Below are 227,216 nucleotides of genomic sequence, written 5' to 3'. Positions count from 1 at the left end.
TTCTGATCCTGAACCGCCATTTTCTTCTTCACCGCCGCCGCATGCTGCTAAAAACAATGCACAACTCGCGGCCATTGCAACCGCTGCTTTTTTAAATAAATATGTCATGGTAATAACCCCTTATCTTTTTTGTATAGTAAAATAATAACTCGCTCCTGTATAAATATCAATCATTTTAAAGAAAAAGTTAATTTTTATGCATGGTTATTCACTAACATTGCCATTATTTGCTTAAATAATGCATGAAAGTGAATGCATTTTGCATAAAGAAGGAATTTTCAGATTAATCATGAATAAGTGTGTCATAGGGGGATGGAAAAATGAATAGATTTGAAAAAGGGGTAAATGTTTTTGCGGAATATATGGATGAAGGATGGGAAAAACCAGTCGATGGCCAGATGAGCGACCTACTTGACTGAGTGGCACCAGATTTTCGGCGATGGATTATTGAAGCCTACGGTGAAATTTACGGAAGGCCGCACCTTGATAAAAAAGAACAGGCTTTAATTGTCATTTTATCACTCGTTACGCAAGGTGCCCATACACAGCTTGCCACACATATTAAACACGGGATGAATGCAGGACTGACGAAAGAGCAAGTAGCAGAATACATCATTCAATCAATGTCTCCCCTACAACAGTTTTCCCCGTGTTCAGCAAGCTTTAACCATTTTAAAAGAGATTATTGAAGAATAACATAATCTTCTGTCCGTTTTAATATCTTATTGACAATGATTATCATTCCCTTTAGAATGAAATTAAGAACGACAATGGAAAGAGGGACAATTCATGAATGGAATGCTTCATGGGCTCAAAGATATTCACATGGTTATTGCCAACAGCCGTAAGCTGGGCGGTGCTGCGGAAGCTGAGTCTATTACACTTTCATCCGGTGAAACATATGCGAATCCGGTCTTTACGAATGTCGATTTGTCACAGGGAAAATATATTTCATTTAGCTTTGTTGCGGAAAACGATGAAAACGTTACAGCACACGTTGATCAAATTGGCATAATGAGAGGCCTTCGCCATAAATTGATCTGCCAATTGAACAATGGATCTGTCCGGGAAATGATGACAGAGGAAACCCTTCGCTACTTAAGGAAGCTATGTGAAGTAAATGAGGGATTTGTCACAAACTCATTTAAAAAAGAAGCACTGAAACTCGTGCGCGACGTCAGTGTGGACGAACTTGAAAAACGGCACGTTGATTTGCCATTTACGATAGAATCAAATGTTGTTTCAATGAATGCGAAAAAATTTGCTTAATGCACAAAAGGCCTTGTTAAAAGGCCTTTTTTTTATAAAAAAAGGAACTGTCCGAAAAAGTGACAGTTCCTTTTTGATTAAACGTTAATTATAGCCTGACAGGCAAGCCGGCGCGGTGATGAGCCAAGCTTTTTTTGCTCAGCTTCATTTCTAGCCGATAAATAAGATGCTCCTGAAACAATGTCGACTGCACACTGGCCGCATGTTCCTTTACGGCATTTGTACTGGATGCTGCACCCTTGTTTAAGTGCAGCATCCAGCAAGATGGTGCCAGATAATGCAGGAACGGAACAGGACGTGTTTCCCTGTCTCAGTTCAACGATGGCCTGTTTTGGCATCACTGTTTTTTTTGATTTTTCTTCCACTGAACGAACCGGCGGCTTTTCCGGGATAAACCGTGTTTCTTTGCCTGGAATAAGCGAGCCGACCGTCCATTTTTTATTCATCGTCTCTTGGATCGGCAAATGTGCAGATGGCAGATGGCCGCTTAATGCGGAGTACAGCCGTTTCAAACACACGGAATGGATGATTCATCCCTTCTTCGCCGAGATACGCTGTTTCAAAGTCTTCAGAAATCGCCAAGTCGAGATTGTTTCGTCCTGTATTCACGAGAATACCTGTTTTTCCTTTTAACACCGGTGACTGGAATACTCCGTCTGTTACGAGCTCGCGAACGTGCTCAATTTCTAGTACATTCGTATCGCGGTGAACCCGATGCAGCAGCGCGTATAATTCAGGTGACAGCACGAGCGCATATGGACCGTTATGATTCATTTCCATCAGCTTTCCACGTGCTTCGACAACATCTTGAAACGCCGTGCCGGATTCATACCAATTGCTGATTAAATGCGTCTGGCGCCCTTTTACATTCATCAGTCCCGGAATATCAAACTGCTTAGCACCGTGGAAAATCATTTCGTCTTCCAGAAGTGCTACGTCGCGAGCTGCATTTGCGGCTGCTGAGAAATCCATTGGAATATCAAGTGCTTTTGCCTGCTCAATGTCGCGCCAGTACAGAACAAAATCTTTGTACAGCATTGGAATGGTGTAATTTACACGCTTCGCCGATTCAATTTCCGTATCAAATGACCCTTGCAGATCCATGTGGGCGGCGCTTTTTTCAGCAAAAATATCGGTATGAATGCTTTGAACACCCCGTCCAAGCGGACCATATAATTCAATAAACCGACGTCCGGTTAATTGCTTTTTTGCTGCTTCAATAATAATTTGATCCAATTCATCAAAATCACCCGCTGACAGCGGCGCGTCCGGATATAAATGTACTTTGCTCATTGATGATTCCTCCTACTTTGAAATAAGTGATCCTACAGTAAACGACCGCTTTTGTCCGGCTGGCTTTGCCGGCTGTGCTGGTGTTGCTGCATGATGATCTAAATGGTCGCCATGCGCATCATGATGCGCATGCGGGTCCGAATAGCCCGTCTCGAACCGTTCGTTTATACCAGCAAGTTTCTCTTTTACAAACTGATAGCTTGTATGGCTCGCCCCGCGCATCTCAGACAATTTCGCCTGACGTTCGGCGTCTTTAAATTGAAACAGCGCAAGATCCAAATGTTCAACAAAATTATGCAGACCGAACTTTTCTAAATTCAACTCCTGCAGCAAGCGGTTGAATGTATTATTGGATGGCGAAAAATCGCCGCCTTTTCCAGCCTGAAATGTTTCGATTAACGGAATTAATTCCGCGAGCCGGGACAGCCGTTGTTCTTCTTCCTCATAAATATGGTGATAATACAGCCGCTCATGATCATCTTCCGCATTGTTGATGACAGGATCAAGTATGGACATAAAGCTTTCAATATCTTTTTTCGTGCCGGTAAAGATATTGTAAAATTCACTTAATTCTTCTTTCACGAGACGCACCTCCTAGTTTAACTTCTTTTATTATAATCGTTGCATCCCATCGGGGCAAAGAATACACGAAAACACGACACCAATTTTGGCGCCGTGTTTTCTCCCTATGCCTGCCCTTGCGGCTGTGCTTTAGCGGATTCTATATTTTTCATTTTATTGTCCCAGCAGGCTTGGCTTAAATCAACTGGATACTCTTCTGGATTGAGCGCCCGCTTATATTCATTCCACAGCAGTGACAAGTTGTCGCTTGTCCGCTCTCGGATTGATTCAATGTCCGGTAATTTATATAAGCGCACTCCATTAAGGAAAATCAATTCGTGCAGCTCACGTGCTTCAAAATCGGTCACGAACTTGCTGACAAACGTATGAACTGGATGAAACATCTTCAGCCGCTTCGCATGCTGCAGGTCTTCATGTTCCATCGCGATATAATCACCTTCTGCTTTTCCGTTCAGTCTATTAACAATACGGTAGACACGCTTCAGTCCTGGAGTTGTTACTTTTTCCGGATTGCCAGACAGCTTAATCGTATCTGTCATCTCACCATCGTCGTCTTCAATCGACACAAGTTTATACACCGCTCCGAGCGCCGCCTGATCATAAGCTGTAATGACTTTCGTCCCGATGCCCCATACGTCAATCTTTGCGTTTTGTGCTTTTAAGTTCATAATTGTATATTCATCTAAATCATTAGACGCAACAATATGTGCCTCTGGAAAGCCCGCTTCATCGAGCATTTTTCGCGCTTCCTTTGACAAATACGCCATATCCCCGCTGTCGAGCCGGATGCCGATAAAGTTAATTTGCTCCCCAAGCTCTTTCGCTACCCGAATAGCAGCCGGCATACCGGATTTGAGCGTATCATACGTATCTACTAAAAAAACACAGTCCCGGTGGCGCTCTGCATATTTATGAAAAGCTGTATACTCATCTTTATATGTTTGTACGAGTGCGTGCGCATGTGTTCCGGAAACTGGAATGCCAAACAGCTTGCCTGCCCGGACGTTGCTCGTCGCATTAAATCCGCCGATGTAGGCGGCACGTGTTCCCCAGACGGCTGCATCCATTTCGTGAGCGCGGCGTGAACCAAATTCCATTGCTGTTTCCCCGCCAAGCACCTGTTTAATGCGTGACGCTTTTGTCGCAATTAATGTTTGATAGTTCACAATGTTAAGCAGTGCCGTTTCAACAATTTGCGCTTCCGCAAGGGATGCTTCGATTCGCAAAATCGGCTCATTCGCAAACACAAGCTCGCCTTCCTGCATGCTTTTTAATGTGCCGGTAAATGTCAGATCTTTTAAATAAGCTAAAAAATCTTCTTTGTATCCAATGTCTCGCAAATAGTCGATATCGCTTTGCGAGAAACGAAAATTTTCCAGGTAATCAATAATTTTTTCAAGGCCGGCAAAAATACCGTACCCATTCCCAAATGGAAGTTTGCGAAAATATAATTCAAACACGGCTTTTTTTGTATGGATGCCATCATGCCAATACGTTTCGGCCATATTAATCTGATAAAGGTCGGTGTGCAAGGCAAGGCTGTCGTCTTCGTATCGTGACATTGTTTTTTACTCCCTTTGCTTTTCCATCGTGCTTCATTCCTATCATCCTACACCTTTTTGATCGTTCCGGCAACACACTCGTGACAAATTCCACCTTAACCAAATTAAAAAAGCGGCCATTACGGCCGCTTTTTTGCTTCAATATATAAAATGTGATGGTCTTCCATTTCAGTAATCGTAAACACCCAATCGTCTCTCTCAAGTATGTCATGAAGAGCGGTATCAATTTTCTCCGTTAAAAACCAGCCGCCTAAAGTGTCAACATCTTCATCATTCAAATCCGTTCCGAGGAGAACATTCACTTCGCCAATCAGTACCTTCGCGCTGAAAATGTAGTGGCCATCTTTTACTTTCCGAACTTCCGCAATTTCATCCGTATCGTATTCATCCCGGATTTCCCCTACAATTTCTTCCAAAATATCTTCGACGGTGACGAGACCGGACGTGCCCCCATACTCATCAATTAATACGGCCATATGCGTCCGCTCTTTTTGCATTTTAACAAGCAGGTTATGAATAAGCATGTTTTCAAATACCCGGATAACCGGTTTTACAAATTGACGCAGCGGTTCTACTTTCGACAACGGCTTTCCTTTTACCGCGACACTTAAGATTTCTTTAAAGTTGACCATGCCGATGACGTTATCTTTATCGCCGTCAATGACCGGATAGCGTGTATATTTTTCTTCTTTAATGACAGCTAATACGTCTTCGAGCGTATCGTCAATGGATAAGCTGACCATTTCTGTCCGCGGCACCATTATTTCTTTGGCCAGCCGCTCATCAAATTCAAAAATGTTATTTACATACTTTAGTTCGTTTTGATTAATTTCACCGCTTTTGTAGCTTTCTGAAAGCAGCAGCCGCCACTCTTCCTCCGTATGGACATCATCATTTTCAGAAGCCATCTTCAGTCCGAATAAGCCGGTAATAAACCGAGCGGATCCATTTAATATCCAGATAAACGGATACATAATCCGGTAAAACCAAATAAGAGGAACAGCCAAAGCAAGCGTAACCTCCTCCGCTTTTTGAATCGCCACCGTTTTGGGTGCCAGTTCTCCTACAACGACGTGAAGAAACGTCACGATGGAAAACGCGATCACAAACGACAGGATTGACGCAACAGAAGAGGCAAGTTCAAAATGCTCAAATAGTGGATGCAGCAGCTTTTCAACGGTCGGCTCCCCGATCCAGCCAAGCCCAAGTGCCGTAATCGTAATACCAAGCTGGCAGGCGGATAAATATGCATCTAAGTGTGTGGTAACGCGTTCGACCGCTAAAGCACCTGGTTTTCCTTCCGCCACAAGCTGATCGACACGCGATGATCTCATTTTAACAATGGCAAATTCCGCCGCTACAAAAAAAGCGGTTAAGGCGATTAATAGCGCAATGCCGAGTAAATTCACAATCTCCAATGACAAGCTCCGATGAGTCGGAGCATCCACCTCCTGTTTTCAAAAATCACAGTTATTTTTCTTATCATATCACGTTCGGCCTTTCTTTAACACAAAATCCGGCTTGGCTTTTGCCAAACCGGATGCGCGTTACATCTCACTGATGGTTACAAATTCATAGCCTTGTTTTTTCAGGGATGAAATCATTTCATCGAGGGCTTCAGCCGTCGTTTGATGAATGTCATGCATTAAAACAATCGAACCGTCTTTCGTTTCGTTTTTCACGATCGAACAGATAACTTTCGGGTCATGCGATTTCCAATCCATGGTGTCAATTGTCCAAAGCACTGGTTTCGCGCCAATAATCTCATTTACATTTTCATTGGTTGCCCCGTACGGTGGGCGGACAGCGAGCGGTGACACTCCAGCAGCAGCTTCTACTGCGGCAGAGGTACGGTCGATTTCGCTTTTCACATCAGCAGCTTCAAGCTTCGTAAAATCATGATGGCTCCAGGAATGATTGCCGACCTCATGCCCTTCCTGTACGATTTTGTTCACAAGCTCTGGATAATGTTCAACCCGGCTTCCAAGCATAAAAAAAGTCGCTTTCGCATGATGTTTTTTTAGTGTAGCCAAAATAGCTTCCGTGCTCGTCGGATTTGGGCCATCATCAAATGTAAGGGCGACTTTTTTCACTTCTTCATCACCTGCTGTTTTTTCTTCGGCTTCTTCAAAAGAAAAACGCTCCCGCCATTCCTTTTTTAAAAAAGGGGCAATCTTTTGAACGGGCAGGCTTCCTTCCCGCTTGTCGTGTTCATTTAAAAAAACAACATTATTTTTTTGAATAAATAAATTTGAACTTTTTAAATCGAGCGGCGTGTGCAGTGCACTTGAGGCTTTGTCCGGGTCAATAAACAAGTCAGATGGCCTGGCAAGTGTACCGTCTGCTGTATCGATAATAAATGTCTCAGCGGAAGAGCGGCTTTTTTCTTCAGTGACATACGTTTTTTCATCAAATAAAACGGAGTAAATTCCGCTGCCGGCTGGAATAAGCTCAAAAGTAAGTGACAAAGAAGCCGGTTGCTTTTTTAATTTTTTCTCATCTGCTTTTTTTATTTCTTTTAAAAAATCGGCTTCTTTTCTCTTTACATATTTTTCAAATGCATCATTTAATGAGGCGTTTTTAAAAACAGGATATTGAAAGGCAAGTTGATATTGTTTTTCTTTAGCTTCTTTTGTTTTAATGTAAATATTTTCATAGGGCAATTTTGTCACATTTGTTGCCCAGGCTGTTTTATTATGATGTGTTGCTGTTACAATCATGTTGACCAGCACCATGGCAAGCAGTAAAAACAGGCTCGCAAGCAAGGCGGCTATGGCAGTTTTCTTCTTCATACGTATCCCCTACAATAATACATTTTTTTGGATTTACCTTCCATTTATTATTGTAAACAAACAGATACTATAATACAATGCTTTTATGAAAAATTTGTTACTTTTTTGTCATGCTTTTCCTTAATTGTTGAAGAGCGTCTTTTTTTGTCAACGGAGCGGTCTCGGTCAGCTGTCCAATTTCATAAGCCCACGGGTACTCGATTATTGACCGAAGAGTATCTTTTTCAAAAAAATGTGTTGAACCCCCATAAAATAAAAGCTGTCCTTCATTCAAAATCAGCCATTCATCCGCCCATTCATACGCAAAGTCTATGTTATGTGTAGCACAGATCACGGTTTTGTTTTCCCTATGAAACTGGTCAATAAGAGCAGTCAGTCTGCTTGTATTAACCGGATCAAGCCCCGCCTCTGGTTCATCCATCACAATGATGTCTGGATTCATTGCGGCCACCCCTGCAATCGCCGCTCTTTTCTTTTCTCCGGCACTTAATGAATGAGGCGGCTTATGCCGAAGATGAGCAACGCCGCACGCGTTCATTGCCATATGTGCTTTTCTCTTTGCTTCTTCCGTTGTTTGCCCTTGCTGAAGCAGCCCATACATCACGTCTTCTTCAACGGTAGGAGCAAACAATTGCATATCTGGATTCTGCAGAACAAATCCAAACCTTGTACGCCAGTATTGAAGACACTTTTTCTTATATTGCAGTTCTTCATTATTTAGGGATATCGAGCCTTCTGCGGGTACCATCAATCCGGATAAAATTTGAAAAAGCGTGGACTTTCCTGATCCGCTTTCTCCAAGAACCGCAACATTTACGCCTGGCTTAATAGAAAAAGATATATTTTTTAATGCCACTGTTCCATCTGAATACAACGCAGATATATTTTGAAATTGGATCATTTTTTCTTTCTCCAAAACGAACTCCAGTCTGCCACCGCAAAGTAGTCAAGTCCGCCGCGCAGTTCAGCAGCCTGCTGCCTTGTTTCCATTTCCAGCATAGTTGATGTAAATGTGTGGACTGCTGTCTGCGCCGCCATTTGAATACCCGGACATCCCCCGCGGAGTAACTGCGCCTGCCAAATAACTGTTTTTCGCTCTGACAGCTGAAAAATAAAGCGATAAACAAGAACGGCAATGTCAATAAACAAGGGGGAAATGCGGCTTTTTTTCATCAGCCAGGCGGTCTGGCTGAACGGAGTCGTTAAAATAAATGCATACAAGGCACAAGCGCCACCGAAAGCAGCCGAAGCCGTTAAAACAGCCTCGTTTATTGATTTCTCACTGAAAGCAATCTTCAGCCATCCGTCAAATGAAAAAGCAATTGGCACAATCCCCATCGTAATAAACAGGAGCGGCGCAGTGAGCAATGTCAAATAAAATCGGATGGACGCTTGGGCCACTATCAAATAAAAAAGAGCGGCGCATGCAACAAATAATCCTGCAATAGGCGTCCGCCAGCATCCGACAATTAATAAGCAAATAAGGAGCAGCGCTGCTTTTTCCATCGGATGAACGAGTGAAAACCGTGTCTGGCGCGATACAGTGTCAATCTGATTCATGGCTTTTCCCGCTTTGAACGTGCCCGGATCGTTCCCATTACGTACCCGATAACCCCTGCTCCGATGGCAGCCTGAAGAGAAAAAAGCAGGCTCTCGGTTTCACCGCCGGGCGGTTCAAAGATTGGATTTGCCCACGGCGTGTAGTCCGCCTTAATCGCTGTGATTTTTTCTTCCGCCAATCTATCCGCACCGCCAAATTCACTGTCTTCCCACATAAACAGCGGAATCACGGCGATGGCGGCTGCAAACAAAATTAAGGCTATATTCTTCATGAAAAATTCACCCCTTTTAAGGAAGTACGATGTTTTTCAAGCCAGTTTACAGCCGCTGCTGTTAATAACCCTTCGCAAACAGCCAAGGAAATTTGAGTCACTGCAAAAATACCCGCAAATTCAAGGAATGATCCATATACACCGCCGGCTTCAGAAGGAAACGCGAGTGCCAATTGCAAGGATGTGACGGTGTATGTGATGATATTGGCGGAAAAAGCAGTGAAAAAGGCATTTGTGCCCGGCTTAACACCTGCCTTTTTTAGTCCTTTGTAAACAGTATATGCCGCAAATGGACCGGCCACAGCCATTGAGAATGCATTAGCTCCAAGCGTTGTGATCCCACCGTGCGCTAAGAGGAGCGCCTGAAACAACAAAACGACTGTTCCAAGCACCGTCATCGCAGCTGGGCCAAATAGCATCGTACCGAGCGCTGTTCCGACTGGATGGGAGCTGCTCCCTGTTACCGATGGGATTTTTAGTGCGGACAGTACAAAAGCAAATGCGCCTGCAAACCCGATCATTAATTTTGCTTCCGGTTTTTCATCAATCACCTTTTTCAGTGTTTTTAATCCCCAAACAATAAACGGAATGACCGCGATCCACCAAAAAACAGACCACCAAACCGGCAAAAATCCTTCCATTATATGCATCGCTGCCGGCTCTGTGTACGCGTTCAGCCAAAAAAAAGCAGCTAGAGCCAATACAACAGATACCTTTTTCATGTTATCACCTTCTTTTGTTGATAAATTCGTGCTGCCTTAACGAATGCAGCCGGCACATCTGGATTTGACGGGAAGTACAAGTGCGCATACCCTGCAATCGTGTTAAAAACCGTACAGCCGTCCGACTTGTTTCCAAAACGGCTGTTTGACTGAAAAGCAGGAGTCATTTCTTCCTTATGTTCGAAAACAGAGTAGTGAAATTCATGCCCTTTTACTATTGTTCCTTCCGGCAGCCATGAACGTCTCATAGACATTAATTCACGATAGCCGAGCGCTGCCCGTGTGGATTTCATCCTTGTTCTCCCCTCCACAACACCGCACATTGGATATACATGGCTGTCCACTGTCACAAGTTCATTTGTTAAATACATGAACCCACCGCATTCCGCAAGTGTTGGCATGCCGGATTCAATGGCATTTCGAACTGATTTTCTTGTTTCACACTGTGCTGCTAAAACGGGAGCGAATTCTTCAGGAAACCCACCGCCTATATAGAGTGCATCTGCAGCACTCGGTACCGGATCACCGGCAAGAGGTGAAAAAAAGTGAAGATCAGCACCTTGCGCCTGCAGCATTTCAAGATTTTCTTCATAATAAAAATGAAAAGCCGCATCTTTTGCGACTGCGATGGTAACGGGCGTTTCTTCTTTTTTATCGAAAATAGTTTGTTGAAGAGCCGGCAGTTCCTGTGCTGTAGAAAGTTTTATTACTTGCTCTAAATCAATGGTTTTCTCTGCCGCTTCTGCCAATGCGTCAAAAAAGCTGTTTAAATCACCGCGTTCAACCGCCGGTACGAGACCGAGATGACGCTCCGGCACGTTGACCCCCGGTATTTTTAATAAATGTCCAACAACCGGAATGCCGCATTCCTGCATGACAGCCTGTTCAATGAGCCGAAAATGTCCTTCGCTGCCCGTTTTATTCGCAATAACCGCCACTATTTGTCCCGGTGCCATTGCCTGAAATCCTTTCACAACAGCCGCCGCGCTTCGAGCTGTTCCAGATGTATCAATGACGAGCAGTACCGGCGTATCTAAAAGACAGCTAATATGCGCAGTACTGCCATCATTTTTAAGCGGATCTTTTCCATCAAACATGCCCATAACCCCTTCAATAATGGAAATATCCGCTTCTTTTGATGCACGTGAAAAAATACTCTTCACCGTTTCCTTATCACCCATCCAACTGTCTAGATTGCGTGACTGCCGTTTGCAAATTGCTGTATGGTACGTCGGATCAATATAGTCGGGACCACATTTAAACGGCTGAACAGAAAGACCGCGCCGGATTAAGGCGCCGAGCAAGGCGAGCGTTACAGTCGTTTTACCTGCGCCACTTCCGGTGCCTGCTATGACCAATCGTTGAGACATTTTGATTCTTCCTCCTTTATGTATGTTCTCTAATAGATAAAGAGGTCTCCTGCATTACCGCTATGGAAATAGTAACATTGCCGCTTTTTTTCTTTGGCAGAACAATTCTCCCTCCGCCTGAAGCCAGATAAGCAGCCGGTTCACTGACACCATATGCACCGGTAAATTTAAATACAGTTTCTGATTTTTCACTCATTGGCGCTTTATTTAATTCATCCGGTGAAAACGTTGTAAATGGCCAATTATTTTTTTCGGCGAGTGATAAAATCCCCTCTTCGTCTTTTTTTAAATTAATCGACGCTACCGTTCTTATGCACCTTTTGGAAAACGAAAGCTCACGAAGTGTTTCATCCACCACTGCTTCAATCTCCCGCTCGTCTGTGCCGCGGTTGCAGCCGATGCCGATTACAATCGACTTCGGACGGTACACAACCGGATACTGAAGAGAAGCAAGGTCCTTTTCGCTCAGCAGCCGATGCGTCACAACAAGAGCGGCATGATGGGCTGTTTGAGCCGCTTCTTCTACGGATGTTACAGTTCGAATATGCTGCGGCATCGGACGAGCATGCTTCCACCAGCTCGTCTCTCCTGACTCCTGCACAACAAGCACCGGCTCTTCATTCACAACCGCTGCTGCCGCCTGTGTTAAATACTGATCGTATTCAAACGTCCAGCCGAATTCACGGCCAAACATGTCAACGGGAATCGTTTTTTGTACATCTGATGCGGTTGTAATGACCGGCCGTGCACCTGTTAATCGGGCGACTTTGTGCGTCAGCTCATTGGCACCACCAATATGACCCGATAGGACACTGATCGCATGTTCCGCCCGGTCATCAAGCACCACAACAGCCGGATCGGTTTTTTTGTCTTTTAAAATCGGCGCAATCATCCGAACAACCGCACCGAGTGAAATAATGAGCACGATGCCGTCATATCTTTCAAACATCATCGGCAGCTGCAGCCGGACAGAGCCGTCAAATAATGTAATGCCTTTTTCTTCTTCATCGCCATGACGAAATTTTGACATGTAATATAAATTTGCCTGCATGTCTTCCGCGAGCTTGCGGGCGGTTTCTGTTCCATGTTTTGTAATCGACACAATCGCAATTTTCATTTTTTCATTCCCTTTCGGAATCCATGCGTAAAGGTTTTATCATACAATTTTGACCGGTGACCGGACTTGCCAATCTCCGGGTCCAGTGCTTTTCCGGCTAAAATCATCGCCTGCTTGCGAATGCCATTTTCACGCATCACTGCATCAAGATTCCCAATGGTTGACCGAACGATTTTTTCATCCGGCCATGTTGCCCGGTATACGACAGCCACCGGCGTTTCTTCCGGCCAGCCCGCTTCAACAAGTTCACGGGTTACCTTTTTGGTCAGCGTAGCGCTTAAGAAAAAGGCGATCGTGCATTCATGCTTCGCCAAGTCTTTCAGCTGTTCTTTTTCAGGCACCGGCGTCCGTCCCTCCGCCCGTGTTAAAATCACGGTTTGCGTTACATCCGGTATCGTTAGCTCCGCACCCGCTGCCGCGGCGGCCGCAAAAACCGAACTGACTCCAGGTACAATTTCTGTTTCAACGCCTGCTTCTTTTAATAAGGCGATCTGCTCGATAATAGCACCATATATAGCGGGATCACCCGTATGAAGCCGGACAACTTTTTTCCCTTCTTTTAAGTGATTCACCATCGTCTCAACCATTTCTTCCAAATGCATGCCGGCTGTTTTCAGGACCACTGCACCTTCCTTGCAGCCGTTCATCAACTCTTCATTGACGAGTGAATCCGCATATAAAATAACATCTGCTTCCTGCACAAGCTTCAAGCCGCGGACCGTAATTAAATCAGGGGCTCCTGGTCCCGCCCCAACGATATACAGCTTCATTTTTTCTTCACCACCATTAAAGTTAAATAGTTCGGTTCCGCCCGTTCAAATTCGTCGAGTGTCCAAATGACTTCATCTTCAGACGTCACTTTTGTGACGGCATGGGCGTATTGTTCAAGCCCCAGCTCCCGAATAACACTTGAGATAAGCGCAGCCACTTTTGCCACCTTTAGAAAGATCACGCAGTCGTGCTGCTCAATCGCCTGTTTTAACGCATCCCGATCATCCGTTGCCGGAATAATCGCCACCTGTTCATCCCCGTCCGCCAGCGGAATATTTAACCGGGCAGCTGTTCCATTTACTGATGAAATGCCCGGCACCACTTCTGTTTTCACATCGGGCATTTTTTTTTGCAGCACGTTTTTCATATGAATAAATGTGCTATACAGCATCGGATCCCCTTCTGTAACGAACGCCACATTTTGGCCTGATTCCAGTTTTTCAGCCACTGCGTCAGCTGCCTTATTCCATTCGCGTTCAAGAATGAAAGGATCTTTTGTCATGGGAAACACGAGGCCGAGCATGTCCTTCTCTTTTGGATCAATGTACGCGTCAATAATTTGGCGTGCGTAGCTTTTTTCGCCGGAACGTTTTTTCGGAAATGCGATGACCTTGCTTTCCGATAAAATACGAAATGCTTTTACCGTCAATAGTTCCGGGTCGCCCGGCCCTGCGCCAATTCCATATAAAATACCTGTCATGACTGTTCCTCTTTTCTCGTCGCACAAATAATGTAGACGGGGTTTTGCGCTTCAAAGCGCGTCATGTTTAAAATCGGTTTTGACAGCGATACTTGCGCAAGCGCCATGTCGACGTCAAAGCCGGCTTCTTTAAATAGTTGATGGGCTTTTGACATGCTTTCGATCGTGACTGCATTTAACACAATCGTACCGCCCGGCTTTAACCGTTCGGCGCATGTGTCGATCAGCTTGTCCATATTTCCGGCCGTGCCGCCCATAAAAACGCAATCGGGGTCAGGAAAAGCATCAAGCCCATCCGGCGCTTTGCCGTGCACAAGAGTTACGTCCGTGCGGAATTTTTGAAAATTGGCCTTAGCATTTGTGAGATCCGGCTCATTTTTTTCAATCGCAAAAACGGCGCCATCCTTGGCGATTTTCGCTGCTTCAATCGCAATCGAACCGGTACACGTGCCAATGTCCCACACGATGCTGCTCCGGTGAATGTTCATCCGGCCAATTGTTAGAATGCGGATATCCCGTTTTGTAATCAGTCCTTTGTCCGGCTTTCGCTGGCTGAATTCAGCGTCTGGAATACCAGTTGTCCACGATTTAGCCGCACGATTTTTCTTTAATAGAACGACATTTAGCGGTGCAAACGATGCTGCCGCCATTTGTTCAAGAGTGAAATGGCGGCACCGTTCATCCGCAGCGCCAATGTTTTCCGCAACAAACGCATCGTATTCCGTCATGTGAAAATAAAGTAAATAACGGGCAATGGCATCCGGTGAATTTGTTTTATCTGTTAACAGCGCGACTTTTTCTTCCCCATCGATCTTCTGGGCGAGCCCGGTTATGCCGCGTCCGTGCACACTAATGATTTTCGCGTTTTGCCATGATTCGTTCATTCGTGCAAAAGCCAGCTGCACACTGGACGGCTGCGGGTCAATCGTTGCCTCAACACTTCCCGATAAATAAGCGCCGATGCCGTAAAAAAGCGGGTCACCGGATGCAAGCACAACCGCCGTGCGCGATTCATCCTGAAGCCTTTTTTTAAGCTCTTTCAAGTTGCCTCGTATGACAAATGTCTCTCCCTTGAAGTCAGGAAAATAAGACAACTGCCGTTCACCGCCTGCCAAAAAGCTGCTTTGGTATATACGGTCGAGCTGGCGGGGATGAAGACTGTTCGCCCCCTCCGCGCCGATGCCGATAATATGTACGTTATTCACTGTATTCCGCCTTTCCTAAAAGCTGTCCTTTCATCGCAAAGAGCAGCGTATCAACATGCATCCCGCCTCGCACTTCCCGGACGGCATTTACCGAGCAGCTGCGGCAAAAAAGCGCAAAAAAGGCCGGATAATCCGCCATCAATTCCGCTGCATGCGTCGCTGTATTGGCCCCGCGCACTTCTTCGGTTTTTTCTGGTGCAGCCCCAGCTTCTTCTGCCATGCCAGCCAAAAAATTCATATCAACCGGCGCACTTTTCGAATGCACCATCATGACGCCTTGTGCGACTTTTGAAAACTTCCCCGGCATTCCTGCCAGCGTTACTTTTTGAATGCCCAGCCGCTTGCAATGCTTTAATGTAAACCCGACAAAGTCACCCATTTCAATAAATGCTTCTTCCGGCAAATCCGGCAGATGCGCCATTGCATACTTTTCACTCCGGCCGCCTGTTGTTGCTGCAATGTGTGTACAGCCGGCGGCTACAGCAACTTCAATTGCTTTGACGATGCTTGCCCGGTACGCAGAAGTGGAAAAAGGCCGGACGATGCCGCTTGTGCCCAAAATGGACAGCCCTCCTAAAATGCCAAGCCTTGCGTTTAATGTTTTCTTTGCCAGTTCTTCGCCGCCTGGAATCGAAATAATGACCCGGACGCCTTTTCCAGCCCCGCTTTCATCCAGCAATTCGGTGACAGCTTCTGTTATCATGCGGCGCGGCACCGGATTAATGGCGGCTTCACCCGGTGCGACATCAAGACCGGGTTTGGTGGCCCTTCCGACTCCCTCCCCGCCGTCAAGGTGAACACCCGCCGCTTCCGACCAGCTTACTTCCGCGCATATCACTGCGCCATGCGTAATATCCGGATCATCACCCGCATCTTTTTTAATGCCAACTTTTACAGAGGCAGCGCTTATCTCTACAAATTCAGGTGTGAAGTGTGCCCATTGTTTGGCCGGCAAATAAATCGAAACAGATGCAGGCTGCTGTCCGGTCAGGAGCGTTTGAAGGGCTAGTTTCGCTGCCGCTGTTGCACATGATCCGGTTGTATATCCCGTCCGAAGCGGCTTATCCGGAACCGGCTTCATTTTACAGCTAAAAGCGACAGTGCATTCAGCGCTGCGACCGTAACCGTGCTGCCGCCTTTACGTCCAATATTCGTAATAAACGGAATATCAAGCTTTGCCAGCTCTTCTTTTGATTCCGCTGCTGAAACGAACCCAACTGGCATTCCGATAATTAAATCGGGTTTTGCAATTCCTTCTTTCGCCAGACGGATAATTTCTAAAAGAGCGGTTGGCGCATTACCGATTGCGTAAATGCCGCCGTCACCGAGTGCCGCCGCTTTTCGCATTGAGATAATGGCCCGTGTTAATCCAAGTTCTTTTGCTTCTTTCATCACGTCTTCATCAGAAATATAAACATGTACGGAGCCGCCAAACTGTTCAAGACGAGGCTTTGAAACACCGGACTGGATCATTTGCACATCACAAATAACACGGGTGCCCTTTTGGATCGCCCGAATGCCTGATTTGATTGCATTCGGATGAAACAGCACACTTTTGCCCAGTTCAAAATCGGCAGATGCATGGATAACACGCTGAACGACCGCAAATTCTTCTGGCGTCAAATCATGCGGGCCATATTCCTCTTCAATCATTGAAAAGCTGAGTGATTCGATTTCCATCGGTTTGACCGTTTCGGGTACAAAAGCTGTTTTAAAGTCCATTTTTGGATTCCTCCAGACGATTTAATGTGTGGATTACTTGATCAAATGTTTCGCATTGATTCGGGTAGTTGACCGGCGGACGAGAAATAACAATCGTTTCAATCCCGAGTGATACTGCCGCTTCTATTTTCTCCGCCACCGCGCCAATCGCACCGCTTTCTTTCATGACCGTTGTGGTTACGCCATAATGACGGTACAATGCCAGGTCGAATTCTTTCGTAAACGGTCCCTGCATGGCGACAATATTTTTTTGCGGCAGCCCAAGTGCAGTGCATTTTTCCATGTTGTCCATTCGAGGAAGCATCCTTGCAATCAAGCGGATATCTTCATGCGGCAGCAGCTTTTCCGTGAATATTTGCAACGTTTTACTGCCGGTCGTCAGCAGTACAACACCACCTTTATCCAAAGCCGAATCAGCTGCTTCTTCATACGTATCCACTCGCGTGACGAGCGGATGCTCTTCAATCTGTGTGCCGGCCCGTTCATAGCGGATGTAGGGAAGCCCCGCTTTTTGGGCAGCTTGAATGGCATTCCGTGATGCGTCCTCTGCAAAAGGATGACTTGCATCAACGATAGCGGTATAGCCCGTTTGTAGCAGGAGAGCCATATCATCCGCAGCCAGTCTGCCGATGCGTGCAGGAATTCGGGCTGACTCGAGCTCCGACGCCGCATTTTCGGTCACGACCGACGCCGTCACGAATCGCCCGGTTTTTTGAAGCTTCACAGCGAGTTCCCTCGCATCACTCGTACCAGCCAAAAAGAAAATCATCGAACTGCCTCTTCTTGGTCATGATGATGATCGTGATCATGGTGATGGTGGTGATGAACGCCCGCTTCAAACCGGTACTGGCACGTATCACAGTTCATTAACGGCTTGCCGCCGAGCGCTTCATCGATCCGGTCCGCAATAATTGTTTTCAGCTTTGGATGAAAACCAAAATAATCGGCCAGTGTAAATGACAACTCTGGGAATTGTGCGCGGAACAGGTCTAAGTCTTTTTCAATTCGTTTGATTAATACGCCGGTAAATAAAAAGTAAGGTAAGATGATGACGTTTTGCGCCCCAAGCTTTTTCACTTTTTCGACCGCTTCAGGAAGTGATGGCTTTGTTACACCATAAAAAGCCGGTTCCACTGTTTCAAATGACGTTTTTTCCCATAAAATACGGGCAATTTTGCACAAATCACTGTTGGCATCAGCATCGCTGCCACCGCGCCCGAGCAAGATAACAGCGTCACGCTCCCCGGCACTGTCCGGATCCACACCTGCACCCTGCAGGCGTTCCTTTAAAATAACCGAAGTTTCGTAGTGAATACCAATTGGCTTGCCATATGTAAATATCACATTTGGATACTCTTTTTTCGCTTCATCAATCGCGGCTGGAATATGAATCTTTGAATGTCCCGCCGGCAGAAGCATAAGAGGTATAAGCGCTACCTCAGTTGCCCCGCGCGCGACACACTGCTTGATCCCTTCCGCTATATCCGGACGCGCAAATTCCAAGAAGCATGTTTCGTACAAAACAAGCGGATTCAAGTCCGGCAAAAAACCTTCCACAAATTGAAGAATTTGCTGATTCCCTTCCGGATCACGGCTGCCATGTCCAACAAAAAGTACTGCTTTCATCTATTCTCCCCCTTATTCGCCGCACGGCATCGGTTCAACGTCCGGCACCGGCATATCTCGATGTATAAACCCTTCCACTTCTCCAACGCGCTTAAAATATTTGAAGAACCGCTCGTTCGGATGACCGGACTCGCGGTATTCCTCCACGATCTGCGTAAGCATCGGAACGATTTTTTCAGGCGGGATGCCTTCTGCCACATACACACCTGGGTGCGCTGTACGGCTGACCACTTTTGCGCCTAAAAATAAGTCAAATGCTCCTTTTCGGTACACAATTCCAATGTCTTCATTAACCGCACCATAGCAGGCCATCCCACACCCGTTCACGCCGATGCGAAGCTCTTTCGGTACGCTCAACCCGCCAAGATCTCTTTGCAGCTTTTCGGCTTGTGGAATTGCATCGCTTTTGTCGCCGTTACAAAAATCGCACGCCTTCACTGTGACAACATCGCCAACAGGCGCAAGTTCAAGACCAACTTCATGCAGTTTGTCAATAATCGGCGCCGGGTCGGCTGTTTCTGTTTTCAGCATAACGTAATGATGCGGCGTATATTCAATCGTCCCCTTTTCACCGGCTGCTTCTGACAATGCGATCAGCTGCTGCGGTGTAAAGTGCTTATTAACTACCCCCGGGCTGACAGCCGCTTCAAAAATCGCTTTTACTTCCGGCGGCGCATTTTTCTGCTTTTGCATCGCTGCGAGCGCCTGAAGGCCAAGCTCTTTCAGAGGCTGCTTTTTTTCTTCTTCTCCACCGTGAAGCGCCCACGGTTCATTTTCCGGACGGAGCCGTTCATGCGGGCGAAGCGGCTGCTTTTCTTCGGTCAATGTATATTTGCGTGTATAACCGCGCGGTGTGATCATGAGCCCGTCGTAAAAAAAGGTCGTCGAGTTGCCGATAATGACTGTTGTCAGCATACCGATATCGTGCTCAAGCATCTCTTCAAGCGTTGTCATAACGACTTCTTCCCGATCACGGTAGGCGCTTTTCACAAGGCCGACAGGTGTTTCCGGCTTACGATATTTCAGCAAAATGCGCTGCGCTTCTTCGATCTGTTTTGTACGCCGGCCGCTTTTTGGGTTATAAAGCGCAATGACAAAATCAGCAGCTCCGGCAGCATCAATTCGCTTTTCAATCAATTCCCACGGCGTTAAATGATCACTTAAGCTAATCGTGCATGCGTCATGCATGATCGGAGCGCCAAGCAGCGACGCGCATGAATTGATCGCAGAAATGCCTGGAATGATCTCGACTGTAATGCCGGTTTTCCGATCCCATCCTTGTTCAGCAAGCACTTCGTAAACGAGCCCTGCCATGCCGTATACACCAGCGTCCCCACTTGAAATGACCGAGACTGTTTTGCCTCGCTCCGCTTGTTTGACAGCCGCTTGCGCCCGGCTCACCTCCTCGCTCATCCCGGTCGAAATGACTTCTTTTCCGTCAATGAGTGGAGCGACGAGTTCCATATATGTTTTATAGCCAATAACATAATCACTTTCCTTCAGCGCCTGCTTTGCCCGATCAGTAATATGATCCTCGTGGCCGGGGCCGAAGCCAACAACGTATAATGTTCCCGTCATTTTTTCTCACCTTTTTCCGTTCCTTTAAATCGTCCATTCAACAGCTGCATCCTGTCTCCTGATCGCTCATATGCTATCCATTCTTTTACTGGCTGATCGTTTTGCAAATGCGAGACGACCATTTCTTTGGCGCGCTGTTCATCCATTTCAAAGTACCAGTCGGCTTCCGGATACACGACAACGACACAGCCATCTTTGCACCGCCCATTGCATCTTGTTCTTGTTGTATGAACCTGTGCATCTAACTCATGCTTTGTAATTTCATTACGAATCACCTGGGTGACTTCTTCGCCGCCTTTTCGCATACATGTCGAGCCATTGCAAATTAGCACATGTTTATTCATATTGGTTAAATTCCATGTCGCCATCTTGATCCACTCCCTTTTTTAGAAACGCAAAAAGCCCCCGCTTCTACGGCAGAAGCAGGGGCAGAAAATCGCATTGAAAGAGAGCTGGTCAAAAAAAGCCATGCGCATTCATCCCGTTCTTCCCACCGAAGAATGATGTATCAGCATTAAAAGCAGGTCTCCTGGCTTGCGGTCATTTTACTTTCGTCTCCCTTCCCGGACAAATCCAGTGGGTAATCAGACAATTTCATCACGCTTACAGTAGCGGGGGCTGCACCGGACTTTCACCGGTTTCCCTATTATCCCGGACGTACAAACTCCGGGCACTCTTAATGTTCGTATTTAGTTTTGTTGTGATTAACATTAGCAGGAAATGACTTCTTTTGACAAGCAAAAAATAAAAAAGTTTGTTTTACAAAGATAAAAAAGACCCCGTAAACGAGGTCAATTTGGAACAAAACTCATTATTCGCTGGACAACTCTTTGCCTATGAGACTATCAAACAATTTTGCCGACTTTTCTTTGTTTAATTGAACGTATTTACTTTCGCCCTCTGTAACAAGTTCCACTTTGTCTTTATTTGGACTAATTCAAAGAGCATAAACCAGGCCATTTGATTTATTTTCATCGTTCCCATCTTTAAAGTGGAATTTACAATAAGGAAGATATGCCTTAAGCACTTCTGCATTTTGCCATTCAGTGTTAGCGAGTATGCCTTTTACCTTCTAGACTTCCCCGTTATTGTTAATTCCATGTGCATGTTCATATTGATCCTCTTCACCGGCTCATTTTTCCACTATTATTTTTGTCTCTTCGTTTTTCATTTTATTTTTGGCTTCGGCTGAACAGCCTGCTATTAAAATGAAAGATACAGCAAGAAGCACCACAAAAACCTTATGTTTTTTCAGGTCCTTTTTCCCCTTTATGTGTTGAAATTTTTTCAGTTCACCATGTAAACAAAATAGCCTGAAAGAACTCGGGTTAATCGTCTAAATCTGTTTCGCCAACATGTACTTCACCCGTTGAGCCGTTCACATAAACATCCGTTTCTTTATTGCCGTCACGGATTTCAATTTCGTAATGGCCATCATCAAGCTCAACATCTTTTACTGTGCCCTTCACTTGTTTTTGAGCGGCCGCAATTGCTTCTTCCTGTGTGACCGTTACATCAGCATTTTCATTTTGGTCTTCAAAATCATCATCGTCATCCCGGTCTTTTTTCACAATGTCGCCAGAGTTTCCGTCAATTTTCACATCATAATCCTGTGTATCCACTTCATATACCGGACCAGTCAAATTCTTTTCCAATTCAATGCTTTCAACAACTGATTGTGTTTCTTTTTCAGCGATCGATTTTGCTTCTTCCATCGTCAATTTCGCGTCAAGACCGGGTACTTCCGCTTGAATTTTGTCGTTTTGCACGCCCCATAAAACACCGCCGCCTAAAAGCCCTGCTGTTAAGAATCCGCCTGCAATCGTTGTTTTTTTCATCATTGTTTCCTCCTTCTTTTTCTTTCTTGCTTATATAATAGCCAGGCAAAATGAGAAAAAAGGGAGGAGAAAATGAGAGTTTCATGAGAATGTTAATCGTCCCACGAAATTGATATAACGTCACCGGAAACCGCATTGACCTGTACGGTCGCTTCTTCACCATTTTCTGCGTCAATATCAACAATATAGGAGCCGGCTTCTTCTTCATCCCCCAGCTCCACCTCATCAATCACACCCGGTACTTGCTTTAAAGCGATTTGTCCAGCTTCCTCCGGTGTCAGCTGTCTTGTTGTGTTTTCTGATCCTTGTTTCGGTTCTTTAGAAGGTGCTGCTTCCTGATTCGTGCGGGTCATTCCACTCAGTTCACCTGTTTCGCTGTCAACGGCCACTTTATATTCACCTTCTGCGACTTGAATCATATAAACAAATTGACCGTTTTCTTCTGTTGATTTGATCACTGTCCCGTTATATTGCTGCGCGAGTTTTTCACCAGCTTCCGCCATTGTAACGTCCGGCTGCCGGAATAACTGATATAGAAAAAAAACAGCAGCAGCCGCGACAGCAAGGATCAATACGATCAACATTTTCTTCATTTTCTTTCCTCCTGTTTTTCTTTTAGTGTACGGGAGGAAAATGAGAATTCGCTAAGAGTCAGGATCACAGTCGTGCCCATTCCTTCCTCACTTTCAATTCGGATACCCGCGTCAATGACAGCAGCCAATTCTTTTGCAAACGACAGCCCGAGCCCAAACCCGCCTGTTTTGCGTGACCGTGCTTTGTCGACCCGGTAAAACCGGTCAAAGACTTTTTCAAGATCAGAGGAAGGAATGCCAATCCCATAATCGATGATACGAATTTTCATCCTTTTCACTTCGATGTGAATATCATCCTCAGAATATTTACGTGCGTTATCGAGAAAAATATATAGTAACTGGCGCAATTTAGCCCTGTCCGTTTTCATGCTGAATGGATCAATAATAGTGATCTCTACGTGCCGGCCATACGCTTTTTCAAAAGAGCCCGCTGCTTCTTCAACAAATCCAGGAATGTCGACTGTTTCCACGTTCATGTCCCATGTTTCTCCGCGTCTGGCGAGTGTAAGCAGCTGCTGTGTCAGCTCTTTCATGCGAATGGCTTCTTCATGAATCGCTTCGACTGATTCATCAAACAAATCCGGCCGGTCTTTGCCGCGCCGCCTCAATAAATTCGCGTATGATTCGATTACTGTCAGCGGTGTTTTCAATTCATGAGAGGCGTTTTGAACAAACGATTCCTGCTTCTGGTAATTTTCCCCCAGCAAGTCCATCATGTCATTAAACGTGCGCGCCATGTCTTGAAGTTCATCGTGGCGTTTTTCATTTGTTTCAATCCGTTCGTACGTGCCGCTTTTTTGAATGCGGCGCATCGTTTGTGTCATATCTTCAACCGGATTTGAAATAATGGCGCTGAGCATACGTGCAGAGATAGCAGCGGGAATAACCGCTAAAAAGGATACCACGATGAGAACAATCCGCAAAATATCTAAAATACGGTCAGTCGCCTGCAAATTTTCCATCAGCTCAAGTGATGCCACTTCCCCACCGCGCCAAATGACAGGGAGGGAAACACGCGCATAACGTGATGAATGTTCTTCAACGACCGTTTGCTGCTCTGACGTTTCAAAAACTGCTTCCCGTTCACGGAGTGCCGCGGCATTTGGCGATACGGAGACTCCGTCCACTGTGCCGTCCGACAAAACAACTCTCACCATGCCATCTGCTGGTGCGTATGCCCTGAGCAAATCACTGCTTACAATCGATTCAGCCGGGTTCGATACGCCACTGGTGATCCGCGCCGCATCCGCCGCTGTCCTCTCGACATCCGCTTCTTTGAGCATAATGGATGCTGCCGCATAAATGGCTGTATTCATCAGCACAACAATTGCGATGAGCAGTACGCTCGTCCCAAGATGGATTTTATTTTTCAGCTTCATGATTCTTTCAGCACGTAGCCGACGCCGCGCACCGTATGAATAAGCGGTCCATCAAACGGCTTGTCAATTTTGTTCCGCACGTAACGGATGTAAACGTCGACAACATTTGTGTCTCCATAGTAATCATATCCCCACACTCCGTCCAAAAGCTGCTCTCTCGATAAGACGTGCCGCTTGTTTTTCAGTAAATAAACGAGCAAATCATATTCACGTGGCGTCAAATCAATTAGTTGGCCGGCACGCTTTACTTCCCGCGATTCTTCGTTAACGGCTAAGTCCGCTGCTGATAAAGAAGCACTTTGGACTGTTGTGCGGAGTGCTGCCCGAATTCTGGCTAACAGTTCATCCATATCGAACGGTTTTGTTACATAGTCACTGGCGCCAAGATCAAGTCCGTCCACTTTATCGGCCACATCGTCTTTCGCCGTCAGCAAAATAACCGGCACACTGCTTCCTTGCCGGATTCGCCGCAGCACCCCCATGCCATCCAGCCCTGGCAGCATGACATCGAGCAGTACAAGATCAAATGTTTCTTCTCGAAATGCGGAAAGCGCATCCAGCCCATCCAGCACTTTTTTCGTCTCATAACCTTCATGCTCAAGCTCAAGTTCTAACACGCGGGCAATTCGTTCTTCATCCTCTACAATCAAAATACGCTGTCTGCCCACTTATTTCGCCTCCGGACCAAATTTGCCGGATTGATAGTCAAGAAACGCTTCCCGGATTTCTTGCTGTGTATTCATGACAAACGGACCATGTGTGATGATTGGATCTCCATGCGGTTTGCCGGAATAGATCAGCACTTTAGAACGTGCTTCTGATTTGATTTGAATGTCATGCCCTTTCGTTAATAGTGCGGCTTGTCCTTTTTCCAACACTGTTTCATTTTCGCCAAAAGCACAGCGGCCGCCAAGCACATAAAAGAATGCAGTATGATCCGCTTCGAGTTTGTGTGTATACTGTTCACCGGCAGGCAGACTGATTTCAGCCATCGTGAACGGAACCAGCGGCTTCATCGGCCCTCCATTCCCTGCAAAAACACGAACTTGCGCCGGACCGATTTTTGTTACCGGTACATTTTCTGAGTAAATATCCTGGTAAAACGGTTCAGACTGTTTCAATGACGCCGGCAAATTCAGCCAAAGCTGGAGTGAATGAACGATATCCTCTGCGACGGGCTCTTCAGCATGGCGCGCGCCTGAACCGGCATTCATGTATTGAACGTCACCCGCGCTAAGAATGCCTCGGCCCCCTTTATTGTCAATATGCTCAAGACGGCCGTCAATAACGTATGTGATCGTTTGAAAACCTTTATGTGGATGATCACCGAATGTGCCCCGTTTAAACCAATCTTCCGCCAGTAAAATAAATGGATCAGCTTCCTCTATCATGTCCGGAGGCAGAACAAAGGCCTGCTGAACGTGCGGAAACCCTCTTTCATTAAATTGAATCGTCCATGACTTTTTGATCTCAGCCATTTTGACATCGCCCCTTTCGTTCTTTTTATTATCGTTGTGCTGCCACTTTTTGTCCAAAAAAAGACGATCTGTATGGGATCGTCATTACTCTCTAAAAAAATCATGTATAAGCATCATGAGGTCTTCGTTATGCGGAATGGTCTTGGCAACTGTTTCAATGATGAGCCGGCGAGGCGCCTGTTCCCTTATTTCATCCTGTAAAAATGCAAGGAGCTCTTCTGTACGCTCATCGGTTTTTTTTTGCATCGTGCCGATTTTTTGCATAAGCCGGCTTTTTTTTCGTTCTCGGATAAGAGTCTCTTCCGGCTGCCATTTTTCAAGCAGCTGCGGATCAAGAAGAGAGTCGTTTGTTATCACAATTTCCTCAACAGCTGCATCCACCCGTCGCATCGCATACGCGATAATGTCGTCCACCTTCACATTTCCTTCTACTGCCATGACGAAATGAATCGTATTTTGAATAATTCCGAACACCATTACGGCAATATCGACCGAATAAGGACGAACCCGTTCCCCGTACACTTCAACGAATCGTCTTTGCATCCAGCGCAGCTCATTGAAATGGTTCTGTTTGACAAACTTTTTCAAATCCTCGTCTTCTGATACAAATACACCTTGAAACAAAGCAAACAAATTATTTTCTTTATTCACTTCCATCTTCACTTTTACTTGTTGAATAAAAACACTTTTATCATGAATGGGACGCCCGGCAATCACTTCGGCGCGGCGCTCGTCCGCTTCAAAATTTATTTTCTCAAAAATACTGATCAGCAGCTCATTTTTTGACGGAAAGTAATTATAAAACGTTCCTTTTGAAATACCGCTTTGATCTAAAATATCCTGAACAGATGTTGCGGCATACCCTTTTTCGACAAAAAGGGCATGCGCAGCGTTCATTACGTTCTTTTTTCGTTCGTTCAATGGATTGCACTTCCTCTTTTTGAACTATCGGTCTATTTTGAGAATAAAGTAAAAACCCTTTCATTTCAAGCCTCTAAAATAAATCTTCATTTAATTGTTGATTTTTTTATACTATCGGTATATTATAAACACCTGTTAGAATAACAGTATAAAAATTATACTCATAGTATGTAAGAGGAGGATTTATTTTGAATACGCAAGGAACGATGGAAAAACCGCCGTATGCAATGATTGCCATTTTATTTGTCGGCGCGTTTGTTTCTCTTTTAAATGAAACGCTTTTGAATGTAGCACTTCCGTCTATTATGAAGGATTTCGATGTTTCCGCGTCAGCCGTGCAGTGGCTGTCCACCGGCTATATGCTCGTCAATGGCATTTTGATTCCAGCCAGTGCGTTTTTCATTCAAAAATTCACGAACCGGAATTTGTTTATTACCGCGATGATTTTATTTACGGCAGGCTCTGTTCTCGCGACACTTTCACCGACATTTGGTGTGTTGTTGGCCGCTCGGATGATTCAAGCGTCTGGCTCCGCGATTATGATGCCGCTCTTGATGAACGTCATGCTGGCAAGCTTTCCAGTTGAACGCCGCGGAGCAGCGATGGGGATTTTTGGGCTTGTCATGATTACAGCACCCGCGATTGGACCAACACTTTCCGGCTGGCTTATTGAGCATTATACATGGCGTACTTTGTTTGATGTCGTGATTCCAATTGCGGCGATTACGCTGATTTTCGCTTTCTTTAAACTGAAAAACATTACCCCACAGCGAAATATTTCCCTTGATGTTTTTTCGCTTATTTTATCCAGTATCGGATTCGGCGGGATTTTGTATGGGTTCAGCTCTGCAGGTGAAAAAGGCTGGGATTCGGTTCACGTTTATGGAGCGATTGCCGCTGGTGTCATCGGCCTTGTTTTGTTCGTTTTGCGCCAAATGAAGTTAGACGAACCGCTGCTTGAATTCCGGATTTATAAATATCCAATGTTCGCTCTTTCATCCGCAATTTCTGTTGTTCTCGCTATGGCTATGTTTTCCGCGATGCTATTAATGCCGATTTATGTGCAGACGATTCGCGGCATTTCCCCGCTTGATTCCGGTCTTCTCATGTTGCCGGGCGCGATCGTGATGGGAATTATGTCACCGATCACAGGCATTTTATTTGATAAAATCGGTGCACGTATTTTAGCCATCATCGGATTATCTCTTACTATTTTAACGACGTTTATGTTCAGCAACTTAACGATGGATACATCGTACGGCTACATCATGTTTATTTACACACTGCGTATGTTTGGCATGTCGATGGTGATGATGCCGGTTATGACAAACGGCTTGAATCAGCTCCCACCAGCAATGAATCCGCACGGCACTGCGATGAACAATACACTTCAGCAAGTGTCCGGTGCAGTCGGATCTGCTTTCCTTGTGACACTTATGCAGAATCGGACCGAATCTGCAGCTGAGCGGCTTGCCGAATCAGCAGCGGGAGATCCTTCTGCTATGGCCAATATTGCCAATGAAGCCATGCTGAACGGAATCAATTTTTCGTTTACTGTCTCTGTATTTATCGCGATCGTTGCGCTTGTGCTCGCATTCTTTATGAAACGAGTGACTCCTTCAGAGAAGCCAGTCAAACAGCAGCAAGCCACGGGTTAAAAGTTAAAAGGTTGGTCACGACGAAAAATCGCCCTTTGCCGCTAACGGCAAGGGCGATTTTTCTTATCGTATAACTTTTGACAAGCTGTTAATGATGCCGGTATGCATGCCTTCATGGAACGTGACAAACTGAAGAACAGCTTCGACGGTTGTCATTTCAAGCGGCCCAATTTTGACCGATTGAGATGCATTGTCGCCGAGTTTTGCGGAAAAATGCCGTTCAATACGCCCCATTTGTTCATGCAGAGCGCTTGTAATTTCTTCTTCTGATGGCACTTGCGCCGGCCAGTCGGATGGACGTGTCCCAGTTGCAAATAAAGCGCCCCATTCTGGATTTGCCACTTTATACGCATCATCTGCCAGATGTAAGAATCCTTCTGCAGATACAAAAATATGGCCTGCATTCCAGTGAATGTTGTTCGAAAACGAACCAGGCGTCTCATTCCATTTTCCTTCTGGCGCCTTAGCCAACGTGCCAAGCGCAGCATTTCTCGCAAAAATATATTGTTTAATCGACTCCATCAAAACTCCTCCTAATACTTCAAATCTTTTTTATCTTATCACAAACCATACTCCCGGCACTTTTCATAAAGCTTCGTTTTGCCGATTCCGAGCAGCCGGACCGCTTCGGTTTTGTTTGCCGATTGCTCAAGTGCAGCTTCAATCGCTCTTTTTTCCGCTGCCTGAATCGTTTGTTTTAATGGCAAAACGGCCATCGTTTGTCTGGCTGCAAGACTGTTTGTTTTATATAAAGGTTCTTCCTGCAAATAAAGCGGCAAATGGTCAATCCGAATCGCCGTACCTTCCATTACGTTTACAGCCCTCTCTAAAACGTTTTCCAGTTCACGAATATTGCCTGGCCAGCTATGAAGCATAAGCCTATTTTCCGCTTCTTTTGAAAGGGTGATCGACGGGCGGTCAAATTTTTTTGACAGCTTTTCTAATAGAATGGCTGCACCGGTAATACAAATTTTCACGAAATCCTCCCCGTCTTACCATTTCTTCCAAATCTCTTCTTCAATTTGTCTGATATTTAAGCCTTTACACTTCAACCGAAAAAAAAAAGCCGTTAGAGGATCCGGACAGGCTCCTATAACGGCTTTCAATATCGTATTATTTTCCAATAAACATTTGTGTCCAGTGACCATCGACATAGCCGACACCAATGTGTGTAAAGTCAGCACTTAAAATATTTTTCCGGTGTCCATCGCTGTTCATCCATGCTTTCATAACCTCTTCAGGTGTCTGTTGGCCTTTAGCGATGTTTTCGCCGGCTGCGTTGTACGTGATGCCAAATTGCTTCATCATGTCAAATGGAGATCCGTATGTTGGAGATTGGTGAGAAAAGTAGCCTTTATCTTTCATATCCTGAGATTTCGCACGAGCCACTTCACTAAGCTTTGTATCCAACTCCAATGCTTTTAATCCCGCTTTTGCACGTTCTTCATTGACAAGTTTAGCAACTTCTTGTTCAAAAGCATTAACTGATTTAGCATTAGTTGCTGTTTGGGCTGGTTGTGCCTGTTGCGGTGCTGCCTCAGCTGGTGCAGGCGTTTCCTGTTGCTGTGGCGCTGCCTTAGCTGGTGCAGGGGCTTCCTGTTGCTGTTGTGCTGCTACCGGTTGCTGAGCAACTGGGTTTTTCACCTGATAAGTGTATTTATATGTTTTATACTGAACTGTGTTTGCGACGTTGCAAGTCGGCGCTGCTGCTTCCGCTTGTCCTGCTGTAAATAGTCCAACGGAAATTAAACCGGCCATTGCGGCGATGCGGATATTTGCTTTCATAGTAGTAAAACCTCCTGCGTTTTTAAGTTCTGCCCGGGCTGCGTGATTACTATATCCCGAAACAAACCGCACCCGCAATAGATTTCACGATGGAAAATGATAGACTCATTTCATAATGGTAGTTTCCTTATTTGCCCATGCTACTCAGTCCATACACAGCAGGCGCTTCAAGATATCAGAAAAAGAGACTGCCAAACGAACGAAATAAAAGCGTAATTATAGCAACATAACTGTTACAAGGAAGTATTTTCATCAATATGAAAAAAATAATAACGAATGCCGGATGTGTGGGCTGGCGACGTTGTGTAGCTCCAATGACGATTTCGGCTGTTGGCTGTATGGGCGTTGACGAGCGGGACACCTTTATGATTGCTCACAACAACGGCTGCATGATCCATTCGTCCGTCTCCATCAAAATCATAAATAATAACATCTCCCGGCAGAAGTGTTTCAGGTGACGATTTTCTTGTTGCCTTTAATCCACTCTTTGATCCTTCTAAATACCACCTGAGTGAATGGGCAACACTCCAGCTGAAGCTCCACGTGCCGCCCCCAAGCCACCAGCCTTTCGTTCTATCTGGATATTCTCTCATCGGAGCACCGCCAGCTAACAAACATTGCGATACAAAATTGGTGCAGTCCACCGCGAACGATGGAAAAGCCGGATTATGGCTGTTCCACCACTTGTGCGCATAATGGACAGCTGCTTCGCGATTATACATGGCCATCCCCCCTTAAAGCATCATATGCTAAAAAAAGCATAGAAAAACCGGCCTGATTAAATCAGCCCGGTTTTGTTCACTTATAGGGTAACTCACAACGTTCAGTAGATGAAAACTCAATTCATCTCACTTTAAACCGCCGCGGTATAATTAATTCCACATTATTGTTTTTGATGTACCTAAACGACCTAAGCCCTGCCTTCTCTTAAGTCCTTGCAGCTCCGAAGCTGCTCCAGTGTGAATAAGTCTAGTCAACACTAGCAGAATGCCAGAATTTTATTAAAACGTTCTAAGTTACGATCTCTCAATGAATTTATATTATATCACCTGTTTCAAAACAAGTCAACACTAAAGTTATTCTCTAAAACCTAGACGATTTGAGATGTCCTTTCCTGCTTGAATCATGCGTTTTTGCAGTGGAAGGAGACGCTCATCGGTCATACGCAGTGTCGGTCCGGAAATGGACACAGCTGCGGCCACCGCCCCATTATGATCAAAAACGGGCGCGGCGATGCAGCGGATGCCTGGCTCGTTTTCTTCAAGATCCAGGGCATAACCATCTTTCTTCACATGTGCAAGCTCCTTTAAAAAAGATTCTTTCGTTGTAATCGTATGCTCCGTGTGAATCGGCAGCCCTTTTCTGTCTAAAATGTCAATCACTTCTGTTACAGGCAAATGAGCCAAAATGGCTTTGCCGACAGATGTGCAATGAACCGGCGCCCGCTTGCCAACTTTTGAATGCATCCGCAGCGCTTCGTATCCATCAAGCTTCTCAATGTAAACAACTTCCCCGCGGTCATACACAACGAGGTGGACAACTTCATTCGTTTCGGTTTCAAGCTGTCGCAGAACGTCCTGTGCCTCCGCCCTTACATCAAGTGAATCGAGCAGCTTTGAGCTGACGTCCAAAAACGCATAGCCGATCCGGTAACGGCCGGTTTCTTTTTGCTGCTCAATATAGCCATATTGCTCGAGCGTGGCGAGTGTCCTGAATACCGAACTTTTATTAATGTCCATCTGATTCGCAATTTCCGTTACGCCAAGCCCTGTTCTAGACGCACTGACAAGCGCGACAATGTCGAGCGCGCGCGCAACGGACTTTACCATATTTTCTCTTTCCACCCAGTTCACCTTCTTTCGAACAAGAAAAGCCGGCCGCAGCCAGCTCTTTCTTAAGATTTGATGCTGTATTTTTCTTTTGCTTCGAGCCGTTTTTTATGCAAAATCGGTTCCGTATAGCCATTTGGCTGTTCGTATCCTTTAAAGACAAGATCACACGCGGCGCTAAACGCGACTGAATCCTCATAGTTCGGCGCCATCGCCCGGTAGCCGGGATCTCCCTCATTTTGCTCATCAACAACTTTCGCCATTCGCTTCATCGTTTGCATTACTTGTTCTTCTGTGCAAATGCCATGATGCAGCCAGTTGGCTACGTGCTGGCTTGAAATACGGAGTGTCGCCCGGTCTTCCATCAGCCCGACATCATTAATATCCGGCACTTTCGAGCAGCCGACACCTTGCTCCACCCAGCGGACAACATAGCCTAAAATGCCCTGTGCGTTATTATTAAGCTCCTGCTGAATCTCTTCCCGGCTCCAGTTCGGCTCTGCAACAATCGGAATGTTCAAAATATCATCGCGGAAGCTGGACGGATTTTGGTTTAACTCCTTTTGCACGTTAAACACATGGACATCATGATAATGAAGCGCGTGTAAAACCGCCGCTGTCGGTGACGGCACCCACGCTGTATTGGCGCCAGCTTTCAGGTGGCCGATTTTTTGTTCAATCATATCCGCCATCAAATCAGGCATCGCCCACATTCCTTTGCCGATTTGCGCGCGGTGCTGGAATCCTGCGGCAAGACCGTTTGCAACGTTCGATTTTTCATAGGCTGTCAGCCATGTTGATGTTTTCATGTCGCCTTTTTTCATCATTGGGCCAGCTTCCATTGAGGTGTGCATTTCATCCCCTGTCCGGTCCAGGAAGCCCGTATTGATAAAAACAATTCGATTTTTAACCGCAGCGATGCAATTTTTCAAATTAAGCGAGGTGCGCCGCTCTTCATCCATAACACCGATTTTCAGCGTATAGCGCGGCATTTCGAGCAAATCCTCCACGCGGTCAAACAATTCATTGGCATACGCCACTTCCTCAGAACCATGCATCTTTGGTTTTACGATATAAATGGAACCTTTTCTTGAGTTAGATAGCGCAGGAGTGCCAAGTGCAGCTTGTTTCGCAATCGCACTGGTGATGACACCGTCCAAAATGCCTTCAAAAATTTCATCGCCATTTTCGTCTAAAATAGCATTGTTCGTCATCAAATGACCGACATTTCGCACAAACATCATGGAACGTCCATGCAATGTAAACGTTTCTCCATCTGCTGATGTATAGATGCGATCCGGATTAAGCGTCCGGCTTAAACTTTTGCCGCCTTTTGTGAATGTTGCAGATAAATTTCCCTGCATGAGGCCGAACCAATTTTTATAGACAAGCACTTTATCTTCCGCATCTACCGCTGTAACGGAATCTTCACAGTCCATAATGGTTGTCACGGCCGCTTCCATTAAAATATCTTTCACGCCAGCCGGGTCTGATGCACCAATCGGATGGTTCGGATCCACCTGTATTTCAAAATGAAGACCATTATTTTGGAGCAAAATACCTGTTTCCGCCATTCCTTTTAACTGACTTGGATCTTTAAGTGTCGTCTGGCCATTTTCAAACGAAATGGTCAACTGCCCATCTTCCACACGATAGCCTGTTGCATCCTGATGCGATCCATTCGAAAGCGGAGCGGCCTGATCTAAGAAGCGGCGCGCAAAAGCGATAACTTTTTCACCACGAACCGGATTATAGCTTGCAGATTTCTCCGCACCATCCGCCTCAGAAATCGCATCCGTTCCGTATAACGCGTCATAAAGACTGCCCCATCTTGCATTCGCCGCATTTATCGCATAACGGGCATTATTAACTGGTACAACGAGCTGAGGTCCGGCTTGGATGGCAATCTCTTCATCTACATTTTCAGTCGCAATTTTAAAATCATCCACTTCTGGTTCTAAATAACCAATTTCCTCTAAATATGTTTTGTATGCTTTAAAGTCAAATGACTGCTCTTTATGCCAGTCGTTTATTTTCGACTGAAACTCGTCCCGCCGCTTAAGCAACGCACGGTTTTTCGGTGATAAGTCTGATACAAGGCTGCTAAACCCTTTCCAAAATGCTTCCTGCTCCACCCCTGCCGCAGGAATCACACTGCTATTCACAAAATCAAACAACCGTGAATCCACTTGTAATGAACCTGCCTTCACATAATTCCCCATGTAAAACATCCCCTTTGTTTCGTATTACGCAACAGCGTTTCAAAAATGTTATAAAAAAAGAGTAGCATGACTTTCAGAAAATTTCAACTAATTTCCGAAAGCCCTTTTTTCATTTTTTCCACATTTTCATAACAATCGGATACAGCTTCACCATCGCAAAAAACACAATCAACCATACAATGATTTGAAAAACAAGATCGTTCATGTCCACATTCTCCTTTGTTATTTAGTATAACAAAAAATCCGACATATTTTAACATATGAAGGTCCAGCCTAGTCACTTGCCTATTTGGCGGACGAATTTCAGCGGTCTATCCTTCAATTTAAGTTAAAATGAACAAGTAATTGTATCAGAAATACCCAAAGTGTGAGATAATAGATAGGATTGACCAACAAACCCGGGGGTGACGTTAATGTCTTATTACAGCAAAAACCGTACGGAGCCATTGCCAAACGTTGATATCGCGACGTGGGAATGCACGTCGGATGGCTGCAAAGGCTGGATGAGAAAAAACTTTTCAGAAGATGATTCACCGTCGTGCCCATTTTGCGGAAGTGAAATGGAGAACGGAACCCGGCTCACGAACTCGCTGCAAAACAATACGTTTCGTAAACCGGCAGATGCCGAACAAAAAAAAGCGTGATTCCACATGGGAATCCGCTTTTTCTTTTTAGACGAGCGCTTCAATAAAAAACCAGCCAATCATGATCAACTGAATGACAATTTTGGCGAATGTTCCGCTTAAAAAAGCAACCAGTGTCGCATACGCTACGAGAAATGCCTGCTTTACGTTTTTCAAAATGATCAGTTCTACGACGAGGACCGCAATGAACGGGACGACGATAATGCCAAACGGCGGAATAATAAACGAACCGGCAATAAGTGCGATCACCGCCGTCCACTCGCCCCATTTTGATCCGCCGTATTTTTTCACAAAATAACTATTAGAAAAAAAATCGGCCAAAAACATAAGAATGGTTAAAAAAAGCATTCCAATCCAAAAAACGATGGATAATTCTTCGCGGCTAATGCCAACATAATAAAGACCGAACCCTGCCCATAAAACAAGCACAGACGGTACAATCGGAAAAATGAAGCCAACAAAGCTTGCAATAAACAATAAAATAATGACGATCCAAATGAAAATAGACATACACAATCCCCTCTTCTCTGTTATGATAGCATTGTACCATTATGCAAAAGAATAGGAAGTGATTCACATTGATCAATATTGAGCTGCCACAGGCTGACTACATTTTGACAAGAAAACGAAACCCGGAAGATACGAGCGAAGCGGCGATTGCCCGGGAATACGGATTTACTGATTATCATAAAATCCCACGCGATAAAGCGGGCGTGTTTATGTTTTACGATGCACAGGACCGTCTTTTATTCGTCGGGAAAGCACGCAAGCTGCGCATGCGGATCCGCAAGCATTTCGAAGACAACGTATCCGACATTAAAAACCATCGCGATGATGTGCATAAAATTGTGGTACTCGTAGTCGACGATCCAATGGAACGGGATATTTACGAAACGTACATCATTAATACGCTGGAAGCGAAATACAATACAGATAAAACATTTTTTCGTTCATAATGATGTAGCCGGCTGCTTAAAGCCGGTCTTTTTTTATGTAATAGGCAATTGGATTTCAACCGTTGTCCCTTTCTCTGCTTCACTTGAAATGTTCAATTCGCCGCCATGGCTTTCAATAATTTTCATGCACGTCATGAGACCGAGACCGGTTCCATTTTCTTTCGTTGTATAAAAAGGCTCACCAAGCTTCGGTATATGCTCGGCCGGAATACCAACTCCTTCGTCAATAACGCGAATCGTAATAAAGCGGCTTCTCCGCCTCATTTCCACACTGATCACCCCGCCGGCCGGCATTGCTTCAATTGCATTTTTCAGCACATTGAGAAAAACCTGCTTCAACTGGTTTTCTTCACAATAAAGAGGCGGCAAGTCCGGTTCAACCTCCAAATTGATTCGAACATTTTCCATTGATGCCTGTGATTGAATTAAAGCGACGACATCTTCCAGGATCGCTGTGACAGCCTGCTTTTTATATACAACATCTACTGGTTTTGAAACGCCTAAAAGCTCACTCACGATAAGATTGATTCGGTCCAGCTCAGTCATCATAATTTCATAATAATCATCCCTATGTTCACCTTGCATGCGCGACAATTGAAGAAACCCTTTAATCGATGTGAGCGGATTTCGAATTTCATGGGCAATCCCTGCCGCAAGCTGGCCTACTAACGCCAGCTTCTCAGATTTTTGCACGAGCTGGGCTGTTTGCGCTTTTTGAGATGTTAAATCTTTTACGATCGACAAGACAGCTTTTTTTCCTTGAAAAGTCATAAATAACGAAGAAACGCCACATGGCATGACGCGTCCATCAAGACATGTTAATTCTTTTTCTGTATTCATTACCGGCGTTTTTTCCTTATATATTTGTTCAATATGCTGTATCGACAGCTTTTGATCATCCGATTTGATAAATGCGTAAATCGATTTCCCGATTAATTCTTTTTTTCCGGAAGCAGCCAGCAGTCCCTCTCCCGCTTTGTTGACGTACAAAACCGTTTCGCCTTCATGAATAAACACCGCTTCCGGAAGCAGTTCCACCAATTGCCGGTAGCTTTCCGCACTTTCTTCCCGACGCTTTCCCTCCAGCTTGACCAGATCGTATTTCCAGCCTAATAAATAAGCGAGACTAGTCACTACGATAAAATCAACCAGTTCTTTTTCAACGCGTTCTTTGAAAATGAGAAGATGAATGAGTGTTAATACGACGGAGGCAGCTACCATCACAATTCGTCCTATGTAAATCATATTTAGCCCCTTTTAATAGGATTTGATCAAAGAATGATTTTACGCGATAACCAGTCAAAAACCTACCGTTTTCGTTCGTTAAATCTCGACATGTTTGTAAGGTTTTCAGAAGTTTTGTCGAACGAGTATAATTGATGGCGGCTTTTTCGTATACTAAATGCTGTTCCTTTTTAATATAGGAAAAGAGCTTTTTTATGGAGGAATAGCCATGAATAATATAACAACCAGCGATGAATTAATGAAAAAAATTAAAACCGTTCGCCGTGAAATGATTGCCACGGGCACAGCAAAAGGGCTGAATCATATAGAAACAATTCAATACAGCCAAATGCTGGACCAGCTCATGAACCAGTTTCAATCTTCCAGCAAGTTTTAACACTCAATCGTAAAAGAGAGGCCTCGCGTAAATATGCGGTGGCCTCTCTTTGTACATTTTGACTTTGTTGGCCAGTTCCTGCAGATAAGCAAAAATTTCCGAGTATCATAAAAAGTAAATGAAACAAAAAAAATCAGCTCCGAATAGGAACTGATTTTTTTGCCGCCTTTGCCGTATTATAAAGTATAAGAAAGTTTTAAACCACCACTCCTCAAAGTGGGTGTTCGCAAAAACGTTCATGTCTGTCCTCCTTGCCGAATCGGCAGAGGCCCGTCAATCCCGTCTCGATGTTAAACTCCCTATTACAGCTTAAAGGTTAAAACTTAATTATTGAAACACGTACAACGCAGCTGTATTTGTATCTTACCCTTTTCTCTTCCGGAAGGCAAGTCATTTTATTTTGCCCCACGAAATATTCCTGCTACACTAAGCACACCAAAACCATCACATAGAAAGAAGTGTACTTATACAATGTCTATTCTTTATTCAGTCCTTGACCTTGCGCCCATTACAGCCGGCGGTACCCCGGCGGATTCTTTTCGAAATTCCGCTGATCTCGCCCGTCACGCGGAGGAATGGGGCTATAACCGCTATTGGCTGGCAGAACATCATAATATGCCGGGCATTGCAAGCTCGGCAACATCTGTTGTTATTGGGCACATCGCTTCAGCAACGAAAACAATCCGCGTTGGTTCCGGAGGTATTATGCTTCCTAACCATGCACCGCTCGTCATCGCCGAACAATTTGGTACACTAGAGTCTCTTTTCCCTGGACGCATTGATCTCGGACTTGGCCGTGCACCAGGAACGGATCAAATGACGATGCGTGCGCTGCGCCGTCAAAACATGAGCGACGGCCATGATTTCCCTGAACAGCTGGAAGAACTTCGCGGCTATTTTGAAGGAAGAAATCATATTCATGCTGTGCCGGGTGAAGGACTGAACATTCCGATCTGGCTTCTTGGTTCAAGCGGCTTTAGCGCCCGGCTTGCCGGTGATCTCGGTTTGCCGTTTTCATTTGCGAGCCATTTCTCACCGGATAATACAATGCCGGCATTGGCGCTTTATCGCCGGCATTTCACACCATCTGACGTTCTTAAAAAACCACACGCAATGCTTGGGGTTAATGTTATTGCCGCTGATACGGACGCAGAAGCGGAACGCCTTGCCACATCGATGCAGCAGCAGTTTTTAAACTTAATTCGAAACAACGCAGTACCGCTTCAGCCGCCTGTTGACAGTATGGACGGCATTTGGAGTGAATTTGAAAAAGCGGCTCTTCAGCAGCAGCTCGGCTCGTCTATTATTGGCGGACCAGAAACAGTAAAAGAAAAACTCTCTGCTTTTATCGAAGACACTGCTGCTGACGAGTTAATGATCAATGCACAAATTTTTGACCACGTTGCAAGACTGCGGTCATTTGAAATTGTTGCCGACATTCTAAAATAAAAAGTCATTTTACTATTAAGGTACCATCACGTAAAAAATCCCCTTCATCGCAATGAAGGGGATTTTGCTTTTAATATGGATCAGCCTCGTGTCCTTTTTCTTTCGCATTCTCAGCAGCTTCATCGGCCGCTGCAGATCCTGTATTGTGTTTTGATTCACTGTCCATTTCCTTGTTTGCTTTTTCAAGCCCTTCTGCTACACGGCGGCCATATTCTTCATCTGCTTTCGTGAAATGCTCAATCATCTGTTTTTGAATTTCCGGATGAGATACTTTAAGCGCGTCCACTAGATTGCTGATTAATTCATCTCTTTCCCAATCTTCAAAGCTGCGGTATGTATCTCCCGCCTGTCCATATTCATTTTTGCGCTCAATTGCTTCTCTGACCAATTTCCCGTTGTAGGCAGGCTCATGCACTTTTCCAACCTGTTCGGATTCTTTCAAGCCGCCAAGAATGGACGGCTCGTAATTCACATGTGGATTTTGACCCGAATCCACATAATGAGCATTCTGGCCATCGCGCTGATTCGTTGCCACACGTTTTTTCGGCTTGTTAATCGGCACCTGTAAATAGTTTGCCCCTACACGATAACGCTGCGTATCAGAGTAAGAAAACGTGCGGCCCTGCAGCATCTTATCATCTGAGAAATCCAGTCCGTCCACAAGGACACCTGTCCCAAACGCTGCCTGCTCCACTTCTGCGAAAAAGTTTTCCGGATTTTTATTCAGCACCATTTTCCCTACTGGAAGGAACGGGAATTGATCTGCTGGCCACAATTTCGTATCATCCAGCGGATCAAAATCAAGTTCCGGATGCTCCTCGTCACTCATCATTTGAATGCAAAGCTCCCATTCCGGGTAATCCCCTTTGTCGATCGCTTCATAAAGGTCTTGTGTGGCATGACTCGTGTTCATTCCTTGAATTTCATTCGCTTCTTTTTGCGTTAAGTTTTTAATGCCCTGCTTTATCGGTTCCCAATGGTATTTTACCAGGATCGCTTTTCCTTCCTGGTTCACCCATTTGTACGTGTTAACCCCTGAGCCCTGCATCTGCCGGTAGTTCGCTGGAATGCCCCATGGTGAAAACAAGAAGGTAATCATGTGAATCGCTTCCGGTGACTGTGAAACAAAATCAAACATCCGCTCCGGATTTTGAATATTTGTGACAGGATCCGGCTTAAATGCGTGAATCATATCAGGGAATTTTAATGGGTCACGGATAAAGAATATTTTTAAGTTGTTGCCGACAAGATCCCAGTTTCCATCTTCGGTGTAAAATTTCACGGCAAATCCGCGTGGATCACGTGCTGTTTCAGGAGATTCCTTCGCTCCTGCTACAGTTGAAAATCGAACAAAAACTGGTGTCTGCTTGCCAGCTCCATGAAATACTTTCGCCCGCGTATATTTTGAAACGTCTTCATCTCCTACTTTTCCATACGTCTCAAAATAACCGTGTGCTCCGGCGCCGCGTGCATGCACAACCCGCTCCGGTATACGCTCACGATCAAAATGAGAGATTTTTTCAATAAAATCGTAATTTTCTAATGTGGAAGGCCCGCGATTTCCGACTGTTCTGATATTTTGGTTGTCAGTAACTGGATGTCCCTGGCGGTTGGTTAGTGTTCCTTCCGCTTCACCGGTACCCATTTTTTTCTTCTCCTCGTTTTCCACTTCCATTCCTCCCTGACCTTTTTATTCAAACCTCTACTATTTATATCCTTTTTTGAGAAAAAATAAACACAAAAAAAGCACCTAAAGAAATAAGTGCTTTGTACAGACATTTTTCTTATTATTCACCTAGATACGAACAGCAGTAATCCACAACTGTATGTACTTTCAGCTGGAACGCTTCATTTGCCGGCACATAAAACACACCGCTTTCCTCAATCATTTCCCATTCGCCACCCGCAAGTTTATATTCAAGCTTGCCTGCTGCAATATCCATTTCTTCTTTTAATTCCGTTGAAAATTCATACTCCCCTGGCATCATGATGCCGAGTGTTTTTTTCGTTCCATCTTGAAGTAAAACCGTTCGGCTCGTCACTTTTCCATCAAAATAAATATTTGCTTTTTTAATAATGTTTACATTTTTCAGTTGTGTCATGTTATTCACCCTTTCGACTTATCCCCTTAATTTATCATAGAAATATGTCAAATTAAACAGAATTTTTTCACTATTAATGACTTATTTTTATTTTTATGTCATAAAACCTGCATTTTTCGAATATTTCCGGTTAATAATCACGTTCAAAAATAAATACTAAACTAATTTGTTATATTTTATATCATATTAATGTCATATTTTATTTTTTCATTAAAGGGATTTGCCAGCCTTTGTCGTATTCTTTTAAGTAATACTTTTACACCAAGGAGGTACTGGCATGTTTAAACCTTATGAAATCGGCCCCTATTTTGATGAAATGCTGGATCAAAACGGAAATCCCAAAAAACATTATCAATCTTTTTATAACGTTCTTCAGGATTTAACTGACGAAGAGCTAAAAGAAAAGCAGGAGACAGCAAACTTAAATTTTTTAAGGCAAGGCATCACGTTTACGGTCTATGGAAATGATGGCGGCACTGAACGAACGATGCCATTTGATTTTATTCCAATTATCATTCCTGCTGAAAAATGGAGAGAGATCGAAAAAGGAATGATTCAGCGTGTGGAGGCATTAAATTTATTTTTGGATGATATTTATCATGAACAAAACATTTTAAAAGATGGCATTATTCCGAGAGAGCTGATCGAGCAAAATCCTTACTTTTATTTTCAACAGGCTGGCGATATTGATATTCCACTCCGAAACCATATTTTTTTAGCCGGGATTGATTTAATAAAAGATGACCATGGCGTTTACAGAGTACTGGAAGATAACTTGCGAAACCCTTCAGGAATGTCCTATGTTTATCAAAACAGATATGTGATGCGGCAAGTCTGTCCTGAATTCTTTTCTGAACACTCCCTTAATATGCTGGAGCAGCAAATGGGCTACCTTCATTCAGCTCTCATGTCTCATCTGCCTAAAAATGCAAGCAGAACGTCAGACCCACGCGCCGTTTTATTAACGCCCGGCATGTATAATTCAGCTTATTACGACCATGTTTTTTTAGCGCAGCGCATGAATATCCCATTGGTTGAAGGGCGCGATTTATTAGTGAAAAATAATATTGTCTATATGAAAACGATCAGAGGGCTAAAAAGAGTCGATATTATTTACCGCCGCATTGATGATGACTTTCTTGACCCAAAAGCGTTCCGGAAAGATTCCCATTTAGGGGTTCCGGGATTAGTTGACGCTTACCGGGCAGGCAATGTTTCTATTGTAAATGGAATCGGCAACGGTGTAGCAGATGATAAGGCGATGTATGCTTATGTACCCGACATGATTAAATACTATTTAAATGAAGAAGCCATCATCCCAAACGTGGAAACATTTATTTTGCGTGATCCTCATCAACGCGAATGGGTACTTGAACACCTTGACGAGCTGGTGATCAAAAATGTCGGTGCTTCCGGAGGATACGACATGCTGATCGGACCCCATGCAACTGATGAGGAATTAATGATCTTTAGAGAAAAAATTCTGGAAAACCCGAATCAATATATTGCCCAGCCGACGATTAAATTGTCGCGGGCACCGGTTTATCAAAATGGACGTTTTTATCCCTGTCATGTTGACCTGCGTGTATTTGTCATGAAGGGAGAAAATATAAATATTTTCCCGGGCGGCCTTTCCCGCGTCGCCCTTAAGGAAGGTTCGCTTGTTGTTAACTCCTCGCAAGGCGGAGGAGCAAAAGATACCTGGGTATTAAAGGAGGAAATGCAGCATGCTGAGCAGGGTAGCTGATTCATTGTATTGGATGTCTAGAAATTGTGAAAGAACGGAGCATAACGCCCATATTCTCAGCATGCAGCTCATCACCATACTAGAAGCTTCTGAACAGGAAATTTCAGCGGGCAATGATTGGGAAACGGTACTCGACATTTGCACGTCAAAAAACAGCTTTTACAGCGTTCATGAGGCCCTTACATTAGAAAAGGTTGTAGACTATTTAACTTTTTCAAAAGAAAATCCTAATTCAATGGCAAACACCGTTTCACTCGCCCGGGAAAATGCCAGAATCACCAGAAACAGTATTCCAAATGAATTGTGGGAAGTTTGGAACGAATTTTATTTATACTTGCAGAAAGCTCAAAAAGCAAAAAATTGTTCTCTTAGGGAAATTCATGATTTTTTAAATAACATTAAAAAATCTTCTTTTACTGCAACAGGCGTTATCGATTCTTCGATGACGAGGGATCTTCCCTACCACTTTATGAAAATAGGCAAATGGCTTGAGAGAGCAGAAAAAACAGCGCTTATCCTGAATGTTTTTTTTCAAAAGTCCAAACATGCTAATCAAAGCGCAATGGATGATTTTTTCTGGCGATCTGCTCTGCAATTTGTCAATGGGTCCGAAACCTATTTCAAACACTTCCCTCCTATTATCAATCCGAGAAGTGTCCTTCAGTTTCTTGTTTCTGATTTGTCCTTTCCACGCTCGATTCGCTATTGCATGGAACACGTTTGGGAAGCTGTTAAAGAGTTGGAAAGCGGAAAAGTGTCCCATTATTCCTGGCAGATGTATGCTTTGTTAGATACGATAATGACAGAATTTAATGAAGAATATATCAGTAATCTCGCTGATGAAGAAATCGAGGACTTTCTTATTCAATCACTAAACCGCTGCATAGAATTTGGCAAAATATTCTCCAAGACGTATTATTTGGTTGAGCGTGAGCATAGTGTATGAAGGAAAAAAACAACATACTTGGAGAGGGAAGGTTTTATGAAATACGAAATTGTCCATACAAATACATTTCATTATGAAAATGATGTAGACCAAAGCATGAACCATATCCGGCTAAAGCCAAGCATGGATGAATGCCAGCGTCTGCTGTCTTACCAGATTGATGTGACCCCTGCTTCTATGACAAAAGAATCCTTTGATCTTTGGGGAAATACTGTTGAAAGCTTTCTCGTTCCGGAAAAACACAATTCACTGGAGGTAAAAACCACTTCTATTGTCAGTATTCAGCGGGCGCCATTTATTCAGAGAATTGAGTACTCTTCAGAGATGAAATCGATTTTCCATTCTAAGCTTTTCACTGAACATTACCTGCCCTTTTTGAGGGATAATGTGTATACGTATCTCAGCCAGGAACAGATTGATGAAGTCATACAGGCTATCGGGGATATTGAAAATCCTGTCCAGTTTTCAATAGAATTGATGAGTTATTTGCATAGCGTATTTACGTATAATACTGAATCCACGACTGTGAACACAAACGCCCAGGAAGCATTCTCCTTAAAAAAAGGAGTCTGCCAGGATTATACCCATGTCATGCTTGGCGTACTCAGAAAAAAAGGCATTCCGGCGAGATACGTTAGCGGTTATTTGTATGTAGGGGATAATTCCGGTTTTATCGGTGATTCTGCTTCGCATGCATGGGTGGAAGTAATGGTTCCCGGTATTGGCTGGATCGGCCTTGACCCGACAAATAATGTAGAGGCATTGGAAAACCATATTCGAATTGGCACAGGGCGGGACTATATGGATGTCAGCCCGCTTCAGGGAACTTATAGAGGCGGACATGGACAACATACGCTTGACGTTAAAGTCAGTGTGAAAAAACTTGACTATCTATAATAATTGATTCAGAAGCGGCGGCTTTTCAAAATGAAAAGCTGCCGCTTTCTGCTATGCATTTTTATAAACTATATAAATTGAACAAAGATTCTTACTTTAGAAAACAGTGACTGTTTAGGCTGGTGTGTTTCGTATAGGTGCAAGGATGATCACTGATTTGTTTTGGAATCCATCCTGCTCAACAATCCCTTATGTGCGCAAGCATGAGTCGGCCTTGTGGAGGTTTTTGAACAGGGGCCGATAGGTGAAGCTGGCCGGACTTCGCGTTCCACGGGCAGTGCGGCAGCTTCCTCGGCTGCGCCTGCGGGATCTGCCGATTCACTGTACGTCCCGCAGGAGTCTTCGTCCGGCAGGCTTCACCAAGTGTTTTGAGAAAAGCGGTGAGTGTTCAAGCTGGCGCGCTTTGCTCTTTAAATGGGTGATCGCTTCGTTTTAAATCGAAGCCTGCTAGCCCCCCTTTTTCTTCTTTATCCTTACATCCTTACTTGTCAAAAAGCAGAGGCGGCGGGTGTACGGCGCAGACTCCAGTGGGACTAGCGGGCAAGGGTGAGATCGGTGGAGCCGCAGAGCGGCGGAAACGAGCTCAGCGCCTGCCCTGTGGTGCGCGAAGCCGTGCGCCCGCCGCCATTTCGGCTCCTATCAAAAGCAGCAAGCCAAAACGGCTCTAACATAAAAGTAAAGGTAAAAAATGGTGATGAAATTTTTTTGTTAGGCGGGCCACTCTTTATAGGAGTTGATCGGTCACCGTGTGGCATAAAGAAAAATAATAAGGTCAACTTATATAATGTAAAAACAAAAAAGACTTCTTCCGAAGAAGCAGTCTCTTTTAAACAAATCCATTTATTCACTGTGTATGTCAAATGTAATGTCTTGATTTCGGTGGTCAATAAATGCAACACTGAACATGCGGTTGTCTGGTGTCGCTGCATCCGGTGTTTCAAATTTATAGTATGTTTTTTTTCGGTCTTTTCTGTCATTTAGATAACGGTCGGATATCATATCATACAATGCTGATGACTCTTCGCACTTAATATGAAAGTGAGTGCCTTCGCCGATTTTCAGCTCTTCTTCGAACAATTTAGGCTGTTTCCACTCACCATGTCCATTTCGGTATACACATTTCACTTTGTTTGTTTTCATTGTTCAGCACTCCTTCCCTATTTGATTACTATATTCCCTGATTTTCTTTAAAAAAACCTCTTATTTGTTATAAAATCTCACACCATATTCATCAAACCAGAGGTGCAATTGTATAAAGTAGGCGACAAGCTGCGGACCCGTCATCAGCTGGCCAAACCAGGGAACACGAAACGACGCTCCGCCCGTATTCGCCATTTCCTCGAGCTTTTCCCGGGAGAAAAATTCAAGCAGCAGTGAATCACCGGATAGAATCTCCCGCAACATGCCCGACACAGCCGCTGTATAATCGGGATGATGTGTCTTCGGATAGGGACTTTTTTTCCGGTACAGCACATCCGCCGGCAGTACGCCGTCAAGCGCCTTTCGCAAAATCCCTTTTTCCCGGCCATCCGCCATCTTCATTTCCCATGGAATATTCCATGCATATTCCACGAGCCGGTGATCCGCAAACGGCACACGCACTTCAAGCCCGGCTCCCATACTCATCCGGTCCTTGCGCTCAAGCAGCACCGCCATAAATGACACCATGTTTATATAAAACAGCTCTCTGCGCTTTTGTTCCAGTGACGTTTCTCCGTCCAGCTGCGGTGTTTCGCTTCGGAGCCAGCCGCTTTTTTCCCGGACATATTCCTCTAAAGAAAGTTCTTTTCGCCATTTATCGTTCAGCAGTAATGTCTTTTCCTTGATCGATGTTAGCCATGGAAAACCATTTTCTTTTAGTTCCCGGTGAAACCACGGATAGCCGCCAAACACTTCATCCGCACATTCTCCCGATAAGCCCACGGTGAAATCCTGTTTAATTTCATCACAAAACCATAGCAATGATGAATCTACATCCGCCATTCCCGGCAAGTCCCGCGCGATCATCGCTTCTTTTAATTTCGCCGCGAGCGTATCGTGATCGATCACTTTTGTATGATGAACCGATCCGATATGATGCTGCATTTTTTCAATCCACGGTCTGTCTTCTCCAGGCTGAAACAGATTTTTCTTAAAAAAACGGCTGTTATCTTCGTATTCAATGGAATACGTATGAAGCGGTTTGTCAAAGAAGTTCGCCGCAAATGCACTGATCGCGCTTGAGTCAACACCGCCCGACAAAAAAGTGCAAACCGGCACATCCGCCGTCAGCTGCCGCTCAACTGCATCCCGAAGTAAATAACGCACGCGCTCCGCTGTTTCATTCAATGAGTGGCGGTGCGGCTCACTTTTCACATTCCAATAACGCCACACGTTCAGCCCGCTCCGCTTTACTGTTAGTGCATGCGCCGGTCGTAATTCGAATATATCCTTGAATACACCGTTTCCCGGCGTGCGCCCCGGTCCAAGTGCAAACAATTCCATTAGTCCCGATCGTTCGATTTCCGCCTCAACATCCGGATGTGCAAGAAGAGCTTTTAATTCTGAACCAAATAAAAAAGCACCGTTTTTTTCCGTATAAAAGAGAGGCTTCACACCAAGCCTGTCACGTGCCATAAACAATTCTTGGCGCTGCTCATCCCACACGCCAAATGCGAAAATCCCGTTCAGCTGCTCCAAACAGTTTTCACGCCATTCGATAAACGCGGTTAACAGCACTTCAGTATCGGAGTGCCCTTGAAATGCATGGCCACGTTTTATCAGTTCTTTCCGTACCTCTTCTGTATTATAAAGCTCGCCGTTGTACACCATCGTCAATGAGCCGCGTGTCATTGGCTGAATACCGCCCGCCGGATCGACAACGACAAGCCGGGTATGACCGAATGCCGCATGACGTGACGTCCACACATTGAAGTCGTCCGGACCCCGCTTTTTCAGCGTCGCCGCCATTTTGCTGACCGTTTCTTTTTCATTCACCAGCTCCCGCTGAAAATGAACCAGGCCCGTTATGCCGCACATGTTCATCACCCTTTCCTGTATTACTTTATTCACCGCTTGGACAAAACATTCCACAAAAAAAACGCCGGGCAGTTACTCACCGGCGTTTTTTGTTCGGTTCTTCAGTTTTCGGTGCAGCTCATTTAAAGTTCCCATCATCTGCTCATATTCGGTTACGCTAATGTTGCAAAGCTGTATTTCTTCGGCGACACACTTCGTGATGGCAGACTGTTCTCTGCGTGCTTTTTCTTGGAGATAAATAAACACTTTCCGCTCATCGTCTTTCGAGCGCTCTTTTCGCACCCAGCCATTTTCCTGCATACGCGAAATCATTGGCGTCAGTGTTCCCGTGCCAAGATGAAGCCTCGCACCAAGTTCTTTCATCGTTACTTCATCTTTTTCCCACAACGACAACAGCACCAAATACTGCGGGTATGTCAATCCAAAAGGCTGAAGCACACTTGTATACAGCTTATTAAATTCACCAGCCGTTTTGTACACGGCAAAGCAAAGCTGTTTATTCAGCGATAAAAAATCATTCATGACAATACGTTTTTTAAGTCCTCTTCTATTTTTTCAGGATCTGTCTGGGGTGCATACCGTTCTACAACCTGACCATTTTTATCAATTAAAAACTTCGTGAAATTCCACTTGATTTTTTTTGACAGCAGCCCTTTTTTCTCTGTCGTTAAATGTTTAAAAAGCGGGTCCGCATGATCTCCATTTACATCAATTTTCGCAAATATGGGAAACGTGACACCATAATTCACCTGGCAAAATTCTGTCGTTTTGTCGATATCATCGAATTCCTGGTTATTGAACTGATCGCATGGAAATCCAAGAACCATTAATCCATCATCCTTATATTTTTCATACAGAGACTGAAGACCACCAAACTGTGGCGTAAATCCACATTTGCTCGCCGTGTTCACAATAACGAGGGGCTTTCCTTCATACTGTTTCAGCGAAAGCATTTCGCCATTTGGTTTTTTTACAGTAAAATCATAAACAGTGGTCATGACTATTCCCCTTTACTTAACGGATAATTCAACATCAACATTGCCTTTTATGGCTTTTGAATATGGGCAGAAATCATGCGCTTTATGCACGTATTCTTCCGCAGTTTCACGGTCAACCCCTTCAATTGCCACTTCAAGCTTCACCCCAAGTTGAAATCCATTATCTGTCTTATCCGGGAAAAGTGACACAGTCGCTGTTACCTCACTGCTGTCAAACTTCACATTGCCTTTTTCTAATAATAATTCAAGTGCACTATTAAAGCATGCACTGTAGCCGGCCGCAAAAAGTTGTTCGGGATTTGTAGCCGTTGTAGCGCTGCCGCCGAGTGCCGCCGGTTTGGCGACATCAATATTGAAAATATTATCCGGTGAATGCACTTCTCCCTCACGTCCGCCTGTGTTAATGATCGTTGTTTCATAAAGTGGTTTCATTTAATAAGCTCCTTTTCTGTTAATTAAATCTTCTACGATTAAATCGTACACGTTTCAAATAAATAATGCAAACAAAAAGAAGCCATCTTTAAAAAAACGGCTTCTTCATATGTAATAGCGACAATTTATTCATTGATTTTTTCTTATCAAAAAAACCGTCCGGAAAGTCTATAAGCCCGTATGTATTGCAAATAGCCTGAAAGTCACCTGTCGCGCCGCTTCCAGTCAAGACAATCCGCCAGCCATTATCTGCCCGGCGCACATCTCCAATGACGAGACCTGCTGCATCAGAAAAGTCCTCCCCAAGCTCATAACGGACCAATTCTTCTTTTGTTTCACCATTGATCATGCGGACAAATGCTTCGTTGACATCACGAAATGTGCGATCGTCCGATTGATGAAGTGCTACAGCGATGACAATTTTATTAACAGACGCAGGCAGCATGGACAACTGAACGTATAATTCTTCATTATCACCAGTGCCCGCACCTGTTTGATTATCATTTGATAAAAGCAGCACACCGTCAAGAGCCGTCAATTGGTTATAAAAGACGATGTGTTCATATGAACGGACTGTATCGGTTTCATCAACTAAAATTGCCATCATATCAAGATCAAATAGTGAAGCGCTGCCATCCCATCCTAGCGCAATTTTAATCGATTGCTTCAGCCGATTCGGTCTCAAAAAAATTCCTCCCTTCTCTTTGATCATAACAGCTGCGGGCTTTCTTTCAAAGCAAAAGCCCGCCATTAATCACCTTGTTTCCCGTTGAAGCTGGTTTAGCATTTGATCCGCAATCGCGTGGTAGCCCAGCTCACTTGGATGAATACCATCATCCGACAAATTTTGCGGCATCTCGCTATTAATGACCTCTGCTGTGTCAACAACAACCGCATAATCATGTTCCGCCGCCAGCTCATAAAACTGAACGTTCCATCGTGGCAAAAACCGGTCCGCAAGTGTATACAATTCAAATTCTTTTTCCAGCGGATTATACAACTCAAGCAATAAAACCGTTGCGTCTGGATTTAATGTGTGTACCCGGTTCATAATATCGGTCAAATTAGTATTAAATTCTGTCTGAAGCGAATCTATTGATTGAACTGCCTCGTAAAACCCTTCTTCAAATCCAAGCTTCAAAATATCATTTCCGCCAATATTAATGGTGACAATATCTGCCTGTTTAATTTGTTCATCAAACTGTCCGTTTTGCACAAGCTCATTCAATTCACTGCTCGTTATTTCATTAATTCCCTCATTTTGAAATTGAACCTCTTTTTGAATGGATGATTCGAGGTTTTCTGAAAATGTTTTGACGAGATTTTCTTTTGGATTCGCACCAAATCCGGTAATAACTGAATCCCCAATGGCAATATGACGAAGCACTTGCTTGTCGCTTTTACGAAAATACTCAACATACGTGTCTTTCCGTTCGCTCGCAAGTGTATGAGGTCCTTCTTTTAACTGTTCTATTTGATATTGCGGATAATACATCCAAATCGCAAACCCTGCCACACAAGCTGCTAAAAGACTAAAAATGGTAGCGATCACTTTCATGTTCTTCCCATTGTTCCTCCTTTTATATCGAAATACCTTTCAGTATGACCGTATTAATTGTTCATTATACGTGTGGGCGCATTGTTTCCTCAACTGATCTGTTTCTTATATCGATTTCACCAGGGATCTTTTTCATAGCCACACTGTTCCCAATAGCCAATATGCTCTTCGTCAATCAGCTCGATACGGAGCACCGGCAGGCAATAAAGAAAACCGATCCAAATATGACTTTCTTTTATCCATACCCGCATTTCCGGAAAAGAAGCCCGAAGTGCCGTCGAAAAAAACAGAAAATCTTACACATCCTTTTCTTTTATTTTTCTTTAGTTTACGCTGTTCCTTTCTTCCTCTTAAATTTAGTTGTATTTATGAAAAAACCCCTGTCTATTTCGACAGGGTTCATGCTCATTCAAACGAATTGTAGATATCATATTCCTCCTGTTTTTCTTCAAGCCAAGTTGTGTGTTCAGTTGACAGCTTTTCCTGCATCAGTGCTTCTTTTATTTCTGCTGTACTGTCTTTTAAATTCGCTTCTTTCGCTTCCTGCTTATCAGTTACTTTAATAATATGATAGCCATAATCGGTTTTTACCGGATCACTTGTTTCTCCGACTTCCATCGCAAATGCGGCGGTTTCAAATTCCGCTGCCATTTCCCCAGTGCCAAAAAAGCCAAGCTCCCCTCCGTTTTTCCCACTCGCTGTGTCAGTAGAATATTCTTTCGCCAGCTCGGCAAATTCGCCGCCGGCCGCTAGTTTCGCCGCTACTTCATTTACTTTTTCTTCATCACCCACCAAAATATGACTCGCTTCTACTTGCTCAGATGTCGCAAACGTCTCTTTATTTTCATCAAAATATGTGCTGATTTCTTCATCTGTAATTTCGATGCGCGGCTCGAGCAGTTTTACCGTCTGTAAATAAATTTTAATGTCTTTTTTCATGTCTTCTTCTGTCATACCGCCAGATTCCAGCGCTGCCGTATACGCTTCTTCACCGCCATATGATTCAATCGTTGCATCGAGTTCTTCCTGAATTTCTTCGTCTGTGACTTTAACCTTTTCCTTTGCTGCTTCTTTTTCGACAATTTTATCTGCAATGAGGGATGCCGCCGTATCAGCCCCGTACGTCTCAACGAGCGAATCGTACAATTCATCTTTTGTAATTTTCGTGCCGCCTACTTCAGCTATCGTTTCCGCGCTGCTGTCCGCCGTCGCAAAAAAGAAACCGGCTGCCGCAATCACGGCAATCACACTTGCCCATAAATACGTCTTACCACTTTTCAAAAACTTCATCTTCTCGCTCCCAACATTTATGATCTATGGTTAGTATAAAAAAGAAAAGTGAAAGAACGGTGAAAACTACATAAAAGTGTGTCCACTCTTCACAAAATCTATTTCGCACTTGATTGATTCCATTTTTTCATCAAGTACTTTCATCGTATCCGCTGCGCTTTTAAGTTCTTTGCGGAGCGCATCAGGGATTTCCTGGTCGAATTTGTAAAACGGCTTGTGTTCAAGGCTTGCCCAAAAGTCCATCGCAACGGTGCGCATTTGGATTTCCACTAATGTTTTTTTCGTCGAAGCGGCAAGAAACACCGGGATTTTCACGATAAGGTGCAGTTTGGCTTCGGTTTTTGTATGTAGTCTTTTACATTAACGACGGTAATATCCCGCTGATGCTTAATCATACGCAGTACGTGATAGATATCCGATGTAAAGGAACACGTAATGCGGATGCCTGCCATGTCGTGAACATAACGGTGCGCATTTTCCTGTGTGAGCGCGTCTCCTTTCCGCTCAACCTTTTGAATAATGCCCTGCTGGTGTTTCAGGCGGGATTTAATATGTTCAATTGGATTTTATTGATGAATATGCTGAAATTCTTCATTTAAAATTTGCAGCTTTGTGTTCACTTCATCCATCGCAAACTTATGAATGAGCATGAGCTTTTTCCACTTTTCCATCTCTTGATTCATTATTTACACGTCCTTTATCGTTCGTTACCTATTGAGCGTAACGGTAATAGTGAAAATTAAGTGAAAAAAGCAGTCCCGTTTACACAGGACCGCGATCCAGCCTTTTTCCTTTGACGGAGCAATTAATGTCTTTTTTCATGTCTTCTTTTGTCATCCCGCCTACTTCAGCTGCCCGCTGCCGCAAAAAGAAATCGGTTATTTAATTTTCATCTAAAAAAAAAGCATCCTTTTAAGATGCTCAGCCGTTTCCATTGCCGCTTGTTAATTCAAAGTTTCCGAGTTGATTTACATCTACATTCAGCCTGTCGGACGCATTTAAATAGCGTAATATTGTAATAAACTGGTCTTGATCCATGCCGTGCTTTTCCATCTGCGCGCGCATATTATCGAACGGAGGGAGTTCGTCTGTTTCCGTTTCCGCCTCTATATAAGGAGAAAAATATCGAAAAACCACGTCCACTTCTTCTTTGCTTATAAAATTCAAGTTTCCAAATTCTTTCATTAAAGCTTCTTCAAACCCGTTTAACAAGCCGTAGATATGACCGTTATCTACCTTGCTGATTCCTTGTTGTTTTTGAATTTCATATAATTCACCCAGGACTTTCCCTAAGGTCAATGTCAAGTCTTTATCCACCTTATTCCCTCCTTTTTCTTTATCTTAAGCAGATAAACCCAATTTATACGGCTTGCTTTTTTCAAATTTCCCCGCTCTTTTTGACTTTAAGCAGCGCTCAATTTGAATGAAGTTTGTGTGCCTCCAGCCATGCACGTAAACTGGTTCGGGAAAAATACATTTTTCCGTTTATCTTTATAGAAGGGATATCCCGGTTTTCCTCAAGCAGTGCTTTTGTATCTCCTTTTGGGGTACCGATAAAACGGTGCACCTCGCCTGCTTCAATTAATTCAGGCTGATCATTTTTTTTAAAATGATCGATAAAATTTTTTTCGGACGGATTTTTCCAGTTTTTCAGCCCATCCCCAATAAAATAGCCCGCTATGGCAATTCCCACTCCTAAAAACAAACTCATGGCTTGTCCCTCCTTCTCATTCTTTATCCACTTTCCTATCCTATGAACAAACGCCAAAAATCATTTCCTCTTTTAAAATAAAAAAACGTGCCTAAGCACGTTTGGTCATTTCAAAAATTAGTAAAGCTTTTAATCAGCTGATTATTTAAACCAGCCCTTTTCTTTCGACTGGGAAATCGCTTCGATTCGATTTTTCACTTCTAATTTATCAAAAATGGTGGAGATGTAGTTGCGGACTGTACCGTTTTTTAAATTAAGCTTTTTCGCAATCTCGCCCGTATTTTTCCCTTCTGCTACAAGTGAGAGTACATCTTTTTCCCGTTCAGTGAGTGGATTCTCTTCGCTGTAAAAGTCGTCCATCAGCTCCGGTGCATATACTTTACGCCCGTTCATAATGCTGCGGATCGAGCTTGCGAGTTCTTCGCTCGGGCTGTCTTTTAATAAATAGCCGCTCACTTTCGCTTTTAATGCGCGTTGAAAATAGCCGGTTCGGGCAAATGTCGTTAAAATAATCACTTTGCACGGGTCGCCTTTCAACTCTTCAGCGGCTTCAAGCCCGGTCTTGAGCGGCATTTCAATGTCCATAATGCAAATGTCCGGCTGTAATTCACGAACAAGCGCTACGGCTTCTTCTCCGTTTGCCGCCTGGCCGATGACCTCCATATCGTCTTCTAAGCTGAGCAGCGATCCAAGTGCACCAAGCAGCATACGCTGATCTTCCGCAATAACAATTCGAATCATGTTCTTGCCTCCTCATCATGTTGTGTTACGTTATTCGGCACCGTCATCACAAGTATCGTGCCATTTTCACATCGGACGTCCAAACTGCCGTTGACAAATTCAAGCCGTTCACGCATGCCAGGCAGCCCGCTTCCTTTCCCAATGTCATGCCGGCCGAGGCCAACCCCGTCATCTTTTATCGTCATCCGAACCGCGTCTTCAAGCTGTTCAATTTGAATATGGCACGAAAACGCCTGGCTGTGTTTTACAATATTCGTGACAGCTTCTTTCATACACATGCTTAACACGTTTTCTACGAACAGCGACCCACTTTCGAGCTGAAATGACGAAGTACCGGTGTATTCAATTTGCGCCGCTTTTAACATTTGCTGAACAAGGATAATTTCATCATTCACCCGGATACCACGCATTGAGGAAACAAGATTTCTCACTTCGTTCAGCGCTGTCCGTGCTGTCTGCTGTATGTCTAACAGTTCACTTTTTGCTTTTTTCGGATCTTTTTCAATCAGCTTGCGTGCCAAATCACTTTTCAGCCCAATTAATGACAGCTTCTGGCCAAGCGTATCATGCAAATCGCGGGCAATCCGCTGCCGTTCCTCCTGCTTAACCAAATCCGAAATCCGGTTATTAGCCATTTGCAGCTCTGCTTCGAGCTTGTCCTGATTTTTTCGGTTGTACAATGTAAACGGCAATAAAATAACGCTAATAAAAACAACAATAATAATGGGCAGCTGCCGAATGAACAGCGGGTCCTGGACGACAAGATTGTAGTTGATGGATGCGATTGTGCTGACTAAATGAATCACATAAGCAGTGACAAACGCCGCACGGTTGCGGATATTGCCATTGTAATACGCTATATAAAACGAAAAATAAATAAATTGAAACAAAATCGTCATTGTTACAGAAATAGCAACAAGAATGCAAATCCATAAATAAACCGGCCACTTGGATGATAAAAAAGCAAACCGAAAACTAATAAAAAATAAAATAGTTAATGTGATGCCGAGCACAATTTCAATGGTCGAGGAGGATTGGAAAATAAAGTAAAATGGCAAAAAACTTAAAATACTCCATATGTATGGAGACAGTCCAGAGCTTCTTTGAAGCGATGCGAGTCGTTTTTTCATATAACACCTTTTTTGACCTTATTTTAACATAAAAAAGCTGTCCTCATCGAGTGAGGACAGCTTTTCAGTTAATTGACTGCACTTCGTTTGTTAAGCGCACCGTACGTTTTCTTTGCGTCTTTAAACGTAATAAATTTATTCTGTGCTTCATCCCACAAACGGAATTTCACGGACTGGATACTCGTCCAGAGTGTAATCGTCGGGACATTTTGAAGCGGCTCTGAATTGGAATGCGCTTCTTCAAGCTGGTAGTTCGGTACGCGCGGGCTTAAATGATGCACATGGTGAAAACCGATGTTGCCGGTAATCCATTGGAGCGGTTTTGGCAGCTTATAGAACGAACTTCCTTCAACGGCCGCTTTCACGTAACTCCAGTTTTCATCTTCTTCAAAGTACGAATCTTCGAATGTATGCTGTACATAAAACAACCAAATCCCCATTGCGCCGGCGATCCAGAACATTGGACCATGTACAAGCAAAAATGCCTGCCAGCCGACAAGCCAGCTCATGAGAAGTGCGGTGCCGAGAATAATCGCGTTCGTTAAATACGTATTCATGCGCTCTTTTTTGCGGGCACCTTTTATATTAAATCGATTTTTAATTAAAAACACCCAAATCGGGCCAATCACAAACATGACAAACGGGTTGCGGTACAAACGGTACGCAATACGCGTTTTCAATGATGCTTCGTAATACTCATTCACAGTCATCATCCACATGTCACCTGTACCGCGCTTATCTAAGTTTGAACTCGTCGCATGATGGACATTATGGCTATGCTGCCATTGGTCATACGGGAAAAGCGTCAAAACACCTGTCAATGTACCGACAATGCGATTTAATTTCCGATTTTTGAAAAACGAATGGTGGCAGCAGTCATGAAAAATAATGAAAATGCGCGTAATAAATCCAGCACCGACGACCGCAAGTCCAAGTGTTAAGAAATAAGAAATAGATAAGCTTTCATAAGCCAGATACCAGACCAATAAAAACGGTCCAACCGTGTTGATTAATTGAAAAATGCTTTTTTGTGTATTGGATTTTTCATAGGGAGCTACTTGTTTTCGTAAAATTTTTGTGTTTTCTTTGCTCATGTTTACGTTTCCTCCGCTCAGTTATAGACCTAGTATAGCGGAGGGAAAGTATCTTGTGCAGTAGCACCCGTCATGCATATTATATGACAAGTGTCATATTTATTTCTCATTAAGCAAATAAAGGACTTTTGCTGCTTGAGCGCGTGTTGCTGTGTCACCTGGTTTAAAAATCTTGCCTGTTCCTTCCATCAATCCAAGTTGATACGCTTTGTGAATGGATTCTTGAATAGATCCACGGTATTGTGCCACATCTGTAAACGGCATTGACCCGCTTAAGGTTACACGGCCATGTTCTTTTTCATACGCACGAACAAGCATTGCAGCCATTTCTGCACGGGTGATTGACTTTGCCGGTTCAAATGTTTTTGCTGTTGTTCCAGCCGTGATGCCTGCTTCATAAGCAGCAGCGACGTCTTGTTTCAGACGCCCTTTCACGTCAACAAAAGGAGATTCTTTTTCAGCTGTCCACTTCATTGAACGAACGAGTAAGCTGGCGAATTGACCGCGTGTTACGCTGCCTTCCGGATCAAATGTAGTATCGGTTTTGCCTTTAATGATACCGGATTCTGCTAAGGATGTAATATATTGGGCCGACCAATGATCTGCAGGCACGTCTGTAAATGGATTGCCGCTTGATAATCCTTTTCTTAAATCAAGCTCAAAAAGGCCAAAACCTTTTTCATCCGTTTCACCTGTATAGGTGATATTATTTGTTTCTTTCGCGAGCGCCTCCGCTTTCGGATTCGATATAAAAGTAACGGTCGCATTTGTTTTAGCAAACGTCCAATTGTTGTTAACTGCTGCATCAATTTCTTTAAATTCCATAACATAGTTCATCATCGCCTGGCGGTTGGAATCCGGAGCTTTTAGTACTGTATTCACGCCTCCTGGGTTCATCAGCTTGCTGCCGGCTGCCCGATAATCATTTGTTGCAACGATAAATTCCATATCGTCTGTGACAGCTTTACCATTGTATTTTACATTTTTAATCCGATTCGCATTTGCGTTAATCATATTTTGGCCTTTATCGTATTTTGGCAGTGATGTTACATCGATTTCATATGTAACACCGTCGATCACGTCGAAATTGTATGTTGGAAAGTCCGAATTGATTAACGATTGGGGTTCTCCTTTTGCTGGATCAATCGTATTAAATTGTCCTGCTGACCACTCCAGCCATTCTTTTAGCGTTGCGCCGTTTACTTTTACGGCGTTCACAACGTTATTATCATACAAATATAAATCCGCAATATTTTTCAGCACAATCGTGCCTGACTTTACATCCGTATAATCTTCCACACCGCCGCGCCCCGCTTTAAACGGCGCTGCTGCAGAAAGAATAGGCAGTTCTTCATATTGAGTGCCTTTCAACGCGTTTTCCACATACCATGTTTGCGCGCGGTTTAAAATTTCCATCGCAGCGTTGTCTTGAACGAGGCCGAAATACGTATTTAAGTCTCCTTTAAGCTCACCAACAGGCGTATCCATATACGTAATGGTCGCTTCATGCTCTTCTTTTACCGAATCTGTGATGGCGGGATCTGCGTCTGCCGTCACCTCTCCTGCCGTGATCGGCTTCAGTGCAGATGTCCCATTTGTAACACTCCATTTGCCGTCTACTTTTTCTACTTGGAGGTCAATTAAGCCAATGTTATTTCCCCATGAGCCCGGCATCACTGTGGCTACACCGTTAATCGTTCCATTCGTATTGTCAATACCATTTCCATCTGGGAACGACGGCTTAGCCGCATTTGGGAAGCTTAAATGCTGGTGACCTGTTAAAATCGCATCTACATCCGAAATTTTGCTTAAATAATAAGAGGCGTTTTCAATGCCTTCTGTATAAGCTTTCATATTGCCATTCTGGTCATATTCCGCAATGCCGGAATGTGACAAGATCACGATGACATCTGCCCCGGCTGCTTTCATTTCGGGTACAACTTTTTCCGCCGATTTCACGATATCTTCTACAACCAGTTTTCCTGTTAAGTGCTTGGCATCCCAATTCATGACGCCCTGCGGCACAAACCCTGTTACGCCGACTTTTATTTTATGTATATCGCCATCTGTATCCGTTACGTCTCTTTCTAAAATTTCAAAAGGCGTAAAATAGGGATTTCCATTCGTATCGTAAACATTGGCGTTCACATATGGAAAATTCGCTCCTTCAAGAGCCATATCCATAAAGTCAAGTCCATAGTTGAACTCGTGGTTTCCAACTGTCGCCCCATCATAACCAAGCTGATTCATTGCTTTATAGACTGGATGAATGCAGCCTTCTTTCATCACCCCGTTATTGTACGCGTAATCACCAAGCGGACTTCCTTGAATTAAATCGCCGTTATCGAATAAAAGACTATTGTCTGCTTCGTCGCGCGTTTGTTTAATCAGTGTAGCTGCTTTGGACAGTCCATACGCTTTTGTGGACGCTCCTTTGTAATAATCGTAATTCATCACGTTGGAATGAATGTCTGATGTCTCGACGATACGTAAATTGACAGTATCATCCGCTGCCTCCGCCATATGCGGTACAATTAAACCCGCTGCGATCGCAGCACTTACTGTCCATGCTTTTTTCATACAACTGCCTCCTAAATTGTTTTTTAATATAAAAAGTATAGCACGGCTGCTTTAATAGAATCTGAAAATTTACAATTTTACCGACAAAAGTTTACACTATATTCGCATGCAAAAAAAGACACTTTTTTGCAAAATGTCTTCAGAGTGTAGACAAATAAAATCCTTTTTCAGCACATTTGTTTTTCTTATTCATCATTGTTCTTGGGTGATGGCGGTTTAGGGCTTTCTGATTGGAGTCGAAATGCGGCAGGGTCGCGACTTCGCGTTTCGCGGGAGTCTTTGTCGCAAGCCCGCCGCCGCTGTTTCGATACGAGCATCGCATGAAAGTGCCGGTTCACATGGACATGCTCCGCTGGCGGCGCCGAAACGGGACCATTACGATGCCCACTCGTTTTTCGCGAATAAAAGCCCGGCAAAAAACGGCACGAACATTCGCTGCTCTTCCAAAAAACGGGGTGAAGCAAAAAGAACGCAGACTCCTGCGGGAACAGCGGTGAACGTGAGACCCCGCAGGAGCGGGAGCGACGAGGAGGCTCACGCACTGCCCGCGGAAAGCGAAGTCCTTTTTGCTTCACCTATCGGCTCTTTCAAAAAAAAGACTGGCGACTTTGTGCAAAGTGTCTTTTCCGTTAGTTACATACTAAAATTCGCCTTGAAAAGGTTCCTTTTTTTGCTATGCAGTGGTCTTGAATCGTAAACCCAGCTTTCTGGACCATTTCTTCTATCGGGTCCACTGAAACGACAACTAATCGATCGGCAATGCGACGGGCGTTTATCAAAATGGACTGCTGTTCCGCCGGTGTCGAATGGGTGTATAAATTGTACGGCATATCGATAATCGCGACGTCATAATGCGCCTTCGTGTCTTCAATGGAGCCAAGTGTCACATTTCCTTCCAGGCCGAAATAAGCAATATTTTCACGTGAACCGTCTACGACGAGCGGATTGATGTCACGTCCTTCGATGTGAATGCCCATCGACAGCGCTTCAACGAGAACCGTGCCGATTCCGCAGCATGGGTCAACCGCTCTGATGCCCGCCGGATTTGGCACGGCAATGTTCGCAATCGCACGCGCATCCCGTGCGCTGAGTGCCGTTGAATATTCGCGCGGCTTTTTCACATGTTTCGTCCATACCCGCTCATTTTTTCGATAGCGACCTAAATACCAGCGGCCCCCGTACGCAACGATACCAAAAAGATAGTCTGGATTTTTCAAATCGGCTTCGCCAACGATTTCCCATCCAATCGCCCTTTCAATTGCCATTCGTTCACCATATTCAACTTTTTCATGAGGCAGCAAGTCATTGATTTTCACAAAAATGACTTTAAATGTTTTTTCCCCAAGGTCGATGCTGCCTGCCTTTTTTGTAATGTCGGCTGCCGTGTCACCGTCAAGCAGCACGTCTATTTTTTCCCGTATAAATGGGCTCCGATTCAGATCAAGATCAACCTTGCTTTTTATGACCGGTCCAGATGCATCCGGTCCAAAAAAAGCACGCAGTTCCATACCTGCCAGCTCCTGATCTTCAGCGCTGTAATTCACTGTATAAATAAATTCGTTCACATTGATCCTCTTTTCATGTTGTCTTCCTGCCTATTTTATTTTGACATACTTTTAACGATTGGGCAGAATCTTTTTTCAGCGAATGTGGCAAGACATAAAAAAAACCCTGACGATTTATTCAAAATCGTCAGGGTTTTTATCCTCGGGACGAGGGTCTTTTTTATCTTGTGCCCGCTGTGGTTCTATATCCTCGCCACGTTCTTTTTTCTTTTGCTGTTCTACAGATTCGTTTGACTGTTTGCCTTTTTCCGACATACAATATTGCCTCCTTTATGCTGCTTCTTTTACGTTATTTCCACATTCCACAGAAAATAAACGTTCATTTCCTTTTTAGCTGCTTATCACAGACGCGAAAAAACCCCACTGCCGGCTGACAGCGGGATTCATTATTTCTTTTTTAAAATAGCAAACGTGCGCACCATAGAACCGATGAACATGACGAGTGCGCCTCCGATTAGCATCACAAGAAATGACTCTTTTGTAATCATGCCAAACGGATAAAGAAGCCCGCAAATAAGGGTGATAAAGCCAATTGATGTAAGGACCCAGCCGAGTTTAATCATATAAGCACCTGCCTGATATACGTTCTTTCTGTTAGTTTATCATAGTTCAGCAATCGGGATAGCTTTTCCAACCATGCAATTTATACAAATCAATATAATCTTCTATCGCTTTTTCATCGTGATTCGCCAGTTCTACTGCCTTCAAGTGGACGTGGCATGCATTTCTTTCCAAGTCGAGCACAACCATCTCGACCTCCTGCGCATCACGAAAAGCCGAATCATTAATAAAGTCCCCTTTATGGGGAATAAGCATGGATTCATATTCTTTATATGTTTGTTTGCAGGTGTTTAAACTATGTTTAATCCGTATATCCTGGGCTAAATAAATATTCATCGTATCGCATCCTTTCCTCTTTCTTTTCCTACTATCCACTTTAAACACACGGTACGCTCGATTGTTTTTCATTCCAAAAAACAGTACACTTATTCTACTACTCTTAACGCAAAGGAATGATCAGCCCTTGAAAAATTTCACTGCACTTGATTTTGAAACGGCGAACGCCAGCCGGAGCAGTGTTTGTTCGATCGGACTGGCAAAGGTCGTCAATGGGAAGATAGACAAAACCTATTATTCATTAGTAAATCCGGGTGAACGGTTTGATGCACGAAACATTGCTGTGCATGGAATTCGTCCGAAAGATGTAGAGGATGCGCCTTCATTTGCCCATATTTTTGATGAAGTGATGGCGTTTATCGGCGATGATCCGATTGTTGCCCATTTTGCCCAGTTCGATATCAATGTTTTGCGGGGCACAGCCGCCAAACACCGGCTGGCGCTGCCAAACAATCCGTATTTTTGCTCCTGCATGCTGGCTAAATCGGTTTTAACTCTTCCGTCTAATAAATTAAATGTAGTAGCCAGCCATTTTGACTTTACCTTTGATCATCACAATGCCCTTGAGGACGCGGTCGCTTGTGCGGTCATTGTCAACAATATGATGAAACACCATATATCGCTTAATGAGTTTTTGGAAGAAGTAAATTATTCGTTTGGTTATATACATGGAGACTCATTCAAGAAAAAAAAGCCTGTTCGCAAGCCGAAGCCAAAACCAAAGGCTGCAGCGCATCCCTTTTCGCAAAAGTCGATCGCCTTCACCGGTACACTTACGTCGATGAAAAGACAGGAAGCCATCGACATCGTGACAAACCTTGGCGCAAACGTGCACGCCATTGTAAAAAAAGACACTGATTATTTAATCGTCGGCGAATCAGATGCGAAAAAATACCGGGATGGCCGCATTTCTGCCCAAATTCAAAAAGCAAAAGAGTGGCAGGCTAAAGGCGGACCGGTCAAAATCGTCTCGGAACGCAAATTTTTTGACGCATTATCTAAATGAAAAAACGCGCTTTTTATTTCAGCGCGTTCTTTTTTGCTTTTTTCGGCCAAATAAAATAGCTGGCCGTAATAACAAGGTCAATGCCTTGTAAAAGAAAACGTGTCAAAGCGAATCGACATCATTTTACAGTCGAACGGGACTCCAGGGCAGATCAGCATCCGCATTTTGCTCGAATTGATCCCTTATAATGAAGAAGATGTAGACACCTTATCGCTTCGCAAAGAGCTGGACACTTTACAAAATGGAAGATGACATGAAAAAAGACGCCTAGCTGGCGTCTTTTTTCATGTCAGTGGTGATGGTGCCCGCCTTTTGACGAGTTAGTGACGACAAACCCTTCTTTTGGAACGTAGAAATATTGTACGAAAATGCCATCTAAAAACTCTTCGCGGCTGTCGAGCAATATATCGATATCTTTATCCGTATGAACGACTACATCATGCTCTTTTTGGGTGTCGAGCAAAATGGCATAATGAGCGTGATTCCCATGGTGCTCCGTTACTTCAACACGAATCATTTTGCCTTCTGCTTCCGGTGTTTCAAGCATTCTTCTCAATTCTTTGGCTGCTTTTTGATTCACTTTACATTTCATGATCGCTGCTCCTTTCAATTGCTGATCAAAACATTCTCAACTGTATTTTAGCTGTTTCTTAATGAAAAGGCGAAAATTCTGCTTTTAGTCCATTATTTTGTTTAAAAAGCACCTTAAATTAAGAAGCTTTAGCTGAAAAAAGAGCTTCCTGACATGTCAGGAAGCTCTTTGCTGTTTATAAAATGACTTGGTCGTTTTTAGAAAGCAGCAGGATTTTGCCTTCGTCGAGACGTTCCTCATATTTTTGTGCTTCCGCAGGGGTTAATCCGACTTCTTCCATCTTCGCTCGAAGTGTATCGCCTGTGCTGCGGAATAAGTTTTTCATCGTCGTGCCGACACCCGTTTCATCGATGCCGATTTTCTCCGCTTTTGAACGATCCGCTACTTCATTGGTTACATCTTTTTCATGAGCAAGAACGTATACTTCTTCGTCCGTTACCCCTTTAGAATAAAGCAGATTAGCTCCTTGTATGGCTTCTTCAACAGTAGAGTATTCTTTTACAAGTGTCATAAAAATATTTCTCTCCTTTTTAGCGCTTAGTTTCTATCATATCTTCAATAGTAGTTTTCACGATTTGAAATAAAATAAACTTAGAAAGGAGAAGTTGAGACTTTTGACACGCTTCTGCTGAATGTGGTCCTCTGCATTTTTGTTTAATTGGAAACACCATCCATATTTCTTCTGGCAACTGGTCAAACTCATCAAATTTACGATCTTTTGACAGACTTTTTTTAAAAATGCGCATCAACATTTTCGAAACATCTTTGATTGCGTCGTTCAGCGATTTTTATTTCGACTAACCGCTGCTTTTCTTTTATACACTTCCTATCATCCCTTCGCGCCACCGTTTTATAAAAAAGACGGAGTACGCTTGTTCCTCAGTTTTTGATCTTCTATTTTTTTATTCACATTTTGTTGAAATGTCCCCAGGCTGAAGCCCTTTTCTTCTCACAAGGAAATCAGGTTCTGAATAAAATAAAGCAATAGAGCCCCTCTGCACTTCTTAATCTCGAATTTTTTCAAGACCTAATCTCACAATGCTCCTTTTCTATTTATCTAAAAAGGAAGAAAACCCATTTTTAAAATAATATGTACTTTCGTATTTAAAAGACTGCCAGGAAACTAAATACAGCTGAATAGCGAAAGGAGGAACAATGTGAAAAAAGAACCTGTCATTGGCATTACAAGTTCGTTTGTCCGTCAAACGTTAAATACAGAAGGGGTTTATGTTCATCGCGACTACCACCGTGCGATACTGACAGCCGGAGGCATCCCCATCATACTGCCGCCCGCCCCCTTACATGTTATTCCTTCCTACCTTGAAATGTGCGACGGTTTTATCTTAAGCGGCGGGGAAGACATAGACCCGATGCACTATGGGCAATCTCCCCATGACAAACTAGGTCCTGTGTTTCCTGAACGGGATGAATTTGAACTGAGGCTGACCGCTTCAATTTTAGAACAAAAAAAACCGCTTCTTGCCATCTGCCGCGGCCTGCAGCTTATCAATGTGTCGCTTGGCGGTACACTCTGGCAGGACCTGCCAAGCCAAGCAAACAGCAGTATTCTGCACTCACAAAGCAGCCAGCGTTCCGTTCCCACCCATCAGGTGACCCTCGTCGGCCATTCACGTTTAGCGAAAATCATTCAGGAAACCACGGTAAACGTCAACAGTCTGCACCACCAAGGAATCGAGACATTAGGGAAAGGGTTGACAGCCGTTGGCCACAGCCCGGATGATTTGATTGAAGCGGTGGAAATGGAAGGCGATGTATTCGTAGTCGGGGTGCAGTGGCATCCTGAGTCAATGGTACCAGAGAGCATCGAGATGTGCAGGCTCTTTTCCCACTTTATTCATTCCGTCCCCGTTTTTTGACAATCTAGATCAACAAAATGCTTAAGCCGCTTTTAGGTTCTTTAACGATATCTAAAGAAAGATAAACAAGAAGAAAAAATGACCAGGCTATTCTGGATACCTTTTCTGAATAGAAAAAAAGACATATACCGGAGTCTTAATCCCTTCGGATCAAGGTTCCGGTACATGCCTAAACAATTGAACAAACGAATCGAAAAATAAGGTATTTCCCCAAAAAAATAAAACGAGAGCGCTCCGATTGACGATCAAAGCGCGCTGGAATGAAAGCTTGGTTTTTACCTTTATCTGCTTGACAGAAATAGGACGACGGTTATTTAGTTAGAAGACTTTCCCATGTTTCTTTCAGCCAATGGTCAAATTCAGCGCCTTTTTCGCCTTCGTACGTATCGTATACGTCAAGGCGCATTTTTTTAAGCTTTTCTTCAAACTCGTCAAATGTATGGTCTTTCGGCAGGCTTTTTTTAATGCGCAGCAAAATTTTCGAAACGTCTTTAATCGCCTCGCCTTTTTTCTTTGGCGGCTGTACATCTTCGCCCCACTTTTTAAGCTCGCGATAAGCAGCATCCTGTACTTTAGTGACCGTGTCTATGGCCATAATCCGTTTTAATAACTTGATCGTTGGTTCGCTCTTCGACTGTCCGAGTTCTTCAACTGCATCCAGACGTCCCCGCCAATTCGACTTACGATCAGCTGATTTTTTCAATTCTTTAAAATTCGGAGGCACTTCGCTTTTTACTTCTTTGTTAGTCAAACAGTCCAATCTCCTTCGATGCCAAAATAATTTGACAAAATAATGTTCAACAGCCATTATAACATGATTTGGCAGGCCAAAACGTTTTATTCACAGCTTTACCTGAATCCTCAAAATCATACATCCATCCTTTTCATACAAAACGAACTGATAATTTTCATCCAATGCTTCATACTATATAGGCGGAAACGCATATTTCATCTACAACTGGAGGGGAAGAAATGAGGAACAAAGCAAAAGATTTCTCCGTTTCATCCATGAAAGGCGAAGCTGGAAAAGCACGGGCGAAAGCAGAATACGCATCTAAACGTGCAGATGGCACCATCAACACCCATCCGCAGGAACGAATGAAAGCATCAACAGATCGAACAGATTAATGGAGGGAGACGGGCATAATGGGGAAAGATGAGCATAAAACAGGCAGCCGCGGCAGTCGGGGACTTTCTCAGACCCCTAAAAATTTAAAAATACCGGCGGATACGGTGAACGAAGAATATGCCCGGGAGCTGGCAGAACTGACCAGCTTAAGACGAAAAAGACTGAACCAAGGCGAGGCATCTAAAAAAAATTAATTCCGGTTTTTCTGGAGGTAATCAAATGGACGTTCAACGAGCGAAACAAATTGTTTCTACTCCATCATCAGATGTGGAGGTTCAATTTAATGGGGTGTCCGTCTGGATTGATCAAGTCCATGAAGACGGAAAAACGGCAACGGTTCACCTGCGCGGTCCCGGGGAAGAACGGACAGAAGTTGGAATAGAAGACCTAAAAGAAGTCACTCATTAAAAAAAGGCTGTCTCCTTCAGTAAGGGGACAGCCTATCGTTTTTAATTTTACAGTTTCCATTTATTTCAACATCCGCTTTTCTGCCAGCAGTCGCTGAAATTCTTTTTCCAGTCCATCCGATGGCTCTATACTCATTTTGCCGAGTACTTCGGCGATTTTCGTTTCGATTAACAGCAGCTGTTCTTCTGTTTCATCACGCCCAGATTTTCTTTGTCTTTCCGTGTATTTCTTCAAAGTTCCATCAAAAACGTTTAGCTTCGTTTCATGAATCACCAGCACTTTTGTGGCGATTTTTTCTGCAAAACGTCTGTCATGCGACGTAAAAAGGACCGTGCCTTCATAATCGATTAAAAGGGACTCTAACGCTTCGACAGCTTCAATATCCAGAAAATTGGTCGGTTCATCCAAAACGAGGACGTTCATTTCGCTGACAAGCAATTTCGCAAGCGCCGTTTTCACCCGCTCTCCTCCGCTTAATACATTCACTCTTTTAAACACATCTTCCCGCCAAAAGCCGAGGCGCGCGAGTACAGTGCGAATCAGTGTTTCATCTTGATGGGACGTCTCTTTTACGTTTTCTAAAATAGTTCGGTCCGCATTCAAAATCGTGATATGCTGGCTGAAGTACCCGATATTTACAGACGGTGCAACGGAAATGCCGGTATCGTTGTGAATAATTTTTTTCAAAAGCGTCGTTTTTCCGCTGCCATTTGGTCCAATGAGTGCTGCTTTATCACCGCCGCGAATAAAAAAGTCAGCCGGCTTCCAAAGGAGCTGTGTTCCGATCATTCCTTTAACCTGCTCCACCCGAATGAGCACTCGGCCCTTCAAGCTTTCCTGTTCTTGTACATTCATGCGAATCGGAGGCAGTTTCTTTTGCTTTTCCACTTTTTCAAGCTTTTCGAGCCGTGTTTCCAATGCTTTTGCTGTCGTTTGCAGTTTCTTTTGTTTTTGGGCAAAATACGGCTTGACGTTTCGCGCTTCAGAGAGGCTGACCGATTTTGGCTTTTTCACTGCCCGTTCCGCTTTTTTCTGTTTCGCTGCAATCGCCTGCTCCAGCTGCTTTTTCGTTTTTTCATACTGTTCATGTTCCAACTCCTGCCGCTGCCGATCCGCTTCTTTTTGAGCAACATAAGCTGAGTAGTTTCCTTTGTATATATGAATTTCCCCATTGTCTATTTCCCATATAACGGTACATACAGCGTCTAAAAAGGTGCGATCATGAGAGACAACGACATACGCACCCTGCCATTTGGACAGCTTTTTTTCCAGCCACTCAACGTGACCCGTATCAAGATGGGTTGTTGGTTCATCGGCTAAAAGCAGCTTTGGACTTTTGCTCAGTGCTTCATTCACATAACGCTGCGTGATTTCCCCGCCGCTTTTATTTGGATCAATCTGTTTCAGTTGCGGCAAAAGCTGAATGGTCCCATTTCGACTAATAGTTCCATTATCTGGTTCAGTTTTTCCGGCCAACACATGCAGCAATGTTGTTTTCCCACTGCCATTTTTGCCGACCAGGCCAATCCGGTCTTTTTCCTGGATGACTAAATGATCAATTGACAACAATAACCGGTCCTGCACCTCTAAGTAAATCGTATTTGCTTCTAACACATTCATCTTCTCATCCCCTTTTGTTTAAATAGGGACAAAAAAAGCCCCCACTCATTTTCAGAATAGGAGGCATAGGAAAAAGCAGGGATCTCCCCTGTTCGCTTAAGCCTAATCCTATTCTGAAAACATCCATTGAAAGCATCACAAAAAAGCGCTGAATTGCTTTTTTGAAAAACATTTCAATTAGACTGCGTTCAAAAAATAGGATTAGAACTTCATTCGATTGGGTCACCCTTCCGTTTGTTTATTACAGCTAAATTAATGGAAATCTTTTGTTTTGTCAACTGCTTGGTCATCAAAACATTTCATTCTGGTTCCTGCTCTACAATGAACTGAAGACGTGTAAGCTTGTTGTTCCAGAACCGCTCATAGTAGTGAAGCCACTCCTTCAGCTCCATTAACGGTTCAGTATTCAAATGGTACATTTTCTGGCGGCCTTCTTTTCGTCCCTTCACTAATTTTGATTCAGACAACAAATGAAGATGCTTCGTGACAGCGGTACGGCTGATCGGAAAATACGACGCGATTTCTGAAATCGGCCGGTCTTTTTCCGCTAGAAGCCGCAGTATTTCACGGCGTGTCGGATCGGCGATAGCTTGAAATACATCATGTTTTCCCGCCGGTTCGGTCATGCGGATTCAACAGCCTTCCGAAGCTTCTCATTCACAAGACCGCTCCATCCACCATTCATCCGGTCACGAACAGCCGAAACAGGCGCATTAGCTTTTGGCATTGTTTCACCCGCTTCTCCCCATCCGCTATGAATGACTGTAAACTCTGTTTTTTCTTCTATCTCTTTTAGTAAAAATGTAACGATCCAACCTTCTGTATCCCATGAAAAAGACAGCCGGTTTGGCGGATCTATTTCGAGTACTTTACACGGTGAAGGACCGAATGGGGACTGTAAATGAAATTCCTGTCCTGCTTCAGGCCTGAAATCGTTTGGCATAAACCACTCCTCCAGCCCTTCTGCCGTTGCAGTTTTTGCCCACACTTTTTCAATCGGCGCATCCAATATGACTGTTTGCTGAATGTCTTCCACTTTTTGTCCCATCTGCTGCTTCCTCATTTCTATTTAAAATAAAACCTTTTGGTTACATATAAAATTATATAACACCTTTTGATTTTATTTCAACTGAAAGAAAAAACGCCGGATGAATCCAGGCGTTTTCCAAGCTTATTTAGTGTGCTTCAGCCGGCTGTGTAAGCTTTTCCAGCCGTTCTTCCACTTCTTCCGGCGTTAAGCCGTGTTCCTCGATATAACGGTTGCGTGGATGTGTCCGGCAATGATCCGAGCAGCTGCGCAAAAAGCGGTGTTCTGACTCTTCTGACGCTAAAATCTTTTTATTGCATTCCGGATTCGCACAGCTGACATACCGCTCGCACGGCTCGCCGGTAAAAAAGTCTTTCCCGACGATCGTTGGGTTGACGCTGTTAACCGGTACACTAAGCCGATCATCGAATACGAAGCATTGACCATCCCAATTTTCCCCCTGCACTTCTGGATCTTTTCCATAAGAGACAATACCACCGTGCAGCTGCATGACATCTTCAAATCCTTCCTGCTTCAGGAAACCGGAAAATTTTTCACAGCGTATGCCGCCTGTGCAGTACGTTAAAATTTTCTTGCCTTCCAGTTCATCCCGGTGATCCCGGATCCACTGCGGCAGCTCACGGAAATTCTCCACACCCGGCCGGATTGCACCTTTGAAATGGCCGAGATCATGCTCATACGTATTACGCGCATCGAGCACCACGGTATTATCTTCCTTCATTGCCGCCAAAAATTCTTTCGGTTCCGCATAGTCTCCGGTGAGTTCAAGCGGATTCACATCTTCTTCAAGACGAAGCGTCACCAATTCTTCGCGCGGGCGGACCTTTAATTTTTGAAACACGTGCCCCTCTGCTTCATCTATTTTAAACACCATATCTTTAAACCGGGCATCTTCCTTCATCGCCTGCATATAGCGTTCTGTCTGTTCCACTGTTCCCGAAACCGTGCCGTTAATTCCTTCTTTTGCGACTAAAATACGCCCTTTTAACTCAAGCTCCTGGCAAAACAACTTATGCTCCGACGCGAACGTTTCCGGGTCATCTATTGGTACATATTGGTAATAAAGCAATACTCTGTACATCTTTTCCTCCACCTATTCACTTTTTTCTTATGGTATCATATCACGTTTGACGGCGGGATGGGGATAATCTGCTTTATATTCATTCAGCCGAATGTGAGTCCATTTTATGTGCACGTTGTCTGCTTGTTTGGTGTTTCTCAATTTTTGATCCTTTTTCAATAAATTTCTCCTGATTTTTCTTTTGAGAGTAATAATCCTTTAAGTAGATGAATAGAATTATTTTCAAGCGGAATCGTTTCATTGAGAAAAATCCTATCGAGAAGGAATAAAAGTGAATCTCTTTAAAAAATAATATTTGACTTTTATGTAATAATAAGTATAATAAAAGTATCAAGAAGCTTCTCGTAGAATATGAGATAAACATGGTAGTATGGCCAAGCGGCAAGGCAAAGGTCTGCAAAACCTTGATCCTCGGTTCAATTCCGAGTACTACCTTCAAATGTAAAAAAGAGCGGGACAACATTTAAATTGTTGTCCCGCTCTTTTTTCACGAGATAATTTTCTGCCAAAAAAGGGTGCCTCAAGCTTGAGACACCCTAGTTTAAAAGCGTTTTGAAGACAGCATCACCTGCTGGCCGCTGAACCGCTCAAACAGAAAACGGTCTTCCTGCTAAAACAGTGAATGCGCCTGATCCAGCTGCGCTAATCGTTTTCCTTTTTCCAGATCATATATGAGCACAGTGGTGTAAGGAGCATTTCCAGCAAACAGATCAAGTGCAAGATAGCGGCCGTCCGGGCTTACCGTCATTCCTTCGATGCCAATTCCTTTTTGTTTATTAATCGATTCAACTCGGTCAATAAAGGTAAACTGCCGGGACTAATCTCCCTCACTATGCGGCGAACAATTCAAGCCATTTGTTTACACAAGCAACAGGCATTTATTCGATAGGCAGCCGGTATGCTTTTACTATAATGCCATCATTCGCCGGCTCAAAATCGTATTGCGGCATGCGCAAAAAGCCCATGTGTTCATAAAGCTGCATGGCTGTTTTCATAAAATCAGCAGTGTGCAGCCCGATGTACGGCAAGCCGCTTTCTTTTGTATGCCGAATACATTCGTTTATGAGCGCTTTCGCTGCTCCTTTATTCCGTGCCTGCGGTGCAACAGCCAGCATTCTAATTTCCGGATAATCCAGCATATCCACCAGTCCTGTGTAAGCATTTGATTTTGCCGGAAACAGCGCTACACTGCCAATGACTTGTTTTTTCTCAACTGCTACGAAAAGCTCTACTCCCTCCTGGTTCTCCGCATCTGAAGAAATAGCGCTTTTAAGCGCTTCCCAATGCCCTTTTGGAATGTGTTTTGCATGTTCTTCGTACGCTTTTATTCTTTGTTCGCGAATCAGTTCTACTTCGGCCTGCAACGCTTGTCGAATGGTGATCATCTTGTCCCCTTCTTTCAGTTTGGTTTCTTTATCCCTGCAAACATAGGATCAACCAGCCCGCAGAACTGCTTTTTCGTTCTACTGGTCTATTTACTTATTTTTCACAAGATACGGTTCTATTTTGTTAGATAAAATAGCTGTATCCCACGGATGCCAATAGTACGTGGTCCCGTCGAACTGTAAACCGTATTTGTAGGCAACCGGCTCATTCGTATACAACACTACCTCGTAATAGAGAGGAGCTCCTTTTGTCGTGTCCGGAATAAAGTTATCCACTTCTTCACTTGTAGTTAACAGCTTTAGAAACGTCTTTACCTCTTCACTGGCCAGCTCTCTGCCCATTTCCCTGCCGTCTTGATAAATCACTACTCTAGTAACCTTTTCAATCGGCACATTCTTAAAGTGCCATTGGTACTCTGTCGTTTTTGTTGAGAAATAAAGATTGTATCCGTTGATCGCTTGCTCATCTTTTATGGCAAGCAAATCAGGATGCCCTTTGACCGCATAAAGTCCAGTTCCTTTTTCGTGGAATGCAGCATCTCCATTTTTTGTTTTATAGGCTGGGTTGGTGATGTGATCTGCTACTTTGAATGTTACGTTTCCGATTTTTTGGCCAATCGCGCTTTGGTCTGCTAAAATCCCAGTATGAATCCCTTGATACTCCACTCCATCCCATTTAACAAAATCAATCCAATCGATGGCTGAGTGGCTGCTTTCGGACACACCAGAGCGGCAGCCTGCCAACAGGACAACCAGCAGTGCCAGCAAGGCATATTTTCTCAACAAATCCCTCCTGCTCAATAAAATGACCTATAAAGTATACTTGATGTATAGTATTCGCTGTCTGTAACAAGATACCTTCAACAATTCACCTGTCCCGCCAGTTGAAGAAGAAACTATCCTCATCAACCGCCTTTAAAAAAAGAAAGTTCCATCATGTTCCGGATGTAGAAAAGGAAAAAAATGAATAATTTGGCTTTTTTTGTACAAATACTGGGTTTTAAATAATCTTTTCCGGGGCATGATAGGCTTTATACACTTTTAGTCTGGAAAAAGATCTTTTAAAATAAGAAGGAAAGGAGCGGTGGAGGATGGAGGACATAATCAGCTTGATCGTGTCAATGAAAGAATGGCTGACGATGGAAAATGTGGTACAAGCTGTGTCTTATACGTTTTTCTTTGTGACCATTGGCGTTTTTGCCTGGCAGGTGTACCGCTGTATCCGTGTCGTTCGAAAAGCAGTGGCCCTGAAAAAAATCGGTTTTAAAACGATCCTTCAAAGCCTGATCACTCTTTATTTTGTCGTCATTGCCCTGCTGTCTGCTGGAATCAACGGGCTTACAGGCGTTTTTTGGGTATTTTCATTTATCGGCTTTTCTCTCACATGTATCTTTTGGATCGACCGAGCGTCAAAACGGGGAATGAAGCCCGCGAAACTAAAACGCCCTTTTTCGTAAACCAAAGCTTGCAAACAAACCGGGCGCATGGGCCCTTTTTTTGTTCCTTTTTCTGTCTTTCTATCTAAAATGGCAAACTACCCCTCGTTTTTCCCTATCAAAAAAGCCAATCCTCTTTTACGGCTGAGAATTGGCTGGCGGATCCTGTTCCTGCTCAAGATCAGTCTTCATGTTAAATCTTTTTTTATTATAGACCTATTGTTATCGTGCTTTTACTTTAATAATGGCTTCTCCGTACTGATCCATTGACTGGCGGTATGTTTTAATAGCCGAAGCGATCGCTTGCATGTATTTTCCGAAGCCTCCTTTTTCTTTTAAAACTAATGATGTATTGCTTATATATTTTGTCATTTCATTATATCTCCTTTATCGGTCAACTTTCCTTTATTATCCTATATCAGCATCTTTTTGAAAAAGCCGGAGAAAACGGAAACATTGGTCATGCAAGCGTGTATCATCGTCATTTTTCTTCTGATTGCTTACTTTTTCTTTGTTTTTCTCTTTTTTTCATTTTCCAGCTATCATTTTTTCCCCCCAGACAAAAAAGTGCCGATATTATTCCGGCACTTTGTTCATTTTTCTGTACACAATAATGTAATTAACAATCATAATAATGAGCACATAAATTCCGTACAGCCCAAAAGAAAACCACTTGTTTTCGGAGAAACTCGCCCCCGCAAACGACAAAAGAAGAATATTCGGCAATTTCCCAATTGCTGATGCGAGAAAAAAGACGAGCCCATTTACTTTGCTTAACCCGCAGACGATATTGACAACAGGAGAAGGCACGATCGGCACTAAGCGAACGAGCAGAATCGTCAGAAACGCATTTTTGTTCAGCTTTTCCTCGTATTCTTTCACCTGAGGATACTGTTCAATTTTCGTTTGCGCCCACTCTTTAAAGCCGTACCGGGCAATATAAAAAAACAAAAGAGTTCCGATCATGGCGCCGCTAAGCGTTATAATGACGCCTTGCGGGGTGCCGAAAATCCCGCCAATCAACCCGGCCAGCACAGGAAACGGAACAATCGGGACAAACACACAAATCGCTACCAGCAGCATGCTGATGAGGATGGAATAAGCCCCACCTTCGTTCACCATTGCTAACAACTGTTCTTTTTGGGTGATGCCTAGCACGAGAATGCTGGCAATCACGGCCACACTGATTATTCTTTTCATCATAAAACACCTCTTCTTTACCAACGTTCCTGTTCTCAGTTTACCATAGGCACGTGCAGGAAAGTCCTCTCTTTATCTGCCGCATCAAATAGCAGGATGTTAACTTATGTGGAAAGGATGTCTTGAAAAGCCTCATCAAGTGTTCTGAAGGTGATCTATATCCTTCACGCTCTAACCGGTCTGCTCCCATGAGATATGCTGTGTTTGCCTTGATATGATTTTCACTTCATACCCAAGCGCCTTAAATTTCGTTTCAAAATAGTTGCCAATGAACCCCGTTCCTCCTGCTAAAATAACTTTTTTCATATGAAAAGCTCCAATCTTTTTAAAGTCGGCTTCTTTTTTCATTCAAAAAAACAAGGATTCATGGAAAACAGCAAAAAAATTACCCGCTTCAGAAAGTGGGAAAATTTCTATAATTATGAAAACAATCCGTTTAATCTACATTTTTTCTTCCTTTTTCCTCATTCGCGATATCCACATAATACCATACGCTCGTCATCCTTTCTATTTTTTTATGTGCCGGCTGCTGCCTTCTTTTGATTTTTGCCCACCGGCGAAAAATGACAATATTTTTTCTTCTTTCAAAATACGTTGCTTTTTTGCGTTATTTCGACAAAAATGGCTTTAGGTGTTTTCTACGCTAGCGGGAATCGTTTTTTATAGGCTCCACAGTTGCATAATTATTCATCTCTCGTTTACTACCAACAGCAAAAAATTCTTTTCTTCTATTACAACTCATGTCAAGATTACTTTTCTGAAAAAGTAATGGTCAACGATTTTTTCTTTGATTATTATTTTCCAAATATTAGATTTGCGAAAACCTAATATATTTGCTCCGTGCTTTTATAATAAAACAATTTATTAAATACCTTTTTATGTAAATTGGTTTCCCCTCCCTCATAGTACCTGCTATAAAGTTTACGGATTATTTTTATTACACTGTTAATTTTTTCAGTAAAAAAAGCACCATTCGTTTTCATAAATGAATGGTGCTTTTCTTTTTCGAAGATTAAGGCACGCAAAAAAACCCTGTCCGCAAAATGAGAGGCGGACAGAGCTTTCCTTGGATTAGTATACTCTTTTTTCTTTTTGATTTTTAAAGAAAACGAATAGTTTGCGAATGACTACGATTAAGATCACCACGGCGACAACGTTAACAAGCAATCCCAGTAATGAACCGAGCATGCCCATGTTCGCGAACAAGCTGCCAAACAGCAAACCGGCAAGCCCGCCCAGCATTAACCCTTTCATTAAACCGCTTGATAGAAATCCGCCCTTTTTCTTTGCGGTCGTCGCAGCGGGGTCGGATTTTTTGTTTTGGACATTCGAATTGTTGATTGTATTGTTGCTGTTGCTGTTGCTGTTTATGCTTTTCTTGCCTCTTGCTTCTACAGTCGTGGCCTGATCTTGAGAAACAAAGTTTCCAACAGGCGAAAAAACTACCACTGCCGCAAGCATAGCTGCCAATATTTTTTTCATTTCATCGTTCCTCCCTAAATGTACGTACTCAGCTTTTATGGCTGTGCTGTTATTATCTTGTCTTGCTTTTTCACAACTTTACTATTATACCATTCTCCTGCTGCTTTGCGCAGTCCGGGCAGTTTTTTCTGGATGGCTTGAACATCAATTCGTTGCATGGATCAGCTTTTTAAATGCAGGTCATAATATCCTCGGCCGTTTGAATGGGCTGAAAATCAGCATAATCGCCTTTCCGAAATTCAGAAGAGACATACACTTCTGTCTGTGGGTCCACTTCATCCCGGAGTGCCGCGTTGATTTCATCAAACATATTCTTTTCTGTAAATGGAACGTGAAACGTGGAGTCAAAAATGAATCAAATGCCGAACCCTTTTTATCAGCATACATGGAAAAAGATCAATGCCAGGACGGTGATTCCGATTGTAGCAGGGATGGCGCGTCAGCAGAAGATTGAATAGAAGGTTTAATAGCGGGATTGTGCTGCAGACAAAAAAATCCCGCCGGAACCGGTCCGGCGGCACCTTTACTTTTTCTCCTGCTGTCTGCGGACAGTGATGGTTTCCCCGCCAATTCCCCAGTTGTCCGTTTCCACTTCATCAATTACGACAACCGTTGTATTCGGATTTTTGCCGAGCACGTCGACTAATAGCTGCGTGGCTCCTTGAATGAGCTGGGCTTTTTGCTCCGGCGTGACGCCTTCATTGGTAATTTTAATATTTACATAAGGCATGATCGATTCCTTCTTTCTTTTTCATTTTTCCCTTACATTGGCCGCATGACGTATGACTGATCAATCCGAACAAGCAGTGTTCTCACAGGCGGATCGTTTCTAGCTGCTGCAGCCGCCGCCGCAACTGCTGCAGCTGCTTGATGATGAGTCTCCTGAGGAACCTGAACCCTCCGAGGAATCTGAATCGTGATGAGAGTCATTTCGGTCGTGGTCATACCGGCGGCCATCGGATCCATTACAAGAGGAGGCGGGGCTGGCCGCTGAATCCTTTTCCTTTTCAGGCTCATGGACTGCTCCCATAGACGTATATAGAAGTAAATAGACCGCTTGATCATCGCCAGACGAGCTGCTCTTTGGCTTACGAATGTCTGCTGCTGCTCCTTTGCGTTCGACCCTTTCTTTTGCTGCGGTTACATGATGGGCTATTTTTTTAGAAGCAGCGCGAATCAAACGGTCATGCTGAGAGAAATCATGCTTAAAAAGTGCGTCCTGAATATAACGTTCCAGCTCCTGCCCTTTCAGCCCTTCACATTGGAGCATGAACTGCTTATCCAGCAGGCAATATCCAAACGGTCCCTGAATCAGCTCTGAAGCTGAATGAGGATCGAATAAAATGCTGTACACTAACTCATAAACAGCACGTTCATGGCTGGCAGAAGCCTTGGTTTTAAAGGCTTTATCTGTCGGTGTATGATGAATCATGGCGCCGTTAAACTGCTCGCAAAAATCGGCATAATCTTTCGTAAAAAGAATCATGTCGTGCCAAATCGCATCGGCTTTTTCGTTGTACATCGGCACATTTTTCATAATGGCAGACAAACAGAAAAACCGCTTTAGTTCAAGCTCGTACCAATCATATTCTTCGTTAGAAATGACACCTTTTCCAGACAAACGATCCTTCACCGCCGCTGCTGGTGCATCATTCCACGCATCATTGAGCCTGTTTACAAGCGGATACCCTTCCTCAAGACGCATCCCCAACGTCTGACTCAACTCAGCCGGCAGACCAGGAAGACTCTCCTTTTCTTTCGCTCGATTTCTTTTGTTAAAATAATTCGTCATAAAGAACATTCAAACACCTCCTCGCTGTATTTTCTGCCATTGCAGCCATTGACAGACTACCGATTCCTCCTTCTTTCACTGGACCATATCAGACGGTTTCCCGAGAAAAATTTTCATCAGCAGAGTGGTCCCATCCACTAACATATTCATTTTGCTTTGCTTGAATGTCCGCCGCTTTCTGTAAAATAGAGGCGACATTCTTTTCAATCATCTGCAGTTCCTGGCGGGATGATGTAAACTTTTGAAACTCTCCTTTGGCTATACGCCTTTTCCGAAGCAGCATCTGTAATTTTTTTGCAAACTGGTACCCTTGCGAGGCGTTAAATGAATTCGTTTCCATGTCATGATAAATGCTGCTAATTTGTTTATCCAGGCTGCTAATCTCACTGCTAATTGCCTTTTCAAACTGCGCTGTTTTTTTCAGCAGAGCCTTCATTTCTCCAATCATCTGCTCAAATTCACCTAACGGAACAAGCTGTTTTTGCTCAGCTTCCTTTTTTTCTACACGCAAAATCTTTACTACTTTTCTCATTGGCTCATCAAGCACTACATTCAGCCCGTCTTGCACAAACGATTGCCCTGTTACTTGCTGATCGCGGTAAATGCCCGCATACCGGCCCGTTTGAATCACATGCCGAACTTTGCTGGTTAACTTTTCCCTGGTCATTCCTTTTGTTTCAGCTTTTTTATGAAGTGCTTTGCTTACTTGAATGGAAGCTGTTTGTATCTTGATTTTATTTACGATTCTCATAAATTTATTCCTTTTCTTTGCTCCCAGCCAGCTGCTGTTTCGCATCTCTTTCTTTTCATTTTACCAAAAAAGGAAATGCGTTCCTATTGCTTTTCTATTCTTTTTTCTTTAAAGTAGTCTCTTCTTAGTTTCATTTTCACAAATCGAACCAATTAAGCATATCGACTGCTGCTATATTTAGTTGTCATATTAAAATCTAAAACGAAATAAATAAAGAGGCAGCACACCATTTGGGAATGCGCTGCCTCTTTCTGCTTATTTTTTCGAAAGATCCACGTGCTTTTCAATCTCTTTCAGCATCTCCACGGTTGCCTGAACATCCAGTATCCCGTCTTGATTGAGCTGCACATAATCGCTTTTCACCATAACTGTCATGGTCTGTCCATTTTTGGATCGGGCTGGCTTTTGAAAAGATAGGGCTTCAATAGATGGTTGTTTCAGCAGATGCGCTGACGCTTTCAGACGAGAATCACGCTGTTGAAGCTTGTCGCGTTCTACTATTTTAATGCAGAGGCGCTTCTCTTCCAATTGAAAATAGCACACGTTTTCTGGTTTTTTTGACCACCAAAACCCTTGAAATCCACCCCTTGCATTTGCGACGTATCCCCAACCTCCATTCTTCAGCTCCTTTTGAAGCAGCCGGTAAAACCCCTGCCAGGATAAAGAAGTCCAGGCATCAATCGGGAGCCAGCGGTACGATTGATAACCTGCTTCAATCTGTTCAAGCCGCTTTAAGTAATCAAGGAAAATATGATTTCGCACGCCCATGCTTTTTCCTTCATTCATAATGTCAATCATGCCTTCACGCAAAAACGGCTGATAACCTGCTATTTTACAAGAGCGGTAATGGCTCTGACTTCCTGATTTATAATAAATCGGCAGTTGAAGGTGGTTAGGATAATCTTTCTCGACCACTTTGCGATACCGAATCAGCTGGTCCGAATGATCTTTTGTGTACGTTTTGTCTTCAATAAGAATAGCCGTATTGCCGTTTAATAAGATTAAAATATCCAAGCCTTTAAATTGCTGAATAATTTCAATAGATTCAATATTATGAAATAACCTATACCAAAAAAGGAAATTCTGCAGATGCGCTTAATCCATATATCGGTCCACAAGCTCATAGCACCGCTCTTGTGTAATACTGGCTTGTGTGCTTACATATTGAACAGACTCCCACGAACCGCCGGCGAATCCTGATGCCGTTTCTTCAGCCGTTTCATCACGATACGTAATCCATTCACGCTGCGCCTGACGCAATTGATCCATTTCAGATGCCGGAAGCTGTTCTTTTAACACCCCGTAAATCTCATTAAGTGCATCGTCCCAGCGCTTGTACCGTTCTGTTTCCGCCTCTCTCATTTCAACAGTTGTTCCATTTTCATATATGTAGGCCAAATCCGCCTGGCTCCGTTCGATCCGGTCCAGCTTTTGATAATATTCTGTTTTCTGATTCACTTTTGCGGCAGCCGCTTCCTCCGCTTTCTGGATGGCAGCTTCTTCCGCCTGCTGAACAGCCGCGGCTTTTTCCGCCTCTGCTTCCTGTTCTAAGCCTGCCTGAATCTCTTTCTCCACTCCATCTAATTCATCAGAAAAGCTTACAGCCGCCGTTTTCAGTGCGTCATCGTCATTCACTTCATCCAGCAGTGATTTCGCTTCACTGTACTTTTTTTCACTCGTTAACGATTGAATGCTTTTCACTTTTTCAACTACAGCCTGCTCCTGTTCTTTCCCGTCTGCCGCTGATTGCTTATACTGTGCAAGCGGTTCTTTCAAGCTGCTGTGCAAATCCTTATTTTTCAAAAGAACATCTGCCTGCTTCTCCGCCTCTTCCCACTCTGCATTTTCAAGAGCGCTCCCTATCTCGCCAAAATTTTTCAGCTGTTCATACATAATAGAAGCATCCGCATCTCCTGGCTCTTCTTCAAGCGCCAATTCAAATGATGCCCGCGCTTTATCAAATTCACCCGAAGCGAGTGCTAATTTCCCCTGACTCATGGATTCATCATATAGTTTGTTTCCGCATCCCGCCAGCATTAAAGCGGCTAGCAGCGCTGCTGCTTTTCTCTTCATTTCCATCCTCCATTACTGTTCACAAGAACTCTTTTTTTCAAAAATTTCTATATTTATATTACCATTGACTTAATGAAAAAGGATGGCATTTTCATTAAAAAGCTTCCGGATAATCTTCGTGTTCCATCCAAAAACCGCAGCCGACAAATTTCCAGTCACTTTGGTCATTGTGTATCACATAGCGGTTCCAGTAGCGAAGCTGAGTCACCCGCGTGCCCAATTGCTTCGGCTTGCCGAACAAATTGGTAAAGCAATGTGCCGTTTTTCCATCCAAACATTCATCCAGCATCGAAAGAGTTTTCCATAAGTTTTGAACCGCATAAACATCCTGCGGCAAAAATGTTCTTGTTTTATCGAATCCGATTTCCTCCATGTACTTTAAAATTTGTTTGCAGTACAAATCTTCCCGGTATTCTTCTTGAAGCCAATGAAACACTTCAAACCATTGCAGCTGCTGAAAATGATCTTTCACACTGTCCATATTTTTAGGATCGTAATATTGTGTGACATAAAAAAGATGGACAGCAAAGCCGCTTAATTTATGGAGTGTTAAATGATCCCGATAACGCTCTAACTACAAGTAGCCTTCACCGCTTCCAAGCTTGTTCTCAATAAATACAACATGGCGTGCACTTCCATGGTTAAATGTGATAACTAAGTCCGGACGGCTGTCACTCAGGTGGTATTCAAGCTTGTGATACGTTCGCTGCGTATGTACTTTTATATGAGATAAGCGAGAAATCTTTAATCCTGCAAACCGTTCCAAAAAGCGGGCAAGTATCTCATCCTGTTCAAAAATAGGAGCAACAATTCCCATTAAATAATCTTCAAGCGCGGCTCTCTCCGTTTGTTTTAATAAATGATAGATTCGGTTAAATGCAGAAGACATGATAGACATCTCTCTTTTCTTAATGAATCAATTTTATTTTCTTTATTAATAAAAAGTTATAAGTCTTTTGATCTGCTGTTATATTACCACTTTCTCCTATTTAATTTTATGAAAACAAGTCAGGTAGAGCGATTATTTTTTGAACGTTCTTTACTGTTGACATCTAAAGTGAAAGCGGCCGAATATAATGAAGGGCGCATGATATAAACCCTTGACTGGGCGTAATGGATTATTTAAAGCGATGAAGGCATAAAGACTCGGTATTTTTATCCTGATCATCAAATTGTTATAGGTTGTTATTTATTTTAATGCTGAAAGGAAGAGCTTATTGAAAAAATTTTTACTTGGCTTTCTCATTTTTTATCTTTTCTATGCGGCAGGCATCAGTGTTTATTTACTGAATCTTGAGCCAGGCTATGTTCCGGCAGAATATGCCGGAACGAGCGCAGATCCAAAACAGTTTATGACGGAAAAGGAAATAGAGGAAGCCCACCATTTAGATTTAATCCATTATTTTAGGTTCTTTTTGCAAACTCCGCTTGATGTGATATTAGTGCTGTTTTTCATGATGATCTCGGTTAAATTGCGCAACCGGGCCACTGGGCGCTTCCGCAAATCGTTTTGGCAGGTCAGCTATTATTATTTCTTTTTCAGTACGGCCCTCACGCTATTGTATTTGCCGCTTGAATTCTTTTTTTATAAGCTGTCGCGCGACTATGGCCTTTCAAATCAATCGTCCGCTTCGTGGCTTGGCGATATGGGCATCGGCTTTGGCTTAGACCTTGTTATGGGCATTCTGCTTATCTGGCTGCTTTTTTTCGCGATAAAAAAATTCCCGAAAAAATGGTGGCTTGCCGCTTGGGCGGCGTCACTGCCATTGACCATCCTTCTGATGTTCATTGCGCCAGTATTTATTGCTCCATTGTTCAATGACTATAAACCGCTTGAAAATGAAAAAGCCAAAGCCGAAATTCAACAATTGGCCGATGAAGCCGGCATTTCAGATGCGAAAATTTTGGAAATGAATATGTCGAAGCAAACAAACACTATTAATGCATTTGTCAATGGCTTCGGAAGCAATATGCAGATTGTGCTCGGTGATACGGCGATTAACGAGCTGACCGTCGATGAAATCAAATTTGTTATGGCGCACGAGATTGCCCATTACAAAATGGACCATATTTACAAAGGACTGGTACTGCAAGTTATCGTTGGTTTCTTTACCGCATTCGCGACCTTCCGTTTGTTTAATTGGATGCGCAAAAAGTGGGGGCATCGATGGGGAATTAAGGATCAGCATGATATCGCGGTCCTGCCGCTTCTTATGATCTCGTTCAGCATCATTTCCTTCCTCGCTTCACCAATCGGCCAATTTCAAAGCCGCCTTTATGAAGTGGAGGCGGACCGCTATGCAATTGAGGTGACAGCAGATAGAGAAGCAGCCATTACCGCTTTCCAAAAACTAACAAAAAATGTAAAATCAACCGGATATGAACCGGCAATTATTCATTTCATTATGGGATCACATCCACGCATGACGGAACGGATTGATTTTCTCGACAAATACGACGTAAGCAATTCTGACAAAACCGATTGAAAATGTAATACTGCATAAATCAATCCCCAGGGAGCAACCGACCTGCTGTGGCCCGCATTGCGGATAAGCACAGCAGGTTTTAGTTGTTCCTGTGCCTTTCATGCTTCAGCCAGTTTAGTAGACTACTCCATAATGCATAGATGCACAACCATGGCATGTATGCTCGTCAAACCGATGTTCAGACGGTGTTGGTTTTCCGCAGAATTGACAGATTTTAAACTGATTTAAGCGTGTCTCTTTTGCTTCAACCAGCGCATCGAGCAGCCATTGGGATTGGCTGTCACAGTCTTCTTTTTCCCACTCTGCCCGCTTTTTTTCTCTTGTTGTTTGGACAGCTTTTACTGGTTTACTGGGTCCATCCCAGTAATAAGTGCCGAATCCAACGACCAGTTTGCTTTGATGAAGCATGACATATAATTCTTCTTCCTCATCAAATCCCTGGAATTTATACATTTGTACGATGGATACCGAAAGGGAAGAAGCGGGTTCAGCCTCCCTCATCCCTTCCTCGCGCAGCCGCTTCTGTATTTGAGAAAGAGGTCCATACATCTGATCTAAACAGCTTTCATCTTGCTTTTCTTCCAAGCAGCCATAAAAATCATCACGACTTAATCGAATCATTCCTTCAGGTACATCATTCTCCTGGATCATTTCTTCTCTCTCCTTTCCTTTATTAAAGCGCCTGCACGCAGTTCCGGCCGTTTCGTTTAGCGGCATACAGTGCCTGGTCTGCTTCTCTCATCAGCGTTTGAATCGGGGAATCTGTGCCATCGGCTTCGATCTGTGTATGGGAGAGACCGAAACTCGACGTAACATTCAAAGGCTCTCCCCCTGCAATGGTGATCATGTCAGCAATGGCCGTACGGATCTCCTCCGCCCGTTCATGTGTTTCAAATAAAGAAGCATCCGGGAGAAAAATAATAAATTCCTCCCCGCCATAACGGGCAAACAAATCATTGGGCCGCATTTTCTTCTGGACAGTACAGGCTATATTCTCGAGGACAAGGTCCCCTGCTTCATGGCCAAACGTGTCATTGACCCGTTTAAAATGATCGATATCAAACATAATCATCGATACGCTGCCGCCTTTTTCTTTTACTTGCCGGCAGGCTGCTTCCGCGCGTTCTAAAAAGAACGTACGGTTAAGCACACCAGTTAAGCCGTCCATGCTGGCGAGTTTATGCAGTTTTTCCTCCATCTGCACCCGCTCGGTTACATTAATAAATGTAATGATTTTGCCGATCGATTCACTTTTTTTGCTCTGCAGGACAGCGAAACGAATATGAAAATGAAGTGTGCCTCCACTTTGGATCAGCTGATAGTCGCATTCCTGTCCGTTGCAGATAATATTTCCCAACTGCTCATTGTGACCGATCACTTCTTTTAACGGCTTACCAATTGTATGAACTGTTAAGAAAGGCAGCACCATTTTCATTGCTCGGTTGTAATCGACGACCGCGTCGTTTTTGTTCAATACGATGACGCCTTCTTCCAAACTTTCAAATACCGTTTCCCGGGCAATCGGGACAACATCAAACATTTGAAACCAAAGCAGCGCCACGCCTTGGAATAAAAACGATACACATATGGACACGGGTCCTAAGTCAACGCCGCCGCTCCAGCCGTTAAGATAAAAAAGGCTCGCACCGACCGGGATTAACAGGCCAATGACCATCAAGCAAATTTGCATCTGGAAACGAAAAGAAACCTTTTTCAGCTGCAAAAGCAGGATAAACACGCTGGCCAACATGCAAAAATAAAGAAAAAAAGAATGAACCCAAAACCAAGGTCCGCCTTCAAGCTTCACAACCGGGTGTAAAGTATCACTGCGCATACCGACGGCTGTGTAATATAAATGATGGTAGGGATTTGTATAATGCACGATAACGGTTATAACCGGGAGAACAAACAGGACGCCGTACATCCACTTTTTCAGTTTCCGGCCGGCATAATCGATGCACATCATCAAAACAGCGACCGGCAGAAATGGAATGGCCAAATATTCAACAGCCACCCAGAACATAATACCCTCAAGTGATACAGACGTTAGTTCAAACGCATAAGCCACGGCGAAAAAAGCGGCCAGGAAAGCAGCCGCGCAAAAATATTTCCCGCCGGGCGCGTTTCTAATTTTTATAAAGGCGTAGACTCCTAAAAAAGAACTTACTGAGGCACCTGTAATCAAGGCAAGTATGTACGTCAGTATATGATGTGGCATTTCCGTCTCCTCACTTAGAAAAAAAAGTATATTAGTATCTATTAATATATCATCTTATACTTGTTTTTATAGATTATCTTTTTCTGTTCTCTTTCCAGGTACCCCGGAGCTATCCGAAAATGACCAGCAAAAGATTGTAACTGAAATCGCCAGCGTCCGTCTTGCAATCGAAGAATTTAAGAATACAAAAGTCCCCTTTTTCTTAAGAAAAGCACAAAAAATGCGGTGGAAAAATTGAATAAAATAGATGAGGCTCTTCTGGACGTACAGCAAAAAGCAGAAAGAAAAGCAGCCACACAGGATGATATTCAGTGGATCAAAGAAGAACTTTCCAATGATATTCAGATAAATGTGTTTAGCAATTGACGAATGATAGAAGTAAAAAAGCCGCATATCCCTTATAAAAAGGAATAACGGCTTTTCGCTATCTTATTCAGCTGCTCTTCTGACTTCATGTATACCGAAAAAAACCGAAAAACGGGTCGCCTGACGGGTCCGTCTTTCGGTTTTTTTACTTGGTCTCCTCTTTGCCGTACGTATATTGAGAAGGATCGACCGGTTTCATGCCTTTCACGTCATGAAAGCGCAGGAGGTCACCGTACAATACTTGATCCGAGAAAGATAATTCCGCTGCCACTTTCTTTTTAAAAGCCTCCATCTCGGCTGTCGGCTCTGCTTCTTCGCCGGTTTGCGTATCATAATACGTTCCGTCAATTGACGTGTATTTCGGCGATACATAATCACCGTTGCGGAATGCGACGACTTCATCGTGTTTTGGCGATAATAAGTCGGTGCCAAATTGGATAAACTCTTTATTGTCGATCCCGAGTAAATGCAGCATTGTTGGCAGTACATCAATTTCTCCGCCATATTGGTGCTGAACGCCGCCTTTGACGCCAGGCACGTGGATAAACAGCGGAACACGCTGCAGCTGTGCATTTTTAAACTCTGTGATGTCTTCTCCCATAATCTGCGCCATTGCTTTATTGTGATTTTCAGAAATACCGTAATGATCCCCATAAATCATGATCATAGAATTATCGTAAAGACCTGATTCTTTCAAATCAGCAAAAAAGGAAGCCAGTGCTTCATCCATATAACGCGCTGTCTGGAAGTAGCGGTCCACGGTTCCATCACCCGTATTGGCCGGCGCGATTGAGGCATCTCCTTCATCCATCACATAAGGAAAATGATTGGTCAGTGTCATCAAATGCGCGTAAAACGGCTGCGGCATGGATTCGAGCATCGGCATGGATTCTTCGAAAAACGGCTTGTCTTTTAAGCCGTAATTGACTTTTCGATCTCCTTCCATGTTATAGTAGCTGGCGTCAAAAAACGTATCTACGCCCATTTGTTTGTAAATTTCATTTCGGTTCCAAAACGTTTTATAATCGCCATGCAACACAGCGGTCGTGTAGCCTGCTTTTTGGCTCAAAATCGCTGGCGCCGCCTGATAGGTATTGCGCCCTTTTAGCACAAATGCGGATCCTTGCGGCAGACCGTACAGGGAGGTATCCATCATCAGCTCGGCATCAGCTGTCTTCCCTTGCCCGGTTTGATGAAAAAAGTTATCAAAATACATAAAATTGTCATCATGGGCGAGTGAATTTAAAAACGGTGTGACTTCCTCTCCATTTAATTTGTAATCAATTAAAAACGCTTGAAATGACTCAAGGTGAATTTTAATGACATTCATGTCTTCCGCTTTTCCGAAATATTCTTCGTTCGGTTCTGCGTAATGAGACTTTGTGAAGTTTTCCACATTTGTTAAGTCGTCGCTGCTTGCGAACGCGCTTTGCTTCTCGTTTTTCACGGTTTGGACGGCATCATATACTGTATAGTTATAAGCGCCCAAATATTTGATCAAATAACTACGATCAAATGTTCTTGACAGAAGCTGCGGCCTGTCTATTTCGGCCAGTCCGAGATTGACAGCGAAAATAACGGCTCCGACCGCTAAAATAGCTGCGGCCTTTTTCTTCGGCAGTACGTGCTGCTTAAAGTTCTGCTTTTTCATCCAAAGGACCAGCATCAGCGCAATCAGATCCACAAAATAAATCACATCATGCCACTCTGCCAAATCCGCAATGCTCCCACCCAAATGCCCGGCGTTGCTCGTTTGAAATAAAGTTGGCAGCGTAACAAAATCATTAAAGAAGCGATAGTACAGTATATTGCTGTATAAAATAAGCGTCATGATGCTGCTAAGCGCAACAATCCAAGTGCCTCCCCTTTTTAAAAACAGACCGAATCCTAAAAAGAGAATGGCCGAACTGAGCGGATTAAGGAACAGGAGAAACGTCTGCAGTACATTGTTAATTCCCAACTGAAACTCGGTAAGATAGGCGATATATGATTTAACCCAAACAAAAATAACCGCCAAAACAAAAAAGTGCAACGGTTTAGAAAATAATTTATTCATTTTTCATCCCTTCTCCCAACTGTTCATGATGAACCAGCGTCTTTTATAAAAAGCCGCAGTTATTAACTATACATCATGCGGCTTCCATCTGTCGAGTACCTTCATTTACCATGTATTAAATGACCAGTAGTGAAAAAATAAGAAAAAAAGGCTGATCATGGACAGCCAAATTTATTTTTTGTCAGATAAATTAACAGGCTGCTTGTTATTGTTTTTCTTTGTTAACACAATAAAGACAAGGAGAGGAGCTGATTTTATAGTGTCAGCCTTTATATTAAATAATCTGCTGGCGGTTTTGTGGATCGCTCTTTTTATGAAATCGAAAAATGAAAAACAGCTGCAGGTGGCCCATTTTCTTTTTTTGGCCATCGCGATCGGTATTTTAATCCATTCTTGTTTGAGCGCTTTTGCTCCTCATTATTCAATCGGAACCCAAATTTCCGAATATGATTCTTCCTGATAAGGGTCTTCGTCCGGGTACCGTTCAAATTCTGGAATACCTGGTGCATGTTTATATGCATTCGATGGAAACCATTCCGCATAAATTTGTTTCCATGCCTCTTGGATCACGTCGACAAACTAACCATTACACGAAGACGGTCCTTGAGCGGGAACCGTCTTCGTTTTTTATTTGGACCGCTTCCGTTCATTCGACTTTCGCACCCTCACCAGTGTTTCAGCCGGCTGCTTGCGGATCCATTTGATGTATTTACTTATTTTTTCATCATGGCGCAAACGTTCAATCGTATCGTGGCACACAGCCAGTTCTTTATTCGTATAAAGTGCATGAATTTGTTTGTGGCACGTGCGGCACAAATTAGCGGTTGGGCCGTACGATCCGCCTTCTTCACGCGGCGTCAAATGATGGACCGTAGTTTCAACCGGTGAGCGCCCGCACAATTCACATGTGGATGGTTTCATCAAAGCACTCCTTTTCTTGTTATTGTACCAAAATCGTTTTGACGGCCGGAATATTTGGCAGATGGTCGGAATCTACTGAAATTCGACCATTTTAGCTTTTTGCCGACTGTTAGAGCTAATTCCCCAACCATTAAGTTCCTTTTATGCTAAAATGAACTAGACCACATGGGGAGTCTTCAGGCTGAGAACAGATACGATCTGGACCCATGGAACCTGTCGGATCATGCCGGCGCAGGGATGTGGATATTTTCCTCTTTCTTCGCGTACCGGCAAAGAAAGGAGGAAAAAGAATGAACCGTAAAGTACCACTGCAAGCCTTAATTGAAGCAGCCGTTATGGCGGCGCTTGCGTTTATTTTAGATTTGCTTCCAGCCATTAATATCGGGCCGTGGATATCTGTTTCAATTGCGATGCTTCCCGTATTTCTCGTCTCACTTCGCTGGGGATGGAAAATAGGTATGGCGTCCGGCTTTATTTGGGGGCTTCTACAAATTGCTTTAGGTGATGCCTACATTTTAACACCGCTTCAAGCATTCATTGAATATTTCATCGCATTTTCATTTGTCGGACTAGCGGGACTATTGGCGAGCCGTTCCCTATCGGCGCGCTCCATTGTATTAGCTGTTTTACTCGGCTGTCTCGCCCGCTACTTCTGGCATTTCATCGCCGGTTGGGTGTATTTTGCCGAATACGCGCCGGAAGGGATGCCTGCTGCGCTTTATTCGTTGATCGTCAACGGCGGAACGGCACTTTTAACCTTTGTTTTATGTGCCATTGTGCTTGTTCTGCTTTGGAAAACAGCTCCAAGGCTTTTTAAAACAACATAATGTTTTTTGAAAGACCGGTCCTGTGCCGGTCTTTTTTTGTTCTCAAAAAACCGTCTCCTGTTAAGAAGACGGTTTAAAAGCTGATGCTTGCTTTCCCGAAAAAAACAGTGCCGTAAAAAGCAGAAGCAGCATGATGCTGATTGTGTAAAAAAAGCTGAATCCCTGCCCGAATTGAATAACCGTTCCGCCGACAAATGGTCCAAAAATGCTGCCGATGCTAAACAAGATGCTGCACATAATATTTCCCGCTGGCAGAAGTGTTTTCGGCAATAAGTCCACCATGTAGGAAAGGCCAAGCGAAAAAATCGATCCGACGAGCATGCCCGCGATAAAAAAGCAGACAAATAAAGCGGTTTTCGATTCTTCCAGCCAGCCGGCGAACATAAAGACGGCGACACCGGCAGCCGTTACGGTCATCAGTACGTTTCTCCGGATAAACCGATCACTCAGCATGCCAAGCGGCAGCTGAAACACAATGCTGCCGATCGCGAATGCCGACAAAATAATCGATAAGGCGCTGACGTCCAGACCGAGCCGCAATGCATAGACTGGAAAGCTTCCGTTCAATGAAGACTCTAAAAAGCCGTAGCCAAATGGGAACAAAAGCGCCACCCATCCATATTTCCAAACGCGGCCGAACCGATGAAATGTATGAATAAATGATGTTTTTTCCACCACTTCTTCCGGGTAATCATTTTTCAGGAAAAACAATCCAGACCAAACGAGCAGGCTCATAAACGACGCCAGCAAAAACGGCAGTGGTTCAGCCACACCAGCCAGGCGCGTCATGACCGGGCCGATGCCAAAGCCGAGCCCAAATGACAATCCGTAAAGTGCAATGTTGCGCCCACGCTTGTCTTCCGGCGAAAAAGCGGTCAGCCACGTTTGGGAAGCGAAATGAAGCATATTGTTGCCAATCCCGATTACAATTCGCAGCACAAGCCAAAACAGGAGCGATTTCCACACCGCAAAAAGAGCAAGACAGGCCACATCTGCGAATCCGCCCGCAATCATCACCCGCCTATAGCCGAATTTCCTCAGCAGCCCTTCCATAAATGGCGCTGCGACGAGCATGCCGGCATACATCGCTGCCGCATGCAGCCCGTTCACCGATGAGGACACACCATCCTGCTCAAAAATAATCGCCACGAGCGGAATAAGCATCCCTTGCGTAAACCCCGATACCGCCACCACTGCGATAATCATCCAAAATCGGAATTTCATTCATTCTTCCTTCTTTCTATTTGCTATATTACAAAAATGTTTAAAACACCCCATTTAGATTATCGCCGGACCGAACCCCTGTCAATTGCCGATTTCAGTTATAATAGAAAAAATGAATTTCATCACGAAAGGAGCCTTTTCAATGCAGCCCATTACCCCTTTTTTCATGTTTGAAGGCAACGCGGAAGAAGCAATGAATTTTTATCTGTCTATTTTTGAAGGAGCTTCTATTTCGCATATTACACGGTACGGCGCAAATGAAGCGGGAAAAGAAGGATCAGTACAGCAGGCTATTTTCACTCTGAACGGTCAGACATTCATGTGCATTGACAGCCCGATAAAGCACGATTTCACCTTTACTCCTGCTCTTTCTTTGTATATTACTTGTGACACAGAGGAAGAGATTGACCGCCTGTATGGGGCGCTGTCAATTGGCGGGGCCGTACTTATGCCGATTAACGCCTATCCGTTCAGCCAAAAATTCGCCTGGTTCAATGACCGGTTCGGTGTTTCCTGGCAATTAAACCTTCTTTAACCCATAAATCCGGCGTGCTCATAAAAAAAGCCCGCCGGATTTATGTCCACTCGCACCACAAAAAAAGCCGCCTCATAATGAGACAGCTTATCCCTTTATTTTCCGCCGGTAAAAGAAATACCTTTAATGAAATAGCGGTTAAAGAATCCGTAGAGAATCAGGACCGGCAATGTAAAGACCATCGAAGCGGCCATAATGTAATTCCAATAGCTGATGTACTGCCCTTTAAACGTATTCAATCCGACCGGAAGCGTAAACATCTCTGCATTGGTCATGATGATAAGTGGGCGCATAAAGTCATTCCAGAAGCCCATAAAGACGAAAATCGCTTGAGCGGACAGCGCTGGAACCGCCAATGGCAGCACGATCCGGAAAAACAAGCCGATTCTGGTCAAGCCGTCGATTTCCGCTGCTTCCTCCACTTCTTTCGGGAAGTTAATAAAGAACTGGCGCATCATAAAAATAAAGGTCGCATTAATCATGCCCGGCACAATAATACCCTGATAGCTGTTCAGCCAGCCAAATTCTTTCAAGATCAAGTAATTAGGCACGAGCGTGACTTGCATCGGAATCATGAGAACAGCCAAAATGATGATGAACAGCGGCTTTTTCCCCGGAAAGGACAGCCGTGCAAGCGCATAACCCGCCATTGAATTAAAAATCAGATTCAATGCTGTGCCAACGACGGCAATGAAGGCGCTGTTAAACAGCCAGCGTGTAAACAGTTCTTCCCGAATGAAAATCTGTTTATAGTTGTCAAATGTAAATTCTTTCGGGATAAAGCTGATGCCCCCGTTCACGATCTCTCCTAATGTTTTAAAAGAGGAAGAGAGCGCCCATAAAAAAGGAATGAGCGTGACAACAGCGTATAGAATCAATATCGCATATAGGATCATTTTGCCGATCGACATCGATTTTTTCATTTTTATCTCTCCTCCTTAATAAAGGGATTCTTCTTTTGAAAATTTCCGCTGCAGCAGTGTAGCAATTAAAATGACAATGGCCAGCAAAAAGGCCAGTGCCGCTGCATAGCCCATCGTTCCCATGCTCTTAAATGCATATTGATAAATTAATAGAACAACAGTTAGTGTAGAATTATCCGGCCCACCGGAACCTGCCGAGAAAATATACGACTGGTCAAACAGCTGAAAGGTGCCAATTAACCCCATAATAAAGACGAAAGAGGTGATCGGCCGAAGCTGCGGTACGGTAATGTACCAGAACTTTTTAATCGGCCCTGCTCCGTCAAGCTCTGCCGCCTCATAAAGCGAATCCGGGATACCTTGAAGTGCAGCTAAATAAATGACCATGAAAAATGGAGCAGTCGACCAAATATTCATGACCATAATCGCAGCAAGCGCAACTTGCGGATCACCGAGAAAATTGTACGTCGGAAGACCAAGTGTATCGAGCATAAAGTTAACAAGCCCTTCCTTGTTGTACATCCACATGAAAATAAGTGTGAGCACAGCGGAGGATGTCAAGGTCGGAAGAAAGTAGACAATGCGGAAAAACTTTTCGCCTTTTAAACCCGCGTTTAACGTAGCAGCAAGCACAATTGCAAGGAACGTCTGAGTGGGTACGACGATGATCACGTATTTAAATGTGTTCCACACCGCAATTTTCGCACGTTCATCGTCGAAGACGCGTGAATAGTTATCGAGCCCAACAAATTGATAGCTTGTTCCGCCAAGCAGCTCTACTTTATGAAAAGATAAAAAAATCGCGTAAAGAATCGGTCCTAAAATGAACAAGAGCAATACAAAAATCGTTGGGCTCATAAAAAAATAACCTTGTCCGATTTCACGCCATTTCTTCGCCGATATCGTCCGTTTCAATGTGAGTCATCTCCTTAAGGATCAAGCGGACCGCCAAGGCAGTCCGCTCAATCTTATTGATTCGCGTCAATTTCGCTGTTCGCCTGATCTTCCGCTGCTTTTAGCGCCTCATCAAGCGGCTGGTCTCCTAAAAACGCACTGACAAATTGATTGTTAAAGTTATTTGTAATAATTGGTAGATTTGTTCCATTTGCCCATACCGTTGCATAGCTTGCGCCGGTCACGATCGGTCCGCGCAATTCATCCTGGTCATAGCCAAGTTTTTCTGCGACAGACTTACGTGTTGGAAGAGCGAATCCTTTGCTTGTCCACGTCTCCATTCCTTCTTTTCCAGTCAAGTACTCAATCAGCTTCCACGATGCTTCTTTTTGCTGGGATTCTTTATTCATGACATACGATACAGTGTAGGCCATCGTCGCTTTTTCCCCTTTAATGGCCGGTACTTCGGCTGTGCCGTACTCAATGTCCGGGAATGTTTCTTCCATAAATGGAATCGCCCAGTTTCCTTCAATCACCATCGCTGCTTTTCCTTGACCAAACATTTCGGCACCCCACGATGCACCGACTTCTTTCGGTTCCGCAGCGGATTTATCCACATTATGCATATCAATAACCGGCTGAATGGCTTCCACTACTTTCGAATCAGCAAAGCTAGCACGGTCATCTGTCACGATGCTGCCGCCCGATGATTCCGCGAGGAAATACTGACGCGCTAGTTCAGGAGCTACTCCATAACCGTATACGCCATCTTTCGTCAGCTTTTTCGCAGCCGCGCGAAATTCTTCCCACGTTTGCGGCACTTCTACGCCGGCATCGGCAAGCATTTGTTTATTGTAAAATAACGCAAGTGTCGAAAAGTCTTTCGGGAATCCATATGTGGCGCCATCTTTTTGGAAAGCTTCTAACAACGGCTTTTCAAAATCCGCCGTATCAAATTCATCCGTCACATACTCATCAAGTGGTTCGAGGACGCCTGTTTCAATGAGGGCAGGCGCTTCAAAGGCATCCAGATAAAAGACATCCGGACCTTCTCCGCCGATCAGGCGGGTTTTCATGACATCCATGTATTGATCCGCAATGACTTCATGCTTTACATCAATATCAGGATTTTTCGCTTCAAAGTCATCCAATGTTTGCTGCAAAAGCTCCTGCTCCTGCGGATTGCCGCCCCAGCCAGCTAATGTGACCGTCACTTTTTCTCCATCTCCGCCTGATGATCCTTGATCAGATGATTCCCCGTTATCGCCGCTGCATCCCGCCAATACGCTTCCTGCTAAAAGTGTCGACATTGTTAAACCAGCAAACCATTTCTTTTTCATGTGTGGTTCCTCCCCTAATGGTTAAATAGATTTTTAGTTGGATGAAATACGCATTGCTTCTTCTGTCATCATGACTTCACAACCGGTTGTATTTTCTTGAATCTCTACTTTGATGACGCCGTTTTTTCGGTAAATGGAAACAGACAGCTTTCCTTCGCCAATTTGCATGTCATTCACATGTAAATAGTCCATGCCCGGCAGTAAAAGAGGGTGCAGTGAAATCTGCTTATTTGGTACGTCCGGAAACAGTCCTAAAAGTGACTGGATAAAGACAAGCGGCGTGCCGGCCGCCCATGCTTGTGGCGAGCAGGCAACCGGGTATTTAACAGCCGGGCCCATTTCTTTTGAATACCCGCAAAATAGTTCAGGCAGACGGCTGTACTCAAAATGCTTGGAAGCCTCAATCAATCCGCCGATCACTTTTGTTATTGCTTCCGGCTGACGCATTTTGCTGAGACCAAATAAAATCATGCTGTTATCATGCGGCCAGACACTGCCATCGTGATAGCTCATCGGATTGTATCCCGCTTCTCCTTCCGCCATCGTCCGAATGCCGTACCCAGAAAACAACAGCGATGAAGTAAGCGTTTTCGAAACTTGATCGAGCCGGTCTCCTTCCACAAGCCCCGACCAGAGCGTATGTCCAGGGTTCGATGTGATGGTACCCACTTGTTTTTTGTCAGCGTCTAATGCGATCGCATAATAACCGGCATCATCCATCCAAAATGCTTCATTATATGCTTCTTTTAACTGTTGTGCTTGTTCCCGGAGCTGCTTCGCTTTTTCAGTTTCTCTGTTTTGTTCAAACAATTCAGCTAATCCTGTTTTGGCCTGGTATATATATCCTTGTACTTCACTGAGAGCAATTGGTGAAGCCGCATAATCACCGTTGCGGTGTACAATTGAGTCGCCTGAATCTTTCCATCCTTGATTCGCGATGCCTTTTTCTGACTCCTGGTGATATTCAACGAAGCCATCGCCGTCCCGGTCTCCGTATTGATCGATCCACTGAAGTGCCGCTTCCACATTGGGAGACAATTCTTTGAATAGCTCCTGGTCGCCGGTCCATTTCACATATTCCACCAGCAGCATCAAAAAGAGCGGTGTCGCGTCAACGGTGCCATAATACGGCGTGAATGGAACCTGGTTTGTATTCGCCAGTTCACCGTAACGGATTTCGTGCATAATTTTGCCCGGCTGCTCATCACGCCATGGATCATTTTTCGTTCCTTGGTAATGGGCCATCGTCCGAAGTGTTCCTTTTGCCACATCCGATGCAAATGGCAGCAGCTGCAAGGCGGCAATGATACTGTCACGGCCAAACGGAACACCAAACCATGGCAGCCCCGCGACAGGAAAACGGCCAAAGCCGACGTCTGTCATTAAGACTCGCAAATCCGCCGTTCCTCTTTGAATGAGTTCATTGAAAGCGGGCATGCCGGTCTCAAATTTTGGCAGCGCTTTATTCCATGATTCATGAGAAGCTTTCAATTCGTTCCATGCTGTCTGACGATCGACCGGCGCAAAGTTTTCTTCCCCAATGAGCGGCTGAATCATCAATGTAATGGTGCGGGAATGCCCGTGTTCAAGCGTAATATCATAATGCAAACTATCCTTCGTTGCTTTCGACGGCGCTTCATTCCATTGAACACGCGTGCGGCGTTTTATGTTATCTGCTCCGTCATAATGAAATTCAAGCGCCTCATCTGTCAATTCAGCCGGCCGGGCCGAACCGATTTCTCCGTACTGAAAACCGCGGGCAATAAACATATCTGTAAAATCAGCGTCAAGATGCAGGCTGATTTCAAATGACACTTCTTTCGGAAAAAAGCTGGCAACCGTAATCATTTCATACAGTACGCCATTTGCGATAAAGCGCTCTCTTTTCAGTTCAATCGATTCTCTCCATAAAATCAGGTCGCCGTTTTGCTCCTGGTGCGGATTTGTCAATAATATAACCGATCGCACATTTTCTGCTCCGCTTGAATGAAGCGCAATGGGTTCTTCTCCATTAATTTTTAGTTCAAGCTGGCTAAGCATCCGCGTGTCTTTCGTATAAAGCCCCAGTTCGTACGGATGGTTAGAAGTAATATCTCCTTTTTCATCCGTCAGCAAAAATAAATCATTTTCTTTTAAAACTCGATAAGTCAATTTTTCCACTCTCCTCTGACACAGTAACCCGAAACGTTTCGGATTTTGATAAAAAAGAATGTCCGCTACTTATGCGAACGTTTTTCCTTTACTTTTTTGCATGACTGCCGCTCTTGCAGCGTGTGTTCCATAATAATGTGTTTTGCCACGCTTTCGTTTTTCAATATAGAAATGAGCTGCTTGGCCGCTTCCTGCCCTAATCCGTACATATTTTGGGCGATTGTCGTCAATTGCGGCTGTACGTATGATGATAACAAAATATCATCAAACCCGATCAGCGACACATCATTTGGAATTTGTCTTCCGGAAGCATGTATCTCTTTGATTGCGCCGATTGCCATCAAATCACTGGCGCAAAACAAAGCAGTGATTTCCGGATTTTGCTCCAGCAGTTTGAGAGCTGCTCTGCCTCCTGCTCCTTCTTCGAATTTACCGTTTCCTGTATATTCCATACAGAAAGGAATGCCCGCTTTTTGCAACGCCGACTGATACCCTTCCAGCCGATGCCTGCTGACAAACGCGAATTCATGGCCGTTTACAAATCCAATATGCCGATGTCCGAGCGAAATCAAATAACTGACGGCTTCTTCGGCTCCTTTTCGGTTATCAATCGAAACAGAACCCACATGCTCACTTGTCACCGGTATATCAATGAATACACACGGAATATTGCTGTCAACCACTTCCTGCAAGTACGGATCATCTGTCCGGATCCCCTGCACAATAACGCCATCTACGCGCCTCTCCATACAAAGTTCCCGATACGTTTTTTCCCGCTGCTTGGATGAGGTTGTATTAAACAAAATCAGATCATAATCAGTAGACGCAACATACTCATTAATACCGGTCATCACTTCCGCAAAGAAATTGTCTTTTACACTTTCCCGTGTGAATCCGGAAACAAGCAGGCCAATCGTCTTTGACTGATTCATCACAAGGCTTCGCGCAATCGAATTTGGTGAATAGTTTAATTCTTTTGATGCCTGAATAATGCGCTGGCGTGTTTGCTCATTGACATCTCCATAGCCGTTCAGAGCGCGGGAAACCGTCGTAACAGAAACACCAACGTGTTTTGCAATATCTTTAATTGTGACCATTTCCCTCACTCCATTATGTTACAAACTCAATCCGAAACGTTTTGGATGTTGTTAAAAAGGATATTACACTAATTTGTTACCGTTTACAATAATATTTGAAATTTTTTATTTTTTCTATAAAACAGATTTATGTCCATAAAAAAAAGGCCGCTGCTAGTTCGCAGCTGCCTTCCATTGATGGAGCAGTGGTCCGTCACTCCCGAAAACCGGATCGGTATCTGGAACCGAGACATTCGCGATTTCACTGAGCGACTCGGCCCGTACAGCCGGATCCCGTTTTTTCAAGTTTGGACTTTTCCCGTCCGGATATGCGCCGACAACCGAAAAGTCCGGGCTTTGTTTGAGCCGTTTGTGGCCTGTCCCAGCTGGCAGCACAATGACGTCGCCCGTCTTTAATTCCAGCTGTTCGCCCTGTTCGCCGCCAATCAGCACGACCGCAGTCCCTGAGTTTATTCCGAGCACTTCATGCGTGTTCGTATGATAATGATGATAGTCAAATACACCGTTTACCCAGCTGTTTGTCCAGCCATTCCGGTTAAACACCGGTTCAATATCATTGGGATTGTCCGCAAATACCCCCGCATAAACAACCACCGGCAGCTTCGCGTTATTGGGAATCTCACCATCATCTTTAAACTGAAAAGAAGAAATGTTCGAATTCATTCGTACCCGCTCCTTTTTGTTTAACGTAACAGTTTGTTATACCCAGATGCGGGACCGATACTCATTTTTCATGAAAATGATGGCTGTGTAACATGAATCGCATCTTGCCCGACACATTTCTTTCCGTCACCAAAACAAAGCTTCGTTTCAAAATAATAACGGCTTCCCTCCATTTGAGCCGGAAGCTGAAATGAAAATGGGATACGTTTCGATGTATTTGGCGGAATGTGTTCTGACATAAAAATCATAATTGCATCTGCGGCCGGTGACTGCGCTGCAGCACTTTCCGTCAACAAATCGCATTCGAGGCGGCTTAATTTTTGCTCAAACAGCCCGCCTTTTATAATAAAAGAACCCGTCACTTTTTCACCGGGAAAAAATTCGTTTTTATCCAGCAACAAATCGATATGCAGTGAGCCAATACGACCTTTGACCTCACTCATTAACTTATTCAACATACCTGGCTGTTCCCTCCATTGCTTGAAAATAAATATTGGCGTAATCGCCTGATAAACACGTACTATACGCCCGTTTTGACGATTTGTAAAGAGGAAGAGAAAAAATTATATTGCTAAAAAATTATAAGCATTATCGTTAATGAACAATCTGTTAAAAAAAGCGCTTGTAACCATGATTCCTCCTGCATGAAAATCATGTTTTTCCACACGCTACTTATACGGAAATGGAGGTGTTTGATGATGGAGAAGGTGCAAAATACAGGACAGCGTATTCAAGAAACGGCAGATGAATTAATGAAGCAAGGTGTGCCGCCAAAAGCCGCTGCCTTCGCTGCTTCCATGGGTTTTTTACGAGAGCTGCAAAAAACAACAAACAAAAGGTAACGGGCAAAATGGAAAAATAACTTTTCTAACAAAATGTATATTTATTGGAAGTAACATTTGTTTTTATACTGAATTGGAATAAATTTATTTCTTTGAGATTACGATCGTGCAGTGGAAATAACAATCGTTTTAAAAGAAATTTTCCGCCCGGCTGCGCCAGCACCACACCGCGGCAAGTCGTGTCCCATGCACCCGGGATTCTCCGGGCTTTTCATCGAGCTGTAGCGGGCGCGCTATGGCACAAATGCCATCTTCCGCGCTTACAGCTTAATGAAAGGCGGCACGTATTTGCTGCGGGCTGGACACGTCGGCGGTCATAAAAGACCTTCGCATGGAAATAAACAGCAGTCAATCAGGCGTTTTTCCTGAATGCCCTTGCTTCCGCATACACCGCACATTTAGAACAAACGCTTCTCTTTCGATTTTTCTGATTCACTTGAAATAGCGGTTCACTTTTCGTTTTGCACAAAGCGCATTTAGACTTGGCCAGCCGATCCACCACACGATATCTAATAGATTGTAAATATGTAAGGTTGCTTGTTTTCATAATGACCATCCTCCCTTTTTCTATAATTTCGATAGAATAAGAGATATTTCCTGTAAAAATCGTTCATCAAATCACGACAAAAAACGCGGTCACACGGATACATGGATCGCGCTTTTTTCGAAAAAATTCAAATATTAATTTGTAAGGATCAAATGCTAAGAACGCGACGTCCTGTCGCAACGCATTTGTGACCTGCTTCGTGCAGGCCCAAGAACGCGACGTCCTGCTGCAAGCATTCGTGACCTGCTTCGTGCAGGTCTTTGGAAGCCCTTTGCTTTCGAGGCTTTTTATCGTTTTTCCTTTAAAAAGGCATTCGTCAACGCAGCAAATAGCTGAAGCCCCTCGGTTAAATCATGCTCACTCATCAGTGAATATGTCAGCCTCATATGATGATCCGGCGGCTCATACGGAAAACAGACATGTCCTGGCAAAAACGAAAGATCTCTCTGCAAGCAATACTCATATAAGGCCATCGTCGAGACGTTATCCGGGAATGTCAGCCAAATGTTCAGCCCGCCTTCGGGTATTGTCCACGATACAGAGGAAGGAAAAGAATCCGCTAAAATCGCGATCGTTTTATCACGGCGCAGCTCGAGTGCGACACGCAGCTTTTCAAAATGCTGGCGCATCCGGTCTGACGTTAAAAACGGCAGCACCGCACGCTGTGTTAAAAGCGGCGTCCCCAAATCGGAAGAAGCTTTCGCTGTTAGCAGCATTTGCTTAAACGGGCCTTCCGCAAAAATCGTCCCCACTCGAATGCCAGGTGCAAGTGCTTTACTGAAGCCTTTCAAAAATAAAACCCGCCCGTCATCATCCAACGATTTGATCGGCTTCGGCGGCGGTTTCTCATCAAAGTACAGCTCGCTCCACGAATCATCTTCTATAATAAATAAACCGTGCAGCTGAGCTTGGTGCAGCACTTCTTTCCGGCGCCGGGCGCTCATTGAACGGCCCGTAGGATTTTGAAACGTTGGGTTCACATACATCGCTTTCGGATGATATGTTTTCGCGACGTGCGCCAGCAAATCAGCCCGCATGCCTTCTTCATCCATCGCAATCGGAATCACTTTCGCTCCCCGGTTCATGAAAATATCCAGCACGCCAGGGTAAGTTGGCGCTTCTGTTACGACGACATCCCCCGGACCAATGAGCGCTTTTGCGATCAATTCGATGCCTTGATGAAGCCCAGTCGTCATAATCAACTCATCCGCTGACGCAGAAAGGCCAAGCTGTGTCGTCAAATACGCCGCAAACGCTTCTCGTGTCTGCGCATCTCCCTGCACCTCTCCGTATGTCCCTAAAATAGCTGGTTCTGCCTTGAGCATATCCTTTAACTGATCCGCCAAGTACATCGTCGGCAGCAGCCCGGGATTCATCGCCGAATAATCGAATGCATATGTCGTCTTCGGCCGGGAATGAAAGCTGCTTCGCGTTAAATATCCCGGAATCGCCAGCTGCCAGTCGAATGCACTGACAAACGTTTCCTTCCGAACAGGACGCTCCACAAAGACCCCTTTGCCTTGAATACTTTTCACCATTCCCGCCTGCTCCAGCTTTTTATATGCTTTATGAATCGTTAAAAAACTAACGCCTGAATCCGCTGACAATTGACGGACCGATGGCAGCTTCTCACCGCCGCTTATCATATTCGTTTGAATGCGGCCCGCCAACTGATAAAAAATTTGATCCGTTAAGGACTCATGTGATGTTCGAGAAAGAAACAGCTTCATATGGATCACCTCACTCTCAGTATAAAGGAAAACGCCCAGGCATCTTTGGCAACTGTTATAAAAGATGTTTTACTGTTATACAGGAAAGCCCGTATGATGCTGTAAAAAGGAGGCATCATCATGATTTTATTTCATTACGTACTAATTTGTTTAATCTTTGGCACGACCTTTTTAGCGATCAAAGTGGGCGTTGACGCTGGCGTCGATCCTCTTTTATCTGCCGGATTGCGCTTTTTCATCGCCGGACTGCTCGTCGTGGTCTACTTTGCCATTCGGAAACAGTTCGTTTTTTCTTTTTTTTGGTCAAAATCGGTTTTGCTCATTGGATTTTGCTTAACGACGATGACATTTGCGACATTATACTGGGCGGAACAGTATATCACGTCCGGATTGGCATCAGTTCTTTCCGCATTTGGCCCGATTATGGTTTTTCTCCTTCATACTAAAACAACGAAAACAAACATAAGCATCAGCCAGGGAATCGGGCTGCTTTTAGGCATACTCGGTGTCCTGCTTATTTCGTTTCCCGGACTTCAACACGAGCTATCGGTTCGCTGGTTTCTGGCAGCTGTCGCGGTTGTTTTCGGGCAATTCTTTTACAGCATCGGCGCCGTTCACTCAAAATCGTTCTTAAAAGAGAACCCATCTGCTTCTCCGTTTTTCATTAACGGTGTTCAAATGATGATAGGCGGATTGTTTTTGCTCATCTTGTCGATTGTTTTTGAACGGCCCTCGCTCAGCAGCCTCATCTTGCCGGATGTTCAAGTGTCGCTGCTTTATTTAATCGTCATCGGTTCGATTGCTGGACACGGGTTGTTTTACTCGCTTGTTCATAAAACCAACCCTGTTTTTCCATCCACTTGGCTGTATGTTTCGCCTGTCATCGCTGTATCATTGGGGGCCTTACTGCTGGACGAAACGCTTTCAGCGGTTACAGCTGTGGGTGCAGTAAGCATTTTAATTGGCGTATTTCTTATCAATAAGCATATGCTGCTGAGCATGTGGAAAACAGGAAAATTGCTGAAAAAAGTGGAGTGAGATGAAAAACAGCGGGACGTCAAAAGTGTTTACTAATTGGAATGCAGCACATATTCAAGAAGATTTCTGCATAGCTTTAAAAAGTGTTAAGGATACGAGACTATTTTGGAAGGATCTTTTTCCTCAAGATCCTTCCATTGTCTATTTTTCTATCGTCACGCTTGTTTTGTGATTTCCTTTTCTTCTTGGAAACCAAGATACACAGCCGTAAAAAAACCTCCTGCCCCTGCTGCTAAAAAATAAAGAGTCGTATCCCACCACCAAAAACGATCATAAAAATGCAAAATGCACCCTAAAAAAATATGCAAAACGGTCCATATAATAGCTGAGAAAAATGGGCATATTAAAGGGACTCTTCCTAAAATGTAAGAGTAAAAGCGGAAGCGCACTGACTGCCACTCTGCCAAGCGCTTCCGTCAACTGAAGTTGTCTACATTTACCAGCTTCAATAGATACACCGATGTCATTAAAACGACAAAAGATACACTAAATAAGAGAATGGCTTTTTCTTCATCGCATCGTCCCATCCAGAAAAGTTCTAAATGCGACTCATTTCGCTGAAAATTATTTTACAACATCACAGATGACATTCTCTAAAAAGAACGATATACTTTTAATAAGTTCTTTATAGAGAACAAAAGGAGGCTTATTAACCATGAGACAATGTATAGAAGACACATTTTTCGTTCATCACTTAAAAAATGAATTAAAGCCTATTTTATCCGGCCGGCAGGAAGTTGTATTTGTCTGTATCGGCACGGACCGCTCATCCGGTGACAGCTATGGCCCCTTTGTCGGCTCCAAGTTGAAACAAACCTTTTTTCTCCGCAAATATACACATGTATCCGTTTATGGCTGCCTCGATCACCCTGTCCATGCGAAAAACCTGGCCGAAACCGTTCAAACAATTGAAGCGCAGCACATCAATCCGGTCGTCATCGCAGTCGACGCCTGCCTCGGCGCTTCTCAAAACATCGGGACGGTCGTTTTAGATCAAGGTCCGATGAAGCCCGGCTCCGGCGTTCAAAAAGAGCTGCCGCCCATTGGCGACTATCACATTTCCGGCATCGTTAATATCGGCGGTTTCCTTCCACTTCAAGTTTTGCAGGGCACACGCCTCGCCCTCGTATACAAAATGGCTAATAAAACGGCTGATTTTATTACGCGGGCGCTGTTTGAATTGGAATACGAAAAAAAGAAAAGTCAAGCCGTCTAAATGCAAAAAAGGTGCGTTGGCTCACGCACCTTTTTGTTATCTAAAACGCTGAATTTCTTCCGGGTCATCTGATTTTCGGTCTGTCAAAATCCCCATCTGTTTAATATGCTGCTTGGCTGCTTCATCCCCTAGAAGGTAAAGAATTGAATACAGTACTTTTTGCGACGCATCATAATGATCATTTTCAGGATCATGGTGATATTCCAAATATGGGATATGTGAACGGACGTATGTTTCTAAATCAGCTTCGTACTTATCCTCCATTACAGCCTGCAAAACCCCTACTTCCTTCTCCGTTGCATGAATCACAAAACTTGGGCTGTCAATCGGTTCAGGCAAAATACTCTCACTATTAAGATCCACATAATATACTTTCTTTTCCTGCTCCATCCTCATCATCTCCTTTTTTTTCTTTATCCTCTACCCGATACCAAATAAATAAAACACATAAGCAGGACAGGCATCCTAACGTTTACTTTTTTTTCCTAAAGGGAACGTCAAAACTGACACGTCTTTTGACAGGAGGAATATACATGAGCAAAACGATCTTTATCACAGGAGCAGGTACAGGTCTTGGACGTGGTGCAGCGCTTGGTCTCGCGAAAGCCGGTCACCGCGTTATTGCCACAACTGAAATCACCGCTCAGAAAACGGCCTTACTTGAAGAAGCCAAAAAACAAGGCTTTAAGATAGATGTATTTAAGCTTGACATTACAAATCCGCGTGACGCAGCTCAAGTAAGCTAATATGACTTTGATATTTTCGGCGGATATGATCGCCAAAATGATCGAAATCATCCCGGCTGACCACCTCCATGAATATTCTCTTTAAAAAGAAAGATTGTTTTTTCATACTCAGGACGGGTAACATAAACATATCGATATAGAAATAAAGGAGTGCACATAATGGTCATCAAACAAAGTCAAGGAATTCAACTGCACGATTTTAACAATCTGACAAAATCGCTCAGTTTTAATATGTATGATATTTGCTGGACAAAAACGAAAGAGGAACGGAAAGCGTACATTGAATATATCGATGAACAGTATAACGCGGACCGGCTGACGGAGATTTTGAAAAACGTAACCGATATTATCGGCGCCCATGTGTTGAACATTGCCAAGCAGGATTACATTCCGCAGGGCGCGAGTGTCACGATGCTTATTTCTGAAGGGCCCGTCAACCCCGGGTCACGGGAAGAATCCCTTGAAGAATCACCCGGTCCCCTTCCTGATACAGTCGTCATGGCACTGGATAAAAGCCATATTACGGTTCATACGTATCCCGAATATCACCCGAATGAAGGCATCAGTACATTTAGAGCCGATATTGACGTGTCCACATGCGGTGAGATTTCACCGTTAAAAGCGTTGAATTACCTCATTCATTCCTTTGACACGGATATTATGACAATGGACTATCGCGTCCGCGGTTTTACACGGGACATTGACGGAAATAAGCTCTTTATCGATCACGACATCAATTCCATCCAAAACTATATCCCGGAAAACATCAAAGAGCTGTATCACATGATCGACGTGAACATTTACCAGGAAAATATTTTCCACACAAAATGTAAGCTGCGTGAGTTTGACTTGGACAATTACTTGTTTGGCCATACGAAAAACGACTTGGATGACGATGAAATCAACAAAATTACCCAAAAGCTGCATCAGGAAATGGATGAAATCTTTTACGGGAAAAATATTGTGAACGGTGCAAACGTCGGGGAACAATAAAACTTTCTATATAAATCAGAACATATAAGAAGAAGATGCTCTCAAATATGAAGAGCATCTTCTTCTTTGCTTTTCATTTCACCGGTCGATTTGCTTAAAATAACGATAAATTTTAGTCGATTTTTCCGCTTGCTTCCCTTTTTCGCTTTCCATGCCGCCAAATTCAAAAAATCTGACTTTTTTGATTCCTACTTTAAACAAAAATAATTTATTTTATAACTTCGTAGCCTTCACAGCCGCCGTTCACCGTGTGAGAAATGAAGTAACGAAAGATGCTAAATCAGACAACCTTACACCCGTTCAATACAGCATCCTTGAGTATATTGCCGTAAGTCAGCCGGTCACGCTTAGTGAAATTAGTGATTGCCCTCATATACCTGTACTTTCCGAAAGACCCATCCAGCACCAACCTTCAGGTCCCCGAATTTTTTGTATATCCTTTTTCAAATAGTCAATAATAAAGACATGGACTTGTAGCTCAATGATTAGAGCAGCCAATGGGATAAACTATTGTGTATCTTGTGGGTTAAAATCCCACCAAGTCCTTTTATACGACATTTGATTCTTTTCTAAAATCCAGTGTTTAAAACTTCACACTTATTTCCCCCAATTGTCATGCCGGTACATGGAAATGACAATATATTCCCGCTTAAATGAGCTATACATACTTAACTTTCTTCATTTTAAGGAATGAGCAGGAGTGACGCTTATGTTTTTTTTAAAAGGTCATGCCATTAGTTTGATTATATTGACATTAGCCGGTTTCCCAAGTGCAGCTTTAGAGGAAGACAAGATCGGCCTGCAAACAAGTTACATGGATGCAGGTTACTCGTCTTTATCCGAAGCGTTTTATAAAAGCAGCCACCCTTTTAACCGCGGCATTGGGCTTTCAGTCCAAGATTCTCCTGTTCTCTTTATCCATAATTCAGGAAGGCTGAATTACATGAATGGCGAAATAAACGGTGAATTTGCAATGGACTATATAAATCAAAACCAGCTTGAAAATCATTTGATCATTCGTGTTAAACCTATTGGACAACAAGTGAAATTTAAAGAAGATGAGATCGACCATTCCATTCAGCTCAAACACGGAACGGAAGCGGTCTACCTTTTTGGGAATCGATTTAATACGTTAGCCTTTGAAAAAGATGGATGGCAGTATATGATCACTACAAGTAAACATACATCCGGTGCAATCAACCTCGACCTGTTAACGGCTATTGCTAACTCCATTATTGAGACCGCAAAATAAAAGGGTCAGAGACGTCAATTTACAATGCTCCGACGTAGTATATGATTCCTACTGAATTCGAACCCGTTGTTTCTTTCCAGGAATTTTTTTCTGCAAAAGATTTCTCACTTAAACAGATGATGTATGTATAAATTTAAAAGCAGATCTTTTACCATACATCCACAATCAAAAACCGGAAGCGGCTGCTCCCGGCTGATCATCTTCTTTTGCAAATATTAAAAGGTTAGGCGCACGTTCTTTCCTTGCTCCATAATCGCATTCTCGCCATTAACCGCATCACTTGTCAAAAGGTCGATCCATTCAATCGTTTCGCCTTTCTCTACAATAAAGCCCATGCTGCCGGATTTAATTTCACTCGGCTTAAGTGTACTAGCTAATTCTTCTAAGTAAAAATCATCTTCCCATGTTTTCAGCTCACCGGCGCTCGTTTTCAAGTGGGCAGCCGGATTGAATTGGACGGGTTCATCTGAAGTATTTTCAAATGTTACGCTGATCTTCACGAAATCAAATTGCTCCTCATGTGTGTACATATGAAAAAAATCGATCATGCTGTAATCCGGCGTAAAATGCATGACCTTCGCTTCGTTCAATGTCACCTGCACAGGTCCGACCTGCACCTGCTCATCTGCTGATTGATAACGTAAAAGCATCAATTCCCCTTTTCCATCTGAAACAGCTTGCTTTTCCTTCAAAAGCGTTTGGTCATCGGTCACTTGCGGATTCGGCACATATTCAGCCGCTTCTTTCGTTTCAGCCGCTTCTGTCTCTACTGCAACGGCAGGCTCAGCTTCATTTGGTGATTCTAATGATTGGCTGTTATTGCTGCAGCCCGCTGCCAGCAGCATCGCCGCCATCATCCAGCTTAATCGTTTCATCACATAGCTCCTGTTCTTTTTGAAAAAAACGCCCGCTGCCCGATCGGCAGCAGGAGCATTTTTCACTTATTTTTTCTTGCTTCCTAACAAGCCAAAAATGATTTCCGCATTTTTTGTGTTGTCAATTTGGCCTGCAAATCGTTCTTTGTACGGTCCATATGCGTAAACCGGCACATCTTCACCAGTATGGCCGCCTGTTGTCCAGCCTGTATGAGAACGTTTATTAAAAATTTCTTCAATCGCATTATCAATATTTGCCTGCTTGCCGTCCGCTGCCGCTTCTTCAACGGATTGGATTTCTTCATCTGTCAGCGCAAGCATATTTTGATCAATGTACGTAGTCAAAATCTCTTTTACATTGCCGCCTTTCATAATTTCAGCAGCCATAAAGTCCGGTGTGCGTTTTGCCGCTTTAATCGGCTCCCCAAACCAGTTGTAAATGCCATCTGCTCCGATTGAGTAACCGCCTGTGGAATGGTCAGCCGTCACAACTACAAGTGTGTGCTTGTCTTTTTTCGCAAATTCGATCGCTGCTTCAACCGACTTTTCAAAGTCCTCCATCTCACTCATCGCGCTGACAATATCATTATCATGCCCGGCCCAGTCGACCTGGCTGCCTTCTACCATCAGGAAGAAACCTTCTTTGTCCTTTTTCAAACGATCGATCGCTGAAGACGTCATGTCCTCAAGAGACGGTGTTTCTTCGTTCCGGTCAATCATTTTCGGCAGCCCGCCTTCTGCGAACAGGCCGAGTACTTTTTGGTTGTCATTATCGAGCATTGTTTCCTTGCTTGTAACGTAGCTGTAGCCGTCTTTTTGGAATTCAGCTGTTAAATCGCGGTCTGCCCGGACAAAATTTGATTCACCGCCGCCAAGAAGGACATCAATTTTATGGCCGCCGTTAACAAGCTCATCATAATAATCATCCGCAATAGCATTCATGTTTTTCCGGTTTTCATCGTGTGCACCGAATGAAGCCGGCGTCGCGTGTGTAATTTCAGACGTCGCCACAAGTCCCGTAGCTTTGCCATTTTCTTTCGCTGCTTCCAATACCGTTTTCACTTCTGACTTATCGTTGTCTACCCCAATCGCCGCATTGTATGTTTTAATGCCGGCTGACATTGCTGTTGCCGCAGAAGCGGAATCTGTGATGTTTTGTTGAGGGTCTTCCGGATATGTCATCTGCTGGCCGACCAAATACGGATCAAAGGCCGTCTGCTCGACAACCGGCGTAGACGGGTCATCCTTTAAATAACGGTAAGCGGATGTATACGACGTGCCCATGCCATCCCCGATCATAAAAATGACGTTTTTTATTTTAGCGTTATCCTGTTTTTTAGATCCGGCAGCTTCCGCATCTGTATAAGAAAACCCGCTTGCTGCGCCTGTTATTGCCATCACTGACACTGCACAGATCGGGATCCATTTTTTTCGCCACTGCTTTTTCATTTCATATAACCTCCGGTAGTATGTATTGGATTCGTGCTTTACTATAGAGGTTCAATATGAAGTGAATGTTAAGGGAATGTAAAAATGACTTGGACGGTAAAAGATCTTGGAAGCCTGTACTCCAAATGACTTACTCACTTTCAAAATACAAGGACTATTCACATAAAGAAAAAGGAATAAAATATAGGCCTATTAACCAATTAAACTGTTTATATATAGAAATATATTAAATGGCAGGAAAAAAGTAGCCTTTTTTCAAAAAAGGCTTTTTGATGAGCTTAGCCCCCTTGTTCATTTTAGTATTGATCATTTTTTTCCTTCATGAAAGAGCTTTGTTGCAGAGGGTTAAATAGAAATGAGCCATCTCCCCTTATCCAGAAGAAAAACGGACGGAAATGGAGAATAAATTTAAAGTGAAAGAGCAACATATAACCGTCGTGTAAAAGTGATCATCAATTTAAACCAAATCATTCAGAATTTTAGAAAGTGGGTAAAGAATGCAAATTGAAAAGATAGAAACGTTTCCATTGGTTCATAAACTTTCTGCTCCTTACGGGGATGCAAATGGTTATAAGAAATATAGATCCTGCTATCTGGTACGCATTATAACAAAATCTGGTATAGACGGCTGGGGGGAATGTGTGGACTGGCTTCCTACATTACAGGTGGGATTTAACGAACGAATCATTCCTTACCTAATTGGAAAATCCGCATCTGACCGGCTGCAGTTAGTGGCCACGATTAAAAAATGGCATCAACGGGCTGCGGCTGCTGTAAGCATGGCTTTATCAGAAATTGCAGCCAAACATGCCAATCTCTCCGTATGTGATCTATGGGGAGGGAAATGGAGAAACAGCATACCTGTATACGCCTCATTTCAATCCTATACGGACAGCAAAGATTGGATCAATCACTCCCTACAGCTGATTGAACAGACCGCTGCAAAAGGGTTTAGCAGCATAAAGGTGAAAATTGGCGGTCGGAGATTCCAGGAAGACGTATCTCATATTACCTTACTGCAGAAAATGACAGAGGACCGATTACGGTTAATTCTTGATGCCAACCAGAGCTACGATATGGCAGCAGCACGTATGTGGGAACGTTATTTTTCAAACTGGCAGAATTTATTATGGCTCGAAGAACCAATGCCAATAAACAATCTGTCTGAATATAAATTGCTGCGTGCAAGCCTTTCAGTGCCCATTGCAGGGGGAGAAAATATGAAAAGTGCTAAACAATTTTTGCCGCTGCTTTGTCAGAATGCCTTTGATATTATCCAGCCGGATATATTGCATGGGAATGGAATAGAGGACTTTCGGGACACGTTACAGCTTGCCCGCCATTTTGGAATACGAGTTTCCCCTCATAGCTACGATGGAGCACTTTCAAGATTATATGCCTTATTTGCCCAAGCAAGTTTATCTGATTGGAGCAAAATGGAGGAAGAAAAAATTGAACCGGTAGAATGGGATGTGATGGAAAATCCTTTTTCTGAGCTTATCCCCCTGAAGCCATCCAATGGCCATGTATTGATTCCAGATGGAATAGGCATTGGTGTGGAAATAAATACAGATATAATCAAAACATATCTCTGGGATGGATCGCCTTATTGGGAATAGCATAAAAAAAGTCCATCCTGCTATTTTCGCAAGATGGACTGATACACAGATTTTATCTTATTTTACGATCACAGAACGATAAATAAGGTGTTTCTTCCGTTCTCTGAGGTTTTCCCGGCAAGGAACGTTTATTTCTCTCTCCGATAGACCGCTCTTGTTGGCGTGTTGTAAGCCTGGAAGATTCGATCGATTTCTGCCTCATGATTTTCTTTCGCATCAACAAGCACAACAATGTTTCCTTCCTTCAAATACCGCTCATACTCTTTTGCTTTTTCTTCCGGAATACCGGCTCCTGCCAGCGCTCCGATAATCCCACCGCTCCCGAGACCCATACCTGCTCCAGTCAGTCCAGCAAGAATCGGTCCAGCTGCCACAATCGGTCCAATTCCCGGAATCGCAATCAAGCCGGCTCCAAGTATCGCCCCAAGTGAACCCCCGAGAAGACCGCCGGAAAGAGCCCCGATGCCTGCCCCTTTCTCGGCATGCTCCATGCGTTCACTGCTGTCCGTAATAATGTCTGCATTCGTTTCATGCTCAATGTCACGGACGTCCTTGCTGCTTTTCGCAAAAACGGAAATGTCATCAATGCTGTACCCTTTCAGCTTCAATGCTTCAATGGCTTTAATCACTGCTTCATGTTCTTGAAAGATACCACCAATAATTCTCATTGTCATGATCCCGATTCTCCTCTCTTTTCTTACCCTTATTCTTATTCCTATTCTTATTCCTTATTACCCCACACTCCAAAATTACTCAAACAGAAATTCAGAAAAATATCTCTTTTGTTCCTGGCGAAAACAGAAAAATGATGAATCAAAGCTGTGTGAAGCGAGAACAACGACACATTCTTTTTAAGCCTTTTTCTTTATATATCACGCCTGACAGCCTATCTTTTGGTGAAAAGGCCAGAAGCCTTACTATTGAGAAGATTGTGATTAAATGAAGCTAAGTGTTCTTGATCAATCCGTTGTTACAAATGACGGAACTGGAACTGCTGCATTAAAAAATACGCTGAAGCTGGCCTAGTTAACGGAAGGAATGGGATACACCCGCTTTTGGACAGCGGAACAGCGGAACATCATAACACAAACGGAATGGCGGATCCCTCGCTGGAAGTGCTCATTTCCCATATTGCTTCGAGTATAAACTCGATACGTGCAGGATCAGGAGGGGTTCTTCTCCCCCAGTATAGACCGTATAAAATTGCTGAGAATTTCAAAGTACTGGAAGCTTTATTTCCAAAACGGATTGATTTAGGAATCGGCAGCTCGCCTGGAGGTTCCGCAGATACCCGCTTGGCCCTTACGGATGGTGTCAGGAAAAGCTTAAATGAGTTTCCGAGATAAGCGAAAGACCTGCAAGGCTATTTAACAAACGAGGACTAGGGTCAAACCGTAAAAGCGTATCCACTGACAGACAGCATTCCTGAAATGTCGATGTTGGGCATTACCCACCACGGAGCAAGAACAGCCACTGCTTAACATGTAAAAAGAAGCAGCGGAAAAATTAAATAAAACTTTATTTGGATGACCTTGAACATAAATAAAGACAGCCACTTTCGCCAACTGGTCGCCAAATTCGTCGCCACTTCGCCCACAGTGCCTTTAAACACAAAAAAAGACCACTTCCGAAGAAGTGATCTTTTTGTAGAGAAACCGTGTTCCTGACGCTCTCTCAAGGGTTTTGACACCCAATGATTCCTACTGGGTTCGAACCAGCGACCTCTACCCTGTCAAGGTAGCGCTCTCCCAGCTGAGCTAAGGAATCGTTTTACTGACAATTTATATTTTATTCAATTAAGCTGGTATTGTCAACGTTTTTTTGTATTTTTATTTAAACTACTTAATCTCGATAAACTTGTTGGCATGATAATATGCCGTATACTGCAAAACTTAGATTTGGTCACGAACATCTGAATTTGGTCATGAAAACATGCCCTTTGCCGTTGAACGGTAAGGGCAAAGGGCGTATTTTCTTCTATTTTATTCTCCGCCACATTAAATACAGCACGGTCATAAATAAAATCGTCATGATAAGAGCGGTAATGAGCGCGATGTGGTATGTGTTTGAGTCGGATATCGGTGACTGGTTGCCCATCGAGACAAAGATGCCGGCCATAATGATGCTGAAGGCTAGCATGATGACACTTAGAACAATGAGCGAGGCCATCCGCTCGATGCGCCTCATCATGTTGTCGTCGGCGGTCAGGTGCATTTTCAGTTTCGGCTGGCCGCCCTCCCATTCGTTCAGCGTTTCATTTAAAATACCGGGCAGCTTCACAGCGGCCATTTTAAACAGCCGCAGGAATGAACGGGATTCACGCATCATTTCTTTCGGATGGACCCGCCCCATCAGCACTTCATGCGCCATGTCGCGGACCATGCCGGATAAACTTGAAGCGGGGTCGAGCGCAATAACAGTTTGTTCGACTTTTAAAAAAGCCTGGCCGACCTGGACAAAATCTTTTGGGATTGTAATATGATGGCTGCCGGCGACCATGAACAGCTCCTGCAGCATCGCCCCCATTTGTACGTCCGCAAGCTCAATGTCCATATAGCCGGCCATCCAGCGGCTAATGTCGCGCTGGAGCAGCCGCCGCTCAATTGGTTTTCTTGCGCCCATTTCAAGTACTAACATCGACAGCGACGCGGCATCCCGGTCAGCGAGCGCAAACAAGCAGTCTGAGAGTAAATGCTTCATGTCGTCAGAAAGCCTTCCGGTATTGCCAAAGTCAATGAGTCCAAGGCGGCCGTCTTTTAAGAGCAGCAGGTTGCCAGGATGCGGGTCGGCATGAAAAATACCGTCGATAAACACTTGACGAAGCACGGTTTCCGATAATGCACGGGCGAGCTCCCGCCGTTCTTCCACTTCAATCGCTGCGATGACATCTCCCCGCAGTGATTTACCGCTCACAAATTCCATTACAAGCATCCGCTCAGTCGTCCATTCCGGGAAAATGCGCGGCACGTAAATGCGTTTTTCTTTCATTAAATCGCGTACACTGACTGCTTCCATCGCTTCCATCCGATAGTTCATTTCCCGACCAAGCGCTGCGGCAAAGTCGTCAATGATCGCTTTTAAGCTGATCTGCCGGGCAAGCTCGGAATTCCGTTCGGCTAAATTAGCAAGCTGGCGCAAAATCGAGACGTCGTTTCGGATCACCGGCTCAATTCCTGGCCGGCGGATTTTAATGGCCACTTCAGTCCCGTCTTTTAGTGCGGCACGATGCACTTGCCCGATGGAAGCGGCACCGAGGGGTATTTCTTCCATGTAAATAAGCCAGTCTTCCAGCGGCTGCCCCGCTTCCGACTCGACGATTTTTTTTATGGCCTCATATGGCATCGCCGGCGCACTGTTTTGCAGCTTAGCGAGCGGATCCGTCCATGACGGTGGCAATAAGTCTGTTCTCGTTGATAAAAACTGGCCGAGCTTCATAAATGTCGGTCCAAGTTCTTCAAGTGCCCGCCGCAGCTGCTCGCCTTTTACGTTTTGTTCTTTCGCGCCCCAGCGTGTAAATGGAATTTTTTCCGCCAGGCCAAGGTCTTTTATGTATCCAGCAAAGCCGTGCTTCGCGAACACCGCCACAATTTCTGGCGCACGCCGAAGCGTTCCGATTTTCACCACGTCGTCACCTTCTCCGTTTCCATCTTTTTTTCCATCATATCATATCCGCTTCTCTTCTCGCTCAAAAAAGAACTTTCGTTCGCTTCTGGTCATGGTAAAATGAGCTGACAACATTTTTGGGGAGGTTTTCGGATGAAACGCGGAACGATTCAAGATCATCTTATACATTCAAACGAATTAAACGAAGACATTTCCTTTCTCGTTTATGTTCCGGCGGATTTTTCGCCAATGTTTTCGTATACGTTTTTAATTTGCCAGGACGGAAAGGATTATTTTCAAATGGGCCGTCTGCCGCGCGTAGCAGATGAACTGCTTCGAGAAGAAGAAATTGAGCCGCTTATTATCGTCGGCATTCCGTACAATGATAAATATGACCGGCGTGACAAATACCACCCGGAAGGTGCAAAGCAAAAAGCCTATATTCGCTTTTTGGCACATGAGCTCGTGCCGTATTTAGATGAGCAGTTCCCAGGACACGGTGCCCGGTTTGGCCGGGCGCTTGCGGGCGATTCATTAGCTGGTACGGTATCATTCATGGCAGCACTGGAATATCCGGATTTGTTTGGACGCGTATTGATGCATTCTCCGTTTGTGGACAGCACGGTCATACATAAGGCAGAACAAGCGAAAACACTTCCCTCTCTTTATCACATGATTGGCACGGAAGAAACGGACGTGCTTATGACAAACGGCGAAAGAGCTGATTTTTTAACGCCGAACCGGACGCTCTACTCTCTTTTAACTGACAAAACAACGGACTATTTTTATGACGAGTTTGCAGGTGGCCACACGTGGACATATTGGCAGAAAGATATGAAGCCGGCACTGATAAAAATGTTTGAATGAGCTTCGGCTCTCATTCCGCATTTTCGAAAACGTTTGGTATACTAATAGAGGAGACGTTAATTTAAAGGGAGTGAATGAACATGAAATACGGTGTTGTCATTTTTCCATCAAAATCTTTGCAGGATAAAGTAAACGGTTACCGGAAGCGGTACGATCCGCATTATGCGCTTATTACGCCGCATATTACGCTGAAAAGCCCGTTTGATGCGGATGAGCAGGACGTTAGTCAGATCGCGGAAAAGCTGCGCCGCATCGCCGCTGTTCATCAGCCATTTTCGTATCATGTCAGCAAAGTAAAGTCGTTCGAGCCGGTCAACAATGTGATTTATTTTAAAGTTGACCTGAACAAAACGCTTGATTCTTTATATGAGATGCTGCATACGGATGAGTTTCCAGGTGAAGAGCCGTATGGATTTGTTCCCCACATTACGATCGGCCAACAGCTGTCCAATGATGAGCATTCGGATGTATACGGATCGCTCCAAATGGAATCGATTGATTTAACGGAAATCGCGGACCGCTTTCATTTGCTGTATCAGCTTGAAAACGGCTCCTGGACGGTATATGAAACATTTTTACTAGGAAAGGATGCATAGTATTTTGAATGTCGTAAAAACAACAGATTTGAAGCAGCGTGAAGACGCGTATTCCGTGCGCACTACCGTTTTTGTGGGTGAGCAGAATGTGCCCCCTGCACTTGAAATTGATGAACTTGAAGAGGAAGCCGTACATTTCGTTTTGTATGATGAGCAGCACGAGCCATGCGGTGCTGGCCGTTTTCGTACAGTCGGGGAATTCGGCAAAGTCGAGCGTATTTGCGTCTTAAAAGAAGCCCGGGGTCACGGCGCCGGCAATCTCATTATGGATATGATTGAAGAGTATGCGAAAACCGTCGACGGCTTGACAACACTAAAGCTTGATGCCCAGCTGCAGGCCATTCCTTTTTATGAAAAACGCGGCTACGAGATTGTATCTGGTGAATTTTTAGATGCCGGCATTTTGCATAAAACGATGACGAAACCGCTCTAACAGCAAAAAAGCGTATTCTCCAAAACGAGGAATACGCTTTTTCTATGGGATTGTCTCGATATGCCATCCTTCTTTCATTATGCCAATTTGTCGATTTCAAATCCTTTACCGCTAACTTGTGCCATATGTACGCGGAATGCCTCATGTTCACTTTGGCGTTTTTTTCTTTGCTCTTCTAAACTCATTTGTGGTTCAGAGCGGTCTCGTAATACTTTATCAAACGTTACTTTTGCAGCCGGATCGACAGATGAATAGCCCATGCTTGTTTCATTTAAAACCCGCTCTCTATAATCGTTGTACTGATATTGCGGAATCGGCATTATGTAACCCATTTTTCTCGCTCCTTTCTTTAGAAAAATGACCACTATATAATATGTATTCACTCTTTCCCCGTTTTATTTCTTATGTAAACGGTTTAATTTTAAAAAGAACCATTTTACCTATATATATAGGAAAAAAGGCAGCGTTTCCGCTGCTCTCAGCATAGTCTTATTTGATCATTTTTGTAATCGCGTCCATGTCGAGCTTTTTGCCGTCTTTTAAAATCGTGTTGACAATTTCGTCTTCTACTTGTTTTGGCACTTTTTTTCCGGCAAGCGCTGCGGTTTGCGCGACCACAGCCCGAATGGTGCGTTCATCTTTAAAATCAGCGTACTGAAGTGAATCGACGAGCGCAAACACGTCACTCATACGCACGCCGGTTTTTTTCTCGATATTGCTGAAAAACTTGTCATTCATGGCTTGCTCCCCCTCATTTCAACTCAATAAAAGCTTGCACCGACGATAATGAGCAAAATGAACAAAACAACAATCAACACAAATGTGCTTGAGCCGCCGCAGCCGCCGTATCCATACATACCCATAATGCCTCCCCCTTTCGCTGTTCTCTCCTTATCATATGAAGGAGTGACAAAAAGGGATGGGCCCGCTCACCCTTTTGGCTTAAAAAAAAGGGCGCCAATAAAGCCAAAAACAATCGCGGCAGAAATACCGGAGCTTGTCACTTCAAACATGCCCGTTAATACGCCGACGACTCCATGCTTTTCAGCTTCCTGCATCGCACCGGCGACTAGCGAGTTGCCAAAGCTCGTAATCGGCATTGTCGCCCCTGCCCCGGCAAAATCCACGAGCCGGTCATACAAACCAAAGCCTCCGAGTATCGCTCCTACTGAAACAAGAATCGAAAGCGTGTGGCCCGGTGTCAATTTGCCAACATCCATCATAAGCTGGCCAATGACACAAATAAGTCCGCCAATGACAAATGCCCAAAAAAACATTGCAATCATGTATCTCTTCCTTTCTTTATGCCGTTTCTTCTTTTAATTTAATAATTTCCGAGAGCCGCTTATCCGCTTCTTTTTCAGTTAAATGCCCGGCTTCCATGTCTTCTTTCAGCCGGACTGCTTCAAGGAAGATTTTATAATCACTCGAGACGACAATTTCTGATTCTTCCTTCTCTGCCATTTTTTCAATATGATCATCTAGTTCTTTTTCAATTTTTTTCATTTGAAACCGGTCAAGGTGGCGTACTTTGTAAGCAACGAGCAGCTGATCCGTTCCTTTTACGACTGCCGTATCATATATTTCTTTAAATGAATCCGCTTCTTTTTTTATATCAGCCGCCAAGCTGTCACGGTGTCCATCCAGCTGTACCGCATCGGGATCAGCCGTTTCAATCATTGCGGTTCCGTCGTGCTCCTCCCCGCATCCCGCCAGTAAAAAGACCAGAATAATTCCCGCCATTTTGTTCATGACCTGCACCTCCGTTTTCGGTCAGTATGCGCGAAAACAAAAAAAAAATTCCATTCATCACGGCAATTGTCCATGCCGTTTTGAACGAAATTCATATTGTAATAATGTACCGATATTAAAGGAGGAGTGCACAATGGGATGCCAAAAGCATCGCGACGATTTAGATGATAGCCGTTTTTCTTCTGAAAGCTGTGTTTGTGAAGTCGTCCGTGCGATTCGTGATATTCAGGATGCCAGACAGGATGAAGAGTGCCACGATTGCAAAGACTGCTTTGCCGAGCCGCTTGGCGATTTGGATGGACCGCGCCGCCGCAATGCCGACACACGCGTATTTACACTAACATCGAAAAAAGGAAAGCCGTTTTTTGCTTTCTTCAGCCCGGATGAAATGGATTATTGCGATTCCGGCTGTGTCTCCATCTACTTCCGTGTGGAAGATGTTTTTGACAGTTGCTGCGCGCGCTTGCGTGTGCTCGCGCCGCTTGATGACGAACGAGAGCCAGTGAACCTTGCTTCTGACGAAGGCATTAGCTTAAAACAAGTATGCAAAGTGGAAAATTTCAGAAAAACACGCAGCTGCATCACGGTCGACTTAAACGAGTTTATTGCCGTGCAATGTATCAAAGATGTTGACCTTGACGTGTGCCCATAAATAGAACCGCCTCATCAATAAATGAGGCGTTTTTTTTATTATGTGCCGGCAAGACGAATATGAAGAATCTCTGCAATCGGCACCGGAACAATTTCGTGACTTTCTTCATCTAATATCCACACATGTACCTCATCGAATTTTTCAATCGTTCCACGTACAGAACTGTCAGACCATTCAAAGCGGCAGGGGACTGGAATGCGCCGTTTCGCTAAATAGAGGACCTTTTCTGTCGTGTCCATTTCTCGAAAAGGCTTCAAGATGCCGGATGCAGAACCAGGACCCGTCTTTTCCACATCCGGTTTCGCTGTTTTGGCTGGTTCGACTGCGCCCGCTTTCACGACTTCCTGCATAACAGGCTGCACTGGCTGCAAATGCGGCTGCCCGATATAAAGCAATGGTCCGGGTGTTTTTTTCATCATGCATGCACCTCCGCTTTTCGTCCAGTATATGCAAAAAACCGCCCATTATGGACGGTTTTTTAAAATTAGTTGCCTGTAATATGATAGCCGGAGTCAACGTGGATGTTTTCACCCGTAATACCACGGGACATATTGCCAAATAGGAAGACCGCTGCGTCACCGACTTCTTCTTGTGTTGTTGTCCGGCGAAGCGGCGCGCGCTCTTCAATCTGTGTCAGCATATCATTGAAATCGCTAATGCCTTTCGCTGCCAGTGTACGGATTGGGCCTGCTGAAATCGAGTTGACACGGATGCCGTCTTTGCCAAGATCCGCTGCCAAATAACGAACGCTCGCATCAAGAGACGCTTTTGCCACACCCATCACGTTGTAATTTGTAATGACACGCTCGCCGCCTAAGTATGTCAGCGTCACGATGCTGCCACCTTCTGTCATCAATGGTTTCGCGTATTTTGCGACCGCTGTTAATGAATACGCGCTAATGTTGTGGGCAAGCATAAATCCGTCACGGGACGTGTCAACAAAATCGCCATCCAAATCTTCTTTGTTCGCAAACGCGATGCAATGCGCAAGACCATGAATAACGCCTGTTTCTGCTTTAATGGAATTAAAGCATGCTTCAATTGCTGCGTCATCTGCTACGTCGCATGATAAAATGAACGGATCGTTTTGATTTTCAAGCGTTGCCGCCAAGTCGCGTACATTTTTCTCTAACCGCTCGCCTGCATATGTGAAAATAAGGCGTGCTCCTGCCGCGTCAAGTGAACGGGCAATTCCCCAAGCGATGCTGCGCTTATTAGCGACACCCATTACGACAAACGTTTTTCCTTCAAGTGAAAATGACATATATCCGTTCCCCCCATTTATACAAGTTATTAGTACCTAGTGTTAATTTTATCATGAATAGAAAAAAAATCAACGGGTATGGTGCCGGCTTTTGCCTTACTTTTAAATTTTCTCCAAACGGCTTATACTAATGCAGTAAACAAAATGAATAAGGAGCGATTGAATGAAGCTGGATATTATCGGAGATGTACATGGCTGTTTCGATGAGTTTCGCACGCTGACGCGTACGCTTGGATATATGTGGGACGAAGGCATGCCTGTTCACCCGGACGGCCGGACACTTGCGTTTGTCGGCGATTTAACGGACCGGGGACCGGATTCTGTCCGTGTAATGGATATCGTCTGCCGACTGTTTGAAGAGCACGGTGCGCTTTATGTGCCCGGCAATCACTGCAACAAGCTGTACCGGTATTTTCTTGGAAACAATGTTCAGGAAACGCACGGCTTAGAAACGACCGTTGCGGAGCTCGATTCCATGCCTGCCGATGAATACCGTCTGCTCAGAAAACGATTTTTATCCATGTATGAAGAGTCGCCGTTTTATCAAGTTCTTGATCACAATAAACTTGTAATCGCCCATGCCGGCATCCGCGCCGATTACATCGGCCGTCTTGACTCCCGCGTAAAAACATTCGTGCTCTATGGAGACATTACCGGCGAAAAACACGCCGATGGCTCTCCTGTCCGGCACGACTGGGCGAAAAAATATACAGGCGATGCTTATATTGTATATGGACATACGCCTGTTGAAGAGCCGCGTAAAGTTGGCGAAACGATCAATATCGACACCGGCTGCGTCTTCGGCGGCAGACTGACTGGCTTGCGCTGGCCGGAGCGTGAAACGGTATCCGTTGAATCAAAACAGCCGCTCGTCAAGGAGAAATTTCGCTCATTTGACTGAACATAAGATCTTATAAAAAAATACCTCGGCTTCCAATAAGGAAGCTGGGGTATTTTAAAAGGTCATGTTATTCATATCCATTGGCATCGGCATGGAGACGTCAATTTGTTTTTCTGTTAAAGGATGGCGAAACGCAAGTGATCCGCAATGAAGCGCCTGCCGCGTAATTCGCTTCGTGCTGCCCCCGTACAAGTCATCACCGGCGAGTGGATGGCCGATGTAAGCGAGATGAACCCGGATTTGATGCGTCCGTCCCGTTTCCGGCTTCACCGATACGTGCGCAAACGCATCGTATTGCTGTATAACTTGATAACCAGTCCGCGCGTATTGACCGTCCGCGCGTACGATTCGTTCAATAATGCTATCGTCCCGGCGTCCAATAGGTGCTTCGACGACACCGTCTGTTTGTGTGAAAACGCCTTCCGCTAACGCTTCATATTGCCGAAAAACCATTTTTTGTTTTTGCATCTCAGACATTAAATGGTGAACGTAGCGATTTTTCGCCGCAAGAACGATGCCGGATGTGTCACGGTCCAGCCGGGTAACGATATGAGCAGTTGCTTGAATTCCTCGCTCCGCGTACAGTGAAAGCAGACCGGATGCAAGTGAGCCGGCCGGATGTTCACGCGACGGAATCGTATTCATGCCAGCCGGTTTGGCAACAGCGATGAGCGTGTCATCTTCATACAGCACCGGCAAATCCAGCTGCACGGCTTTTATGCCATCTGAGGGCACTTCAGGCGGAAACACAATACGGATAGCATCACCAGCAGACAGCACGTGCCGCACATTCACTTCACGACCGTTCACTTCTATAAGCCCGCCGTTAAATTTAATGTCGGTTAACGCACGCTTTGAAATCGCTTTTTCCTGTAAAAATGTCCGCAGAAGGACACCGTCTTGACCTGCCATCCAGCGCAATTGGAATGGCTTTCCCTTAGCTGCTGACAAAGGAATCATGTACCCTTTTCCAAAATGGGAACGGCCGAAAGCGGGCAAAGCGAATTTTTTCGGAAGCAACCCGGTATTGAATCGATTTGACGTCTTTATGTAAAATCGTTAAATGGTCGATCGTTACTAAAAAGTCTGGCCGGTTGACCGGCTTCAGCATACACGTATGGTGGGCTGGCAAAATAAGCGGCGAACCGACTGTCCGGAACACGCGGTTGTTGATTGACGCCATTTCTGCCAGCTGGAGCGCGCGGATCGACGGATGCAAAATCGCCCCGCCAAGCGCTTTATTATAGGCGGTACTGCCGGATGGTGTCGAAACACAAAGACCATCCCCACGGAAGCGCTCAAAATGCTCGCCGCGAATTTCCACATCCATCACAAGTGTGCCTTCCACGCTTTTCACTGTTGATTCATTCAGCGCTAAATAACGGGTCTCTTTGCCTCCGTCCTGATAACGGATAATCGCTTCGAGAAGCGGATATTCAATGATTTGGTACGGTGTCCGCGCGATCGCGATGACCAGTTTTTCAATTTCATCCGGTGTCCAGTCCGCGTAAAAGCCAAGATGCCCCGTATGCACCCCGACAAATGCTGTTTTATCAAGACGTCCGCTGTAGCGGTGAAATGCATATAAAAGCGTTCCGTCTCCGCCGACGGAAATAACGATATCCGGCTCGCTTTCATCGTATGTCAGCTTAAAATCCGTCAAATAGTTGCGGATTTTGTGCATCAATGCGTTAGACTTGGCGTCTCCTTTTGATGTAATCGCAAATTTCATTCAACCTCACTCCTGCCGATTAATGGTTACTTCAGACTGTTGACAACTGCTCTCTTTCGGCGTCACTTGCCGTGTGTGAATGCTCATGACCCACAAAAGGTCACTCCGTTTCCCAAACGGCGGCGTTCCCTGGGAGATAAGCGTTTTCAATCAGCCTGCTTTATAATTTTTTCTAAACTCTGGTTATTCTTTTTTCTTCGTGAAAAACAGCTGCGCTTCCTGAATTTCTTCGCGTATTAACGACATTTCTTCATCCAGCCGAAAAGCCGCTTCTGCTGCGCGCTGAAGCCGCGTCTGAATTTCTTTCGGAAAATCGCCATTATATTTATAATTCAACGAATGCTCAATCGTCGCCCAAAAGTTCATCGCCAGCGTCCGGATTTGAATTTCCGCAAGCAGCTTTTTTTCGCCGTGAATCGTTTGCACCGGATATTCGATTACAACGTGATACGACCGATAGCCACTTGGCTTTTTATAAGAAATGTAGTCTTTTTCTTCGATAATCTTAAAATCGTTCCGCTTTCGCAAAATCGTCACGACATTTTTAATATCATCGACAAACTGGCACATCATGCGCAGTCCGGCAATGTCCTGCATGTCCCGTTGAATGCGGTCCATTGGAATTTTTTTCGTTTCCATTTTATCCAGAATGCTCGGGACTGGCTTGACACGCCCTGTCACAAACTCGATCGGCGAGCGGTCATCCTCAATTGCAAACTGCTTGCGGATGCCCCTTAATTTCACTTTTAATTCCTCTACTGCCTGCTTGTAAGGCGCTAAAAACTCATCCCAGTTGTCCATCGCGTCCCCCATTAGCGCTGTTCGGCGAAAAAAACACGTTCGACTTTCTCCACCATTTCCTCGCCGTAGTTGCTGTTCCCTTCAATATTGACGATCAAGTCGTTCATTTCTTCATGAAATGACACAAGCGCAAATGTGCCGTCTGTTCCGACTGCTTCAATCGAATGTTCGTCATCAAGCGCTTTTTTCACATCTTCCCACGTGCTTTCATGCAAATATAAGTAGACATAGCCCGGCTCCGCTTCCGCCAAATAAACAAAAGCCGCCTCGTCTGAATCAGTAATCACCTGATTCACCGGGTGCAGGTGCGTAACCTCGACTTCTTCTTCTGATAATAGGCGAAGCGTGTTATCTACCCATTCTGTTTTCGTAAAATGCCATTTCGTTCTCATTAATTCACTTCTCCTTTACAACATCCGTTCATTTAAAACTTCGTAAACATTTTATCACATTTTGTTCTTTCAAACACGGATCGAACAGGATACAATGAGAGAAGATCAATATTGGGAAAAAGAGGCGGAAAAATGAACGAGGAAATTGAAATCGAATTTAAATGCGTCGTCACAAAAACACAATTTGATGAACTCGTGGCGGCTTTCGAGCCGAGACCGTTTCAGAATCAGCACAATCACTACTTTGATACGCCAGATTTTTTATTAAAAGACGCAGGTGCTGCTCTGCGTATTCGTGAAAAAAACAGCAAAGCAGAAATGACGTTAAAGGAGCCCGCGGATACTGGATTGCTCGAGTCAACCGTTTTGCTATCTAAGGATGAGGTTGAATCCGCATTAAACGGGACACTGCCGGACAATGATGTGATAAAACGGGCGTCAAAACGGGCAGGTGCTGCAAACTTTGTTCATTTCGGCACGCTTTCGACCACACGCGCGGAAATGACGTACGGAGACGGATTGCTCGTATTTGACCATAGCACGTATCTCGAACAAGAAGATTATGAAATTGAGTATGAAGCAAAAGACGTGTCTGGTGAAGCAGTCTTTCATCAGCTTTTAACGAAATATGGCATCGATTATATACCGGCTGAGAATAAAATTCGTCGTTTTTATCGTACACTTACACAACATGGAGGAAACTGACGTGGATACAAACTTTTTCAACACGATGATTAACACAACTGTTGCCAAAGCCGCCGGAACCGGAATAACTTCTTCTGTCTTTTCTCCAAATACAAATACAAACAGTGTGTTTGGCTCGATTTTACAGCAGGCGCTCATGCAGGGACTGGAAATTGTTCAGTCAGAAGCAGCCTCTGCTGCGCAGCCGGCGCTTTATACAAAAGCAGGTGCTGATCTTTTATCAGCGCCGAAAACGGATTACGATGATATTATCACTCGGGCTGCCGAGCAGTACAACGTCCCGAAAAAACTAATCCAGTCCGTCATTAAACAAGAATCAAACTTTAATCCAAACGCGGTCAGCTACGTCGGCGCCACCGGGCTTATGCAATTGATGCCGGGCACAGCCAGCTATCTTGGTGTAAACGATTCGACAGATCCGGAGCAAAATGTTTTTGGCGGGACAAAATATTTACGCCAAATGCTCGATATGTTTAATGAAGACATTTCACTCGCACTCGCCGCATATAATGCAGGACCGGGCAACGTAAAAAAATACGATGGCATCCCGCCATTTAGCGAAACACAAAATTATGTGAAAAAAGTAACCGGCTCCTACAATGCGTAGAGCCGGTTTTCCTTTATAAGTAAAAGAATGCTTGGTAGACGTGCCTTCAATCCTATCATTTGTTTTATGACGGAAGCCTTGTTAAAATGAAGATATATTACGAGGGAAAAGGAGTCATATTTATGGCCGAGCAATCCAATGTTCCATACGACATCATTGGCGGGAAACAGCTTTCAGAACTAGTTGACGTTTTTTACAGCCGCGTTTCGCAGCATCCGGATCTTGCGCCGATTTTTCCCGATGATTTAACCGAAACTGCCCGAAAGCAAAAGCAGTTTTTAACACAATTTTTAGGTGGACCTTCTCTATATACAGATGAACACGGGCACCCGATGCTCCGGGCACGCCATATGCCTTTTCCGATCACGCCAGTACGCGCAGCTGCCTGGCTTTCGTGTATGGAAGCAGCAATGGACGATGTGCATGTAACCGGTGAATTGCGTGCTTTCTTTTTTCAACGACTTAAACAAACGGCCTTTCATATGGTAAACCGGCCGGATGATGAGGGTGATGTTCTGTGAATTCAATGCAATTGCCTGATCGGATTTGTTCTGCCCGGCAAAAGCCGCTCGAATTATATGTATTTGTCGATCCGCTTTGCCCCGAATGCTGGGCACTTGATCCGCTCATTCGGAAACTGCAGGTTGAATACGGCCATTACTTTAAATTAAAGCAAGTGTTAACCGGCAAACTGACAGCATTAAATGTGGCAAGGCGCCCTCTCGCTGTTGAACGAAGCGGACTTGCCTGTGAGGAGTCCGTCTGGATAGAGGAGGCAGTCGAATCCCCTTTTCTCGCATCGATTGCGATTAAAGCGGCTGAGCTGCAAGGAAAGCGGGCCGGCAGTAAATTTTTGCGGAAGCTTCAGGAACAGCTTTTTTTAGATAAAGAAAATATAGCGGACTTGGCGGTATTAAGCCGCTGTGCTGAAGAAGCAGGTCTTGATAAAGGTGAGTTTTTAAACGATATTTATTCAGCCGGTGCCACAAAAGCGTTTCAATGCGATTTAACGATTACATGTGAAATGGATGTAGATGAAGCACCGACGATTGTTTTCTTTAATGAACGGATTGAAGATGAAGGCATTAAAATTGCCGGCCTGTATTCATATGACATTTACGTGCAGATTTTGCAGGAAATGCTGGAGGAAATACCGGAACCGCTTGATCCGCCTTCTCTTGAAGAATTTATGCAGTATTTTCGAATTGCCGCAACCAATGAAATAAGCGGTGTCTATGATTGGACAGATGCACAAACAGAGTGCGAAATGAAAAAATTGCTCTTGCAGCGAAAAGTCCGCAAAATCAATACGAAACACGGCACTTTTTGGGAATACGTAAAATGAAAAACGCCAGCGCGGATGCTGGCGTTTTTTACTGCCTTCATTTTGAGGAACGGTGGGTTTCGTGACCAATATTGTTTGGTTCATGGCTATTTGCTTCATTTCGTGGCCAATTCTTATATTTCGTGCCCAAATCCAATTTAGCTCATCTTTCTTTCTGCAACAGAAAAAGCCCCGCCGAAGCGGAGCTTTTCCCTACGAACAAAGGGGATGGGAGAAATTTTTCACGGTCAAACAAAGGGGTATATGTTTGTTTGTGATCAACTTCACGACATCATCGTACCATGTATGGCACATTTTTTGCAAGAGATGCCTCTCCTGTTCACAATTTTGTCAAAATAATGGATTTGACAGCGTTAACTAACAAATTAACCCAGCAGATTTTCCATTTCTTCTAGCGATTCTTCAAATACACGGCAAGCCGCTTCAATGGCATCAGCTTCTGTCATATCAACGCCAGCCCGTTTCAATACCTCAATCGGATCTGACGCGCTGCCGGCTTTTAGAAATTCATTAATATAGCGCTCTGCCGCCGGCTCTCCATCTTTTAAAATTTGGGAAGACAATGCAATAGCGGCGCTTAACCCGGTTGCATATTGATACACATAATAATTGTAGTAAAAATGCGGAATGCGCGCCCATTCCAGTGCAATTTCTTCATCAATGACCATATCGTCGCCGAAATACTTTTTATTCAGTTCGTAATAGGCTGCGCTTAACCCATCCGCTGTCAGTGCTTCACCGTTTTGTGCTTTTTCATGCACTAAATGCTCAAATTCAGCGAACATCGTCTGGCGGAATACAGTGCCGCGGAATGTTTCAAGAAAATGATTCAGCAAGTAGATGCGTTTTTTCTCATCTTCGGTTGTTTTCAGCAAGTAGTCGTTTAAAATCGATTCATTGCATGTTGACGCCACTTCTGCAACAAAAATCGAATAATCCCCATAAATGTATGGCTGATTTCCACGTGTGTAGTAGCTGTGAATGCTATGGCCAAATTCATGCGCCAGCGTAAACAAATTGTTCACGTTATCCTGCCAGTTCATTAACACGTATGGATTCGTGCCATATGCGCCTGATGAATACGCCCCGCTTCGTTTTCCTTTATTTTCAACGACGTCTACCCAGCGGCTTTGGAGACCTTTTGTTAAAATATCATTGTACTCTTTCCCAAGCGGCTGCAAGCCTTTTTGAAGCAAGTCTTTCGCTTCGTCATACGTGACGTCAAATTTGCCTTCTGCCACCAATGGTGTGTACAAATCGTACATGTGCAGCTTGTCTAGGCCGAGCACTTTTTTGCGCAGCGCCACATATCGGTGCAGGAGCGGCAGATTTTTATTAATTGTACTGACTAAATTGTCGTATACCGCTTCCGGAATGTGGTTGCGCGATAGCGCAGCCTCACGTGCACTTCCGTAGTTACGGACTTTTGCCGAAAAATTATCTTTTTTAATTTGACCCGACAGCGTCGACGCAAATGTATTTTTAAATTTCTCGTATGTCGCATAAACGGCTTTAAAGGCTTCTTCACGCACACGGCGATCAGATGATTCCAAAAAACGCACATAGTTGCCATGTGTAATTTGCACGTTTTCCCCGTTTTCATCTTGAATAACCGGAAACTCAAGGTCGGCGTTATTCAGCATACCAAACGTTGTACTAGATGAACCGAGTACATCCGATGCCTGTGCCAGCAAATTTTCTTCAGCAGCGGACAATATGTGCGGCCGCTGTTTGTTTAAATCATTGAGCACTTTTTCATACAGCCGAAGCGGCTCATAGGACGCAACAAAGCCATTCACTTTTTCTTCATCGATCAACAAAATTTCCGGATCCGCAAACGAAAGCGCACCAGCAATTTGTGTGTAGAGCATTTTTGCCCGGTCATTCATTCCTTGATAATGCGCATTTTGTGTATCTTCGTCGTAACGCATATGCGCGTAAGTGTACAGCTTGCCCATTCGTTCAAGCAATGCATCCTGCCAGGCGAAAAAAGAATGCATCTGCTCCGCGCTGTCACCGAGCGTACCATTATATGACGCAGCTTCTCCGGCGAGCATCTGAATTACTTTAAACTCTTCTTCCCACAACTTATCCGTTTCAAAAATGTCTTCAAGACGCCATTTTAGCTCTTCTGCTACTTCAGAGCGAGCCGGAAGCTGTTTCACTTGATTGTCTGCCATTCAAAAAACCTCCCTTTCTGTATAACCATTCTCCTTCCTTATTATATATTCCTTTCTTTTTCACCTCAAAAAATTAGCTTACTGATAACAGTTGCACTGAACGTATTCATAAATGCTTTTTCATTTTGCAGCTTTGCCCCCATTGACGTGCTGTCCGTTAAATTCTCTTCCCCCAACAAATAAAGCAGTGCTGTATATTCTTTCGCCGCCGTCTCTGCTGTCATTCCATCTGCGAGCGGCAATAGCTGCTCTTTTAAGTGACCAAGTTCAATCCGTTGCCGTACTGTTTCATCTGCCGGCCGCTTCTTCCAATCCATCAAAATATAAAACTGCCATTCAGCCGGGTGATTACGGATTGCCATGCCACTCCGAACCGGCAATCCGATTTGTTCCGGAAGCAAATATGGATTACGCCCTTCTGCGTACACTGCTTTAAAAAATGGGTGACGGCGGGCATTTTGAAAGTAAAGCGCCCGGTCCATCCACTTCCGCTTTTCATCAAAAAACGCGTTTAAGGAAAAAGCATGCTTTCCTTTAACCTCGGCAGACGGCGGAAAAGACATGTCTTTCATTTTAATAAAACGCCGTTCTGCTGCACAAAGCGACGGCGTTACCGGAATAATCCGTCCGTAAACCGTAAAACCTTTTCTATCAGGACAGTAAGAAATGAAGTAAAAGCCAAGCTGTGGATGATAGCGCAAAAAAAGCCGCTGAAAAGGTGTCAACTTAATATAACTCCCTTTTCTCTCTACCGGCTTGCCGCCATAAATCCAAAACGGAGTCATGCCGCGCGTCGTGTATTTATCTGTCCGTTCTTTAAACAGCGCAGCAGAAATCGTTGAACATTGAAATTCGACAGCGATTTTCCCGGATAAAATATCGGGACGCTGCGAGCCATCAGGAAGGCGCGCTTCCATTTTGGCATCCGCTGTTGTCGTGATCCATTGAAATAAGTCTGCTTTTCCGGCAAGATGCCGGGGAGATTCATGTTCCGAGAAAGAGTCACAAGAAGATTGGGACGTGTGGGCAAAATGGGGAATATTGACGTCACCCGCTTTGACAATCAAGGAGCCGCCGCATTGCGGGCAAAAATGGGGAATTTCTTTTAGATGAATCGCTAATGACTTCGCTTCTGGTCCAGCCAGCACAACGGATCGTCCGTGTGCATCAACTGCCGACAGCATAAACATCCTCTCCTTTCTTAGTGTACGATTCGACAATACTCCGCAAGTTCCTTCTTTTTTTCATAAAAAAACACCCTCTTGATAACTCATCAAGAGGATGCGGATTATGAAAAGTATTGACGAACCGTCTGGAACACATTTTCCGGCATAACGCATTTGCCGTATTCCTGAAGTGTATGGATCGTCATGCGGGATTCGTGTGTATATTCAAGCAGCATGCTGAGCGCATCGTCGATCTCTTCTTCCTGAAAGCTCTCTTCGTTAAACTCAACAAATAAGTAATAGCGATTTTCGTGGGCATACAAGGAAGTGGTTAAGTGATCGAGACCGCCGCGGCTGCTAAGCGCAATCACGTCTTCAAAATCACGGAAAGCAAGAACGAAATCAAGTGGTGAATCGTCTTCTTCCGAACGATCAAAATGCTCTTCCAACAAGTCTTCAATCTGGCCGCTTACATCCATTTTATCGCTTGTGAAAGGCAGCTCCAGGCGCTGTCCATCTTTCGTCAAATTCGCCTGTGTCACTAAAATTTCGAGTCCTTTATCAAGTGCATGCACTTGAATCCAAAGCGGTCCATCCACTGTGAAATCTTCTTCGTCGTGGACTTCCTCCATCATATCCCAGAACAGTTCTTCGCTGCGTTCCCGGTTATACCAGATTTCTTCGCGGTCAAAGCCCCGTTCTTCTATATCAATGTATGATATGAAAAACTTCACCGTATTATCATTAATGCGTTCAATCTCCATTGTGCGGTCTCTCCCTTCCATTTAGAGGGTTCACAGGGTTGCGGAAACAAATGCCCCATCCCTTTGTTCTATTGTATGATAAACAAGATGTAAATGAAAATAGAAAGACTCCGTTGTCTGCACATTCTAACTGAATTTTTTGCATTCTTCAAGTCAAAATAAACAAAAAATAAAAAAAATCCCTGCATATCGAGCAGGAATCTTTCTTTGTTAATTAATTAACCATACGCTGAGCTTCAAGCAGCTGGAATGTGCGGACTTTCCGCGGTAAGAAGCGACGAATCTCATCTTCATTATATCCAACTTGCAGACGCTTTTCATCCATAATAATTGGACGGCGAAGCAAGCCTGGGTTTTGGCGAATCAGTTCAAACAAATCTTGAAGCGGAAGTGTTTCAAGATCAACATTCAATTTTTGGAAAATTTTCGAACGTGTTGAAATGATTTCATCCGTTCCATCCTCCGTCATACGCAAAATCTCTTTAATTTCATCAATGCTTAATGGTTCTGAGAAAATATTGCGTTCCACGTAAGGAATTTCGTGCTCTTCTAACCATGCTTTCGCTTTTCGGCAAGATGTGCAGCTTGGTGATGTGTATAGTGTAACCATTCCTCATTCACACTCCTTAAATAAAATGTATAATACCTGTCAATTTGAGGAATTGAACGTTCATGGAGATTTCAAGTGTAAGTGAAACTCCTCAACAACCGGCTACGTATGTATTATACCACGAAATGACAACCAATTGAATATCATTTTCATTTATAAATACGAAATATATTTGCTTACAAATACATTGTACCCGGAGTATGTGTCAACTAAACGTCAAAGCTTCATTTTTTCAAACTTTTTCAAATGGTTCAAGAATGTCTTCATTTCTCTCTTCCTTAAAAGAAAGCGCTTCGTCTGCTGGCGCAAATGATGCCCCGTAAATTTCTTTGTCCTTATACTTATGAATATCACGGTACGTCTGCACCATTGCTTCATAAATAGCTTCTTCATCCGCCGCGTTCGGACTCCAGTAAAGAATTTCCATAACCGTCTCCTGGCCGGTTGCCAGCGAACGGCGGCGATAGCCAATTTTCGATGCATGCTGAAATTCTTCACGTGCGTAAAAACGAAGGCGTTTTTCCGTATCGGTTTCATCATATTGTACCGGTTCGACCTCGAGGATGACCGGTTTGTTTTTCGACTTTAGCTTATCCATTAATTTTCTGCCAAGACCTTGCCCGCGTGCATCCTTAGACACAAAAAGATAGTCGACGAAAACAAACCCGTTAAACTCCACGTAAATGAGTACGTGATTCGGTCCCTCATCTTTATGATATACGTCGCCTCGTTCGCTCAGCAATACGTCCATCTGTTCTTTTGATTTCATTTCTTCAATCGGAAAGTATTGATTTAATTTTTCATACCAATTCATGCATTTCTCCTTCGTATTACTGTATTTTGTCCTTCTTATATAGTATAAACATATTTCCGCGCTTTAAACAAACCACTATGAGAAAAACGGCCGTTTAACGGGCCGTTTCATATGTTTCCTGGTACTTTTTCATTTCTTTTTCCGAAGAGTAAACGTAATGTCCTGGTGCTACCTCGCGCATTTCCACTACATCGTCTGCACTGTACCCGTGCACATCTGGAGAGTAAACTTTACGTGTGCGGCTGCGTTCATAATCCGGGTCTGGCAGCGGAATCGCCGACAGAAGCGACTTCGTATACGGATGAAGCGGATTTTTGTACAACACGTCACTCGGTGCAAGTTCAACAAGCTTGCCAAAATACATAACACCAATCCGATCGGAAATGTATTTAACCATCGATAAATCATGAGCGATAAACAAATACGTTAAGCCTTTTTCTTTTTGCAGCTTTTTCATCAGGTTAACGACCTGTGCCTGAATCGATACATCCAATGCCGAAATCGGCTCATCGGCGATGATAAAGTCTGGCTCCACCGCTAGTGCACGGGCGATGCCAAGACGCTGACGCTGTCCACCGGAGAATTCATGCGGATACCGGCTTGCGTGTTCCTGGTTTAAACCAACTGTCTCAAGCAGTTCGTATACTTTTTTCATCCGCTCTTCTTTGGACTTAGCTAATCCGTGTATATCAATGCCTTCTGCGATAATATCCGCGACTTTCATGCGTGGATTTAGCGAAGCGTAAGGATCCTGAAAAATCATTTGCATTTTGCGGTTAAACTGCATTAATTCTTTTCGCGACTTTTTCCCGTGCACATTTTCTCCGTTAAACAGCACCTGGCCGTCAGTTGCGTCGTACAACCGGATCATTGTCCGCCCGGTGGTAGATTTCCCGCAGCCGGATTCCCCGACAAGACCAAGCGTTTCCCCTTTGTAAATATCAAAGGAAACATCGTCAACTGCTTTGACCATATTTGGCTTTCCTTCATTAAAATATTGCTTTAACCCTTTAATTTCGAGAAGTTTATCCATTGTCTACTCCCTCCCCGGCCAGTATTGGCTTTTCATAATTCCCCGGCAGCGAGCGGCGCTGCAGCTTTACAATTTCAGGTGGTTCTACATGCGGTGCCTGTTCATGCAGCAGCCACGATTTTACAAAATGCGTGTCCGATACCTTGTATAGGGGCGGCTCCTGTTCAAAATCAATGGTCATTGCATATTCGCTTCTGAGGGCAAACGCATCGCCTTTTGGCGGATTAATCAAGTCTGGCGGTGTTCCGGGAATTGCGCGAAGCTCTGCCTCGTGGTCGGTGTCTGGACTCGGCATGGAGGAAAGCAGTCCCCATGTATATGGATGTCTTGGGTCATAGAAGATTTCATCAACTGTGCCTGTTTCAACAATTTGCCCGCCATACATAACGGCTACACGATCGGCCACATTTGCGACCACCCCAAGGTCATGGGTAATAAAAATAATCGCTGTATCGATCTTTTTTTGCAATTCCTTCATTAATTCTAAAATCTGCGCTTGAATCGTGACATCAAGAGCCGTTGTCGGTTCATCCGCGATCAACACTTTCGGGTTGCAAGCAAGCGCGATCGCAATCACGATCCGCTGGCGCTGGCCGCCGGAAAACTGGTGCGGGAACTGCTTCATGCGCATCTCCGGGTTTTGCAGGCCGACCAGCACTAACAGTTCAGCTGCCCGCTTGTGGGCTTCCTGCTTGCTCAGCTTTTGGTGCTTCATAAGCGGCTCCATAATTTGCTTGCCAATTTTCATCGTTGGATTCAAGGATGTCATCGGATCTTGAAAAATCATCGACATTTCTTTCCCGCGAATTTTTTCCATTTCCCTTTCAGACAGACGGGCAAGATCCCGGCCGTCAAACAAAATCTGCCCTTGCTTAATACGGCCAGGCGGGTTTGGAATCAGCCTCATAAGCGCTTTTGTTGTGACCGATTTGCCCGAGCCGGATTCCCCGACAATCGCAAGCGTTTCTCCTTTTTCTAAATGAAAATCGACTCCTCTTACCGCCTGCACTTCACCGGCGTGCAAATCAAACGATACGTGCAAGTCTTTTACATCTAATACCTTTTCCATTCAAACGTCCTCCTTTCTTGTTACTTTTTCATTTGTGGATCTAACGCGTCACGAAGGCCATCCGCCAGCAGGTTAAAGCTTAAAATCAGCAAGCTGATAATGATGGATGGGATAAGCAGCATATGCGGATACAGCTGCATCGACTTAAATCCGTCGTTTACAAGTGAGCCAAGTGAAGCTTCCGGCGGCGCAATACCAAGGCCGATAAAGCTTAAGAACGCTTCGGTAAAAATCGCACTCGGGATCGTAAACATCGTTGTGACAATAATCGGGCCCACGACGTTCGGCATTAAATGCTTCCAAATCAGCCGGCTTCCTGATGCACCAAGTGTTCTTGAAGCGAGGACGAACTCTTGATTTTTCAGCTTCAGAAACTGGCCGCGGACAATGCGGGCCATACTTACCCAGCCGGTGATCACCATCGCCATCGTAATGGAGAAGATGCCGGGTTCAAACACAAGAATAAATAAAATCACGACAATCAAATGAGGAATACCCATGAGGATCTCAATAATCCGCTGCATGACGTTATCCACGCGGCCGCCGTAAAATCCGGAAATACCGCCGTACGCAATTCCGATTATAAAATCAATCGCTGCGGCAAGAACCCCAATATAAATGGAAATGCGCGTTCCGTACCAGGCACGTGTCCATAAATCCCGTCCAAGGTCATCGGTCCCAAACCAGTAGTATTGCTCTACCCCTTTTGATTCGTACAGATCGAAGCCGTCTTTATCACGGCCGTCAAACGGCAGCCAGTGAATGTTTTCAAGAGCGGCAATCTTTGGCGGAAGTTTTGCATGGGCAATGTTTTGTTCTTTGTACGTATAGTCACTCATGGACGGCCCAAAAATCGCCATGAACAGAATGATCAAGATCAGGATCAACCCGGCAATCGCGCCTTTGTTGCTTCTGAGACGAATCCAGGCATCATGCCAAAAATTCAAGCTCGGACGGCCCATTTGCTCGGCTTCATGTGTACGCGATCCTTGAATATCAAATAATTTCGGATCAAGCTTTTGGCTCATTTCCGGTCACCTCCACTTACACGAATACGCGGATCAATAATGCCGTATAAAATATCGACAATAAATACAACAGCAATAAACAACACACTGTAAAACAAAGTAATTCCCATAATGACCGTATAATCATTTGTGTTAATGGAACGGACAAACTGCTCTCCGATTCCTGGAATCGCAAAAATCCGTTCGATAACAAGCGAGCCTGTCATAATGTTGACAGCGAGCGGGCCGAGCAGCGTAATGATCGGAATGAGTGCATTCCGCAGCGCATGCTTGACCATAATAACCGGTGCACTGATACCTTTTGCCCGCGCAAGCATAATGTAGTCTGAGTTTAATACTTCAAGAAGCTCCGAGCGCATGTACCTTGCGACAGTCGCAATAACAAAAACGGACAAGGACAGCGTCGGCAGGATTGTGTATTCAAACCCTTCCCATGAAGCGACCGGGAACCACTGCCACTCAACGCCGAAGTAATATTGAAGAAGACCGGCAAAAACAAAGGACGGAACGGAAATACCGAGTACCGCTATCGTTGTCGCCGTGTAGTCCCAAATGGTGTTGTGCTTTAATGCAGCAATCACACCTAAAATAATGCCAACAATTGTCCCGAAGACAATCGCTTGAAAACCAAGCTCCGCTGACGGTCCGATTCGTTCCGCAATCATTTGCGCAACCGGTCGGTTGTCATATTGAAACGACAGGCCCAGGTCCCCTTTCAGCAAATTCGTCATATAGTTTACATATTGAATAGGAAGAGGATCATTCAGTCCATATTTGTCCAAGATAAGTTCCTGCTGTTCCGGAGATAAACGTTCTTGATTCGTAAGTGGCGAGCCAGGGAGGAGTTTCATTAAGAAGAAGGTAATGGTTGCGATAATGAACAATGTCAGCACCATATAAAATAGTCTTTTTAATGTGTATTTCACCATGACTTGTCCCTCCTTTGCGTCATTTTTTTAATAGGGAAAAGGAGAGCAGGCCGGCTGGCCGTACCCTCCTTTGCTTTATTTAGCGTGTGACAGACGTCCATTTAAGCGAGAAGTCCGCTCCAAACTTATGATAAAGAACGCCTTCCACTGCCGGTTTTGTCAAATACGCACGTGCGCGCTGATATACAGGCGCAAACGCTGCATCTTCAAGCATGAGTTTTTCTGCTTCAACAAGTGCATCCCAACGAGCCTGCTCATCTGTTAGAAGCGTTGTTTTCGCATCTTGAACGAGCTTGTCTACTTGCGGGTTTGAATAACCAGATTGGTTATGCGCACCGTCTGTAACAAACATGTCGATGAATGTCATCGGATCTGGATAATCCGGACCCCAGCCTGCAAGAGACGCTTCGTAGTTCATGGATGATTCTAGGTCAAGCTTTTGCTTGAACGGCTGCAGCTTAATGTTAACCTTTAAGCCTTCAAGGTTCGTTTCAAGCTGTTCTTTTAAATATTCAGTTATTTTCTTTGATACATCGTCATCATAGCTTAACAACTCAAGCTCCACTGTATCCTGGCCAAGTGCTTCTTTCGCTTTTGCCCAGTGCTCAGCTGCTGCTGCCTGATCGGTTTCCAGATAAGATCCTGCTGTTTCACGGAAGTCTTTTCCGTCCGGACCTTGAACAAATTCAGATGGAACGAGGTAATTCGCTGGTACCGAACCATTGTTTAACAACGAATCTGTAATACCTGTTTTATCAAAGCCCATCGCGATCGCTTTCCGTGCGTCTGCATTTTTCAGTACCTCATTTGATGACTGGTTCAAGCGAAGGAAGAATACGGATGCTTCTTTCACAGTTTGGAAGCCTTCTTCTTCTTTATACTTGTCCACAAATTCCGCAGACAATTTCACGCGGTCTAATTCGCCGCTTTCATAAAGGTTTACATCTGTTTGCGTATCTTTCACGATCTTCGTATTAACGGTTTCTAGCTGAACGTTTTCAGCATCCCAATACTCAGGGTTCTTTTGCAAAACAAATTGATCTTCATGCTTCCACTCTTTCATTGTAAACGGTCCGTTGTACAAAACAGTGTTTGCTTCAAGACCGAATTGATCGCCTTGTTCCGTTACATACGCTTCGTTTTGCGGATAGAATGTCGCAAATGTGAGAAGCTCTTTGAAATAAGGAACCGGGTTTTCTAATTGAATTTCGAGTGTTTTCTCATCTAAAGCTTTTACGCCAAGCTCTTCAGGCGCCATTTCACCTGCGTTTACAGCGGCTGCATTTTTCAAATCATACATGATGTACGCATACTCTGCTGCTGTATCCGGGTTCAACGTTTTGCGCCAAGCAAAAACGAAATCGTTCGCTGTGACAGGCTCACCGTTTGACCAGTTCGCATCACGCAGCTTAATTGTCCACGTTTTGCCATCTTCACTGATTTGAGGCTCACCTTCTGCCATGCCTTCTACTGCTTCGTCATCTTCACCAAGACGATAAAGCCCTTCCATTACGCTATTCAGCGTATTAAATGATACCGCATCTGTTGCCAGTGACGAGTCCATCGACGGGATATCCTGCGTTTCAGTCAAATTAAGGACGTTGTTTTCTCCTCCACCATTGTCTGATGTCTGACCACTATCGCTAGAATTAGATGAACCGCCGCCGCACGCTGCGAGAATGGCGCTTACTGTAAGCATCAAAACAAGGAAAATCGACAATTTTTTCTTTTGCATTGATTGTGCCTCCTTCTATTTTATTTTCGACCTTCTTAATAATTCAGAAGATTTGTTAACATTATATAATGCTGTTTTACTTTATTGCAATAACTTATTTTCATTTCCTATACAATCATTACATAGTTTTAATACTACATATAAAAGAAAAACCCTTTGTTAATGGGTTTTTAAAATTTCCTTTTTTAAATTTAATTGTAAAATGTATAGTAATTTCAGACTACACAACTTTATAAAAATAATATTTTTTGTATAATACCTCCAATAAAATAAGCAGTTTTTGTTGAAAAATGCATATGATATTCGTTATGCTCATTTTACCCTTTATGGAAGGCGGACCACACACATGCAGAAAAAAATTTTTTTATTGTTTTCCTTTCTTTTTATTAGTTCTGCTGGATTCAGCTTGCTGCAGTCTGATTCTGTTCGAGCAATGATTGATTCCTTGTTTATGATTGGCTTATTATTCCTTGTTGCGGGTGTTGCCTTGTTTTTATTGGAAAAAGGCTTTTTTAATGGTGTGGCTTATGGATTTAAACGACTTCGCAAATCATCTAATGAAGGTGCGTATACTGCGCAGTTTGATGACCTGGATCAAACCGGCGAGCTGCATGAAGAATATGCTGCCCGCAAGCCTGAACGCTGGATGAAGCCGCTGCTTCTAACAGGCGGCTCAGCCGTTTTGTTCACACTGCTTCTCTCATACATTCTGTCATCTTGAATATTCATTTTGTTTTCTTTATAATTAAACAAACACATAAAAAGACGAAACGAAGTGATTTGACCTATGGTGAAAACGATTTTTTCCGGCATTCAGCCGAGCGGTACGATAACATTAGGAAATTACGTCGGTGCCTTGAGACAGTTTGTAGAGCTTCAAGAAGACTACAATTGCTTTTTTTGCATTGTCGATGAGCACGCGATTACGGTTCAGCAGGACCGGCTTGAGCTGCGTAAAAATATCCGCAGTCTGGCAGCGCTTTATGTAGCGGTGGGTCTTGATCCTTCAAAAGCGACCTTATTTATTCAATCTGAAGTGCCGGCACACGCGCAGGCCGGATGGATGCTTCAATGTGTGGCGTACATTGGTGAATTGGAACGCATGACGCAATTTAAAGACAAGTCAGCCGGCAAAGAAGCTGTTTCAGCTGGATTATTGACGTATCCTCCGTTAATGGCAGCAGATATTCTGCTGTATGGAACGGATATTGTGCCGGTTGGTGAAGATCAAAAGCAGCATCTTGAGCTGACACGCGATTTGGCTGAGCGATTCAACAAGAAATACAATGATATTTTCACAATTCCTGAAGTACGGATTCCAAAAGAAGGTGCGCGCGTCATGTCTCTGCAGGAACCGACGAAAAAAATGAGCAAGTCCGATCCGAATCAAAAGGCCTTTATTACCCTTTTGGACGATCCGAAACAAATCGAGAAAAAAATTAAAAGTGCGGTGACCGATTCCGACGGTGTCGTCAAATACGACAAAGAAAACAAGCCAGGCGTCTCTAATCTTCTTTCAATTTATTCAGCCCTAGAAGGTATTTCCGTTGCTGACCTTGAAAAGCAATTTGATGGAAAAGGCTATGGAGATTTCAAGCAGGGAGTGGCAGACGTAGTCGTTAAGCATCTTAGACCGATTCAAGAACGGTATCATGAGCTCGTTGACTCTACAGAACTTGACCAAATTTTAGATGAAGGTGCCGAAAAAGCCCGTCGCACGGCAGGCAAGACATTAAAGAAAATGGAAAATGCCATGGGCCTCGGCCGCAAGCGCAAATAAAAAAACCGTTCCGGATCATGCCGGAACGGTTTTTTCGGATAAGTGTGAATATCCTGCTCGAAACGTGATTATTTTTTGCTGAGGTTGAACATCCCCATTTAAACGATTATTTATGTGGCAATGCTCATTTCCTGTTCATACATTTTTTCGAAAAACGGACGCCCTTTAATCATTTGTGCGCACAATTGTTCATGAGCAGGACTCCAGCCGACAATAACGGTTTCACTAAACATTTTCACTGCTGTTTCCCAATCCATTTGCCGGATGACTTCGTATTTTGCCGGCTTCCACTCCGTCAGCCAATATTTTAATGCTGGCTCGTGATCTGATTCAATCAATTGGTCCACAGCCAGAAGAAGAAGCTGCTTTAATTGGCGTTCTTTTCGCGTCAACCCAGCCAGCCATTCTGGCGCTGGTTCTGCTAAACTGTGCGTTTTTCGAGTCATTTCTGGAAAGAAAAATGGTTCCGCCGGGTGACAATCGGCCATTTCCCGTACAATTAACTCATGCTGCGGCATAATTCGGCTTTTTTTCACCGGTACCCGGTAGCCGTTCGTATCAACCGCCATCGTCCTGTCACCGTCTGATGCAATAAAACAATACTCCATCATTTCCCGCTTGCTTCCTTTTCGGATAAAAGCTTTGCTTTCTACTTTTTTCAGCAACTCTTTTGGCAATTCACAAAGCGTCTGTTCAAAAAAATCCATTGCGTTTTCACGCAAAATGAGGACCGGCACCTGATCAAGCAGCATCATCCCGTCGTCTTTTCGCCATTCGTGATACGGGCACACACTGCAGCCATTTTCTTCTCCTTCGAACCAGTTCACCCACACGTCATGAAGGTACAGCATCAAATTCCTCCTTGATTACCGTTTTATGGGTTCATTATCGACACGTTTTTGTTACTTTATTCAATAAAACCGAAAAACATGAGCAGCCAGCCGATGAAAAATAAATAACATTCCGGCCGGCGCATCGTAAATGAAAAATAATCTGGCCATGTCATGCCTGCTGCAAGCAAGTTAACATAGATAATAAAACTAATTCCACCCGCCACTGCCAGGCCAAAGCCGGTTAAGAAAAGAATGAATCTCATTCGATCACGCCCCCGCAGCTTGTCCATTATGTATATGCCGGACAAGCGCGAAAAAAAACAGGCCGCAGCCTGTTTTTTTTAATCGTTGTATTGTTTGAGTACAATCGTTGCGTTATGGCCGCCGAATCCAAGCGAGTTGCTCATTGCTGCACGAACGTCCGCTTTACGCGCTTCGTTTGGCACATAATCCAGGTCACATTCCGGATCAGGATTATGCAGATTAATCGTTGGCGGAATAATATCGTTTTGAATCGCCAGGGCCGTAAAAATCGCCTCAACGCCGCCTGCCGCGCCAAGTAAATGACCCGTCATTGATTTGGTCGAACTGATGGCGAGCTTCCCAGCATGATCGCCAAATACCGTTTTAATCGCTGCTGTTTCAAATTTATCATTGTATGGTGTGCTCGTTCCGTGCGCATTAATATAGTCAATATCTGATGGAGCAAGTCCCGCATCATCAATGGCCATTTTCATCGCGCGGGCGCCACCTTCACCATCCGGTGCCGGTGCTGTAATGTGATGAGCATCTCCAGTCGAGCCGTAGCCGACAATTTCCGCATAAATATGCGCGCCGCGCGCCTTCGCATGCTCCAATTCTTCCAATACAATAATACCCGCTCCTTCACCGATGACAAAACCGTCACGGCTGGCATCAAACGGACGGCTTGCCGTTGCCGGATCTGGATTGTTAGACAGCGCTGTGTTGGCACAAAAGCCTGCTACTGACATTTGTGTAATCGGCGCTTCTGTTCCGCCCGAAATCATCGCATCGGCGTCGCCGCGCTGAATCACTTTGAACGCGTCACCAATCGAATTGGTTCCAGTCGCACAAGCGGTTACTGTACACGAGTTTACCCCTTTTGCGCCAAGGTAAATCGACACCTGGCCCGCCGCCATGTCCGGAATCATCATTGGAACAAAAAACGGGCTGACACGACGATAGCCGCGCTCTAAAAATATTTTGTACTGGCTTTCAAATGTTTCCATCCCGCCGATGCCTGACCCGACCCAGACGCCAACGCGCGGTGCATTTTCTTCTGTAATCTCAAGTTTTGCGTCTGCTACAGCCATTTTCGCTGCCGCTACCGCATATTGCGTAAAGCGATCCATTTTGCGCGCTTCTTTTTTTTCCACAAATTGCTCTGGGTCAAAGTCACGAATTTCGGCCGCTACTTTAGCCGGGTAATCGTCCGGATTTAAACGTGTCATTGGCTTAATGCCGCTTTTTCCTGTTGTGACACTATTCCATGCTTCTTCTACTGTATTTCCAACCGGTGAAACAATGCCAAGACCGGTAATCACTACTCTTCGCTTTTCCACGTTTTCCACCTCTTTGTTAGTTTCCGTTTAGCGTCCCCACTTCATCGCAATGGCGCCCCATGTTAATCCTCCGCCAAAACCGACCATCACAATCACATCATCCTCTTTTACATTCCCATTTTCAATTTCTTCCACCATCGTGAGCGGAATCGATGCGGATGATGTATTGCCAAACTTGTTCACGGTCACTGACATTTTTTCCGGAGGAAGACCCAGGCGTTCTCTTGCTGACTCCATAATGCGGATATTCGCCTGATGCGCCATAAGAAAATCAATGTCTTCCTTTTTTAAACCCGCTTTTTCAATCACATTAATCGAGGATTCACCCATTTGGCGAACCGCAAATTTAAATACTTCACGTCCGTTCATTTTTACATGTTCATCTTGATATAAATGCTTGCCGCCGCGTCCATCGGCGCCAAGTTCAAATGAAAGAATGCCGCGTCCGTCTGATACTGGTCCGAGAATGGCAGCACCAGCTCCGTCCCCAAATAACACGGCTGTGTTCCGGTCATTCCAATCAATCACTTTGGACAGCTTTTCTGCTCCTATGACTAACACGTGCTTGTACGCGCCTGTTTCCACAAACTGTTTTCCCGTAATAATGCCATACATAAACCCGGCGCATGCGGCACTAACGTCCATTGCTGCCGCGTTGACCGCACCGATTTCATGCTGAATTTCACAGGAGACCGATGGGAAGCTGTGATCCGGCGTGACCGTTGCGGTAATAATTAAATCGATTTCTTCCGGTCCAATGCCTGCGTTTTGAATCGCTTTTTCCGCTGCTCTTGCAGCCATATAAACGGTCCCTATGCCATCTTCAGCAATGCGGCGCTCTTCAATGCCTGTGCGGGTACGTATCCATTCATCGGATGTGTCCATCTTTTTTTCCAGATCCGCATTGGTTACGACCTGATCTGGGAGGTACCGTCCCATTCCCCATATTCCAGCGTTCAAAAAACGCACCTTCCTTCGCACACATTTGTAATATCAATTATTATGACTTGGTACTAATTTTACTGAAAAACAGCCCTAAATGCAACTTCTAAATCGGAAAAGCGCAAGGCGGCCGTTCAGGCCCGGCAGACATAAGTTGGAACAGCAGGGTGGCGCTCTTTGCCACACAACTGTGACGGCTTATTGGAACAAAAGCTAAGAACGCAGCTTCCTGCTGCAACGCTTTTATGACCCACATCGTATGGGCCTCTGAGAGACTGGCCGCCTGTAGCCGGACAATGTCCAAAAACATATACTTTCTTAGATCTTATAGGAAAAAGCGAATTCCACTTAGTGGGAACTCGCTTTCATTTTAATGCTTTTCAATTGGATCATTCGGGATTAACGCTGTTAATACGAACAACAAAATAGTTGCAACAATTGAAATCAAAACGCCTGCTTCAGCGTGAAATGCTGCCCCGTTCATGGAAGACACAACGTATACAACCATTTCAGATAAAATGAGTGTCCAGATAAATGTCATAAGATATTGCACAAGGAAACCTCCTTTAGTTGTTTTTATGTACTCTGACCATAATATTAGCATATTATCAACACACCGGCATAAAAAAGTTTTGCTTTTTCTTGACGATTTTTGCAGATACACTAAAATAGAGATAAGAACCAGTTGCAGCTGAGAAGGAGTTTTTTATGATGGAAAAAAACATGGAATTTATGCAAATTGCGATGAAATATTTGCCTGAAGCACAAGAAAAAATGAAAGAAGCCGGTATTGAATTTTCACCGGCGATGGCTGAGCCATTTTTCGGTTTGTTTATGAACGTTATGCAAGAAGCATACAACCTTGGCAAAAAAGAAAGTTTATTGGACGAATAAAAAAAAATGGCGCTCCCTTTTATAGGAAGCGTCATTTTTATGTCCACTTATTCGATTTTATATCCATTAACAGGCGGTTATGTCCACTTATCGAACAACCAGCTCTCCATTTTCCACACCAACGACCGCTTCTGATCCCGGTAAAATACTGCCAGCAATAATCGCGCGGGCAGTCTGCGTTTCAATTTGCCGCTGAATAAACCGTTTAAGCGGTCGGGCGCCAAAGACCGGATCATATCCTTCTTCAGCGATTTTTTCTTTTGCCGCATCGGTAACGTGAAGCGTGACACCCCGGTCAAGCAAGCGAAGCGCCAGGCCTTCTAACACTTTTCCTGCGATACCCTTTAAATTTTCGCGGGTCAGCGGCTTAAAGAGGATAATGTCATCGACTCGGTTTAAAAATTCCGGCCGGAAATGGCCGTGCAGCTGTGCCATTACATTGTTTTTCGCTTCTTCCGGGATTTCCCCTTCTCCGCCTGATTCAAGCAAAAAGGACGATCCGATGTTCGATGTCATAATGACAACGGTGTTTTTGCAGTCAATCCTCCGGCCCTGTGAATCGGTAATGCGTCCATCATCAAGCATTTGAAGCAAAATATTAAACACATCCGGATGCGCTTTTTCCACTTCATCAAGCAGCACGACCGAATATGGACGGCGCCGGATCGCTTCAGTCAGCTGTCCGCCTTCTTCGTAGCCGACATATCCCGGAGGTGCGCCGACGAGGCGTGAAACCGAATGCTTTTCCATGTATTCCGACATGTCAAGACGGATCATTTGCTCTTCGCTGTCAAACAACACGTCAGCGAGCGTTTTGGCGAGCTCCGTTTTCCCGACACCGGTCGGACCGAGGAATAAAAATGAACCGATCGGACGATTTGGATCTTTAATGCCTGCACGCGCCCGGAGCACCGCGTCACTCACGAGGGACACCGCTTCATCCTGCCCGATGACCCGCTCGTGCAAAATTTCTTCCAACCGGAGCAGCTTTTCGCGCTCACCTTCTACGAGTTTCGTGACCGGAATACCAGTCCAGCTGGCAACGATTGACGCAATTTCTTCTTCTGTTACTTCTTCACGAAGAAGCCGGTCATCTTTTTCAGCCGAAGCAGTTGATTCGAGTCCCGACAGCTCTTTTTCAACTGCTGGAATTTGTCCGTGGCGCAGTTCTGCCGCCCGATTCAAATCGTAACGGCTTTCTGCATCTTCCAGTTCGCGGCGAAGGCGATCCAGCTCTTCCCGCTTATCTTTCACATTCATAATTGCGTCTTTTTCGCTCATCCACTGCGCTTTCATTGCATCAGCCTGCTCTTTTAAATCCGCCAGCTCTTTTTGAATTTGTTCGAGACGTGCTGCGCTTTCGCGGTCTTTTTCTTTCCGGAGTGCCGCTTCTTCAATTTCCAGCTGCATGACCCGGCGCATCACCGCATCAAGCTCCGCTGGCATCGAATCAATTTCCGTCCGGATCATCGCACATGCTTCATCAACAAGATCAATCGCTTTATCCGGCAAAAACCGGTCCGTAATATACCGGTTGGAAAGGGTCGCTGCCGCAACGAGCGCCCGGTCATGAATGTTCACGCCATGATGAATTTCAAACCGTTCTTTTAAGCCGCGCAAAATCGAAATCGCATCTTCAATCGTTGGTTCTGATACGAGCACCGGCTGAAAGCGGCGTTCTAAAGCCGGATCTTTTTCAATGTACTGGCGGTGTTCGTCAAGCGTTGTTGCCCCGATACAGTGCAGCTCACCGCGCGCAAGCATAGGCTTCAGCATATTGCCAGCGTCCATTGACCCTTCCGTTTTGCCTGCGCCGACAATTGTATGGATTTCATCGATAAATAATAAAATACGGCCATCACTTTTTTTCACTTCGTTTAAGACTGCTTTAAGCCGTTCTTCAAACTCACCGCGGAATTTTGCGCCGGCGATGAGCGAACTCATATCAAGTGAAAAAATCGTTTTATCTTTTAATCCATCTGGGACGTCTTTTCGGACAATCCGCCAAGCAAGTCCTTCAACAATCGCCGTTTTTCCTGTGCCTGGCTCGCCGATCAGCACCGGGTTGTTTTTTGTTTTCCGTGACAAAATACGAATGACATGACGGATTTCATCATCACGTCCAATCACCGGGTCAATTTTGCCCGTCCGTACTTCTTCCACTAAATTACGTCCGTATTTTGCCAGTGCTTCATAGCCTGATTCCGGGTTTTGTGTTGTCACTTTCTCGTTCCCCCTTATTTCATGAATGGCTTCTAAGATTGCTTTTTCTGTCACATTTTCTTTTTTCGTCATTTCCACTATTTTATTGCCGGCTGAAGAGATGGAAGCAGCCATGTGTTCAACGGATAAATAAGCATCTTCCCACTTTTTTTGCACGTCTGCCGCTTTTTGAAACCACGTGTTTAAACCGCCTGATAAATAAGCGCCGTATTGGACATTGCCTAATACAGCGTGCTTAGATTGGATTTCTCCTTGGACAAATTTAAGCAGTACCGCTTTTGAAAGTCCTGCTCGTTCAAAGATGCGGCAAAACAGCCCGTCTTCTTTCGACACAAGCGCTGTCATCATGTGTACGGTATCAACATCCGAATGGTTTCGTTCTACCGCGCTTTGCTGCGCAGCTGCAAGCGCTTCCTGCATCGTATATGTCATTTTTTCCATATTCACTATCAAAAACCTCCTTGACCTTTTTTGACCTTTGATTTTATTTTAAAAGATTCCCGTTTTTTACGCAAAGGAAACGGCATGAAAAATTCTTTTTAAATTGGTAAAGAAGGCAAGAACTGCTAAATTGATTAAAAAAAGAAGGTTCCGCCGGGGAACCTTCTTTTTTAGAAGATAATAAGTATAAATGTCGGAGCATTATCCAGTTGAAGACGTCCAGTCCCTCGGTCGCCCTGCGCTTAGACCCACAGGATGCGGGTCACAAAGGCGTTACGGCACAATGCCGCGCTCTCAGCCTTTGACCCTTATTGAATGCCGAGGGCGATTTTTGCATAGCGTGACACCATATCACGTGACCAAACCGGCGTCCAAACGATATTTGTTTCAACTTCGGTCACTTCCGGGATCCCGGACAATGCTGCTTTTACTTGGTCGACAATGACACCTGCAAGCGGGCAGCCCATTGATGTTAATGTCATGGTTATTGTCGTTTTCCCGGCTTCATCCATATCTACGTCATACACGAGCCCGAGATTGACGACGTCAATGCCAAGTTCGGGATCGATGACCTGTTCAAGCGCGCCCATAATATTTTCTTTTAAATCCTGATCCATTTAAAAACACTCCTTCTTTGATTGCGTATAGCTTTATCATAACAGACATCTCTTCAAATGATGAGCAAAAAGCCTGTATCTTTACAAATAACGCCCACACCCTCTACACTAAAAGAAGAACTGGCAAAGGAGTGACTTGGCCTTATGGAGAAACATTTAATTGTGTTAGACCTCGATGGTACATTATTAACCGACGAAAAAACCATTTCTCCCCGCACAAAACAAACGATTCAAAAAGCAATGGAGCATGGGCATGAAGTGATGATTGCAACAGGCCGCCCGTTTCGCTCAAGCGCCCCTTATTATGCGGAGCTTGGCTTAAAAACACCGATTGTTAATTTTAACGGCGCATTTGTTCATCATCCTGGCAATCAAAAATGGGGCCTGTTTCACGAACCAATGGAACTGAAAACAGCTGTTGATATTGTTGAAGCATGCCATGATTTTGATTTTCACAATATTATTGCAGAAGTGCTCGATAATGTCTATTTTCATTATCATGATGAAAAGCTGATTGACGTTTTTAAGCTGGGCAGTCCTCTTGTCACAACCGGCGATTTGCGTGAAAAGCTGACCGACCACCCAACGAGTATGCTTATTCACGCAACAGAAGAGCAAGTGCCGGATATCCGCCGCCATTTAAGCGATGTACATGCGGAAGTGATCGATCACCGGCGCTGGGCTGCTCCATGGCATGTCATCGAAATTGTCAAAAGTGGATTGAGCAAAGCCGTCGGGTTAAAAAGAGTGTCCGATTGGATTGGCATTCCGCCTGAGCGAATCATTGCGTTTGGTGATGAAGATAACGATCTAGAAATGATTGACTATGCCGGCACCGGTGTTGCGATGGGCAACGGTATTGCAGCGTTAAAATCAATCGCCAATGAAACAACCGCTTCGAACGAAGAAGACGGAATCGCTCTCTTTTTAGAAGAACGATTGGCGCTGAAGACACTTATTTAAATGCCCCAAAAAAGCCACACAAATCAGTGAACTGTGTGGCTTTCATTTATTGCTTGGCGGCTTTTTTTCCGCGTTTCCAGACAATGTACAGGAACAAAACAAAGACGATCCAGACCGTCGCCATCGCGGCAATAAATGCATAATTAATACCAGTCTTTTGTGCCAGCACATAAATTTCCGCTTCTTCACGGTCAAGAATGATTGTGAACTCACCGTCTGCCGCTCGTGACATATCGCCAGCCAGCAGTCCGCGCAATTCTTTATCTTCATCCAGTTCAGACGCCGGAATCGCGACGCTTTGCGTTTCACCAGTATTGTTAATTGCGACAATTAACGTCTCATCTTCATATTGCCGCTTAAACACCGACATGCCGTCCTGTTCATAAATCGACTCATAGGAACCGCGGCGAAGCGCTGGCAGCTCTTGGCGAAGCGCTGAAATTTGCTTAATATAATCGACAAGCTCCTGATCGGTCCGGAAATTCATCAGTCCGTGTGAATCAGGACCCGATTCCCCATTTTGAGCAATTTCTGATCCATAAAAAACGGCTGGTGTTCCTGGAGTCGTATACATATATGTCAGCGCCATTCTCCAGCGTGCTCCCGGAAACATATTTTCATTCGCCATATCAAGCGTAAGGCGGTCCGTTAAAGCAGAATCGGCTGTATGAACAGCAGCAATTGGATCGTTTAACACGTTCTGTTCTTCTAAAAGCCGGTCTTTCACTTCCTCAGACGAACGGTCAACTGTCGCAAACTGTTCCCGAATCGGGTCCTGCAGCCATGAAGATGTCACAGCATCCAGCCCGGCTTCTTCATAAGCGGCCGCTTCCTGAATAGATGCTTCTGACATTTCCCCAATCAAATGCAGCTCTGGAAGTGATTCGTCGAATTCCGTCCAAAATTCCGGTTCAGCCGCTGAGGCGCCGCTGAAAAAGTAGCCATCGATACCTGTTTCATCTGCCAGCTTTACCGCCGCTTCGACAAGTGCCGACTGGACATCAGGATTAGCTGTATTCAAAAGCGCCATCTCTCCAAGCCAGTCCGGCTTCTGAGCAATAGACGTCTCCATAAACCAGTCCGCTTTTTGGGCATCCTCCAGCCACACATGCTCCATGCTTACACGCGTCGCCGGAAAATCAACAATAACGCGGATATTTTTCTCATGTGCACTGTCCACTAGCGCCGCCAGTTCTTGCTCGCTGCCAAATTGCGGATTCATTTTGCTGTAATTCGTTATGTGGTAACCATGATAACCACCTGCTTCATTTTCAAAAACAGGCGAAATGACGATTGACGTCATGCCAAGCTCCTGTAGATACTCAAGCTTATCTTGAATGCCTTTAAAATCTCCACCTTGATAGGCAGATGAATCTTTATTATCTGTCTGTTCATCATTGGAGCGATCGCCGTTCATAAACCGGTCGGTCATTAAAAAATACATCGTTTCATCATGCCAGTCTTCCTCTTTTTCCTCTGCAGATGCCGCATTTGCAGAAAAAAGAAGAAGCGGGACCATGACGAGCGAAAAGAATCGTTTTTTCACTGTCTGTTTCCCCCTGCGCTAAAGTGTTCAACCTTCATTTAGAGTACGCTTTTTCCCACATTGCGTCAATTGAAGCAGGCATTGTTCAAGAAACCGACACGGTTTAACCGCTGAGCATTACAAAATAAACGCTTTTTTTACAAGAACAATCGTGATACAAAAAATAGACACGTGGTCAGATTGAGAGCACTATTCAGTATGTATATAAAAATAACCGCCTCTCCTTTTTCAGGAAATGACGGTTAGTGTGAATATGGGTCTTCTTTTCTTTCAAGCTGCTGTGCTTCGTCATTTGTTTCTCTATCAGCTGGCCGCAAATAAATAGACACGGCTTGTACCGTGACAATAAATAAAATAAAAACAATGACCCATAAAATGATCGGAAACATGAACAAGCCTCCTTTTTATGTATTATAGCAAAAAAGCTGCGTGTATTTTCTTCACGCAGCTTTTTTATCAAAATCTAAATTTTTAAGCAATCCCTGGAAGCGCAAACCCAAGAATAATCGTGATAAGCAGCACGACAAGCGCACCTGCAAAAACGCCGCCATTACTTTTGTTCTTTTTCTTCCGGACAAGCGTCATTTCCATTAACCCGATCGTGATGATCCCTGACAGCATTTTTATTCCATATAGCATCGGATTCAAACTGTCAAATGTAACAAACAGCATAAAGCCGGTAACCAAAATCAGGACATAAAATAAGCGAAGCCCCATATGTACACCGGTTGATGGCTTTTTCAACGCGATAAAAAACAAAATAAGCGCGATGACCCATGTTGTAATATGTACGTGTGTTGATGATGTTAAAAAGTCCACAAACTCTCCTCCTTTTTTTACTTCTTTATTTTACCACACAATTACCGGACCGTATTTGACAAAGTGCCGACACCTTCAATCGTAATGTCAACTGTGTCACCGGCCTGAAGCGTTCCTTTCGGCTCCATCGCAAACCCCACACCCGCCGGTGTTCCTGTCGCAATAATATCTCCAGGTTCGAGCGTCATTCCTTTGGACAAAACATGGATAATTTCATCGATTGGAAAAATAAATTGAGAAGTATTCGACTTCTGGCGCGTTTCCCCGTTTACTTTTGTTTCAATAGCTAATGTATGCGGATCGCCAATCTCGTCTTTTGAAACGATCCAAGGCCCTATCGGACATGTTCCATCCAAGCTTTTGCCGATAAAAAATTGCTTATGACGGCTTTGCAGGTCGCGTGCTGTCACATCGTTCAGCACGGTGTATCCGAAAATATAATCAAGCGCCTCAGCGCGGGCAATTTCTTTTCCCTTTTTCCCAATAATGACGGCGAGTTCGCCTTCATAGTCCAGCGCATCGGTTAATGATTCATAAGCTGGAATCGGCGCTTGATGTGCACTGACGGCGGTTGGGGCTTTCGTAAAAATCATCGGGTGCTCTGGCACGCTTGCTTCCCCGCCCATTTCAATTGCATGGTCACGATAATTCTTCCCGACACACATCACATTTTTCAACGGACGCGGAATCGGGGACAGCCATTCAATTGTTGTTTCATCTACACGCGGCAATCGTTTAAGATTGTTTGGTATGGATTCTAAAAATTGCCCTTCTTCAATCGCGGCAACAAGAGTAGGAGGTGCATCATTTTCGTCTGAAACAACTGCCACGGCTTGTTCTTCTCGTAAATAGATACCATACTTTTCTTTTCCATCATGCTTAAAACTCATCCATTTCATTTTTTCATCCCCTTTTTCCATATGTGAACAACCGCCAAATCGCTTCCATTGGTCCCCGTTTAAATCGGTTCATCCATAATCCAGAGACGATTACTTGTACAGCAAAAATAGTAACACAAAGCAAAATACCGGTTCTCAATGTAATTTGTCCATAAAAACCAAGACCGTACGAGTAAAAAATAAGCGAGCCAAGTACAGACTGCATCAAATAGTTCGTCAGTGACATTTTACCGGCTTGTGCAAAAGGTAAAAGCAGCTTTGCCGGACGGTCGAAAGTGGATAAATAAACAATAAGAGCCGCATATGAAGCCGCGAGCACGGGCCCCCCAATGGCATCTTGAATGTACATATAGGCAATGTGACTAGGGCCAAGCACATGTGGAATACCTTTCAGCATAAGCCCCGCTGTAAAAAGAAGAGCAAATGTCCATAAGGTTTTCTTCGGCTTTGCTGTCCATTTCTCAATTATCCGCTGTTTATACGCTCCTGCACCGATCAGAAGAAATGGAAAAATCGTCATAAGCTGAAACAAAAAAGCCCCATCCGTCACGTTATTGTTTGTCCAGTCGCTTATTCGCTGCACGGTCACTTCCACGTACGAACCGCTTCCATATGCTGCAATCGACTGGGACACTGAAGCGATGTCTGTCCAAAATAATGAATTGTATGGATCTGACAGTGCTGACAGGAAAAGAAGCAAGCCGAGCATAACAGCCGGCACAAATAAAAGGACGAGGCCCATGCTCAAAAGAAGCCGGCTGGAAAAACGCAAAAAGAAGAGAAGCAAAAACCCACATACCGCGTAATTAAATAAAATGTCACCCGGCCAAATGAAAAAGGCGTGCAGAAGACCCAGAACAAGCAAAAAGGAAAAGCGGCGGATTCCTGTCCAGATAAACATGCCATTTTTCTTGATGGCCTTCTCATGCTGCATGGCCGCACCGAATCCGAACATGGCTGCAAACAAAGGGTAAAAACTCGCCTGTACGAAAACATCAATCCATGAAAAAGCAAGCAAATCCTGTGAGGTTTTCCACCATTCATATGGATTGTAATAAAAATAAGGGGAATGAAACGACAGCATATTCACAAGGAAAATACCAAAAAGAGATAGGCCTCTCAGCACATCAATGGAGACAATTCGTGCCGTTTCATTCTGTTGTACTTGCTGCAATAAAACACCCCCTTTCTTATCATGACTGCCTATTTATCATAACAGAAAAGGGATTGATTACGCATATTCCACGACGTGAGTGCCGTCTAAGAAAAAGACAAATTTCCTTTCGACCGGACGTTTCCAAATTCGCTCAACTGCTTTAGCGTAAAGAGCAATTTGCATTTCATACCGCTTTGCCAAAATCGGCTTTGCTTCATCAAAACCGCCGGCAAATCTGTCCGTTATACCGTCTGTTTTATAATCAAGCAAATAAAGATTTCCTTTGTATTCAAACAAGCAGTCAATGACTCCTTGAATAAGTACACGTTCATCCGATTCGCCCATTCCCGCTTCTCGCGCCGTCATGCCCATATTAAATGGCAACTCACGATGGACTTGATCCGCAGCCAGCAGCATACGGCCCGGCTCTGTTGCAAAGAAAGCCGCTACCTCCCCTGCGTCTACCGCTTCTGCCTGTTCAACGGCCAGCAGTTCTTTTTCAATCAGTGTTTCAAGAAGCCGCTCTACTGCCACCTCAGATGGAGCTTGGCGTAAGTCAACATGCTGCATGACGGTATGGACCGCCGTTCCCACTTCAGCAGGCGAAAGCTGCCTTTCCTGCACAAAGCGCGGGCGCCGGAAGATCGGACGCCGATATGAACGCGCCGTCTCATTTGACGCCCCTTCACTGTAAATGTCGTTTGACCTTTTCAAATCTGAGACTGATTGTTTAGAGCGAAGACGAACTGCTTCTGAAAAACTGTATTGCCATGTCATCTGTTTTTCGATTTCTTTTTTCGCGTCAGATTGTTCAGGATAAGGCTGGCGTTTTTTGATCAAGTCCATCCAAGATTCTTCTTGCTCTTTTTGCTCTATTTCTGTGACCAGCAAGCTGTCTGCTTCTAACACCGAAAACTGAAAGCGCGACGGATGATCTAAAAAGTGAGCATGACTGCCATTTAAATTGTTGTGGCGCATAAGCGCGGGACCGATCCAATCGGCGTACGATGAAGCGGATGCCCGGACCGCGTCTCTAAGCAGCAGCGACGGATGATCTGCTGCCAGCGTCCAGCTGTCCATTTTTTTCTCGAGTTTTTTCATAGATGCTGTGATAATCAGCTTTTCTTTCGCCCGGGTCATCGCAACATACAAAACACGCATTTCTTCTGCCAGAAGCTCCAGTTTCTTTTTACGCTGAAAAGCAAGTTGAACGAGCGACGGCCAAGCAATTCTTTTTTCTGGGTTCATGTATTTAACAGCGATTCCGTACTCTTTATCAAATAGCACCCGGCCATTTAAATCCATCATATTAAACTTGCGTCCGGCCGCTGCAGTGAACACAATAGGAAATTCAAGCCCTTTGCTCGCATGAATCGTCATAATGCGGACAACATCTTCCTGTTCAGATAGTGCACGGGCTGTTCCAAGATCGTCCCCCCGCTCACGCATCCGCTCAATAAACCGTAAAAAGCGGAATAAACCGCGAAACGATGTTTCTTCATACTGCCGTGCCCGGTCATAAAGTGCACGCAAATTAGCCTGCCGCTGCTTTCCGCCTGGCATCCCGCCCGCAAATGCGTAAAATTGTGTATCGCGGTACAGCGCCCAAATAAGGTCCGACAATGCACCGCTGCGGCCGATCGAACGCCATCTTTCAAGCCGCTTGACAAATGGACTCACTTTTTCTTTTAACGACGCATCGCTGTTTCCGTTTTGCATAAACGCAAGCAGCGCTTCAAAGTAACTTCCTTTTTTAGATGAAAGTCGAATAGAAGCCATTTCATCTTCTGTACAACGGACAATCGGTGAACGAAGCACAGCCGCAAGCGGAATATCTTGAAATGGATTATCGATCACATGAAGCAGTGACAGCATCACCGAAATTTCCGTCGATTGAAAATAGCCACCGGACGTGTTGGCGTATACAGGAATGCCAGCGTGCTTAAATTCTTCCATCATCTCCGGAACCCACGTGAGTGAGCGCATTAAAATAACAATGTCCCGGTATTGGACCGGCCGTTCTGACTTCGTTTTTGAATCATAAATGAGGTGGCCTGATTGGATTAACTCTTTAACCTTTGACGCGATGAAGCGCGATTCAAGCTGAGATTGCTCCGCATCCTCCCGATCCATTTCATCTTCGTCTATTTCTTCGGAGCCGTCACTATTAATAACCGCCACTTCAATCGGGCATTCCGCCTCCGGATAGAACGCTCCTGGAACGAGTGATTCTGCTTCTCCGTATGCGATTTCTCCGACTTCGGTTCCCATGATTTGCTGGAATACATAATTCGTGCCGTCCAGCACTTCTTTTCGGCTTCGGAAATTACGGGACAAGCCAATTTTCAATCCTGTCCCGAGACCATCTCGGTTAAAGCGATTATATTTGCCGAGAAAAAGACCTGGTTCCGCCAGGCGAAAACGGTAAATGGATTGTTTTACGTCGCCTACCATAAATAAATTACCCGACTGTTCGTCATCTTCGGAAACCAGCCTGACAATCGTTTCCTGCACCATATTGACATCCTGGTACTCATCCACGAGGACTTCTTTAAAGCGGCGCCGGTATGCTTCGGCTGCTTTTGAAGGCTGCCCATTTTCGATTAAAATGGCTAACGCGTAATGCTCTAAGTCGCTGAAGTCTGTAATGCCTTTCCCCCGCTTCACATCAGCATAGCGCGTTGAAAACGTGAGAACGAGCTGCGAAAGACGTTCCACAACGGGCTTCATCTCATTTAAATCATTCAGCCAGTTTTCCGGCTTTCGTAAAAAAAAGGTATCTTTTAATTCATTGACCATTTTTTTTGCTTGGTCCCGGACATTTTTAGACCGTTCCTTCAGCTCTTCATCATACTCGTCGCCTTTACACATTTTCAATGTTGGAAATTTTACATGTTGAAAAGCGTTGTACCATTCTTCCCACGTTTCACATTGGATAAGTGTTTTTACCATCGCGCTATCGACTGTGAAATTTTCAGCCCGCGGCGTGGGGCCTCCCGGCAATTCAGTCATCATTAACCCTTCCTCTAGCAAGGAAAGTGCACTATCAAGCTGAAAACGGATATCTTTTTTTAATGGATCGATAAAAGGAAGATCGTCGATTGTCCCCGTCGCTTCATACAAAGAAGACAGCTCTTTTAGCCAGCGGTCTGGATCAGGGTGTGATCTTGAAAAGTCAAATAATCGAATAACCGATTTTTGTAGTTCCACATCACTCCGGTCGCCAGAAAATGTATCAACTAATGTAAAAAAAGAGTCATTGTCCGGTTTAGCGTATTCTTCTTCAAGCAAGTCTTCAAGCACTTCATCCCGAATTAACACCGCTTCTGTATCATCAGCGATCCGGAAACCCGGGTCGATATCGATCATGTAATAATATTTTCGGATCACTTCCAAACAGAATGAATGCAGGGTAGAAATGGACGCTTTATTTAATAAGCGAAGCTGGCGGCGAAGACGACTCAAAGCAGGATTTTTTTCAATCTCCTGCTCAAGTGCCTCGCTAATCCGCTGCCGCATTTCCGCCGCCGCCGCATTGGTAAAGGTAACGACAAGCAGCTCATCCACATCGATCGGCGATTCATCACGAATCATTTTTTGAATAATCCGCTCGACTAAAACGGCCGTTTTCCCGGAACCAGCCGCCGCGGCGACAAGAATGTCGCTTCCTTCTGCATAAATGGCTTTCCATTGATCGTCTGTCCATCGTGCATCATCCGGCTTGACCGGAATGTTATAGCTGTTCATCGTCTTCCTCCTTCATCATTGCGATAATCTCTTCATTTTTTCTCGGGCGGATGGTTCGGTACTGATTTTCTTCAAGCGTGTCATCAAATTGGCACACTTGCCGATACGAACAAAATGTACACGGCGTTTTTTTATTGTAACGATACGGCGTAATATCGACTCGTCCGGAGACGATGTCGTTGCCCGCTTTTTCATACAAGCTGCGTACATGCCCTCTCATCGCTTCAAAATCTCCATCATCCGCCGTTTTTGAACGTGCCGACAACGTTCCGTCTTTTTTAAATCCTGCTGGAATAATGAGCGAATCTCCCGTCTCAAGCTGTTCATCCATTAAATGAATCGCTTCGCCTTCTCCAAGCACAAGTCCTTTCATACGGAAGCTTTTCAACAGTTCTTTTTCAATCTCATCAATGGTCAGGAATTTTTTCGTATTCAAATAAGGATTATGAACATGAAAATATAAAACGCCGCCTGGACGTGCTTCAGTCCCGGTTAAAAGTGGTGCATTCGTGACAACGATATCAAGATATGTCAGCATTTGCATCGCAAATCCATAGTACATCTCTGTCATGTCCACATCCCGGCTGCCTGACTTATAGTCGATCACCCGCAAATACGTATCTTCTTTTCCTTTTGCTCGATCGACCCGGTCAATACGGCCCGCAAGCGACATACGCGCCCCATTTTTCAGCTCAAAAACGAGCGGCGGCAATTCTGAACGCGGACCGAAAGCGAGTTCAATGCCCAGCGGTGAAAAACCGCTCACCTTCGCCTGATTACTAAGTACCGTCGATGCACGTGCAATAATTTGTTCTAATTTTTTCTGAATATATATGTGTCGATGCGAACTCATTAAGATTCGATTTTGCAGCTTTGGCGCCAGCTCCTCCACTGCTGTTTTTGCAAAGGATTTACATTGTTCCGGTGTCAGCTCCGGCCATTTCAGCCCTCTTTTTTCTACTTCTTCCGCGATCCATTTCAGTGCCCCGTGGAATAAATCTCCAATATCCGGCGCTTCAAGGCGATAGACGAGCCGGTCGCGAAGCTTTAAGCCGTGACGGACAAAATGGCTAAACGCGCATGAATGAAACGTCTCCATTCTCGATACACTTGCAATCATATCGGTTCCGTACAAATTAAGACTTGTCTCTTCTTTTAACGGATCCGCTTTATTTTCATAAAACAAACTATCAAGAACAAATCCAGCTTTTTTTGCGTTGCTTTCTATATAAACATTGTATACATCCCACCAGAATGAAAAAATGGGATATCCTCGCTTTTTCAGCTGAAGCTGGGACGTTAAATATGATAACGTTGGTTCCGAATGGGAAATGTAAGCGAGCTGGTCCTTTGCCGGCAGATCAGCCGGATCATTGGCAACAATGACCTTGTCTATGTGCTCAAACCACTCATGCATTCTTTTTATATAAGGGGACGGCTGTAATGATTTTCCTTCTGCATCGGCAATCGGCCACGAAACGTACAGACGATTTGATGGTACTGTATACGCCCGGTATGCGATCAGTTCTTCATCGAGCAGTTTCGTTTTGCTGCCAGGTGCAACATGCATCCCGGAAGAAAGAAGTGCTTCCCTTTCTTCATCATCCAAAATGCCTCCTTCCATTTGACGGGAAGGAAAGACACCATCATTCATACCGACGATAAAGGCTGTGTGAATGTCGGCAAGCCTTGATTTTTCCGGATTGGCGATGATGACCTGGTCGGCTGCCGGCGGCACGATAGAAAATTCCAGTGCTTCAAGCCCGGCATCCAAAACGGCGGCGAATTTTTTCGCATCCATTTCTTCATCGCCGGCCACTTCCGCAAATTCATCAAGCATGCCGATCACCGCGTCCCATGCCTGGTTATGCTGAGCAGCTTCCGTCAGTTCCCCGCGCTCTTCTGCTTCCATTGAAAGCTGCTCCATTTTTTCTGGAATGTGAAGTTCTTCAATAAATTGATACAGTCCACGACAGCATTCCATAGCATTCTTTGCTCTTTTCAGACGCTTTTCCAATCTAAAAAGTGGTGCAGCAATAAACTCTTTCATTTCGTTTAATTGGTTTTCAAATAAACGCTCTTCATCTGTCTGGGCAACCGAAGTAAATTCCAGCCCCATATAACGGCGGTATGTCCAGCGCTCGCCGTTCGTCCATCGTTCCCCGTAAATGCCGTGGGCAAGCACGTAATTTTCAAGCAAATCCATGCTGCGCCGAATTTTTTCGCGCGGCTGATCAAACGAAAAAAGCAAATCTGTTTTCACCGCACGAAAAACCGCTTCATACCGCCATTTTCCGCCAATGACTTCTAGTGACGAACGAATAAGTTCAACGAGCGGATGGTTGAGCATCGGCCGTTTTTGATCGATAAAAAATGGAATGCTATAATCATCAAAAACAGTTTCAATGATCGATCGATAATCTTCACCATTCCGAACAAGCAGCGCCATTTGTTTATAGCGCAGATTTTCAGTACGGGAAAGACGACGGATTTCGCGCGCAGCCGATTCGATTTCAGCACGCCTGCCTGCCGCCTGCCAAATAGACATTCCTTCACTGTTTTTAGAACGTTTCGCCGGACGTTTGTCAAATTGCATTTCAAGATGAATAAGCGAAGCGGCCTCCTGACGCTTATGTCCATATATAATAAGATCTTTTTTTATATCAATCTCTTCTGCAATCGCAAGTTCATATAAATCATGATAGGAACGTCCCGGCAGCCGGAACAGATGGGTATCAACCGGGTCTTCATTCCGAAATGGACGATCTACTGTTAAAGCGATGGTTACGTCGTTTGCTGAATTCATCAGTACACGGATGACTTCATATTCTTGTGGTGTAAAACTGTGAAATCCATCTATATAAATGTCCGCTTCTTGTATGTAAGAAGAATTTGCGGCCATTTCCGCCAAAAGCCTCATATAGTCTTCGGAGTCCGTATATTTGCCAGCTAAGGCTTGATCGTAAGAAGAGTAGATTGTTTGTAAGTCACTTAGTTTGTCTGCAAGTGCAGCGGGGACCTGTTTTCGGTGCTCCGCCATTTCATCCGGCGAAATTAAATATTGCCGAAATTCAGTCAGCATTTGTTCAACCGTGCTGACAAACCCTGTTTTATCGGCCGCTTTTGAGAAAACAGCTAAGTCATTGCGATGTTCTTCGATAATTTTCCGGATTAAAATATTGCGTCCAGCTGGTGTAATGTGCTGTCTGCTCATGCCGCCTTCTTCCTGTAACACGCGCCATGCAAGCCGCGTAAAGCTGTACACTTGTGCCCGAATAATGCCGCCGAGGGTCTGATCTGAGGCGAGGCGATATTCTGACAGAAACGACATCTGCTCCGGCACAATATAGATGATTGGCTTTCCGTCAGGCAGCCGGCGGAGACGTTCTTTTATTTCATTGATGATATGCTCTGTTTTTCCTGAACCGGAACGTCCAATAATAAATTGCAATGCCATCCGGATTCCTCCTTTTATTTACTTTCACTATATCAAAGATCATACGTTCGGTCAAAATTCAAAAATAAAAAACCACGTTCTTACGGTTTTTTATTTTTGAAGACGTTTTTCCAGCTGTTTGCCTCCTGCCCATAAAAGAGCCATAACCGCTATGATAATAGCAGTCTTACCCGGCTGATGAATGAGTGCAAAAACGTCATGGCCAACATAGCTGATCGTAAAAATCATCACCGTTTTCCCTGCCATGACTGCAAATAAATATTGGACGACGCTAATGTGTGACAAGCCTGCGACTACATTTACGATTGCAGAAGGTGTAAATGGAAAGCAAAGCAGCAAAAACACTGGCGCAAAGCCGTGGTGATCAATCCAATTCATCATTTGACTCACTTGTTTATTTCGCTGCAGAAATGTTAAAATGCGCTGCTGTCCAAACTTCCTAATAAGTAAAAAGACAATAAAAGAACCTGTTACAGCTCCTCCCCAGGAAATAAGGAAGCCCAGCCAAAGTCCGAAGGCATTTACATTTGCAAGCACAAAAGCAAACAAAGGCAAAAAAGGCAAAAATGCTTCGAGAAGCGGCAGTAAAAAGCCAGGAAGCGGTCCAAATGATTCATACTGCTGAATCCACTCCATAATTTGATTTGTTGAAAAATTCATCTAATTATTCCCTTTCATTATCCATCCTGTACTCCTCATTCCCTTTTGCGCGGATGAAAAAACGAAATAACGTTTTCTTTCACACCTACCACATAGTGAGCGCGAGCAACTTTTTCTGTTCGAATAGACGGTGTCGCTGCATTGCCCCGCTCATAAAGTGCTTTGGTCATCATAATCTGATTATGAACCGCAAGAGGCGATACAGGAACGACAATCCATTGATCATCCACAAACGTGATTTTCGTTTGTTTTTTATCTATCTTTTCCAAATATTTTAAATGAGAAAGGGTAATCCATACACAATCAGGTTTTAAATGAGAAATCGTTGGGAATAGATAAGTACCTTTCAAATGGTCAACATTAATAGGAACTTTCCGATTGATGCCAAGTACCCTGGCAGAAGCTTCTCTTCTCCCATCATAAGTTGAAAGGTAGCGAATGCAGCTTTGCCGAATAATTTTCAATGGTGTTTTTTTTATCATTACCGGTTCACTGTTTTTTTCATATACTTTAGTATATTCTCCATAACGAACCGGCTCTAAAAAAAGTGTGTTTTCATTGATCGTATATTCGTTTTTTTCATTAACCGGCTGATTGTTCATTTCTTTGGTTCACCCGCTTCTTTTCATTTATTCACACTTCTTTATCTTACTATTTTACGGTAAATTTGTCCCATTCGCCATGAGAAATAATTTTCTAAAAATTTAAAACTTTCTGTTGATTAGTTGTTTGAAATCCCATATAATAAAAAAAAGGTATCCGAGGTGATTAAAAATGGAAAACAATAATTATTTTGCTGAGATGATGAAGTCCCCGATGCCCCGTGAAACAGAGAAAACAGTAATCAGTGAATTTATCGACAGCTTCCTTAGCGATATTCTATACAAAAAAGAAAAAGCAGCATTAATGGAAAAAATTGATCTTTCTCTTGATCAAGGTGACCGTCTTGCATTTATTACTTTATCTAATGAATTAAACCGCTTGGAGAAAACTTATAAGGTATCTTAATGAACTCCTTCATGCTGATTCCTCAAGCGATGAAAACCCCAATTAACTTAACTGAAAAAGCCCCGTATCTTAATTGATACGGGTGCTTTTTGAGCGCGTATATACCCTCCTTATGAAAAAAGCGATAATACCGTTAAAATCCCAATCGATCCAAGAACCGTTATGATAATATTCGCACCTGTAAAAGCAATTAGAAAAGCCGCAGCGGCTCCGATCAGGGCAAACGATATGTTTTCATGAAAGGTTAAAACACCTGGAAAAATGAGCGCACCGAGCGTCGCATATGGAACATTCTTTAAAATGCCCTGCCAAAAAGAAGGCAGCTCTTTTCCTCTCAGCAGCACAAACGGAAGCATACGCGGAATATATGTGACGAAAGTCATTCCTAAAACGATGGATGCCATTGTCGTGCTCATTCGATTTCTCCCTTTCGTCTTACCTGGCCTGCCACTTCAATACTAATAGACGCAATAAGTGTTGAAATAATAATAGCCCATCCGCTTGAGAGCGCACCTGAATATGTAAAAATACAGTTTAATACTGCCGCGGTTACGGCAAGAATGACTGCTTTTAAGCTTGTTTTAAGCGAGGGAACGAGCAATCCGATAAACATCGCATATAAAGCAATCCCCATGCTTTCCTGAACAACAGGAGGCATCGCGTTTCCCGCTACAAACCCGAGTCCTGAACCAAGTACCCAGCTTGAATAAGAAATGAGAATAAGACCGGCCATAAAAGAAGAATGAATCGAACCGCTTTTCATCGCAGCAACCGAAAAAGTTTCATCCGTGACCCCAAACGAATACGCCGCTTTTTTCCACATCGCTTCTTCTTCCGCTTTTTCATTTAAAGCAGCCGACATAAGGAAATGACGGATGTTTAAAATAAACGTTGTCAGCACAATTTCAAAAACTCCCGTTCCGATCGTAATGAGGCTTAGAGCAATATATTGCGCCGCTCCGGCGAATACAAAAATGCTTAATGACATCGTTTCAATAAACGTTAACTCAGCACTTTTTGCCAGCAAGCCGTAGGTAAGGGCTGCTGGTACATATCCAATGGCAATACCTGTTCCAGCAGCAAGGCCATCTTTAAACTCACTTTGTGCAGCAGCAGTTGTTTCCATTTTATTTCCTCCGTTTTTAATTCCCCACAAATTATACTCCTTTGTATATACATAAACAATATAAAAAACGCACGTGCCTTTTCAGCACGCGCGCTTTTTATCACTTTTTGACAATTTGATCTTTTAATGATCTTCTTAAAATCTTTCCAGTTGTGTTTTTCGGCAGCTCCTGCAAAAACTCAACCGATTTTGGCACTTTGTATGAAACAAGCCTCTCCTTGCAATAATTTAGAACATCCTCTTCCGTAAGTGAATTCCCTTTCTGAACAACAAAAGCGAGAACTGCCTCTCCGTAATCCGGATCGGGAGCGCCGAGTACTGCTGCTTCAACAATGTCATCGTGTTCATACAGCACTTCTTCCACTTCACGCGGATACACATTGTATCCCCCAACGATAACCAAATCTTTTTTCCGGTCTACGATATAAAAGTAGCCTTCATCGTCCCGGCGGGCTAAATCGCCTGTGTACAGCCATCCATCACGAATGGCCGCCCCTGTTTCTTCCGGCATTTTATAATAGCCCTTCATTACATTGGGTCCTTTTACAATTAACTCTCCCACTTGGCCTGGTACTGCTTCTTCTCCGAGTTCATTGACGACCCTGTTTTCCACATTTGAAATAGAACAGCCGATCGAACCCGCTTTACGCGGCCGGTCCAACGGATTAAAAGCGGTAACCGGACTTGCTTCTGACAAGCCATATCCTTCAGAAATTTGCACATTAAATTTCTTTTCAAACTGTTCTAAAAGAGAAACCGGCATCGAAGCGCCTCCTGAAATACAAAGCCGAATCGATGAAAAATCAGCCGGATTCGAGTCCAGAAGTTGAAATAAAAAGTTATACATTGTCGGCACGCCCGCAAAAATAGTTGCTTTTTTTTCCTTCGCAGCTTTGAACACTTCCTTCGGGCTGAATGCCGGCAAAATAATCATTTCTGCTCCACTGACAATTGGAGCATTTAAGACAACAGTCAAACAAAATACGTGGAACATCGGCAGGACTGTTATGACTGTATCCTTCTCTGTAATCGATAAATAGTCGGCAACATCCCGCGCATTTGAATAAATATTTTTATGAGTAAGCATCGCACCTTTTGGCTTGCCTGTTGTGCCTGACGTATATAATATAACCGCTGTGTCTTCTTCATGTATGTCAGGACTCTGCAAAACATTTCCGTTTGCCAACACTTCGGAAAACGCTTTCATTTTAGGATAGATAGTGAATGAGGATGCTGTAATTCCAGCCGCACGTTCATCTCCTGATTCGCATACGATGTAATGCTCAACTGACGGCAGGCTTTCATGCATGTTTTCTGCGGCCGGAAGTAGTAAATCCAGCATGACAACAGCTTTTACATCGCCATTTTGCAAAATATAACTGATTTCACTTGGTGTATAAATAGGGTTTACCGGAATAACAGTGACGCCTGCCCGCATTGCCCCGTATAACGCAATAATAAAATGCGGCGAGTTGCCGAGCAGTAAAGCGATGTGGTCGCCTTTTTGAAGGCCAAGCGATTGCAGGCCTGCGGCAAATCGCGTGACTGTTTCGTTTAGCTCACCATATGTGGCGGACGTGTGTAGAAACGTATAAGCAGTTTTGCCTGCATGAGCTGAAGCGGTTTGTTCAAGTGCCAGTGATGCATTCATCCTTCCATCCCCTTTTCATTAATGAATAATCATTCATTTTTGCTTCTTTCATTATACAGGACATGAAAAAAAGCCGCAACCTGCGGCTTACAATCCAACCTCCATATTTTCTTCCGCCAACAAAATCGTTCCATTGAATTGTTCGGATGCTTCTCTTGTAAGCTGATCCAACTCTCCAAAGTGCGGCAAATGAGTTAAAACTAACGTTTTTACGCCGGCTTCGCGTGCGAGCATTCCCGCCTGTTCAGCTGTCATATGACCGGCGGACGCCCCATCCATTCCTTTATAAAAATTGCTTTCAGCCAGCAGTACGTCTGCACCCACCGCAAAGGAAGAGAGTTCTTTTTTATAAGCCGTGTCCGCCGTATAAACGACTGTGTCATTCCCGTCCGTTATTTTTATGGCGTAACAGGGCGCCGGGTGATCTGTTTTCAAAAAAGAAATCGAGAATGGCCCGGCGTGAAGTGCGTTCTTTGGATCATAAGCAATTCCTTTTGTTATGTTTTTGTACGTCAGCGCCCCAAACCCATCTGATTCATTATGTCCATAGATTGGAAGCGGTTCGTTTCTCATTTTATCGGTGAACGAATCAATGAGCAGTGCATGCTGCAAGACACCGATATCCGCAATATGATCAGCGTGATAATGAGAAATAATGACAGCATCCAGTTCAGCCGGCTTTAAATGATTTTGCAGTTTCGATAGGACAGCGCTGCCGCAGTCGATGAGCAGCTTAAATCCGTCTTGTTCAATTAAATAACCGCTGCTTGCTTCATTTGCTTTTGGAAATCCGCCCCAGCAGCCGAGTATTGTTATATTCATAAATAGTTGCCCCTTTCTATTTGTTTATTTTATTCCCTCATTCCAAAAAAATAAAATTAATTTTCTGAAAACGGTTGACGATTTCTATCTGTTATAATACAATACAAGTAACAAATCAAACAGTTATATAACAAAGGAGGAAATGACATGATCACAAATATCGTTGAATTTTTCAAAAACCTTCCGGCTAAACAATGCGCAAGCTGCGGTTCACATATTGAAGAGCAGCATGATTGCTACAGCAATACGTGCACAACGTGTGCATCGAAAGACCTGTAAGCATACCGCCAATTCCATGAAAAACCCACCGGCTACGCCTTGGCCGGTGGGTTTTTTTAATGATCCATTGATTCCATATCGTGATCCGTTGTTTCTTCTTTCACATCAGCCGGAATAACAGCATTTCCGATCGCAATGGCTGATTTTGGCATAGTGTGCATGTTCCTTGCAGTAACATGCACCTGCACGTAATACGCCGCTTCTTCATTAAACATTTTTTCAACAGTATAGAACCCGTCTCCTTCTGAAACGGCATCAAGCATCTCGCTGTCTTCCTTTAAGCCTTCTTTCCATATTTCGTACTTCACTTCGTCAGCATCATCTACTGGCTCCCCGTCTTGTGTCACTACTGTAGAAATCGTGACTTCTTCATTTAAGTCGGCTTTTTCTGGTAAAGATAATGCAGCTTCAATTGGTACTGGGGGCTGATTTTCCGCCTGTTCTTCTTTTGGCGTACATGCTGCAAGCATAAACACAAGAATCATCATAAACCAGACCATCTGTTTCTTCATGTTCATTCTCCTTCTTTTATCAGTGCCGGCAGTATAACAGTGACTGTTGTTCCTGCTCCTGCTGCGCTTTCGATTATTAATTCGCCATCATGGCGTTCGACAATTTGTTTTACAATCGACAAGCCAAGCCCTGAACCGCCATCATGGCGAGTTCGTGCTTTATTAATGCGGTAAAACTGGCTTGTAATCTTTGGAATCTCATCTTCCGGCATGCCGGCTCCAGTATCGCGAACAATCCATTTAACAATGTTTTTTTCTTGTTTTAACGTAATATAAATGGGTTTGTTCTTTTCTGAATAACGCACCGCGTTATCCAGAATATTGGTCATGACTTGGCTCAGTCTGCCTTCGTCCCCGTTCACAATCGTTTCTTCATCCACATCAAGCTGAAAATGATTATGCTTCAGCCGAAAGATATCAACCGTCCGATAGACAAGATCGGCAAGCGGAATGAGTGTTTTTTCCATATTCATTTTACCCGAATCAAGACGGATCAATTGAAGCAAGTCATTCACAAGACGCTCCATTCGAATGGATTCACGATGAATAATCGAGAGCTGTTGTTTTGGATGTCCAATGCCATTAATCGCAGCCTCACTGTATCCTCTTATATAGCTGAGCGGCGTACGAAGCTCATGCGAGACGGTCGCAATAAATGTTTTTCGCTGTTCATCTTCTTTTTCAATAGCGTTGGCCATCTCATTAAATGTGCGGGCGAGCTGACCGAATTCGTCTTCTGAACCAGCCGGCACACGTGCTTTATAATCTCCTTTAGATAAGCGGACCGCCGCATTTTTCATGTTTTCAAGCGGTTTTGTAACATAATCAGTCCACTTCAGCCCTCCATACAAAAGAAGTGACATTAATAAAACAGCTCCAGCTGCCCAAAACATGACGAGACTTGAGACAAGTTCGTCAATCCGCTCAAGCGGGACATATAAATAAATAATTCCTTTTAACTGTTTTTCGTCTAACAGCGGATAAATAACTGAAATAATTTGCCGGCCAAACCGTTCTGAGTAACCGGTTTCTTCAATCATTTTATTTTCAAGCAACTGTGCCCGCTCTTCCGGACCAATTAACGTTTCATAGTCTGCTTCATAGGGAATGCAGGCGGCAAGCTCTCTCGGATTATGAACGGCAAATGCTTCAAATGATGATTTTTCGCTGAACCAATTAACCTGATCCACAAATGCCGCATCCAAGTCTCCTCCTTCATAATCGTTGGAAAGATTTCCCGCAGCTTCTGCCAGTTCGGTTTTGACACTTTCTACATATAGTTTTTCGTAAAGCATGTATGCGAGTCCAAACGCGGTCCCAACTGCGATGATGACGAAAATAAACAGCGTCATCCATAACTTTTTTCCAAATGTCATACAGCGCCATCCACAAATTTATAGCCAATCCCCCAAACGGTTTCGATGGAGGCTCCTTCATTCTTCAGTTTCATCCGAAGTGTTTTAATATGTGTGTCTACCGTTCTGGTACCCCCGCTGTATTCCGTTCCCCATACTGTTTCAAGCAGCTCCTCGCGTGAAAAAATCCGGCCTCGCTTTTTAGCAAGAAGGACGAGCAGATCAAATTCTTTCATCGTCAGCTGAATAGCCGCGCCATCCACTCTCACTGCCCGGGAATGCACATCGATCGAAAGAGTCTGGTACCGGATCGTTTCTCTTTTCTCATCCACTTTGCCAAATCGGCGGAGCACCGCTTGAATGCGAGCGGTCATTTCACCTGGTGAAAATGGCTTAACGATATAATCATCTCCGCCGATTGAAAACGCCCGCACTTTGTCCCATTCCTCACCGCGGGCAGTCAAAAAAATGATCGGGACGTCGCTGTATGAACGAATGGATTCACATATGGCAAATCCATCACGTCCAGGCATCATTAAGTCTAAAATGATAAGATCGGGATGGGATTCTTTCAGCTTTTCTTCCGCTTCATCTCCATTTAATGCTGAACTGACGGTGTAGCCCGCATTTTCCATATACATCGTCACCAAATCCACCATATCCTGTTCATCATCTACTATTAATAAATGAGACATTTTATTCACCTTCTTTTATAAAAATCATAAACGGTCCTTTGCCGATATCGACCGTTTTTATTTTCTTAAGCGTTTTTTCTTTGTAAAAAGACACAGTGCCGCTGTCATAACCGGCAGAAATCACGCGGTTACCGAGCACGGCAACCGAAAAAGGGTTCGCTGGCGCTTCTATTCCCGCCGCGCTTTTCCGTTCCGGATTAAACACGTATAGTTTGTTGGACCCATGGCTTGCCGTATATACATAGCCGCCTTTTTCCGCAAAAGCGATCGGCATAACCGGTGCATCTACTGTGGCAGTGAGTGAACCTGTTTGGAGTGAATAGACGTGAATTGTTTCACCCGCTTCCGTTCCATATCCGTGTCCGCCGACCCATAATTCTTTTTTTGCTCCATTGACAGCTAAACCGGCAGATGATGTCGGAATGGCAAATTCCCGGTCCACCTTATGCGAATGGATATTGATTTCCGAAAGCACCGTGTCTTGATAATTAATAATATACAATTTTTCTTTATGTTCAAGCATCGTCATCGGATAGCGTCCCGTTTGTGTTTTTTCCGTTTCCTGTCCTTCGCTGTTAAAAAAATGAACAGCCCCATCTTTTTTCACTGAAAAAGCAACTTCTTTTGTTTCGTTTATAAAAGCCGCGCCGGTAATGCCTGATGGCACAGTCCAGGCAGCGAGTTTTTTACCTGTTTTCGTTGAATACAAGACAGCGTGGTCAAGCTCTGTTCCATATAAAAGAATCGTCTCATCAAATAAGACCCCGCCTGTATATCGTTCATCAAATGCCCATTCAGCAAGTATGGCACCCTCTGAGTCCATAAATGTTAAACCGGGCTCCTGTACTGTTAAAATGGCGGCAAATTCATCAATCCGTACCGGTTCAAATGATGCCTGACTGCAGCCGGTAAGCAGCAAAATCACCGCCAACATGAATTTTTTCAATCACGCATTCCTCCCCGTTATTCCCTTTATTATAATAAATGGGTGTGAAATAAGTGTGAAAAATTTTCAAAAAAAGACGGCTAAAGCCGCCTTATGCAGCTTCAAGCCGTCCATATTGTTTTTTAAACTGGCCGCGGAAGTAAATGCCCGTCACCGTAATATTAAATAAAGCAAATCCGATTAATACGGCTGCATTTTGCCACATAAACGCATAATCACCGCTTGAAATGACAGCCCGGAATCCATTAATTGAGTATGCCATCGGCAGGGCGCCTGTTACATGCTGGAGCGCCTTAGGAATAAGCTCCAACGGGAATGTCCCGCCGCTTGCCGTTAATTGGCCGATCAAAATGAGGACAGCGATAAACCTCCCTGGATTCCCCAGGATAGTTGCCAGCATTTGAATGAGTGTCATAAACGATGCACTTGCGATAAGCGCCAGCAGGAAAAACCGTGGAACACTTTGTACATCCAAATGGAGGACACCGAGCAAAAAGATCGATGCCGCCGCTGCCTGACATGCACCGACAAGCAAAAAGATGCCAAGCTTGCCCGCGTACCAGGAAAGTCCGCTTTTTGGCTGTTCCGGCGGCTCTTTTAACGGAAAAATAATGGTCAGCATAATGGCGCCGACAAACAAGCCAAGCGACAGCATGTATGGTGCCATGCCTGTTCCGTAATTCGGCACTTCGTGAAACGACTTCTTATCCACTTGGACCGGTTCCGCCATCATATCATATGTTCCCTCATCTGCTCTGACATCACCTGCTTCATCCGCTGCTTTTGACAGCTCTGTCTGAAGCTCCTTCGTTCCCTGCTCTAATTCTTTTGAGCCTTCTGCAAGCTCCGTTGACCCATTTGCAAGTTTTCCGGCTCCATCTGACAATTGATGTGATCCACCAGCCAGTTCTGTTAATCCTTCTGAAAGACTGCTTGCCCCTTTGGCAAGAGAATTCGCTCCTGTTTTGGCTTGGGCTGTTTTTTGAGTGATCGTTTCCAAGCCCGATACAAGAGTCTGCTCCCCTGACTGAAGTTCTTTTGCCCCATCATGCAGATTTTCCGCTCCTGTCGCAAGATCTCCAAGTCCAGACTGCAGCTGCTCCTGACCGGATTGGATGTCTTCAAGACCGGATGAAAGTTCCGCCATTTTGTCAGTCATTGTTCCTGAAACAGCTTTATTTAACTCATTTGCACCTGATGCGATTTGTGTGCTTCCACCTTGCAATTCATCAAATCCGGATGAAATTCCGGTGTTTAATGATTCTTGCTGTGCCGCCATTTCATTGTTCATTGCGTCCAGCTGCTCTTCTGTCATGACTTGGGACAGCACCGGCATGAGCTGCTCCATTTGAGCTTTTTGTGCCGCACCGATTTGGTTTTTCAGTTCTGTTTCAAACTGTTCCATGCCGGCGTTTAAATCATTTGCACCTGACGCAATGGAAGCTGTCCCGTCCGTCAATGCGGGTATTTGCTCACGGAATTGATCTACACCAATTTTGGCTGAAGCTGTCCCGTCAATCAGCTTTGGCATATTCGTGTTCGCTGACACTAAACCATTTTGGAGTGCGGCTGTCCCTGACACGAGCTGATCCGTTCCGGTCTGCAGCTGTTTGCCGCCATCAGAAAGCTTCGTCTGGCCGTCTGAAAGCTGGTCGAGGCCGTCTGAAAGCGTGGCTGCCCCAGCGGCCACTTCTTTTGTCGCCGCGCTGGCCTCGTCAATGCCCGATGAAAAAGAAATAGAGCTGTCAGCAAGCGTTTCAAGGTTTTTCTTTAATTCATTCGTTCCGTCTGTTATCTTTAAAGCACCTTCATCAAGCTTCCCGGCTCCTTCTCCCGCTTCCGCATACCCATCACCCATTTTTTTAATGGTATCAAACATCGTTTCGGCGTATGTTTTCGTGACGTCTTTTTGAATGGAAGCGCGTATTTCTTTCATCGCCGACTGGCCGATTTGCGAAGAGACAAAATTATAGCTTTCATTTGATGTATAAATTAATTGAAGCTTTTCTGGCTTTTCGTCCATCAATGTCGTTGCGTTTTCTGAAAAGTTTTCAGGTATTTCAATCATCATATAATATTCCTGCTGCTTTAAGCCGTCTAATCCCTGATTTTTTGTTACAACATGAAAATCAAAGTCATTGTTTTTTTCCAGTTCTTTTTGCAGTTCATCACCAATTTTGAACGTTTCCCCCTCAAACTCTGCCCCTTTGTCGCTATTCACGACTGCAACCGGCAGCTGGTCTAAATGTCCGTACGGATCCCAAAACGCCCACAAAAAAACGCCAGAATACAAGAGCGGAATTAACATGACAGCAATAATGGAAATGAGCAGCATCCGATTTTTAGCGATCTCTTTTAATTCTCTCCAAAACATATTTATACCTCCAAAATGACCATTTTGTTCATTTGGTCACTTATTTTCAAAAAAGAAGAACTGACGCTATTGAGACAATCCTTTAAATACATATAGCTCAAACAATCTGGCAATATCTTCTTTCGACAGCGCACTGCCACGCCGTTCCCAGTCTACAACGAGCGTAATGTACAGTTTCAACATAACGAATGCGGCAATTTCAGGATCTGTCTGTTGAATTTCATCCCGTTCCATCGCTTCTTTCGCTTGAACTGCAATATAACTGACAATTGCATCTTCCATTTTTTTCAGCGCTTCTGCTACAGCCGGTGTGCCCATTTCTTTTTCTTCTTGAAACAGCTTGACTGCCAGCTGATGCTTCGTCCGAAATGCCAGTATTTCAAAAAGGGCGCGATGGACATTTTCATGAAAAGATTGCGTTGGATCCATGACCGCTTCCGCCACTTCCTTCATTTCCTTAATAAGCGTGGTTAAAATGTCTTCAAACAGCTCTTCCTTATTTTTAAAAAACGTGTAAATTGTCCCCTTGCCAACGTTAGCCAGTTTCGCCACCTGATCCATCGTTGTTGCTTTATAGCCAAACAGTGTAAACGACTTTGTTGCGGCCTCGATAATATCTTTTTTTCGCTCTGACGCCATCTAAACACCTCATTTTTGACCAAAATAACGTTTTGGTCATTTCGTTCCAATGAGTATTTTATGCTTGTTTCACTGTATTGTCAACACAAAAATCCCGCCGGAAGCCGGCGGGATGTAGATTATAATTTTCCTTCTTCTTTTAAATGCTTAATGACGACATCACCGAGCGCTTCAATGAACTCCGGACGGGCATTCGGCATTGGCGGACGGTAGTAGCCGGCGCCAATTTCATCCGTTATCACTTTGCATTCATAGTCGTTATCAAATAATACTTCGAGATGATCGGCAACAAACCCGGCCGGTACATACATAAATGCTTTATAGCCGTTTTGTTCATACAATTCACGCGTTAAATCCTGCACGTCTGGTCCGATCCACGGCTCCGGTGTATTGCCGGCGCTTTGCCAGCCGACAGTGTATTGTTCTACACCTGCCGCCCCTGCGAGCAAGTCCGCTGTCTCTTTTAATTGCTGCGGATAAGGATCACCTGCCGCGATAATTTTTTCCGGCAGGCTATGGGCAGAGACGATTAAAACAAATTGCTTCTTTTCTTCGTCTGTCATCGTTTCAATTGTTGCCTGAATTTGATCTGCCCAATATTGGATAAATTTCGGCTCATGGTACCAGCTTTCGATGGATGTAATCAAAGGGCCATCAATTTTCGCAGACTCTTCCGCCGCACGTCCGTTATATGACTTCACGCTGAACGTGGAGAAATGCGGGGCGAGCACGATTGAAACGGCTTCTTCAATGCCGTCTTTTTTCATTTGATGAACAGCGTCTTCAATAAATGGTTCAATGTGCTTTAAGCCGATATACAGCTTAAATTCAACGTCCCGCTGCATCTTGTTTAAAAAGTCAGTCAAGCCTTGCGCCTGTTCTTCAGTAATCTTTGCAAGCGGTGAAATACCGCCAATTGCTTCATAACGGCTTCTTAAATCTTCCAGCGCTTCATCTGACGGCTTGCGGCCGTGGCGGATATGCGTGTAGTACCGTTCAATATCTTCTTCCTTGTAAGGCGTTCCGTACGCCATGACAAGAAGACCCATCGTTTTTTTTGCCATGCTGATTCCACCTCGTTTAATTCATTGTTTTGTCTATTATTCTGTCACGAAATAAACATGTGTTTAAAAATGAAATGTTTATTTCGATGTATACTCATGGACAAATGCCGTTAGGCGCTTGAGCGTATCCGGATTCACTTCCGGGAATACACCGTGCCCAAGGTTGAAAATATGGCCTGGCAACGCCATGCCCTGGTCCAAAATCGCTTTTGCGCGCTCTTCAATCACGTCCCACGGAGCCAGCAAAATTGATGGATCGAGGTTCCCCTGCAATGTCTTCGTCAAGCCCATTTCACGTGCTTCTGAAATTTGCATGCGCCAATCCAAACCAACAACGTCAAGCGGCAGGTCATGCCACTCTTGCGCCAGATGGCTCGCGCCGACACCAAACATAATGAGCGGCACATTTTCGGAACGCAGTTCACTGAAAATGCGTTCCATGACGGGTTTAATAAATGCCCGGTAATCGGCCACATTTAATGCACCCACCCATGAATCAAATATTTGTACGGCTTTAGCGCCCGCTTTTACTTGAGAGCGAACGTATGTAATCGTCATATCCGCCAGTTTATCCATTAACGCAAACCACGCTTTTGGCTCCGCGTACATAAACGCTTTCGTTTTATTGTAATTTTTTGATGGGCCGCCTTCGATCATATAGCTGGCTAACGTGAATGGCGCGCCGGCAAATCCGATCAGCGGCACATTAAGCTGCTCTTCTGTTAAAAGACGAATCGTTTCAAGTACATATGGCACGTCGCTTTCCGGATCAATTTCACCGAGCTTCTCCACATCCTGCATCGAACGGATTGGATTATCAATAACCGGACCGATGCCTGATTTAATGTCCACGTCCACACCGATGGACGGAAGGGGTGTCATAATGTCTTTATATAAAATCGCCGCATCGACGTCGTACTGCTCCACCGGCAGACGCGTCACATAAGCGCAAATTTCCGGCTGATGGGTAATTTCAAACAAAGAATATTTCTCTTTCAGCTTCCGGTATTCCGGCTGCGAGCGTCCTGCCTGACGCATGTACCAGACCGGCGTATAATCTGTTTGTTCGCCCCGCGCCGCTTTTAAAAATGTATCGTTCAATTGCCTCATATGAATTGAGTGCCACCTTTCAATTAGGACAGATTAGAATCACTATTGATTATTATAGCCTACCCTCTCATACTTTTCACTAAAAGGATGTGTTGTTCGCAAATTTGCCAAACGAATGTGTTGAAATTGGAAAGAAGGGTAGAAAAAAAGATATACTATTACTAGAGGTGATGGAAGATGAATGTATTTATTACAAGCGGAACATACGAATTTTTAAAAACCATTAAACAAAAACACAGTACCGAGAATATGGTGCTCATGGACGGAACAGAAGGCGCTGCACTCGTTCATGAAACGAATGGGAAAACCGTTTTCTCATCGCCGCGCCGCTATGAGGTTGTAGACGCATCCGGCGAGATCACAAACCGGGGATACGTCGTTTTAAACAACATTCCAGTAACAGATGAAGGCCGTCCTCTTTTTGAGCACCGCTTTAAAAACCGGGCTGGTGCGATTGAAAATGAACCTGGCTTTGTCTCTATCCGTGTATTGCGTCCACTCGACTCAGATACGTATGTTATCTTTACACAATGGGAAAATGTTAAAGCATTTGAAAACTGGAAGTCATCTGAAGCCTATAATCAAGCACATAAAAAACGCGGAACAGAGGAAGGGCTCGACAAACGGCCGAATATTTTTTCCGGTCCTTCTTATTTAACAACGTTTACAGTTCCCGAAGAAAACTAAAAGCCATGGGATGGATGTCCATCCCATGGCTTTATCTGTACGATTTACGATTTGCCTGCTGCATTATTTGCCTGTTCAAGAAAAAGGCGATGAAAAGAAATACGCCTCCGCCAAGCAGCCAGCCAGCGAGGACATCTGTCGCATAATGCGCGTTGTCCGCTACCCGGCTCATGCCGGATAAAAATCCCAACATCAGCGCTGCTGTATAAAATATCACCGTTTTGCCTGCATAAAAGCTCATGAAGTATGCAAAAAGCAAATAAAAAATGATGCCCACCATCGCATGACCGCTAACAAAACTAAATCCGTCTTCTCTGTGCGGAAAAGGCGGCCGTTCCCGTGCTATCCATTCTTTCAGCGCTTTATTCAAAAGATTTCCGCCGCCTACACCGATTAAAATCGCTGTAATGCCCCCCATATTTCTTTTCCAAAAAAGAAATAAAATCAACAGAACTGCTCCGCCGCCTAAAACGAGCTCTGAACCAAGAAAGCGGCATGCTGCTAAAAAAGACACATCGCCGAATGCATGCATCACCCCATCATCAATAATGGATGCCCAGCCGGAATCAAATTCAAACAGTAAAATGGTAAATAAAATCAAACATATGAAACTCCCAGCCAGCAACTTCTACACCTCTGTCTTGTTTTTCATCAGTGTAGCATGACTATCGGCCTAATGCCATACTACAGACAAGAAGCTCTTTAAAATCGGTTCATTTTTTCCAGCCTTGACGGGGTGTACATCCCAACAAAGAAAATCGTAAACGCAATCGATGCGGATAGAACAATCGCTCCACCAAGCAATCCTCCGGACAATGCCGAAACACCAAATACAATAGATTCGACCATCATTACGCGCATAAGGAGATGCTGCACCGCTTTTTGCCTGCCTTCTTCCCCATCCGGATACAGCTGTGTCCAGATCACATACCCGTGCCTTGCAGAAATCGGCAGCAGCTGAAAGCCAGTTAAATATAAAAATAACAGCGCGGCAATCAATTGAACCGGCAGCAAACCACTGAATCCAATAATAAGCACCCCGATCACCGTCAGCCGAATGTACAACCCAATATACTCATTCATGCGCACAAACGTCCGGTGAAGCAAATAGGTGTATGTTCCTTTACCCGGACCCGGCAGCAGCCCATCAAGCCACGCGCGGCGCTTTACCGTTCCGCGTAAATGCGGAACGTCCGTGAACATATTCGCGAGCCGGTAAAAAGCGGCCATTCTCTTTTCTTCAAGCTCGGTCAGCAGCTCCCATTTTAACGGCCGATTTCCAGCGCGGTTCATATAAAAGAGCCAATAAGCCATGATGAGAATAGCAATTCCGGCAATGCCATATTCTAAAGAAAAGACGGCAAATAAAAAAGCAGTATTGATCAGCAGACGAGCTGCCATGTCAACAATACGCACATCATTCGACGGCACATTTAATGCTTTCAGCCGGCAAAACAGGTTCCACAGCTTCGCGGCAAGTACGGCACCCAAAAACAGAAAAAAGCTGCCAAATCCGGTTCCTTCCGCCTTCGCATACATTGGCATTGCAAATGCCAATAGTGCGATTAAAATATAGCTTTGCACCGCGAAGCTTGTCCAGACTGCTTTTTGAAAATAAGGCTTCATTTCGCTTTCAAGCGGCAGCAAGTAGACGGTATCAGGCTGTTTTATGTACGTATAAACCTGGCTCCAAGCAAGAGCCGCTCCAAGTACAATAGCCATAATAAGCGGTGCTGGAAAGGTCCCGTCAATCGTTTCCACCCAGCCGCTGTAATAATACAAAAGTGCACCAAGCGCAAACACGAGCACAAACAGCAAGTGGTCATTCAGCATGTAGCGCGTATATTTGCGAACTTCCGCGTAATAAGCCGCTGCACGTTCTTTAAACATAGCATTTGCTGAAAACTTCATAGCACCGCTTCCTTTGTCAGTTCCACATAAATATCATCTAGCGCAGCATCCGGCATGTGAAAGTCACGACGCAGCTCATCCATTGTTCCTTTTGCCCGCACACGCCCTTCATGCAAAATAATAAACGTATCACAATATTTTTCTGCTGTTGCTAAAATATGCGTCGACATTAAAATACCGGCGCCGCTCTCTTTCATCTTATTCATTAAATCAAGCAGCGACCGAATGCCAAGCGGGTCCAGGCCGACAAACGGCTCGTCAATAATGTAAAGCGACGGCTCCGTTAAAAAAGCGCCCATAATCATTACTTTTTGTTTCATCCCTTTTGAAAAATGAGCAGGGAACCATTTCATTTTTGCGTCAAGACGGAATTCTTTTAAAAGCGGGCCGATGCGCTGCTCATATTCTGCTTCTGACAAGCCATATGCCATCGCCGTTAAACGCATATGCTCTTCAAGTGTCAGCTCATCATAAAGCACCGGCGTTTCCGGTACAAATGAAAACTGGCGCCGGTAGTCAGACGGGCTTTGTTCGAGCGTCAGTTCATTGATCGTGACACTTCCTTTTGATGGTTCCATCAAACCAATAATGTGCTTGATGGCCGTACTTTTGCCAGCACCGTTTAAGCCAATGAGTCCGACAAGCTCGCTTTTGCCGACCTCAAATGAAACGTCGTGCAGCACCGGCTTTCGTGTGTAACCGCCGGTGACATTTTCCACAGATAATAATGACATTCGAAAACGCCCTTTCTTCTCAATCGTTACACGTATCATATCAAAATTATGCCTGCTTCACATAGTTCCCTGCATCCGGAATATATGCTACACTTTTCATACCAATATATAAAAGGAGTGCTGACTATGGATAACTGCATTTTTTGCAAAATTACAAACGGAGACATTCCGTCCGCAAAAGTATATGAAGACAAGAACGTCTATGCCTTTTTAGACATCAGCCAAGTAACAAAAGGCCACACGCTTATCATTCCGAAAGTACATAAAGAAAACATTTTTGAGCTGGATGAAGAGATAGCTGGTCCATTGTTTGAATCGGTGAAAAAAGTGGCCGATGCGATTCAATCCGCTTTTTCTCCAAAAGGACTGAACTTATTAAATAATAACGGAGAAACAGCTGGACAGACGGTTTTTCATTACCATATGCATTTAATACCGCGCTACGGATTTGATGACGGCTTCCATCCCGTTTTTAAAGAAAATAAAGGCAGTCATGACCTTGCAGGCATCGCCGCTGCGATCCAGTCTCACCTGTAAGTAAGCAGCACAGCCGCTGCGAGCGAAAGTGCACTCATCAAGCCGAACCGGCCGGCTCTTTTTTTCAATAAGTGGTTCTCGCTTTTTTGCGCTTCCTTTATGTGGTACAGCATGCTTGTAAATAAAATAAATCCGCTCCATCATAAAGCAAAAATAAACCCTTGCATGACATCGACTCCTTCTCATACGTTTGTTCCACATTTTTTCGGGAATTATATCATATATATGTATGTGTAAAATAAACAAGAATGAATGATGAGGTGAAAAAATGAATAAAAAAGCATTTTTTACAGGTATTGCAGCCGGTATTACAGCCGGTGCTTCTGCCGCGCTTTTAAGCGCTCCAACGAGCGGCCGGGACACACGGGCAAACTTGAAAGACAAGCAAGTGTCTGCTAAACTGAGCGCGATGGAAATTAAAGGTAATGTGGGCCAAGTAAAAGAATCGGTAAAACGCCTTGTTGAGACAGCGAAACAAGAGGTACCGGACAAAGTCAATAGTATTAAAGTAAATGCTGCGCTTTGGAAAGAAAGCATTGAACCAAACAAACAGGCACTTCAAAAAGAAATTACCAACATTCAAAAAACGGTGGAAGATTTGCAGGAAAGCCTGCCACAGCCGCCGGCATCGGGAAAATAACAGACACGGAAGGGATCTTGTTCCTTCCGTGTATTTTTATTTTTCAGCTTATTCGAAATTTTTGCGAATTTTCTCTTTCTATTTTTTTATTTTATTGGCATAATATAAATCAATGAATAATAGATTTGAGGTGGAAGACATTAATAAAACAAGTGAATCAACGTCGACTCATCAATATACGATGAAAGAAGCCTTTATGTTTAGCCAGCGAATGGCCCAGCTTTCAAAAGCATTATGGAAAGCGGTCGAAAAAGATTGGCAGCGGTGGATCAAACCATATGATTTGAATATTAATGAACATCATATTTTATGGATTGCCCATCATTTAAAAGGCGCTTCTATTTCCGACGTGGCTAATTTTGGTGTTATGCACGTATCAACAGCGTTTAACTTTTCCAAAAAACTAGAAGAACGCGGACTTCTTACATTTTCTAAAAAAGAAGATGATAAGCGGAATACGTATATTGAGATTACACCTGCCGGCGATGATTTAATCTTTAATTTAATGGAACAATATGATCCTGAGTCCAATCTCGTGTTTTCCGGCAGTGAACCTCTGCGTGAGCTATTCGGAAAATTCCCAGATCTCTCCGAATTGATGGCTATTATTAAAAATATTTATGGCGATGATTTCATGGACATTTTCGAGACCTCTATTCATAATATTGAGCGGGATTTTGATGAAGAAGATAGAGAATTAAAGCGGGCTAAACGTTCTCAAACATCCGGGTAAGCAAATTGCCAGCCGGATGTTTTTTTATGTCATAAAAATTATGCTTGCTTTTTCCCTGGCGCCGTCGTAAATTATGAAAGCAATCCCTTTAACAACGGAGGTTATTCTTTTATGAAATGCGTGCGGACGTACAACTTTGAAAAAAACTATGGCTACAACAAGCTGTTTTTCGTGTCCATGATGACAACGATGCTCGTGTTTCTTCTCGCTTTTTCATTCATGCAGTCTTATTATTCAAAACCGCTTCATGCCAATGGCTTTTCCTGGTTTGCAGTAGGGATTTTGGCGGTTTATCCGCTTCATAAATTGATTCATCTTTTTCCGGTTCTCACTTATCGTCCGAAAGTGATGTGGGACCGGAAATATTCTGTTTTACCGGTCGTGACAGTTATTACCCGCAGTCCGATGCCAAAAAAAAGATTTATCGTCTGCTTGTCGCTTCCTTTTTTCGTCATGACTCCACTTATGCTGGCCGGCGCAATGATCATGCCGGAATATCTGCATTATTTTACGATGACAGCTGCATTTCATACCGGCATCTGTTTATTGGACTTTCTTTACATTAAAGCGCTCCTATCCTGTCCAAAGGATGCGATTATTGAAGAAGATTTAGATGGATTTGAGGTATTACTGCCGGAATAACGTCCCGCCTGACGCATTTGCTGGTGGGTTCTGTTTTCAATTTTTTCGACATTTTGATATAGTTAATTGTACAAGGCAAACAGAGGGGGCATCATGTGGCAGCATTAATCATTACATTCATTATTTTCTCCGTCTTTATTTTGTATCACATAAATCGGATGACCAATTTATTATGCATTCAAAAAGAGATTCCGGAAGAACGGCATGAAAAAATATTCCGTACAGTGAATATTTTAATTGTCATTTTGCTTTCCACTTCTTACATTGAAATACTGTATGTGTAGACCTGCTCTTTTTAAAAGACGGGTCTTTTCTTTTCCCAAGCCGTTAACTGTGTTATAGTTGTCTGTGGAATAGAGATTAAATGAACATTAGGGAGTTGTTTTTTGCATGAAGAAATGGGCATTACCATTATCGCTTGCAGCGGGTGTACTCGTACTTTCAGGCTGTGGCAATAGTGAAGGAAACGTTATCGCCACATCAAAAGCAGGCGACGTAACTGATATGGAACTATACGCGGAAATGAAAGACAAATACGGTCCGCAAATGGAGCAGGCGCTGCAGGAACTCATGCAGAAAAAAGTCCTCTCTGACAAATATGAAGTGACAGATGAAGAGCTGGATAAAGAAGTAAAAACGGCTAAAGAGCAATTGGGCGACCAGTATGAAATGTTCTTGTCTCAATACGGTCTTGACGAAGACGGTTTTAAAGAGTTCTTAAAGCTTGAGCTTCTTCGTGAAAAAGCAGCGCTTGCTGACGTGAAAGTAACAGATGCCGAAGTACAGGAATATTACGATGCATGGCAGCCCGACATAAACGTCAGCCATATTCTCGTTGCAGATGAAGCCAAAGCAAAAGAAGTAAAACAAAAATTAGCGGATGGCGGCGACTTTGCGGCGCTTGCGAAAGAATATTCAACAGACCCTGGTTCAGCTGAAAATGGCGGCAGCCTTGGCTGGATTGATAACGCCGGCCGTGCACAGTTTGTTCCAGAATTTACGGAAGCACTCGGTACACTGAAAGTAAATGAAATAAGCGAACCGATCAAATCGGACTACGGCTACCATATTATTAAAATTACCGATCAAAAAGAAAAAGGATCATTTAAAGATTTGAAAGACCAAATGACCGAAGAATTAAAGCAGTCTAAAGTGGATGCAACTGCTTCGCAGGAAAAACTTGACGAAGAAATGAAAGCAGCGGATGTAAAAGTAGAGGACGAAGACTTTAAAGACGCATTTAAAGCAGACGAAGCAGCTCCAACAGAGGAAACGCTTCCGACTGAAGAAGGTGCAACTGAAGGTGACGCCGCTCCAACAGAAGAACCAGCAGCTGAAGATGACGCAGCCGCTACAGAAGAAGCAAAATAAGCAAAAAGCACCCGTAATGGGTGCTTTTTTGTTAATTTGAAAAACGCGGTTTATAAAACGAACGGTTATCCAGCGGAAAAATCCGCTCAGAAAACTCGCCCGGTTTTGTACGGTCAAGCGCACGGTCAAGCATATTCATTTTTGCATCAAGGTTATCGATGTAATGCAGCATTTCCGCTTCTTTAACCATCGGCGGCTTCGGGCTTCCCCATTCCGCTTTTCCATGATGGGACAGGACGATATGCTGCAGCACCATCACTTCTTCCCCTTCAATGCCAAGCTCTTTTGCCATTTGACCAATTTCATTGACCATAATCGAAATATGGCCAATTAAGTTCCCTTCAGCTGTATACGTTGTGGCAACCGGTCCCGACAGTTCTGTCACTTTACCGAGGTCATGCAAGATCACACCCGCATACAGTAGGTCACGATCAAGCGATGGATAAAGATCAGCAATCGATTTAGCCAGCTGAAGCATGGACACGACATGATAGGCAAGCCCCGACACGAACTCATGATGATTTTTCGCCGCTGCCGGGTACTCAAGAAATGGCTGATGATATTTTTTCAAAAGCGCGCGGGTAATGCGCTGAATGTGCGGATTTTTCATTTCAAAAATAAACTGGGTAATCGTCTCAGTCATTTCTTCCTGACTAAGTGGTGCTGTTTCGACAAAATCGCCTGCATCCATCCCGTCCTGCGGCGATGCCGGGCGAATTTGCCGAAGTTTTAACTGCATACGCCCCCGGTAATTTTGAATGTCCCCTGCCACTTTTACGATCGTTTGCGGCATGTACATTTTGACTGTCTCGTCTTTTGCATCCCACAGCTTCGCCTCAATTTCTCCACTTGTATCTTGGAGCATAAGCGTTAAATATGGATTGCCGTTCACAGCTGTACTTTTCACCGCTGAACGAATCATTAAAAAGCAGTCAACGCTTTCACCTGCTTCATATTGTGTAATTCCTTTTTCCACTGCATTGTCCCCCTCGTCCACTACTCAATTTCTTTTTATTATATCATAGATCATACGTTCTTTCCGTTTTCTTTATGCTTTTTTCTTTCGTCCTTATTGTATACAATGATTGTATAGCAAATAAGGGGGAAATCCTATTGAAAACATACACGCTGACGATATTTGAAAAAAACGGTGAAAAATTACTTGACCATTCTTTTGAAGCATTATCAGATGAGGAAGCAAAATCACGCGGCTCACAGCTGCTGCAAGAACATGGTAGTGAAGAAAAAACACATCGCTGTACATCACCCGAAGGAAAGTTGTTGCTTTTTCACACTTGATCATAAAGAAGGCGCATTCAATATTTGAATGCGCCTTCTTTTATTGATTAAAAATGGGTTTTCTTTTTTCCAAAAATGCCCGGATCCCTTCTTGATGATCCTCGCTTTCCCGCATTTTCAACTGGCCCTGCTTCTCAAGCTCCAGCGTTTTTAACAACTGCGGCCTGTTTATGTCCGCCATAATTTTTTTTGTTTTAATCATCGCCTGAATCGGCTTTTGATATAGCTCTTTCATTAAGTAGGCCACTTCCTGCTGCACAGCGCCAGGTGCAACAGACCTGTCGACAAGTCCCATTTCCGCTGCTTCAGCTCCGCTCATCACTTTCCCATCCCAAATGACTTTTTTTGCTTTTACTGCCCCAAGCCGGCGTTCCAGCATAAAGTGGCCGCCTCCATCCGGAATTAGACCAATTCCGATAAAGTTCATCGCAAGCTTCGAGTCTGTTTCGCATAAAACAAAATCCGCTGCCAGTGCAATGCTTAAGCCAAGTCCAGCCGCTGCCCCATGGATAGCCGCAATTGTCAGCTTTGGCATCGAATAAAAACAAAGGGCAATATCGGAAATCGTATCCATTACAGATGGAAATTGCACTTCATCCATCGCTGACAGCATTTCTTTTATATCCCCGCCTGCTGAAAAGACAGGGCCTTCCCCTGACAAAACGACAATATCGACGTCATCATTCCGGCTTACCTCTTTTAAGCAGCAGCACAGTTCTTTCATCATTTCCGTGTTGAGGGCATTCATCGCACTCGTACGGTTCAAACCAATGTACGCTGTTTCCCCTTCGATAGAACAAAGCACATATTTCATTTTGTCGCCTCCCCTTTTACTCCTTTATCATACAAAAAATGAACAATTATTCATAGTATTTTGAATAAAAAGACGTCTCTTATTAAGTCGGGAATGCCATCAAAATAACTGCCTGCAAAATACCGATCAAGCCGCCAAGCAATGCGCCTAGCCATGTAATCATTTTTAATTCGCGGTGGGTAATATCCAGAACAATCATTTCCAGCCGCTCCGTTGAAAATGTTTCAATCTGCTGCCGGACAATGTCAGCAATTTTTAATTTTTCCATCATAGATGGAATACGCTTCGCCATTTTTGTAATACCTTTAGCAGTCAGTTCCGGAATGAGTGTACTGGTCACTTTTTCTTCAAATGGTACCGCATAAGCGGATAACGGCTGATTTAAAAATGTTTCAAGATCAAGCTGGCCTGCAACAAACTTTTTCGTTTTTTGCATTGCTTTTTCATCCGAAAATTGCTCTAATACATCTGCCCACTTCCATTCAACCACTTTGTCCCATTCACTTTTCAGCATCGTATCAAGCAAATCCTTCGTTCCCGGACTTGTTAAAAATTTAACAATTTCCGGACGAATTTTATCTTCGAGTGATGTGTTCCCAAGCACCATTTGAATCATGCTGCCGAATTTGCCCCATTCTGCCAAAAAGTCATCCGTCATGCGCTTCACCCGGTACCGTCCTTCTTCGCTGGAGAAGTAATCGGCACTTTTGGTTAAAATATAAGCGGAAACGTTCGGAATTTTTTCTTCCGCTTTATCAAGCCATTCTGCCGGCAGTGACTCTTTCACTGTCTGATCAACGTAAAAATCTTTAATAGCTGTATACTTTTGGTCGATCCATTCATTCATCCGCGCTTCAAGATTCGCACCGGCATTTGAGAAATGCGCTTTTTGAAGAATTTCTGCGATTGTTATATCAGATTGCATCCATTTTTTCGCTTCTATTTGCAAAAAAGCTTCTATTTCTCCACGAACCTCGGGTTCATTTAATTTTTGTTCAATGCTCTCCGGTGTCAGCAAATGCTCATCGACAATTTTCCCGATTTGACGAGCCAGCTCAGATTTTCGCTTTGGAATTAAGCCGGGTGTAAAAGGCAAGCGCCATCTGCCGATATAACGGGCATTATGCGGCCTAAACAGCATGCGAATGGCGACTGCATTGGTTACACCGCCAATGACCGCACCAATGATGCCCATAAATAAAACAAACCAAAATTTATCCAACGTTAATTCCCCCTTTCTTCACACGAAAAACGATGCTGATTCCGGATGGGAACAGCATCGTGTCATTATGTAATCAGCGGATCATTTCTGCGCTGATTGCCGTTTTACTTTATCTGCTTTTCACAAGCATATTGACTGCTTCTTGAATCGCCTCATCTGCATTTTGACCGCCTTCATGCGCGTCACGAATACAGGATTCAAGATTTTGTGCGACAATCAAGCCGATTGAACGATCAACAGCGGAACGAATGGCAGATAGCTGTGTCACCACTTCACGGCAGTCTTTTTCTTCTTCCACCATTTTGATCACGCCCCGTACTTGTCCTTCAATACGGCTCAGACGATTTTTCACATCGCGGTTGTACGTTTTCATTGTCTATCTCTCCGTTCTGATCTCCTCATTCATTTATGCATAAAAAACTGTATCAATAGTATAGCACAACAATTGTAAAAACGCTTGTGAGAGGCGCTTCTCCCTTCCTTTGCAGGAAACAACTACCTGTGTTTAGCAGGCATAAAGAGCTTTATTCAATACATACTAGTAACACAATCACATCGGGTCGCTATCCGGCAGTCCGGACGATCTTATCGAGGCGGTGCAACTCCGTCGGTACCCGACCAACTATAATAAAGGGAGATGAACAGCAATGTCTAATCGCAGCGGAGGTCGTAACCAACTACTTGCACCAGGAGCTCAACAAGCAATTGATCAAATGAAGTACGAAATTGCATCTGAATTCGGTGTACAATTAGGTGCCGATGCAACATCTCGTTCTAATGGTTCAGTAGGCGGCGAAATCACAAAACGTCTTGTACAAATGGCTGAACAGCAATTAAACGGTCTTCAAAAGTAATAAACGGTCTTCAAAAGTAATCTTATGAAAATGAAGCCGCCTCAAGAGCCCAGCTTTTGAGGCGGCTCTTTCGTTATTATTCCTTCTTTTTAGAAGGCACATTGACCATTTGTTGAGGATCGATCCATTTATCATACTCTTTTTCCGTTACATATCCGGATGCAATCGCTGCTTCTTTTAAAGTAGAGCCCTTTTTATGTGCTGTTTTGGCTATTTCCGCCGCTTTTTCATAGCCAATGTGCGGATTCAGCGCTGTCACAAGCATCAATGATTGCTCCATCAATTCTTGAATAACATCAAGGTTTGCTTCTATGCCTAAGGCGCATCGTTCGTTAAATGATGTGATACCGTCTGCTAAAAGACGAATGGACTGTAATGTATTGTACACGATAACCGGCTTAAATACATTCAATTCAAAATTCCCCTGGCTTGCTGCAAATCCGACTGCGGCATCATTGCCGAACACCTGGACGGCAATCATCGTCAGCGCTTCACTTTGGGTCGGGTTCACTTTTCCCGGCATAATAGAGCTGCCTGGTTCGTTTGCCGGAATTGATAGTTCCCCAAGTCCGCTTCTCGGGCCGCTTGCAAGCCACCTGACGTCATTAGCGATTTTCATCACATCTGCTGCGAGCGCTTTTAACGCACCGTGTACATATACAATTTCATCATGGCTCGTTAGGGCGTGAAATTTATTTTCTGATGAAACAAATGGGAAGCCTGTTTGTTTTCGTAAATGACTGGCCGTAATATCACCGAATGATGGATCTGCATTGATTCCTGTTCCGACAGCTGTACCGCCGATTGCTAAATGAAGAAGGCCTTTTTTCGACTCATTAATCATTTCCTTACTGCGGACGATCATATGGTGCCATCCGGAGATTTCTTGCCCGAGCGTAAGCGGGGTTGCATCCTGCAAATGGGTGCGTCCGATTTTAATCACATTCATGAATGCTTTTTCTTTCTTCTTGAATGTTTTTTTCAGCTGCTTTAATGCAGGCTTTAATCGTTTTTCAATCTCATTATAGACCGCAATATGCATCGCTGTTGGAAATGTATCATTCGAGCTCTGGGACATATTTACGTCATCGTTTGGATGAATAAGCCCTTCTTGCCCGGCAATTTCTGATGCCCTTCTTGCCACAACTTCATTCACATTCATGTTTGACTGTGTACCGCTTCCTGTCTGCCAGACAACAAGCGGAAAATGCTCATCCCATTTTCCTTGTAAAATTTCATCGCATGCTTCAATGATTGCGTTCATTTTTTGTTCAGGCAGCTTTCCAAGCTCACCATTTGCTGCAGCAGCTGCTTTTTTCAGCTGTGCAAACGCATATACCATTTCAATCGGCATTTTTTCTATACCGATTGGGAAATTTTCCAAGCTTCTTTGCGTCTGTGCCCCCCAATATTTATCTGCCGGCACCTTCATTTCACCAATCGTATCATGTTCTATTCGAACATCCATTATTCATTCCTCCTTAAAATGCTGCTCGTTACACTTTTCCCGTTTTTCATCGCTTCATGCCGTCAAAACAAAAAAATCCGCTTCGCTAAGCGAAACGGATTTTTTTTCATCAATCGATCAATCCTTCTTCTTTTAAAAATTCTTCTGCTACTTCTTCATATTTTTTGCCGTCCAAATCGACGCGTTTGTTTAATTCCTGCATGCGTTCGTCGTCGATCTTGCCAGCGAGCATGTTAAGCACTTCCTGAAGTTCCGGATATTCTTCCAGTATCTCTCCACGTACAATTGGAACAGCATAATAAGGCGGAAAGAACTTCTTATCATCTTCTAATACTTTCAAATCAAATGCTTGGATACGTCCATCTGTCGTGAATGCATCAATGGCATCCACTTCATTGTTTTTAATCGCGCTGTACATAATACCTGTATCAAGTGTCTGCGTTGATGCAAAATTAAAGCCATAAACTTCCTGCAAACCGGGATAGCCGTCAGCTCTTTCTAAAAATTCCGGCTCTGAGCCAAAACGCATATTGCCGGCATATGGCTGCAGCTGAGAAATTGTCTCAATTCCATATTTTTCTGCATCCGCCTGGCGAATCGTCACAGAATATGTGTTATTAAAACCGATCGGATCCAGCATTTGAAGATTAAATTCTTCATTGAAGCGGTCTTTTACATAATCGTATACATCGTCAGGGTCATTGCTGTCAATTTCTTCTTTTAAATAGTTTAGCAAGATTGTTCCCGTATATTCAACAGACATATCATAAGAACCTTGTTTTAATCCGTCAAATACACCAGCAGATCCGCTGATAAAGGATTCGTAATTCACATTTAAGTCTGTTTCTTCCTCAATTAATTTTCCATACACATGCACAAGAATTTCTTGCTCTGTAAAAGACTTTCCTGTAATTGTAATCGTGTCCTCCGCTTGTCCCCCACCAATAAACGGCCAAATAACCATACCAATAAACAAAAGCGCTGTTGCGCCGGCAATTGCCAGCGTCATTTGACGACCTCGCTTGCCTTTTTTCTGCAATGCTTCTGTTGAGGAATTGTATTCAATTCTTTTTAATATAAAATCAAGAATAATGGCAATAAGCGCCGCCGGAATCGCTCCTGCTAAAATAAGTCCTGAATTATACGTCTGCAATCCGCGGAAAATCAAGTCGCCAAGACCACCCGCTCCGATAAGACCGGCAATGGTTGCTACTCCGACAATAAGCACTGTGGCTGTTCTTACACCACCCATAATTACTTTCATTGCAAGCGGCAGCTCGACCATCCATAGCACTTGCCGGCTTGTCATGCCCATTCCGACTCCTGCTTCAACGGTCGACCGGTCGACCCCTGTAATGCCAAGATACGTATTCCGCAAAATTGGAAGCAGGCCATAAATCGTCAACGCAATAATAGCGGGTGCTTTTCCAGTACCGATAAAAGGAACAAGAAACACGAGTAAGGCTAAGCTTGGAATGGTTTGAAAAATGGCTGTAATGCCGATGATAGGTTCGGCGATTTTTTTACGGCGGGTTAAATAAATTCCGAGAGGCACGGATATGAGGATCGCAAGGCCAATTGAAATTAATGATAAATATAAATGTTCAAGAATAAGCTGCCATATTTCAGTCCATCTTGTTGTAAATGCATTAGTTGTTTGAGCAATTAAATTGAACGTAAAAATACGTCATCTCTCCTCCCTAGACAAATTGATTCGATATGTGGCGTACGATACTGGCACGATTAATAATGCCCTGTACCCGGTTTTCTTCATCCGTTACAATGATAAAACTAATCGGCGATTGGTTAATCATTTCCAAGGCCGTTTCCGGATCTTCGAGATTATTGATAACGGGCACTTCTACTTTTTCAATGTCGCGCAGCGTAATCTCTTCGTTTATATATGATTTTTGCAAGTCCCAAATACCTACAACCCCCTGATATCGCCGCTGATTATCAACGAGAATTAAGCTGTCGACACGTTTTTGCCGCATCATTTTTAATGCAGCTGCAACTCCTCTTTCTGGTGATGCTGTAATGGGGGACGTCATTAACAACTCCAATGCCGGCAGAGAAATTGAATCCTGCTGCATCCGATCTTCACCGATAAACTGTCGAACGAAATCATTGGCTGGATGTCGAAGTATTCGTTCTGGTGTGTCAAGCTGCACGACAACACCGTCCTGCATGATGCAAATCCGATCGGCAATTTTTAACGCTTCGTCCATATCGTGTGTCACAAATACAATTGTCTTTTTAATTTCGCTTTGCAGCCGAACCAATTCATCCTGCAGCTGCTCACGGCTGATCGGATCAAGCGCGCTGAACGGTTCATCCATTAAAATAATGTTTGGCTCCGCCGCCAGCGCCCGAATTACACCAATTCGCTGCTGCTGCCCGCCTGACAGTTCAGCTGGATACCGGTCCCCAAAAACGGATGGTTCCAGTCCCACAAGCTCCATCAGTTCATTTACTTTTTCCGCGTACTTCACTTCTTCCCATTTCTTTAACTTTGGCACGAGACCGACATTTTCTTTAATTGTCATATGCGGCATTAAGCCGATTTGCTGAATGACGTAGCCGATATCCCGCCGGAGCTGAACCGGATTGATTTGGGAAATACTTTTACCATCAATTGTAATGGATCCGCTTGACGGATCCATTAAGCGATTGATCATTTTCATCGTCGTCGTTTTCCCGCAGCCGCTCGGACCAATTAGGACAAACAGTTCCCCAGTTTCTACCTTTAAATTAATGTGTTTAAGCGCTTCGAATCCATCTGCATATTTTTTTGATACTTCTTTAAACTCAATCAAAGCACACACCTCCCTCTATGTCTTTTTCCCTACTGGAATATATCTAAAACATAGAATCTTAATTTTTTTGTCATTTCGGTCATATGGGTTTAAGGTGTCTCACCTGAGGGAACCTTATACATAACAAACTAAAGCATGAGGTGAACGGAATGTTGAGAACAATTTTAATGGTCATTGGAGCAATTGTAGTAATATCATGGATTATTTCCATGCTGTAAAAAATAAAAAAAGACCTTTCCAATTAGTGGAAAGGTCTTTTTTTATTTAACTGTATTGTTTCCCATACACTTTTTCTTCAAACTGACCAATACGCTCTTCGGCTGACAATGTAACCGAGATTTCATCCCAGCCGTTTAAAAGCATCTTTTTCCAGTAAGGATCAATATCGAAATGAGCAGTAAATCCACTATCATCTGTTACAGACTGTTCTTCAAGATTAATATGAAGCTTAAAGCCCGGCACAGATGCGCGTTCAAGCAGTGTTTCCACTTCTTTATCTGCTAGTTTCACAGCCAAAATGCCGTTTTTCACACTGTTATTGTAAAAAATATCGGCATAGCTTGGCGCGATAATGATGCGGAATCCGTAATCCAAAAGCGCCCATGGAGCATGCTCACGTGAGGAGCCGCAGCCAAAATTTTCACCGGCAACTAAAATTTCAGCATCCGCAAATTTCGGATCGTTTAAAATAAAGTCTTCGCGCTTGTTACCATCATCATCAAAGCGCCAGTTGTAAAAAACAAATTGGCCAAAGCCTTGGCGTTCGATGCGTTTTAAAAATTGTTTCGGAATAATTTGATCAGTATCAATGTTTGTCCGGTTAATTGGACAAACAACACCTGTAAATTGATTAATCGGCTCCATGAATTCTCCTCCTTTTATTGATTTACGCCAGATAATTCGCGAACGTCTGTAAAACGACCCATAACTGCTGCCGCTGCCGCCATCGACGGGCTGACAAGGTGTGTACGTGCGCCATTCCCTTGGCGCCCTTCAAAATTACGGTTTGATGTCGATGCACAACGTTTGCCCGGTGGTACAACATCGTCATTCATGGCAAGGCACATTGAGCACCCAGATTCACGCCACTGGAATCCAGCTTCTATAAATATTTTGTCAAGCCCTTCTGCTTCCGCCTGGTGCTTCACCGTTTGAGATCCCGGCACAACAATCGCTGTTACATGGTCTTGTACTTTACGGCCTCTTGCCACTTCTGCCGCTGCGCGTAAATCACTCAATCTGGAGTTCGTGCATGAACCGATAAAAACATAATCAACTGAAATATCTGTTAATTTCGTGCCGGCTTCAAGACCCATATAATCGAGTGCAAGGCGAACGGATTCTTTGTCTGCTTCGCGATCGAATTCGTCTGGGAACGGAACAAATCTGGAAATGCCACTGCCCATAGATGGGTTCGTGCCCCAAGTCATTTGCGGTTCAATGTCTGCTGCATCGATTTCAAGTGTTTTGTCGTATGTTGCCCCTTCATCTGTCGCAAGAGCAAGCCAGCGCTTAGCCGCTTCTTCAAATTCTTCCTCCGACGGTACATACCGGCGGCCGCGTAAATATTCAACAGTTGTCATGTCCGGGCTGACAAGACCTGCGCGGGCACCCGCTTCAATCGACATGTTGCAAATTGTCATGCGCTGTTCCATTGAAAGTGCACGGATTGCTTCACCTGTGAATTCCATGACGTAGCCTGTACCGGCATTAACGCCAAATTTTGCGATAATCGCCAAAATAATATCTTTTGACTGAACACCAAAGCCTAATTTGCCGTTTACTTTGATTTGCAACGTTTTCGGTTGCTTTTGCCAAATCGTCTGCGTCGCAAGAACGTGTTCAACTTCACTCGTTCCAATACCAAACGCAAGTGCACCAAATGCACCATGTGTCGATGTATGGCTGTCGCCGCAGACAATCGTTTTACCTGGCTGTGTAAGGCCAAGTTGTGGCCCAATGACGTGAACAATCCCTTGATCCGGATGATCAATATCAGCGAGTTCAATGCCAAACTCACGGCAGTTTTGCTCAAGCGTCTGCATTTGTATTTTAGAAATCGGATCATTTACAATATGACGGTTAATGGTTGGGACGTTATGGTCCATTGTGGCGTATGTTAAATCAGGACGTCTCACACGGCGTCCTTTCATGCGCAATCCTTCAAATGCCTGTGGCGATGTAACTTCGTGGACAAGGTGCAAATCGATATAGAGCAGATCTGGTTTCCCTTCTTCTCTGCTAACAACGTGGTTTTCCCATATTTTTTCGATAACCGTTTTTTTCGTCATGTTACAGCCCCCCTCTTATGTACATTTTGATAAAAAACGAGGACCCCGCCTTTCCCTGCCATTATTTGCAGGAAAAGGCTGAATCCACGCGGCGTTTCTTTACATGTAAACAACTTCATTTGCAGAAGCAGGTGCTTCATCTGCAATACGTTCTGTGACAAGCTCAATCATTTTATCCGTACCGACAACCGTACTGCCTTCAATTTGCAGATCCGGTGTGCAATATCCATCATTTAAAACAGACTGCACAGCGCGTTCAATCGCTTCACCTTCTGAGCGCATATCGAGCGAATATTTCAGCATAAGCGCTGTTGATAAAATCATCGCCAGCGGATTGGCCTTGTTTTGGCCGGCAATGTCCGGCGCTGAGCCATGAACCGGCTCATACAGCCCAAGCCCGCTTTCTGATAGACTCGCAGATGGAAGCATGCCGAGTGAACCGGTGATCATTGACGCTTCATCACTTAAAATATCGCCGAATAAGTTTTCCGTCACAATCACATCAAACTGTCCTGGACTTGAAATAAGTTTCATTGCTGCAGCATCAACATACATATGGTCTACAGTTACATCCGGATAATCCGCTGCTTTTTCGTTGACGATTTCACGCCACATACGGCTTGACTCCAGCACGTTTGCTTTATCAACTGACGTGAGCCGCCCACCGCGCGCTTTCGCAAATTCGAATGCTTTTACAACGATCCGTTCAATTTCTGCCCGTGTATATAAAAGGGTATCGACCACAACCTCATTGTTGTCACCACGGCGTTCACTCGGCTTTCCAAAATAAAGGCCGCCTGTTAATTCGCGAACGATCAGCATATTCACATTTCCGGCAATTTCAGGCTTTAGCGGAGAAGATTGTACAAGAGTTTTAAATGATGGAATCGGACGTAAGTTGGCAAATAAGCCAAGTTCTTTCCGAATCGCAAGCAGGCCGCGCTCAGGACGTTCTGCGGATGGCAGGCTGTCCCATTTAGGACCCCCTACTGCACCAAGCAAAATCGCGTCGCTGCTTTTCGCAAGTGCAAGCGTTGAATCCGGCAGCGGCGTCCCGTGCGAATCAATCGCCGCACCTCCAATATCAGCATATTCCAACTCAAATTCGTGGCCAAAGCGTTTTCCAACCGCTTCAAGAGCGGATGCGGCGCCTGATGCGATTTCCCGGCCAATCCCGTCGCCCGGCAAAATGGCAATTTTCTTCTTCACGTAAATCCCTCCGTCGCTTGAAATAACTTCTTTAAACAATGAAAAACTTTTAGTTTTTAACGCTTGCTGCTTGTTTGTTTTGTTGAATGAACGGCATCAATGCACGAAGCTCTTTTCCGACAACTTCAAGCTGATGCTCGCTTTCGCGGCGAGTGATCGCTGTAAATTCCGGACGGTTCAATTGGTTTTCCTGCAGCCAGCCTTTAGCAAATTTACCTGTTTGGATATCTGTTAATACTTCTTTCATACGTGCTTTTGTTTCCCCTGTGATAACGCGTGGTCCTGATACATAGTCACCCCATTGTGCTGTATCAGAGATTGAGTAGCGCATGCCTTCAAGGCCGCCTTCATACATAAGGTCAACGATCAATTTCAATTCGTGCAGGCACTCAAAGTAAGCAATTTCCGGCTGGTATCCAGCTTCAACAAGTGTTTCAAATCCAGCTTTTACAAGCTCAGCTGTACCGCCGCAAAGAACGGCCTGCTCACCGAATAAATCTGTTTCTGTCTCTTCACGGAATGTTGTTTCAAGAATACCCGCGCGGCCTGCACCTACACCTTTTGCATAAGCAAGAGCGATGTCTTTTGCCTGGCCTGTTACATCTTGATAGATTGCGAATAATGCCGGAACACCAGCGCCTTGCTCATACGTACGGCGAACGAGATGACCTGGTCCTTTTGGAGCTGCAAGGAATACATCAACATTTGCAGGCGGCACGATTTGGTTAAAGTGAACGTTGAAACCGTGAGCAAATGCAAGCGCGTTGCCTTCTTGAAGCTCAGGCTCGATTTCTGCTTTGTAAACAGCTGTCTGGTATTCATCTGGAAGAAGGATCATGATGATATCCGCTGCAGCACTTGCTTCGCGAACTGTTTTCACATCAAACCCGTCAGCAGTTGCCTGATCAAATGATTTCCCTGGGCGAAGACCAACCACTACGTTTACGCCGCTTTCACGAAGGTTCAATGCATGCGCATGTCCTTGTGAACCGTAACCGATAATTGCTACCGTTTTATTGGAAAGTACCGCTTCGTTAATGTCACCATTGTAATAAACTTTTGTCATTTTTTTCATCCTCCAAAAATTGTTTGATTTTTTTTATTTTAATTTAAAATAGAAAACTGTTTTGATTCCGCTCCAAGACGCTGTGATCCGCGTTTAATTGCTGTTTGTCCTGTGCGAGCTACTTCTTTAATTCCATAAGGACGAAGAAGCTCAATCATCGCTTCGATTTTATCGAAGTTTCCGACAACTTGAATTGTGACGCTGTCTTTAGCCACATCAATGATCGTGGCACGGAATGGTTCGATGATAACATTAATTTCCGCACGTGTCTGCGGTGTCGTCATCACTTTAATGAGAGCAAGCTCACGCGTAACGATTGCCTGCTCGGTAATATCATTTACTTTAAGCACGTCAATTTGCTTATTCAGCTGTTTGACGACTTGCTCAACCATCCGATCATCTTCAACTTGTATGACGAATGTCATTTTTGACACGCCTTCTGTTTCAGTAGACCCGACAGTAATGCTTTCAATATTAAACTGGCGGCGTGTAAATAATCCGGTGATCCTGTTTAATACACCGCTCTGGTTTAACACGGTTGCTGTTACAATTCTTCGTTTCACTGCGGTTTCACCCCGATCATTTCATGAATTCCTTTGCCTGGTGCGATCATCGGGTAAACCATTTCTTTCGGCTTAATGCGGCAATCGATCAAAACAGGCTCATTGTCTGTCAGCGTTTCACGCATTACTTTTTCTGCTTCTTCTTCTGTTGTAACAACATAACCGCGAAGGCCATACGCATCAGCCAATTTTACAAAGTCCGGCTGAACCGGGATCAATGACTGAGAATAACGCTCCTCATAAAACGTTTCCTGCCATTGACGAACCATGCCAAGTGCCATGTTATTGTAAATGATAATTTTAACCGGCAGCTTTAATTCCGCCACAAGTCCAAGCTCCTGCAAAGTCATTTGGAAGCCTGCGTCACCGGCTACCGCCACGACTGTTTTATCCGGCTTTGCGATCTGTGCGCCAATTGCGGACGGAAAACCGAAGCCCATTGTGCCAAGGCCGCCTGATGTAACCCATTGATCCGGTTTGTTAAATCCATAATATTGCGCTGTCCACATTTGATGCTGGCCGACGTCTGTTGTTACAACAGCATCGCCATCTGTAATATCATGAATCAATTTCATAAGTGACTGTGGTGAAATACCATCGTCGTTTTCTGTGTTCCATAGCGGATTCTCTTTTTTATCCTGATCAAGTTTGTCACGCCATTCTCCTGCATTCGGTGCTTCAAAATCCAAGCTAAGGATTTTTTTCAACGCCTCTCTAGCATCTGCAACGATCGGAATATGCGTCGGTACGTTTTTGCCGATTTCAGCTGGATCGATATCAATATGTGCAACCGTTGCATTTTTCGCAAAATGAGCCAGATTTCCGGTTAAACGGTCGTCAAAACGGGCGCCAATGTTAATGAGCAGGTCCGCTTCGTAAAGTGCTGTATTAGCTGCGTGTGTTCCATGCATACCACCCATTCCAAGAAATAATGGATGACTGGCTGGAAAACCGCCAAGCCCAAGCAGCGTATTAACAACCGGAATTTGCATTTTTTCGACAAATTGAAGCAATTCTTCTGACGCTTTCGCATGAAGGACGCCTGCACCTGCCAAAACAACCGGCTTTTTCGCTTGTGCTAATGCGCCGCGCAGCTTTTTCACTTGCAGGCTGTTCGGTTTAAAGTTTGGCTGGTACCCCGGCAAATTCAGTTCATCGACAAATTCCGCGCTGCCTACTGTTTGAGCAATGTCTTTTGGAATGTCGATTAAAACAGGACCTGGGCGGCCGGTTGTCGCAATATGGAACGCTTCATGAACGATTCTCGGAAGGTCTTCCATTGAACGAACCTGGTAATTATGTTTTGTAATCGGCATTGTAATCCCAATCACATCCGCTTCCTGGAACGCATCAGATCCGATGACGCCTGTTGCAACCTGGCCTGTAAACACAACAAGTGGAATAGAATCCATCATTGCATCTGTAATGCCTGTCACTAGGTTTGTTGCACCAGGACCTGATGTTGCTAAAACGACGCCTGGCTTACCAGAAACACGCGCATACCCTTCAGCAGCATGAATTGCCGCCTGCTCATGACGGGCAAGGATGTGACGAATTGGGTTTTTGTAAAGTGCATCGTATAATGGAAGAACTGCTCCTCCTGGATAGCCAAACATTACTTCTACATTCTCGTTTTTTAACGTTTCGATAAATAAGTCAGCACCGTTCTTCGGTTCAGCCGCTTTTTTTGCCTGATCGTCAAACTTCATTTCTGCAGCTTTTGCATTTTGACTCATATTTTTCCCCTCCAAATAATGGTTTGTTGTCCGTATTGGCAAGAGGTTCCTTCTTCACAATGGGTTAAATACCCGTTTTAAAGCAAAAAGAAAAGTCCTTTCACGCCTGCGACTGCCTAAACAGAAACGCAGGGGTGAAAAGACTTTGTTTCTTTCCACGGTACCACCCTGATTCACGAATTTTCTTGCAAAAACCCGCCTTATGAACCGATTACCGGTTCGTTTTGGTAACGGGTGGCCAGCACCCGGCTTTTCCTACTGGATGACGTTCAGAAAAGCACTCAGAGGGGATGTCGCGATTGGATGCACTCCCGGCTCTCAGCTATAACCGGTTCTCTGTGAAATGCAGTTCCTATCACTTTTTCCTCGTCAACGTTTTATATGTTTTGACGTATATATTAAATTTTCATAACTCCACCAGTGTTGGCAGATGTGACAAGCTTAGCATAACGTGCCAGCCAGCCTTTTTTAATTTTCGGCTCCGGCTGTACAAACCCCGCACGGCGCGCTGCTAGTTCTTCATCTGACAAATCGACATTTAATGTGCGGTTTGTCAAATCTATTTTAATTTTATCACCATTTTGAATGAATGCAATAGGTCCACCTTCTGCTGCTTCCGGAGAAACATGACCGATTGAAATCCCGCGTGAAGCACCAGAGAAACGTCCATCTGTCATAAGCGCGACTTTTGTTCCAAGTCCCCGCCCAGCAATGGCTGATGTTGGTGTCAACATTTCCGGCATTCCCGGTCCGCCTTTTGGTCCTTCATAACGAATGACCACAACGTGTCCTTCTCTGACTGTTCCGTTGTTAATATTTTCGATTGCTTCATCCTGTGATTCAAATACAATTGCTTCACCATTAAATGTTTTAATAGAAGGATCTACTGCGCCTACCTTGATTACGCCGCCAAGCGGCGCAATGTTCCCGTACAAAATCGATAATCCACCGACTGGGCTGTATGGATCTTCTTTTGTGCGAATGACCTTCGTGTTTGTAATGTGTGCATCTTTTACATTCTCATAAACAGATTTGCCTGTGATTGTAATACGATCACCGTCAATACCATTTTCAAGTTCACACAGCTCACGAATGATCGCGCTGATTCCGCCAGCTTTATTGACATCGTCCATCGTATAATCGGATGCCGGACTGATTTTTGCCAAGTATGGAATACGGTTGGCTACTTCATTAATACGATTTAAATCATACTCAATTTCCGCTTCATTTGCAATGGCTAATGTATGAAGAACAGTGTTCGTTGATCCACCCATTGCCATATCAAGTGCGAACGCATCATCAATCGCTTGTTTGTTTACAATGTCACGTGGTTTTAAATCATTTTCAATGGCGTTCATTAAATACTGAGCCGCTTCTTTAATCAAGCGATGACGTTCTGGGCTGGTTGCAACGATTGTTGCATTTCCCGGTGGTGTAAGGCCAAGCATTTCCATTAATGAGTTCATGGAATTGGCTGTAAACATACCGGAACAAGACCCGCAAGTCGGACAAGCGTTTGTTTCAATATCAAGCAGCTCTTCCGCTGACATTTTCCCTGATAGATGAGCCCCTACGCCTTCGAAAACAGACGTTAGTGTTAATGGTTTCCCTGTGGATGACACGCCGCCTTCCATCGGGCCGCCTGATACAAATACGGCCGGTACATTTGTCCGTACAGCAGCCATCAGCATACCCGGTGTGATTTTATCACAGTTCGGAATGTAGAACACACCATCAAACCAATGTGCGTTAATTACTGTTTCAGCTGAATCTGCAATCAATTCACGGCTTGGAAGAGAATATCGCATTCCAATGTGTCCCATCGCAATGCCGTCATCCACACCGATCGTATTGAATTCAAATGGAACCCCGCCTGCTTCGCGAATTTCTTTTTTGACCACTTCTGCAAATTTATTAAGGTGAACGTGTCCGGGAATAATATCTATATAAGAGTTGCATACTCCAATAAACGGTTTATGCAAATCTGCTGTTTTCACACCGGCTGCATACAACAAACTGCGGTGCGGGGCACGTTCGACTCCCTTTTTAATCATATCACTGCGCATTGTATCTCCTCCAAGATGATTCACCTTTAAAATTGCCGATTAAATCTGTAAAAATCGTATATTTAATCTGAAAATTAAGTTTATATTGTGGTCAATGATACCCCTCTTTCCATGTTTGGTCAACACCTTTTCTGTCAAATTTTCTGACAAGGTGAAATTATTTTTTTATAAAAATATTTGAAAGCGATTTCTTTTTTTATTTGCATAGTAAAAGCCGGATGTCTCTCCATCCGGCTCTTGTTTAAAACCATTCATTCCATTTTTCAATAACACCATCATACCAATGTTCTTCTGCCGATTCTGCTTGATCATCAATGGCATCTACATCAAATGATGCTTCGCCAATATAAGGAAGAATCTCTTCCACTACTTCTCCGAATAAGGGGACTGCCCCATCTGAACTGTTCGTCGTTAAATAACTCGTTTCGCTTACTTCTTCGACTCCAACCCAGACAGCTCCAACTAAATTCGGTGTGTATCCAACGAACCATTGATCCTCTGTGCCTTCAATCCCTTCAATAGGCACTTGAGTTGACCCTGTTTTACCGGCGATATCCACACCTGATACCTGCGCCCGTTCACCTGATCCCCGTTCAACGACGCCTAAAAGCATTGATGTCATTTGGTCGGTTATTTCTTTTGATGTTACATTGACTTCTTCCGGCTCCCATTCCGGGTCAACTTCACCATCCGGACCGACGATTTTTTGAATGAAAAACGTTTCTTTGCGGACTCCATCATTTGAAAATGTAGTGTATGCTTCCGCCATTTGCAGTGGAGACACGCCAGGTGTTATGTCACCAAGCGCCATTCCTAATTTGGCATTTTCCACTTCCAGACCAAATCGCTTCAATGCGTTTACGCCTTTTGATACCCCTATTTGGTCAAGGAGCCAGACAGCCGGAATATTCGCTGATTTCTCAACCGCCCGGTACATCGGAAGTTCCCCTTCATAAGTACCCCCATAGTTTGACGGAGAATAGGCGCCTTCGCCTTCACCAAACGACATTTCCTTATCGACAAGCATATCTGTCGGTTCGTATCCTTCTTCAAGAGCAGGCGTATAAACAGCCAGCGGCTTGATCGTCGAACCTGGTGATTTTTTCATTTGAGTAGCAAAGCTAAAACCGCGGAATACGTGCTCACCACGCCGTCCTATCACACCAAGAACCCCGCCTGTTTTCGGGTCGACTAACACCGCAGCACTTTGGGAATCTTCTCCACTGACGGTTTCAGGAAAAACCGAGCTGTTTTCATACACCTGTTCAAGACCTGCCTGTACATCCTGGTCCATAGACGTATAAATGTTATATCCTTGTGTTAACAAATCATCCTGTGTTAAGCCGTAACGTGAAATGGCTTCATTAATAACGGCATCTGCATAATGCGCATATTTCCCTTTTAATGGATCACCGCTTGTATCCTTCAGCGTTACGTCCGTATCCGCCGTTTCATTGGCTTCACTCTTCGCCATATAGCCGTGCTTCACCATTTGGTTCAAGACAACTTTGCGGCGTTCAAGCGCGTTATCCATATGATCAATTGGATTATATCGCGATGGCGCTTTAACCATGCCTGCAAGCATTGATGATTCAGCACGTGTTAATTCTGATACATCTTTGCCGAAATATTTTTTTGACGCATTTTGAACGCCCCATGCTCCATTCCCAAAATAGCTTGTATTCAAATACATTTCTAAAATTTCTTCTTTTTTGTACACTTTTTCAATCTCAATTGCGAGGAATAGCTCTTCTACTTTCCGGCGATATGTTTTTTCCGGAGACAGCAGGGCATTTTTTGTCAGCTGCTGGGTAATCGTACTCGCTCCCTGCACCCGTGACCCCGCCATAACATTTGTGAAAACAGCGCGAAAAATGCCTTTCACGTCAAATCCCCCGTGTTCGTAAAAACGGTTGTCTTCAACAGCAACAATTGCTTCTTGCAAATGTTCCGGCATTTTTTTAATAGATACACTGTCTGTCCGGTTAGCGGAAAGCTTGCTTGCTTTTTCCCCATTCCGATCGTAAATAATGGTCGATTGCGACAATCCCTGCTTCAACGTTTCCACATCAGCAGATTTCATAAAATAAAAGCCAGTGCCGAGCCCCGCCAAAACCACGATCGCAGCAAGCAAAATAACCATTTGGGTCAGATGAAATTTCCGCCAAAGGTTTTGAATTATTCTGATGACTACTTTCATTATGTCTTGTTCCCTTCTTCATGATACGTGCGACCTTTTCTCATTGTAAGCACATTTCGCCAAATTGCAACGAATATGAATGAAAACCGGCTTATCTGCCTATACGAATCAGGCGTATAAAAAGTTGCATTCTATTTATCCAGAACTTCACACAGAAAAAATGGATTCAGAACATGCTTATGTGAATCGCCGGCTCGATCAAAATTGTCCTGAGAAAACCGTAGATCATCAAGCTGTCGAAAACGGATGCTTGATCGGCATGATAGATTAAAAAATGAGCAGCGGATAAATCCGCTGCTCGTTTATTTTGAATCTATTTTCTTTTTCTCATCATTGTCATCGTCCATGACATTTTTCATCCCCCGCTTAAATTCATGCAGCGTCTGTCCGGCTGCGCGGCCAAGCTGAGGCAGTTTTTTTGGTCCAAATAACAACAAGGCGACAATTAAAATAATAGCGACTTCGCCAAATCCAAGATTCATGATGCCAGTCCCCTTTTCTTTATATGTGCCTTTTCATTATAATCGAAAAATTGTTTTTTGAACATAAAAGTGAAAGCGGACATATGTCCGCTTTCACCATTTATTACACTTCCGCGCGCTGCTGCTTAATTGTTTTGTTTTTTTCCGATTCGCCTACATACAATGCACATGCGGCATCGCCTGTAATATTAACGGCTGTACGCGTCATATCAAGCAGGCGGTCAATCCCAATAATTAAACCAATTCCCTCGACTGGAAGACCTACGCTGCCGAGTACCATGGCGAGCATGATAAGACCAACGCCTGGCACGCCTGCTGTTCCAATGCTGGCAAGAACCGCGGTTAAGACAACTGTGGCCAGTTCAACCATTGTCAGATCAATTCCATATGCCTGTGCGATAAACATTGTTGCCACACCTTGCATAATAGCAGTGCCGTCCATATTGATCGTGGCGCCAAGCGGCTGAACAAACGAGCTGATTGGCTTTGGTACTTTCAAGTCTCTCTGTGCTACTTCCATTGAAACAGGAAGAGTTGCATTACTGCTTGATGTACTGAATGCTACACCCATCGCCGGCGCAAACGTTTTGAAGAACCAAATCGGACTCTTTTTCGCCAAAAAAGCAACGGTTCCACCGTACGTCACAACGCTATGAATAAAGAGGGCCGCTAATACAACTAACATGTAAGAGCCCATTGCCAGAATTGCGTCCCATCCCTGCGTACCGATCGCCGTTGCAATCAATCCAAACGTTCCATATGGCGCAAATTTCATAACAAGACCGACTAGATACATCATAATCTCATTTCCCTGCTCAACTAAACTGAAAATTCCTTTTGTTTTTTCGCCAAGCGCAGTCAATGCCAATCCAATAAAAACAGCAAATATAATTAGCTGAAGCATATTCCCTTCCGCCATCGCATTAATCGGATTTTTCGGAATAATATTCATTAATGTTTCACTGACAGGCGGCGCTTCTTCAGCAGAAAATTCAGCACCCGCCGTATCAAATTCCCCTGCTGATCCTGGCTGAATACTCGCTGCAAGAGCCAAACCGATAACGATAGCAATACACGTAGTAATCAAAAAGTATCCGACTGTTTTTACACCAATCCGTCCGAGTTTTTGCGGATCGCCAAGCCCGGCTGAACCAAGAACGATCGAAAAGAAAACGAGCGGTACAACAAGCATGCTGATCAAGCTTAAAAAGATTTGCCCGACCGGTACAAATAAATAGGTGTTTAATACGTCAAAAACATTTGGTGCTGTTAAGTTTAAGATGAGACCGACAATCGCCCCGAGAATGAGCGCTGCGATAATTTTAGTCGTTAAATTCACTTTTTTCATTCATTTTCCCCCTTCTACTATATAACAATAATAAACACATACCGTTTATCGTAATAGATTACACTAAAAATAACAAATTAATTTTTTTTAATCCAAAGTACCACTCTTTCGAAAAAGATAAACACAAATATTTCTTTTCATGTTAAGTTGAGGCACGTAATTTTATCTAAGCACAAAAAATGGGTACTTAAGACTAGTATACAGCCTTTATTATTACTTATAAGTAACAATTGAACAGGGCTTAATGTTATAAAAATGGGGTATAAAAGAATATAACCGCTACATCAAAGGGGTCAGCAGTCATGAAAAATAAAACAATTTTATTCCTGTCACCGTTTAATCATTTGAGCATGATGGCAGAAGGGTGGGCGGCACGACTGAATGAGCCGTCCTGGAAAGTTGTAAGCGCTGCTTGTATGAATGCAGACTATGACGCCCTTCCTGTCGAAGCGATGAAAGAAGTAAATATTGACATCGAGAGCAAAACACCGTATTCGCTAAAGCCTCAGCTTATGAAAGAGGCAGACATTGTCGTTGCCATCTATGATTTTCAGCGTGATAGTTTACCAGTGTTTCTTGATGAGTCGAGACGAAAGGTAGTGTGCTGGAATGTACCAAACCCCGTACACTGCGATCAATTAACCGATCGCTGGGCGGCTTACCAGGAAGTGTGCGATGAACTCGCGGTAAAAATGCAGGAGCTTAAAAAACAACTTATATAACTTTCCGCCTTTGCCCATTTAATAGCTGAGGCGGCTTTTTTTGAAACTAAATCATGATAACATTCGTATGATCAATTTAGAGAGGCAGGGATCAACAAAATGGAAACAAAAGAAACTCTTATGGAACATCTGCAAAAAATTGAACAATGGGAAAACGATCAAAAAGGATTATGGATATGGGACCGCGCCGCACGACTTCCTTTCGCTATCCTGGATAAAATGACTCCCTCTTTTATTCAAAGAAAAATCGGCTCATTGCTAGATGAACTTGGATATTATCTCCAAAGCGGCGGCAAATATTTAACGAAGCAGAGCAGCATTTTAAAAAAGTTAGAACGACATGCCGAAACGCCTGTTCATACAATTGATGATGTGAAAAAGCTGCCTCTTTCCGCTATGGATCAGACGGCTTTATCTATTCAAAAATCGCATGCAGGCGCCGCAACTGTTCAAGGAGCGACAACCGGTATCGGCGGTATATTTACATTGGCCGCTGATATTCCGGCTACGCTTGCCCTCTCCCTTAAAACGCTGCAAGAAATTGCTGTCGCTTACGGTTACGATCCAAATGAACGGGAAGAGCGGGTTTTCGTCATTAAATGTCTTCAATTTTCTTCATCTGACATTGTTGGGAAACGGGCGATTTTAAAAGAAATCTCGGACTATGCCAACCGTGGCAACAGCAAAGAAATGATTTCACAAATGCAAGGCTGGCGTGAAGTCGTGCTTTCTTACAGAGAACAATACAGCTTAAAGAAAGTATTCCGTCTCATACCGGTTGTCGGCATTATTTTCGGAGCGATCTCTAACCGCTCGATGATTGAAGACTTGTCGGATACGGCGATGATGCTCTACAGAAAACGGCGCATTCTAGAAAGACTGGCTCAACAAACAAACGAAACCGAATCGGACATCCGCATTTAATGCGGATCGTCTGATTCGGTTTCGTTTGTGAGATCCTCGATCACTTGACGGTTTCCATACAAATAAAGCTTATCACCGGCTTGAATGGTTTCACTAGCCAGTTTTTTCCGTATATTCATTTCTCCACGCTTAATAAACAACAAATTCACATCCCAGCCTTCTTTAAACACATCTTTCACTTTTTTTCCATCCAGCCGGCTATTTTTTTCAATGACAACGTCTGTTACGACGTCATCTTCATCTAAAAAGAGTGCTTCTTTTATGGGAAGTTCCGAGATGTCGAGGTTTTTTTTCATCTCATATTCGAATCGATTCTGGAAGAGCTTTTTTGTCATTGGTGTTTTTCCAAGGATAAAAATGATAAGCAGCCCGGCACTGATCATAATAAGCTTGTTCAGCCGCAAATCGTCAGACAAAATATTAGTAATAGCTGAAATGATAACAGCCAATGAAAAAGCACCGAATAAAATAAGAAACATACTGATGCGGCGCCGAATTGGATGATCAATGATAAGCTGTGATTCATCGGTCGTAAACCCTGTTCCTGTCAGCATCGAAATTGCCTGATAGCGGGCTACTTCTTTTTCAAGACCTGTTAGTGTAAATGCAATGACCGATATTTCAATAACAAGCACGATAATTAGGAAATAGAGAAGGATAAAAATCGAACCCATGTCCAGCCTTCTTTCTTAGACAACGTTTTCCCCTTATCCTTCCCATGGCCGTTATGTTGTAAACATGCTGCCATATTTTCTTTTCAGCCCGTCTGCACCTTGCGTAAAAACCGTTATTCGACCGTCTATAACCGTGGTCAGGTGCACCGGTTTCCCCCAAAGCATATAAAGATGCGGAATCGTCTGCTCCAAATAACTAATATCTAATTCCTTTCCTTCATATGTGTGCAAAATATGCAAATCTTCTTTTCCATCCGTCACATAAAGCGATGGGAAGCCCCCATTCACTTTTGATGAAACTAGCTGATTCCGCACTGTCTCCCACTCTTTGTCTGTAATTGTCCAATGGGCGCCTTTTTTCTCAAACAGATAAAGATCTTCCTGCTCCACAAACTCCTTCGTAATATAGTTGCGCAGAAACGAAAGATCTGTTTCCGTTGCACGAATATCAAAGAGGATGTCCCGGCTGCCATGCTGCTTTTCAATGTACTCGTACAGCTTTACACCGACGTAATACGGATTTATTCCCATTTTAGACGGCTGCACAACATCTGCGTTCAGACGAGCATAATCAATCGCTTCCGACTCCGTTAAAGCTAGTTCTCTCATAATGCGCATATGCCAATAAGACGCCCAGCCTTCATTCATGATTTTTGTTTCCATTTGCGGCCAAAAATAAAGCATTTCCTGCCGGATAATCATGATAATTTCACGCTGCCAGTCGTTTAAAACCGGACTGTTTTGGGCAATAAACGCCAGCAAATCTTTTTCATGGATTGTTTCCACTTTTTTCTCGGACGGTTTCTCTTTTTCTAACAGGTCATCGTATTCATATCGATAAAGTGGTGGATCTTCTGTTTGGTGCAGACCGATATGTGCATGCGGATCTACATGCTCCTCAATCGATAAAACTGCATCCAGGAACGTCTCGACTTGTTCAATTCCATGCTCGTCTGTCAACTGGCTAATTCGTTCTGCAGCGGATGCCATCGATTTCTCCATTTGATTATTTGTTTTTTGAAAATGAACGTTGTTTTTAAAAAAGTCAGAATGCGCTAAAACGTGCGCTACAATAAGCTTATTTTGAACGAGCGAATTTGTATTTAACAAAAAAGCCTGGCATGGATTCGTATTCATGACCAGTTCGTATATTTTGCTGAGCCCCATTTCATAATGAAGCTTCATTTTATAAAATCGTTTTCCGAATCGCCAATGAGAAAAACGGGCAGGCATTCCGTAAGCGCCAAATGTATAAATAATATCCGCCGGGCAAATCTCATAGCGCATCGTATAAAAGTCAAGTCCAAACTCAGTGGCGATGTCTGTAATTTCATCGATTGCATATTGAAGATCATCATGCTTCATCCGAATCCCCCCTGATCCATTGTATGCGGGGGAAAAGCAAACATGAAAAAGAGAGACAGAATGGAATCTGTCTCTCTTTAGGCCTGCACGATGCAGGTACAAAGGCGTTCGCGGTGCAGTTAGCCTTTGATCCTTATTTAAGCATCTCCCGCACACGGGACATGAAGTCTTCTTGAACAAAAGCAAGCTTTTCAGTCACCGCCCCAAACGAGTCGGCTTTGACACCGAAATAAAATTTCACTTTGGGCTCGGTTCCCGATGGACGGGCGCATACCCACGTCCCGTCTTCAAGGAAGTATTTTAGTACATTCGAAGACGGCAGCTCAATCGTTTCTTTCGTATTTTTCGCAATCACTGTCCGTTCACCCGTTTGATAATCTTCTACCGATTCAACAGCGATGCCGGCAATCGAAGCAGGTACCTGTGCCCGGAAGGAAGAAAGAAGCCCCGCAATTTGTTCCGCTCCATCTTTTCCTTTCAGTGTCAGTGACTGAAGTCCTTCTTTGTAATAGCCTACACGTTCATATAAATCCATCAATGCGTCATGTAGTGTTTTTCCTCGCTGTTTGTAATACGCACAGGCTTCAACAGCCATCAAAGCCGCCTGTACCGCATCTTTATCCCGGGCAAAATCGCCGATCAAATAACCGTAGCTTTCTTCGTAGCCAAATAAAAATTTGTACTCTCCTGATTCGTTGTACTGTTCAATTTTTTCCCCGATAAATTTAAAACCGGTTAATACATCTTCGCACGAAACGCCATACTGCGCTGCAGCAGCGCGTCCGAGCTCTGATGTAACAATCGTTTTAAAAATACGGCCATTTTGGGGCAGCGTGCCTTTTTCTTTTTTGCGGGATAGAATATAATCAACCAGCACAGCACCCGTTTCATTTCCGGTTAATAACACATACCCACCGTTTCCGTCTTTCACTGCAACACCGAGACGGTCCGCATCCGGATCTGTCGCAATTAAAATATCCGCATCAACGTTTTGTCCATCACGGATCGCTAGTTCAAAAGCTGCTTTTTCTTCCGGATTTGGCGATTTCACCGTAGAGAAATCTGCATCCGGCTGCTCCTGCTCTGCCACAACGGTAACATGTTTATAGCCAAGGGCTTCAAGCGCCTGCCGAACCGGTTTATTTCCTGTACCGTGCAATGGGGAGAAGACAATTTTCACATCTGATTCTTTTGATGCTTCTGGCCATTCAGAAATAGTAACGAGCTTGTCTACATAGGCTTCGTCCATCTCTTTTCCAATCATTTGAATCAAGCCTTTTTCTTTTAAAACCGTTTCGTCCTCAACCTTAATTTGAAGTTCATCTCCTGCCGCGTACACATGATCAATCACCCTGTCCGCCGCTTCAGGTGCAAGCTGGGCGCCATCAGGTCCATATACTTTATACCCATTATATTCAGGTGGGTTATGGCTTGCTGTGATAACGATCCCGGCAAAAGCGTTTAATTCACGCACCGCAAAAGAAAGCTCGGGCGTCGGGCGAAGTTCATCAAATACATAGGTTTGAATACCAGCAGACGCAAGTGTTTTCGCACTTTCAATCGCAAATTCAGGTGATTTATGGCGGGAGTCATAGGCAATTGCTACCCCGCGTTTTTTTGCTTCTTCGCCTTGTTCCATTATATAGGCAGCGAGTCCTGCAGACGCTTTTCGAATGGTATACACATTCATCCGGTTTGTGCCGGCGCCAATTTCACCGCGCATTCCACCCGTACCAAATTCAAGATTTTTGTAAAAAGCATCTTCCAAACTTTTTTCGTCCTCTTCAATTGAAACGAGCAGCTTATTCATTTCCACATCTAATCCCGAGTCGTTCTTCCATCTTGTGTATTCATCTTTCCAGGCCACAGGCAATCCCTCCAAACTATTATTTCCTATATCATACCACCTGTTCCACCTTTTTTACAGCTTAATACATGGCACAGAATGTTTTACTTTTCTCCTATATTCAGACTATAATGCTAATGTTCAGCATTTATTTTGATTATAGGCGGGATTTAATGTGCTAAAAAAAGAAAACTTGCTCTTTACCGCATGGGCTGCATCACTTACAGCAATGCTCGGCAGCCTTTACTTTTCAGAAATTGTCGGCTATGAGCCATGCGAACTTTGCTGGTATCAGCGCATTCTCATGTATCCACTCGTATTAATTCTTGGTATTGCCGTCGTAAGAAAAGATTTAAGAGCAGCCATTTATTCGCTGGTGATGTCTGCAATCGGCGGTCTTATCTCGCTCTATCATTATGGCATTCAAAAAATTGATTTTTTAACGGATGCCGCTCCTGCATGCGGCCGCGTACCGTGTACCGGAATGTATATTAACTGGCTTGGGTTCATTACGATCCCATTTCTTGCGTTGACTGCTTTCGCCATTATTTTCATTGCCAGCTTGATGATTTTAAAAAGAAAAGGAGACTAATCAATTGAAAAAAGTAATTATTTTTGCAGTCGTAATGTTCGTTGTTTTTGGTGCGATTGCCTTCATTACACAATATCAGAAAGAAGAATCGTCAGAAGGAAATCCATATGGCAAGGACGATCTTCGTACGGAAACAGTAAAACAGCTTGACGATCCAAACTATCAAAATATTGTTCTTCCTGATGACCTTCAGAAAAAATTGGAAGACGGTGAAAATGCAGTGGTTTATTTTTACAGTCCGACGTGCCCGCACTGTCAGGAAACAACACCGGTCCTAATGCCAATTGCAGATGACGAAAATGTCGAAGTGCTGCAATACAACCTGCTTGAGTTTGAGCAAGGCTGGACAGAATACAAAATCGAATATACGCCTACACTTGTTTATTTTGAAAACGGCGTTGAAAAAGACCGTCTTGTCGGCAGCCAGCCGGAAACGGAATGGACGGCCTTTCTTGGCCAGACAAAAGAAGAACAGCAATAAAAAAATGGCCTTCCACATAAACGGGAGGCCATTTTTTTATTTAGAAAAGTTCGCTGGTTTGTGTTCGACAAAAAACGACAAGGGAAACGGAAAAGCAATTTGATAGCTTTGCAGTGTATGGATGCTTTCAGTAAACAACGCTTCATAACTATATGAAATCGATGATGTTTCTAAAATGGAAATAATCGTATTAAGTGCCGTGATGACACGTGAGGCATCCTGAAGAGATTCTACATATTCAAGTGTTTTATCATCCAGAGAAAAAAGCTTCTCCGCTTCAAACATTTCGACAAGATCCGATTGAATATAGCGCGGAAATACCTGCCTCGACAAATAAGAACATAATGTTTTTATTTTTTCTTCTTGTTCAATTGTTGAAGACATAAGCATGGACATGATTTACAGCCACCTTTATTTGCAGTCTTCCACAAGAATACCATACAATTCATGCAGAGAGAATAATTATTTGTCAGAAAAGGATGATTTCAATGAACACAATTCGACAAGGAACGATGTATACGATTCAGATCGATCATGCTTGGATGGGCTTAACCATCGAAGACCTTTTTTGGGCAAAATGGGCGCTTCCAAAAAAAATGATCCATGCATGGCGAATGGAGAAAGCAGTTCTCCTGAATGGACAGCCTGCTGACTGGCGCCGGCCAATGGATAAACATGAGCGCTTGTCTATCCCCTTTTTCCGACCTGGTCCATTTGGTGCCGATCCCGTTTATCCGCCTCCAGCTATTTTATACGAAGATGATCATCTCATTGTTGCGGATAAGCCATCCGGCATGAAAACACACCCGAATGAGCCGAATGAAAACGATACGCTTCTGAATGGTGTCTGCTACCATGTTTCACTCACCGGGGAAACGCTGCCTGTGCGTCACGTGCATCGACTGGATGAAGGAACAAGCGGTGCTGTTTTATTTGCCAAACACGAAGCGGCTTATGCCGTGTTGTCCCGCCTGCTTGAACAAAAAGAAATTTTCCGGACGTATTATGCTGTTGTGGATGGAGAAGTAAAAAAAAGAAACGGCATCATTACAAAGCCAATTGGAAAAGATCGTCATCACCCGTCCAGGCGGCGAATATCATCAAATGGACAGACGGCGGTCACCCACTTTAAACAAGTAGCTGTGCAAGATGGAAAGTCGCTGCTCGAATGCCGGCTTGAAACGGGCCGCACCCATCAAATTCGCGTTCATCTGGCTTCGATTAACCATCCGATCACCGGTGATATGCTGTATGGGGGCAGCCGAACATTTTCAAGCCCGATACTCCATGCAGCCAAATTAACAATTCCTCACCCTTTTGTAAATGATTGCGTAACCGTTACGTCTCCAGTTCCCGATTCAATAAAAAAGCTTTTTCAAACGATATTTTTCGAGTAGAATGGGAAAGTTAGCATTACATTTATATATTTTTAGGGGGCCTTTATGGTGTTCAAACAGAAAAAAGATAAATTTTCAATTTTGCTGGAGTCTATTGCTTTGAATTTAAAAGAAGGAGCTTATTATTTCGCTGAGTATAAGTTGAAAAACGCAGGTGATTTAAAAATCTTTTCAGATGAAATGAAACAATTCGAAACGAAAGGCGACGAATTCGTTCATGAAATCATTAAAGAGTTAAATCATACATTTATTACGCCAATTGAGCGGGAAGATATTTTATCGCTTGCGATGAGCATGGATGATGTATTAGATGGCCTTGAATCGACAGCCGCGATGTTTGAAATGTATTCGGTTATTGGAGCGGATGAGTACATGTTGAAATTTGTCGACGCCATTCGGGCATGTGCCGATGAGATTGTTATTGCCATTGATCTTCTTTCTGTAAAGAAACTACCGGCAATCCGGACGCACGCTATTAAGATCAAAGAACTTGAAACTGTCTGTGATGGAGTGCTTCGTCAATCTATTAAACATATTTTCACGATTGAGAAAGATCCGATCCGTCTTATCAAAATAAAAGAAATTTATGAAAACCTTGAAGATATTGCTGATTTCTGCCAAGACGTCGCGAACACACTCGAAACTATTATTATGAAAAACGCATAAGGGGTCTTGACTGTTGGATACATTATTTCTCATTACCATTTTGATTGTCATTTTTGCGCTTGCCTTCGATTTTATAAACGGGTTTCATGATACAGCCAACGCCATTGCGACTGCTGTATCAACAAAAGCGCTTACACCACGGCGCGCCATTATACTCGCCGCTTTTATGAATTTTCTTGGGGCAATGACGTTTACAGGCGTTGCCAAAACAATTACAAAAGACATCGTTGATCCATTTATGCTTGAAAATGGCTCTGTCGTTATTTTAGCGGCACTTATTGCGGCTATTTTTTGGAATTTACTTACATGGTATTACGGTATTCCCAGCAGTTCTTCGCATGCGATCATCGGGTCTATTGCCGGTGCCGCCATTGCAGCAGCAGGTTTTCAAGCACTTAACTATAATGGTTTTTTCAAAATTCTTCAGGCGCTCATTGTGTCTCCATTATTGGCTTTTGCAATCGGTTTTATTGTGTACAGCATTTTCAAGGTCGTTTTTAAAAATAATAACTTGGCAAAAACCAATCGGAACTTCCGTACTTTCCAAATTTTCACCGCGGCTTTGCAGTCCTATACACACGGTACAAATGACGCACAAAAAGCGATGGGTATTATCACATTGGCGCTTATTGCGGGCAATCAGCAGCAAACCACTGAGATTCAGCCTTGGGTACAGATTTCCTGTGCGCTTGCAATGGGACTCGGCACCTCAGTCGGCGGATGGAAAATTATTAAAACCGTCGGCGGAAAAATTATGAAAATACGCCCAGTGAATGGTGTTGCGGCAGATCTTTCATCTACGATGATTATTTTTACAGCTACACTGATTCACCTGCCTGTCAGTACGACACACGTCATCTCATCTTCTATTCTCGGCGTTGGAACATCCCATCGCGTCAAAGGTGTAAAATGGGATACTGCCCAGCGGATGCTGGTAACGTGGGTGATTACACTGCCTGTTTCCGCTACAATCGCAGCAATCTGTTACTATACATTAAATATCTTTTTTTAAGCTGAATCCACACGGATTCAGCTTTTTTTGTCGAGAAAGCTGATTTCTTGACGAATAAACGAATATTGATTAAAGTGAGAAACGATAGTGATTACGAAAAGTAATTAATGAACGATTTTTCCCAATTATGTCATGGGAAATGAAAGTTTAGGAGGATTTGTTTTATGTCTGATTTTTTTGATGTGGCTTTAAGCCGCCGTTCGGTCAAAGTATACGATCCGAACGCTCACATATCGCAAGAAGAATTAACGGAACTGCTCGAAATGGCCGGACGCGCGCCATCTGCCTGGAATTTGCAGCAATGGCACTTCCTTGTTTTTCATGGGAAAGAAGTCCAGAAAAAATTGCTGCCAATCGCGTATAATCAGCAGCAAATTGCCGACGCTTCAGCTGTTATTTGCATATTAGGGGATTTAGAAGCGAATTTAAACATTGACCCTGTTTTTGATCCGCAGGTGGAAACGAACGAAATCACACCGGAATTGAAAGGAATTTTAGCCGGACAGATTAATGGCGCCTACAAACGGGCTGAATATCCACGTGATGGAGCTATTTTAAACTCATCGCTCGCAGCGATGCAATTTATGCTCGCGGCACGTGCGAAAGGGTATGATACTTGCCCAATCGGCGGCTTTAACGCTTCCGGTTTAGCTGACGAATTTAACGTGTCAAAACGCTATTTGCCAACGATGCTCATTACGATCGGTAAAAAGCTTCAAGACGGCCGTCCAACTGACCGTCTCCCAATTGAAACGTTAGTCACGTATGCAAAATAAGCTTTAAAAAGCCGCTTCGTAATCGAGGCGGCTTTTTGAATTGCCCCTTGCATCACTTGCCGAAAACGTCTAGTATTAATTTTGGATTTTTAATGATTGTTTTGTGGGGGAATGGAAGAATGTTCAAACTAACTGAACACGGAACGACCGTCAAAACGGAACTGCTTGCCGGCTTGACAACGTTTTTAACGATGGTGTACATCGTGGTGGTCAATCCGCTTATTTTACAAGATGCCGGCGTACCATTCGAACAAGTCTTTACAGCGACCATTATCGCTGCAGTTGTGGGCACACTTTGGATGGGCTTATTCGCCAACTATCCGATCGCGATTGCGCCCGGAATGGGAATGAATGCGTACTTTGCGTACTCTGTTGTCGGCTCACATGGCGGCATCACGTATGAAACGGCGTTTGCGGCTGTTTTTATTTCCGGAATTTTATTTGTTCTTTTATCGCTGACACCGCTCCGTGAAAAATTGATTGAAGCAATACCCACGAATTTAAAGCACGGCATTTCTGCCGGTATCGGCTTGTTTATCGCATTCATCGGACTTCGGCTAACCGGTATTATTGCTGCGGATGAAAACAACCTCGTCAAGCTCGGCGACTTGCACAGTCCGTCCGCGCTGCTTGCTTTGTTCGGCCTTGCCATCACGATTATTTTAATGGTTCGCGGTGTAAACGGCGCTCTGTTTATCGGGATGATTACTACCGGTCTTGTCGCCTTTTTCACTGGCCAGCTTTCATTTAATGACGGGTTAATCGGTGCTCCCTCTATGCCGGAAGGATTAATTGCCTTTAATCCGATTTCTGCATTTGGCGATGTCGTTGGGCACGGACTATATGCGGTTGTATTTTCATTTTTGCTTGTCACCATTTTTGACACGACCGGCACGATGATCGGCGTAGCCCAGCAAGCCGGTTTAATGAAAGGCAATACAATGCCACGGGCGCGTCAGGCGCTTCTTGCTGACTCCGTTGCAACGTCTGTCGGCGCCATGACAGGCACAAGCCCGACGAGTGCATACATTGAATCGTCGACTGGCGTTGCTGCCGGCGGACGAACAGGCTTAACGGCTGTGACCGTTGCTGTTTTATTTATTCTTGCTGCTTTCTTTGGCCCGCTTGTCTCTGCTGTCTCGGGAATTTCTGCGATTACGGCACCCGCACTCATTATTGTCGGCTGCCTCATGATGGAAAGCGTCGCAAAAATTAACTGGAATGAGCTTGATGAAGCCTTCCCGGCTTTTTTGATTATTTTAAGCATGCCGCTGACCTCAAGCATTGCAACCGGTATTGCGCTCGGATTCGTATCTTACCCGCTTGTGAAAATGGCACGCGGCCGCTATAAGGAAGTCCATCCGCTCGTGTACATTTTTGCGGTCTTATTCTTTTATCAGCTTGCCTTTTTACCCCATTAAAAAATCCGCCCTGGTCATCGGGGCGGATTTTTTCTCTTTTATAGATGAGACAATGCTTTCGCAATCGATACGGTGCGTTTTGCCTGGTGCTTAACAGCTGCTTCTACGTTTTCTTTCATGCCGTTTTCTCCAACCGTTACGCTCGTGCCATATGGATTGCCTCCTGCTTCGAATAAAACAGGATCGGTGTAACCAGGCGCTGCAATGATCGCTCCCCAATGATACATTGTTGTATACAGCTGCAAAATCGTCTGTTCCTGCCCGCCGTGCGGATTTTGGGCAGATGACATGGCGCTGACCGCTTTATTGGCTAACTTCCCTTTTGCCCAAAGACTGCCTGTCGTATCAATAAATTGCTTGAATTGTCCAGGCACATTTCCAAACCGTGATGGGACGCTGAAAATGATCGCGTCTGCCCATTCCAAATCATCAAGCGTGACCTCTGGGATGCTTTTTGCTTCTTCTACATGAGCTTTCCACGCAGGATTTCCTTCAACCACCGATGACGGGGCTGTTTCCGGTATTTTTAATACTTTTACATCCGCTCCCGCTTCTTCACCGGCTTCTTTCGCCCAGTTCGCAAGTTTTAAATTCGTTCCGGTCATGCTGTAATAAATATGGCTAACTTAGCCATGTTTTGTTCCCCTCTCATACGTTATTTACTCTTTACTCAGTTTGCCCGCTAAAGAAAGGAACAAAACATGTTTATTCATCCCGATGAAAAAAATAAGACAGCGCCGGATAAACATCTTCTCTCTTCCGGATCACATACGATTTAAACAATGGATTTTCCACTTTTCGAAAAGCGGACATAAGCGGTGTCGTCCGGTTGTACTGGTTTACTTCCCCGTAGCCGAACATACGGCAGTGCGGCAGTACTTTTTCAAGAAGCGCCACACATTGCAGGTTGTCCGACGCAAGATTATCCCCATCAGAAAAATGAAATGGATAAATATTATAACGATTCGGCGAATATTTTTTTTCCATTAATTCCAGAACAAGCCGATAAGCAGAAGAGCAAATGGTCCCACCGCTTTCTCCTTTTGTAAAAAAATCATTTTCTTCCATGAGTAATGCTTCTGTGTGATGCGCAATAAAAACGATATCTACAGTCGCGTATTTTTTTCGTAAAAACCGGGTCATCCAGAAAAAAAAGCTGCGGGCAATATATTTCTCGAACGGTCCCATGCTGCCGCTCGTATCCATCATGGCAAAAATAACTGCTTTAGACTGTGGCGTTTTTTCATCTGTAAAGGCACGAAAACGTCGGTCTTCGGGACGAACAGGAAAAAAGGATGTTTCTCCTCCGAGTGAATTTCGTTTAAAAGCTGCTAATAATGTTTTCTTTTTATCGATGCGTGCGGTCACTCCTGTTTTGCGAATGTCGTTAATCTTCCAATCAGTTATGATGGATTCTGCTTTTTCTTTTTCTGCTAAATTCGGAAGCGACAGATCAGAAAAAAGTGCGTCTTCAATTTCTGCCATGCTCACTTCCGCTTCATAAAAGTCTTCTCCGCGCTGATTGCCGGCTTTTTTGCCCTGTCCTGCTGTACTTTTATCATCACCGGCACGAGCGATTGCGTCACCAACTTCTCCTTTTCCTTGCCCCGTATGTGCCGACTTTTCATCCGAGTATCGGATTTTATACTCTTGCAACGATCGGATCGGCAGCTTTACAGTCCGCTTCCCATCCGACATAATAATTTGTTCTTCCGTCACCATATCCGCCAAATTTTTTTTGATCGCTTCTTTTACTTTTTGGCGATGCCGCTCCTGGTCATCAAACCCTTTCCGGTGCAGCGACCAGTCTTCTTCAGATAAATGATAAAACGGCTTCATTCCCTTTCCTCCCCCAGTTTGATTTTGCTAAGACAGGGTATACTATTAAGAAACGAACGAGAGGTGACTAATCATGAATTTCAAAAAGCGCGAAGTAGAGCCTGTCAATTCTATGGTCACTAGCTTTGAAGACATGGAAATCCTTGGCCGCCAAATGGAACGCCAGCGAACAAACGAAGAACTAGAGCAGCACGATCGTCAGCCTGACCCTGTACAATATGATAAATCAACGGATGGAAAGCAATAACCCGGCTGCCTGCAACCGGGTTTTTCTAAATGATAAGAAGTGTTGTCCAGTTCCAGAAACCATCGGCTTGAGTCATAAGCCAAGCCCTGCTGAAGGAGGCAAAAGCCGCCTCCGCCAGTGCTCATCTTATGCTGGTCGCCAATAAGCAGGTGCCTTACACTTTCCTTATTTATCGATTTAAAAGTCCACCGACATAACGGAGCAGTTCATTGGCAGAAACTGAGTTATAGCCGCACTCGTCGATAAGCCGGGCCATTACTTCATTCATTTTTTTCATCTGCTGTTCATCCGGTGTAACAGACGACGTTGTAATTTTCACGACATCTTTTAAATCGGAAAACAGCTTTTTTTGAATAGCATCCCGCAGCCGGTCATGCTCTCGGTAATCGAATTTTCTCCCTTTTCTAGCATAAGCGGAAATCCGAATGAGCATTTCTTCACGGAATGCTTTTTTGGCGTTTTCGGATACGCCGATTTGTTCTTCAATTGAACGCATGAGACGCTCGTCCGGGCTAATTTCTTCCCCCGTCAGCGGATCATTTAATTTCATTTTATTGCAATACGCTTCTACGTTGTCTAAATAATTATCCATAAGCGCTCGAGCAGATTCTTCATATGCATATACAAACGCTTTTTGCACTTCTTTTTTTGCTGTTTCATCATATTGCTTCCGCGCTTCGGAAATAAACTGCAAATATTTCGTCCGCATTTCTTTTGAAATGGATGGATGTGAATCCAGTCCGTCTTTTAATGCCCGAAGCACATCAAGCGCATTAATCGAATTCGTGCCTTTTTTAATGATGGCAGCAGAAATCCGGTTCATCACGTAGCGCGGATCAATCCCGTCCATTCCTTCATCTGGAAATTCTTTTTTCAGTTCAGAAGCATCAAGACTGGTTAACCCTTCTACAACTGCTCCGTCATAAAGCTTCATTTTCATAACGAGGTCGACATTTGCCCGGCTTGATTCTTTTAAGCGCGTTAAAATGGTGAACATGGCAGCTGTCCGAAACGTATGCGGCGCAAAATGAATCGTCGCCGCCTCGCTTTCATGGATCATTTTTTCATAAATTTTTTCTTCTTCGGTTACTTTTAAGTTGTATGGAACCGGCATGACGATCATCCGTGAATGAAGGGCTTCATTTTTTTTATCGGCAATAAATGAACGGTATTCTGTTTCATTCGTGTGCGCAATAATCATTTCATCGGCTGAAATAAGTGCAAACCGGCCGGCTTTAAAATTCCCCTCCTGGGTAAGTGATAAAAGGTGCCATAAAAACTTCTCATCGCATTTCAGCATTTCCTGAAATTCCATCAAGCCGCGGTTGGCAATATTCAGCTCACCATCAAATCGGTAGGCACGCGGGTCTGACTCAGAACCGAATTCCGCAATGGTTGAAAAGTCGATGCTGCCGGTTAAATCGGCAATGTCCTGAGATTTCGGATCAGACGGGCTGAACGTACCGATTCCTCTCCGTCGGTCTTCCGAGAAGAAAATGCGTTCAACTGGCACGTCTTCAATTCGACCGTCAAATTCATGCTCAATCCGGTACGCATTTAATGGCGACAGTGATCCTTCAATGCGAATGCCGTACTCTGCGAAAAAATCATCCCGCAGTTCACGAGGGATTAAATGAAGCGGATCTTCCGCCATTTGGCAGTTTTTAATCGCGTAAACTGAACCGGCGTCTGTTCGTGTATACTGCTCAAGTCCGCGCTTTAACATCGAGACAATCGTTGATTTCCCACCCCCGACCGGTCCCATCAGCAGTAAAATCCGTTTCCGTACGTCCAGCTTTTTTGCAGCCGGATGAAAATACTCTTCAACAAGTCGTTTAATCGGTTCTTCAAGGCCGAAAAGCTCGCGGCTGAAAAAGTCATAATGGCCATCTGTCACGCCGAATGAGCGGATCATATTGTATATACGCGCATGTGCTGGCATCGCAATGTGCGGCTTCTCTTTCACAAGCTCTAAATACTCCCGGAATGTTCCTTCCCAGCGCAGCTTGTCTTCTTCGGCACGGCATGTTTGAATTTTATCGAGTATCGTCATAAATGGCTCCCTCCGCTCCGCACTCTAATGGGCGTATTTATCGGATTTTATGCGCGGACGAACACATTTATGAGAAAAAGAAGCGTTCACATTCGATATCGTTTCCGTTATAATAAATGAAGATTGATACGTCCACGTTAAAGGAAGGAGCTTATTTTCATGAGACTTTTAGGCATTCTTTTTGTCTGTGTCGCTTTTTTAACAGCGATTTTCGCAGCAGGCTACGATGACAAACCAGGCACAAAGTGATGAATATAAAAAAGCTGTACCGAAAAATTTCGGTACAGCTTTTTTAATGAAGCCCAGGAAAACCTTGCTGGCGAAGTGCTTCGTATACAAGAATAGCCGCTGTATTGGATAAATTAAGCGACCGGACATGATCGTTCATTGGAATGCGCAGGCAGCGGTCAATATTAGCCTGAATTAACTCTTTCGGCAATCCCGTCGTTTCTTTTCCAAACATAAAATAATGATCCTGTTCTGTATCACTGTAATCAAATTTCGCATGATCCTGCGTACCGAACTTTGATAAATAATACATGTTGCCATTGTTTTTCTCAAAAAAATCATCAAGTGAATCGTAATACGTAATATCGACGAACTCCCAATAATCAAGTCCCGCACGTTTGAGCATTTTATCATCTGTTGAAAATCCGAGCGGCCGGATTAAATGAAGCGGAACACCCGTCGCCGCGCATGTTCGCGCGATATTTCCTGTGTTTGCCGGAATTTCCGGCTGGTATAACACTACATGAACAGCCACAAACTTTCACTCCTTTTCAAAACATCATTATAGCACGGAACGAAGCGACTTCAGTGCTTTTTTCACCTCTTCAATCACTGCTTCTTCTTTTTCCTTCAGCAGTGCTTCATTTAATTGCGATTCCGCTTGCCCACCGCCGATTTGACCGATTGCATACGCCGCGGTTCCTCTTATAACCGGACGCGGGTCTTCACGCAGGACATCCGCAAGAATTGGCAGAGAAGATGCTTCTTTAAAGTGTGCCAATGCAATGATCGCGTTTCGCTGAATCGGCTTTTTGCCCCGCCAAGAACCTGACATCCGGCCGAATCGTTCTTTAAATTCTTTATTGCTCATCGACAGCAGCGGCTCAAGCAATGGTTTTACCTGCTCATTCTCCGGAATCATTTCTTCATGCCGCAGTGTGTGTTTTCCTTTATTTTCTGGGCAGACTGTCTGGCATGTATCACATCCATATAATCGGTTTCCAAGATGTTTACGGAACGGCTCCGGTAAAAAATCTTTCGTCTGCGTTAAATAAGCAATGCAGCGTTGTGAATTTAGCTGGCCGCCTTGAACAAGCGCACTTGTCGGACATGCGTCAATACATTTTGTACATGTTCCGCACTGGCTTTCCATTGGCGTATCCGGCTCAAATGGAACGTTAGTCAGCATTTCCCCCAAGTACACGTATGAGCCGAATTCAGGCGTAATAATAGCGCAGTTTTTTGCACTCCAGCCAATTCCTGCCCGTTCAGCGACGGCGCGATCCGACAGCTCTCCTGTGTCCACCATTGATTTAAATTGAACATCTGGCAGCTTTTCCTGTAAAAACTGTTCCAGCAACTGCAGCTTTTTTCGCAAAATGGTGTGATAATCTTCTCCCCACGAAGCACGGCAAAACAAGCCGCGCCGCTCGCCTTTTTTTCCTTTCGGCGCCTCTTCAAGTTTTGAAGGGTAGGCAAGCGCGATCGCAATAATCGAACGCGGCTGATCAAGTAAGAGAGCGAGGTTCGTCCGCTTATCAATATCTTTTTCTTCAAAGCCAGACGCATAGCCCAACTCCTGTTGCTGGATCAACTTTTGTTTTAACTCAAGAAATGGATCGGCCGCAGCGAATCCGATTTTATCAATGCCAATGTCTTTGCTGTAGTCAATCAGTTCCTGCTTTAACTGCCGGTACATGCCTTCTCCTCCACTCCATAGAAAACAGGCAAACGGGAATCCCGTCTGCCTGTTTGTTTTCCTTATTATTTCATATAAAACGGATAAAGTCGAGTCGATCAGCTGTAAATTCGACTTCCGGTTTCTGTAAATTCTTTTGACTTTTCTTTCATTCCTTCTTCGGCTGCCTGCTTGCGTAAGTCATGAGAAATGCGCATCGAGCAAAACTTCGGTCCGCACATCGAGCAGAAATGAGCGGTTTTCGCCCCTTCTGCCGGCAATGTTTCGTCATGATATTCACGTGCCCGATCTGGATCAAGCGATAAATTAAACTGGTCATGCCATCTGAACTCAAACCGCGCTTTTGATAATGCGTCATCCCTCTTTTGTGAGCCTGGATGTCCCTTAGCCAAGTCAGCTGCGTGCGCAGCGATCTTATACGCAATAACGCCTTCCCGGACATCATTTTTATCCGGCAGACCGAGATGCTCTTTCGGTGTGACATAACAAAGCATCGCCGTTCCATGCATCGCAATCAATGCAGCACCAATGGCAGACGTAATATGGTCATAGCCAGGGGCAATATCCGTTGTCAGCGGTCCAAGCGTATAAAATGGTGCGCCTTGGCATATATCGATTTCTTTATCAATGTTTTCTTTAATTTTATGAAGCGGTACATGTCCCGGTCCTTCAATCATCACCTGCACATCATGTTTCCAGGCGATCTTCGTCAGCTCACCAAGTGTCGCAAGCTCCGCAAACTGCGCTTCATCATTCGCATCGGCGATTGATCCCGGACGAAGACCATCCCCCAGCGAGACCGAAATGTCATATGCTTTTAATATTTCACAAATTTCTTCAAAATGTGTATAAAGGAAGTTTTCTTCATGGTGTGCGAGGCACCATTGGGCTAAAATAGAACCGCCGCGCGATACAATACCTGTCGTCCGTTTAATCGTCATCGGGATGTAGCGAAGGAGTACACCAGCATGAATTGTGAAATAATCGACTCCCTGCTCTGCCTGCTCAATGAGCGTGTCCCGATACACATCCCATGTTAAATCTTCCGCAATGCCTTTTACTTTTTCAAGCGCCTGATAAATCGGCACCGTCCCAACCGGCACCGGCGAATTGCGAATAATGAACTCACGCGTTGCATGAATGTTTTTCCCGGTCGATAAATCCATGATTGTATCCGCACCCCAATGCGTCGCCCACGTCATCTTTTCCACTTCTTCCTCAATCGATGAGCTGACAGCCGAGTTACCGATATTCGCATTTACTTTCACATGAAAATGGCTGCCAATGATCATTGGCTCATTTTCCGGATGATTAATATTGGCAGGTATAATTGCCCGTCCCGATGCTACTTCTGCGCGGACGACTTCCGGATCCATATTTTCACGAATAGAAATATATTCCATCTCCGGCGTGATGATGCCGTTTTTCGCATAATGCATTTGCGTCACGTTTTTGCCTGGCAGAGCTCGTCTTGGAACATGATTAAAATCAGCTTTAAACATCGTTGCTGTATCTTTCGCTCCATTATCTTCCGGCTTTACTTCGCGGCCAGTATACACTTCTGTATCATTTCGTTCTTCTACCCAGCGTTCTCTCGTCCGTGGCAGCCCTTTATGTACATCCGCAACAAAACCCGGCTCAGTATACGGACCGCTTGTATCATACACAGTAATTGGCTCGTTTTGAACAGCTCCCGCGTCTGTCATTGTATCACTCAATTCGATTTTCCGGAATGGAACACGTACATCTGTACGTTTTCCCTCTACATATACCTTCTCGCTTGCCGGAAATTGTGCCTGCAGATCAATTTTTTCACTTTCCAGTCGATTCATCTTTTTTCCTCCTTATGCCTGCTGAACCGATCTGGAGACCATACACTGGAAAAAAATAAAAACGGGTTCTTTTAATAAATAAAAGAACCCGTGAAATAGTGTAATCAACAGCTTAAAAGCTGTGCCCCTACTTCCCTACGCTGGTACTGGCCAGATCAGGTTCGAAGGGTTAAAGAGCCTTTGCGCGCTCTTCTCTCAGTCCGGCTAACGGACACCCCCAGCAGATATATATGAAACTGTTTAAACAGTAACATAGACAGAACATTGTGTAAAGTCATTTTTTTCTTAAAATACTAAACAGTTGTTAATTTTCTTGTTGATTTATATCGGTTTAGAATAAAAAGATACAAATGAAATGAGAAGAGTTCTTACATTAAAATCAAAAACGTTACTCACCGAATAAAAAAACATATGATCAAATAATTGGATAATTTCTTACATAACGCGGGTTGGTATAATAAGGCGGTCTCGGTCCTATTTTGGGCATTAGCCAGGAATCGGACATGTACACCATTCTCACTTTTTGGTTTGATTCGTTTTGCAGCAAAAGCTTTACTTCCTTATTAAATTCATAGTACATTTAACAGCCTCCTTTTATCTTTTTCTTTTTATCTTATTCATATCTCACAGAATGGAGCAAGTCCATTCCATCATGCATTTTTGAAAGAATACACCTTATTTTTCAATCCAACATACAGTACATAGAAAAGTAAATTCTGCAGGAGGTTTCCCATGAAGGAAAATCAACAGAGGGACAATTTAGAACAAATCCGGAAGATGCAGGAAATGTTTGAAGCAAGCAAAATAACGTATCCGTACCCCATGTACCCTAACTACGGAAAAATAACACGCTATGAAGAAATTCCAATGAATATGCCGGAACAGCGCCAGCTCTCTCATCCTGGCGTTGAAGGACTGATGGTTCCCCTGCCTATCATTGAAAACCCGAATTACTGTGGCAGTGGAAAGCTGGCAGGGAAGGTTGCACTTATTACAGGCGGTGACAGCGGTATTGGGGCTGCCGTAGCCATCGCTTTTGCAAAAGAAGGCGCTAACGTTGCCATTGCTTATCTGAATGAACATGAGGATGCCAACCGGACAAAGCGGAGAATTGAAGAGCTCGGGCAATGCTGTCTGCTTCTGCCCGGTGATTTAAAGGATAAACAGCAGTGTATTTCAATTGTTGAAAAAACGATCGAAACATTTGGCTGCCTCGATATTCTCTGTAATCATGTCGGGATCCAGTTTCAGCAATTAAGCTTGTTAGATATAACAGATGAACAATTCGATAATACATTTAAAGTAAATATTTATTCTCATTTTTATACAACAAGAGCCGCCCTTCCTTATTTAAAACCTGGAAGTTCTATTATCAATACATCTTCTGTTGTAACTTATGTGGGTGAGAAACAAATGATTGATTATACTGCCACCAAAGGGGCCAACGTTGGTTTTACACGTGCCTTGGCCAAGAATGTTGTTGACCAAGGCATCCGGGTAAATGCTGTGGCCCCTGGACGTATCTGGACTCCGCTCATTGCAGCAAGTTTTTCTTCCGATCAAGTAGCTGTATATGGGGCTTTTAATCCAATGCAGCGTGTAGCCCATCCATTTGAACTTGCGCCGACTTATGTTTATCTTGCTTCTGACGATTCACGCTTTGTTACTGGTCAGGTACTGCATGTTGACGGTGGTGAATCAACCCATTCATAATATTCAGCCTCCCTAAATGAAACAAAGAAAAAACACCTCCTCGTTCAATACTAGCTTGCTGCTAATATTCGACCAAGGAGGTGTTTTTATGCGTGCTTATACTATTACATTATACTGCCTTTTCGAATAACATTACACATCATTTCAGCATTCGGATAATTGAGGTCTTGATATTGATTGATTACTTTTTCACAATTGTATTCAACGCGTTCAATAGATGTGCTGACACGATTTCCTTCAATGTCAACAATTGCATAAGAAGATTTTTTCACTCCGTCAAACGGAAGCCCTACACTGCCAGTATTGATAACCATTTTGCCATTGATGTAGCGGATATATGGTTTATGTATGTGTGCATACACATACATTTCAGAATCAGTAGATGACATTAATTTTGTTTTAATGACTTCATCCGACTCACTTGGAAGAACAACCTCAAACAAACTATCAGGTGTTGCGTGAAAAACGTTAATTGCCAAGCCAGATGCATCAAAACGAAGATCGGTTGGCAATTGAGCCAAATAATCAAGGTCAGTCTTGGTTAATTGGGAAACAGTCCATTCTCTTTCCTTATTCATCATTTCAAGTGCCTGATTCGGAACCTCTCCTTCTTGAACTCCTCTTAACACCCATTCATCTGCATTTCCTTTAATAACGTCTGTTTTTAGTGCCTGTATAAGTTCCAATGATCGTTTTGGCTCCGGTCCGCGGTAGCAAAGATCGCCAAGCACATAAATCTTGTCAATGCGTTTTGTTTCAATATCTTTTAATACCGCTTCAAGAGCAACAGCATTGCCATGAACATCAGAAATAAAAGCGATTTTCATAAAATAAACTCCTTTTTAACCATATTTCTTTTATCGTATCATGACAATCAAAAGTCCACAAAAAAGCAGTGCAACAAATAGTGATCATGCACTGTTTTTTAGACAGCTATTTTTCTTTTGGCAGATAAAAGTCATTTCCATACCTGTCTTTAGCCCTGATTTTTCTGTCACGGCCATGAACCACCACTTCACTGCCTTGTTTTTTTGCTGTCTCTACGGCAGCGGCAGTCGCCTCGCTTTGAATGCTATGTTTTGAAGAAGCTCTGGAATGACCCGCTCCTTTCACTCGCCAGCTCCCATCCTTATGTTCAGAAACATGCTGATCTGTCAAAAGAAACACTCCTTCCCGTAAAATATAATTCTTTTTGGCAATAAAGAATTATATACTATGTCTAAAGGGATTTTTATGAGGGAGTAGGCATAGTGAATGAGAGATGAACTGCGTTATATAGGAAAAAAAATCGTTCAAAATGAGTTTGAACTCGCAAAAGAAGTAGATGATATTCAAGACAATGACTATAAGCATCGACTCGAAAGCTCTGGGTTTCCGGCATCTGAATTTACGGCATACAGGGCTGAACTACTGCGGTACTTTGGAGAAGCATTGTACATGAATTTTGAAGAAACCGTTGAGAAAGTTAATGCCTGGGGTGAAAAGGTTGCCAACAAAGCAATCTATTACAACATTTCATTAAGCGATTCTTTAATAGCGATATCTAATTATCGCACCGTTATTTGGAATGTTTTTACCGAAGAGCTGGAGCAAAGAAAATTCGCTGCTAAAACCATGCTGGATGTATCAAAAATAATCGATCCCTTATTTGATAAAGTGAGCCGTATTTTTGGTGAGGCCTATGAAAATAATAGTAAAAGGTTAATGGCGATTGCCTACACGGCACTTGAAGAGTTATCTGTTCCTGTAGTTCCAATAGCGACAGGAATAGCTGTCATCCCTCTTGTAGGAGCAATAGATACGCATCGGGCGCAGTTAATAATGGAAACAGCATTAAGAGAAGGTGCCCGGCTAAAGATCTCTCATTTTATCTTAGATATTTCAGGTGTCCTTATTATTGATACAATGGTCGCCAATCAAATTTTCCAAATCGTAAAGGCTTTAAAACTAATTGGCACACAGACCATCCTAACTGGAATACGTCCTGAAATTGCACAGACCATTGTCAGCCTGGGTTTAAACTTCAACGAGATCAAAACACATGCAAGCTTGAAACAAGCATTAAAAGAACTAGGTTTTAATCATAGAAAAAATTGTTAAAATAAAAAGCTCACCTAATAAGTGAGCTTTTTTGGTTTGCATGACTGCTTTTATTCGGCATTATTTCTTTCCAACTTTTCTTTCATTTGTGAAACTGGAATATTTGTTTTCTCTTTTTGCTCCCCAGCCTCTAATTCCTCTAATTCTACTCTTGTTTGAGGAAAGCCATTTGCCTGCCAGTCATCTCTATACTGAGCATCTAATGCAGTTAGCCCTTTATATGCTTCTTCTCTTTTAGCATCAACACTTTCAATATTATCCTTTTTTAATTCTGTTGATTCATCAGCAATAAATTCCTTATTTCCCACCGTTTTGCTCACGATCATCTCATTTGAATCATTTGATTCTTGTTTTTTCTCACCCGTCACTTTCAGCTTAGAGCCAATTCCGCTTTTAATGCCTTCCACTACTTTATGAGTTCCAGCTTTAATTCCGCTTTCTACTTTTTGCATCGTTGTAGAAGCTGTTTGCTGGTTATTGCCCGTTTCCTGCTTTTGTTGATAAGCATTCAAAGCTAAAACAATTCCAGTTGTAAGTAACGCTGTGGAACCGACTACTACACCCATTGTCATTTCTTTTTCTTGAATGGTCGAATTCATTTTATCCAGCATTTCTTTTTCCTTTTCCATCATTTTTTGCTGCGTTTCAATCCCGGTTTTTACCCCTTCGATTGTTTTATTAATTCCGCTTTTTATTATCTCTTCTTCTGTTTCAATTCCACTTCTAATGAAGTCCGTTGTTTTTTCAGTTCCTGTTTTCACTCCATTTTTTATTCCTTTTTTCATTTCCTGCATTGCGCTAAACTCTCGATTTTGTCTTTCGAGCATTAATTTTCTACGTTGATACCCTTTTGATACTTTTACTGCACCTGCAGACGCTAAAGCCGAAGATCCAACTATAATACCCATTGTAGATGTTTTCATAAATATCCCTCCAATAATAATGGTTAATAAGGCTATTACCAAAAATAAGACTTGCTAAACGATATCTTTTATATTCAATACTATTTATCTATAATTTTCATTATTTTCAGTAAGAAGGCCAGCAAATAGTAAAATAAAAAAACCCTTCAACAAAATGTTGAAGGGTTTTCCTCTATTGAGAAACTGGATACCGGCGGCCGGGGTCGAACCGGCACTCCCGTGAAGGAACTGGATTTTGAGTCCAGCGCGTCTGCCAATTCCGCCACGCCGGCAAAAAATAATGGAGGCGGCAACCGGAATCGAACCGGTGGTAAAGGTTTTGCAGACCTTGGCCTTACCGCTTGGCTATGCCGCCTTAATTGAATATGGAGCGGAAGACGGGATTCGAACCCGCGACCCCCACCTTGGCAAGGTGATGTTCTACCACTGAACTACTTCCGCAAAATGGCTGGGCTAGAAGGATTCGAACCTTCGCGTGACGGAGTCAAAGTCCGTTGCCTTACCGCTTGGCTATAGCCCAATTTTGTAAAGATGGGGCGATCGAGGGGAATTGAACCCCCGAATGTCGGAGTCACAATCCGATGCGTTAACCCCTTCGCCACGACCGCCATCATAAAATTATTCGATTGGCAGGGGCAGTAGGAATCGAACCCACACCGGAGGTTTTGGAGACCTCAGTTCTACCTTTAAACTATGCCCCTATAAATGGTGGAGGGGGGCAGATTCGAACTGCCGAACCCGAAGGAGCGGATTTACAGTCCGCCGCGTTTAGCCACTTCGCTACCCCTCC

General features: G+C 44.0%; 248 protein-coding genes, 9 tRNA genes, 1 other RNA gene, 4 pseudogenes and 3 riboswitches (1 of these 265 running past the window's edge). Of the genes and pseudogenes, 69 read left to right on the top strand and 193 right to left on the bottom strand.

Going from position 1 to position 227,216, the window contains the following annotated elements:
* Positions 1–108, bottom strand: the beginning of a protein-coding gene (locus NLX67_RS05295; protein ID WP_046179753.1) for a basic amino acid ABC transporter substrate-binding protein. Its footprint begins 711 nt before the window's first position; the window shows 108 of its 819 coding nt (coding positions 1–108); the start codon lies at positions 106–108; its stop codon lies beyond the left edge, outside the window.
* A gap of 311 nt (positions 109–419) precedes the next feature.
* Between NLX67_RS05295 and NLX67_RS05290 the strand changes: the two genes are divergently transcribed.
* Together NLX67_RS05290 and NLX67_RS05285 are read left to right on the top strand one after the other, a co-directional pair.
* Positions 420–689: a carboxymuconolactone decarboxylase family protein gene (locus NLX67_RS05290; protein ID WP_254310655.1), complete on the top strand. Its 270-nt coding sequence runs from the start codon at positions 420–422 to the stop codon at positions 687–689.
* A gap of 100 nt (positions 690–789) precedes the next feature.
* Positions 790–1,269, top strand: a complete 480-nt coding sequence (locus tag NLX67_RS05285) for a hypothetical protein (RefSeq protein WP_046179754.1) — start codon at positions 790–792, stop codon at positions 1,267–1,269.
* A gap of 77 nt (positions 1,270–1,346) precedes the next feature.
* On the opposite strand, the gene NLX67_RS05280 is transcribed toward NLX67_RS05285, so the two are convergent.
* The 27 genes from NLX67_RS05280 to NLX67_RS05150 form a co-directional block, all read right to left on the bottom strand.
* Positions 1,347–1,715, bottom strand: a complete 369-nt coding sequence (locus NLX67_RS05280; protein WP_052728417.1) for a 2Fe-2S iron-sulfur cluster-binding protein — start codon at positions 1,713–1,715, stop codon at positions 1,347–1,349.
* Positions 1,708–2,562, bottom strand: coding sequence for a family 1 encapsulin nanocompartment shell protein (locus NLX67_RS05275; RefSeq protein WP_046179755.1), 855 nt, complete (start codon positions 2,560–2,562; stop codon positions 1,708–1,710). Before NLX67_RS05275 ends, NLX67_RS05280 begins: the two co-directional genes overlap by 8 nt.
* A 12-nt stretch (positions 2,563–2,574) precedes the next feature.
* Positions 2,575–3,144 carry an IMEF encapsulin system ferritin-like cargo protein gene (locus NLX67_RS05270; RefSeq protein ID WP_046179756.1) on the bottom strand — a complete coding sequence of 190 codons (570 nt, stop codon included), beginning with the start codon at positions 3,142–3,144 and terminating at the stop codon, positions 2,575–2,577.
* Between the two features lie 104 nt (positions 3,145–3,248).
* Positions 3,249–4,706: a nicotinate phosphoribosyltransferase gene (locus NLX67_RS05265; RefSeq protein ID WP_046179757.1), complete on the bottom strand. Its 1,458-nt coding sequence runs from the start codon at positions 4,704–4,706 to the stop codon at positions 3,249–3,251.
* Between the two features lie 119 nt (positions 4,707–4,825).
* Entirely contained in the window at positions 4,826–6,124 is a 1,299-nt protein-coding gene (locus NLX67_RS05260; protein WP_046179758.1) for a hemolysin family protein, read from the bottom strand.
* Positions 6,125–6,253: 129 nt separating this feature from the next.
* Entirely contained in the window at positions 6,254–7,498 is a 1,245-nt protein-coding gene (locus tag NLX67_RS05255) for a polysaccharide deacetylase family protein (RefSeq protein WP_254310654.1), read from the bottom strand.
* A gap of 97 nt (positions 7,499–7,595) precedes the next feature.
* The gene (locus tag NLX67_RS05250; RefSeq protein ID WP_254310653.1) at positions 7,596–8,399 is read right to left on the bottom strand and encodes an energy-coupling factor ABC transporter ATP-binding protein; all 804 of its coding nucleotides are present in this window, start codon (positions 8,397–8,399) and stop codon (positions 7,596–7,598) included.
* On the bottom strand, positions 8,396–9,058 hold the full coding sequence (locus tag NLX67_RS05245) for an energy-coupling factor transporter transmembrane component T family protein (RefSeq protein ID WP_254310652.1): 663 nt from the start codon (positions 9,056–9,058) through the stop codon (positions 8,396–8,398). Before NLX67_RS05245 ends, NLX67_RS05250 begins: the two co-directional genes overlap by 4 nt.
* A complete protein-coding gene (locus tag NLX67_RS05240) occupies positions 9,055–9,330 on the bottom strand; it encodes an energy-coupling factor ABC transporter substrate-binding protein (protein ID WP_046179760.1) in 276 nt (91 codons plus the stop codon). Before NLX67_RS05240 ends, NLX67_RS05245 begins: the two co-directional genes overlap by 4 nt.
* Complete coding sequence (locus NLX67_RS05235; protein WP_254310651.1) at positions 9,327–10,052, bottom strand: energy-coupling factor ABC transporter permease; 726 nt, start codon at positions 10,050–10,052, stop codon at positions 9,327–9,329. The genes NLX67_RS05240 and NLX67_RS05235 overlap by 4 nt, the downstream gene beginning before the upstream one ends.
* The gene (locus NLX67_RS05230; protein WP_254310650.1) at positions 10,049–11,422 is read right to left on the bottom strand and encodes a cobyrinic acid a,c-diamide synthase CobB; all 1,374 of its coding nucleotides are present in this window, start codon (positions 11,420–11,422) and stop codon (positions 10,049–10,051) included. Before NLX67_RS05230 ends, NLX67_RS05235 begins: the two co-directional genes overlap by 4 nt.
* A 16-nt stretch (positions 11,423–11,438) precedes the next feature.
* Positions 11,439–12,539, bottom strand: coding sequence for a cobalt-precorrin 5A hydrolase (locus NLX67_RS05225; protein ID WP_254310649.1), 1,101 nt, complete (start codon positions 12,537–12,539; stop codon positions 11,439–11,441).
* The gene (gene cobM / locus NLX67_RS05220; protein ID WP_254310648.1) at positions 12,536–13,309 is read right to left on the bottom strand and encodes a precorrin-4 C(11)-methyltransferase; all 774 of its coding nucleotides are present in this window, start codon (positions 13,307–13,309) and stop codon (positions 12,536–12,538) included. Before cobM ends, NLX67_RS05225 begins: the two co-directional genes overlap by 4 nt.
* Entirely contained in the window at positions 13,306–14,010 is a 705-nt protein-coding gene (gene cobI, locus NLX67_RS05215) for a precorrin-2 C(20)-methyltransferase (protein ID WP_254310647.1), read from the bottom strand. Before cobI ends, cobM begins: the two co-directional genes overlap by 4 nt.
* Entirely contained in the window at positions 14,007–15,215 is a 1,209-nt protein-coding gene (cbiE, locus tag NLX67_RS05210; RefSeq protein WP_254310646.1) for a precorrin-6y C5,15-methyltransferase (decarboxylating) subunit CbiE, read from the bottom strand. Before cbiE ends, cobI begins: the two co-directional genes overlap by 4 nt.
* Positions 15,208–16,296 carry a cobalt-precorrin-5B (C(1))-methyltransferase gene (locus NLX67_RS05205; protein WP_254310645.1) on the bottom strand — a complete coding sequence of 363 codons (1,089 nt, stop codon included), beginning with the start codon at positions 16,294–16,296 and terminating at the stop codon, positions 15,208–15,210. The genes cbiE and NLX67_RS05205 overlap by 8 nt, the downstream gene beginning before the upstream one ends.
* Positions 16,293–16,937 (bottom strand): precorrin-8X methylmutase, encoded by a 645-nt coding sequence (locus NLX67_RS05200; RefSeq protein ID WP_254310644.1) that lies wholly within the window; start codon positions 16,935–16,937, stop codon positions 16,293–16,295. The genes NLX67_RS05205 and NLX67_RS05200 overlap by 4 nt, the downstream gene beginning before the upstream one ends.
* Positions 16,927–17,706, bottom strand: coding sequence for a precorrin-6A reductase (gene cobK / locus NLX67_RS05195; protein WP_254310643.1), 780 nt, complete (start codon positions 17,704–17,706; stop codon positions 16,927–16,929). Before cobK ends, NLX67_RS05200 begins: the two co-directional genes overlap by 11 nt.
* A complete protein-coding gene (locus NLX67_RS05190; protein WP_254310642.1) occupies positions 17,703–18,563 on the bottom strand; it encodes a sirohydrochlorin chelatase in 861 nt (286 codons plus the stop codon). Before NLX67_RS05190 ends, cobK begins: the two co-directional genes overlap by 4 nt.
* Before the next feature lie 12 nt (positions 18,564–18,575).
* Positions 18,576–20,141 (bottom strand): precorrin-3B C(17)-methyltransferase, encoded by a 1,566-nt coding sequence (gene cobJ, locus NLX67_RS05185; protein WP_254310641.1) that lies wholly within the window; start codon positions 20,139–20,141, stop codon positions 18,576–18,578.
* Positions 20,138–20,509: a (2Fe-2S) ferredoxin domain-containing protein gene (locus tag NLX67_RS05180; RefSeq protein WP_254310640.1), complete on the bottom strand. Its 372-nt coding sequence runs from the start codon at positions 20,507–20,509 to the stop codon at positions 20,138–20,140. The genes cobJ and NLX67_RS05180 overlap by 4 nt, the downstream gene beginning before the upstream one ends.
* 134 nt (positions 20,510–20,643) lie before the next feature.
* Positions 20,644–20,834: riboswitch (cobalamin riboswitch) on the bottom strand.
* Positions 20,835–21,469: 635 nt separating this feature from the next.
* Positions 21,470–21,982, bottom strand: a complete 513-nt coding sequence (locus tag NLX67_RS05175) for a PepSY domain-containing protein (RefSeq protein ID WP_082091514.1) — start codon at positions 21,980–21,982, stop codon at positions 21,470–21,472.
* A gap of 89 nt (positions 21,983–22,071) precedes the next feature.
* Positions 22,072–22,572, bottom strand: a complete 501-nt coding sequence (locus NLX67_RS05170) for a PepSY domain-containing protein (protein WP_052728427.1) — start codon at positions 22,570–22,572, stop codon at positions 22,072–22,074.
* The gene (locus tag NLX67_RS05165; RefSeq protein WP_254310639.1) at positions 22,569–23,951 is read right to left on the bottom strand and encodes a sensor histidine kinase; all 1,383 of its coding nucleotides are present in this window, start codon (positions 23,949–23,951) and stop codon (positions 22,569–22,571) included. Before NLX67_RS05165 ends, NLX67_RS05170 begins: the two co-directional genes overlap by 4 nt.
* Complete coding sequence (locus NLX67_RS05160; protein ID WP_046179774.1) at positions 23,948–24,619, bottom strand: response regulator transcription factor; 672 nt, start codon at positions 24,617–24,619, stop codon at positions 23,948–23,950. Before NLX67_RS05160 ends, NLX67_RS05165 begins: the two co-directional genes overlap by 4 nt.
* The gene (locus tag NLX67_RS05155; protein WP_254310638.1) at positions 24,620–25,429 is read right to left on the bottom strand and encodes a pirin family protein; all 810 of its coding nucleotides are present in this window, start codon (positions 25,427–25,429) and stop codon (positions 24,620–24,622) included.
* A gap of 84 nt (positions 25,430–25,513) precedes the next feature.
* Complete coding sequence (locus NLX67_RS05150; protein WP_046179776.1) at positions 25,514–26,350, bottom strand: TetR/AcrR family transcriptional regulator; 837 nt, start codon at positions 26,348–26,350, stop codon at positions 25,514–25,516.
* 206 nt (positions 26,351–26,556) lie between these two features.
* Between NLX67_RS05150 and NLX67_RS05145 the strand changes: the two genes are divergently transcribed.
* Complete coding sequence (locus NLX67_RS05145) at positions 26,557–28,008, top strand: DHA2 family efflux MFS transporter permease subunit (protein WP_254310809.1); 1,452 nt, start codon at positions 26,557–26,559, stop codon at positions 28,006–28,008.
* A 63-nt stretch (positions 28,009–28,071) separates the two neighbouring features.
* On the opposite strand, the gene NLX67_RS05140 is transcribed toward NLX67_RS05145, so the two are convergent.
* From NLX67_RS05140 to NLX67_RS05115, 6 genes are all read right to left on the bottom strand, one after another.
* Positions 28,072–28,530 carry a DinB family protein gene (locus NLX67_RS05140; protein WP_254310637.1) on the bottom strand — a complete coding sequence of 153 codons (459 nt, stop codon included), beginning with the start codon at positions 28,528–28,530 and terminating at the stop codon, positions 28,072–28,074.
* Positions 28,531–28,568: 38 nt separating this feature from the next.
* Positions 28,569–28,985 (bottom strand): AAA-type ATPase lid domain-containing protein, encoded by a 417-nt coding sequence (locus tag NLX67_RS23000; RefSeq protein ID WP_254310636.1) that lies wholly within the window; start codon positions 28,983–28,985, stop codon positions 28,569–28,571.
* A 136-nt stretch (positions 28,986–29,121) separates the two neighbouring features.
* Complete coding sequence (locus tag NLX67_RS05130; RefSeq protein WP_254310635.1) at positions 29,122–29,793, bottom strand: CAP domain-containing protein; 672 nt, start codon at positions 29,791–29,793, stop codon at positions 29,122–29,124.
* Between the two features lie 233 nt (positions 29,794–30,026).
* Positions 30,027–30,515 (bottom strand): amidase domain-containing protein, encoded by a 489-nt coding sequence (locus NLX67_RS05125; protein WP_254310634.1) that lies wholly within the window; start codon positions 30,513–30,515, stop codon positions 30,027–30,029.
* A 354-nt stretch (positions 30,516–30,869) separates the two neighbouring features.
* Complete coding sequence (locus NLX67_RS05120; protein ID WP_254310633.1) at positions 30,870–31,637, bottom strand: IclR family transcriptional regulator; 768 nt, start codon at positions 31,635–31,637, stop codon at positions 30,870–30,872.
* Between the two features lie 50 nt (positions 31,638–31,687).
* A complete protein-coding gene (locus tag NLX67_RS05115; RefSeq protein ID WP_254310632.1) occupies positions 31,688–33,844 on the bottom strand; it encodes a malate synthase G in 2,157 nt (718 codons plus the stop codon).
* Positions 33,845–34,257: 413 nt separating this feature from the next.
* On the opposite strand from NLX67_RS05115, the gene NLX67_RS05110 reads away from it, so the two are divergent.
* Positions 34,258–34,488 carry a cold-shock protein gene (locus tag NLX67_RS05110; protein WP_046179782.1) on the top strand — a complete coding sequence of 77 codons (231 nt, stop codon included), beginning with the start codon at positions 34,258–34,260 and terminating at the stop codon, positions 34,486–34,488.
* 27 nt (positions 34,489–34,515) lie between these two features.
* Here the strand turns inward: NLX67_RS05110 and NLX67_RS05105 are convergent, their stop codons facing one another.
* Entirely contained in the window at positions 34,516–34,998 is a 483-nt protein-coding gene (locus NLX67_RS05105) for a DUF456 domain-containing protein (protein ID WP_046179783.1), read from the bottom strand.
* Between the two features lie 68 nt (positions 34,999–35,066).
* Here NLX67_RS05105 and NLX67_RS05100 point away from each other — a divergent pair, with 68 nt between their 5' ends.
* Positions 35,067–35,444, top strand: a complete 378-nt coding sequence (locus NLX67_RS05100; RefSeq protein ID WP_254310631.1) for a nucleotide excision repair endonuclease — start codon at positions 35,067–35,069, stop codon at positions 35,442–35,444.
* A gap of 33 nt (positions 35,445–35,477) precedes the next feature.
* Here NLX67_RS05100 and NLX67_RS05095 read toward each other — a convergent pair whose 3' ends face one another.
* Positions 35,478–36,689 carry an ATP-binding protein gene (locus NLX67_RS05095; protein ID WP_254310630.1) on the bottom strand — a complete coding sequence of 404 codons (1,212 nt, stop codon included), beginning with the start codon at positions 36,687–36,689 and terminating at the stop codon, positions 35,478–35,480.
* 208 nt (positions 36,690–36,897) lie between these two features.
* On the opposite strand from NLX67_RS05095, the gene NLX67_RS05090 reads away from it, so the two are divergent.
* Entirely contained in the window at positions 36,898–37,065 is a 168-nt protein-coding gene (locus NLX67_RS05090) for an aspartyl-phosphate phosphatase Spo0E family protein (RefSeq protein WP_082091515.1), read from the top strand.
* A gap of 155 nt (positions 37,066–37,220) precedes the next feature.
* Here the strand turns inward: NLX67_RS05090 and ssrS are convergent.
* Positions 37,221–37,421: non-coding RNA, 6S RNA (ssrS, locus tag NLX67_RS05085), on the bottom strand.
* Positions 37,422–37,536: 115 nt separating this feature from the next.
* Between ssrS and NLX67_RS05080 the strand changes: the two genes are divergently transcribed.
* Entirely contained in the window at positions 37,537–38,514 is a 978-nt protein-coding gene (locus tag NLX67_RS05080; RefSeq protein ID WP_254310629.1) for an LLM class flavin-dependent oxidoreductase, read from the top strand.
* Positions 38,515–38,584: 70 nt separating this feature from the next.
* On the opposite strand, the gene NLX67_RS05075 is transcribed toward NLX67_RS05080, so the two are convergent.
* Both NLX67_RS05075 and ppnP read right to left on the bottom strand, forming a co-directional pair.
* A complete protein-coding gene (locus NLX67_RS05075; RefSeq protein WP_375143349.1) occupies positions 38,585–40,189 on the bottom strand; it encodes a catalase in 1,605 nt (534 codons plus the stop codon).
* A 112-nt stretch (positions 40,190–40,301) separates the two neighbouring features.
* Positions 40,302–40,616, bottom strand: a complete 315-nt coding sequence (ppnP, locus tag NLX67_RS05070) for a pyrimidine/purine nucleoside phosphorylase (protein ID WP_254310628.1) — start codon at positions 40,614–40,616, stop codon at positions 40,302–40,304.
* 277 nt (positions 40,617–40,893) lie between these two features.
* Here ppnP and NLX67_RS05065 point away from each other — a divergent pair, with 277 nt between their 5' ends.
* From NLX67_RS05065 to NLX67_RS05055, 3 genes are read left to right on the top strand one after another with little or no spacing between them, the layout of a single operon-like run.
* Positions 40,894–42,363 carry a circularly permuted type 2 ATP-grasp protein gene (locus tag NLX67_RS05065; RefSeq protein WP_254310627.1) on the top strand — a complete coding sequence of 490 codons (1,470 nt, stop codon included), beginning with the start codon at positions 40,894–40,896 and terminating at the stop codon, positions 42,361–42,363.
* Positions 42,344–43,309 (top strand): alpha-E domain-containing protein, encoded by a 966-nt coding sequence (locus tag NLX67_RS05060; RefSeq protein WP_254310626.1) that lies wholly within the window; start codon positions 42,344–42,346, stop codon positions 43,307–43,309. The genes NLX67_RS05065 and NLX67_RS05060 overlap by 20 nt, the downstream gene beginning before the upstream one ends.
* Before the next feature lie 36 nt (positions 43,310–43,345).
* Positions 43,346–44,206, top strand: a complete 861-nt coding sequence (locus NLX67_RS05055) for a transglutaminase family protein (protein ID WP_254310625.1) — start codon at positions 43,346–43,348, stop codon at positions 44,204–44,206.
* A 533-nt stretch (positions 44,207–44,739) separates the two neighbouring features.
* Here the strand turns inward: NLX67_RS05055 and NLX67_RS05050 are convergent.
* The 16 genes and pseudogenes from NLX67_RS05050 to NLX67_RS04975 form a co-directional block, all read right to left on the bottom strand.
* Entirely contained in the window at positions 44,740–45,054 is a 315-nt protein-coding gene (locus NLX67_RS05050) for a hypothetical protein (protein ID WP_254310624.1), read from the bottom strand.
* Complete coding sequence (locus NLX67_RS05045) at positions 45,047–45,346, bottom strand: hypothetical protein (protein WP_254310623.1); 300 nt, start codon at positions 45,344–45,346, stop codon at positions 45,047–45,049. The genes NLX67_RS05050 and NLX67_RS05045 overlap by 8 nt, the downstream gene beginning before the upstream one ends.
* A 60-nt stretch (positions 45,347–45,406) precedes the next feature.
* Positions 45,407–47,224 (bottom strand): asparagine synthase (glutamine-hydrolyzing), encoded by a 1,818-nt coding sequence (gene asnB, locus NLX67_RS05040; RefSeq protein WP_254310622.1) that lies wholly within the window; start codon positions 47,222–47,224, stop codon positions 45,407–45,409.
* A gap of 72 nt (positions 47,225–47,296) precedes the next feature.
* On the bottom strand, positions 47,297–47,746 hold the full coding sequence (locus tag NLX67_RS05035; protein ID WP_254310621.1) for a MarR family winged helix-turn-helix transcriptional regulator: 450 nt from the start codon (positions 47,744–47,746) through the stop codon (positions 47,297–47,299).
* Positions 47,743–48,222 carry a glutathione peroxidase gene (locus tag NLX67_RS05030; protein WP_046179793.1) on the bottom strand — a complete coding sequence of 160 codons (480 nt, stop codon included), beginning with the start codon at positions 48,220–48,222 and terminating at the stop codon, positions 47,743–47,745. Before NLX67_RS05030 ends, NLX67_RS05035 begins: the two co-directional genes overlap by 4 nt.
* A gap of 12 nt (positions 48,223–48,234) precedes the next feature.
* Complete coding sequence (locus NLX67_RS05025) at positions 48,235–48,654, bottom strand: organic hydroperoxide resistance protein (RefSeq protein ID WP_254310620.1); 420 nt, start codon at positions 48,652–48,654, stop codon at positions 48,235–48,237.
* Between the two features lie 88 nt (positions 48,655–48,742).
* Entirely contained in the window at positions 48,743–49,339 is a 597-nt protein-coding gene (locus NLX67_RS05020; protein ID WP_254310619.1) for a TerD family protein, read from the bottom strand.
* Between the two features lie 69 nt (positions 49,340–49,408).
* The gene (locus tag NLX67_RS05015) at positions 49,409–50,206 is read right to left on the bottom strand and encodes a GDSL-type esterase/lipase family protein (protein ID WP_254310618.1); all 798 of its coding nucleotides are present in this window, start codon (positions 50,204–50,206) and stop codon (positions 49,409–49,411) included.
* Positions 50,207–50,617: 411 nt separating this feature from the next.
* Positions 50,618–51,502 (bottom strand): peptidylprolyl isomerase, encoded by an 885-nt coding sequence (locus NLX67_RS05010; RefSeq protein ID WP_254310617.1) that lies wholly within the window; start codon positions 51,500–51,502, stop codon positions 50,618–50,620.
* 66 nt (positions 51,503–51,568) lie between these two features.
* Positions 51,569–52,185, bottom strand: a pseudogene (locus tag NLX67_RS05005) (GTP pyrophosphokinase).
* A gap of 238 nt (positions 52,186–52,423) precedes the next feature.
* Entirely contained in the window at positions 52,424–52,819 is a 396-nt protein-coding gene (locus NLX67_RS05000) for a hypothetical protein (protein WP_254310616.1), read from the bottom strand.
* 97 nt (positions 52,820–52,916) lie between these two features.
* Positions 52,917–53,213 carry a helix-turn-helix domain-containing protein gene (locus tag NLX67_RS04995; RefSeq protein ID WP_254310615.1) on the bottom strand — a complete coding sequence of 99 codons (297 nt, stop codon included), beginning with the start codon at positions 53,211–53,213 and terminating at the stop codon, positions 52,917–52,919.
* Positions 53,214–53,354: 141 nt separating this feature from the next.
* The gene (locus NLX67_RS04990) at positions 53,355–53,954 is read right to left on the bottom strand and encodes a response regulator transcription factor (RefSeq protein WP_046179799.1); all 600 of its coding nucleotides are present in this window, start codon (positions 53,952–53,954) and stop codon (positions 53,355–53,357) included.
* Positions 53,951–55,084 (bottom strand): sensor histidine kinase, encoded by a 1,134-nt coding sequence (locus NLX67_RS04985; protein ID WP_254310614.1) that lies wholly within the window; start codon positions 55,082–55,084, stop codon positions 53,951–53,953. The genes NLX67_RS04990 and NLX67_RS04985 overlap by 4 nt, the downstream gene beginning before the upstream one ends.
* 68 nt (positions 55,085–55,152) lie before the next feature.
* On the bottom strand, positions 55,153–56,178 hold the full coding sequence (gene desA / locus NLX67_RS04980; protein ID WP_046179801.1) for a Delta(5) desaturase DesA: 1,026 nt from the start codon (positions 56,176–56,178) through the stop codon (positions 55,153–55,155).
* A gap of 99 nt (positions 56,179–56,277) precedes the next feature.
* On the bottom strand, positions 56,278–58,758 hold the full coding sequence (locus tag NLX67_RS04975) for a bifunctional 2',3'-cyclic-nucleotide 2'-phosphodiesterase/3'-nucleotidase (RefSeq protein WP_254310613.1): 2,481 nt from the start codon (positions 58,756–58,758) through the stop codon (positions 56,278–56,280).
* Positions 58,759–58,988: 230 nt separating this feature from the next.
* Between NLX67_RS04975 and NLX67_RS04970 the strand changes: the two genes are divergently transcribed.
* Positions 58,989–59,255 carry a hypothetical protein gene (locus NLX67_RS04970; RefSeq protein ID WP_254310612.1) on the top strand — a complete coding sequence of 89 codons (267 nt, stop codon included), beginning with the start codon at positions 58,989–58,991 and terminating at the stop codon, positions 59,253–59,255.
* Between the two features lie 132 nt (positions 59,256–59,387).
* On the opposite strand, the gene NLX67_RS04965 is transcribed toward NLX67_RS04970, so the two are convergent.
* The 4 genes from NLX67_RS04965 to NLX67_RS04950 form a co-directional block, all read right to left on the bottom strand.
* Positions 59,388–60,266 carry a TRM11 family SAM-dependent methyltransferase gene (locus NLX67_RS04965; RefSeq protein WP_254310806.1) on the bottom strand — a complete coding sequence of 293 codons (879 nt, stop codon included), beginning with the start codon at positions 60,264–60,266 and terminating at the stop codon, positions 59,388–59,390.
* A gap of 171 nt (positions 60,267–60,437) precedes the next feature.
* Positions 60,438–60,578 (bottom strand): 3-methyladenine DNA glycosylase, encoded by a 141-nt coding sequence (locus NLX67_RS04960; protein WP_156154024.1) that lies wholly within the window; start codon positions 60,576–60,578, stop codon positions 60,438–60,440.
* Between the two features lie 131 nt (positions 60,579–60,709).
* Complete coding sequence (locus NLX67_RS04955; RefSeq protein ID WP_254310611.1) at positions 60,710–60,886, bottom strand: hypothetical protein; 177 nt, start codon at positions 60,884–60,886, stop codon at positions 60,710–60,712.
* A 46-nt stretch (positions 60,887–60,932) separates the two neighbouring features.
* Positions 60,933–61,220 (bottom strand): hypothetical protein, encoded by a 288-nt coding sequence (locus NLX67_RS04950; RefSeq protein ID WP_254310610.1) that lies wholly within the window; start codon positions 61,218–61,220, stop codon positions 60,933–60,935.
* Between the two features lie 127 nt (positions 61,221–61,347).
* Here NLX67_RS04950 and NLX67_RS04945 point away from each other — a divergent pair, with 127 nt between their 5' ends.
* Positions 61,348–62,226 carry an exonuclease domain-containing protein gene (locus NLX67_RS04945; RefSeq protein ID WP_254310609.1) on the top strand — a complete coding sequence of 293 codons (879 nt, stop codon included), beginning with the start codon at positions 61,348–61,350 and terminating at the stop codon, positions 62,224–62,226.
* Between the two features lie 289 nt (positions 62,227–62,515).
* Here the strand turns inward: NLX67_RS04945 and NLX67_RS04940 are convergent, their stop codons facing one another.
* From NLX67_RS04940 to NLX67_RS04930, 3 genes are all read right to left on the bottom strand, one after another.
* Positions 62,516–62,818 carry a hypothetical protein gene (locus NLX67_RS04940; RefSeq protein WP_046179805.1) on the bottom strand — a complete coding sequence of 101 codons (303 nt, stop codon included), beginning with the start codon at positions 62,816–62,818 and terminating at the stop codon, positions 62,516–62,518.
* A 175-nt stretch (positions 62,819–62,993) separates the two neighbouring features.
* A complete protein-coding gene (locus NLX67_RS04935) occupies positions 62,994–63,329 on the bottom strand; it encodes a YflT domain-containing protein (RefSeq protein ID WP_254310608.1) in 336 nt (111 codons plus the stop codon).
* A 19-nt stretch (positions 63,330–63,348) separates the two neighbouring features.
* On the bottom strand, positions 63,349–63,570 hold the full coding sequence (locus NLX67_RS04930; protein ID WP_254310607.1) for a hypothetical protein: 222 nt from the start codon (positions 63,568–63,570) through the stop codon (positions 63,349–63,351).
* A gap of 405 nt (positions 63,571–63,975) precedes the next feature.
* Between NLX67_RS04930 and NLX67_RS04925 the strand changes: the two genes are divergently transcribed.
* Positions 63,976–64,695: a gamma-glutamyl-gamma-aminobutyrate hydrolase family protein gene (locus tag NLX67_RS04925; RefSeq protein WP_254310606.1), complete on the top strand. Its 720-nt coding sequence runs from the start codon at positions 63,976–63,978 to the stop codon at positions 64,693–64,695.
* Positions 64,696–65,005: 310 nt separating this feature from the next.
* Here NLX67_RS04925 and NLX67_RS04920 read toward each other — a convergent pair whose 3' ends face one another.
* Positions 65,006–65,446: a HEAT repeat domain-containing protein gene (locus tag NLX67_RS04920; RefSeq protein WP_254310605.1), complete on the bottom strand. Its 441-nt coding sequence runs from the start codon at positions 65,444–65,446 to the stop codon at positions 65,006–65,008.
* A 221-nt stretch (positions 65,447–65,667) separates the two neighbouring features.
* On the opposite strand from NLX67_RS04920, the gene sspK reads away from it, so the two are divergent.
* From sspK to NLX67_RS04905, 3 genes are read left to right on the top strand one after another with little or no spacing between them, the layout of a single operon-like run.
* Positions 65,668–65,823: a small, acid-soluble spore protein K gene (gene sspK, locus NLX67_RS04915; protein ID WP_046179810.1), complete on the top strand. Its 156-nt coding sequence runs from the start codon at positions 65,668–65,670 to the stop codon at positions 65,821–65,823.
* An 18-nt stretch (positions 65,824–65,841) separates the two neighbouring features.
* Entirely contained in the window at positions 65,842–66,018 is a 177-nt protein-coding gene (locus tag NLX67_RS04910; RefSeq protein WP_156154027.1) for a hypothetical protein, read from the top strand.
* A gap of 25 nt (positions 66,019–66,043) precedes the next feature.
* Positions 66,044–66,232, top strand: coding sequence for an H-type small acid-soluble spore protein (locus tag NLX67_RS04905; protein ID WP_046179811.1), 189 nt, complete (start codon positions 66,044–66,046; stop codon positions 66,230–66,232).
* A gap of 60 nt (positions 66,233–66,292) precedes the next feature.
* On the opposite strand, the gene NLX67_RS04900 is transcribed toward NLX67_RS04905, so the two are convergent.
* From NLX67_RS04900 to trhO, 4 genes are all read right to left on the bottom strand, one after another.
* The gene (locus NLX67_RS04900) at positions 66,293–67,852 is read right to left on the bottom strand and encodes a Vga family ABC-F type ribosomal protection protein (protein WP_254310604.1); all 1,560 of its coding nucleotides are present in this window, start codon (positions 67,850–67,852) and stop codon (positions 66,293–66,295) included.
* 299 nt (positions 67,853–68,151) lie between these two features.
* Positions 68,152–68,478: an ArsR/SmtB family transcription factor gene (locus tag NLX67_RS04895; RefSeq protein ID WP_254310603.1), complete on the bottom strand. Its 327-nt coding sequence runs from the start codon at positions 68,476–68,478 to the stop codon at positions 68,152–68,154.
* On the bottom strand, positions 68,475–68,900 hold the full coding sequence (locus tag NLX67_RS04890) for an SRPBCC family protein (RefSeq protein WP_254310602.1): 426 nt from the start codon (positions 68,898–68,900) through the stop codon (positions 68,475–68,477). Before NLX67_RS04890 ends, NLX67_RS04895 begins: the two co-directional genes overlap by 4 nt.
* A gap of 127 nt (positions 68,901–69,027) precedes the next feature.
* A complete protein-coding gene (gene trhO / locus NLX67_RS04885; RefSeq protein ID WP_254310601.1) occupies positions 69,028–69,981 on the bottom strand; it encodes an oxygen-dependent tRNA uridine(34) hydroxylase TrhO in 954 nt (317 codons plus the stop codon).
* A 364-nt stretch (positions 69,982–70,345) separates the two neighbouring features.
* On the opposite strand from trhO, the gene NLX67_RS04880 reads away from it, so the two are divergent.
* Positions 70,346–70,416: transfer RNA gene (locus NLX67_RS04880), tRNA-Cys, on the top strand.
* Between the two features lie 175 nt (positions 70,417–70,591).
* Here NLX67_RS04880 and NLX67_RS04875 read toward each other — a convergent pair.
* From NLX67_RS04875 to NLX67_RS04865, 3 genes are all read right to left on the bottom strand, one after another.
* Entirely contained in the window at positions 70,592–70,729 is a 138-nt protein-coding gene (locus tag NLX67_RS04875) for a hypothetical protein (RefSeq protein WP_254310600.1), read from the bottom strand.
* A gap of 130 nt (positions 70,730–70,859) precedes the next feature.
* The gene (locus NLX67_RS04870) at positions 70,860–71,366 is read right to left on the bottom strand and encodes a GNAT family N-acetyltransferase (RefSeq protein ID WP_046179818.1); all 507 of its coding nucleotides are present in this window, start codon (positions 71,364–71,366) and stop codon (positions 70,860–70,862) included.
* A gap of 90 nt (positions 71,367–71,456) precedes the next feature.
* Positions 71,457–72,149 (bottom strand): hypothetical protein, encoded by a 693-nt coding sequence (locus NLX67_RS04865; RefSeq protein ID WP_254310599.1) that lies wholly within the window; start codon positions 72,147–72,149, stop codon positions 71,457–71,459.
* A 308-nt stretch (positions 72,150–72,457) separates the two neighbouring features.
* Between NLX67_RS04865 and NLX67_RS04860 the strand changes: the two genes are divergently transcribed.
* Positions 72,458–72,823, top strand: a complete 366-nt coding sequence (locus NLX67_RS04860) for a hypothetical protein (protein ID WP_046179819.1) — start codon at positions 72,458–72,460, stop codon at positions 72,821–72,823.
* A 201-nt stretch (positions 72,824–73,024) separates the two neighbouring features.
* Here NLX67_RS04860 and NLX67_RS04855 read toward each other — a convergent pair whose 3' ends face one another.
* The 12 genes and pseudogenes from NLX67_RS04855 to NLX67_RS04800 form a co-directional block, all read right to left on the bottom strand.
* Entirely contained in the window at positions 73,025–73,174 is a 150-nt protein-coding gene (locus NLX67_RS04855; protein WP_254310598.1) for a hypothetical protein, read from the bottom strand.
* Positions 73,175–73,378: 204 nt separating this feature from the next.
* Positions 73,379–74,005, bottom strand: coding sequence for a TVP38/TMEM64 family protein (locus tag NLX67_RS04850; RefSeq protein WP_254310597.1), 627 nt, complete (start codon positions 74,003–74,005; stop codon positions 73,379–73,381).
* 180 nt (positions 74,006–74,185) lie between these two features.
* Positions 74,186–74,308: pseudogene (locus NLX67_RS04845) on the bottom strand (NAD-dependent epimerase/dehydratase family protein); the annotation flags it as partial.
* A gap of 765 nt (positions 74,309–75,073) precedes the next feature.
* Entirely contained in the window at positions 75,074–75,484 is a 411-nt protein-coding gene (locus NLX67_RS04840; protein ID WP_254310596.1) for a hypothetical protein, read from the bottom strand.
* Positions 75,485–75,653: 169 nt separating this feature from the next.
* Entirely contained in the window at positions 75,654–75,794 is a 141-nt protein-coding gene (locus NLX67_RS04835; RefSeq protein WP_254310595.1) for a hypothetical protein, read from the bottom strand.
* Between the two features lie 213 nt (positions 75,795–76,007).
* On the bottom strand, positions 76,008–76,214 hold the full coding sequence (locus tag NLX67_RS04830; protein ID WP_046179824.1) for a tautomerase family protein: 207 nt from the start codon (positions 76,212–76,214) through the stop codon (positions 76,008–76,010).
* 99 nt (positions 76,215–76,313) lie between these two features.
* Entirely contained in the window at positions 76,314–77,285 is a 972-nt protein-coding gene (locus NLX67_RS04825; protein WP_254310594.1) for a glycine-rich domain-containing protein, read from the bottom strand.
* Between the two features lie 79 nt (positions 77,286–77,364).
* Entirely contained in the window at positions 77,365–78,027 is a 663-nt protein-coding gene (locus tag NLX67_RS04820; protein WP_254310593.1) for a hypothetical protein, read from the bottom strand.
* Positions 78,028–78,282: 255 nt separating this feature from the next.
* Positions 78,283–79,059, bottom strand: coding sequence for a PD-(D/E)XK nuclease family protein (locus NLX67_RS04815; protein ID WP_375143352.1), 777 nt, complete (start codon positions 79,057–79,059; stop codon positions 78,283–78,285).
* Between the two features lie 63 nt (positions 79,060–79,122).
* Positions 79,123–80,100, bottom strand: a complete 978-nt coding sequence (locus tag NLX67_RS04810) for a lysozyme inhibitor LprI family protein (protein ID WP_254310591.1) — start codon at positions 80,098–80,100, stop codon at positions 79,123–79,125.
* Between the two features lie 94 nt (positions 80,101–80,194).
* The gene (locus NLX67_RS04805) at positions 80,195–80,581 is read right to left on the bottom strand and encodes a hypothetical protein (RefSeq protein WP_254310590.1); all 387 of its coding nucleotides are present in this window, start codon (positions 80,579–80,581) and stop codon (positions 80,195–80,197) included.
* Between the two features lie 93 nt (positions 80,582–80,674).
* Positions 80,675–80,989 (bottom strand): hypothetical protein, encoded by a 315-nt coding sequence (locus tag NLX67_RS04800; protein WP_254310589.1) that lies wholly within the window; start codon positions 80,987–80,989, stop codon positions 80,675–80,677.
* Positions 80,990–81,317: 328 nt separating this feature from the next.
* Here NLX67_RS04800 and NLX67_RS04795 point away from each other — a divergent pair, with 328 nt between their 5' ends.
* The gene (locus tag NLX67_RS04795) at positions 81,318–82,586 is read left to right on the top strand and encodes a M48 family metallopeptidase (protein WP_254310588.1); all 1,269 of its coding nucleotides are present in this window, start codon (positions 81,318–81,320) and stop codon (positions 82,584–82,586) included.
* Positions 82,587–82,700: 114 nt separating this feature from the next.
* Here the strand turns inward: NLX67_RS04795 and NLX67_RS04790 are convergent, their stop codons facing one another.
* Positions 82,701–83,237 carry a hypothetical protein gene (locus tag NLX67_RS04790; RefSeq protein WP_254310587.1) on the bottom strand — a complete coding sequence of 179 codons (537 nt, stop codon included), beginning with the start codon at positions 83,235–83,237 and terminating at the stop codon, positions 82,701–82,703.
* A gap of 22 nt (positions 83,238–83,259) precedes the next feature.
* Positions 83,260–84,804, bottom strand: a complete 1,545-nt coding sequence (locus tag NLX67_RS04785; RefSeq protein ID WP_254310586.1) for a histidine kinase N-terminal 7TM domain-containing diguanylate cyclase — start codon at positions 84,802–84,804, stop codon at positions 83,260–83,262.
* Between the two features lie 234 nt (positions 84,805–85,038).
* On the opposite strand from NLX67_RS04785, the gene NLX67_RS22735 reads away from it, so the two are divergent.
* Positions 85,039–85,170: a hypothetical protein gene (locus tag NLX67_RS22735; RefSeq protein WP_256519598.1), complete on the top strand. Its 132-nt coding sequence runs from the start codon at positions 85,039–85,041 to the stop codon at positions 85,168–85,170.
* A 145-nt stretch (positions 85,171–85,315) separates the two neighbouring features.
* Here NLX67_RS22735 and ltaS read toward each other — a convergent pair whose 3' ends face one another.
* A complete protein-coding gene (gene ltaS, locus NLX67_RS04780) occupies positions 85,316–87,226 on the bottom strand; it encodes a lipoteichoic acid synthase (RefSeq protein ID WP_254310585.1) in 1,911 nt (636 codons plus the stop codon).
* A gap of 259 nt (positions 87,227–87,485) precedes the next feature.
* Here ltaS and NLX67_RS04775 point away from each other — a divergent pair, with 259 nt between their 5' ends.
* Positions 87,486–87,686 carry a hypothetical protein gene (locus NLX67_RS04775; RefSeq protein WP_046179833.1) on the top strand — a complete coding sequence of 67 codons (201 nt, stop codon included), beginning with the start codon at positions 87,486–87,488 and terminating at the stop codon, positions 87,684–87,686.
* Here the strand turns inward: NLX67_RS04775 and NLX67_RS22995 are convergent.
* On the bottom strand, positions 87,644–87,796 hold the full coding sequence (locus NLX67_RS22995) for a GyrI-like domain-containing protein (RefSeq protein WP_254310584.1): 153 nt from the start codon (positions 87,794–87,796) through the stop codon (positions 87,644–87,646). The two genes, NLX67_RS04775 and NLX67_RS22995, sit on opposite strands and share 43 nt — an antisense overlap.
* A 57-nt stretch (positions 87,797–87,853) precedes the next feature.
* Positions 87,854–88,147 (bottom strand): HNH endonuclease, encoded by a 294-nt coding sequence (locus NLX67_RS04765; RefSeq protein WP_046179834.1) that lies wholly within the window; start codon positions 88,145–88,147, stop codon positions 87,854–87,856.
* A gap of 156 nt (positions 88,148–88,303) precedes the next feature.
* Positions 88,304–88,402: riboswitch (TPP riboswitch) on the top strand.
* Positions 88,403–88,437: 35 nt separating this feature from the next.
* Between NLX67_RS04765 and thiT the strand changes: the two genes are divergently transcribed.
* Positions 88,438–88,974, top strand: coding sequence for an energy-coupled thiamine transporter ThiT (gene thiT, locus NLX67_RS04760; protein ID WP_254310583.1), 537 nt, complete (start codon positions 88,438–88,440; stop codon positions 88,972–88,974).
* Positions 88,975–89,034: 60 nt separating this feature from the next.
* On the opposite strand, the gene NLX67_RS04755 is transcribed toward thiT, so the two are convergent.
* The gene (locus NLX67_RS04755; protein ID WP_254310582.1) at positions 89,035–90,198 is read right to left on the bottom strand and encodes an MFS transporter; all 1,164 of its coding nucleotides are present in this window, start codon (positions 90,196–90,198) and stop codon (positions 89,035–89,037) included.
* Between the two features lie 142 nt (positions 90,199–90,340).
* Between NLX67_RS04755 and NLX67_RS04750 the strand changes: the two genes are divergently transcribed.
* A complete protein-coding gene (locus tag NLX67_RS04750) occupies positions 90,341–90,733 on the top strand; it encodes a VOC family protein (RefSeq protein ID WP_254310581.1) in 393 nt (130 codons plus the stop codon).
* A 95-nt stretch (positions 90,734–90,828) separates the two neighbouring features.
* On the opposite strand, the gene NLX67_RS04745 is transcribed toward NLX67_RS04750, so the two are convergent.
* The 7 genes from NLX67_RS04745 to NLX67_RS04715 form a co-directional block, all read right to left on the bottom strand.
* Positions 90,829–91,656 (bottom strand): carbohydrate ABC transporter permease, encoded by an 828-nt coding sequence (locus NLX67_RS04745; protein WP_046179837.1) that lies wholly within the window; start codon positions 91,654–91,656, stop codon positions 90,829–90,831.
* 15 nt (positions 91,657–91,671) lie between these two features.
* Positions 91,672–92,514 carry a carbohydrate ABC transporter permease gene (locus NLX67_RS04740; RefSeq protein WP_172645566.1) on the bottom strand — a complete coding sequence of 281 codons (843 nt, stop codon included), beginning with the start codon at positions 92,512–92,514 and terminating at the stop codon, positions 91,672–91,674.
* A 110-nt stretch (positions 92,515–92,624) separates the two neighbouring features.
* Complete coding sequence (locus tag NLX67_RS04735; protein WP_254310580.1) at positions 92,625–93,890, bottom strand: ABC transporter substrate-binding protein; 1,266 nt, start codon at positions 93,888–93,890, stop codon at positions 92,625–92,627.
* A gap of 33 nt (positions 93,891–93,923) precedes the next feature.
* Positions 93,924–96,041 carry an amylo-alpha-1,6-glucosidase gene (locus NLX67_RS04730; RefSeq protein WP_254310579.1) on the bottom strand — a complete coding sequence of 706 codons (2,118 nt, stop codon included), beginning with the start codon at positions 96,039–96,041 and terminating at the stop codon, positions 93,924–93,926.
* 65 nt (positions 96,042–96,106) lie between these two features.
* On the bottom strand, positions 96,107–97,138 hold the full coding sequence (locus NLX67_RS04725; protein WP_254310578.1) for a LacI family DNA-binding transcriptional regulator: 1,032 nt from the start codon (positions 97,136–97,138) through the stop codon (positions 96,107–96,109).
* 153 nt (positions 97,139–97,291) lie between these two features.
* Positions 97,292–97,801 (bottom strand): cupin domain-containing protein, encoded by a 510-nt coding sequence (locus NLX67_RS04720; RefSeq protein ID WP_254310577.1) that lies wholly within the window; start codon positions 97,799–97,801, stop codon positions 97,292–97,294.
* Between the two features lie 68 nt (positions 97,802–97,869).
* Entirely contained in the window at positions 97,870–98,259 is a 390-nt protein-coding gene (locus NLX67_RS04715) for a sporulation protein (RefSeq protein ID WP_254310576.1), read from the bottom strand.
* A 237-nt stretch (positions 98,260–98,496) separates the two neighbouring features.
* Here NLX67_RS04715 and NLX67_RS04710 point away from each other — a divergent pair, with 237 nt between their 5' ends.
* Positions 98,497–98,643, top strand: coding sequence for a hypothetical protein (locus NLX67_RS04710; protein ID WP_172645560.1), 147 nt, complete (start codon positions 98,497–98,499; stop codon positions 98,641–98,643).
* An 834-nt stretch (positions 98,644–99,477) separates the two neighbouring features.
* Here NLX67_RS04710 and NLX67_RS04705 read toward each other — a convergent pair.
* A complete protein-coding gene (locus NLX67_RS04705) occupies positions 99,478–100,920 on the bottom strand; it encodes an aminotransferase-like domain-containing protein (protein WP_046179845.1) in 1,443 nt (480 codons plus the stop codon).
* 120 nt (positions 100,921–101,040) lie between these two features.
* On the opposite strand from NLX67_RS04705, the gene NLX67_RS04700 reads away from it, so the two are divergent.
* Both NLX67_RS04700 and yyaC read left to right on the top strand, forming a co-directional pair.
* Positions 101,041–101,958, top strand: a complete 918-nt coding sequence (locus NLX67_RS04700; protein WP_254310575.1) for a DMT family transporter — start codon at positions 101,041–101,043, stop codon at positions 101,956–101,958.
* A gap of 655 nt (positions 101,959–102,613) precedes the next feature.
* Entirely contained in the window at positions 102,614–103,174 is a 561-nt protein-coding gene (gene yyaC, locus NLX67_RS04695; protein WP_046179847.1) for a spore protease YyaC, read from the top strand.
* A gap of 36 nt (positions 103,175–103,210) precedes the next feature.
* On the opposite strand, the gene NLX67_RS04690 is transcribed toward yyaC, so the two are convergent.
* Positions 103,211–103,564, bottom strand: a complete 354-nt coding sequence (locus NLX67_RS04690; protein WP_254310574.1) for a hydrolase — start codon at positions 103,562–103,564, stop codon at positions 103,211–103,213.
* 143 nt (positions 103,565–103,707) lie between these two features.
* Here NLX67_RS04690 and NLX67_RS04685 point away from each other — a divergent pair, with 143 nt between their 5' ends.
* Both NLX67_RS04685 and speD read left to right on the top strand, forming a co-directional pair.
* Positions 103,708–103,920 carry an SDR family NAD(P)-dependent oxidoreductase gene (locus NLX67_RS04685; RefSeq protein ID WP_309143108.1) on the top strand — a complete coding sequence of 71 codons (213 nt, stop codon included), beginning with the start codon at positions 103,708–103,710 and terminating at the stop codon, positions 103,918–103,920.
* Positions 103,921–104,079: 159 nt separating this feature from the next.
* Positions 104,080–104,913, top strand: a complete 834-nt coding sequence (speD, locus tag NLX67_RS04680) for an adenosylmethionine decarboxylase (RefSeq protein ID WP_046179849.1) — start codon at positions 104,080–104,082, stop codon at positions 104,911–104,913.
* Positions 104,914–104,991: 78 nt separating this feature from the next.
* Here the strand turns inward: speD and NLX67_RS04675 are convergent.
* Positions 104,992–105,123, bottom strand: a pseudogene (locus NLX67_RS04675) (NAD(P)H-dependent oxidoreductase); the annotation flags it as partial.
* 257 nt (positions 105,124–105,380) lie between these two features.
* Here NLX67_RS04675 and NLX67_RS04665 point away from each other — a divergent pair.
* Positions 105,381–105,459, top strand: a pseudogene (locus NLX67_RS04665).
* Between the two features lie 163 nt (positions 105,460–105,622).
* Positions 105,623–106,165 carry a hypothetical protein gene (locus NLX67_RS04660; RefSeq protein WP_254310573.1) on the top strand — a complete coding sequence of 181 codons (543 nt, stop codon included), beginning with the start codon at positions 105,623–105,625 and terminating at the stop codon, positions 106,163–106,165.
* A 215-nt stretch (positions 106,166–106,380) separates the two neighbouring features.
* Here NLX67_RS04660 and NLX67_RS04655 read toward each other — a convergent pair whose 3' ends face one another.
* Together NLX67_RS04655 and NLX67_RS04650 are read right to left on the bottom strand one after the other, a co-directional pair.
* Positions 106,381–107,040, bottom strand: a complete 660-nt coding sequence (locus NLX67_RS04655; RefSeq protein WP_254310572.1) for a DUF4352 domain-containing protein — start codon at positions 107,038–107,040, stop codon at positions 106,381–106,383.
* A 66-nt stretch (positions 107,041–107,106) separates the two neighbouring features.
* Complete coding sequence (locus NLX67_RS04650) at positions 107,107–108,489, bottom strand: alkaline phosphatase (protein ID WP_254310571.1); 1,383 nt, start codon at positions 108,487–108,489, stop codon at positions 107,107–107,109.
* Between the two features lie 497 nt (positions 108,490–108,986).
* Between NLX67_RS04650 and NLX67_RS04645 the strand changes: the two genes are divergently transcribed.
* A complete protein-coding gene (locus NLX67_RS04645; RefSeq protein WP_254310570.1) occupies positions 108,987–110,108 on the top strand; it encodes a mandelate racemase/muconate lactonizing enzyme family protein in 1,122 nt (373 codons plus the stop codon).
* A gap of 128 nt (positions 110,109–110,236) precedes the next feature.
* Here NLX67_RS04645 and NLX67_RS04640 read toward each other — a convergent pair whose 3' ends face one another.
* Positions 110,237–110,782: a general stress protein gene (locus tag NLX67_RS04640; protein ID WP_254310569.1), complete on the bottom strand. Its 546-nt coding sequence runs from the start codon at positions 110,780–110,782 to the stop codon at positions 110,237–110,239.
* A 381-nt stretch (positions 110,783–111,163) separates the two neighbouring features.
* Here NLX67_RS04640 and NLX67_RS04635 point away from each other — a divergent pair, with 381 nt between their 5' ends.
* Positions 111,164–111,454 carry an LLM class flavin-dependent oxidoreductase gene (locus tag NLX67_RS04635; RefSeq protein ID WP_254310568.1) on the top strand — a complete coding sequence of 97 codons (291 nt, stop codon included), beginning with the start codon at positions 111,164–111,166 and terminating at the stop codon, positions 111,452–111,454.
* Between the two features lie 348 nt (positions 111,455–111,802).
* Here NLX67_RS04635 and NLX67_RS04630 read toward each other — a convergent pair.
* Together NLX67_RS04630 and NLX67_RS04625 are read right to left on the bottom strand one after the other, a co-directional pair.
* Positions 111,803–111,875, bottom strand: a tRNA-Val gene (locus tag NLX67_RS04630).
* 210 nt (positions 111,876–112,085) lie between these two features.
* Complete coding sequence (locus tag NLX67_RS04625; RefSeq protein ID WP_254310567.1) at positions 112,086–113,732, bottom strand: ABC1 kinase family protein; 1,647 nt, start codon at positions 113,730–113,732, stop codon at positions 112,086–112,088.
* A gap of 132 nt (positions 113,733–113,864) precedes the next feature.
* On the opposite strand from NLX67_RS04625, the gene NLX67_RS04620 reads away from it, so the two are divergent.
* The 3 genes from NLX67_RS04620 (at position 113,865) to NLX67_RS04610 (ending at position 115,607) form a co-directional block, all read left to right on the top strand.
* Entirely contained in the window at positions 113,865–114,578 is a 714-nt protein-coding gene (locus NLX67_RS04620) for an alpha/beta hydrolase (protein WP_254310566.1), read from the top strand.
* 80 nt (positions 114,579–114,658) lie between these two features.
* Entirely contained in the window at positions 114,659–115,174 is a 516-nt protein-coding gene (locus tag NLX67_RS04615) for a YjcG family protein (RefSeq protein ID WP_046179856.1), read from the top strand.
* Positions 115,175–115,178: 4 nt separating this feature from the next.
* A complete protein-coding gene (locus NLX67_RS04610) occupies positions 115,179–115,607 on the top strand; it encodes a GNAT family N-acetyltransferase (RefSeq protein ID WP_254310565.1) in 429 nt (142 codons plus the stop codon).
* Between the two features lie 77 nt (positions 115,608–115,684).
* Here the strand turns inward: NLX67_RS04610 and NLX67_RS04605 are convergent, their stop codons facing one another.
* From NLX67_RS04605 to NLX67_RS04585, 5 genes are all read right to left on the bottom strand, one after another.
* On the bottom strand, positions 115,685–115,939 hold the full coding sequence (locus NLX67_RS04605; RefSeq protein ID WP_046179858.1) for a hypothetical protein: 255 nt from the start codon (positions 115,937–115,939) through the stop codon (positions 115,685–115,687).
* A gap of 157 nt (positions 115,940–116,096) precedes the next feature.
* On the bottom strand, positions 116,097–116,345 hold the full coding sequence (locus tag NLX67_RS04600; RefSeq protein WP_046179859.1) for a stage VI sporulation protein F: 249 nt from the start codon (positions 116,343–116,345) through the stop codon (positions 116,097–116,099).
* 23 nt (positions 116,346–116,368) lie between these two features.
* Positions 116,369–116,464 (bottom strand): YjcZ family sporulation protein, encoded by a 96-nt coding sequence (locus NLX67_RS04595; protein WP_254310804.1) that lies wholly within the window; start codon positions 116,462–116,464, stop codon positions 116,369–116,371.
* A gap of 72 nt (positions 116,465–116,536) precedes the next feature.
* Positions 116,537–116,893: a stage V sporulation protein AE gene (gene spoVAE / locus NLX67_RS04590; RefSeq protein WP_046179861.1), complete on the bottom strand. Its 357-nt coding sequence runs from the start codon at positions 116,891–116,893 to the stop codon at positions 116,537–116,539.
* Between the two features lie 16 nt (positions 116,894–116,909).
* Complete coding sequence (locus NLX67_RS04585; RefSeq protein ID WP_046179862.1) at positions 116,910–117,359, bottom strand: YhcN/YlaJ family sporulation lipoprotein; 450 nt, start codon at positions 117,357–117,359, stop codon at positions 116,910–116,912.
* A gap of 133 nt (positions 117,360–117,492) precedes the next feature.
* On the opposite strand from NLX67_RS04585, the gene NLX67_RS04580 reads away from it, so the two are divergent.
* Positions 117,493–118,011, top strand: coding sequence for a CotY/CotZ family spore coat protein (locus NLX67_RS04580; RefSeq protein WP_046179863.1), 519 nt, complete (start codon positions 117,493–117,495; stop codon positions 118,009–118,011).
* A gap of 38 nt (positions 118,012–118,049) precedes the next feature.
* On the opposite strand, the gene NLX67_RS04575 is transcribed toward NLX67_RS04580, so the two are convergent.
* Positions 118,050–118,430, bottom strand: coding sequence for a spore coat CotO family protein (locus NLX67_RS04575; protein WP_254310564.1), 381 nt, complete (start codon positions 118,428–118,430; stop codon positions 118,050–118,052).
* Positions 118,431–118,495: 65 nt separating this feature from the next.
* Positions 118,496–119,275, bottom strand: coding sequence for an enoyl-ACP reductase FabI (gene fabI / locus NLX67_RS04570; protein ID WP_046179865.1), 780 nt, complete (start codon positions 119,273–119,275; stop codon positions 118,496–118,498).
* A gap of 163 nt (positions 119,276–119,438) precedes the next feature.
* Between fabI and prpE the strand changes: the two genes are divergently transcribed.
* A complete protein-coding gene (gene prpE, locus NLX67_RS04565; protein ID WP_046179866.1) occupies positions 119,439–120,176 on the top strand; it encodes a bis(5'-nucleosyl)-tetraphosphatase PrpE in 738 nt (245 codons plus the stop codon).
* Positions 120,177–120,230: 54 nt separating this feature from the next.
* Here prpE and NLX67_RS04560 read toward each other — a convergent pair whose 3' ends face one another.
* From NLX67_RS04560 to NLX67_RS04545, 4 genes are all read right to left on the bottom strand, one after another.
* Complete coding sequence (locus tag NLX67_RS04560) at positions 120,231–121,136, bottom strand: RluA family pseudouridine synthase (RefSeq protein ID WP_254310563.1); 906 nt, start codon at positions 121,134–121,136, stop codon at positions 120,231–120,233.
* The gene (locus tag NLX67_RS04555; protein WP_046179868.1) at positions 121,114–121,908 is read right to left on the bottom strand and encodes an NAD kinase; all 795 of its coding nucleotides are present in this window, start codon (positions 121,906–121,908) and stop codon (positions 121,114–121,116) included. The genes NLX67_RS04560 and NLX67_RS04555 overlap by 23 nt, the downstream gene beginning before the upstream one ends.
* Before the next feature lie 183 nt (positions 121,909–122,091).
* Positions 122,092–122,709, bottom strand: coding sequence for a GTP diphosphokinase (yjbM, locus tag NLX67_RS04550; RefSeq protein ID WP_046179950.1), 618 nt, complete (start codon positions 122,707–122,709; stop codon positions 122,092–122,094).
* A gap of 11 nt (positions 122,710–122,720) precedes the next feature.
* Positions 122,721–123,101, bottom strand: a complete 381-nt coding sequence (locus tag NLX67_RS04545) for a UPF0738 family protein (protein WP_046179869.1) — start codon at positions 123,099–123,101, stop codon at positions 122,721–122,723.
* Positions 123,102–123,233: 132 nt separating this feature from the next.
* Here NLX67_RS04545 and NLX67_RS04540 point away from each other — a divergent pair, with 132 nt between their 5' ends.
* The 4 genes from NLX67_RS04540 to NLX67_RS04525 all read left to right on the top strand — a co-directional run bounded on the left by NLX67_RS04540 (position 123,234) and on the right by NLX67_RS04525 (position 125,758).
* Positions 123,234–123,806, top strand: coding sequence for a CYTH domain-containing protein (locus NLX67_RS04540; protein WP_254310562.1), 573 nt, complete (start codon positions 123,234–123,236; stop codon positions 123,804–123,806).
* A gap of 1 nt (position 123,807) precedes the next feature.
* Positions 123,808–124,413 carry a lytic transglycosylase domain-containing protein gene (locus NLX67_RS04535; RefSeq protein WP_046179871.1) on the top strand — a complete coding sequence of 202 codons (606 nt, stop codon included), beginning with the start codon at positions 123,808–123,810 and terminating at the stop codon, positions 124,411–124,413.
* Positions 124,414–124,535: 122 nt separating this feature from the next.
* A complete protein-coding gene (locus tag NLX67_RS04530; protein WP_046179872.1) occupies positions 124,536–124,934 on the top strand; it encodes a globin domain-containing protein in 399 nt (132 codons plus the stop codon).
* A 5-nt stretch (positions 124,935–124,939) separates the two neighbouring features.
* Entirely contained in the window at positions 124,940–125,758 is an 819-nt protein-coding gene (locus tag NLX67_RS04525; protein ID WP_046179951.1) for a ClpXP adapter SpxH family protein, read from the top strand.
* Between the two features lie 365 nt (positions 125,759–126,123).
* Here the strand turns inward: NLX67_RS04525 and pepF are convergent, their stop codons facing one another.
* The 10 genes from pepF to NLX67_RS04475 form a co-directional block, all read right to left on the bottom strand.
* Positions 126,124–127,938 carry an oligoendopeptidase F gene (gene pepF, locus NLX67_RS04520; protein ID WP_254310561.1) on the bottom strand — a complete coding sequence of 605 codons (1,815 nt, stop codon included), beginning with the start codon at positions 127,936–127,938 and terminating at the stop codon, positions 126,124–126,126.
* Between the two features lie 65 nt (positions 127,939–128,003).
* Entirely contained in the window at positions 128,004–129,122 is a 1,119-nt protein-coding gene (locus NLX67_RS04515) for a competence protein CoiA (protein WP_254310560.1), read from the bottom strand.
* A gap of 104 nt (positions 129,123–129,226) precedes the next feature.
* Positions 129,227–129,868 carry an adaptor protein MecA gene (gene mecA / locus NLX67_RS04510; RefSeq protein ID WP_046179874.1) on the bottom strand — a complete coding sequence of 214 codons (642 nt, stop codon included), beginning with the start codon at positions 129,866–129,868 and terminating at the stop codon, positions 129,227–129,229.
* Between the two features lie 214 nt (positions 129,869–130,082).
* A complete protein-coding gene (spxA, locus tag NLX67_RS04505) occupies positions 130,083–130,478 on the bottom strand; it encodes a transcriptional regulator SpxA (protein WP_045850634.1) in 396 nt (131 codons plus the stop codon).
* Between the two features lie 232 nt (positions 130,479–130,710).
* The gene (locus NLX67_RS04500; RefSeq protein WP_254310559.1) at positions 130,711–131,292 is read right to left on the bottom strand and encodes a GNAT family N-acetyltransferase; all 582 of its coding nucleotides are present in this window, start codon (positions 131,290–131,292) and stop codon (positions 130,711–130,713) included.
* A gap of 94 nt (positions 131,293–131,386) precedes the next feature.
* Positions 131,387–132,325 carry an ABC transporter ATP-binding protein gene (locus tag NLX67_RS04495; RefSeq protein WP_254310558.1) on the bottom strand — a complete coding sequence of 313 codons (939 nt, stop codon included), beginning with the start codon at positions 132,323–132,325 and terminating at the stop codon, positions 131,387–131,389.
* Positions 132,318–133,394, bottom strand: coding sequence for an ABC transporter ATP-binding protein (locus tag NLX67_RS04490; RefSeq protein WP_254310557.1), 1,077 nt, complete (start codon positions 133,392–133,394; stop codon positions 132,318–132,320). Before NLX67_RS04490 ends, NLX67_RS04495 begins: the two co-directional genes overlap by 8 nt.
* A 20-nt stretch (positions 133,395–133,414) precedes the next feature.
* Positions 133,415–134,422: an oligopeptide ABC transporter permease gene (gene opp3C / locus NLX67_RS04485; RefSeq protein ID WP_254310556.1), complete on the bottom strand. Its 1,008-nt coding sequence runs from the start codon at positions 134,420–134,422 to the stop codon at positions 133,415–133,417.
* Positions 134,419–135,351, bottom strand: coding sequence for an oligopeptide ABC transporter permease (gene opp3b, locus NLX67_RS04480; protein ID WP_254310555.1), 933 nt, complete (start codon positions 135,349–135,351; stop codon positions 134,419–134,421). Before opp3b ends, opp3C begins: the two co-directional genes overlap by 4 nt.
* Positions 135,352–135,430: 79 nt before the next feature.
* Entirely contained in the window at positions 135,431–137,086 is a 1,656-nt protein-coding gene (locus NLX67_RS04475) for a peptide ABC transporter substrate-binding protein (RefSeq protein WP_254310554.1), read from the bottom strand.
* A gap of 346 nt (positions 137,087–137,432) precedes the next feature.
* Here NLX67_RS04475 and NLX67_RS04470 point away from each other — a divergent pair, with 346 nt between their 5' ends.
* On the top strand, positions 137,433–137,807 hold the full coding sequence (locus NLX67_RS04470; RefSeq protein WP_254310553.1) for a DUF3899 domain-containing protein: 375 nt from the start codon (positions 137,433–137,435) through the stop codon (positions 137,805–137,807).
* Between the two features lie 66 nt (positions 137,808–137,873).
* A complete protein-coding gene (trpS, locus tag NLX67_RS04465; RefSeq protein WP_254310552.1) occupies positions 137,874–138,866 on the top strand; it encodes a tryptophan--tRNA ligase in 993 nt (330 codons plus the stop codon).
* Between the two features lie 110 nt (positions 138,867–138,976).
* On the opposite strand, the gene NLX67_RS04460 is transcribed toward trpS, so the two are convergent.
* From NLX67_RS04460 to NLX67_RS04440, 5 genes are all read right to left on the bottom strand, one after another.
* A complete protein-coding gene (locus tag NLX67_RS04460; RefSeq protein ID WP_254310551.1) occupies positions 138,977–139,717 on the bottom strand; it encodes a DUF3603 family protein in 741 nt (246 codons plus the stop codon).
* Between the two features lie 56 nt (positions 139,718–139,773).
* A complete protein-coding gene (locus NLX67_RS04455) occupies positions 139,774–139,962 on the bottom strand; it encodes a YuzI family membrane protein (RefSeq protein WP_046179882.1) in 189 nt (62 codons plus the stop codon).
* Between the two features lie 78 nt (positions 139,963–140,040).
* A complete protein-coding gene (gene fabF, locus NLX67_RS04450; RefSeq protein ID WP_254310550.1) occupies positions 140,041–141,282 on the bottom strand; it encodes a beta-ketoacyl-ACP synthase II in 1,242 nt (413 codons plus the stop codon).
* Positions 141,283–141,309: 27 nt separating this feature from the next.
* A complete protein-coding gene (locus NLX67_RS04445) occupies positions 141,310–142,242 on the bottom strand; it encodes a beta-ketoacyl-ACP synthase III (protein ID WP_046179884.1) in 933 nt (310 codons plus the stop codon).
* A 352-nt stretch (positions 142,243–142,594) separates the two neighbouring features.
* Positions 142,595–142,777, bottom strand: a complete 183-nt coding sequence (locus NLX67_RS04440) for a YjzD family protein (RefSeq protein ID WP_254310549.1) — start codon at positions 142,775–142,777, stop codon at positions 142,595–142,597.
* Between the two features lie 155 nt (positions 142,778–142,932).
* Here NLX67_RS04440 and NLX67_RS04435 point away from each other — a divergent pair, with 155 nt between their 5' ends.
* Entirely contained in the window at positions 142,933–143,118 is a 186-nt protein-coding gene (locus tag NLX67_RS04435) for a ComZ family protein (RefSeq protein ID WP_046179886.1), read from the top strand.
* An 87-nt stretch (positions 143,119–143,205) separates the two neighbouring features.
* On the opposite strand, the gene clpB is transcribed toward NLX67_RS04435, so the two are convergent.
* Both clpB and NLX67_RS04425 read right to left on the bottom strand, forming a co-directional pair.
* Positions 143,206–145,788, bottom strand: coding sequence for an ATP-dependent chaperone ClpB (clpB, locus tag NLX67_RS04430; RefSeq protein ID WP_254310548.1), 2,583 nt, complete (start codon positions 145,786–145,788; stop codon positions 143,206–143,208).
* A 302-nt stretch (positions 145,789–146,090) separates the two neighbouring features.
* Positions 146,091–146,399 (bottom strand): metal-sulfur cluster assembly factor, encoded by a 309-nt coding sequence (locus NLX67_RS04425; RefSeq protein WP_254310547.1) that lies wholly within the window; start codon positions 146,397–146,399, stop codon positions 146,091–146,093.
* 144 nt (positions 146,400–146,543) lie between these two features.
* On the opposite strand from NLX67_RS04425, the gene NLX67_RS04420 reads away from it, so the two are divergent.
* Positions 146,544–147,362 (top strand): Cof-type HAD-IIB family hydrolase, encoded by an 819-nt coding sequence (locus NLX67_RS04420; RefSeq protein ID WP_046179889.1) that lies wholly within the window; start codon positions 146,544–146,546, stop codon positions 147,360–147,362.
* Positions 147,363–147,408: 46 nt separating this feature from the next.
* On the opposite strand, the gene NLX67_RS04415 is transcribed toward NLX67_RS04420, so the two are convergent.
* From NLX67_RS04415 to NLX67_RS04375, 9 genes are all read right to left on the bottom strand, one after another.
* Positions 147,409–148,908: an alpha-amylase family glycosyl hydrolase gene (locus NLX67_RS04415; protein ID WP_254310546.1), complete on the bottom strand. Its 1,500-nt coding sequence runs from the start codon at positions 148,906–148,908 to the stop codon at positions 147,409–147,411.
* 242 nt (positions 148,909–149,150) lie between these two features.
* Positions 149,151–149,297 carry a hypothetical protein gene (locus tag NLX67_RS04410; RefSeq protein ID WP_254310545.1) on the bottom strand — a complete coding sequence of 49 codons (147 nt, stop codon included), beginning with the start codon at positions 149,295–149,297 and terminating at the stop codon, positions 149,151–149,153.
* An 82-nt stretch (positions 149,298–149,379) separates the two neighbouring features.
* Positions 149,380–149,727 (bottom strand): YisL family protein, encoded by a 348-nt coding sequence (locus tag NLX67_RS04405; protein WP_254310544.1) that lies wholly within the window; start codon positions 149,725–149,727, stop codon positions 149,380–149,382.
* Between the two features lie 41 nt (positions 149,728–149,768).
* Positions 149,769–150,626 carry a fumarylacetoacetate hydrolase family protein gene (locus NLX67_RS04400; RefSeq protein WP_254310543.1) on the bottom strand — a complete coding sequence of 286 codons (858 nt, stop codon included), beginning with the start codon at positions 150,624–150,626 and terminating at the stop codon, positions 149,769–149,771.
* A 4-nt stretch (positions 150,627–150,630) separates the two neighbouring features.
* Positions 150,631–151,800: a DUF418 domain-containing protein gene (locus NLX67_RS04395; protein ID WP_254310542.1), complete on the bottom strand. Its 1,170-nt coding sequence runs from the start codon at positions 151,798–151,800 to the stop codon at positions 150,631–150,633.
* A gap of 57 nt (positions 151,801–151,857) precedes the next feature.
* Positions 151,858–155,529, bottom strand: coding sequence for a helicase-exonuclease AddAB subunit AddA (addA, locus tag NLX67_RS04390; RefSeq protein ID WP_254310541.1), 3,672 nt, complete (start codon positions 155,527–155,529; stop codon positions 151,858–151,860).
* Positions 155,516–158,986, bottom strand: a complete 3,471-nt coding sequence (gene addB / locus NLX67_RS04385) for a helicase-exonuclease AddAB subunit AddB (RefSeq protein WP_254310540.1) — start codon at positions 158,984–158,986, stop codon at positions 155,516–155,518. The genes addA and addB overlap by 14 nt, the downstream gene beginning before the upstream one ends.
* A 90-nt stretch (positions 158,987–159,076) precedes the next feature.
* Positions 159,077–159,646, bottom strand: coding sequence for a TVP38/TMEM64 family protein (locus NLX67_RS04380; RefSeq protein WP_254310539.1), 570 nt, complete (start codon positions 159,644–159,646; stop codon positions 159,077–159,079).
* Between the two features lie 35 nt (positions 159,647–159,681).
* Positions 159,682–160,248, bottom strand: coding sequence for a competence protein ComK (locus tag NLX67_RS04375; protein WP_046179895.1), 567 nt, complete (start codon positions 160,246–160,248; stop codon positions 159,682–159,684).
* A gap of 172 nt (positions 160,249–160,420) precedes the next feature.
* Here NLX67_RS04375 and NLX67_RS04370 point away from each other — a divergent pair, with 172 nt between their 5' ends.
* On the top strand, positions 160,421–160,654 hold the full coding sequence (locus NLX67_RS04370) for an IDEAL domain-containing protein (protein WP_254310538.1): 234 nt from the start codon (positions 160,421–160,423) through the stop codon (positions 160,652–160,654).
* 110 nt (positions 160,655–160,764) lie between these two features.
* Here NLX67_RS04370 and NLX67_RS04365 read toward each other — a convergent pair whose 3' ends face one another.
* The 4 genes from NLX67_RS04365 to NLX67_RS04350 all read right to left on the bottom strand — a co-directional run bounded on the left by NLX67_RS04365 (position 160,765) and on the right by NLX67_RS04350 (position 164,253).
* Entirely contained in the window at positions 160,765–161,070 is a 306-nt protein-coding gene (locus NLX67_RS04365; protein ID WP_254310537.1) for an AzlD domain-containing protein, read from the bottom strand.
* Entirely contained in the window at positions 161,067–161,780 is a 714-nt protein-coding gene (locus tag NLX67_RS04360; protein ID WP_046179957.1) for an AzlC family ABC transporter permease, read from the bottom strand. Before NLX67_RS04360 ends, NLX67_RS04365 begins: the two co-directional genes overlap by 4 nt.
* A gap of 100 nt (positions 161,781–161,880) precedes the next feature.
* Positions 161,881–163,431: a fatty acid--CoA ligase family protein gene (locus NLX67_RS04355; RefSeq protein ID WP_254310536.1), complete on the bottom strand. Its 1,551-nt coding sequence runs from the start codon at positions 163,429–163,431 to the stop codon at positions 161,881–161,883.
* Positions 163,432–163,518: 87 nt separating this feature from the next.
* Entirely contained in the window at positions 163,519–164,253 is a 735-nt protein-coding gene (locus NLX67_RS04350) for an MBL fold metallo-hydrolase (protein WP_046179899.1), read from the bottom strand.
* Between the two features lie 147 nt (positions 164,254–164,400).
* On the opposite strand from NLX67_RS04350, the gene yhfH reads away from it, so the two are divergent.
* A complete protein-coding gene (gene yhfH, locus NLX67_RS04345) occupies positions 164,401–164,532 on the top strand; it encodes a protein YhfH (protein ID WP_082091522.1) in 132 nt (43 codons plus the stop codon).
* A 56-nt stretch (positions 164,533–164,588) separates the two neighbouring features.
* Here yhfH and NLX67_RS04340 read toward each other — a convergent pair whose 3' ends face one another.
* The 8 genes from NLX67_RS04340 to hemE all read right to left on the bottom strand — a co-directional run bounded on the left by NLX67_RS04340 (position 164,589) and on the right by hemE (position 173,227).
* Positions 164,589–165,044: a FixH family protein gene (locus NLX67_RS04340; RefSeq protein WP_052728455.1), complete on the bottom strand. Its 456-nt coding sequence runs from the start codon at positions 165,042–165,044 to the stop codon at positions 164,589–164,591.
* 2 nt (positions 165,045–165,046) lie between these two features.
* The gene (locus tag NLX67_RS04335; RefSeq protein ID WP_254310535.1) at positions 165,047–166,420 is read right to left on the bottom strand and encodes a sensor histidine kinase; all 1,374 of its coding nucleotides are present in this window, start codon (positions 166,418–166,420) and stop codon (positions 165,047–165,049) included.
* Positions 166,417–167,094, bottom strand: a complete 678-nt coding sequence (locus NLX67_RS04330; protein WP_254310534.1) for a response regulator transcription factor — start codon at positions 167,092–167,094, stop codon at positions 166,417–166,419. The genes NLX67_RS04335 and NLX67_RS04330 overlap by 4 nt, the downstream gene beginning before the upstream one ends.
* Position 167,095: 1 nt before the next feature.
* The gene (locus tag NLX67_RS04325) at positions 167,096–168,040 is read right to left on the bottom strand and encodes a YncE family protein (RefSeq protein WP_254310533.1); all 945 of its coding nucleotides are present in this window, start codon (positions 168,038–168,040) and stop codon (positions 167,096–167,098) included.
* A gap of 91 nt (positions 168,041–168,131) precedes the next feature.
* Positions 168,132–170,414 carry a YhgE/Pip domain-containing protein gene (locus tag NLX67_RS04320; protein ID WP_254310532.1) on the bottom strand — a complete coding sequence of 761 codons (2,283 nt, stop codon included), beginning with the start codon at positions 170,412–170,414 and terminating at the stop codon, positions 168,132–168,134.
* Positions 170,415–170,480: 66 nt separating this feature from the next.
* Positions 170,481–171,053: a TetR/AcrR family transcriptional regulator gene (locus tag NLX67_RS04315; RefSeq protein WP_254310531.1), complete on the bottom strand. Its 573-nt coding sequence runs from the start codon at positions 171,051–171,053 to the stop codon at positions 170,481–170,483.
* 119 nt (positions 171,054–171,172) lie between these two features.
* Positions 171,173–172,117, bottom strand: coding sequence for a ferrochelatase (gene hemH / locus NLX67_RS04310; RefSeq protein ID WP_254310530.1), 945 nt, complete (start codon positions 172,115–172,117; stop codon positions 171,173–171,175).
* Positions 172,118–172,195: 78 nt separating this feature from the next.
* The gene (gene hemE / locus NLX67_RS04305) at positions 172,196–173,227 is read right to left on the bottom strand and encodes a uroporphyrinogen decarboxylase (RefSeq protein ID WP_254310529.1); all 1,032 of its coding nucleotides are present in this window, start codon (positions 173,225–173,227) and stop codon (positions 172,196–172,198) included.
* 177 nt (positions 173,228–173,404) lie between these two features.
* On the opposite strand from hemE, the gene NLX67_RS04300 reads away from it, so the two are divergent.
* Entirely contained in the window at positions 173,405–173,914 is a 510-nt protein-coding gene (locus NLX67_RS04300; protein WP_254310528.1) for an antibiotic biosynthesis monooxygenase family protein, read from the top strand.
* A gap of 31 nt (positions 173,915–173,945) precedes the next feature.
* Here NLX67_RS04300 and NLX67_RS04295 read toward each other — a convergent pair whose 3' ends face one another.
* The 3 genes from NLX67_RS04295 to NLX67_RS04285 all read right to left on the bottom strand — a co-directional run bounded on the left by NLX67_RS04295 (position 173,946) and on the right by NLX67_RS04285 (position 176,559).
* Positions 173,946–174,515 carry a phosphatase PAP2 family protein gene (locus NLX67_RS04295; protein ID WP_254310527.1) on the bottom strand — a complete coding sequence of 190 codons (570 nt, stop codon included), beginning with the start codon at positions 174,513–174,515 and terminating at the stop codon, positions 173,946–173,948.
* A gap of 101 nt (positions 174,516–174,616) precedes the next feature.
* The gene (locus NLX67_RS04290) at positions 174,617–175,825 is read right to left on the bottom strand and encodes an ABC transporter permease (protein ID WP_046179908.1); all 1,209 of its coding nucleotides are present in this window, start codon (positions 175,823–175,825) and stop codon (positions 174,617–174,619) included.
* The gene (locus NLX67_RS04285; protein WP_254310526.1) at positions 175,822–176,559 is read right to left on the bottom strand and encodes an ABC transporter ATP-binding protein; all 738 of its coding nucleotides are present in this window, start codon (positions 176,557–176,559) and stop codon (positions 175,822–175,824) included. Before NLX67_RS04285 ends, NLX67_RS04290 begins: the two co-directional genes overlap by 4 nt.
* Positions 176,560–176,685: 126 nt before the next feature.
* Here NLX67_RS04285 and NLX67_RS04280 point away from each other — a divergent pair, with 126 nt between their 5' ends.
* The 6 genes from NLX67_RS04280 to NLX67_RS04255 all read left to right on the top strand — a co-directional run bounded on the left by NLX67_RS04280 (position 176,686) and on the right by NLX67_RS04255 (position 180,482).
* Positions 176,686–177,096: an HIT family protein gene (locus NLX67_RS04280; RefSeq protein WP_046179909.1), complete on the top strand. Its 411-nt coding sequence runs from the start codon at positions 176,686–176,688 to the stop codon at positions 177,094–177,096.
* A 268-nt stretch (positions 177,097–177,364) separates the two neighbouring features.
* Complete coding sequence (locus NLX67_RS04275; protein WP_254310525.1) at positions 177,365–177,736, top strand: YtxH domain-containing protein; 372 nt, start codon at positions 177,365–177,367, stop codon at positions 177,734–177,736.
* A gap of 112 nt (positions 177,737–177,848) precedes the next feature.
* Positions 177,849–178,469, top strand: coding sequence for an HTH-type transcriptional regulator Hpr (locus NLX67_RS04270; RefSeq protein ID WP_256519589.1), 621 nt, complete (start codon positions 177,849–177,851; stop codon positions 178,467–178,469).
* A gap of 111 nt (positions 178,470–178,580) precedes the next feature.
* On the top strand, positions 178,581–179,111 hold the full coding sequence (locus NLX67_RS04265) for a DUF3267 domain-containing protein (RefSeq protein WP_046179912.1): 531 nt from the start codon (positions 178,581–178,583) through the stop codon (positions 179,109–179,111).
* A 95-nt stretch (positions 179,112–179,206) separates the two neighbouring features.
* Positions 179,207–179,395: a hypothetical protein gene (locus NLX67_RS04260; protein ID WP_046179913.1), complete on the top strand. Its 189-nt coding sequence runs from the start codon at positions 179,207–179,209 to the stop codon at positions 179,393–179,395.
* A gap of 106 nt (positions 179,396–179,501) precedes the next feature.
* Positions 179,502–180,482 carry a peptidylprolyl isomerase gene (locus NLX67_RS04255; RefSeq protein WP_046179914.1) on the top strand — a complete coding sequence of 327 codons (981 nt, stop codon included), beginning with the start codon at positions 179,502–179,504 and terminating at the stop codon, positions 180,480–180,482.
* 31 nt (positions 180,483–180,513) lie between these two features.
* Here the strand turns inward: NLX67_RS04255 and yhaM are convergent, their stop codons facing one another.
* Entirely contained in the window at positions 180,514–181,458 is a 945-nt protein-coding gene (yhaM, locus tag NLX67_RS04250) for a 3'-5' exoribonuclease YhaM (protein WP_046179915.1), read from the bottom strand.
* A 137-nt stretch (positions 181,459–181,595) separates the two neighbouring features.
* On the opposite strand from yhaM, the gene NLX67_RS04245 reads away from it, so the two are divergent.
* Positions 181,596–181,781: a YhzD family protein gene (locus NLX67_RS04245; protein WP_254310524.1), complete on the top strand. Its 186-nt coding sequence runs from the start codon at positions 181,596–181,598 to the stop codon at positions 181,779–181,781.
* Between the two features lie 40 nt (positions 181,782–181,821).
* On the opposite strand, the gene NLX67_RS04240 is transcribed toward NLX67_RS04245, so the two are convergent.
* The 3 genes from NLX67_RS04240 to NLX67_RS04230 form a co-directional block, all read right to left on the bottom strand.
* Positions 181,822–182,595, bottom strand: a complete 774-nt coding sequence (locus NLX67_RS04240) for an enoyl-CoA hydratase (protein ID WP_254310523.1) — start codon at positions 182,593–182,595, stop codon at positions 181,822–181,824.
* 82 nt (positions 182,596–182,677) lie between these two features.
* On the bottom strand, positions 182,678–183,817 hold the full coding sequence (locus tag NLX67_RS04235) for a DUF445 domain-containing protein (protein ID WP_254310522.1): 1,140 nt from the start codon (positions 183,815–183,817) through the stop codon (positions 182,678–182,680).
* Between the two features lie 109 nt (positions 183,818–183,926).
* Positions 183,927–184,190, bottom strand: a complete 264-nt coding sequence (locus NLX67_RS04230; protein WP_046179918.1) for a metal-sensitive transcriptional regulator — start codon at positions 184,188–184,190, stop codon at positions 183,927–183,929.
* A 274-nt stretch (positions 184,191–184,464) separates the two neighbouring features.
* On the opposite strand from NLX67_RS04230, the gene NLX67_RS04225 reads away from it, so the two are divergent.
* Positions 184,465–184,671 carry an alpha/beta-type small acid-soluble spore protein gene (locus NLX67_RS04225; protein ID WP_046179919.1) on the top strand — a complete coding sequence of 69 codons (207 nt, stop codon included), beginning with the start codon at positions 184,465–184,467 and terminating at the stop codon, positions 184,669–184,671.
* A 76-nt stretch (positions 184,672–184,747) separates the two neighbouring features.
* On the opposite strand, the gene fumC is transcribed toward NLX67_RS04225, so the two are convergent.
* From fumC to NLX67_RS04165, 11 genes are all read right to left on the bottom strand, one after another.
* Positions 184,748–186,139: a class II fumarate hydratase gene (gene fumC / locus NLX67_RS04220; RefSeq protein ID WP_254310521.1), complete on the bottom strand. Its 1,392-nt coding sequence runs from the start codon at positions 186,137–186,139 to the stop codon at positions 184,748–184,750.
* A 109-nt stretch (positions 186,140–186,248) separates the two neighbouring features.
* Positions 186,249–187,694 (bottom strand): glycine betaine ABC transporter substrate-binding protein, encoded by a 1,446-nt coding sequence (locus NLX67_RS22990; RefSeq protein ID WP_309143107.1) that lies wholly within the window; start codon positions 187,692–187,694, stop codon positions 186,249–186,251.
* 145 nt (positions 187,695–187,839) lie between these two features.
* A complete protein-coding gene (locus NLX67_RS04205) occupies positions 187,840–188,955 on the bottom strand; it encodes an ABC transporter ATP-binding protein (protein WP_254310520.1) in 1,116 nt (371 codons plus the stop codon).
* Positions 188,956–189,219: 264 nt separating this feature from the next.
* Positions 189,220–189,819: a 3-isopropylmalate dehydratase small subunit gene (leuD, locus tag NLX67_RS04200; RefSeq protein ID WP_046180028.1), complete on the bottom strand. Its 600-nt coding sequence runs from the start codon at positions 189,817–189,819 to the stop codon at positions 189,220–189,222.
* Between the two features lie 14 nt (positions 189,820–189,833).
* Positions 189,834–191,246, bottom strand: a complete 1,413-nt coding sequence (gene leuC, locus NLX67_RS04195; RefSeq protein ID WP_254310519.1) for a 3-isopropylmalate dehydratase large subunit — start codon at positions 191,244–191,246, stop codon at positions 189,834–189,836.
* A gap of 99 nt (positions 191,247–191,345) precedes the next feature.
* Positions 191,346–192,455: a 3-isopropylmalate dehydrogenase gene (leuB, locus tag NLX67_RS04190; protein WP_254310518.1), complete on the bottom strand. Its 1,110-nt coding sequence runs from the start codon at positions 192,453–192,455 to the stop codon at positions 191,346–191,348.
* A 49-nt stretch (positions 192,456–192,504) separates the two neighbouring features.
* Positions 192,505–193,521, bottom strand: a complete 1,017-nt coding sequence (gene ilvC, locus NLX67_RS04185; protein WP_046180025.1) for a ketol-acid reductoisomerase — start codon at positions 193,519–193,521, stop codon at positions 192,505–192,507.
* 38 nt (positions 193,522–193,559) lie between these two features.
* Positions 193,560–194,084 (bottom strand): acetolactate synthase small subunit, encoded by a 525-nt coding sequence (ilvN, locus tag NLX67_RS04180; RefSeq protein ID WP_046180024.1) that lies wholly within the window; start codon positions 194,082–194,084, stop codon positions 193,560–193,562.
* Positions 194,081–195,820: an acetolactate synthase large subunit gene (gene ilvB, locus NLX67_RS04175; protein WP_082091531.1), complete on the bottom strand. Its 1,740-nt coding sequence runs from the start codon at positions 195,818–195,820 to the stop codon at positions 194,081–194,083. Before ilvB ends, ilvN begins: the two co-directional genes overlap by 4 nt.
* Before the next feature lie 398 nt (positions 195,821–196,218).
* Positions 196,219–197,886 carry a dihydroxy-acid dehydratase gene (gene ilvD / locus NLX67_RS04170; RefSeq protein ID WP_046180023.1) on the bottom strand — a complete coding sequence of 556 codons (1,668 nt, stop codon included), beginning with the start codon at positions 197,884–197,886 and terminating at the stop codon, positions 196,219–196,221.
* A gap of 241 nt (positions 197,887–198,127) precedes the next feature.
* On the bottom strand, positions 198,128–200,086 hold the full coding sequence (locus NLX67_RS04165; RefSeq protein WP_254310517.1) for a transglycosylase domain-containing protein: 1,959 nt from the start codon (positions 200,084–200,086) through the stop codon (positions 198,128–198,130).
* A 79-nt stretch (positions 200,087–200,165) separates the two neighbouring features.
* Between NLX67_RS04165 and NLX67_RS04160 the strand changes: the two genes are divergently transcribed.
* The gene (locus tag NLX67_RS04160) at positions 200,166–200,357 is read left to right on the top strand and encodes a hypothetical protein (protein ID WP_254310516.1); all 192 of its coding nucleotides are present in this window, start codon (positions 200,166–200,168) and stop codon (positions 200,355–200,357) included.
* A gap of 31 nt (positions 200,358–200,388) precedes the next feature.
* On the opposite strand, the gene NLX67_RS04155 is transcribed toward NLX67_RS04160, so the two are convergent.
* Entirely contained in the window at positions 200,389–200,568 is a 180-nt protein-coding gene (locus tag NLX67_RS04155; protein ID WP_046180020.1) for a twin-arginine translocase TatA/TatE family subunit, read from the bottom strand.
* Positions 200,569–200,671: 103 nt separating this feature from the next.
* Positions 200,672–201,916, bottom strand: coding sequence for a dicarboxylate/amino acid:cation symporter (locus NLX67_RS04150; protein ID WP_254310515.1), 1,245 nt, complete (start codon positions 201,914–201,916; stop codon positions 200,672–200,674).
* Positions 201,917–202,218: 302 nt separating this feature from the next.
* Here NLX67_RS04150 and NLX67_RS04145 point away from each other — a divergent pair, with 302 nt between their 5' ends.
* Together NLX67_RS04145 and NLX67_RS04140 are read left to right on the top strand one after the other, a co-directional pair.
* Positions 202,219–202,638 carry an arsenate reductase/protein-tyrosine-phosphatase family protein gene (locus NLX67_RS04145; RefSeq protein ID WP_254310514.1) on the top strand — a complete coding sequence of 140 codons (420 nt, stop codon included), beginning with the start codon at positions 202,219–202,221 and terminating at the stop codon, positions 202,636–202,638.
* Between the two features lie 99 nt (positions 202,639–202,737).
* Positions 202,738–203,562, top strand: coding sequence for an EcsC family protein (locus NLX67_RS04140; RefSeq protein ID WP_046180018.1), 825 nt, complete (start codon positions 202,738–202,740; stop codon positions 203,560–203,562).
* Here the strand turns inward: NLX67_RS04140 and NLX67_RS04135 are convergent.
* The 3 genes from NLX67_RS04135 to NLX67_RS04125 all read right to left on the bottom strand — a co-directional run bounded on the left by NLX67_RS04135 (position 203,559) and on the right by NLX67_RS04125 (position 207,468).
* Complete coding sequence (locus tag NLX67_RS04135) at positions 203,559–204,236, bottom strand: TrkA C-terminal domain-containing protein (RefSeq protein ID WP_254310513.1); 678 nt, start codon at positions 204,234–204,236, stop codon at positions 203,559–203,561. The genes NLX67_RS04140 and NLX67_RS04135 overlap by 4 nt on opposite strands.
* Positions 204,237–204,287: 51 nt before the next feature.
* A complete protein-coding gene (locus tag NLX67_RS04130) occupies positions 204,288–205,601 on the bottom strand; it encodes a SpoVR family protein (RefSeq protein WP_254310512.1) in 1,314 nt (437 codons plus the stop codon).
* Between the two features lie 133 nt (positions 205,602–205,734).
* Positions 205,735–207,468 (bottom strand): phospho-sugar mutase, encoded by a 1,734-nt coding sequence (locus NLX67_RS04125; RefSeq protein WP_375143348.1) that lies wholly within the window; start codon positions 207,466–207,468, stop codon positions 205,735–205,737.
* Positions 207,469–207,622: 154 nt separating this feature from the next.
* On the opposite strand from NLX67_RS04125, the gene NLX67_RS04120 reads away from it, so the two are divergent.
* Both NLX67_RS04120 and NLX67_RS04115 read left to right on the top strand, forming a co-directional pair.
* Positions 207,623–208,039, top strand: coding sequence for a disulfide formation protein C (locus NLX67_RS04120; RefSeq protein ID WP_046180014.1), 417 nt, complete (start codon positions 207,623–207,625; stop codon positions 208,037–208,039).
* A gap of 4 nt (positions 208,040–208,043) precedes the next feature.
* Positions 208,044–208,520, top strand: a complete 477-nt coding sequence (locus tag NLX67_RS04115) for a thioredoxin family protein (protein WP_254310511.1) — start codon at positions 208,044–208,046, stop codon at positions 208,518–208,520.
* A 36-nt stretch (positions 208,521–208,556) separates the two neighbouring features.
* Here NLX67_RS04115 and NLX67_RS04110 read toward each other — a convergent pair whose 3' ends face one another.
* Positions 208,557–208,916: a DUF5365 family protein gene (locus NLX67_RS04110; RefSeq protein WP_046180012.1), complete on the bottom strand. Its 360-nt coding sequence runs from the start codon at positions 208,914–208,916 to the stop codon at positions 208,557–208,559.
* 92 nt (positions 208,917–209,008) lie between these two features.
* Between NLX67_RS04110 and NLX67_RS04105 the strand changes: the two genes are divergently transcribed.
* The 5 genes from NLX67_RS04105 (at position 209,009) to NLX67_RS04085 (ending at position 213,792) form a co-directional block, all read left to right on the top strand.
* The gene (locus NLX67_RS04105; protein WP_254310510.1) at positions 209,009–209,917 is read left to right on the top strand and encodes an RluA family pseudouridine synthase; all 909 of its coding nucleotides are present in this window, start codon (positions 209,009–209,011) and stop codon (positions 209,915–209,917) included.
* 45 nt (positions 209,918–209,962) lie between these two features.
* Positions 209,963–210,583, top strand: a complete 621-nt coding sequence (locus NLX67_RS04100) for a DUF47 domain-containing protein (RefSeq protein ID WP_254310509.1) — start codon at positions 209,963–209,965, stop codon at positions 210,581–210,583.
* 13 nt (positions 210,584–210,596) lie between these two features.
* The gene (locus tag NLX67_RS04095; protein WP_046180009.1) at positions 210,597–211,595 is read left to right on the top strand and encodes an inorganic phosphate transporter; all 999 of its coding nucleotides are present in this window, start codon (positions 210,597–210,599) and stop codon (positions 211,593–211,595) included.
* A gap of 164 nt (positions 211,596–211,759) precedes the next feature.
* Entirely contained in the window at positions 211,760–212,371 is a 612-nt protein-coding gene (locus NLX67_RS04090) for a nitroreductase family protein (RefSeq protein ID WP_254310508.1), read from the top strand.
* 119 nt (positions 212,372–212,490) lie between these two features.
* Positions 212,491–213,792 (top strand): NCS2 family permease, encoded by a 1,302-nt coding sequence (locus NLX67_RS04085; RefSeq protein WP_254310507.1) that lies wholly within the window; start codon positions 212,491–212,493, stop codon positions 213,790–213,792.
* A gap of 38 nt (positions 213,793–213,830) precedes the next feature.
* On the opposite strand, the gene NLX67_RS04080 is transcribed toward NLX67_RS04085, so the two are convergent.
* Both NLX67_RS04080 and yhbH read right to left on the bottom strand, forming a co-directional pair.
* Complete coding sequence (locus tag NLX67_RS04080; protein ID WP_309143111.1) at positions 213,831–214,409, bottom strand: NAD(P)H-dependent oxidoreductase; 579 nt, start codon at positions 214,407–214,409, stop codon at positions 213,831–213,833.
* Between the two features lie 88 nt (positions 214,410–214,497).
* Entirely contained in the window at positions 214,498–215,631 is a 1,134-nt protein-coding gene (gene yhbH / locus NLX67_RS04075; RefSeq protein WP_046180005.1) for a sporulation protein YhbH, read from the bottom strand.
* A gap of 73 nt (positions 215,632–215,704) precedes the next feature.
* Here yhbH and NLX67_RS04070 point away from each other — a divergent pair, with 73 nt between their 5' ends.
* On the top strand, positions 215,705–215,878 hold the full coding sequence (locus tag NLX67_RS04070) for a hypothetical protein (RefSeq protein ID WP_172645570.1): 174 nt from the start codon (positions 215,705–215,707) through the stop codon (positions 215,876–215,878).
* 169 nt (positions 215,879–216,047) lie between these two features.
* Here the strand turns inward: NLX67_RS04070 and NLX67_RS04065 are convergent, their stop codons facing one another.
* The 5 genes from NLX67_RS04065 to NLX67_RS04045 form a co-directional block, all read right to left on the bottom strand.
* Complete coding sequence (locus NLX67_RS04065) at positions 216,048–217,931, bottom strand: PrkA family serine protein kinase (protein WP_254310505.1); 1,884 nt, start codon at positions 217,929–217,931, stop codon at positions 216,048–216,050.
* A 292-nt stretch (positions 217,932–218,223) separates the two neighbouring features.
* Positions 218,224–218,694, bottom strand: coding sequence for a tRNA (uridine(34)/cytosine(34)/5-carboxymethylaminomethyluridine(34)-2'-O)-methyltransferase TrmL (gene trmL / locus NLX67_RS04060; RefSeq protein ID WP_254310504.1), 471 nt, complete (start codon positions 218,692–218,694; stop codon positions 218,224–218,226).
* Positions 218,695–218,721: 27 nt separating this feature from the next.
* Positions 218,722–219,858, bottom strand: coding sequence for a tRNA epoxyqueuosine(34) reductase QueG (gene queG, locus NLX67_RS04055; RefSeq protein WP_046180002.1), 1,137 nt, complete (start codon positions 219,856–219,858; stop codon positions 218,722–218,724).
* Between the two features lie 98 nt (positions 219,859–219,956).
* Positions 219,957–221,690, bottom strand: a complete 1,734-nt coding sequence (gene thiC / locus NLX67_RS04050) for a phosphomethylpyrimidine synthase ThiC (RefSeq protein ID WP_254310503.1) — start codon at positions 221,688–221,690, stop codon at positions 219,957–219,959.
* A 115-nt stretch (positions 221,691–221,805) separates the two neighbouring features.
* A riboswitch (TPP riboswitch) is annotated at positions 221,806–221,919 on the bottom strand.
* 186 nt (positions 221,920–222,105) lie between these two features.
* Complete coding sequence (locus NLX67_RS04045; RefSeq protein WP_254310502.1) at positions 222,106–222,270, bottom strand: hypothetical protein; 165 nt, start codon at positions 222,268–222,270, stop codon at positions 222,106–222,108.
* 197 nt (positions 222,271–222,467) lie between these two features.
* On the opposite strand from NLX67_RS04045, the gene NLX67_RS04040 reads away from it, so the two are divergent.
* Entirely contained in the window at positions 222,468–223,403 is a 936-nt protein-coding gene (locus NLX67_RS04040; RefSeq protein WP_375143351.1) for an SDR family oxidoreductase, read from the top strand.
* A gap of 104 nt (positions 223,404–223,507) precedes the next feature.
* Here the strand turns inward: NLX67_RS04040 and NLX67_RS04035 are convergent, their stop codons facing one another.
* Positions 223,508–224,230 carry a metallophosphoesterase family protein gene (locus NLX67_RS04035; protein ID WP_254310501.1) on the bottom strand — a complete coding sequence of 241 codons (723 nt, stop codon included), beginning with the start codon at positions 224,228–224,230 and terminating at the stop codon, positions 223,508–223,510.
* Between the two features lie 106 nt (positions 224,231–224,336).
* Complete coding sequence (locus NLX67_RS04030) at positions 224,337–224,561, bottom strand: DUF2188 domain-containing protein (protein WP_254310500.1); 225 nt, start codon at positions 224,559–224,561, stop codon at positions 224,337–224,339.
* 96 nt (positions 224,562–224,657) lie between these two features.
* Between NLX67_RS04030 and NLX67_RS04025 the strand changes: the two genes are divergently transcribed.
* Positions 224,658–225,503, top strand: coding sequence for an STAS domain-containing protein (locus NLX67_RS04025; protein ID WP_254310499.1), 846 nt, complete (start codon positions 224,658–224,660; stop codon positions 225,501–225,503).
* Between the two features lie 50 nt (positions 225,504–225,553).
* Here NLX67_RS04025 and NLX67_RS04020 read toward each other — a convergent pair whose 3' ends face one another.
* From NLX67_RS04020 to NLX67_RS03985, 8 genes are all read right to left on the bottom strand, one after another.
* Positions 225,554–226,426 carry a hypothetical protein gene (locus tag NLX67_RS04020; protein ID WP_254310498.1) on the bottom strand — a complete coding sequence of 291 codons (873 nt, stop codon included), beginning with the start codon at positions 226,424–226,426 and terminating at the stop codon, positions 225,554–225,556.
* A 188-nt stretch (positions 226,427–226,614) separates the two neighbouring features.
* Positions 226,615–226,698 (bottom strand) — tRNA-Leu (locus tag NLX67_RS04015).
* A gap of 9 nt (positions 226,699–226,707) precedes the next feature.
* Positions 226,708–226,781, bottom strand: a tRNA-Cys gene (locus NLX67_RS04010).
* 11 nt (positions 226,782–226,792) lie between these two features.
* Positions 226,793–226,867, bottom strand: a tRNA-Gly gene (locus NLX67_RS04005).
* Between the two features lie 4 nt (positions 226,868–226,871).
* Positions 226,872–226,946, bottom strand: a tRNA-Gln gene (locus tag NLX67_RS04000).
* Positions 226,947–226,958: 12 nt separating this feature from the next.
* Positions 226,959–227,034: transfer RNA gene (locus tag NLX67_RS03995), tRNA-His, on the bottom strand.
* 19 nt (positions 227,035–227,053) lie between these two features.
* Positions 227,054–227,127, bottom strand: a tRNA-Trp gene (locus NLX67_RS03990).
* A 5-nt stretch (positions 227,128–227,132) separates the two neighbouring features.
* A tRNA-Tyr gene (locus NLX67_RS03985) sits at positions 227,133–227,216 on the bottom strand.

Origin of the sequence: Domibacillus sp. A3M-37, assembly GCF_024213455.1 — a bacterium.
GTDB lineage: Bacteria > Bacillota > Bacilli > Bacillales > Domibacillaceae > Domibacillus > Domibacillus tundrae.
This window is presented reverse-complemented; position numbering and strand designations above follow the sequence as displayed.

What these genes read in the sequence shown, in the direction of transcription:
- NLX67_RS05285 (WP_046179754.1), top strand. Translation starts at nt 790, where the DNA reads ATGAATGGAATGCTTCATGGGCTCAAAGATATTCACATGGTTATTGCC.
- NLX67_RS05280 (WP_052728417.1), bottom strand. Translation starts at nt 1,715, where the DNA reads ATGAATAAAAAATGGACGGTCGGCTCGCTTATTCCAGGCAAAGAAACA.
- NLX67_RS05275 (WP_046179755.1), bottom strand. Translation starts at nt 2,562, where the DNA reads ATGAGCAAAGTACATTTATATCCGGACGCGCCGCTGTCAGCGGGTGAT.
- NLX67_RS05265 (WP_046179757.1), bottom strand. Translation starts at nt 4,706, where the DNA reads ATGTCACGATACGAAGACGACAGCCTTGCCTTGCACACCGACCTTTAT.
- NLX67_RS05255 (WP_254310654.1), bottom strand. Translation starts at nt 7,498, where the DNA reads ATGAAGAAGAAAACTGCCATAGCCGCCTTGCTTGCGAGCCTGTTTTTA.
- NLX67_RS05250 (WP_254310653.1), bottom strand. Translation starts at nt 8,399, where the DNA reads ATGATCCAATTTCAAAATATATCTGCGTTGTATTCAGATGGAACAGTG.
- NLX67_RS05245 (WP_254310652.1), bottom strand. Translation starts at nt 9,058, where the DNA reads ATGAATCAGATTGACACTGTATCGCGCCAGACACGGTTTTCACTCGTT.
- NLX67_RS05240 (WP_046179760.1), bottom strand. Translation starts at nt 9,330, where the DNA reads ATGAAGAATATAGCCTTAATTTTGTTTGCAGCCGCCATCGCCGTGATT.
- NLX67_RS05235 (WP_254310651.1), bottom strand. Translation starts at nt 10,052, where the DNA reads ATGAAAAAGGTATCTGTTGTATTGGCTCTAGCTGCTTTTTTTTGGCTG.
- NLX67_RS05230 (WP_254310650.1), bottom strand. Translation starts at nt 11,422, where the DNA reads ATGTCTCAACGATTGGTCATAGCAGGCACCGGAAGTGGCGCAGGTAAA.
- NLX67_RS05225 (WP_254310649.1), bottom strand. Translation starts at nt 12,539, where the DNA reads ATGAAAATTGCGATTGTGTCGATTACAAAACATGGAACAGAAACCGCC.
- cobM (WP_254310648.1), bottom strand. Translation starts at nt 13,309, where the DNA reads ATGAAGCTGTATATCGTTGGGGCGGGACCAGGAGCCCCTGATTTAATT.
- cobI (WP_254310647.1), bottom strand. Translation starts at nt 14,010, where the DNA reads ATGACAGGTATTTTATATGGAATTGGCGCAGGGCCGGGCGACCCGGAA.
- NLX67_RS05205 (WP_254310645.1), bottom strand. Translation starts at nt 16,296, where the DNA reads ATGAAGCCGGTTCCGGATAAGCCGCTTCGGACGGGATATACAACCGGA.
- NLX67_RS05200 (WP_254310644.1), bottom strand. Translation starts at nt 16,937, where the DNA reads ATGGACTTTAAAACAGCTTTTGTACCCGAAACGGTCAAACCGATGGAA.
- cobK (WP_254310643.1), bottom strand. Translation starts at nt 17,706, where the DNA reads ATGATTTTCTTTTTGGCTGGTACGAGTGATGCGAGGGAACTCGCTGTG.
- NLX67_RS05190 (WP_254310642.1), bottom strand. Translation starts at nt 18,563, where the DNA reads ATGAAAGCAGTACTTTTTGTTGGACATGGCAGCCGTGATCCGGAAGGG.
- cobJ (WP_254310641.1), bottom strand. Translation starts at nt 20,141, where the DNA reads ATGACGGGAACATTATACGTTGTTGGCTTCGGCCCCGGCCACGAGGAT.
- NLX67_RS05180 (WP_254310640.1), bottom strand. Translation starts at nt 20,509, where the DNA reads ATGGCGACATGGAATTTAACCAATATGAATAAACATGTGCTAATTTGC.
- NLX67_RS05175 (WP_082091514.1), bottom strand. Translation starts at nt 21,982, where the DNA reads ATGATGAAAAAAACAACGATTGCAGGCGGATTCTTAACAGCAGGGCTT.
- NLX67_RS05170 (WP_052728427.1), bottom strand. Translation starts at nt 22,572, where the DNA reads ATGAAGAAAATGTTGATCGTATTGATCCTTGCTGTCGCGGCTGCTGCT.
- NLX67_RS05165 (WP_254310639.1), bottom strand. Translation starts at nt 23,951, where the DNA reads ATGAAGCTGAAAAATAAAATCCATCTTGGGACGAGCGTACTGCTCATC.
- NLX67_RS05155 (WP_254310638.1), bottom strand. Translation starts at nt 25,429, where the DNA reads ATGGCTGAGATCAAAAAGTCATGGACGATTCAATTTAATGAAAGAGGG.
- NLX67_RS05145 (WP_254310809.1), top strand. Translation starts at nt 26,557, where the DNA reads ATGGAAAAACCGCCGTATGCAATGATTGCCATTTTATTTGTCGGCGCG.
- NLX67_RS05140 (WP_254310637.1), bottom strand. Translation starts at nt 28,530, where the DNA reads ATGGAGTCGATTAAACAATATATTTTTGCGAGAAATGCTGCGCTTGGC.
- NLX67_RS05130 (WP_254310635.1), bottom strand. Translation starts at nt 29,793, where the DNA reads ATGAAAGCAAATATCCGCATCGCCGCAATGGCCGGTTTAATTTCCGTT.
- NLX67_RS05125 (WP_254310634.1), bottom strand. Translation starts at nt 30,515, where the DNA reads ATGTATAATCGCGAAGCAGCTGTCCATTATGCGCACAAGTGGTGGAAC.
- NLX67_RS05115 (WP_254310632.1), bottom strand. Translation starts at nt 33,844, where the DNA reads ATGGGGAATTATGTGAAGGCAGGTTCATTACAAGTGGATTCACGGTTG.
- NLX67_RS05110 (WP_046179782.1), top strand. Translation starts at nt 34,258, where the DNA reads ATGTCTTATTACAGCAAAAACCGTACGGAGCCATTGCCAAACGTTGAT.
- NLX67_RS05105 (WP_046179783.1), bottom strand. Translation starts at nt 34,998, where the DNA reads ATGTCTATTTTCATTTGGATCGTCATTATTTTATTGTTTATTGCAAGC.
- NLX67_RS05095 (WP_254310630.1), bottom strand. Translation starts at nt 36,689, where the DNA reads ATGATTTACATAGGACGAATTGTGATGGTAGCTGCCTCCGTCGTATTA.
- NLX67_RS05090 (WP_082091515.1), top strand. Translation starts at nt 36,898, where the DNA reads ATGAATAATATAACAACCAGCGATGAATTAATGAAAAAAATTAAAACC.
- NLX67_RS05080 (WP_254310629.1), top strand. Translation starts at nt 37,537, where the DNA reads ATGTCTATTCTTTATTCAGTCCTTGACCTTGCGCCCATTACAGCCGGC.
- NLX67_RS05075 (WP_375143349.1), bottom strand. Translation starts at nt 40,189, where the DNA reads ATGGAAGTGGAAAACGAGGAGAAGAAAAAAATGGGTACCGGTGAAGCG.
- ppnP (WP_254310628.1), bottom strand. Translation starts at nt 40,616, where the DNA reads ATGACACAACTGAAAAATGTAAACATTATTAAAAAAGCAAATATTTAT.
- NLX67_RS05065 (WP_254310627.1), top strand. Translation starts at nt 40,894, where the DNA reads ATGTTTAAACCTTATGAAATCGGCCCCTATTTTGATGAAATGCTGGAT.
- NLX67_RS05060 (WP_254310626.1), top strand. Translation starts at nt 42,344, where the DNA reads ATGCTGAGCAGGGTAGCTGATTCATTGTATTGGATGTCTAGAAATTGT.
- NLX67_RS05055 (WP_254310625.1), top strand. Translation starts at nt 43,346, where the DNA reads ATGAAATACGAAATTGTCCATACAAATACATTTCATTATGAAAATGAT.
- NLX67_RS05045 (WP_254310623.1), bottom strand. Translation starts at nt 45,346, where the DNA reads ATGAAAACAAACAAAGTGAAATGTGTATACCGAAATGGACATGGTGAG.
- asnB (WP_254310622.1), bottom strand. Translation starts at nt 47,224, where the DNA reads ATGTGCGGCATAACGGGCCTGGTTCATTTTCAGCGGGAGCTGGTGAAT.
- NLX67_RS05035 (WP_254310621.1), bottom strand. Translation starts at nt 47,746, where the DNA reads ATGAATGATTTTTTATCGCTGAATAAACAGCTTTGCTTTGCCGTGTAC.
- NLX67_RS05030 (WP_046179793.1), bottom strand. Translation starts at nt 48,222, where the DNA reads ATGACCACTGTTTATGATTTTACTGTAAAAAAACCAAATGGCGAAATG.
- NLX67_RS05025 (WP_254310620.1), bottom strand. Translation starts at nt 48,654, where the DNA reads ATGAAACCACTTTATGAAACAACGATCATTAACACAGGCGGACGTGAG.
- NLX67_RS05010 (WP_254310617.1), bottom strand. Translation starts at nt 51,502, where the DNA reads ATGAAGTTTTTGAAAAGTGGTAAGACGTATTTATGGGCAAGTGTGATT.
- NLX67_RS04995 (WP_254310615.1), bottom strand. Translation starts at nt 53,213, where the DNA reads ATGAGTTTGTTTTTAGGAGTGGGAATTGCCATAGCGGGCTATTTTATT.
- NLX67_RS04990 (WP_046179799.1), bottom strand. Translation starts at nt 53,954, where the DNA reads ATGATTCGAATTGTTATTGCGGAAGATCAGCGTATGCTGCTTGGTGCA.
- NLX67_RS04985 (WP_254310614.1), bottom strand. Translation starts at nt 55,084, where the DNA reads ATGAAAAAACGACTCGCATCGCTTCAAAGAAGCTCTGGACTGTCTCCA.
- desA (WP_046179801.1), bottom strand. Translation starts at nt 56,178, where the DNA reads ATGAGCAAAGAAAACACAAAAATTTTACGAAAACAAGTAGCTCCCTAT.
- NLX67_RS04975 (WP_254310613.1), bottom strand. Translation starts at nt 58,758, where the DNA reads ATGAAAAAAGCATGGACAGTAAGTGCTGCGATCGCAGCGGGTTTAATT.
- NLX67_RS04965 (WP_254310806.1), bottom strand. Translation starts at nt 60,266, where the DNA reads ATGGAACTGCGTGCTTTTTTTGGACCGGATGCATCTGGACCGGTCATA.
- NLX67_RS04960 (WP_156154024.1), bottom strand. Translation starts at nt 60,578, where the DNA reads ATGTCGGAAAAAGGCAAACAGTCAAACGAATCTGTAGAACAGCAAAAG.
- NLX67_RS04955 (WP_254310611.1), bottom strand. Translation starts at nt 60,886, where the DNA reads ATGATTAAACTCGGCTGGGTCCTTACATCAATTGGCTTTATCACCCTT.
- NLX67_RS04950 (WP_254310610.1), bottom strand. Translation starts at nt 61,220, where the DNA reads ATGAATATTTATTTAGCCCAGGATATACGGATTAAACATAGTTTAAAC.
- NLX67_RS04940 (WP_046179805.1), bottom strand. Translation starts at nt 62,818, where the DNA reads ATGAAATGTAAAGTGAATCAAAAAGCAGCCAAAGAATTGAGAAGAATG.
- NLX67_RS04935 (WP_254310608.1), bottom strand. Translation starts at nt 63,329, where the DNA reads ATGACACTTGTAAAAGAATACTCTACTGTTGAAGAAGCCATACAAGGA.
- NLX67_RS04930 (WP_254310607.1), bottom strand. Translation starts at nt 63,570, where the DNA reads ATGTTGATGCGCATTTTTAAAAAAAGTCTGTCAAAAGATCGTAAATTT.
- sspK (WP_046179810.1), top strand. Translation starts at nt 65,668, where the DNA reads ATGAGGAACAAAGCAAAAGATTTCTCCGTTTCATCCATGAAAGGCGAA.
- NLX67_RS04910 (WP_156154027.1), top strand. Translation starts at nt 65,842, where the DNA reads ATGGGGAAAGATGAGCATAAAACAGGCAGCCGCGGCAGTCGGGGACTT.
- NLX67_RS04905 (WP_046179811.1), top strand. Translation starts at nt 66,044, where the DNA reads ATGGACGTTCAACGAGCGAAACAAATTGTTTCTACTCCATCATCAGAT.
- NLX67_RS04900 (WP_254310604.1), bottom strand. Translation starts at nt 67,852, where the DNA reads ATGAATGTGTTAGAAGCAAATACGATTTACTTAGAGGTGCAGGACCGG.
- NLX67_RS04895 (WP_254310603.1), bottom strand. Translation starts at nt 68,478, where the DNA reads ATGACCGAACCGGCGGGAAAACATGATGTATTTCAAGCTATCGCCGAT.
- NLX67_RS04890 (WP_254310602.1), bottom strand. Translation starts at nt 68,900, where the DNA reads ATGGGACAAAAAGTGGAAGACATTCAGCAAACAGTCATATTGGATGCG.
- trhO (WP_254310601.1), bottom strand. Translation starts at nt 69,981, where the DNA reads ATGTACAGAGTATTGCTTTATTACCAATATGTACCAATAGATGACCCG.
- NLX67_RS04875 (WP_254310600.1), bottom strand. Translation starts at nt 70,729, where the DNA reads ATGACGGTAAGCCCGGACGGCCGCTATCTTGCACTTGATCTGTTTGCT.
- NLX67_RS04870 (WP_046179818.1), bottom strand. Translation starts at nt 71,366, where the DNA reads ATGATCACCATTCGACAAGCGTTGCAGGCCGAAGTAGAACTGATTCGC.
- NLX67_RS04860 (WP_046179819.1), top strand. Translation starts at nt 72,458, where the DNA reads ATGGAGGACATAATCAGCTTGATCGTGTCAATGAAAGAATGGCTGACG.
- NLX67_RS04855 (WP_254310598.1), bottom strand. Translation starts at nt 73,174, where the DNA reads ATGACAAAATATATAAGCAATACATCATTAGTTTTAAAAGAAAAAGGA.
- NLX67_RS04850 (WP_254310597.1), bottom strand. Translation starts at nt 74,005, where the DNA reads ATGATGAAAAGAATAATCAGTGTGGCCGTGATTGCCAGCATTCTCGTG.
- NLX67_RS04840 (WP_254310596.1), bottom strand. Translation starts at nt 75,484, where the DNA reads ATGAAAAAAATATTGGCAGCTATGCTTGCGGCAGTGGTAGTTTTTTCG.
- NLX67_RS04835 (WP_254310595.1), bottom strand. Translation starts at nt 75,794, where the DNA reads ATGTTTGATGAAATCAACGCGGCACTCCGGGATGAAGTGGACCCACAG.
- NLX67_RS04830 (WP_046179824.1), bottom strand. Translation starts at nt 76,214, where the DNA reads ATGCCTTATGTAAATATTAAAATTACCAATGAAGGCGTCACGCCGGAG.
- NLX67_RS04825 (WP_254310594.1), bottom strand. Translation starts at nt 77,285, where the DNA reads ATGTTCTTTATGACGAATTATTTTAACAAAAGAAATCGAGCGAAAGAA.
- NLX67_RS04820 (WP_254310593.1), bottom strand. Translation starts at nt 78,027, where the DNA reads ATGAGAATCGTAAATAAAATCAAGATACAAACAGCTTCCATTCAAGTA.
- NLX67_RS04810 (WP_254310591.1), bottom strand. Translation starts at nt 80,100, where the DNA reads ATGAAGAGAAAAGCAGCAGCGCTGCTAGCCGCTTTAATGCTGGCGGGA.
- NLX67_RS04805 (WP_254310590.1), bottom strand. Translation starts at nt 80,581, where the DNA reads ATGGACAGTGTGAAAGATCATTTTCAGCAGCTGCAATGGTTTGAAGTG.
- NLX67_RS04800 (WP_254310589.1), bottom strand. Translation starts at nt 80,989, where the DNA reads ATGTCTTCTGCATTTAACCGAATCTATCATTTATTAAAACAAACGGAG.
- NLX67_RS04790 (WP_254310587.1), bottom strand. Translation starts at nt 83,237, where the DNA reads ATGATCCAGGAGAATGATGTACCTGAAGGAATGATTCGATTAAGTCGT.
- NLX67_RS04785 (WP_254310586.1), bottom strand. Translation starts at nt 84,804, where the DNA reads ATGCCACATCATATACTGACGTACATACTTGCCTTGATTACAGGTGCC.
- ltaS (WP_254310585.1), bottom strand. Translation starts at nt 87,226, where the DNA reads ATGAATAAATTATTTTCTAAACCGTTGCACTTTTTTGTTTTGGCGGTT.
- NLX67_RS04765 (WP_046179834.1), bottom strand. Translation starts at nt 88,147, where the DNA reads ATGAAACCATCCACATGTGAATTGTGCGGGCGCTCACCGGTTGAAACT.
- thiT (WP_254310583.1), top strand. Translation starts at nt 88,438, where the DNA reads ATGAACCGTAAAGTACCACTGCAAGCCTTAATTGAAGCAGCCGTTATG.
- NLX67_RS04755 (WP_254310582.1), bottom strand. Translation starts at nt 90,198, where the DNA reads ATGAAATTCCGATTTTGGATGATTATCGCAGTGGTGGCGGTATCGGGG.
- NLX67_RS04750 (WP_254310581.1), top strand. Translation starts at nt 90,341, where the DNA reads ATGCAGCCCATTACCCCTTTTTTCATGTTTGAAGGCAACGCGGAAGAA.
- NLX67_RS04745 (WP_046179837.1), bottom strand. Translation starts at nt 91,656, where the DNA reads ATGAAAAAATCGATGTCGATCGGCAAAATGATCCTATATGCGATATTG.
- NLX67_RS04740 (WP_172645566.1), bottom strand. Translation starts at nt 92,514, where the DNA reads ATGAGCCCAACGATTTTTGTATTGCTCTTGTTCATTTTAGGACCGATT.
- NLX67_RS04735 (WP_254310580.1), bottom strand. Translation starts at nt 93,890, where the DNA reads ATGAAAAAGAAATGGTTTGCTGGTTTAACAATGTCGACACTTTTAGCA.
- NLX67_RS04725 (WP_254310578.1), bottom strand. Translation starts at nt 97,138, where the DNA reads ATGGTCACAATTAAAGATATTGCAAAACACGTTGGTGTTTCTGTTACG.
- NLX67_RS04720 (WP_254310577.1), bottom strand. Translation starts at nt 97,801, where the DNA reads ATGAATTCGAACATTTCTTCTTTTCAGTTTAAAGATGATGGTGAGATT.
- NLX67_RS04715 (WP_254310576.1), bottom strand. Translation starts at nt 98,259, where the DNA reads ATGTTGAATAAGTTAATGAGTGAGGTCAAAGGTCGTATTGGCTCACTG.
- NLX67_RS04710 (WP_172645560.1), top strand. Translation starts at nt 98,497, where the DNA reads ATGATGGAGAAGGTGCAAAATACAGGACAGCGTATTCAAGAAACGGCA.
- NLX67_RS04705 (WP_046179845.1), bottom strand. Translation starts at nt 100,920, where the DNA reads ATGAAGCTGTTTCTTTCTCGAACATCACATGAGTCCTTAACGGATCAA.
- NLX67_RS04700 (WP_254310575.1), top strand. Translation starts at nt 101,041, where the DNA reads ATGATTTTATTTCATTACGTACTAATTTGTTTAATCTTTGGCACGACC.
- yyaC (WP_046179847.1), top strand. Translation starts at nt 102,614, where the DNA reads ATGAGACAATGTATAGAAGACACATTTTTCGTTCATCACTTAAAAAAT.
- NLX67_RS04690 (WP_254310574.1), bottom strand. Translation starts at nt 103,564, where the DNA reads ATGGAGCAGGAAAAGAAAGTATATTATGTGGATCTTAATAGTGAGAGT.
- NLX67_RS04685 (WP_309143108.1), top strand. Translation starts at nt 103,708, where the DNA reads ATGAGCAAAACGATCTTTATCACAGGAGCAGGTACAGGTCTTGGACGT.
- speD (WP_046179849.1), top strand. Translation starts at nt 104,080, where the DNA reads ATGGTCATCAAACAAAGTCAAGGAATTCAACTGCACGATTTTAACAAT.
- NLX67_RS04660 (WP_254310573.1), top strand. Translation starts at nt 105,623, where the DNA reads ATGTTTTTTTTAAAAGGTCATGCCATTAGTTTGATTATATTGACATTA.
- NLX67_RS04655 (WP_254310572.1), bottom strand. Translation starts at nt 107,040, where the DNA reads ATGAAACGATTAAGCTGGATGATGGCGGCGATGCTGCTGGCAGCGGGC.
- NLX67_RS04650 (WP_254310571.1), bottom strand. Translation starts at nt 108,489, where the DNA reads ATGAAAAAGCAGTGGCGAAAAAAATGGATCCCGATCTGTGCAGTGTCA.
- NLX67_RS04645 (WP_254310570.1), top strand. Translation starts at nt 108,987, where the DNA reads ATGCAAATTGAAAAGATAGAAACGTTTCCATTGGTTCATAAACTTTCT.
- NLX67_RS04640 (WP_254310569.1), bottom strand. Translation starts at nt 110,782, where the DNA reads ATGACAATGAGAATTATTGGTGGTATCTTTCAAGAACATGAAGCAGTG.
- NLX67_RS04620 (WP_254310566.1), top strand. Translation starts at nt 113,865, where the DNA reads ATGAAACGCGGAACGATTCAAGATCATCTTATACATTCAAACGAATTA.
- NLX67_RS04615 (WP_046179856.1), top strand. Translation starts at nt 114,659, where the DNA reads ATGAAATACGGTGTTGTCATTTTTCCATCAAAATCTTTGCAGGATAAA.
- NLX67_RS04605 (WP_046179858.1), bottom strand. Translation starts at nt 115,939, where the DNA reads ATGGGTTACATAATGCCGATTCCGCAATATCAGTACAACGATTATAGA.
- NLX67_RS04600 (WP_046179859.1), bottom strand. Translation starts at nt 116,345, where the DNA reads ATGAATGACAAGTTTTTCAGCAATATCGAGAAAAAAACCGGCGTGCGT.
- NLX67_RS04595 (WP_254310804.1), bottom strand. Translation starts at nt 116,464, where the DNA reads ATGTATGGATACGGCGGCTGCGGCGGCTCAAGCACATTTGTGTTGATT.
- spoVAE (WP_046179861.1), bottom strand. Translation starts at nt 116,893, where the DNA reads ATGATTGCAATGTTTTTTTGGGCATTTGTCATTGGCGGACTTATTTGT.
- NLX67_RS04585 (WP_046179862.1), bottom strand. Translation starts at nt 117,359, where the DNA reads ATGAACAAAATGGCGGGAATTATTCTGGTCTTTTTACTGGCGGGATGC.
- NLX67_RS04580 (WP_046179863.1), top strand. Translation starts at nt 117,493, where the DNA reads ATGGGATGCCAAAAGCATCGCGACGATTTAGATGATAGCCGTTTTTCT.
- NLX67_RS04575 (WP_254310564.1), bottom strand. Translation starts at nt 118,430, where the DNA reads ATGATGAAAAAAACACCCGGACCATTGCTTTATATCGGGCAGCCGCAT.
- fabI (WP_046179865.1), bottom strand. Translation starts at nt 119,275, where the DNA reads ATGTCATTTTCACTTGAAGGAAAAACGTTTGTCGTAATGGGTGTCGCT.
- prpE (WP_046179866.1), top strand. Translation starts at nt 119,439, where the DNA reads ATGAAGCTGGATATTATCGGAGATGTACATGGCTGTTTCGATGAGTTT.
- NLX67_RS04560 (WP_254310563.1), bottom strand. Translation starts at nt 121,136, where the DNA reads ATGATTCCTTTGTCAGCAGCTAAGGGAAAGCCATTCCAATTGCGCTGG.
- NLX67_RS04555 (WP_046179868.1), bottom strand. Translation starts at nt 121,908, where the DNA reads ATGAAATTTGCGATTACATCAAAAGGAGACGCCAAGTCTAACGCATTG.
- yjbM (WP_046179950.1), bottom strand. Translation starts at nt 122,709, where the DNA reads ATGGACAACTGGGATGAGTTTTTAGCGCCTTACAAGCAGGCAGTAGAG.
- NLX67_RS04545 (WP_046179869.1), bottom strand. Translation starts at nt 123,101, where the DNA reads ATGAGAACGAAATGGCATTTTACGAAAACAGAATGGGTAGATAACACG.
- NLX67_RS04540 (WP_254310562.1), top strand. Translation starts at nt 123,234, where the DNA reads ATGAACGAGGAAATTGAAATCGAATTTAAATGCGTCGTCACAAAAACA.
- NLX67_RS04530 (WP_046179872.1), top strand. Translation starts at nt 124,536, where the DNA reads ATGGCCGAGCAATCCAATGTTCCATACGACATCATTGGCGGGAAACAG.
- NLX67_RS04525 (WP_046179951.1), top strand. Translation starts at nt 124,940, where the DNA reads ATGCAATTGCCTGATCGGATTTGTTCTGCCCGGCAAAAGCCGCTCGAA.
- pepF (WP_254310561.1), bottom strand. Translation starts at nt 127,938, where the DNA reads ATGGCAGACAATCAAGTGAAACAGCTTCCGGCTCGCTCTGAAGTAGCA.
- NLX67_RS04515 (WP_254310560.1), bottom strand. Translation starts at nt 129,122, where the DNA reads ATGCTGTCGGCAGTTGATGCACACGGACGATCCGTTGTGCTGGCTGGA.
- mecA (WP_046179874.1), bottom strand. Translation starts at nt 129,868, where the DNA reads ATGGAGATTGAACGCATTAATGATAATACGGTGAAGTTTTTCATATCA.
- spxA (WP_045850634.1), bottom strand. Translation starts at nt 130,478, where the DNA reads ATGGTTACACTATACACATCACCAAGCTGCACATCTTGCCGAAAAGCG.
- NLX67_RS04500 (WP_254310559.1), bottom strand. Translation starts at nt 131,292, where the DNA reads ATGAATTGGTATGAAAAATTAAATCAATACTTTCCGATTGAAGAAATG.
- NLX67_RS04495 (WP_254310558.1), bottom strand. Translation starts at nt 132,325, where the DNA reads ATGGATAAACTTCTCGAAATTAAAGGGTTAAAGCAATATTTTAATGAA.
- NLX67_RS04490 (WP_254310557.1), bottom strand. Translation starts at nt 133,394, where the DNA reads ATGGAAAAGGTATTAGATGTAAAAGACTTGCACGTATCGTTTGATTTG.
- opp3C (WP_254310556.1), bottom strand. Translation starts at nt 134,422, where the DNA reads ATGAGCCAAAAGCTTGATCCGAAATTATTTGATATTCAAGGATCGCGT.
- opp3b (WP_254310555.1), bottom strand. Translation starts at nt 135,351, where the DNA reads ATGGTGAAATACACATTAAAAAGACTATTTTATATGGTGCTGACATTG.
- NLX67_RS04475 (WP_254310554.1), bottom strand. Translation starts at nt 137,086, where the DNA reads ATGCAAAAGAAAAAATTGTCGATTTTCCTTGTTTTGATGCTTACAGTA.
- NLX67_RS04470 (WP_254310553.1), top strand. Translation starts at nt 137,433, where the DNA reads ATGCAGAAAAAAATTTTTTTATTGTTTTCCTTTCTTTTTATTAGTTCT.
- trpS (WP_254310552.1), top strand. Translation starts at nt 137,874, where the DNA reads ATGGTGAAAACGATTTTTTCCGGCATTCAGCCGAGCGGTACGATAACA.
- NLX67_RS04460 (WP_254310551.1), bottom strand. Translation starts at nt 139,717, where the DNA reads ATGCTGTACCTTCATGACGTGTGGGTGAACTGGTTCGAAGGAGAAGAA.
- NLX67_RS04455 (WP_046179882.1), bottom strand. Translation starts at nt 139,962, where the DNA reads ATGAGATTCATTCTTTTCTTAACCGGCTTTGGCCTGGCAGTGGCGGGT.
- NLX67_RS04435 (WP_046179886.1), top strand. Translation starts at nt 142,933, where the DNA reads ATGATGGAAAAAAACATGGAATTTATGCAAATTGCGATGAAATATTTG.
- NLX67_RS04425 (WP_254310547.1), bottom strand. Translation starts at nt 146,399, where the DNA reads ATGGATCAGGATTTAAAAGAAAATATTATGGGCGCGCTTGAACAGGTC.
- NLX67_RS04420 (WP_046179889.1), top strand. Translation starts at nt 146,544, where the DNA reads ATGGAGAAACATTTAATTGTGTTAGACCTCGATGGTACATTATTAACC.
- NLX67_RS04410 (WP_254310545.1), bottom strand. Translation starts at nt 149,297, where the DNA reads ATGTTTCCGATCATTTTATGGGTCATTGTTTTTATTTTATTTATTGTC.
- NLX67_RS04400 (WP_254310543.1), bottom strand. Translation starts at nt 150,626, where the DNA reads ATGAAATGGATGAGTTTTAAGCATGATGGAAAAGAAAAGTATGGTATC.
- addA (WP_254310541.1), bottom strand. Translation starts at nt 155,529, where the DNA reads ATGAACAGCTATAACATTCCGGTCAAGCCGGATGATGCACGATGGACA.
- addB (WP_254310540.1), bottom strand. Translation starts at nt 158,986, where the DNA reads ATGGCATTGCAATTTATTATTGGACGTTCCGGTTCAGGAAAAACAGAG.
- NLX67_RS04380 (WP_254310539.1), bottom strand. Translation starts at nt 159,646, where the DNA reads ATGAATTTTTCAACAAATCAAATTATGGAGTGGATTCAGCAGTATGAA.
- NLX67_RS04375 (WP_046179895.1), bottom strand. Translation starts at nt 160,248, where the DNA reads ATGAACAATCAGCCGGTTAATGAAAAAAACGAATATACGATCAATGAA.
- NLX67_RS04370 (WP_254310538.1), top strand. Translation starts at nt 160,421, where the DNA reads ATGGAAAACAATAATTATTTTGCTGAGATGATGAAGTCCCCGATGCCC.
- NLX67_RS04365 (WP_254310537.1), bottom strand. Translation starts at nt 161,070, where the DNA reads ATGAGCACGACAATGGCATCCATCGTTTTAGGAATGACTTTCGTCACA.
- NLX67_RS04360 (WP_046179957.1), bottom strand. Translation starts at nt 161,780, where the DNA reads ATGGAAACAACTGCTGCTGCACAAAGTGAGTTTAAAGATGGCCTTGCT.
- NLX67_RS04355 (WP_254310536.1), bottom strand. Translation starts at nt 163,431, where the DNA reads ATGAATGCATCACTGGCACTTGAACAAACCGCTTCAGCTCATGCAGGC.
- NLX67_RS04350 (WP_046179899.1), bottom strand. Translation starts at nt 164,253, where the DNA reads ATGAATATAACAATACTCGGCTGCTGGGGCGGATTTCCAAAAGCAAAT.
- yhfH (WP_082091522.1), top strand. Translation starts at nt 164,401, where the DNA reads ATGATCACAAATATCGTTGAATTTTTCAAAAACCTTCCGGCTAAACAA.
- NLX67_RS04340 (WP_052728455.1), bottom strand. Translation starts at nt 165,044, where the DNA reads ATGAAGAAACAGATGGTCTGGTTTATGATGATTCTTGTGTTTATGCTT.
- NLX67_RS04335 (WP_254310535.1), bottom strand. Translation starts at nt 166,420, where the DNA reads ATGACATTTGGAAAAAAGTTATGGATGACGCTGTTTATTTTCGTCATC.
- NLX67_RS04330 (WP_254310534.1), bottom strand. Translation starts at nt 167,094, where the DNA reads ATGTCTCATTTATTAATAGTAGATGATGAACAGGATATGGTGGATTTG.
- NLX67_RS04320 (WP_254310532.1), bottom strand. Translation starts at nt 170,414, where the DNA reads ATGTTTTGGAGAGAATTAAAAGAGATCGCTAAAAATCGGATGCTGCTC.
- NLX67_RS04315 (WP_254310531.1), bottom strand. Translation starts at nt 171,053, where the DNA reads ATGGCGTCAGAGCGAAAAAAAGATATTATCGAGGCCGCAACAAAGTCG.
- hemH (WP_254310530.1), bottom strand. Translation starts at nt 172,117, where the DNA reads ATGGCAAAAAAAACGATGGGTCTTCTTGTCATGGCGTACGGAACGCCT.
- hemE (WP_254310529.1), bottom strand. Translation starts at nt 173,227, where the DNA reads ATGAGGCAATTGAACGATACATTTTTAAAAGCGGCGCGGGGCGAACAA.
- NLX67_RS04300 (WP_254310528.1), top strand. Translation starts at nt 173,405, where the DNA reads ATGAATGTATTTATTACAAGCGGAACATACGAATTTTTAAAAACCATT.
- NLX67_RS04290 (WP_046179908.1), bottom strand. Translation starts at nt 175,825, where the DNA reads ATGAAGTTTTCAGCAAATGCTATGTTTAAAGAACGTGCAGCGGCTTAT.
- NLX67_RS04285 (WP_254310526.1), bottom strand. Translation starts at nt 176,559, where the DNA reads ATGTCATTATTATCTGTGGAAAATGTCACCGGCGGTTACACACGAAAG.
- NLX67_RS04280 (WP_046179909.1), top strand. Translation starts at nt 176,686, where the DNA reads ATGGATAACTGCATTTTTTGCAAAATTACAAACGGAGACATTCCGTCC.
- NLX67_RS04275 (WP_254310525.1), top strand. Translation starts at nt 177,365, where the DNA reads ATGAATAAAAAAGCATTTTTTACAGGTATTGCAGCCGGTATTACAGCC.
- NLX67_RS04270 (WP_256519589.1), top strand. Translation starts at nt 177,849, where the DNA reads ATGAATAATAGATTTGAGGTGGAAGACATTAATAAAACAAGTGAATCA.
- NLX67_RS04265 (WP_046179912.1), top strand. Translation starts at nt 178,581, where the DNA reads ATGAAATGCGTGCGGACGTACAACTTTGAAAAAAACTATGGCTACAAC.
- NLX67_RS04255 (WP_046179914.1), top strand. Translation starts at nt 179,502, where the DNA reads ATGAAGAAATGGGCATTACCATTATCGCTTGCAGCGGGTGTACTCGTA.
- NLX67_RS04240 (WP_254310523.1), bottom strand. Translation starts at nt 182,595, where the DNA reads ATGAAATATGTGCTTTGTTCTATCGAAGGGGAAACAGCGTACATTGGT.
- NLX67_RS04230 (WP_046179918.1), bottom strand. Translation starts at nt 184,190, where the DNA reads ATGAAAACGTACAACCGCGATGTGAAAAATCGTCTGAGCCGTATTGAA.
- NLX67_RS04225 (WP_046179919.1), top strand. Translation starts at nt 184,465, where the DNA reads ATGTCTAATCGCAGCGGAGGTCGTAACCAACTACTTGCACCAGGAGCT.
- fumC (WP_254310521.1), bottom strand. Translation starts at nt 186,139, where the DNA reads ATGGATGTTCGAATAGAACATGATACGATTGGTGAAATGAAGGTGCCG.
- leuD (WP_046180028.1), bottom strand. Translation starts at nt 189,819, where the DNA reads ATGGAGCCGATTAATCAATTTACAGGTGTTGTTTGTCCAATTAACCGG.
- leuC (WP_254310519.1), bottom strand. Translation starts at nt 191,246, where the DNA reads ATGACGAAAAAAACGGTTATCGAAAAAATATGGGAAAACCACGTTGTT.
- ilvC (WP_046180025.1), bottom strand. Translation starts at nt 193,521, where the DNA reads ATGACAAAAGTTTATTACAATGGTGACATTAACGAAGCGGTACTTTCC.
- ilvB (WP_082091531.1), bottom strand. Translation starts at nt 195,820, where the DNA reads ATGAGTCAAAATGCAAAAGCTGCAGAAATGAAGTTTGACGATCAGGCA.
- ilvD (WP_046180023.1), bottom strand. Translation starts at nt 197,886, where the DNA reads ATGCGCAGTGATATGATTAAAAAGGGAGTCGAACGTGCCCCGCACCGC.
- NLX67_RS04165 (WP_254310517.1), bottom strand. Translation starts at nt 200,086, where the DNA reads ATGAAAGTAGTCATCAGAATAATTCAAAACCTTTGGCGGAAATTTCAT.
- NLX67_RS04160 (WP_254310516.1), top strand. Translation starts at nt 200,166, where the DNA reads ATGAAAACCGGCTTATCTGCCTATACGAATCAGGCGTATAAAAAGTTG.
- NLX67_RS04155 (WP_046180020.1), bottom strand. Translation starts at nt 200,568, where the DNA reads ATGAATCTTGGATTTGGCGAAGTCGCTATTATTTTAATTGTCGCCTTG.
- NLX67_RS04150 (WP_254310515.1), bottom strand. Translation starts at nt 201,916, where the DNA reads ATGAAAAAAGTGAATTTAACGACTAAAATTATCGCAGCGCTCATTCTC.
- NLX67_RS04145 (WP_254310514.1), top strand. Translation starts at nt 202,219, where the DNA reads ATGAAAAATAAAACAATTTTATTCCTGTCACCGTTTAATCATTTGAGC.
- NLX67_RS04140 (WP_046180018.1), top strand. Translation starts at nt 202,738, where the DNA reads ATGGAAACAAAAGAAACTCTTATGGAACATCTGCAAAAAATTGAACAA.
- NLX67_RS04135 (WP_254310513.1), bottom strand. Translation starts at nt 204,236, where the DNA reads ATGGGTTCGATTTTTATCCTTCTCTATTTCCTAATTATCGTGCTTGTT.
- NLX67_RS04130 (WP_254310512.1), bottom strand. Translation starts at nt 205,601, where the DNA reads ATGAAGCATGATGATCTTCAATATGCAATCGATGAAATTACAGACATC.
- NLX67_RS04110 (WP_046180012.1), bottom strand. Translation starts at nt 208,916, where the DNA reads ATGTCCATGCTTATGTCTTCAACAATTGAACAAGAAGAAAAAATAAAA.
- NLX67_RS04105 (WP_254310510.1), top strand. Translation starts at nt 209,009, where the DNA reads ATGAACACAATTCGACAAGGAACGATGTATACGATTCAGATCGATCAT.
- NLX67_RS04100 (WP_254310509.1), top strand. Translation starts at nt 209,963, where the DNA reads ATGGTGTTCAAACAGAAAAAAGATAAATTTTCAATTTTGCTGGAGTCT.
- NLX67_RS04090 (WP_254310508.1), top strand. Translation starts at nt 211,760, where the DNA reads ATGTCTGATTTTTTTGATGTGGCTTTAAGCCGCCGTTCGGTCAAAGTA.
- NLX67_RS04085 (WP_254310507.1), top strand. Translation starts at nt 212,491, where the DNA reads ATGTTCAAACTAACTGAACACGGAACGACCGTCAAAACGGAACTGCTT.
- yhbH (WP_046180005.1), bottom strand. Translation starts at nt 215,631, where the DNA reads ATGAAGCCGTTTTATCATTTATCTGAAGAAGACTGGTCGCTGCACCGG.
- NLX67_RS04070 (WP_172645570.1), top strand. Translation starts at nt 215,705, where the DNA reads ATGAATTTCAAAAAGCGCGAAGTAGAGCCTGTCAATTCTATGGTCACT.
- NLX67_RS04065 (WP_254310505.1), bottom strand. Translation starts at nt 217,931, where the DNA reads ATGACGATACTCGATAAAATTCAAACATGCCGTGCCGAAGAAGACAAG.
- queG (WP_046180002.1), bottom strand. Translation starts at nt 219,858, where the DNA reads ATGTACCGGCAGTTAAAGCAGGAACTGATTGACTACAGCAAAGACATT.
- thiC (WP_254310503.1), bottom strand. Translation starts at nt 221,690, where the DNA reads ATGAATCGACTGGAAAGTGAAAAAATTGATCTGCAGGCACAATTTCCG.
- NLX67_RS04045 (WP_254310502.1), bottom strand. Translation starts at nt 222,270, where the DNA reads ATGTACTATGAATTTAATAAGGAAGTAAAGCTTTTGCTGCAAAACGAA.
- NLX67_RS04040 (WP_375143351.1), top strand. Translation starts at nt 222,468, where the DNA reads ATGCAGGAAATGTTTGAAGCAAGCAAAATAACGTATCCGTACCCCATG.
- NLX67_RS04035 (WP_254310501.1), bottom strand. Translation starts at nt 224,230, where the DNA reads ATGAAAATCGCTTTTATTTCTGATGTTCATGGCAATGCTGTTGCTCTT.
- NLX67_RS04025 (WP_254310499.1), top strand. Translation starts at nt 224,658, where the DNA reads ATGAGAGATGAACTGCGTTATATAGGAAAAAAAATCGTTCAAAATGAG.
- NLX67_RS04020 (WP_254310498.1), bottom strand. Translation starts at nt 226,426, where the DNA reads ATGAAAACATCTACAATGGGTATTATAGTTGGATCTTCGGCTTTAGCG.